218 protein-coding genes, 4 tRNA genes, 1 pseudogene and 1 riboswitch (2 of these 224 only partly in view) are annotated in these 227,187 nt (G+C 60.2%); of the genes and pseudogenes, 76 read left to right on the top strand and 147 right to left on the bottom strand.

What is annotated here, in order from left to right; genetic code table 11:
• From ACIOTL_RS06780 to dinB, 7 genes are all read right to left on the bottom strand, one after another.
• Nucleotides 1–1,510 carry the 5' portion of a UDP-N-acetylmuramoyl-L-alanyl-D-glutamate--2,6-diaminopimelate ligase gene (locus ACIOTL_RS06780; RefSeq protein WP_400342193.1) on the bottom strand. 83 nt of this gene lie to the left of the window's left edge, so 1,510 of the gene's 1,593 nt are visible here — the first part of the coding sequence; the start codon lies at nucleotides 1,508–1,510; its stop codon lies beyond the left edge, outside the window.
• Nucleotides 1,504–3,318: a penicillin-binding protein 2 gene (locus ACIOTL_RS06775; protein ID WP_286134108.1), complete on the bottom strand. Its 1,815-nt coding sequence runs from the start codon at nucleotides 3,316–3,318 to the stop codon at nucleotides 1,504–1,506. Before ACIOTL_RS06775 ends, ACIOTL_RS06780 begins: the two co-directional genes overlap by 7 nt.
• Nucleotides 3,319–3,392: 74 nt before the next feature.
• Entirely contained in the window at nucleotides 3,393–4,163 is a 771-nt protein-coding gene (locus ACIOTL_RS06770) for a hypothetical protein (protein WP_105656806.1), read from the bottom strand.
• Nucleotide 4,164: 1 nt separating this feature from the next.
• Nucleotides 4,165–5,157 carry a 16S rRNA (cytosine(1402)-N(4))-methyltransferase RsmH gene (gene rsmH / locus ACIOTL_RS06765; protein WP_181148802.1) on the bottom strand — a complete coding sequence of 331 codons (993 nt, stop codon included), beginning with the start codon at nucleotides 5,155–5,157 and terminating at the stop codon, nucleotides 4,165–4,167.
• Nucleotides 5,158–5,327: 170 nt separating this feature from the next.
• Nucleotides 5,328–5,741: a division/cell wall cluster transcriptional repressor MraZ gene (gene mraZ / locus ACIOTL_RS06760; RefSeq protein ID WP_038990697.1), complete on the bottom strand. Its 414-nt coding sequence runs from the start codon at nucleotides 5,739–5,741 to the stop codon at nucleotides 5,328–5,330.
• Nucleotides 5,742–6,269: 528 nt separating this feature from the next.
• Nucleotides 6,270–6,653: a DUF3040 domain-containing protein gene (locus ACIOTL_RS06755; protein WP_105656808.1), complete on the bottom strand. Its 384-nt coding sequence runs from the start codon at nucleotides 6,651–6,653 to the stop codon at nucleotides 6,270–6,272.
• A gap of 182 nt (nucleotides 6,654–6,835) precedes the next feature.
• Complete coding sequence (gene dinB / locus ACIOTL_RS06750; protein ID WP_400342192.1) at nucleotides 6,836–8,002, bottom strand: DNA polymerase IV; 1,167 nt, start codon at nucleotides 8,000–8,002, stop codon at nucleotides 6,836–6,838.
• A gap of 162 nt (nucleotides 8,003–8,164) precedes the next feature.
• On the opposite strand from dinB, the gene ACIOTL_RS06745 reads away from it, so the two are divergent.
• On the top strand, nucleotides 8,165–9,271 hold the full coding sequence (locus ACIOTL_RS06745) for a polyprenyl synthetase family protein (protein ID WP_400342191.1): 1,107 nt from the start codon (nucleotides 8,165–8,167) through the stop codon (nucleotides 9,269–9,271).
• 100 nt (nucleotides 9,272–9,371) lie between these two features.
• Here ACIOTL_RS06745 and ACIOTL_RS06740 read toward each other — a convergent pair whose 3' ends face one another.
• Entirely contained in the window at nucleotides 9,372–9,725 is a 354-nt protein-coding gene (locus ACIOTL_RS06740) for an Rv2175c family DNA-binding protein (protein ID WP_105656811.1), read from the bottom strand.
• A gap of 206 nt (nucleotides 9,726–9,931) precedes the next feature.
• Between ACIOTL_RS06740 and ACIOTL_RS06735 the strand changes: the two genes are divergently transcribed.
• Nucleotides 9,932–11,653: a LysM peptidoglycan-binding domain-containing protein gene (locus tag ACIOTL_RS06735; protein ID WP_400342190.1), complete on the top strand. Its 1,722-nt coding sequence runs from the start codon at nucleotides 9,932–9,934 to the stop codon at nucleotides 11,651–11,653.
• 77 nt (nucleotides 11,654–11,730) lie between these two features.
• On the opposite strand, the gene ACIOTL_RS06730 is transcribed toward ACIOTL_RS06735, so the two are convergent.
• The 5 genes from ACIOTL_RS06730 to ACIOTL_RS06710 form a co-directional block, all read right to left on the bottom strand.
• The gene (locus ACIOTL_RS06730) at nucleotides 11,731–13,218 is read right to left on the bottom strand and encodes a sensor histidine kinase (RefSeq protein ID WP_105656813.1); all 1,488 of its coding nucleotides are present in this window, start codon (nucleotides 13,216–13,218) and stop codon (nucleotides 11,731–11,733) included.
• Nucleotides 13,219–13,227: 9 nt separating this feature from the next.
• Nucleotides 13,228–18,021 carry an NAD-glutamate dehydrogenase gene (locus tag ACIOTL_RS06725; RefSeq protein ID WP_388022488.1) on the bottom strand — a complete coding sequence of 1,598 codons (4,794 nt, stop codon included), beginning with the start codon at nucleotides 18,019–18,021 and terminating at the stop codon, nucleotides 13,228–13,230.
• Nucleotides 18,022–18,146: 125 nt separating this feature from the next.
• Nucleotides 18,147–19,394, bottom strand: a complete 1,248-nt coding sequence (locus ACIOTL_RS06720; RefSeq protein ID WP_388022491.1) for a CpaE family protein — start codon at nucleotides 19,392–19,394, stop codon at nucleotides 18,147–18,149.
• On the bottom strand, nucleotides 19,391–20,056 hold the full coding sequence (locus ACIOTL_RS06715; protein WP_166650796.1) for a flagella basal body P-ring formation protein FlgA: 666 nt from the start codon (nucleotides 20,054–20,056) through the stop codon (nucleotides 19,391–19,393). Before ACIOTL_RS06715 ends, ACIOTL_RS06720 begins: the two co-directional genes overlap by 4 nt.
• A gap of 90 nt (nucleotides 20,057–20,146) precedes the next feature.
• Nucleotides 20,147–20,752: a hypothetical protein gene (locus ACIOTL_RS06710; RefSeq protein WP_388022495.1), complete on the bottom strand. Its 606-nt coding sequence runs from the start codon at nucleotides 20,750–20,752 to the stop codon at nucleotides 20,147–20,149.
• A gap of 22 nt (nucleotides 20,753–20,774) precedes the next feature.
• Here ACIOTL_RS06710 and ACIOTL_RS06705 point away from each other — a divergent pair, with 22 nt between their 5' ends.
• The 3 genes from ACIOTL_RS06705 to ACIOTL_RS06695 all read left to right on the top strand — a co-directional run bounded on the left by ACIOTL_RS06705 (nucleotide 20,775) and on the right by ACIOTL_RS06695 (nucleotide 22,117).
• The gene (locus ACIOTL_RS06705; RefSeq protein WP_400342189.1) at nucleotides 20,775–20,918 is read left to right on the top strand and encodes a hypothetical protein; all 144 of its coding nucleotides are present in this window, start codon (nucleotides 20,775–20,777) and stop codon (nucleotides 20,916–20,918) included.
• A 76-nt stretch (nucleotides 20,919–20,994) separates the two neighbouring features.
• Nucleotides 20,995–21,552, top strand: coding sequence for a hypothetical protein (locus ACIOTL_RS06700; RefSeq protein WP_332485967.1), 558 nt, complete (start codon nucleotides 20,995–20,997; stop codon nucleotides 21,550–21,552).
• Nucleotides 21,553–21,592: 40 nt separating this feature from the next.
• A complete protein-coding gene (locus ACIOTL_RS06695; protein WP_332485966.1) occupies nucleotides 21,593–22,117 on the top strand; it encodes an Rv3235 family protein in 525 nt (174 codons plus the stop codon).
• Here the strand turns inward: ACIOTL_RS06695 and secA are convergent.
• From secA to ACIOTL_RS06630, 13 genes are all read right to left on the bottom strand, one after another.
• Entirely contained in the window at nucleotides 22,114–24,762 is a 2,649-nt protein-coding gene (secA, locus tag ACIOTL_RS06690; RefSeq protein WP_332594663.1) for a preprotein translocase subunit SecA, read from the bottom strand. The two genes, ACIOTL_RS06695 and secA, sit on opposite strands and share 4 nt — an antisense overlap.
• 133 nt (nucleotides 24,763–24,895) lie before the next feature.
• The gene (locus ACIOTL_RS06685) at nucleotides 24,896–26,068 is read right to left on the bottom strand and encodes a winged helix-turn-helix domain-containing protein (protein ID WP_388022503.1); all 1,173 of its coding nucleotides are present in this window, start codon (nucleotides 26,066–26,068) and stop codon (nucleotides 24,896–24,898) included.
• A gap of 20 nt (nucleotides 26,069–26,088) precedes the next feature.
• Complete coding sequence (gene hpf, locus ACIOTL_RS06680) at nucleotides 26,089–26,787, bottom strand: ribosome hibernation-promoting factor, HPF/YfiA family (RefSeq protein WP_400342188.1); 699 nt, start codon at nucleotides 26,785–26,787, stop codon at nucleotides 26,089–26,091.
• Between the two features lie 169 nt (nucleotides 26,788–26,956).
• Nucleotides 26,957–27,745, bottom strand: coding sequence for a ComF family protein (locus ACIOTL_RS06675; RefSeq protein ID WP_388022508.1), 789 nt, complete (start codon nucleotides 27,743–27,745; stop codon nucleotides 26,957–26,959).
• Between the two features lie 69 nt (nucleotides 27,746–27,814).
• A complete protein-coding gene (locus tag ACIOTL_RS06670) occupies nucleotides 27,815–29,518 on the bottom strand; it encodes an LpqB family beta-propeller domain-containing protein (protein WP_105656822.1) in 1,704 nt (567 codons plus the stop codon).
• Nucleotides 29,518–31,338, bottom strand: a complete 1,821-nt coding sequence (mtrB, locus tag ACIOTL_RS06665) for an MtrAB system histidine kinase MtrB (protein WP_332498149.1) — start codon at nucleotides 31,336–31,338, stop codon at nucleotides 29,518–29,520. Before mtrB ends, ACIOTL_RS06670 begins: the two co-directional genes overlap by 1 nt.
• Nucleotides 31,335–32,015 (bottom strand): MtrAB system response regulator MtrA, encoded by a 681-nt coding sequence (gene mtrA, locus ACIOTL_RS06660; RefSeq protein ID WP_105656824.1) that lies wholly within the window; start codon nucleotides 32,013–32,015, stop codon nucleotides 31,335–31,337. The genes mtrB and mtrA overlap by 4 nt, the downstream gene beginning before the upstream one ends.
• A 136-nt stretch (nucleotides 32,016–32,151) precedes the next feature.
• Nucleotides 32,152–33,216: a hypothetical protein gene (locus tag ACIOTL_RS06655; RefSeq protein ID WP_332485962.1), complete on the bottom strand. Its 1,065-nt coding sequence runs from the start codon at nucleotides 33,214–33,216 to the stop codon at nucleotides 32,152–32,154.
• Nucleotides 33,209–33,580: a chorismate mutase gene (locus tag ACIOTL_RS06650; RefSeq protein ID WP_105656864.1), complete on the bottom strand. Its 372-nt coding sequence runs from the start codon at nucleotides 33,578–33,580 to the stop codon at nucleotides 33,209–33,211. Before ACIOTL_RS06650 ends, ACIOTL_RS06655 begins: the two co-directional genes overlap by 8 nt.
• A gap of 110 nt (nucleotides 33,581–33,690) precedes the next feature.
• Nucleotides 33,691–35,385 carry a dipeptide ABC transporter ATP-binding protein gene (locus ACIOTL_RS06645; protein ID WP_400342187.1) on the bottom strand — a complete coding sequence of 565 codons (1,695 nt, stop codon included), beginning with the start codon at nucleotides 35,383–35,385 and terminating at the stop codon, nucleotides 33,691–33,693.
• Nucleotides 35,382–36,368 (bottom strand): ABC transporter permease, encoded by a 987-nt coding sequence (locus tag ACIOTL_RS06640; protein ID WP_332485961.1) that lies wholly within the window; start codon nucleotides 36,366–36,368, stop codon nucleotides 35,382–35,384. The genes ACIOTL_RS06645 and ACIOTL_RS06640 overlap by 4 nt, the downstream gene beginning before the upstream one ends.
• 2 nt (nucleotides 36,369–36,370) lie before the next feature.
• The gene (locus tag ACIOTL_RS06635) at nucleotides 36,371–37,462 is read right to left on the bottom strand and encodes an ABC transporter permease (RefSeq protein WP_105656828.1); all 1,092 of its coding nucleotides are present in this window, start codon (nucleotides 37,460–37,462) and stop codon (nucleotides 36,371–36,373) included.
• Between the two features lie 146 nt (nucleotides 37,463–37,608).
• A complete protein-coding gene (locus ACIOTL_RS06630) occupies nucleotides 37,609–39,240 on the bottom strand; it encodes an ABC transporter substrate-binding protein (RefSeq protein ID WP_332498154.1) in 1,632 nt (543 codons plus the stop codon).
• 227 nt (nucleotides 39,241–39,467) lie between these two features.
• Here ACIOTL_RS06630 and ACIOTL_RS06625 point away from each other — a divergent pair, with 227 nt between their 5' ends.
• A complete protein-coding gene (locus tag ACIOTL_RS06625; RefSeq protein WP_400342186.1) occupies nucleotides 39,468–39,827 on the top strand; it encodes a hypothetical protein in 360 nt (119 codons plus the stop codon).
• Between the two features lie 679 nt (nucleotides 39,828–40,506).
• Here the strand turns inward: ACIOTL_RS06625 and mnmA are convergent.
• Genes mnmA through ACIOTL_RS06610 form a run of 3 tightly spaced genes read right to left on the bottom strand, consistent with a single transcriptional unit; the run spans nucleotide 40,507 to nucleotide 43,714 of the window.
• Nucleotides 40,507–41,643: a tRNA 2-thiouridine(34) synthase MnmA gene (gene mnmA / locus ACIOTL_RS06620; RefSeq protein ID WP_400342184.1), complete on the bottom strand. Its 1,137-nt coding sequence runs from the start codon at nucleotides 41,641–41,643 to the stop codon at nucleotides 40,507–40,509.
• On the bottom strand, nucleotides 41,640–42,875 hold the full coding sequence (locus ACIOTL_RS06615) for a cysteine desulfurase family protein (RefSeq protein WP_105656832.1): 1,236 nt from the start codon (nucleotides 42,873–42,875) through the stop codon (nucleotides 41,640–41,642). Before ACIOTL_RS06615 ends, mnmA begins: the two co-directional genes overlap by 4 nt.
• 29 nt (nucleotides 42,876–42,904) lie before the next feature.
• Nucleotides 42,905–43,714 carry a hypothetical protein gene (locus ACIOTL_RS06610; protein WP_332498155.1) on the bottom strand — a complete coding sequence of 270 codons (810 nt, stop codon included), beginning with the start codon at nucleotides 43,712–43,714 and terminating at the stop codon, nucleotides 42,905–42,907.
• Nucleotides 43,715–43,826: 112 nt separating this feature from the next.
• Between ACIOTL_RS06610 and folP the strand changes: the two genes are divergently transcribed.
• The gene (gene folP / locus ACIOTL_RS06605; protein WP_400342183.1) at nucleotides 43,827–44,753 is read left to right on the top strand and encodes a dihydropteroate synthase; all 927 of its coding nucleotides are present in this window, start codon (nucleotides 43,827–43,829) and stop codon (nucleotides 44,751–44,753) included.
• 12 nt (nucleotides 44,754–44,765) lie between these two features.
• Nucleotides 44,766–45,524, top strand: coding sequence for a pyrimidine reductase family protein (locus ACIOTL_RS06600; protein ID WP_400342182.1), 759 nt, complete (start codon nucleotides 44,766–44,768; stop codon nucleotides 45,522–45,524).
• Here the strand turns inward: ACIOTL_RS06600 and ACIOTL_RS06595 are convergent.
• A complete protein-coding gene (locus ACIOTL_RS06595) occupies nucleotides 45,493–46,392 on the bottom strand; it encodes a diacylglycerol/lipid kinase family protein (protein ID WP_400342181.1) in 900 nt (299 codons plus the stop codon). The genes ACIOTL_RS06600 and ACIOTL_RS06595 overlap by 32 nt on opposite strands.
• A gap of 117 nt (nucleotides 46,393–46,509) precedes the next feature.
• Between ACIOTL_RS06595 and ACIOTL_RS06590 the strand changes: the two genes are divergently transcribed.
• From ACIOTL_RS06590 to ACIOTL_RS06580, 3 genes are all read left to right on the top strand, one after another.
• Nucleotides 46,510–47,409 (top strand): J domain-containing protein, encoded by a 900-nt coding sequence (locus ACIOTL_RS06590; RefSeq protein WP_400342180.1) that lies wholly within the window; start codon nucleotides 46,510–46,512, stop codon nucleotides 47,407–47,409.
• Between the two features lie 44 nt (nucleotides 47,410–47,453).
• On the top strand, nucleotides 47,454–47,915 hold the full coding sequence (locus tag ACIOTL_RS06585; protein ID WP_105656838.1) for a tRNA (cytidine(34)-2'-O)-methyltransferase: 462 nt from the start codon (nucleotides 47,454–47,456) through the stop codon (nucleotides 47,913–47,915).
• Nucleotides 47,916–48,038: 123 nt separating this feature from the next.
• Nucleotides 48,039–48,596, top strand: a complete 558-nt coding sequence (locus ACIOTL_RS06580) for an anti-sigma factor domain-containing protein (RefSeq protein WP_105656839.1) — start codon at nucleotides 48,039–48,041, stop codon at nucleotides 48,594–48,596.
• 91 nt (nucleotides 48,597–48,687) lie between these two features.
• On the opposite strand, the gene ACIOTL_RS06575 is transcribed toward ACIOTL_RS06580, so the two are convergent.
• The 4 genes from ACIOTL_RS06575 to ACIOTL_RS06560 all read right to left on the bottom strand — a co-directional run bounded on the left by ACIOTL_RS06575 (nucleotide 48,688) and on the right by ACIOTL_RS06560 (nucleotide 52,938).
• Complete coding sequence (locus ACIOTL_RS06575) at nucleotides 48,688–49,449, bottom strand: PIG-L deacetylase family protein (RefSeq protein WP_105661499.1); 762 nt, start codon at nucleotides 49,447–49,449, stop codon at nucleotides 48,688–48,690.
• Entirely contained in the window at nucleotides 49,446–50,390 is a 945-nt protein-coding gene (locus ACIOTL_RS06570; protein WP_400342179.1) for an electron transfer flavoprotein subunit alpha/FixB family protein, read from the bottom strand. Before ACIOTL_RS06570 ends, ACIOTL_RS06575 begins: the two co-directional genes overlap by 4 nt.
• A 12-nt stretch (nucleotides 50,391–50,402) precedes the next feature.
• Entirely contained in the window at nucleotides 50,403–51,224 is an 822-nt protein-coding gene (locus tag ACIOTL_RS06565; RefSeq protein ID WP_332498157.1) for an electron transfer flavoprotein subunit beta/FixA family protein, read from the bottom strand.
• Between the two features lie 190 nt (nucleotides 51,225–51,414).
• Nucleotides 51,415–52,938, bottom strand: a complete 1,524-nt coding sequence (locus ACIOTL_RS06560; RefSeq protein WP_400342178.1) for a S1C family serine protease — start codon at nucleotides 52,936–52,938, stop codon at nucleotides 51,415–51,417.
• A 319-nt stretch (nucleotides 52,939–53,257) separates the two neighbouring features.
• On the opposite strand from ACIOTL_RS06560, the gene ACIOTL_RS06555 reads away from it, so the two are divergent.
• Together ACIOTL_RS06555 and ACIOTL_RS06550 are read left to right on the top strand one after the other, a co-directional pair.
• Complete coding sequence (locus tag ACIOTL_RS06555; RefSeq protein WP_400342177.1) at nucleotides 53,258–55,243, top strand: TPM domain-containing protein; 1,986 nt, start codon at nucleotides 53,258–53,260, stop codon at nucleotides 55,241–55,243.
• Nucleotides 55,244–55,313: 70 nt separating this feature from the next.
• Nucleotides 55,314–56,045, top strand: a complete 732-nt coding sequence (locus ACIOTL_RS06550; RefSeq protein WP_105656844.1) for a PspA/IM30 family protein — start codon at nucleotides 55,314–55,316, stop codon at nucleotides 56,043–56,045.
• 116 nt (nucleotides 56,046–56,161) lie between these two features.
• On the opposite strand, the gene ACIOTL_RS06545 is transcribed toward ACIOTL_RS06550, so the two are convergent.
• The 6 genes from ACIOTL_RS06545 to ACIOTL_RS06520 form a co-directional block, all read right to left on the bottom strand.
• Nucleotides 56,162–56,235 (bottom strand) — tRNA-Met (locus ACIOTL_RS06545).
• 358 nt (nucleotides 56,236–56,593) lie between these two features.
• Nucleotides 56,594–56,667 (bottom strand) — tRNA-Met (locus ACIOTL_RS06540).
• Nucleotides 56,668–56,929: 262 nt separating this feature from the next.
• Nucleotides 56,930–57,003 (bottom strand) — tRNA-Met (locus tag ACIOTL_RS06535).
• Between the two features lie 539 nt (nucleotides 57,004–57,542).
• A tRNA-Met gene (locus ACIOTL_RS06530) sits at nucleotides 57,543–57,616 on the bottom strand.
• 62 nt (nucleotides 57,617–57,678) lie between these two features.
• Nucleotides 57,679–60,714, bottom strand: coding sequence for a UPF0182 family protein (locus ACIOTL_RS06525; RefSeq protein ID WP_400342176.1), 3,036 nt, complete (start codon nucleotides 60,712–60,714; stop codon nucleotides 57,679–57,681).
• 130 nt (nucleotides 60,715–60,844) lie between these two features.
• Nucleotides 60,845–61,885 carry a PDZ domain-containing protein gene (locus ACIOTL_RS06520; protein WP_400342175.1) on the bottom strand — a complete coding sequence of 347 codons (1,041 nt, stop codon included), beginning with the start codon at nucleotides 61,883–61,885 and terminating at the stop codon, nucleotides 60,845–60,847.
• A gap of 256 nt (nucleotides 61,886–62,141) precedes the next feature.
• On the opposite strand from ACIOTL_RS06520, the gene ACIOTL_RS06515 reads away from it, so the two are divergent.
• Nucleotides 62,142–63,569, top strand: a complete 1,428-nt coding sequence (locus ACIOTL_RS06515; protein ID WP_400342174.1) for a zinc-dependent metalloprotease — start codon at nucleotides 62,142–62,144, stop codon at nucleotides 63,567–63,569.
• A gap of 61 nt (nucleotides 63,570–63,630) precedes the next feature.
• Here the strand turns inward: ACIOTL_RS06515 and ACIOTL_RS06510 are convergent, their stop codons facing one another.
• The 3 genes from ACIOTL_RS06510 to nudC all read right to left on the bottom strand — a co-directional run bounded on the left by ACIOTL_RS06510 (nucleotide 63,631) and on the right by nudC (nucleotide 67,326).
• Complete coding sequence (locus tag ACIOTL_RS06510; RefSeq protein ID WP_400342173.1) at nucleotides 63,631–64,242, bottom strand: SprT-like domain-containing protein; 612 nt, start codon at nucleotides 64,240–64,242, stop codon at nucleotides 63,631–63,633.
• Nucleotides 64,243–64,369: 127 nt separating this feature from the next.
• Nucleotides 64,370–66,493 (bottom strand): ATP-dependent DNA helicase UvrD2, encoded by a 2,124-nt coding sequence (locus ACIOTL_RS06505; RefSeq protein ID WP_400342172.1) that lies wholly within the window; start codon nucleotides 66,491–66,493, stop codon nucleotides 64,370–64,372.
• Complete coding sequence (gene nudC / locus ACIOTL_RS06500) at nucleotides 66,490–67,326, bottom strand: NAD(+) diphosphatase (RefSeq protein WP_400342171.1); 837 nt, start codon at nucleotides 67,324–67,326, stop codon at nucleotides 66,490–66,492. Before nudC ends, ACIOTL_RS06505 begins: the two co-directional genes overlap by 4 nt.
• Before the next feature lie 259 nt (nucleotides 67,327–67,585).
• Here nudC and ACIOTL_RS06495 point away from each other — a divergent pair, with 259 nt between their 5' ends.
• Nucleotides 67,586–68,896, top strand: a complete 1,311-nt coding sequence (locus ACIOTL_RS06495; protein WP_400342170.1) for a phosphotransferase — start codon at nucleotides 67,586–67,588, stop codon at nucleotides 68,894–68,896.
• Nucleotides 68,897–68,919: 23 nt separating this feature from the next.
• Here ACIOTL_RS06495 and ACIOTL_RS06490 read toward each other — a convergent pair whose 3' ends face one another.
• From ACIOTL_RS06490 to ACIOTL_RS06480, 3 genes are read right to left on the bottom strand one after another with little or no spacing between them, the layout of a single operon-like run.
• On the bottom strand, nucleotides 68,920–72,237 hold the full coding sequence (locus ACIOTL_RS06490) for an ATP-dependent helicase (protein ID WP_400342169.1): 3,318 nt from the start codon (nucleotides 72,235–72,237) through the stop codon (nucleotides 68,920–68,922).
• Nucleotides 72,234–75,446: an ATP-dependent helicase gene (locus ACIOTL_RS06485; RefSeq protein ID WP_400342168.1), complete on the bottom strand. Its 3,213-nt coding sequence runs from the start codon at nucleotides 75,444–75,446 to the stop codon at nucleotides 72,234–72,236. The genes ACIOTL_RS06490 and ACIOTL_RS06485 overlap by 4 nt, the downstream gene beginning before the upstream one ends.
• Entirely contained in the window at nucleotides 75,443–75,832 is a 390-nt protein-coding gene (locus tag ACIOTL_RS06480; protein ID WP_400342167.1) for an MGMT family protein, read from the bottom strand. Before ACIOTL_RS06480 ends, ACIOTL_RS06485 begins: the two co-directional genes overlap by 4 nt.
• An 88-nt stretch (nucleotides 75,833–75,920) precedes the next feature.
• Between ACIOTL_RS06480 and ACIOTL_RS06475 the strand changes: the two genes are divergently transcribed.
• The 4 genes from ACIOTL_RS06475 to ACIOTL_RS06460 all read left to right on the top strand — a co-directional run bounded on the left by ACIOTL_RS06475 (nucleotide 75,921) and on the right by ACIOTL_RS06460 (nucleotide 79,464).
• A complete protein-coding gene (locus ACIOTL_RS06475; protein WP_105657505.1) occupies nucleotides 75,921–76,604 on the top strand; it encodes a 3'-5' exonuclease in 684 nt (227 codons plus the stop codon).
• Nucleotides 76,605–76,850: 246 nt separating this feature from the next.
• The gene (locus tag ACIOTL_RS06470) at nucleotides 76,851–77,843 is read left to right on the top strand and encodes a methionine ABC transporter ATP-binding protein (RefSeq protein WP_105657506.1); all 993 of its coding nucleotides are present in this window, start codon (nucleotides 76,851–76,853) and stop codon (nucleotides 77,841–77,843) included.
• 3 nt (nucleotides 77,844–77,846) lie between these two features.
• Nucleotides 77,847–78,512 (top strand): methionine ABC transporter permease, encoded by a 666-nt coding sequence (locus ACIOTL_RS06465; RefSeq protein ID WP_400342166.1) that lies wholly within the window; start codon nucleotides 77,847–77,849, stop codon nucleotides 78,510–78,512.
• A gap of 103 nt (nucleotides 78,513–78,615) precedes the next feature.
• Nucleotides 78,616–79,464 (top strand): MetQ/NlpA family ABC transporter substrate-binding protein, encoded by an 849-nt coding sequence (locus tag ACIOTL_RS06460; RefSeq protein ID WP_400342165.1) that lies wholly within the window; start codon nucleotides 78,616–78,618, stop codon nucleotides 79,462–79,464.
• 176 nt (nucleotides 79,465–79,640) lie between these two features.
• Here ACIOTL_RS06460 and hemL read toward each other — a convergent pair whose 3' ends face one another.
• From hemL to hemE, 8 genes are all read right to left on the bottom strand, one after another.
• On the bottom strand, nucleotides 79,641–80,948 hold the full coding sequence (hemL, locus tag ACIOTL_RS06455; RefSeq protein ID WP_400342164.1) for a glutamate-1-semialdehyde 2,1-aminomutase: 1,308 nt from the start codon (nucleotides 80,946–80,948) through the stop codon (nucleotides 79,641–79,643).
• Between the two features lie 4 nt (nucleotides 80,949–80,952).
• Nucleotides 80,953–81,936 (bottom strand): porphobilinogen synthase, encoded by a 984-nt coding sequence (gene hemB / locus ACIOTL_RS06450; RefSeq protein ID WP_400342163.1) that lies wholly within the window; start codon nucleotides 81,934–81,936, stop codon nucleotides 80,953–80,955.
• A 62-nt stretch (nucleotides 81,937–81,998) separates the two neighbouring features.
• Complete coding sequence (locus ACIOTL_RS06445) at nucleotides 81,999–82,790, bottom strand: uroporphyrinogen-III synthase (RefSeq protein ID WP_400342162.1); 792 nt, start codon at nucleotides 82,788–82,790, stop codon at nucleotides 81,999–82,001.
• Nucleotides 82,791–82,799: 9 nt separating this feature from the next.
• The gene (hemC, locus tag ACIOTL_RS06440) at nucleotides 82,800–83,774 is read right to left on the bottom strand and encodes a hydroxymethylbilane synthase (RefSeq protein WP_133833703.1); all 975 of its coding nucleotides are present in this window, start codon (nucleotides 83,772–83,774) and stop codon (nucleotides 82,800–82,802) included.
• On the bottom strand, nucleotides 83,771–84,976 hold the full coding sequence (locus tag ACIOTL_RS06435; protein ID WP_400342161.1) for a ferrochelatase: 1,206 nt from the start codon (nucleotides 84,974–84,976) through the stop codon (nucleotides 83,771–83,773). Before ACIOTL_RS06435 ends, hemC begins: the two co-directional genes overlap by 4 nt.
• Nucleotides 84,973–85,659, bottom strand: coding sequence for a hydrogen peroxide-dependent heme synthase (gene hemQ / locus ACIOTL_RS06430; RefSeq protein WP_105657676.1), 687 nt, complete (start codon nucleotides 85,657–85,659; stop codon nucleotides 84,973–84,975). Before hemQ ends, ACIOTL_RS06435 begins: the two co-directional genes overlap by 4 nt.
• Nucleotides 85,660–85,751: 92 nt before the next feature.
• Nucleotides 85,752–87,344 carry a protoporphyrinogen oxidase gene (gene hemG, locus ACIOTL_RS06425; RefSeq protein WP_400342160.1) on the bottom strand — a complete coding sequence of 531 codons (1,593 nt, stop codon included), beginning with the start codon at nucleotides 87,342–87,344 and terminating at the stop codon, nucleotides 85,752–85,754.
• 106 nt (nucleotides 87,345–87,450) lie between these two features.
• Nucleotides 87,451–88,506, bottom strand: coding sequence for a uroporphyrinogen decarboxylase (gene hemE / locus ACIOTL_RS06420; RefSeq protein ID WP_105657515.1), 1,056 nt, complete (start codon nucleotides 88,504–88,506; stop codon nucleotides 87,451–87,453).
• Nucleotides 88,507–88,654: 148 nt separating this feature from the next.
• Between hemE and ACIOTL_RS06415 the strand changes: the two genes are divergently transcribed.
• From ACIOTL_RS06415 to ACIOTL_RS06390, 6 genes are all read left to right on the top strand, one after another.
• Entirely contained in the window at nucleotides 88,655–89,974 is a 1,320-nt protein-coding gene (locus tag ACIOTL_RS06415) for a glutamyl-tRNA reductase (protein WP_400342159.1), read from the top strand.
• A 138-nt stretch (nucleotides 89,975–90,112) separates the two neighbouring features.
• Nucleotides 90,113–90,736 (top strand): TetR/AcrR family transcriptional regulator, encoded by a 624-nt coding sequence (locus ACIOTL_RS06410; RefSeq protein ID WP_105657677.1) that lies wholly within the window; start codon nucleotides 90,113–90,115, stop codon nucleotides 90,734–90,736.
• A gap of 64 nt (nucleotides 90,737–90,800) precedes the next feature.
• On the top strand, nucleotides 90,801–91,022 hold the full coding sequence (locus ACIOTL_RS06405; RefSeq protein ID WP_105657517.1) for a DUF3107 domain-containing protein: 222 nt from the start codon (nucleotides 90,801–90,803) through the stop codon (nucleotides 91,020–91,022).
• Between the two features lie 121 nt (nucleotides 91,023–91,143).
• Nucleotides 91,144–92,589 carry an RNB domain-containing ribonuclease gene (locus tag ACIOTL_RS06400; RefSeq protein ID WP_133833700.1) on the top strand — a complete coding sequence of 482 codons (1,446 nt, stop codon included), beginning with the start codon at nucleotides 91,144–91,146 and terminating at the stop codon, nucleotides 92,587–92,589.
• Between the two features lie 264 nt (nucleotides 92,590–92,853).
• Complete coding sequence (locus ACIOTL_RS06395; RefSeq protein ID WP_105657519.1) at nucleotides 92,854–94,479, top strand: DEAD/DEAH box helicase; 1,626 nt, start codon at nucleotides 92,854–92,856, stop codon at nucleotides 94,477–94,479.
• 78 nt (nucleotides 94,480–94,557) lie between these two features.
• Nucleotides 94,558–95,442 (top strand): site-specific DNA-methyltransferase, encoded by an 885-nt coding sequence (locus ACIOTL_RS06390; protein WP_105657678.1) that lies wholly within the window; start codon nucleotides 94,558–94,560, stop codon nucleotides 95,440–95,442.
• On the opposite strand, the gene ACIOTL_RS06385 is transcribed toward ACIOTL_RS06390, so the two are convergent.
• A complete protein-coding gene (locus ACIOTL_RS06385; protein ID WP_133833698.1) occupies nucleotides 95,427–96,272 on the bottom strand; it encodes a PHP domain-containing protein in 846 nt (281 codons plus the stop codon). The genes ACIOTL_RS06390 and ACIOTL_RS06385 overlap by 16 nt on opposite strands.
• Before the next feature lie 65 nt (nucleotides 96,273–96,337).
• Between ACIOTL_RS06385 and ACIOTL_RS06380 the strand changes: the two genes are divergently transcribed.
• Complete coding sequence (locus ACIOTL_RS06380; protein WP_400342157.1) at nucleotides 96,338–97,885, top strand: aminopeptidase P family protein; 1,548 nt, start codon at nucleotides 96,338–96,340, stop codon at nucleotides 97,883–97,885.
• An 86-nt stretch (nucleotides 97,886–97,971) separates the two neighbouring features.
• Here ACIOTL_RS06380 and ACIOTL_RS06375 read toward each other — a convergent pair whose 3' ends face one another.
• Complete coding sequence (locus tag ACIOTL_RS06375) at nucleotides 97,972–98,829, bottom strand: general stress protein (protein WP_332498434.1); 858 nt, start codon at nucleotides 98,827–98,829, stop codon at nucleotides 97,972–97,974.
• Nucleotides 98,830–98,961: 132 nt separating this feature from the next.
• On the opposite strand from ACIOTL_RS06375, the gene ACIOTL_RS06370 reads away from it, so the two are divergent.
• Genes ACIOTL_RS06370 through ACIOTL_RS06360 form a run of 3 tightly spaced genes read left to right on the top strand, consistent with a single transcriptional unit; the run spans nucleotide 98,962 to nucleotide 101,970 of the window.
• The gene (locus ACIOTL_RS06370) at nucleotides 98,962–100,212 is read left to right on the top strand and encodes a magnesium transporter MgtE N-terminal domain-containing protein (protein ID WP_105657522.1); all 1,251 of its coding nucleotides are present in this window, start codon (nucleotides 98,962–98,964) and stop codon (nucleotides 100,210–100,212) included.
• A 42-nt stretch (nucleotides 100,213–100,254) separates the two neighbouring features.
• A complete protein-coding gene (locus ACIOTL_RS06365; protein ID WP_332498436.1) occupies nucleotides 100,255–100,863 on the top strand; it encodes a DUF1003 domain-containing protein in 609 nt (202 codons plus the stop codon).
• 3 nt (nucleotides 100,864–100,866) lie between these two features.
• Nucleotides 100,867–101,970, top strand: coding sequence for an Mrp/NBP35 family ATP-binding protein (locus ACIOTL_RS06360; RefSeq protein ID WP_105661514.1), 1,104 nt, complete (start codon nucleotides 100,867–100,869; stop codon nucleotides 101,968–101,970).
• A 12-nt stretch (nucleotides 101,971–101,982) separates the two neighbouring features.
• Here the strand turns inward: ACIOTL_RS06360 and ACIOTL_RS06355 are convergent, their stop codons facing one another.
• Both ACIOTL_RS06355 and sigE read right to left on the bottom strand, forming a co-directional pair.
• On the bottom strand, nucleotides 101,983–102,387 hold the full coding sequence (locus tag ACIOTL_RS06355) for a sec-independent translocase (RefSeq protein WP_105661515.1): 405 nt from the start codon (nucleotides 102,385–102,387) through the stop codon (nucleotides 101,983–101,985).
• A gap of 77 nt (nucleotides 102,388–102,464) precedes the next feature.
• The gene (gene sigE / locus ACIOTL_RS06350) at nucleotides 102,465–103,082 is read right to left on the bottom strand and encodes an RNA polymerase sigma factor SigE (RefSeq protein WP_105657526.1); all 618 of its coding nucleotides are present in this window, start codon (nucleotides 103,080–103,082) and stop codon (nucleotides 102,465–102,467) included.
• A gap of 138 nt (nucleotides 103,083–103,220) precedes the next feature.
• On the opposite strand from sigE, the gene ACIOTL_RS06345 reads away from it, so the two are divergent.
• Nucleotides 103,221–103,886, top strand: coding sequence for a class I SAM-dependent methyltransferase (locus ACIOTL_RS06345; protein WP_332488629.1), 666 nt, complete (start codon nucleotides 103,221–103,223; stop codon nucleotides 103,884–103,886).
• 96 nt (nucleotides 103,887–103,982) lie between these two features.
• On the opposite strand, the gene ACIOTL_RS06340 is transcribed toward ACIOTL_RS06345, so the two are convergent.
• The 3 genes from ACIOTL_RS06340 to ACIOTL_RS06330 form a co-directional block, all read right to left on the bottom strand.
• Nucleotides 103,983–104,150, bottom strand: a complete 168-nt coding sequence (locus ACIOTL_RS06340; protein ID WP_013349509.1) for a DUF3117 domain-containing protein — start codon at nucleotides 104,148–104,150, stop codon at nucleotides 103,983–103,985.
• Between the two features lie 123 nt (nucleotides 104,151–104,273).
• Nucleotides 104,274–104,618, bottom strand: coding sequence for a DivIVA domain-containing protein (locus tag ACIOTL_RS06335; RefSeq protein WP_105657528.1), 345 nt, complete (start codon nucleotides 104,616–104,618; stop codon nucleotides 104,274–104,276).
• A gap of 3 nt (nucleotides 104,619–104,621) precedes the next feature.
• Entirely contained in the window at nucleotides 104,622–105,407 is a 786-nt protein-coding gene (locus ACIOTL_RS06330; protein ID WP_105661516.1) for a TIGR00730 family Rossman fold protein, read from the bottom strand.
• A 177-nt stretch (nucleotides 105,408–105,584) separates the two neighbouring features.
• Here ACIOTL_RS06330 and ACIOTL_RS06325 point away from each other — a divergent pair, with 177 nt between their 5' ends.
• The 4 genes from ACIOTL_RS06325 to ACIOTL_RS06310 all read left to right on the top strand — a co-directional run bounded on the left by ACIOTL_RS06325 (nucleotide 105,585) and on the right by ACIOTL_RS06310 (nucleotide 108,903).
• Nucleotides 105,585–106,316: an amino acid ABC transporter ATP-binding protein gene (locus tag ACIOTL_RS06325; protein ID WP_181148852.1), complete on the top strand. Its 732-nt coding sequence runs from the start codon at nucleotides 105,585–105,587 to the stop codon at nucleotides 106,314–106,316.
• Nucleotides 106,317–106,347: 31 nt separating this feature from the next.
• Nucleotides 106,348–107,178 (top strand): glutamate ABC transporter substrate-binding protein, encoded by an 831-nt coding sequence (locus ACIOTL_RS06320; RefSeq protein WP_105657531.1) that lies wholly within the window; start codon nucleotides 106,348–106,350, stop codon nucleotides 107,176–107,178.
• 139 nt (nucleotides 107,179–107,317) lie between these two features.
• Entirely contained in the window at nucleotides 107,318–107,995 is a 678-nt protein-coding gene (locus tag ACIOTL_RS06315) for an amino acid ABC transporter permease (RefSeq protein ID WP_105657532.1), read from the top strand.
• Nucleotides 107,992–108,903 carry an amino acid ABC transporter permease gene (locus ACIOTL_RS06310; protein ID WP_105661517.1) on the top strand — a complete coding sequence of 304 codons (912 nt, stop codon included), beginning with the start codon at nucleotides 107,992–107,994 and terminating at the stop codon, nucleotides 108,901–108,903. The genes ACIOTL_RS06315 and ACIOTL_RS06310 overlap by 4 nt, the downstream gene beginning before the upstream one ends.
• 87 nt (nucleotides 108,904–108,990) lie before the next feature.
• Here the strand turns inward: ACIOTL_RS06310 and dapE are convergent, their stop codons facing one another.
• The gene (dapE, locus tag ACIOTL_RS06305; protein WP_105661518.1) at nucleotides 108,991–110,067 is read right to left on the bottom strand and encodes a succinyl-diaminopimelate desuccinylase; all 1,077 of its coding nucleotides are present in this window, start codon (nucleotides 110,065–110,067) and stop codon (nucleotides 108,991–108,993) included.
• Between the two features lie 82 nt (nucleotides 110,068–110,149).
• On the opposite strand from dapE, the gene dapD reads away from it, so the two are divergent.
• Nucleotides 110,150–111,103 carry a 2,3,4,5-tetrahydropyridine-2,6-dicarboxylate N-succinyltransferase gene (gene dapD / locus ACIOTL_RS06300; RefSeq protein ID WP_105657535.1) on the top strand — a complete coding sequence of 318 codons (954 nt, stop codon included), beginning with the start codon at nucleotides 110,150–110,152 and terminating at the stop codon, nucleotides 111,101–111,103.
• A 62-nt stretch (nucleotides 111,104–111,165) separates the two neighbouring features.
• Here the strand turns inward: dapD and ACIOTL_RS06295 are convergent, their stop codons facing one another.
• From ACIOTL_RS06295 to fdxA, 4 genes are all read right to left on the bottom strand, one after another.
• Entirely contained in the window at nucleotides 111,166–111,714 is a 549-nt protein-coding gene (locus tag ACIOTL_RS06295) for a hypothetical protein (protein ID WP_400342155.1), read from the bottom strand.
• Nucleotides 111,715–111,916: 202 nt separating this feature from the next.
• Complete coding sequence (locus ACIOTL_RS06290) at nucleotides 111,917–113,203, bottom strand: citrate synthase (RefSeq protein ID WP_105657537.1); 1,287 nt, start codon at nucleotides 113,201–113,203, stop codon at nucleotides 111,917–111,919.
• Nucleotides 113,204–113,301: 98 nt separating this feature from the next.
• Complete coding sequence (gene dapC / locus ACIOTL_RS06285; RefSeq protein ID WP_105661519.1) at nucleotides 113,302–114,417, bottom strand: succinyldiaminopimelate transaminase; 1,116 nt, start codon at nucleotides 114,415–114,417, stop codon at nucleotides 113,302–113,304.
• Nucleotides 114,418–114,429: 12 nt separating this feature from the next.
• Entirely contained in the window at nucleotides 114,430–114,753 is a 324-nt protein-coding gene (gene fdxA, locus ACIOTL_RS06280; protein WP_013349521.1) for a ferredoxin, read from the bottom strand.
• 214 nt (nucleotides 114,754–114,967) lie between these two features.
• Between fdxA and ACIOTL_RS06275 the strand changes: the two genes are divergently transcribed.
• Both ACIOTL_RS06275 and ACIOTL_RS06270 read left to right on the top strand, forming a co-directional pair.
• Nucleotides 114,968–115,210, top strand: coding sequence for a hypothetical protein (locus tag ACIOTL_RS06275; protein ID WP_133833693.1), 243 nt, complete (start codon nucleotides 114,968–114,970; stop codon nucleotides 115,208–115,210).
• Between the two features lie 125 nt (nucleotides 115,211–115,335).
• Nucleotides 115,336–115,845, top strand: a complete 510-nt coding sequence (locus ACIOTL_RS06270; RefSeq protein ID WP_105657540.1) for a helix-turn-helix domain-containing protein — start codon at nucleotides 115,336–115,338, stop codon at nucleotides 115,843–115,845.
• 63 nt (nucleotides 115,846–115,908) lie between these two features.
• On the opposite strand, the gene ACIOTL_RS06265 is transcribed toward ACIOTL_RS06270, so the two are convergent.
• The 7 genes from ACIOTL_RS06265 to thiO form a co-directional block, all read right to left on the bottom strand.
• Nucleotides 115,909–116,346, bottom strand: coding sequence for a hypothetical protein (locus ACIOTL_RS06265; protein ID WP_105657541.1), 438 nt, complete (start codon nucleotides 116,344–116,346; stop codon nucleotides 115,909–115,911).
• Nucleotides 116,327–118,234 (bottom strand): translational GTPase TypA, encoded by a 1,908-nt coding sequence (typA, locus tag ACIOTL_RS06260; RefSeq protein ID WP_400342153.1) that lies wholly within the window; start codon nucleotides 118,232–118,234, stop codon nucleotides 116,327–116,329. Before typA ends, ACIOTL_RS06265 begins: the two co-directional genes overlap by 20 nt.
• A 147-nt stretch (nucleotides 118,235–118,381) precedes the next feature.
• The gene (locus ACIOTL_RS06255; protein WP_181148843.1) at nucleotides 118,382–118,924 is read right to left on the bottom strand and encodes a GNAT family N-acetyltransferase; all 543 of its coding nucleotides are present in this window, start codon (nucleotides 118,922–118,924) and stop codon (nucleotides 118,382–118,384) included.
• 67 nt (nucleotides 118,925–118,991) lie between these two features.
• On the bottom strand, nucleotides 118,992–120,137 hold the full coding sequence (gene moeB / locus ACIOTL_RS06250) for a molybdopterin-synthase adenylyltransferase MoeB (RefSeq protein ID WP_400342151.1): 1,146 nt from the start codon (nucleotides 120,135–120,137) through the stop codon (nucleotides 118,992–118,994).
• Nucleotides 120,134–120,955: a thiazole synthase gene (locus tag ACIOTL_RS06245; protein ID WP_332498441.1), complete on the bottom strand. Its 822-nt coding sequence runs from the start codon at nucleotides 120,953–120,955 to the stop codon at nucleotides 120,134–120,136. The genes moeB and ACIOTL_RS06245 overlap by 4 nt, the downstream gene beginning before the upstream one ends.
• A 2-nt stretch (nucleotides 120,956–120,957) precedes the next feature.
• Nucleotides 120,958–121,203 (bottom strand): sulfur carrier protein ThiS, encoded by a 246-nt coding sequence (gene thiS, locus ACIOTL_RS06240; RefSeq protein WP_105657546.1) that lies wholly within the window; start codon nucleotides 121,201–121,203, stop codon nucleotides 120,958–120,960.
• A gap of 26 nt (nucleotides 121,204–121,229) precedes the next feature.
• Nucleotides 121,230–122,327 (bottom strand): glycine oxidase ThiO, encoded by a 1,098-nt coding sequence (thiO, locus tag ACIOTL_RS06235; RefSeq protein WP_400342149.1) that lies wholly within the window; start codon nucleotides 122,325–122,327, stop codon nucleotides 121,230–121,232.
• Nucleotides 122,325–122,429: riboswitch (TPP riboswitch) on the bottom strand. (Overlaps the previous gene by 3 nt.)
• Nucleotides 122,430–122,439: 10 nt before the next feature.
• On the opposite strand from thiO, the gene ACIOTL_RS06230 reads away from it, so the two are divergent.
• Nucleotides 122,440–123,468, top strand: coding sequence for a GNAT family N-acetyltransferase (locus ACIOTL_RS06230; RefSeq protein ID WP_400342148.1), 1,029 nt, complete (start codon nucleotides 122,440–122,442; stop codon nucleotides 123,466–123,468).
• 83 nt (nucleotides 123,469–123,551) lie between these two features.
• On the opposite strand, the gene ACIOTL_RS06225 is transcribed toward ACIOTL_RS06230, so the two are convergent.
• The 6 genes from ACIOTL_RS06225 to ACIOTL_RS06200 all read right to left on the bottom strand — a co-directional run bounded on the left by ACIOTL_RS06225 (nucleotide 123,552) and on the right by ACIOTL_RS06200 (nucleotide 128,337).
• Nucleotides 123,552–124,772: a mechanosensitive ion channel gene (locus ACIOTL_RS06225; protein WP_133833686.1), complete on the bottom strand. Its 1,221-nt coding sequence runs from the start codon at nucleotides 124,770–124,772 to the stop codon at nucleotides 123,552–123,554.
• Between the two features lie 294 nt (nucleotides 124,773–125,066).
• Nucleotides 125,067–125,498, bottom strand: coding sequence for an OsmC family protein (locus tag ACIOTL_RS06220; RefSeq protein WP_105657548.1), 432 nt, complete (start codon nucleotides 125,496–125,498; stop codon nucleotides 125,067–125,069).
• Between the two features lie 31 nt (nucleotides 125,499–125,529).
• On the bottom strand, nucleotides 125,530–125,964 hold the full coding sequence (locus ACIOTL_RS06215; RefSeq protein WP_166650724.1) for a GNAT family N-acetyltransferase: 435 nt from the start codon (nucleotides 125,962–125,964) through the stop codon (nucleotides 125,530–125,532).
• A 121-nt stretch (nucleotides 125,965–126,085) separates the two neighbouring features.
• Nucleotides 126,086–126,880: an alpha/beta fold hydrolase gene (locus ACIOTL_RS06210; RefSeq protein ID WP_166650723.1), complete on the bottom strand. Its 795-nt coding sequence runs from the start codon at nucleotides 126,878–126,880 to the stop codon at nucleotides 126,086–126,088.
• Nucleotides 126,871–127,590 (bottom strand): lysoplasmalogenase, encoded by a 720-nt coding sequence (locus ACIOTL_RS06205; RefSeq protein ID WP_400342145.1) that lies wholly within the window; start codon nucleotides 127,588–127,590, stop codon nucleotides 126,871–126,873. Before ACIOTL_RS06205 ends, ACIOTL_RS06210 begins: the two co-directional genes overlap by 10 nt.
• A gap of 60 nt (nucleotides 127,591–127,650) precedes the next feature.
• Nucleotides 127,651–128,337 carry a VOC family protein gene (locus ACIOTL_RS06200; protein ID WP_400342142.1) on the bottom strand — a complete coding sequence of 229 codons (687 nt, stop codon included), beginning with the start codon at nucleotides 128,335–128,337 and terminating at the stop codon, nucleotides 127,651–127,653.
• A gap of 275 nt (nucleotides 128,338–128,612) precedes the next feature.
• On the opposite strand from ACIOTL_RS06200, the gene ACIOTL_RS06195 reads away from it, so the two are divergent.
• The 3 genes from ACIOTL_RS06195 to ACIOTL_RS06185 all read left to right on the top strand — a co-directional run bounded on the left by ACIOTL_RS06195 (nucleotide 128,613) and on the right by ACIOTL_RS06185 (nucleotide 132,231).
• Nucleotides 128,613–130,724 (top strand): NAD(P)/FAD-dependent oxidoreductase, encoded by a 2,112-nt coding sequence (locus tag ACIOTL_RS06195; protein WP_332488599.1) that lies wholly within the window; start codon nucleotides 128,613–128,615, stop codon nucleotides 130,722–130,724.
• 128 nt (nucleotides 130,725–130,852) lie between these two features.
• Nucleotides 130,853–131,740: a GNAT family N-acetyltransferase gene (locus ACIOTL_RS06190; RefSeq protein WP_400342140.1), complete on the top strand. Its 888-nt coding sequence runs from the start codon at nucleotides 130,853–130,855 to the stop codon at nucleotides 131,738–131,740.
• Nucleotides 131,737–132,231 (top strand): DinB family protein, encoded by a 495-nt coding sequence (locus tag ACIOTL_RS06185; RefSeq protein ID WP_105661530.1) that lies wholly within the window; start codon nucleotides 131,737–131,739, stop codon nucleotides 132,229–132,231. Before ACIOTL_RS06190 ends, ACIOTL_RS06185 begins: the two co-directional genes overlap by 4 nt.
• Here the strand turns inward: ACIOTL_RS06185 and ACIOTL_RS06180 are convergent.
• The gene (locus ACIOTL_RS06180; RefSeq protein WP_400342137.1) at nucleotides 132,228–132,932 is read right to left on the bottom strand and encodes a hypothetical protein; all 705 of its coding nucleotides are present in this window, start codon (nucleotides 132,930–132,932) and stop codon (nucleotides 132,228–132,230) included. The two genes, ACIOTL_RS06185 and ACIOTL_RS06180, sit on opposite strands and share 4 nt — an antisense overlap.
• A 183-nt stretch (nucleotides 132,933–133,115) precedes the next feature.
• Here ACIOTL_RS06180 and ACIOTL_RS06175 point away from each other — a divergent pair, with 183 nt between their 5' ends.
• The 3 genes from ACIOTL_RS06175 to ACIOTL_RS06165 are packed head-to-tail and all read left to right on the top strand — an operon-like array spanning nucleotide 133,116 to nucleotide 134,499.
• Nucleotides 133,116–133,547 (top strand): hypothetical protein, encoded by a 432-nt coding sequence (locus tag ACIOTL_RS06175; RefSeq protein ID WP_400342136.1) that lies wholly within the window; start codon nucleotides 133,116–133,118, stop codon nucleotides 133,545–133,547.
• Nucleotides 133,548–133,552: 5 nt separating this feature from the next.
• Nucleotides 133,553–133,840 carry a transcriptional regulator gene (locus tag ACIOTL_RS06170; RefSeq protein ID WP_400342134.1) on the top strand — a complete coding sequence of 96 codons (288 nt, stop codon included), beginning with the start codon at nucleotides 133,553–133,555 and terminating at the stop codon, nucleotides 133,838–133,840.
• Nucleotides 133,841–133,881: 41 nt separating this feature from the next.
• Nucleotides 133,882–134,499, top strand: coding sequence for an NAD(P)-dependent oxidoreductase (locus tag ACIOTL_RS06165; RefSeq protein WP_400342132.1), 618 nt, complete (start codon nucleotides 133,882–133,884; stop codon nucleotides 134,497–134,499).
• A 227-nt stretch (nucleotides 134,500–134,726) separates the two neighbouring features.
• Here ACIOTL_RS06165 and ACIOTL_RS06160 read toward each other — a convergent pair whose 3' ends face one another.
• The 4 genes from ACIOTL_RS06160 to ACIOTL_RS06145 all read right to left on the bottom strand — a co-directional run bounded on the left by ACIOTL_RS06160 (nucleotide 134,727) and on the right by ACIOTL_RS06145 (nucleotide 137,045).
• Nucleotides 134,727–135,488: an isocitrate lyase/phosphoenolpyruvate mutase family protein gene (locus tag ACIOTL_RS06160; protein WP_332595390.1), complete on the bottom strand. Its 762-nt coding sequence runs from the start codon at nucleotides 135,486–135,488 to the stop codon at nucleotides 134,727–134,729.
• A 129-nt stretch (nucleotides 135,489–135,617) separates the two neighbouring features.
• Nucleotides 135,618–136,094 (bottom strand): GNAT family N-acetyltransferase, encoded by a 477-nt coding sequence (locus tag ACIOTL_RS06155; RefSeq protein WP_105657560.1) that lies wholly within the window; start codon nucleotides 136,092–136,094, stop codon nucleotides 135,618–135,620.
• A gap of 28 nt (nucleotides 136,095–136,122) precedes the next feature.
• Nucleotides 136,123–136,509, bottom strand: coding sequence for a VOC family protein (locus ACIOTL_RS06150; protein WP_332498454.1), 387 nt, complete (start codon nucleotides 136,507–136,509; stop codon nucleotides 136,123–136,125).
• Between the two features lie 56 nt (nucleotides 136,510–136,565).
• Nucleotides 136,566–137,045 carry a GNAT family N-acetyltransferase gene (locus tag ACIOTL_RS06145; RefSeq protein WP_332489188.1) on the bottom strand — a complete coding sequence of 160 codons (480 nt, stop codon included), beginning with the start codon at nucleotides 137,043–137,045 and terminating at the stop codon, nucleotides 136,566–136,568.
• A 235-nt stretch (nucleotides 137,046–137,280) separates the two neighbouring features.
• On the opposite strand from ACIOTL_RS06145, the gene ACIOTL_RS06140 reads away from it, so the two are divergent.
• Nucleotides 137,281–137,574, top strand: a complete 294-nt coding sequence (locus ACIOTL_RS06140) for a Fe-S cluster assembly protein HesB (protein ID WP_105657563.1) — start codon at nucleotides 137,281–137,283, stop codon at nucleotides 137,572–137,574.
• A 180-nt stretch (nucleotides 137,575–137,754) separates the two neighbouring features.
• Nucleotides 137,755–138,333, top strand: a complete 579-nt coding sequence (locus ACIOTL_RS06135) for a CDP-alcohol phosphatidyltransferase family protein (RefSeq protein ID WP_166650721.1) — start codon at nucleotides 137,755–137,757, stop codon at nucleotides 138,331–138,333.
• Here the strand turns inward: ACIOTL_RS06135 and ACIOTL_RS06130 are convergent.
• The 3 genes from ACIOTL_RS06130 to ACIOTL_RS06120 are packed head-to-tail and all read right to left on the bottom strand — an operon-like array spanning nucleotide 138,330 to nucleotide 140,146.
• Nucleotides 138,330–138,857, bottom strand: a complete 528-nt coding sequence (locus tag ACIOTL_RS06130) for a 2'-5' RNA ligase family protein (protein WP_400342129.1) — start codon at nucleotides 138,855–138,857, stop codon at nucleotides 138,330–138,332. The genes ACIOTL_RS06135 and ACIOTL_RS06130 overlap by 4 nt on opposite strands.
• Nucleotides 138,850–139,395, bottom strand: a complete 546-nt coding sequence (locus ACIOTL_RS06125; protein WP_400342127.1) for a GNAT family N-acetyltransferase — start codon at nucleotides 139,393–139,395, stop codon at nucleotides 138,850–138,852. The genes ACIOTL_RS06130 and ACIOTL_RS06125 overlap by 8 nt, the downstream gene beginning before the upstream one ends.
• Nucleotides 139,388–140,146, bottom strand: a complete 759-nt coding sequence (locus tag ACIOTL_RS06120; RefSeq protein WP_400342125.1) for a class I SAM-dependent methyltransferase — start codon at nucleotides 140,144–140,146, stop codon at nucleotides 139,388–139,390. Before ACIOTL_RS06120 ends, ACIOTL_RS06125 begins: the two co-directional genes overlap by 8 nt.
• A gap of 647 nt (nucleotides 140,147–140,793) precedes the next feature.
• Here ACIOTL_RS06120 and ACIOTL_RS06115 point away from each other — a divergent pair.
• The 4 genes from ACIOTL_RS06115 to ACIOTL_RS06100 all read left to right on the top strand — a co-directional run bounded on the left by ACIOTL_RS06115 (nucleotide 140,794) and on the right by ACIOTL_RS06100 (nucleotide 145,289).
• Nucleotides 140,794–141,942, top strand: coding sequence for an acetyl-CoA C-acetyltransferase (locus tag ACIOTL_RS06115; protein ID WP_133833668.1), 1,149 nt, complete (start codon nucleotides 140,794–140,796; stop codon nucleotides 141,940–141,942).
• Nucleotides 141,943–141,972: 30 nt separating this feature from the next.
• Nucleotides 141,973–143,565 (top strand): fatty acyl-CoA synthetase, encoded by a 1,593-nt coding sequence (locus ACIOTL_RS06110; protein ID WP_400342123.1) that lies wholly within the window; start codon nucleotides 141,973–141,975, stop codon nucleotides 143,563–143,565.
• Nucleotides 143,562–144,761: an acyl-CoA dehydrogenase family protein gene (locus ACIOTL_RS06105; protein ID WP_400342121.1), complete on the top strand. Its 1,200-nt coding sequence runs from the start codon at nucleotides 143,562–143,564 to the stop codon at nucleotides 144,759–144,761. Before ACIOTL_RS06110 ends, ACIOTL_RS06105 begins: the two co-directional genes overlap by 4 nt.
• 63 nt (nucleotides 144,762–144,824) lie before the next feature.
• Entirely contained in the window at nucleotides 144,825–145,289 is a 465-nt protein-coding gene (locus ACIOTL_RS06100; protein WP_400342120.1) for a phage tail protein, read from the top strand.
• Between the two features lie 67 nt (nucleotides 145,290–145,356).
• On the opposite strand, the gene ACIOTL_RS06095 is transcribed toward ACIOTL_RS06100, so the two are convergent.
• Both ACIOTL_RS06095 and ACIOTL_RS06090 read right to left on the bottom strand, forming a co-directional pair.
• Nucleotides 145,357–146,220, bottom strand: coding sequence for an MBL fold metallo-hydrolase (locus ACIOTL_RS06095; protein ID WP_400342119.1), 864 nt, complete (start codon nucleotides 146,218–146,220; stop codon nucleotides 145,357–145,359).
• Between the two features lie 29 nt (nucleotides 146,221–146,249).
• Complete coding sequence (locus tag ACIOTL_RS06090) at nucleotides 146,250–147,215, bottom strand: RluA family pseudouridine synthase (RefSeq protein ID WP_332489181.1); 966 nt, start codon at nucleotides 147,213–147,215, stop codon at nucleotides 146,250–146,252.
• Nucleotides 147,216–147,582: 367 nt separating this feature from the next.
• Here ACIOTL_RS06090 and ACIOTL_RS06085 point away from each other — a divergent pair, with 367 nt between their 5' ends.
• The 6 genes from ACIOTL_RS06085 to ACIOTL_RS06060 all read left to right on the top strand — a co-directional run bounded on the left by ACIOTL_RS06085 (nucleotide 147,583) and on the right by ACIOTL_RS06060 (nucleotide 151,493).
• On the top strand, nucleotides 147,583–148,266 hold the full coding sequence (locus ACIOTL_RS06085; protein ID WP_400342117.1) for an MSMEG_4193 family putative phosphomutase: 684 nt from the start codon (nucleotides 147,583–147,585) through the stop codon (nucleotides 148,264–148,266).
• A gap of 10 nt (nucleotides 148,267–148,276) precedes the next feature.
• Complete coding sequence (locus tag ACIOTL_RS06080; protein WP_133833662.1) at nucleotides 148,277–148,816, top strand: DUF3090 domain-containing protein; 540 nt, start codon at nucleotides 148,277–148,279, stop codon at nucleotides 148,814–148,816.
• Complete coding sequence (locus tag ACIOTL_RS06075) at nucleotides 148,813–149,580, top strand: SCO1664 family protein (RefSeq protein ID WP_400342115.1); 768 nt, start codon at nucleotides 148,813–148,815, stop codon at nucleotides 149,578–149,580. Before ACIOTL_RS06080 ends, ACIOTL_RS06075 begins: the two co-directional genes overlap by 4 nt.
• Nucleotides 149,581–149,653: 73 nt before the next feature.
• A complete protein-coding gene (locus ACIOTL_RS06070; RefSeq protein ID WP_400342114.1) occupies nucleotides 149,654–150,493 on the top strand; it encodes an alpha/beta fold hydrolase in 840 nt (279 codons plus the stop codon).
• Between the two features lie 48 nt (nucleotides 150,494–150,541).
• Entirely contained in the window at nucleotides 150,542–150,928 is a 387-nt protein-coding gene (locus ACIOTL_RS06065; protein ID WP_400342113.1) for a hypothetical protein, read from the top strand.
• 271 nt (nucleotides 150,929–151,199) lie between these two features.
• Entirely contained in the window at nucleotides 151,200–151,493 is a 294-nt protein-coding gene (locus ACIOTL_RS06060) for a DUF4287 domain-containing protein (RefSeq protein WP_332489176.1), read from the top strand.
• A 397-nt stretch (nucleotides 151,494–151,890) separates the two neighbouring features.
• Here ACIOTL_RS06060 and ACIOTL_RS06055 read toward each other — a convergent pair whose 3' ends face one another.
• Both ACIOTL_RS06055 and ACIOTL_RS06050 read right to left on the bottom strand, forming a co-directional pair.
• Nucleotides 151,891–152,478, bottom strand: coding sequence for a GNAT family N-acetyltransferase (locus tag ACIOTL_RS06055; protein ID WP_400342112.1), 588 nt, complete (start codon nucleotides 152,476–152,478; stop codon nucleotides 151,891–151,893).
• Between the two features lie 297 nt (nucleotides 152,479–152,775).
• Entirely contained in the window at nucleotides 152,776–154,107 is a 1,332-nt protein-coding gene (locus tag ACIOTL_RS06050) for an NtaA/DmoA family FMN-dependent monooxygenase (protein WP_400342109.1), read from the bottom strand.
• 175 nt (nucleotides 154,108–154,282) lie between these two features.
• Here ACIOTL_RS06050 and ACIOTL_RS06045 point away from each other — a divergent pair, with 175 nt between their 5' ends.
• From ACIOTL_RS06045 to ACIOTL_RS06025, 5 genes are all read left to right on the top strand, one after another.
• Complete coding sequence (locus ACIOTL_RS06045) at nucleotides 154,283–154,642, top strand: MerR family transcriptional regulator (protein WP_388022633.1); 360 nt, start codon at nucleotides 154,283–154,285, stop codon at nucleotides 154,640–154,642.
• A 643-nt stretch (nucleotides 154,643–155,285) separates the two neighbouring features.
• On the top strand, nucleotides 155,286–155,861 hold the full coding sequence (locus tag ACIOTL_RS06040) for a TetR/AcrR family transcriptional regulator (RefSeq protein WP_400342106.1): 576 nt from the start codon (nucleotides 155,286–155,288) through the stop codon (nucleotides 155,859–155,861).
• Nucleotides 155,858–156,460, top strand: a complete 603-nt coding sequence (locus tag ACIOTL_RS06035; protein WP_332728461.1) for a GNAT family N-acetyltransferase — start codon at nucleotides 155,858–155,860, stop codon at nucleotides 156,458–156,460. The genes ACIOTL_RS06040 and ACIOTL_RS06035 overlap by 4 nt, the downstream gene beginning before the upstream one ends.
• Nucleotides 156,461–156,687: 227 nt before the next feature.
• On the top strand, nucleotides 156,688–156,933 hold the full coding sequence (locus tag ACIOTL_RS06030) for a hypothetical protein (protein ID WP_015771057.1): 246 nt from the start codon (nucleotides 156,688–156,690) through the stop codon (nucleotides 156,931–156,933).
• Nucleotides 156,930–157,919, top strand: coding sequence for a Clp protease N-terminal domain-containing protein (locus ACIOTL_RS06025; protein ID WP_388022641.1), 990 nt, complete (start codon nucleotides 156,930–156,932; stop codon nucleotides 157,917–157,919). The genes ACIOTL_RS06030 and ACIOTL_RS06025 overlap by 4 nt, the downstream gene beginning before the upstream one ends.
• Nucleotides 157,920–158,021: 102 nt before the next feature.
• Here ACIOTL_RS06025 and ychF read toward each other — a convergent pair whose 3' ends face one another.
• The 3 genes from ychF to ACIOTL_RS06010 all read right to left on the bottom strand — a co-directional run bounded on the left by ychF (nucleotide 158,022) and on the right by ACIOTL_RS06010 (nucleotide 161,565).
• On the bottom strand, nucleotides 158,022–159,107 hold the full coding sequence (ychF, locus tag ACIOTL_RS06020; RefSeq protein ID WP_105657583.1) for a redox-regulated ATPase YchF: 1,086 nt from the start codon (nucleotides 159,105–159,107) through the stop codon (nucleotides 158,022–158,024).
• Between the two features lie 72 nt (nucleotides 159,108–159,179).
• Nucleotides 159,180–160,271, bottom strand: a complete 1,092-nt coding sequence (locus tag ACIOTL_RS06015; RefSeq protein ID WP_105657584.1) for a 4-hydroxy-3-methylbut-2-enyl diphosphate reductase — start codon at nucleotides 160,269–160,271, stop codon at nucleotides 159,180–159,182.
• 100 nt (nucleotides 160,272–160,371) lie between these two features.
• The gene (locus ACIOTL_RS06010) at nucleotides 160,372–161,565 is read right to left on the bottom strand and encodes an SH3 domain-containing protein (protein ID WP_332489172.1); all 1,194 of its coding nucleotides are present in this window, start codon (nucleotides 161,563–161,565) and stop codon (nucleotides 160,372–160,374) included.
• A gap of 276 nt (nucleotides 161,566–161,841) precedes the next feature.
• Here ACIOTL_RS06010 and xseA point away from each other — a divergent pair, with 276 nt between their 5' ends.
• Both xseA and ACIOTL_RS06000 read left to right on the top strand, forming a co-directional pair.
• Nucleotides 161,842–163,104: an exodeoxyribonuclease VII large subunit gene (xseA, locus tag ACIOTL_RS06005; protein WP_400342103.1), complete on the top strand. Its 1,263-nt coding sequence runs from the start codon at nucleotides 161,842–161,844 to the stop codon at nucleotides 163,102–163,104.
• Nucleotides 163,105–163,132: 28 nt separating this feature from the next.
• On the top strand, nucleotides 163,133–163,363 hold the full coding sequence (locus ACIOTL_RS06000) for an exodeoxyribonuclease VII small subunit (protein ID WP_388022645.1): 231 nt from the start codon (nucleotides 163,133–163,135) through the stop codon (nucleotides 163,361–163,363).
• 17 nt (nucleotides 163,364–163,380) lie between these two features.
• Here the strand turns inward: ACIOTL_RS06000 and ACIOTL_RS05995 are convergent, their stop codons facing one another.
• The 4 genes from ACIOTL_RS05995 to ACIOTL_RS05980 all read right to left on the bottom strand — a co-directional run bounded on the left by ACIOTL_RS05995 (nucleotide 163,381) and on the right by ACIOTL_RS05980 (nucleotide 167,291).
• Nucleotides 163,381–164,244, bottom strand: a complete 864-nt coding sequence (locus ACIOTL_RS05995; protein WP_400342102.1) for a PPK2 family polyphosphate kinase — start codon at nucleotides 164,242–164,244, stop codon at nucleotides 163,381–163,383.
• Nucleotides 164,245–164,561: 317 nt separating this feature from the next.
• Nucleotides 164,562–165,782, bottom strand: coding sequence for a pyridoxal phosphate-dependent aminotransferase (locus tag ACIOTL_RS05990; RefSeq protein ID WP_400342100.1), 1,221 nt, complete (start codon nucleotides 165,780–165,782; stop codon nucleotides 164,562–164,564).
• A gap of 92 nt (nucleotides 165,783–165,874) precedes the next feature.
• Nucleotides 165,875–166,780 (bottom strand): glycine betaine ABC transporter substrate-binding protein, encoded by a 906-nt coding sequence (locus ACIOTL_RS05985; RefSeq protein WP_400342097.1) that lies wholly within the window; start codon nucleotides 166,778–166,780, stop codon nucleotides 165,875–165,877.
• Nucleotides 166,781–166,820: 40 nt separating this feature from the next.
• On the bottom strand, nucleotides 166,821–167,291 hold the full coding sequence (locus ACIOTL_RS05980; protein WP_105657591.1) for an NUDIX hydrolase: 471 nt from the start codon (nucleotides 167,289–167,291) through the stop codon (nucleotides 166,821–166,823).
• Between the two features lie 112 nt (nucleotides 167,292–167,403).
• On the opposite strand from ACIOTL_RS05980, the gene ACIOTL_RS05975 reads away from it, so the two are divergent.
• Nucleotides 167,404–167,910, top strand: a complete 507-nt coding sequence (locus tag ACIOTL_RS05975) for an Lrp/AsnC family transcriptional regulator (RefSeq protein ID WP_105657592.1) — start codon at nucleotides 167,404–167,406, stop codon at nucleotides 167,908–167,910.
• 68 nt (nucleotides 167,911–167,978) lie between these two features.
• On the opposite strand, the gene ACIOTL_RS05970 is transcribed toward ACIOTL_RS05975, so the two are convergent.
• Complete coding sequence (locus ACIOTL_RS05970) at nucleotides 167,979–168,812, bottom strand: hypothetical protein (RefSeq protein WP_133833656.1); 834 nt, start codon at nucleotides 168,810–168,812, stop codon at nucleotides 167,979–167,981.
• A 180-nt stretch (nucleotides 168,813–168,992) separates the two neighbouring features.
• Nucleotides 168,993–169,613: a GNAT family N-acetyltransferase gene (locus ACIOTL_RS05965; protein ID WP_105657594.1), complete on the bottom strand. Its 621-nt coding sequence runs from the start codon at nucleotides 169,611–169,613 to the stop codon at nucleotides 168,993–168,995.
• Nucleotides 169,614–169,698: 85 nt separating this feature from the next.
• Here ACIOTL_RS05965 and ACIOTL_RS05960 point away from each other — a divergent pair, with 85 nt between their 5' ends.
• On the top strand, nucleotides 169,699–170,313 hold the full coding sequence (locus ACIOTL_RS05960) for a 5-formyltetrahydrofolate cyclo-ligase (RefSeq protein WP_105657595.1): 615 nt from the start codon (nucleotides 169,699–169,701) through the stop codon (nucleotides 170,311–170,313).
• Nucleotides 170,314–170,374: 61 nt separating this feature from the next.
• Complete coding sequence (locus ACIOTL_RS05955) at nucleotides 170,375–171,085, top strand: RcpC/CpaB family pilus assembly protein (RefSeq protein ID WP_105657596.1); 711 nt, start codon at nucleotides 170,375–170,377, stop codon at nucleotides 171,083–171,085.
• Between the two features lie 4 nt (nucleotides 171,086–171,089).
• On the opposite strand, the gene ACIOTL_RS05950 is transcribed toward ACIOTL_RS05955, so the two are convergent.
• The 7 genes from ACIOTL_RS05950 to ACIOTL_RS05920 all read right to left on the bottom strand — a co-directional run bounded on the left by ACIOTL_RS05950 (nucleotide 171,090) and on the right by ACIOTL_RS05920 (nucleotide 181,648).
• A complete protein-coding gene (locus tag ACIOTL_RS05950) occupies nucleotides 171,090–171,407 on the bottom strand; it encodes a hypothetical protein (RefSeq protein WP_105657597.1) in 318 nt (105 codons plus the stop codon).
• Nucleotides 171,407–175,630: a DUF4011 domain-containing protein gene (locus ACIOTL_RS05945; protein ID WP_400342094.1), complete on the bottom strand. Its 4,224-nt coding sequence runs from the start codon at nucleotides 175,628–175,630 to the stop codon at nucleotides 171,407–171,409. Before ACIOTL_RS05945 ends, ACIOTL_RS05950 begins: the two co-directional genes overlap by 1 nt.
• A gap of 185 nt (nucleotides 175,631–175,815) precedes the next feature.
• Nucleotides 175,816–177,402: a glutamine-hydrolyzing GMP synthase gene (gene guaA / locus ACIOTL_RS05940; protein ID WP_105657599.1), complete on the bottom strand. Its 1,587-nt coding sequence runs from the start codon at nucleotides 177,400–177,402 to the stop codon at nucleotides 175,816–175,818.
• Nucleotides 177,403–177,548: 146 nt separating this feature from the next.
• Nucleotides 177,549–178,013, bottom strand: coding sequence for a DUF3817 domain-containing protein (locus ACIOTL_RS05935; RefSeq protein ID WP_105657600.1), 465 nt, complete (start codon nucleotides 178,011–178,013; stop codon nucleotides 177,549–177,551).
• Between the two features lie 50 nt (nucleotides 178,014–178,063).
• Complete coding sequence (locus ACIOTL_RS05930) at nucleotides 178,064–178,873, bottom strand: SURF1 family cytochrome oxidase biogenesis protein (RefSeq protein ID WP_400342092.1); 810 nt, start codon at nucleotides 178,871–178,873, stop codon at nucleotides 178,064–178,066.
• Between the two features lie 174 nt (nucleotides 178,874–179,047).
• A complete protein-coding gene (locus ACIOTL_RS05925; RefSeq protein ID WP_105657602.1) occupies nucleotides 179,048–180,199 on the bottom strand; it encodes a GuaB3 family IMP dehydrogenase-related protein in 1,152 nt (383 codons plus the stop codon).
• Between the two features lie 174 nt (nucleotides 180,200–180,373).
• Nucleotides 180,374–181,648 carry a BtrH N-terminal domain-containing protein gene (locus ACIOTL_RS05920; RefSeq protein WP_400342090.1) on the bottom strand — a complete coding sequence of 425 codons (1,275 nt, stop codon included), beginning with the start codon at nucleotides 181,646–181,648 and terminating at the stop codon, nucleotides 180,374–180,376.
• 291 nt (nucleotides 181,649–181,939) lie between these two features.
• Here ACIOTL_RS05920 and ACIOTL_RS05915 point away from each other — a divergent pair, with 291 nt between their 5' ends.
• Nucleotides 181,940–182,494, top strand: a complete 555-nt coding sequence (locus ACIOTL_RS05915; RefSeq protein WP_400342088.1) for a hypothetical protein — start codon at nucleotides 181,940–181,942, stop codon at nucleotides 182,492–182,494.
• Nucleotides 182,495–182,628: 134 nt separating this feature from the next.
• Here ACIOTL_RS05915 and guaB read toward each other — a convergent pair whose 3' ends face one another.
• The gene (gene guaB / locus ACIOTL_RS05910) at nucleotides 182,629–184,134 is read right to left on the bottom strand and encodes an IMP dehydrogenase (RefSeq protein ID WP_105657608.1); all 1,506 of its coding nucleotides are present in this window, start codon (nucleotides 184,132–184,134) and stop codon (nucleotides 182,629–182,631) included.
• A gap of 121 nt (nucleotides 184,135–184,255) precedes the next feature.
• Nucleotides 184,256–186,409, bottom strand: coding sequence for an acyltransferase family protein (locus ACIOTL_RS05905; RefSeq protein WP_332595402.1), 2,154 nt, complete (start codon nucleotides 186,407–186,409; stop codon nucleotides 184,256–184,258).
• A gap of 298 nt (nucleotides 186,410–186,707) precedes the next feature.
• Between ACIOTL_RS05905 and ACIOTL_RS05900 the strand changes: the two genes are divergently transcribed.
• Entirely contained in the window at nucleotides 186,708–187,310 is a 603-nt protein-coding gene (locus ACIOTL_RS05900) for a TetR/AcrR family transcriptional regulator (RefSeq protein ID WP_388022667.1), read from the top strand.
• A 40-nt stretch (nucleotides 187,311–187,350) separates the two neighbouring features.
• On the opposite strand, the gene ACIOTL_RS05895 is transcribed toward ACIOTL_RS05900, so the two are convergent.
• The 4 genes from ACIOTL_RS05895 to ACIOTL_RS05880 form a co-directional block, all read right to left on the bottom strand.
• On the bottom strand, nucleotides 187,351–188,352 hold the full coding sequence (locus ACIOTL_RS05895; RefSeq protein ID WP_400342085.1) for an NADP-dependent oxidoreductase: 1,002 nt from the start codon (nucleotides 188,350–188,352) through the stop codon (nucleotides 187,351–187,353).
• Between the two features lie 207 nt (nucleotides 188,353–188,559).
• The gene (gene groL, locus ACIOTL_RS05890; RefSeq protein WP_105657612.1) at nucleotides 188,560–190,161 is read right to left on the bottom strand and encodes a chaperonin GroEL; all 1,602 of its coding nucleotides are present in this window, start codon (nucleotides 190,159–190,161) and stop codon (nucleotides 188,560–188,562) included.
• A gap of 33 nt (nucleotides 190,162–190,194) precedes the next feature.
• The gene (groES, locus tag ACIOTL_RS05885) at nucleotides 190,195–190,491 is read right to left on the bottom strand and encodes a co-chaperone GroES (RefSeq protein WP_133833647.1); all 297 of its coding nucleotides are present in this window, start codon (nucleotides 190,489–190,491) and stop codon (nucleotides 190,195–190,197) included.
• A 204-nt stretch (nucleotides 190,492–190,695) separates the two neighbouring features.
• Nucleotides 190,696–192,237 carry an amino acid permease gene (locus tag ACIOTL_RS05880; RefSeq protein WP_400342083.1) on the bottom strand — a complete coding sequence of 514 codons (1,542 nt, stop codon included), beginning with the start codon at nucleotides 192,235–192,237 and terminating at the stop codon, nucleotides 190,696–190,698.
• A 455-nt stretch (nucleotides 192,238–192,692) separates the two neighbouring features.
• On the opposite strand from ACIOTL_RS05880, the gene ACIOTL_RS05875 reads away from it, so the two are divergent.
• Both ACIOTL_RS05875 and ACIOTL_RS05870 read left to right on the top strand, forming a co-directional pair.
• Nucleotides 192,693–193,934 carry an SAM-dependent methyltransferase gene (locus ACIOTL_RS05875; protein ID WP_400288475.1) on the top strand — a complete coding sequence of 414 codons (1,242 nt, stop codon included), beginning with the start codon at nucleotides 192,693–192,695 and terminating at the stop codon, nucleotides 193,932–193,934.
• 155 nt (nucleotides 193,935–194,089) lie between these two features.
• A complete protein-coding gene (locus tag ACIOTL_RS05870) occupies nucleotides 194,090–195,232 on the top strand; it encodes a glutamate--cysteine ligase (RefSeq protein WP_332731262.1) in 1,143 nt (380 codons plus the stop codon).
• Between the two features lie 27 nt (nucleotides 195,233–195,259).
• On the opposite strand, the gene ACIOTL_RS05865 is transcribed toward ACIOTL_RS05870, so the two are convergent.
• Together ACIOTL_RS05865 and ACIOTL_RS05860 are read right to left on the bottom strand one after the other, a co-directional pair.
• Nucleotides 195,260–195,934, bottom strand: coding sequence for a FadR/GntR family transcriptional regulator (locus ACIOTL_RS05865; protein ID WP_400342082.1), 675 nt, complete (start codon nucleotides 195,932–195,934; stop codon nucleotides 195,260–195,262).
• Nucleotides 195,931–197,202 (bottom strand): CynX/NimT family MFS transporter, encoded by a 1,272-nt coding sequence (locus ACIOTL_RS05860; RefSeq protein ID WP_400342080.1) that lies wholly within the window; start codon nucleotides 197,200–197,202, stop codon nucleotides 195,931–195,933. Before ACIOTL_RS05860 ends, ACIOTL_RS05865 begins: the two co-directional genes overlap by 4 nt.
• A gap of 224 nt (nucleotides 197,203–197,426) precedes the next feature.
• Here ACIOTL_RS05860 and ACIOTL_RS05855 point away from each other — a divergent pair, with 224 nt between their 5' ends.
• Nucleotides 197,427–198,596: a metallophosphoesterase family protein gene (locus ACIOTL_RS05855; protein WP_400342078.1), complete on the top strand. Its 1,170-nt coding sequence runs from the start codon at nucleotides 197,427–197,429 to the stop codon at nucleotides 198,594–198,596.
• 181 nt (nucleotides 198,597–198,777) lie between these two features.
• Here ACIOTL_RS05855 and tsaD read toward each other — a convergent pair whose 3' ends face one another.
• The 7 genes from tsaD to coaA all read right to left on the bottom strand — a co-directional run bounded on the left by tsaD (nucleotide 198,778) and on the right by coaA (nucleotide 204,386).
• On the bottom strand, nucleotides 198,778–199,848 hold the full coding sequence (tsaD, locus tag ACIOTL_RS05850; RefSeq protein WP_400342077.1) for a tRNA (adenosine(37)-N6)-threonylcarbamoyltransferase complex transferase subunit TsaD: 1,071 nt from the start codon (nucleotides 199,846–199,848) through the stop codon (nucleotides 198,778–198,780).
• Nucleotides 199,845–200,336: a ribosomal protein S18-alanine N-acetyltransferase gene (gene rimI, locus ACIOTL_RS05845; protein WP_400342076.1), complete on the bottom strand. Its 492-nt coding sequence runs from the start codon at nucleotides 200,334–200,336 to the stop codon at nucleotides 199,845–199,847. Before rimI ends, tsaD begins: the two co-directional genes overlap by 4 nt.
• A complete protein-coding gene (tsaB, locus tag ACIOTL_RS05840; RefSeq protein ID WP_400342074.1) occupies nucleotides 200,336–201,010 on the bottom strand; it encodes a tRNA (adenosine(37)-N6)-threonylcarbamoyltransferase complex dimerization subunit type 1 TsaB in 675 nt (224 codons plus the stop codon). The genes rimI and tsaB overlap by 1 nt, the downstream gene beginning before the upstream one ends.
• On the bottom strand, nucleotides 201,003–201,581 hold the full coding sequence (tsaE, locus tag ACIOTL_RS05835) for a tRNA (adenosine(37)-N6)-threonylcarbamoyltransferase complex ATPase subunit type 1 TsaE (RefSeq protein WP_400342072.1): 579 nt from the start codon (nucleotides 201,579–201,581) through the stop codon (nucleotides 201,003–201,005). Before tsaE ends, tsaB begins: the two co-directional genes overlap by 8 nt.
• The gene (gene alr / locus ACIOTL_RS05830) at nucleotides 201,574–202,773 is read right to left on the bottom strand and encodes an alanine racemase (protein WP_105657634.1); all 1,200 of its coding nucleotides are present in this window, start codon (nucleotides 202,771–202,773) and stop codon (nucleotides 201,574–201,576) included. Before alr ends, tsaE begins: the two co-directional genes overlap by 8 nt.
• 144 nt (nucleotides 202,774–202,917) lie before the next feature.
• A complete protein-coding gene (gene mscL / locus ACIOTL_RS05825) occupies nucleotides 202,918–203,316 on the bottom strand; it encodes a large conductance mechanosensitive channel protein MscL (RefSeq protein ID WP_105657635.1) in 399 nt (132 codons plus the stop codon).
• Between the two features lie 110 nt (nucleotides 203,317–203,426).
• A complete protein-coding gene (gene coaA / locus ACIOTL_RS05820; RefSeq protein ID WP_105657688.1) occupies nucleotides 203,427–204,386 on the bottom strand; it encodes a type I pantothenate kinase in 960 nt (319 codons plus the stop codon).
• 167 nt (nucleotides 204,387–204,553) lie between these two features.
• On the opposite strand from coaA, the gene glmS reads away from it, so the two are divergent.
• The 3 genes from glmS to ACIOTL_RS05805 all read left to right on the top strand — a co-directional run bounded on the left by glmS (nucleotide 204,554) and on the right by ACIOTL_RS05805 (nucleotide 208,473).
• Nucleotides 204,554–206,425, top strand: a complete 1,872-nt coding sequence (gene glmS / locus ACIOTL_RS05815) for a glutamine--fructose-6-phosphate transaminase (isomerizing) (RefSeq protein ID WP_332487181.1) — start codon at nucleotides 204,554–204,556, stop codon at nucleotides 206,423–206,425.
• An 87-nt stretch (nucleotides 206,426–206,512) separates the two neighbouring features.
• The gene (locus ACIOTL_RS05810) at nucleotides 206,513–206,863 is read left to right on the top strand and encodes a holo-ACP synthase (RefSeq protein ID WP_105657637.1); all 351 of its coding nucleotides are present in this window, start codon (nucleotides 206,513–206,515) and stop codon (nucleotides 206,861–206,863) included.
• A gap of 161 nt (nucleotides 206,864–207,024) precedes the next feature.
• A complete protein-coding gene (locus tag ACIOTL_RS05805; protein ID WP_400342070.1) occupies nucleotides 207,025–208,473 on the top strand; it encodes an NAD(P)H-hydrate dehydratase in 1,449 nt (482 codons plus the stop codon).
• Between the two features lie 13 nt (nucleotides 208,474–208,486).
• Here ACIOTL_RS05805 and ACIOTL_RS05800 read toward each other — a convergent pair whose 3' ends face one another.
• The 6 genes from ACIOTL_RS05800 to truA all read right to left on the bottom strand — a co-directional run bounded on the left by ACIOTL_RS05800 (nucleotide 208,487) and on the right by truA (nucleotide 214,534).
• Nucleotides 208,487–209,206 carry an SDR family NAD(P)-dependent oxidoreductase gene (locus ACIOTL_RS05800; protein WP_133833634.1) on the bottom strand — a complete coding sequence of 240 codons (720 nt, stop codon included), beginning with the start codon at nucleotides 209,204–209,206 and terminating at the stop codon, nucleotides 208,487–208,489.
• Nucleotides 209,207–209,252: 46 nt separating this feature from the next.
• Complete coding sequence (locus ACIOTL_RS05795; RefSeq protein ID WP_400342068.1) at nucleotides 209,253–210,626, bottom strand: UDP-glucose dehydrogenase family protein; 1,374 nt, start codon at nucleotides 210,624–210,626, stop codon at nucleotides 209,253–209,255.
• Between the two features lie 148 nt (nucleotides 210,627–210,774).
• The gene (gene glmM, locus ACIOTL_RS05790; protein ID WP_105657641.1) at nucleotides 210,775–212,121 is read right to left on the bottom strand and encodes a phosphoglucosamine mutase; all 1,347 of its coding nucleotides are present in this window, start codon (nucleotides 212,119–212,121) and stop codon (nucleotides 210,775–210,777) included.
• A 169-nt stretch (nucleotides 212,122–212,290) separates the two neighbouring features.
• Nucleotides 212,291–212,791, bottom strand: a complete 501-nt coding sequence (gene rpsI, locus ACIOTL_RS05785) for a 30S ribosomal protein S9 (RefSeq protein WP_060702200.1) — start codon at nucleotides 212,789–212,791, stop codon at nucleotides 212,291–212,293.
• A 38-nt stretch (nucleotides 212,792–212,829) separates the two neighbouring features.
• Complete coding sequence (rplM, locus tag ACIOTL_RS05780; RefSeq protein ID WP_105657642.1) at nucleotides 212,830–213,273, bottom strand: 50S ribosomal protein L13; 444 nt, start codon at nucleotides 213,271–213,273, stop codon at nucleotides 212,830–212,832.
• Between the two features lie 325 nt (nucleotides 213,274–213,598).
• On the bottom strand, nucleotides 213,599–214,534 hold the full coding sequence (gene truA / locus ACIOTL_RS05775; protein ID WP_286134203.1) for a tRNA pseudouridine(38-40) synthase TruA: 936 nt from the start codon (nucleotides 214,532–214,534) through the stop codon (nucleotides 213,599–213,601).
• 168 nt (nucleotides 214,535–214,702) lie between these two features.
• Here truA and ACIOTL_RS05770 point away from each other — a divergent pair, with 168 nt between their 5' ends.
• Both ACIOTL_RS05770 and ACIOTL_RS05765 read left to right on the top strand, forming a co-directional pair.
• Entirely contained in the window at nucleotides 214,703–215,155 is a 453-nt protein-coding gene (locus tag ACIOTL_RS05770; protein WP_400342066.1) for a hypothetical protein, read from the top strand.
• 127 nt (nucleotides 215,156–215,282) lie between these two features.
• Nucleotides 215,283–215,723 (top strand): hypothetical protein, encoded by a 441-nt coding sequence (locus tag ACIOTL_RS05765; RefSeq protein WP_400342064.1) that lies wholly within the window; start codon nucleotides 215,283–215,285, stop codon nucleotides 215,721–215,723.
• A gap of 166 nt (nucleotides 215,724–215,889) precedes the next feature.
• Here ACIOTL_RS05765 and rplQ read toward each other — a convergent pair.
• From rplQ to ACIOTL_RS05670, 19 genes and pseudogenes are all read right to left on the bottom strand, one after another.
• Nucleotides 215,890–216,330: pseudogene (gene rplQ / locus ACIOTL_RS05760) on the bottom strand (50S ribosomal protein L17); the annotation flags it as partial.
• An 82-nt stretch (nucleotides 216,331–216,412) separates the two neighbouring features.
• On the bottom strand, nucleotides 216,413–217,414 hold the full coding sequence (locus ACIOTL_RS05755) for a DNA-directed RNA polymerase subunit alpha (RefSeq protein WP_105657647.1): 1,002 nt from the start codon (nucleotides 217,412–217,414) through the stop codon (nucleotides 216,413–216,415).
• A 170-nt stretch (nucleotides 217,415–217,584) separates the two neighbouring features.
• On the bottom strand, nucleotides 217,585–217,986 hold the full coding sequence (rpsK, locus tag ACIOTL_RS05750; protein WP_038992179.1) for a 30S ribosomal protein S11: 402 nt from the start codon (nucleotides 217,984–217,986) through the stop codon (nucleotides 217,585–217,587).
• Nucleotides 217,987–218,029: 43 nt separating this feature from the next.
• Nucleotides 218,030–218,404, bottom strand: coding sequence for a 30S ribosomal protein S13 (gene rpsM / locus ACIOTL_RS05745; protein WP_105657648.1), 375 nt, complete (start codon nucleotides 218,402–218,404; stop codon nucleotides 218,030–218,032).
• Between the two features lie 148 nt (nucleotides 218,405–218,552).
• Complete coding sequence (rpmJ, locus tag ACIOTL_RS05740) at nucleotides 218,553–218,666, bottom strand: 50S ribosomal protein L36 (protein ID WP_013349661.1); 114 nt, start codon at nucleotides 218,664–218,666, stop codon at nucleotides 218,553–218,555.
• Nucleotides 218,667–218,791: 125 nt separating this feature from the next.
• Nucleotides 218,792–219,013, bottom strand: coding sequence for a translation initiation factor IF-1 (gene infA, locus ACIOTL_RS05735; protein ID WP_013349662.1), 222 nt, complete (start codon nucleotides 219,011–219,013; stop codon nucleotides 218,792–218,794).
• Nucleotides 219,014–219,243: 230 nt separating this feature from the next.
• Nucleotides 219,244–220,077, bottom strand: coding sequence for a type I methionyl aminopeptidase (gene map / locus ACIOTL_RS05730; RefSeq protein WP_105657649.1), 834 nt, complete (start codon nucleotides 220,075–220,077; stop codon nucleotides 219,244–219,246).
• 145 nt (nucleotides 220,078–220,222) lie between these two features.
• Complete coding sequence (locus ACIOTL_RS05725; protein ID WP_105657650.1) at nucleotides 220,223–220,795, bottom strand: adenylate kinase; 573 nt, start codon at nucleotides 220,793–220,795, stop codon at nucleotides 220,223–220,225.
• Nucleotides 220,792–222,096 carry a preprotein translocase subunit SecY gene (gene secY / locus ACIOTL_RS05720; RefSeq protein ID WP_105657651.1) on the bottom strand — a complete coding sequence of 435 codons (1,305 nt, stop codon included), beginning with the start codon at nucleotides 222,094–222,096 and terminating at the stop codon, nucleotides 220,792–220,794. Before secY ends, ACIOTL_RS05725 begins: the two co-directional genes overlap by 4 nt.
• 256 nt (nucleotides 222,097–222,352) lie before the next feature.
• The gene (gene rplO, locus ACIOTL_RS05715; RefSeq protein WP_105657652.1) at nucleotides 222,353–222,805 is read right to left on the bottom strand and encodes a 50S ribosomal protein L15; all 453 of its coding nucleotides are present in this window, start codon (nucleotides 222,803–222,805) and stop codon (nucleotides 222,353–222,355) included.
• A gap of 2 nt (nucleotides 222,806–222,807) precedes the next feature.
• Complete coding sequence (gene rpmD, locus ACIOTL_RS05710; protein WP_073705901.1) at nucleotides 222,808–223,014, bottom strand: 50S ribosomal protein L30; 207 nt, start codon at nucleotides 223,012–223,014, stop codon at nucleotides 222,808–222,810.
• 3 nt (nucleotides 223,015–223,017) lie between these two features.
• Nucleotides 223,018–223,695, bottom strand: coding sequence for a 30S ribosomal protein S5 (gene rpsE / locus ACIOTL_RS05705; RefSeq protein ID WP_181148849.1), 678 nt, complete (start codon nucleotides 223,693–223,695; stop codon nucleotides 223,018–223,020).
• A 29-nt stretch (nucleotides 223,696–223,724) separates the two neighbouring features.
• Nucleotides 223,725–224,096: a 50S ribosomal protein L18 gene (gene rplR / locus ACIOTL_RS05700; protein WP_105657654.1), complete on the bottom strand. Its 372-nt coding sequence runs from the start codon at nucleotides 224,094–224,096 to the stop codon at nucleotides 223,725–223,727.
• Nucleotides 224,097–224,098: 2 nt separating this feature from the next.
• Nucleotides 224,099–224,635: a 50S ribosomal protein L6 gene (rplF, locus tag ACIOTL_RS05695; RefSeq protein ID WP_105657655.1), complete on the bottom strand. Its 537-nt coding sequence runs from the start codon at nucleotides 224,633–224,635 to the stop codon at nucleotides 224,099–224,101.
• 20 nt (nucleotides 224,636–224,655) lie between these two features.
• Nucleotides 224,656–225,054 (bottom strand): 30S ribosomal protein S8, encoded by a 399-nt coding sequence (gene rpsH, locus ACIOTL_RS05690; protein WP_013349671.1) that lies wholly within the window; start codon nucleotides 225,052–225,054, stop codon nucleotides 224,656–224,658.
• Nucleotides 225,055–225,111: 57 nt separating this feature from the next.
• Nucleotides 225,112–225,681 (bottom strand): 50S ribosomal protein L5, encoded by a 570-nt coding sequence (rplE, locus tag ACIOTL_RS05685; protein WP_038992189.1) that lies wholly within the window; start codon nucleotides 225,679–225,681, stop codon nucleotides 225,112–225,114.
• Nucleotides 225,681–226,025: a 50S ribosomal protein L24 gene (rplX, locus tag ACIOTL_RS05680; protein WP_013349673.1), complete on the bottom strand. Its 345-nt coding sequence runs from the start codon at nucleotides 226,023–226,025 to the stop codon at nucleotides 225,681–225,683. Before rplX ends, rplE begins: the two co-directional genes overlap by 1 nt.
• Nucleotides 226,026–226,027: 2 nt before the next feature.
• A complete protein-coding gene (rplN, locus tag ACIOTL_RS05675; RefSeq protein ID WP_013349674.1) occupies nucleotides 226,028–226,399 on the bottom strand; it encodes a 50S ribosomal protein L14 in 372 nt (123 codons plus the stop codon).
• 512 nt (nucleotides 226,400–226,911) lie between these two features.
• Nucleotides 226,912–227,187: the final stretch of an endonuclease/exonuclease/phosphatase family protein gene (locus ACIOTL_RS05670; protein WP_400342062.1), read on the bottom strand. Its footprint extends 642 nt past the window's final position; 276 of the gene's 918 nt are visible here — the last part of the coding sequence; its start codon lies beyond the right edge, outside the window; it ends in the stop codon at nucleotides 226,912–226,914.

Raw genomic sequence — 227,187 nt, 5'->3', positions numbered from 1 at the left:
CGTCTTGGCTGACTTCATGTCCCCGCCCGGCCACGAGAATCGCGTCGTTGGCTTCGGCCAAACTCACAGCGAACTCTACGGCTTTGGCGCGTGGCGCGATGTTGTGAAGCTGCACCTGCGGACGCTCGGAATCGAGAACTTGCTGTGCTCCGGCGGCAACCTGGGCGCGGATCGGAGCCGGGTCTTCGCTGTGCGGGTCGTCGTCGGTCACAATGACGATATCCGCGTGGCGGGCTGCCACCGCTCCCATATCCGGGCGCTTGGTCTTATCGCGCTCTCCGGTGGCGCCGAAGACGACGATCCGGCGTCCCTGCTCCCCCGGACGGATGGAATCCAAAGCCTTTGCCAATGCATCCGAATTATGGGCGAAATCGACTATGGCTACCGGAGATTCGGCTACGACCTGCATCCGCCCTGGAACGGCGACCGACAGCGGATCCTTGGAGTCCAAGGCCTGCTGCAGGGCTTCGAGGTCCGCACCGCCGGCCAGCACCATCAAGGCCGCCAGCGCTCCGTTGGCGACGTTGAACATGCCTGGAAGCAGGGTGCGGGTCCGCAGCTGGCGCCCATCCCGGTGCACAAGGGTGAAACTGTGGCCCAATCCGCAGTGCGCCAGTTCGGCAACCCTCCAGTGCGCCGAAGGGTGTTCGCCGTCGAGGCTCAGGGTCTCGGTAGGCACCAGGGCGCGCTCGGCCAGGCGCTGGCCGTATTTATCGTCTACCATGACCACTGCGCGCTCGGAGCGTTCCGCGGTGAATAGTTCGGCCTTGGTTTCGAAGTACTCGTCCATCGTGCCGTGCAGGTCCAAGTGGTCCTGGGTCAGGTTGGTGTAACCGGAAACGGCAAAGCGCAGGGCATCAACGCGGCCATAGCTCAGCGAGTGGCTGGATACCTCCATGGCCACCGACGTGACTTCCTGCTGCGCCATGCGCGAGAGCACGCCGTGCAGCTGGGTGGACTCCGGGGTGGTCAGCACGCTGGGGATGATCTGCCCGCGGGCGGACATCTCAATCGTGCCGATCAGCCCGGTTTCTTCACCCAGTGCATCCAGGATCGCGCGGATCATGAAGGTTGTGGTGGTCTTGCCGTTGGTGCCGGTGACAGCGAACAGCTTCGGGCTGCGCTGGTCGGTTCCGTAGACGCTCTGCGCGATCACGGCTGCGGATTTGCGTACATCTGCAACGACTGCCACCGGGATCGAGAGGTCATCGCTGAGGAATTCGAGTCCTGCAGTATCGGTGATCAGTGCGACAGCACCGTTGCCGATGGCGGTTTCCACGAATTCGGCACCGTGGCGCTTGGCACCGGAAATACCCAGGAAGACGTCACCGCTCTGTACGATCTGCGGGTTGAGGCTGACGCCGAGGATTTGCGGAGCGGCATTGAGCAGCGCTCCAGTTCGCACCGCGCCAGCTGTGCCGCAGAGCTGGTCGAAGCCAAGACCGGCGATGCTCTCTGGGCGTAGGTACCGTTCTAGCTCACGCGGAGTGTCGGGGTTCTGGACTACCAAGATTTCTTCTGATCCTCACCTACAAAGACGTCATACGCCTCTGACTTTGTCGTGCTCGGTGGCACATTGAATGTGTTGAGAGTATGGCTCATAACATCGGTAAACGTGTCAGCTACCGAGAAGTCTTTCCAGTTGCCCTTTGGCCTGTACATGGTTGCCACGACGACGAACTGCGGATCTTCCAAGGGAGCGACACCTGCAAAGGAATAAGTATATCCGTCATAGCCCTTGGCGCTTGCCGCCTGGCCTGTACCGGTCTTGCCGCCCACGCGGTACCCGGGAATGCGCTCCTTGTAGCCGGTACCGTCGTCAACGACCGATTCCATGAGCTTGAGCATTTCGTCAGCGGTGCTTTTCTTGACCACGCGCTTCTTTTCCGGTGCGGGGATCTTGGTGATGGTACCGTCTTCGTTGCGGTAGCCCTCAATCAGGCTTGGCGAAAGGCGAACGCCGCCGTTGGCCAAGGACTGGAAAATTGAAGCGGTGTGCAGCACGGTCTGCGAATAGCCCTGGCCGAACATGGTGGTGTACTGCTGGCGGCGGTCCCAATTATCGGGATGCGCTAATTGGCCAGCGCTAGCGCCATTCAAGCCGACGCGGATGGGCGAACCCAATCCGAAGGCACGCATGTAGTCGTAACGGGTCTGCTTGCTCATGGTATTTCCGACCATCACGGTGCCGGTGTTGTAGGAACGGGCGAAGATGCCCGAGACCGTCATGTCGTACGTTGGGTGTTCCAACGAGTCATTGATGGTTTCCTTGGTGAACGTCTTCTTATTCGGCACACGCATCTCGGTCAGCGGATCCACTCCGCCCTGGTCGATGGCCGCCGCGAAGATCGCGGCCTTGCCGGTGGAACCTGGCTCGAAAGCACGGGTGATGGAGGTGGAGCGGCGGAACTCCGGCTTGGTAGCGCCTGGATCATTCGGGTCCAATTCAGCGGAGTCGCCGATGGCGAGGATCTTGCCGGTATCCGCTTTCATGACGACCACGGAAACCCACTCAGCGTTGAACTGAGCTTGCTTCTTTTCTGCTGCACGCTGGGCAACGTAGTTGATGTCGGAGTCGATGGTCAGGATGACGTCCTGGCCATCGACTGCAGGGGTTTCTTCGACCTCGGTGACGGGAATGCGCACGCCATCGGCGCTGATCTCGAACTTGCGGCTGCCGGCCGTACCGGCCAGGTGTTCCTCCTGGCTCAGTTCCAGGCCTTCGGCTCCCACCACGGCTGTTTGGTCTTCGGAGTTGCGCACGAACCCCAGCAGTGGTCCTGCAATTACGCCTTGCGGGTACTGGCGTTCGCTGCGCAGCAATGAGGCAAGTCGCGGAATACCGATTTCGAGGACTTCGTTGCGTACTTCCGGGGTCACGCTCTTGGCGAGCATGACGTACCCTTTGGGCTTGGCATCGCCCTGCGGGCGAACCTTCGTGGCAAGTTCCTCACGGTCCTGGTCAAGGGTATCGGCTAGTTCGTCAATGGCTTGGTCCCACGTGATGCGTTCCTGGCCATTGGTTCCATCCCGCTTCGCACGGCGAATGTTCTCACCCTGCTCGCGCTGGTCGATGACCAGATCATAGCGGTCTACTGAGACGGCGAGGGTGGTGCCATTGCGGTCTTCGATGGATCCTCGATTTGGCGCAATGTTTTCAACGCGTTCGCGGTTTTCCTGTGCAGCGTTGGCAATGGTTGCCGAGTTGATGCCCTGGACCCAGACCAGCCGGCCCAGGATCACCAGCAGCAAAACCACGGAGAGGAGCAGCACAAAGCGCATTCGCTTTTTCGCAGTGTCGATTGCCGTCGAGCTCACAAAAGAACCTAACTTTCCCTCAGCGTGGTTTTCCAGCAGCGTAGGCCACCTGTATCTAGCTTAGAAAGGGCTAACTACTCTGCTGGGGATTTGATGCTTGGTGCAGGGATCGTGCCCCCGTTAAGCTCAGCGTCATTGAACACTGGGCGGCCATCACTGGCAACTTCACGTTCAGCTTTCTCCGGCTTCACCTCTGGTTCCTTGGAACCTTCAGTGGCACCGGACTCCTTCTGTGAATCTGCTGAGGCTTTACCCACAGTGGTCTTCGGCGTGTTTGATGCGTTGGCTTCAGTTTTGCTTTCACCCTTGCGGATGCTGTCGCCCGGCAGCGGAATAGTTCCGTATTCCTGCTTGCTGTTCTTTGCCTTGACCGCCTTCTCAGCGTCTTGGGCAACCTTGCCCTCAGACAGGCTGATCAGCCCTGGAGCACCTGGCGAAACCAAACCGAGGTCCTTTGCCTTGGCGGCCAGCGCCTGTGGCGCCGCCAACGACTGGGCCTCCTTCAGCAGTGCCTGATTCTCTTGGGAAAGCGCACGCTCTTGCGAACGCAAGTTCACGATGTCGTACTGCCGCTGAGCTACAGAAGTATTGAGCAGCACCAGCGTAACGATCACGCTGAATGCCAAGACAACGAGCACCGCAGACATGGTGAACATGGAGCGCTTGCTGGTTTCGTTCATCTTAGGAACCAACGAAAGAGTTACGCGCTGACGCGAATCGCCTTTAGGCAGGTTGCTAGCTGGGACGGGCTCGGGTCGCATTGCACGCGCAGTATTACCGTCGACAACAGGCTGGTTGTTCACGGCTGCGGTCTTCTGCACGCGGCGCTGGGCTCGTTGGCTCATGCTAGCTCCTCTTCAACACTCGTTCCACAGCTCGCAAGCGGGCTGAGGCTGCACGTGAATTTTCTGCTATTTCGTGGTCGCTTGGCTTCTCGGTGCCCTTGGTGAGCACCTTGTATTCAGCTTTGTGTTCGTCCAGCTCCACCGGGAATCCCGGAGGGGCCGACGAGGTAGATCCATGGACGAAGTGCCGCTTGGTGATTTTGTCTTCCAAGGAGTGGTAACTCATCACGACGACTCTTCCGCCGACGTTCAAAGCTCCCATTGCCGCCGGGATCGCACGTTCCAAGACGTCAAGTTCCTCATTCACTGCAATACGCAATGCTTGGAAGGTCCTCTTGGCCGGGTGTCCGTGGTTTCGAGCAGCCGCCGCGGGCACAACGCTGCGGATCACTTCAACTAGTTCAGCAGTGGTAGTGATGCGGCTCTTGGCGCGTGCCTCGACGATTGCCGTCGAGATGCGTCCAGCAAACTTCTCTTCGCCCCACTGTCGAATAATTCGAAGCAGTTCGTCGCGTTCCAAGTCGTTGACCAGGTCCTCGGCAGTTGGGCCAACAGAGGTGTCCATGCGCATATCCAGCGGTGCATCATACGAATAGGCGAAACCCCGTTCACGCTCATCGAGCTGCAGCGAGGAAACGCCAAGGTCGAACAGAACGCCGTCGACCCCCGGGAACCCAAGATCTTCCACGACATCCGCAATTTCGTCATACACCGCGTGCACGAGGTCGATGCGGTCCTGGAACGGGGCGAGTCGTGCACCGGCAAGTTCGTGAGCCTGCTCGTCGCGGTCTAGACCGATCAGGTGCAAGTTGTCGAACCGCTTGAGGATGGCTTCGGAGTGCCCACCCATCCCGAGGGTGCAGTCAACCACAATTGCCCGACGGCCTTCAGCATTGGCTCGCTCAATACCTGGAGCTAGCAAATTAACGCATCGGTCCAGAAGTACTGGAACGTGGCGTTCGGATGCTGGTCGCTGGGAATCCTGATTTGGCACTGCGCCCCCTTTCGCTTTCGATCTGCTGTTGAGATCAGATCCCCCTCCAACCAAGTGGCGATCCAACCTTCTGGCTCCGGGGAAGTGAAGCCAGACGATTTTCTACCCCAAGGTGGCTGGAGATCTCATCTCAACAAACGTGGTGTTTTGTCGGTGTAGGGCACAAAGCCCTAATCTTCGTCAGTATCGGAGAACACGTCTTCTTGTTCATCCAAGTACTGCTGCCATGCGGTCGAATCCCAGATTTCAATACGGTTGCCCGCACCGATAACTGTGACCTCCCGATCAAGGCCTCCATAAGTGCGCAGCACTTGCGGAATCGTTACGCGCCCCTGCTTATCTGGAACTTCATCCGAGGCCCCTGAGAGGAACACACGCGCATAGTCGCGTGCTCGCCGGGAGGTCAAGGATGCCTGCGCCAGCTGCTCGTGCTGCTTCTCAAATTCCCGCTGGCTGAAAACGTATATGCAACGCTCTTGGCCGCGAGTGAGAACCAGCCCATAGGACAGCTCATCTCGATATTTAGCTGGAAGAATCAACCGACCTTTTTCATCAAGACGCGGTGTGTAAGTTCCAAGGAACATGCACACCACCTTTCCCGTGAAGTGGCCAGAAGCCCCATTCTTCTCTACTTGCCTCCACTTTACTCCACAACCCTCCACTGTCAATGCAATTTCAGTGGTTTCGCGAGGGTCTGGACTTAAAAAACACCTGAATCTAGCGGATGCTCAGCCTATGTTCAGGTGGAGGGATGGGAATCGTCCAGCTGCATGATCCAGTATTTTTCAGAGATTCCACACGCAAAATCCGCGTAATATAGCTATTTTTAGGCGCGGTGGTGGGAAGTGGAGGAACCTGGGGAGGGAAGTGGGGGCATGCCTGACCGGCGAGGTGGACGTGAACCTTGGAATCTGCAGAGAATTCAAGATCACTTGCAAAGTCGCGCGACCTTCAGATAGGCGCACCGAATATCCAGGACATCCAACTTCCCGAATTGAACGAAACCCATGCGCCCCGGCATGAGGTGCACGGTGACCGTAGGGATGTGAGAAGCGGGGCTTAAACAGAAAAGAGGTGCAACCCTAGGGGTCACACCTCAATATCAATGCAGATCAGCTATCGGACTGATCACGCTTTCGCTGGTTCCATTTTTCTTCCAGGCCGGAAAGGAACTGCGAATTGTTCTTGGCTGCAGATTTTGATCCCGTTCCGTTGGACGGACCAATTTTTCCAGTAGCCGATTTAGTCAGGGCAAGCAGTACACCCGCGAACATCACCGCAAAGCCGAGAACGCCTACGATGATGATGTGCTGCGAGATTCCAAAGATGAGTCCCGCTAGGCCGACGATTACCAGCAAGATACCCAGAGCAATATTGCGGGTCGACAAACGTCCCGTGCCCGATGGGCCTTTCATGCTCGAAGCGAAGCGACGGTCTTCATGCAGCTGCTTTTCCAACTGCTCCAACAAACGCTGCTCGTGTTCCGATAGCGGCATCGTCTTCTCCTTCCAAAGGCAATCTCGACGGTCGTCCACCGTCTTCAAGTTCAACGTCGGGTCGAAGGGAAAAGTTCCCTGGATTCGATCGAACTTAATTCAAGGATAGTCTCTTTTGCACCCGCCCTGCTAGTTGATCTTCCCCACTGTCCAGATATCCATACGTTCTACACAGAATGTGTTTATTCCTTGGGGCGCAGAAAACGTGCTGGGGTCACGATGGACTGCGGGAATCTCTGTCCGATCTGGTCAGCGATGCGTTCCGCTTCTCGGGCTTTCTCTTCGCGGGGGTCCAAGCTAAATTGCAGACCCAACTCGTAATCTTGCAACCGTTCAGCTTTCACCCCGATCAGCCGGACCGGTTGCGGCATAGGGGTCAATTTTCGCAGAAGGGCCAGCGCGGACTCGCTAATTTTCGTTGAAGAATCTGTCGCAGCTGCGAGCGCCTTCGAACGCGTAATTCCAGAAAAGTCCTTGTACTTGATCTTGAGCCCAACACCGTTGGCTGATTTGCCGTGCTGCCGCAGCCGTTGACCGACCTTATGGCTCAGCCGCAAAAGTTCGCCCTCAAGCACCTGGGGATCGGTGATATCCACCGCAAAGGTATGTTCCGATGAAATGCTCTTCTCATCCCGGCTAACCTCCACCGGACGGTTATCGATCCCCCGCGAGAGCAAATAAAGGGCGCGGCCGTGTTCCCCCAACCGACTAATCAATCTTGCTTCTGGCTCGCCAGCGAGTTGCCCCACGGTCTCAATCCCCAAGGAGTGAAGCTGACTAGCGGTTCGTTTTCCCACGCCCCACATTTTCGACACGGGTAATTCGTGCAGGAATTCTTCGGTGCGGTCGGGTGCAACTACCGCCATGCCGTCAGGCTTGGCGTACGTCGAAGCGAGTTTCGCAACGAATTTATTCCTTGCAATGCCCACGCTGGCCGGCAGTCCCATTTCTTTGCGTATATATTCGCGGATCTGCTGAGCGATCTGCACTGGCCCGCCAAGCATGCGCATGCTTCCAGTAACGTCTAGGAACGCTTCGTCGACACTGACTTGCTCAACCAGAGGCGTCAATGTGCGGAAGTACGCCATGATCTGGGCCGAGGCTTGCGTGTACTTGTGATGGCTCGGCTCGATCACGGTAGCTTGCGGTAGCAGCGGGATGGCTTGGCTCATCGGCATGGCCGAATGGATCCCGCGAGCTCGGCAGTCATAAGACGCAGAGAGCACCACGCTCCGGCCTGAACGGTGGCCTACAATAACTGGCTTGCCTACTAGGTCAGGGCGGTCCCGCAGTTCCACTGAAACAAAGAAGGCGTCCATATCGACATGGAGGATTGCACGATCCACCATTTCAATTCCTCTCCCCTCGTTCGGCTGCACCACCAGCTTACTCGAATGTATATTCGGATTCCGTTCCCACCCCGCGTACTTTGGGTGCCTTCTTCGCCGGGCGGGAATCACCGGTAGAGTTGTTGCTAACCACTAGTTGTTTACCCGTAGAAATGATTTTGCATGTCGATGCCTGATTCTGTGCCGGACCTCAACACTGAAGCCCAGAGCTTGAGCCGTACCTACACTTCTGACGTTGCTCAGTTATTGGAAGAATTCCTGGCTGCGAAAAGCGTTGAAGTTGGTCAGATTACTAGCAGCGCCGTCGAAATCGTCAATGCGATCACGTCACTGACCCGTGGCGGCAAGCGGCTTCGCGCCCTGTTCTCTTTCTGGGGTTACCTCGGTGCAGGTGGTCGGCCCGATGAACGCGACATCGTCCAACTCGGGGTGGCCTTGGAACTCTTCCAAGGAGCCGCGCTGATTCATGACGACATCATCGACAATTCCGATACACGACGCGGTCAGCCGAGCGTTCACAAGCGCTTCGAGGCCCAGCACCGAGAACTTGGGCTTGCGGGGAGCGCAGCGAGCTACGGCATGGCCAGCGCAATCCTTACCGGCGACCTATGCCTGTCGTTGAGCGAGGAAGTCTTCTCAGGTATTGCTTCCCTCAACGCTCGGGCGCGTACCATCTTCAATCAGATGCGCACCCAGGTGATGGCCGGGCAGTATCTTGATGTTCTAGAAGAGTCTGAGGGCCCCGCCTACGATCCGAAGGAAGCGGTCAAGCGAGCTCGCACTATCGTGCGCTTCAAGTCAGCCAAATACTCCACTGAAAACCCATTCTTGCTTGGCGGCGCGTTGGCCGGCGCCAGCGAGGCTCTTATGGAGCGCTACTCCGCATTCGCGCTTCCGCTGGGTGAGGCATTCCAGCTACGTGACGATGTTCTGGGCGTGTTTGGCGATCCAGCAGTCACAGGGAAGCCGACCGGCGGCGATTTGCAAGAAGGCAAGCGCACGGAATTGATTGCCCACGCCCTCTTGCTATCAACTTCTGACGAACAGGACTTCATTCAGAGTCGCCTCGGCGCAGTGGATCTCAGCGAAGAAGAAGTGTTGAGACTAAGCGGTATTCTGCGCGATAGCGGCGCCCTGGCGGCCACCGAGCAGAGCATTAGTGAGTTGACCACCCAATCAGATCTCGCCCTGAACGCATTGCACGTCACGCCCCTCGCCTTAGCGGGAATGCAGCAGCTCAGTGATGCAGTGACAAAGAGAAGTAAATAGTGATTCGTTACTAAGACATAACGAAAGGTCTCAACCATCCATGCGATATGGAATACGGTTGAGACCTTTTGTTATTACTGAGGCTAGTTCGTCCGGGCCATTACCAGCCCATGGCCTGCGCCCGCCGACGGATTTCAGTTTTACGTCCGGTGCGCAGAGCATTCATTGGAGTGCCGGGCAGCGATTCATCCTCGGTGAACAGCCAAATAACCGATTCCTCATCGGAGAAGCCGGCATCCAAGAGTACCGAAAGAGTGCCCTTCAGGCTTTCCACCACTACTCCGTCTTGGAGAAAATCTGCAGGGATCGAACGGACATTGCGAGCGCCAATTCTCAACGAAACAATGGCACGCTCATCCAGCAGTCGGTGCACGCGGCGAATATCTACATCTAATTCTTCAGCCACATCGGGCAGGGTCAGCCACTGGCCGACGAGATCTACGGTTTCCTTCACCCCTTAAGGTTCCCACAAATTCCTGATCCGCGCAGAAATTTGGATGAAACTCACCTCAGCAGTTCCCATGAGTCACAGGAGTAGTGTAAATTTTCTTGTATCACTTTGATAACAATTGCATCACAGTCAACATGGGGAACCACTTCCCCTCTGTTACCTGCGGAGCAAAGCCCGTTATTTTCACCGTATAAATGAGGATTGACTCCATGCCCCACGAATCCAAACATGCTTCCAAGCATGCGTTAGGCGTTGTAGCAGGCGCGGCCATTCCCGCTGCGGTCATTGGCAGCCTCGCCTTAGCTCCCGCAGCGCAGGCAGCACCGATGACTGTTCCCAACACCTCAGGAAGCTTTGCCAAGTCGGTAACTCCGGAGACCATTAAGGTCGCTGAAGACCAGATCAAGGCCCACCTGATCGCTTCGCGAGTATCTACGCTGGGATTGCCAGCTAAACGAGATGTTTCCGAAATCAAGATCCCGGCAGGTGCGTCCCTATGGAGCATCGCTCGGGAATATGACACAACCGTGTCAGAGCTGAAGAAGCTCAATAATCTTAAGAATGATTCAATCGTCGCCGGCAAGACACTCAAGGTCTCCGGTCATGCTTCGAAAAACAGCTCCAAGGGCAAGTCTTCGAGCTCGTCATCTTCAAGTACCGCCACTTACACCGTCAAGAACGGTGACACCCTCAGCGGCATTGCGAGCAAGCACGACATGAGCTTGTCTGATCTGTTGAAGAAGAATGACATCTCTGCAAGCAAGGTAATCTTCCCCGGCAATAAGCTGAAGGTCAAGGGTTCGGCGTCGAGCTCCAGCAATACGACGCAGACGAAGAAAACTTCTTCCTCGTCGGGTTCATCAACCTACACTGTGAAGAACGGTGACACCCTCGGAAGCATCGCCATCAAGCACAATATGAGCTTGTCTTCGCTCCTTAGCAAGAACGATATCTCGGCCAGCAAGGTGATCTTCCCTGGCGACAAGATCAAGGTCAAGGGTTCTTCGTCCTCTGGCTCTTCGTCGAAGTCCTCCCAGAAGAAGTCCTCCTCCTCCGGTTCTTCAAGCTACACCGTCAAGTCCGGTGACACGCTCAGCGGCATTGCGGCCAAGCACGGCATGAGCTTGTCCGATCTGTTGAAGACCAATGACATCTCTGCCAGCAAGCCGATCTTCCCAGGCAGCAAGATCAAGGTCTCGGGTGGCACGTCGTCTTCGAGCTCCTCGCCGAAGAGCACTGCTGCGCCCAAGGCCAAGGCCAAGACGTCGACCTACTCCGTGAAGTCCGGCGATACTCTCAGTGGCATCGCGACCAGCCACGACATGAAGCTGGCCACCTTGCTGGATTTGAACCCCGAGTACAGCTCGAGCACGCCATTGAAGATCGGCGCCAAGCTGAAGGTTTCGGGCTCCTCGGTTGCACCGTCGGGTCAGGTCAAGAAGCAGAAGATCGGCAATAGCTTCGCTGGTCGTACCTACGCAGATCACGTTGTGCGGGATGCTAACTCGAACAAGGACTACCTTGACTCGATCAGCGTCCCGAGCCGCGGCGAGATGCAGGACCTGATCCGTTCCACTGCAAAGAGCATGGGCGTTGACCCGGCTCTGGCGTTGGCTCACGCGCACCAGGAGTCTGGCTTCAACATGCGTGCGGTCTCCCCTGCTAACGCCGTTGGCGCCATGCAGGTACTGCCAAGCACCGGTGACTGGATCGCATCGGTCATTGGCCAGGACCTGAACGTCCTGAACCCACGGGATAACGTTGTAGCTGGTGTCGCAGTAATTGCCTACAATTTGGACAACACCGACAACCTGGACAACGCAATCGCATCGTACTACCAGGGCCTGGCCGGTGTTCGTAACAACGGCATGTACGAAGACACCAAGCATTATGTAGCCAGCATCAAGGCTCACATGAAGAATTACCGCTAAATAGCCAAAAGGAGAGGCGCTTCCAACACGGTGTGTTGGAAGTGCCTCTTTTTTTGTTGCAGCTGATCAGACTGCTCCTAGCCTGTACGGTGGTCAAGATCCAATGGCATGTCGATTACCACCTTGGTCCCGCCCTTCTCGCTCTGTACCCAACGGATTTCACCCGATAGTTCGCTGGTAACCAGAGTGCGGACAATTTGCAGCCCAAGTCCCTCGCGGCGTGGCTCTTCTGGCAACCCGTGGCCGTCATCTTCAATGACAACCCGTAGCCAATCCTTGCTATCGGCACCCTTGTAGCGTTCGGCAACTAGCGCGACTTCACCGTTGCGATGCGCTAGTCCATGTTCCACGGCATTAGTCACCAGCTCATTGATCACCAGTGACAACGGTGTCGCCAAATCAGCGTCAAGCATGCCGAATTCGCCTTCACGACGCGTGGAGACCCTTTGCTCCGGAGAAGCGATTTCCACGATCAGACGGAACTGGCGATCCATCAGATCATCAAATTTGACGGTTTCGTTCAGGCCCTTGGACAGGAAGTCGTGGACCGAAGCGATAGTGGAGACTCGTCGCATTGCCTGCTCCAGGCCCTGCTTGCCGTCCTCTGAGCTCATCCTGCGCGATTGCATGCGCAACAGCGCCGCGACAGTCTGCAAGTTGTTCTTCACGCGATGATGGATTTCACGGATCGTAGCGTCCTTGGTGACCAGTTCTTTTTCGCGACGGCGCAGTTCGGACACATCGCGGCACAGCACCAGTGCGCCCCAGCGCTTTGATTCGTTGCGCAGCGGAATGGCACGCAGGGAGAGGGTGACTCCGCGATGTTCCACCTCGGTACGCCATGGCATCTTGCCCTGGAGCACCAGCGGAAGAGTTTCGTCGACTACACGACGGTCGCTGACCAGTGCCATCGTCAGATCAGCCAGTGGCTGGCCCTGGAGGACATCAGCTGCGCCTAATCGGCGGAAAGCTGAAACAGCGTTCGGGCTGGCGAATTCGACGGCTCCATCAACGTTGAGCCGGATGAAACCATCACCGACGCGCGGCGCGCCACGGCGGGAGCCGGTAGGGCTGGCGAAGTCCGGCCACAGCCCTTGGGTACCCATCTGCAACAGGTCATCAGCGCTTTGCCGGTAGACCAATTCCAGATTGCTGGGTGTGCGGGACTGGTTCGGATCGAAGTGGGAAGTGATGACCGCAACCGGTTGGTTCTGGCGCACTAGCGGAATCGCCTGCACCGTGGTCAACCCCATGATGATATCTTTGCCGGCTTGTTCGGCCGAGCGTTGCACTTGCTTGGTTTCCCAAGCGCGGTCCACCATGATGCGCAGATCCTTGCGGATCCGTTCTCCCACGAAGTCGCTATGGAAGGCGGTATGCGAGGTGGAAGGGCGCACGTGTGCCAAAGCCGTATAGGAACCGTCCCCGGTGGGGAACCAGAGCACCAGGTCTGCGAATGCTAGATCCGAGACCAGTTGCCAGTCCCCCACCAGGAGGTGGAGCCAATCCTCATCACCGGGCGCTAGTGCAGCACGTTGACGTAATTCTTCGGTGATGAGGGCCATTGGCGGTATTTACCTTCGGACGATGGAACGCAAGAGTCGAAGTGCCACGGAAAGTGAAGCCATGTCGTCTCGTTCCAGGCTGTTCACTTCCGCGAACATAGTCTTCGCACGATCAAGGTTAGCCGCGTTTGCCTCTTCCCATGCAGCAACACGCTCTGCCGGGTCAGCAATATCGCCGTGGGCATCCAGGATGTTGCCGGTCAGGTCGATGATCGTGGTGTACAGGTCATCGCGCATTGCGGCACGAGCCAGCGCCTGCCAACGATCCGAGCGAGGAAGGTTGGTGATGCGGTTCAGCAGGCTGTCCACATCGAACAAGTCGTAGAGCACGTAGTAGGTTTCTGCGACCTTGACCGGAGCGGTCCCGGTGCGGTGCACATATTCTGCCACGTCCAGCAGCGCGTAGGATTCGAACTGGGTCGCCCACATGCTGGCACGACGCTCCGGGATCCCCTGGTCCATGGCCTCTTCACGCCACTCCTGGAATCTCTGGAGGTCAGTGCCCCGAACCAAGGTTGGCAGCGCCTCACGCAGTTCGGTAACCGTCGCTTCGTAGCGTTTGACCGCTTCGGTGACCAGCAGTTCCTGATCGACGCGGTTGATGAACCAGCGGGTGGCACGGTCCAGCAGGCGGCGCATGTCGTGGTGCTGGCGGCCCCAGTGTTCCAGATCGGTTCCGGCAGGCTGTGCATTGATCGCATCGAACTGGCGGTCGAATCCGTAGATCTCACGCAGCGCGCAGAAGACCTTGGCAATCTGGACTTCGCTGGCACTGGTTTCTTCCATGGCACGGAAGACGTAGGTGATGCCGCCCATGTTCACGATGTCGTTGGCGATCACGGTCGCGATGATTTCTCGGCGCAACGGATGGCTTTCGAGCTGATCCCCGAAACGCTCTACCAACTTGGTTGGGAAGTAGCGGCGCAGGGTCCGGGTGAAGTACGGATCATCGGCGAGATCGGATTCGGTCAGCGCGTTCGCCAGCTGGATCTTCGCGTATGCGGCCAGCACCGAGAGCTCTGGGGTGGTCATCGCCTCGCCAGCGGCGCGGCGCTCTTCCAGCTGATCCGCGTTTGGCAAGAACTCCAAGCCACGGTTCAAGTCAGCATGGGCTTCCAGCCACTGCATCAGGCGCTCGTACGCTGGTGTCCAGGTCAGTGCCGCATGCTTCTCATTGAGCAGCAACACGTTCTGTTCGAAGTTGGTCGTCAGCACCAGATCACCGATGTTATCGGTCATCGAGAGCAGGAACTCCGTGCGTTCAGCCTCGGTGAGATTGCCCGCCTTGATCTGGCGGTCCACGAAGATCTTGATGTTCACTTCGCGGTCAGAAGTGTCCACGCCAGCAGAGTTGTCAATGGCATCGGTGTTCAGCAGGACGCCCTTGCGGGCTGCCTCAATACGGCCCAGCTGGGTCATGCCCAAGTTGCCGCCTTCGCCAACAACTTTCACGCGCAGATCTGCGCCGTCGACGCGGATGGCGTCGTTGGCTCGGTCGCCGACCTGGCCGTGGGTTTCAGCCGCTGACTTCACGTAGGTACCAATACCGCCGTTGTAGAGCAGGTCCACTGGCGCTGAGAGGATGGCCTTGAGCAGTTCGTTAGGGCTCAGCTTGGTGGTGCCGGCGTCCAAGCCCAGGACCTCGCGGACCTCGGCGCTAACCGGCACGGACTTGAGGCTGCGCGAGTACACGCCGCCTCCGGCCGAGAGCAGCTCCTTGTTGTAGTCTGCCCAGCTGGAGCGTGGCAGATCATACAGGCGCTGGCGCTCGTCAAAGGCGACCTGGGGATCCGGGTTCGGATCCAGGAAGATATCACGGTGGTCGAAGGCCGCCACCAGCTTCACGGTGGGGGTACGGCGCAAACCGTTGCCGAACACGTCTCCGGACATATCGCCCACGCCGACGGCGGTGAATTCGTCCTTCTGGGTGTCGATGCCCAACTCGAAGAAGTGGCGCTTCACCGATTCCCAGGCGCCGCGTGCGGTGATGCCCATGCCCTTGTGGTCGTAGCCCACCGAGCCGCCCGAAGCAAAGGCATCGCCCAGCCAGTGGCCCTTGTCGGCCGAGATCGAGTTGGCGATATCGGAGAAGCTCGCGGTGCCCTTGTCGGCAGCGACCACCAGGTAGGAATCATCGCCATCGCGACGAACCACGTTGGCAGGGGCTTCGATGTGCTCACCGTTTTCGTCGGTAACCATGTTGTCGGTCAGCTCCAGCAGGGTGCGAATGAAGACCTTGTACGCGCCCTTGCCTTCTTCCATCCATGCACCGCGGTCGAGAGCTGGATTGGGAAGCTGCTTGGCGTAGAAACCGCCCTTGGCACCAGTTGGCACGATGACGGAGTTCTTGACCATCTGGGCCTTGACCAGACCCAGCACTTCCGTACGGAAATCTTCTCGGCGATCGGACCAGCGCAGGCCACCACGGGCCACGGCGCCGAAGCGGAAGTGGGTACCCTCAACACGCGGCGAGTAGACCCACAGTTCGTGCTTCGGACGCGGGAATGGCGCGAAATCGATCTCTTCCGGGGCCAGCTTGAATGCCAGTGCCTGGTGGGTGGTGAAGTAGTTGGTGCGTTTGGTCGCTTCGATCACCTTCACGAAACGGCGCAGCAAGGTGTCGGCATCCAACGTTGGCACGGATTCCAGCGCTTCGGTGACCTTTGCGTGCGCCTTCTGCCGAGCAGCTTCCGAAGCCACGGAGCTCAGCTGCGGGTCGAATGTGGCCTGGAACAGCTCCACAATGGCGTGGGTGACTGACGGGTTGCCAACCAGGGTGCTGGCGATGAAGCCAGTGGAGTTCGGAACCCCGAGCTGCAGCAGGTAGTGGGCGTAGGCACGAAGCATCGAGACTTCCTCCCACGTGAGTCCCTCGTGCAGCACCAGTGCGTTAAGGCTGTCGGATTCGGCGAGGTTGCGGACCACTGCGCAGTAGGCCTCAGCCAGCTTGGCTTCCACGGCCTGGAAGTTGATCTCCTCATCGATCTTCAGGCCCATGTCGTAGATGTAGCGTTCGCCGATTCCTTCTGGATTCAGCTCGTAGGGGCGTTCATCGACGACTTCCAGACCCAGATGCTGCAGAACTGGCAGTATGCGCGAGAGCAGCAGCGGCTTGGTCACATAGATCTTCATGCGCTTGGAAACAGCAGAATCCTCATCCTGCTTCTCGTCATCGTAGAAGGAGACAACCGGGCCATCGACTTCTGGACTGCTCAACTCGGTGAGCAGGTCAATATCCTTCAGCGCATCTTCGATTTCGAACTGCACCTTGTAGGAAGCCGGGAAAGCTTCGGCCCAAGCGTTGGACAGCGTGTTGGCATCGCCCAGTTCCAGGCGCGCGCGAGCGGTGTCAACGATGGCGTCAGACCAGGAGCGCACGGCCTTGGCAATACGATTCTCCAGTGCCTTGCGGTCAACCACGGGGGCCAGTCCGTGGCGTTGCAGGCGCAGCCGGTAGAACAAGCGAACGAGCGCGCCGGCACCCAGCTGCGCTTCATATTCAACGGATTCTGCGTTGAAGCTGCGCTGCAGCTCCTGCTCCACCCGCAGGCGCACTGCGGTGGAGAAACGATCACGTGGCAGGAACACCATGGCAGTGACGAAGCGGCCGTAGTCGTCCTTGCGAAGGAAGACCGAGGTGCGGCGGCGTTCCTGCAGGCGCAGGATACCGAGGGCAATCTTGGTCAACTCGTCGACGGAGATCTGGAACATCTCATCGCGTGGGTAGCTTTCCAGAATAGTGGTGATGTCCTTGCCCGAGTGGGAATCAGGCGCGAAGCCGGTGCGCTTCAGCACCGCTTCAACCTTTTCGCGTACCAGCGGGACGGTCTTCACGCTCGAGGTGTAAACACTGGAGGAGAAGAGGCCGATGAAACGGCGTTCGCCGTTGACTTCGCCATTGGCATCGAAGCTCTTGACTCCGACATAGTCCAGGTACACGCCACGGTGAACGGTGGAACGGGAGTTCGCCTTGGTCACGATCAGCGCACGCTTGTCGCGAGCGGTGATGCGGCCGCGCTTGGTCAGGTGCTGTGGACCTTGGTCCGCCAGATCGCGCATCAGTCCCAAGCCGCTGCCTGGGCGGGCGACCAGGACGTCTTCGCCGTTGATGGTTTCCAGCGAGTAGTCGCGGTAGCCCAGGAACGTGAACTTTCCGTCAGCTAACCAGTCCAGCAGCTCCGATGCCTGCTGCACCTCGGCGATTTCCTCAGCCTTCGGAGTCTGCGGAAGGCTCTGCGCAATATCCTTGGCCCGGTCCAGCATGGCCGGCCAGTCCTTCACTGCAACACGCACATCTGCCAGAACGCTATAGAGGCGCTCAACAAATTCCTTGGCCTGCTCATCGCTGAGCTCGCGAGCGAGCTCGACTGAAATCCACGATTCGATGCGGGTTTCTGCACCGGCCGAAATCAGGGTGCTCAAATCCGAGAGCGCAGCGGTGTCACCGCTGGCAACATGCTGCAGACCAGCATGGCTGATCTTTGAAATTTCGCCGGTCTCGGTCTTGCGGGAGACAACGAACGTCGGATGCACTACCAGCTGAATTGGTGAATTCAGCTGCACTAGTGCGGCAGTTACCGAATCAACAAGGAATGGCATGTCATCGGTGACGATGTGGACCACTGAAATTCCGTTGTTGCGGGTAATGGCGACATTAGCGTTTTCAGCATCACGCTGATACCCGATTTCCAGATGTGCTGCCACGCGAGCTTCGAGTTCGTCTGGCCGGTAGGCCGCCACGTCTTCGGTCGCAATTTGGCCATAGTACTCGCTCACCAATTTCGAGGTGAGTGTCTCATCCATGAATGATTCTGACATGCTGGATTCCGACGAGTTCAAAAGAACGCCTCCAAGAACAAAGTTCGATCAACCCGCGCCTTTGCGGATCTCTAGTTTTACCCACATTACTCGGTTTTCACCTCTGGGGTTCAAGCTTCGGAGCGAAATCGACGACTATTCCATTTCTTGGGTGAATCCGTGGAATTTATGCCGGCCAAAGACCGTATTTCCATACGCAATAGGCACCGAGGTGCGATTTCGAGCAATGGGCTTCCTCCCAGCACTGCCGCGTTGCACGCGGCGTTGTCCTCGGGCAGATACCCTGCGATTTGGTGCGTCGGCCCAAACCGGTCCCACGCTTCAATCAACCTGCGCTTCGGGCTGCGCCCGGTACTGCTGGCTCCCACGCGGTTGAAGACGATTTTCGGATTCAGCCCGGGCAGTGCATCCTCCAATTCGTCGATGGCGCGAAGTGCACGCGGAATTCCCAAGCTGTCGGCACGCACGATCATGAAAAGCTCATCGGAGCACTGGAGCATCTCGACGGTGACAGCGTTTCGCTGTGGTGCTTGGGTATCGAAACTGAGCTGTTCGTCCAATTCAATGTACGGAGCCAAATCCAATACGACCAGGTCGTAGTGAACTTTGAGCAGCATGGCCGCTCGCCGCAGCGCCGAGGCCCGGACCTCGGGCCACCGGCTAGCACGCGGGATTCCGGTCGCCACGCGCATGGTCGCCTCCCCGACCTGGACCAAGGAACATGCAGCGTTGAGTCGGGCAACATCCAACGAGCCGGCGTCGATGGCACGGCACAACTGCGCAATGGATGCCGATTCGTCCATGAGCCCCAATTGAATGGCGATGCTGGCGGCGTAGGTATCTGCGTCCAGAAGCACCACGGTTTTTCCTGCTGCCGCCGTTTCCACCGCATAATTCAGCGCGACGGTACTGCGCCCGGGAGATCCAGGGGCGCTCCAGAAGCTGACGATTCTTCCGTTCCGGCCCGTAGAGTCGTCCTCCGGTTCGGGAACCGCGAGCGTTCCGTCGGTTCCAGAATGATTCAATGACTGAACTACGCCCCTGATGCGTCCTTCCAGCTCGGCCATGCCGGAATCCGCAGGCAGATGAAGCACATCAGGCAATGGCTTCCAGTCTTCGGGCCGGTCAAAGAACAGGACAACCGCTGTCTGGCGCATCAGCAACGCATCAAGTTGTTCCATGGGCGGCACCAGCTGGGCGTCGGCAACGATCAGCACATCAGCCATTCCGGTATCGCAAGCGGCAATGGCTTCGGCTATGCCGGAGCAGACGCGGGTGACCATCAGTTCCCCGCGGTACCCTTCGATTTGCCGGACGATTTTCTCCTGGTCGCCGAGCACTACGACCGAAATACTCATTGTTCGGTCCCGGCCGGGTTGTAGACGACGATAATTCTCGATTCGTTGGCCAGCGCTTGAAGCAGCGGTTCAAGCTGATTCGGTTCCACCAGCAGTTCCAGGTTGGTGCCTTGGGTTCCCACCAGTCCCCCGCCGCTTTCAACGCGTGCGGCGACTTCGACCATGGAGGAGAGCTTTTCCGGGACTCCGTAGGTGCTGCCGCTGGTTTCGCGTTTGGCAATCCATACGTCAACGAAGCTACCGGGGGTAATCGACGAAGAAAGGTCTGCCGGAAGATCGACATTAACCGGCCTGCGCGATCCCACTTCACTGTGCATTATCGAGGTGACTGGAATCAGCTGCCCTTCGCTGATAAAGGTGTTCGCTCGGGCGTCCTGGCCGAGCTGCGCATCTGTGTGCAGGTAGTTCTCGAGAGTTTCACCAAGCTGGACTTCTTGAGTTTTCATGTTCTCGCTGGTCAGCTTTTCTCCGAGGGTGATATTGGTGCTGGCGACATACACCGTGGACGTCTGATGCAATTCGCCGACCAGGTACACGGTTCCCGCGACCGAAGCGACTACGAGCACCGCGCCGAGAGCCAGGCGTGGGTCCTTCCAACTAGGCCGTCGCACACGCGAGGCCGAGGTTGTCCGCGCGTCCTGGGCGATCTGTTCTGTGATCAAGGCTCTGACCTTCCGCCAGCATAGGTGCTTATGGATGGTGAGCCTACGACAACTTGGTCCTGCTGGAAAGACCTTGCGTGCACTTGTGGATCACGAAAGAGTGATCGCTTCGACCCATCCGATGGCATCCAGTGGAATCAGCAGTTGCGTTGAGGCCTGCTGTGCTCTGGCGAATTCATCGCGAGGATGCACCAGAACTATCAAAAAATCCTTGGCTACCTGAGTCAGCGTTCCTTCAGCCATGGAGCTGCCCGCACGGCCAAAAACATGGCATCGTGCGCGGTCCCGGAGCAATCCCCGAAGAACCGAGGAAAACTTCACCGAGCGGCCCGGCGCGCGCCGTTCCACCGCAGGTGCGCGCCCCGGCGGAAGGGCGAAGGATTCAATCGCTCCACTGCGGATCACCCATTGGGCCTGCTCTGTTTCCAGGCAGACGTAATCGGTCGCGCAAGGGCCGAGCTTCGCGCGGAGTTCGGTTCCCCCGGCCAGCCGGAGGCTCAATTCGTGTCCGTAGAACCGCATCAGAGCAGGCAGCAGTTCGGCAGTTGCCCGTTCAACCCTGATATTTTCGGCAATTTCTTCACGCAACTGCGCCCGGCTCTGTTCTGCTAGCTGAGCCTCCAAGTCGTCGAAGAGTGAATCCCACCGCATGCGCCCACTGTACGAGAATAAACATTTTTGCGTAACCCTATTCACAAAACGATCTCTAAGTGTAACTATGAACATCAAACAACATCAAATGACATCAAAATTCATTCAAGGAAGTGATTCGGGTGTCTCGCCAACGGCAAATATTCGTGCTGCTGCTCTTTTCGGCAGCGTCATTGGTCATTATCAATGTGGGAATCCAGTGGATATCTGATTACTTCCGGTCCCCAGTCGATGGGCGCGCCACAGCGGACCACATAAGGCTTCTCGTCAGCCTTTCGTTCCTGGCGTTGCTTACGCTGTACTTGCTGCGCGTGGCCTTGGCCCAGATGATCCGCTGGGCCTTCACCCACCGCAAGCCGAAGCTAGCGCGGTTCTTCGAACGAATCGCCCCCGCACTGAGCAGGAGAATTCTAGGCTCAATGCTTGGAACCTCGATTGCCCTCTCTTCAGTCGCTGCAGCCTACGCGGGTGTACCACTGGCGGTTTCCCTGGCACAGGTCCCGGCGGAAAACGCCAGCCAAGAACTAGCCAGCCATGCAGGCCCGCAGCAAAACTCCGTACCGAGCCCGCAATGGTTCCCCGAATCCATGAGCGTTCCGCTGAGCCCACTGGTATCCCCCGGGGCCAGGAATCCAGGCCAACGTTCGGTGCAACGCACAGAAGTTGTCGTCGCTGAAGGGCAGAATCTGTGGACCATAGCGGCAGATCATCTAGGTGCCCAGGCCACCGTGGAAGAAATTTCTGCCTATTGGCCAAAGATCTATCAACGCAACAAGAAGTCCATCGGCACCGACCCGGACCTGCTGCGAGTTGGAACGGTACTTGAACTACCACCAGCCAGCTAAGCGCATTCAAGAACTTCCCCACGCCCAACTAGGAGTCATCATGAGCACCATCGCCATCAGCCCCCGTAGCGCCAACACAGGCTACTATCAACCGGACATCTACGCAGCCAACCTCCCAGACCCGAACCCGGCTGGCGCCACCTCGGCTGCCGATCCATGCCAGGCTCCGGCTCACCTGCGTCGGGCAATGGACAATATCTTCCATCGCTCTGCTGTCTACCGCAGCGAGCACCGGGCCATCGTTGAGATTTCGCATGCAGTAGCCCGCGCGGTCTTCGAAATCGTGGCTGGGTACCGCACCGTGAATCAGCTGGCATTCGTGATGGAGCCCTCTTGCATTGCCAAGCTCCGGCGCCGGGCCCTCCTGGAGACCCAGTGCTACACGCTCGAGCCGCTGCCGGGCACGGCACACGGGCAGATCATCTCATTGCACCTGGACCGGTGCATATCAGGTTCTTGGGAATGCACCGTCATCTTGGGCTTTAAATACCGCGTCCGTGCCGTGGCTCTGAAAATTGAGCCCTGGCACGGACGGTGGCAGGTGACCGATGTGGAGCTAATCTAGCTGCGCTTGGCCTTCTTGTTCTTCTTTTTGCTCGACGTTGCCTGGGCGCGAGTGGTGCTGGCTTCGCCATCTTCATCCGGGCCGGTGAACTGCAGGTTCTTCGGCTTCGCCGACTCGTCAACCGCTGGCGCGGCAGCTGCTTCAGCTCCGGTGGGGATCTCCAAGTTGAAGAGGGTTCCGATGCTTTCCTCGCGGATGCCTTCCATCATGGTCTGGAACATGGTGTAGCCTTCACGCTGATATTCCACTAGCGGGTCGCGCTGGGCCATGGCACGCAGTCCGATTCCTTCCTTGAGGTAATCCATCTCGTACAGGTGCTCCTGCCACTTGCGACCGATGGTCGAGAGCACTACACGGCGCTCCAGATCGCGCATGGTGGAAGAACCAACAAGCTTTTCCCGCTCTTCGTACTGGTACTGGGCATCCGAGAGGATTTCGCGTTCCAGGAACTGCGCGGAGAGGTGCCCCACTCCGCCGGCCTCTTCGAGAACTTCATCGATGGTGATGCCGATCGGGTACAGCTGCTTGAGGTTGGTCCACAACGACTTGAGCTCCCAATCGTCCGGGTCGCCGACCTGGGTCGCTTCCAGGACCATTGCCTTGACGACATCTTCCAGGAAGTGGCCGACCTTCTCTTCGAGGTCGTCGCCTTCCAGGATGGAACGGCGGTCAGCGTAGATCGCTTCACGCTGGCGGTTCATCACGTCATCGTATTTCAGCACATTCTTGCGCTGCTCGGCGTTGACGCCTTCCACCTGTGCCTGGGCGGACTCAATGGCGCGCGAAACCATCTTGGATTCCAGCGCCACGTCATCTGGCATCGACGGGTTGTTCATGATGCGCTCGGCCATCCCGGAGTTGAACCGGCGCATCAGGTCATCGGTCATCGACAGGTAGAAACGCGATTCGCCCGGGTCGCCCTGGCGGCCGGAGCGACCACGCAGCTGGTTATCGATGCGGCGTGATTCGTGCCGTTCGGTGCCCAGCACGTACAGGCCGCCGAGCGCCGCAACTTCCTTCGATTCGTTGGCGACGGTTTCCTTCGCCTTGTCAAAGACTTCGTCCCAGACCGTGTTGTACTCTTCCGGGTTGTTCTCCGCATCCAGGCCACGGCGCTCCATCTCGGCCACGGCCAGGAACTCAGCGTTGCCGCCGAGCATGATGTCGGTACCGCGGCCGGCCATGTTGGTAGAAACGGTCACCGCGTTCTTGCGGCCGGCCATCGCGACCACGGCAGCTTCGCGAGCGTGCTGCTTGGCGTTGAGCACCTCGTGGCGGATGCCCTTCTTGGAGAGCAGCCGGGAGAGGTATTCGCTCTTTTCCACGCTGGTGGTGCCCACCAGGATCGGCTGGCCCGTCGCATGGCGCTCGGCAATGTCCTCAACCACAGCATTGAACTTGGCGACTTCATTCTTGTAGATGTAGTCCGACTGGTCCATGCGGATTGCTGGCTTATTGGTAGGAATCTCCACCACGCCCAGCTTGTAGGTACCCATGAATTCCGCCGCCTCGGTCTGCGCCGTACCGGTCATGCCCGAAATCTTGGCGTACATGCGGAAGTAGTTCTGCAAGGTCACTGTGGCCAGAGTCTGGTTCTCGGCCTTGATCTCAACGTTTTCCTTGGCCTCGATGGCCTGGTGCATGCCCTCGGAGTAGCGGCGGCCAGCCAGTGCACGGCCAGTATGCTCGTCAACGATCATGACTTCGCCGTTGACAACGACGTAGTCCTTGTCCTTCTTGAACAGTTCCTTGGCCTTGATGGCGCTGTTCAGGAAGCCGATCAGCGGGGTGTTGTTCGCTTCGTAGAGGTTATCGATGCCCAGGTAGTCCTCGACCTTTTCGATGCCCGACTCCAGCACGCCGATGGTGCGCTTCTTTTCGTCGACCTCGTAATCGTCTTCACGCTTCAGTCGCGAGACGATCTTGGAGAATTCGGTGTACCAGCGGTTCACATCGCCCGAAGCCTGTCCGGAGATGATCAGCGGGGTACGCGCCTCATCGATCAGGATCGAGTCGACCTCATCGACGATGACGAAGTTGTGTCCGCGCTGGACCAGCTCGTCCTTGCTCCACGCCATGTTGTCGCGCAGGTAGTCGAATCCGAACTCGTTGTTCGTGCCGTAGGTGATATCGGCTTCATACTGCTTGCGCCGCTCGGCAGGCTTCTGGCTGGAGAGAATGCAGCCGCAGGTCAGACCGAGGAAGCGGAAGACGCGACCCATCAGATCCGACTGGTACTGGGCGAGGAAGTCGTTGGTTGTCACCACGTGCACGCCGTCACCGGTCAACGCGTTCAGGTAAGCCGGTGCGGTAGCGACCAGGGTCTTGCCTTCACCGGTACGCATTTCAGCGATGTTTCCCAGATGCAGGGCAGCACCGCCCATGAGCTGGACGTCGAAGTGGCGCATGCCAAGGACCCGGTCCGAGGCTTCGCGGACCACCGCAAAAGCTTCTGGGAGCAAGTCGTCCAACGTCTCACCGTTAGCCAAACGTTCGCGGAACTTGTCGGTTTCACCCTTGAGCTCTTCGTCCGAAAGTTCGCGAATTTCGACTTCCAACGTATTGATCGTGTCGGCGTACTTACGAAGAGTCTTCAGAATCTTCTTGTCGCCGGTACGCAAAATACGTTCTAGCAATGATGCCACGTGGTAGCTCCCAATATCTCAAGCACAGTAATTTCTGGCGTCTTCAGTCTACGTGAGGAAAACAGCACATCTGGCTATTTCAATCCCATTTGCGCTGTTCTTATAGCGAACAGCGATTTGATCAACAGGCCCTTCACAGCCCGATTTCCACTCGTTCAAGTTCCAGCCAGCGCGCCATGCGATCCAGCTCGGCTCGCAATCCAGCCTCGACACTGGCGTCGACACCCGGCTCGTAATGCACCTGCTTTGCGTGCAGCACCGACCTGGCCCGGTCAGCTTTCAGGTCCACTCGGCCCACGAACTCTTCGCCGAAAAGCATCGGGAAAACGTAGTAGCCGTAGCGGCGCTGATTTGCCGGCACATAGATTTCGATACGGTATTCGAACCCGAAGAACTTCTCCAGCCGGCGGCGGTTGAAAACCATCGAATCAAAAGGTGACAGCAAACGCAGGTCAGGATCGATCCTGCGCGGAATCTTGGTGCCGGCCTGCAAATAGCAAGGCTCGGCAATGCCGGCAACCTGTACTTCTTCGATGAGACCTGCACGTGCTTGCTGGGCGAGCTCTTCTTTGGCCGCGCGCACCGGAAGACGGAAATACTCTGCGACGCAGTGAGCGGTGGCGATGCCAAGGGCATCCATGGCCCGGACAACCAGCCGGGCGAGGGCCTCGTGCCGCTGCGCCGCATCGAGTTGCTGTTGCGTGCCCACCACATCCGCGGCTAGTGCGTAACGGCGTTCAAACTGGGAGTTGCGTCCCAGCGTCAAGATCTTGGCTTGGGCGAAAAGGGACTCGGTGACGAACTTGGTGTCATTCCAATTCCACCCCCAATGCTTTTTCTCACCGACCGGGGCGACGTCCAAAGCCTGGCTGATTTGCCGGGCGCTGGAGCCTGGATTATTGGACAGGTATTCAAGGACGCGATCCGAGAGGTCATGCTGTTCGGCGGAGAACCCATCTGATTTATCGATCCAGGTTCGGCGCTGCCATACCCGCAGGTCTTGAATGAGTTCCGAGCTGACCACCGAGGCCTCATGGGCCCAATATTCGGTGATAGGGCTGAGCGGTTTGGCCAGAAGCTGGTCCAGCACCTTGGTGTCATAGGCGCCGAGCCGGGCGAACATCGGCATGTAATGGGCCCTGCGAACGACGTTCACCGAGTCAATCTGCAATTGCGCGATACTGCCGATAGCGCTGACGATTTTCCGCGCGGTGACGGGTTGTACTTTCCTGCCCTTGGACAGGCCTTGGGCGGCCAACGCGATTCTTCGTGCCTGCTTGAGGCTGAGAATGCGTTGGCCGCCCACGCTAGTTGTGGCTCCGATGACTAGCCTTCTGTTGCCAAGGCTTTGTCACGGTAGCCGCGAGTTTCCCTGGTGGCTTCTTCATTGAAGTTCAGTGATGGATCCAAGGAGATGACACCGTACTGGTACTGGGTGCGGCCATAGACCACAGCGTGCTCGCCGGTGGCTTCATCGATGAAAAGGTAGAACGGATGGCCGACCAGTTCCATGCGGTCCACTGCGTCATCAACGCTCATCACTTCTGCAGGGAAGGACTTGCGGCGGATGACCACTGGCGAGTACTCGGCGTTGGCCTCGACTTCGGCAGCTTCCGCGGCTTTCTGGGCTTCGATGGTTTCTTCAACCAAAGACTTGCCGCTCGATGCGGTAGGCAGGCCGCCAGTTGCCTGGTGGACAGCCAGCGGGGTGTGGTTGCCGCGATGCACCTTGCGCTTGTCGCGGGCCTTGCGCAGGCGTTCAAGCAGTTTTGCGAACGCGATGTCGAAAGCCGCGAACTTGTCAGCGCCGCGAGCCTCGGCTCGAATTGCTGGGCCACGGCCAACAACGGTCAATTCAACGGACAGTGCAGTGCTCTGATCACGAGCGTGTGCTTCTTTGAGGACCTTGACGTCGATGCGCTGTATTTTGGTGGCCAGCTGGTCAACCTTGGTGATTTTCTCGTCAACATACTCACGGAAACGATCCGAAATGGTGATGTTGCGTCCGCTGTAGTTCAGCTCCATGGTGTCCTCCAATAGGGAGTCGGGTGACACAACAGTCCGAAAGTTCCATCCTTTCGGACTGAAGATGGGCTTTTAGCTGCATCTGTGATGCATCCCATACTTCACCTTATGCCACCGTGGCCAAGATTCAAGTATCCGGGCTCACAATTTCCGATCGCGGTAAGCGTAATTACTGTTCAAGTGCATTATTTGGCGGTCTCGTCAAAGCCAGTACCACCGCGCTGGTGACGTCATATCCTGCCTCATGGCAGGCCATGGCCGCGTGCCGCAACGTAGAACCGGTGGTTAGGACGTCGTCGACCAGGATGACCGGCTGGCCATTGGCGCTGGCACGCTCGGCTACGAAATGGGTCCGGCCGCCGCGCCGGTCTGAACCGCTCTTGGTTTTCTGCGCCCCGCCCAAGGCGGAACCGAGGCGGTAGTGCAGCAGCGTGCGGCACTCTAGATCTGCCGACAGCAGCCCGCGAGCGAAGCCGTGGTCGAGCATCGTCTTCACCGGAGAGTAGCCACGCTGCGCTGTTGCCTTGAGCGAACTGGGCACCGGCACCACCAGGGTAGGAAGATTCGCGCGCTGCGGGATGCATCCGGCGTTCAGCGCGGCAGCAAGATAAGGGGCGAAGAGCGAGACGAGGAAGTAGCGCTGCTTGTTCTTGAATGCCAGCAAAGCCCGAGCCAGCTCCTTGCCGTAAGCGCCGCAGGAACTAACGGCAAGCTGCTGGCCGAGCGCGGGAAGCTCGACATAGAGATGATGCGTGTCCGGCAGGGGCGGCAGGCTCAGTTGGCGTTGGATTTCACTGCGGCATTCGGGGCAAAGCCGAAAATCTGCCCGGGCGCAGACCGCGCAACAGGCCGGAAGCAGGAAGTTCGCGATTTCCCTGGTGCCGAATCCCAGCCAGCGCATGGGCCTGCTGCGGGACAGCTCATCGACGCACCGCAGCCACTCTTCGGGAATTTCCATACGGCCAGACTGGCCGATGAACCGCGTCGATCGGTCTGGTCGCCAACGAGTTGTGGAGCAAGGTCCTGCTTAGCCGGGATAGGCGACGTCCTGGGCAAAATCCTCAAGCTCGTGCCAGGAATTGCCCACGCGGGTATACAGCTTCTCGTTGGTCTCGGCATACACTTCGCGGCGGCTGCCGACACCGGTAGCGATGCCGACCATGCCCAACAGCAGCTGCAGGTGCTCGCTGCCGCCTTCGAAGGTGATCTGGGCCGCTTCAACAGCTTGGTCATCACCGAGCTCGGCAACAATAATGGATCTGTCCGAATCCCATAGCGCGGTATTCACCGGAACTTCTGGATAGATCTTCATTGGCGAATCCGTGAGTCCGCGGGGCACACCTTCAGCATCGCGGATCACGCCGGCGACGTAAACCGACGTGGTCTTGCCGATGGTTGCCACGATCAGCGCCCGCGCGCCGTCACGGGAAATCCGCAAGGAATCGATCTGGGCATCTTCCAGCCAGGCCACATCGATTGGACGGGCTTCACCCTTCATTTCGGTGTCGGCAGGGACCGCCCTGATCGGGGTCGCTGCCCCGTTATCCGCGGTCCAGGTCCAGCCGGCCAGATCCATGGACGGCTGGATGAGCTCCTCGCCCTCCAGCGAAAGGCGCAGGCTGCCCTTGTCGTCAATCCCCCACAGCTGGGTGCGGCGGCCGTTGAGGAAGGCATAGCGATTGCCGACCGGAGACATGGCCGGGTCCCGTGGGTTGTATCCGGAAATATCCGGGACGCCGCCCACCGGAATGATCGAGAGTCCCTTGACGTAGACCAAGTACTGGTCCGAAATGCCGATCAGCGTATCCTGCGTGCTGGGGTTGGACGTAGCCGGCTCGAAGTTAGTGTCTTCGGTCGAAAGGTTGACTTCGTTTTCCTCCCGCAGCAGCTTTACCGAGTCCACCGGAGCTAGGCTGGTCAGCGTGGCTTCCATCTGCTGCTTCATCAGCAAGATGCTCCGGTCGGTAGCATCTGCGAAGGTATTGGAGTTCAAATCGATGGTCGCTTCGCCATCGCGCACCGGCACCGCTGAACGCACCAGTCCGCTGGCCGTCGAGAATGCGGAGACGACAGCATTTTGCAGGTACGGGGCTGGTCCTGCCAACAAGGCTTCCACCATCGACGTGGTGGTGCCCGAACCCGAGGTGAACCACCGTATGTCGGGAACCAAATAGGCGAAGCTCGCATCGTAGAAGTACAGGGTCTGCGCGGCAAAGATCTTGGTGAACGTCGAGGCTTCGAGCATCGTGCCATCCGGGGCTTTGGTAATGCGCCATTCGTCGTCTACCTTGGCGACTTCGATATCCACTGCACGGGTCGAGTGATCCGGGTAGTCGGTGCGCACGCCATGCGCGTCGACTTCACCGGTGATTTCGAGCTGGATGGTGTACTTGTTCGCATCGGCCCCGTTGACCACATTGAAGGCATCGTAGATCAGCGTCTGCGTATCACCGCGCCAGGTGTTGCTCAGCTGCGCGTCCATGAATTCGCGGGAGACAGCATAATCTTCGGATACCGAACGCCCAGCCTCGACGAACCCCTCGACGATGGCCCTGGCATCAGCACCTGCTGCCGGTCCATCGGCCGCATAGCTGTAGCTTTCAGCCCCGCTGGTGTCGGTTCCGGCTTCAATCTGCTGGACGGTGGAAGTTCTGGGAATCGAGGCGCAGCCAGAGATCGCAAGCGCAGCAGCAAGGATGATCGCGAGGCTGGAAAAGAATTTCTTCCGCATCAGCTCTCCCCTTCCTTCTTCTGCTCGTTGCTGCCGAGGTTCGGATTGGTGACATCGTCATCTGGCGAATCCGCATCCAAATCCGGATCAAGAACCAGCGGCGTGTATCCGATCTTTGGCACTTCACCGGTCAGCGGGAAGCTGTCTCCCAAAATCACCGTAGCCAGGCTTTCAGGAACTGGCGGTTCCAGTGGAAGCGGCGACGAAGCTATCTCCAGGTCCTCGCTGCGTGGCAAGGTCAGTCGGAAGACCGAGCCGACCCCCGGCTTGCCCCACGCTTCCAATCGGCCATCGTGCAACCTGGTGTCCTCCATCGAGATCGACAAGCCCAGTCCGGAACCTCCGGTGGTCCGTGCACGGGCCGGATCAGCGCGCCAGAATCGGTCGAAGACGTGGTTGCACGCCTCTTCGGACATGCCGATGCCGTAGTCGCGCACGGTGATCGCCACCGCGCTCTGGTTAGCGCCGATGGTGATATCGATTGGCTTGCTTTCACCGTGCTCCACCGCGTTGAGCACCAGATTGCGGATCACACGCTCGACGCGGCGCGGATCCACTTCTGCGACGCAACCGTCGCTGGGCGCGTTCAGGCGGATGAGCGAACCGTATTCATCAGCCACCGGGGTGGCGATATCGATAACCTTGCGGGCTATGACGTTCAAGTCCGTTGACTCACGGTCAAGCACCGCGACACCGGCATCGAAGCGGGACACTTCCAGCAGGTCATTGAGCAGGTGCTGGAAACGCTCGATCTGGTTGTACATCAGTTCGGCCGACCGCGCGGTAAGCGGATCGAAGTCCTCGCGGGCATCGTGGATCACTTCGGCAGCCATGCGCACGGTGGTCAGCGGGGTGCGCAATTCGTGCGAGACATCGGAAACGAAGCGTTGCTGCATGGCCGAGAGATTATTCAATGCGGTGATCTGCTCTTGCAATGAATGGGCCATGTGGTTGAAGGCCGTCCCCAATCGGGCCACCTCGTCCTTGCCGGCGACCTTCATTCGGCGGTCGAGGTCACCGGAAGCAATCCTCTCCGAAACATACGCGGCATCGGCCACCGGGCGGACCACGGTTCGGGCGACCGACCACGCAACGAAGCCAACCACTGCCAGCAGAATCAGCCCGGTGAAAGCCATCGCACGATTGATGAATTCGAGGGTATCCTGCACGCTGGACAGGTCGTAGACCAGATACAGTCCGTACTCGCGTCCAGGCGGAATCAGTACCTTGGTGCCGACAATGAGACCGGGCTTGGTTGCGGTATCGGCACCCAGCTCGATGGAACGCCAATAGATGCCTTGCTCCCCTGCAACCCGCTCCGCGAGATCGCCAGGGATCACGCGGGTGGTCAGGGAACCGGAAGCCATTGGCCCAACATAAAGGCTTTGGTCACCGGCAATGGGCATCAGCACGAAATCGCGGACTACGGTTGCGCCATCGCCTTCCAGGGAAGCCAAGGTCGAATTCACCAGGGCCTGGGTGGAGGCGCGATCGGTGGTGGAAGCCGATTCGAGAATGGAGCGGGCCTGGACCAGGCCGCGTTCCGATTCCTTGGATATCTGGTTCACGCGCTCTTCGAAAAGCGTGGAGGCGATCTGGTTGGAAAGGAAGGCGCCGGCGGCAACCAAAGCCAGCGCGGTGAAAAGCAGCGTCGAGATGACGGTGCGGAACAGCAGGTGGCGTTGCCAACGCAGCTTGGCGGTGTGCCAGGGACGCTTGATCCACTGCTCGATTTTGCTCCACCGGGCGGGTTTGGACTGCGACTGGGCATGCACATCGACCGGAACCAACTCTGCACCGGTCGACGTGTGCGAACTCAACTTGCCGAACCAGCCTTGTATCCGACACCGCGAACGGTCTCGATAATCTGCGGCTTCTCCGGGTCAATTTCAATCTTCGAGCGCAGGCGCTGCACGTGCACGTTGACCAAGCGGGTATCTGCAGCGTGCCGGTAGCCCCAGACGGCTTCCAGCAGCTGCTCGCGGCTGAAGACCTGCCATGGCTTGCGGGCCATGGTGACCAGGAGGTCGAATTCCAGCGGGGTCAGCGACACGACATCGGTTCCGCGGGTCACTCGGTGCCCGGCCACGTCGATGGTCACTTCGCCAACTTGCAAAGTCTCCGCGGCGTGGGTTTCGCTTGGACGCAAACGGGCTCGCACGCGGGCCACCAGCTCGGCTGGCTTGAAAGGCTTGGGCACGTAGTCATCGGCACCGGATTCCAGCCCGCGGACAACGTCGGCAGTGTCCGACTTGGCGGTGAGCATCACGACGGGAACGTCGGATTCCGCGCGGATCTGCTTGCATACCTCGATGCCGTCAATGCCAGGCAGCATCAGGTCAAGGAGCACCAGGTCGGGGTTCGCTTCACGGAATGCTTCCAGAGCACCGGAACCGTCGTAGCAGAATGAGGCATCGAAGCCGTCATTTTGCAGGACAATGCCAATCATTTCCGACAACGCTTCGTCATCGTCAACGACTAAAATCCGTGCCTTCATCCCATGTCCCCCTGAAACCGTAGGTTTGAGGTTTCAGCCAACTGGCCAAACCGGGTAGATCCGCTACCCCACTATTCCTAAGATACATGATCAACCGCCCTTTTCGGGCTGTGACCGGCAGGAATCAGGCAGTTAGCTACGCATCGACGCGTGTCTGCTCCAACGCTTGGGCATAACTGGCCAGCCGTCGCAGGTTCTCGATGGCCTGCGCCGAGCTGCTGCGCGAGAAGTCTCCACGCGGCATCAGGGTTAGTGCACCTAGCTGCCCCAAGCCCAAGCCCAGCTGACGCCAAGGACGAAGAATGGAGTTCACCCCTTCTACAACACCTGGTGCCCGGGTTCCGGGGGCGAGCACCTGCAAGAAGACGCGGCCCCCGCCTTCGACAAGTCCCGCTACCCGCTCCCACTTGCGGTGCGTCAAGCCTCCAGGGTCGATGACCAGCGCGCCGGCACCGGCTTGGTGCAGCAGATCCACCCGTTCAATCCAGTGTTCATCCTGGGTAGGCAGATTCAGCAGCGAGGTGACCCGTTGGCCTTCGGCCTCGCCAGCGAGCACCTTGAAGAACTGCGCATAGGCGCTTCGCACTTCGGCGCGTGGGATCGAGCGCAGGGTCCGGTATCCGCTGGCGGTACTGATTGTGCCGTCGAGCACGTCGCCCAGCAGCGGCTCATCAATCTGGATAGTGAAGTCCGCCAGCGAGGTAATGCGGGCCAGTCGGTCCAGATGCTCGCGTGCTCCGTGGGCGTAGGACTCGATGATGTCGCGGCGCGCCCCATGATCGCTGATCACCCGCTCCCCGTTCGACAGGTACAGGCTGGCGGCCAAGGTCCACGGACCGAGCAAGGTGAGCTTGAGGCGCTGGGCAGGTTTCGCTTCCGCGCCGAGTACATCAGCTAGCAGATTCTCGTCACTGCGCAGGATGCTGCGGGCACGACGGGCATCGATACCGTCCTTGGCACCGATCCTCCAGCCGTGCGGCTGCAGATCGAAGCCGAGGTCTGCCAGCAAGGTGGCGCTGCGCCCTACCGCATCGGCGCCGACGCCACGATCCGGCAGCTGCGGGAAGACCGCGAGGTTGGGTTCTCCCAATTCCCCGCGCACCACTTCGTGGATGGCCGACGGGTCGCTGCCCGGGAACTGGCAGAAAGCGGTGGCGTGAACATCGCGGCGTTCAGCGGCCTCGTGTTCCTGCTCAGTCATTGTTGTGCGAGTCAGAAATGTTCTGGTGGTGGCGGATGACTTCAGAGATCACGAAATTCAGGAATTTTTCGGCGAATTCTGGATCAAGATGCGCTTCGTGGGCCAGGGCGCGCAGGCGCTCGATCTGCGCCTTCTCGCGGCTAGGGTCGCTCGGCGGCAACTGGTGCTCGGCCTTCAGGACCCCTACGCGCTGGGTCGCCTTGAAGCGTTCAGCCAACAGGAAAACCAGCTGCGCATCGAAGTTGTCGATGCTGCCGCGGATGGCGTACAGCTCTTCGAGGACTTCATTCTGGACCTCGCCCTGCAACGAGCTGGCGTGCGGGTCGAATGACTGGGTGGTCTCAGTGTTCTTCGGCTCGTTCATGATCACCAGTTTACGGGTTCGCATGACGGATTACCCACAAGGTGACATGCCCCGGACACGGTGCCTGACCGTGCCCGGGGCATGCTCGTTGTTCCTTGATTGCCAGCTGCTCAGGAGGCGTTCAGCTGTTCAATCAGTTTGCGTCGCTGCGCCTGTTCGCGCGGGTCCGGAACCGGAAGCGAGGCGATCAGGCGCTGGGTGTATTCATGCTGCGGGTTGGCCAGGACCTTGGAGCCCAAGCCTTCTTCCAGCAAGGTGCCCCGGAACAGGACGCCCACCCAGGTAGCCAGCTGGTCCACCACTGCCAGATCATGCGAGACGAACAGGGCTGCGAAGCCCAGTTCGGTCTGCAATTCGCGGAACAGCTCCAGCACCTTGGCCTGCACCGAAACGTCCAGTGCGCTGGTTGGCTCATCGGCAATCAGCAGCTTCGGCTCCAAGGCCAGTGCGCGGGCCAGCGACGCGCGCTGGCGCTGGCCGCCGGAGAGTTCGTGCGGGTAGCGGTTGGCAAAACCGGCTGGAAGCTGCACGGCCTCAAGCAGTTCGGCCACCTTGTTGCGGGTCTGCAGCGGGTTCAGATCACGGTGCACGGCCAGTGGCTCGGCCACGCATTCGCCTACGGTCAAGTGCGGATTGAAGCTTGCCGCTGGATCCTGGAACACGAAGCCGATCTGCTCACGCAGCGGCTTGAAGGTGCGTTCCTTGAAGTGGGCCATCTCGTAGCCCAGCACCTTCAGCGAGCCACCGGTGATGCGGTTCAACCCCGCGATGCTGCGTCCGATGGTGGTTTTGCCCGAACCGGACTCGCCCACCAGTCCGTAGACCTCACCGGCGTGGATCTTCAGATCCACCTCATCGACCGCGGTGAAGCCCGGGGCCCCGAGGCGTCCCGGGAAATGCACCTTCAGGCCCTTGGCTTCCACCAGCAATTCAGCATCCTGGTTCGGACGTTCGACTAGTCCCTCCGAGGCGCTTTCGCGCCCCAGGTGCGGCACGGCAGCCAGCAGGGACTTGGTGTAGTCCTCTTGCGGTGCTTCGAAGAGCTGGATCGATGGTGCTTGCTCAACGATCTGCCCCTGGTTCATCACGATCACGCGGTCGGCGATATCGGCCACCACCCCCATATTGTGGGTGATGATGACGATGGCGGTACCCAGCTGATCACGCAGGTCGCGCAGCAGCTGGAGAATTTCAGCCTGCACCGTGACATCCAATGCGGTGGTTGGCTCATCTGCCACAATCAGTTCCGGCTTCAGGGCCAGCGCCGCGGCGATGACCACGCGCTGCTTCTGGCCACCGGAGAACTGGTGCGGGTAGTAGTCCACGCGCTGCTCTGGATCCGGGATGCCGACCTGGCGCATCGCCTCGATGGCGCGCGTCCTGGCCTCCTTCTTGGAAATCCTGTTGTGCGCGCGGATGCCCTCCATGATCTGCCACCCCACGGTGTACACCGGGTTCAGTGCCGTGGATGGTTCCTGGAAGACCATGGCCACATCCCGGCCGCGAGCCGCGCGCAGCTCGCGGCCGCGCAGGGTGAGCATGTTCTTGCCTTTGAGGTAGACCCCGCCGTGCGAGGCACCGTTCTCGGCCAGGATGCCCAGGGCGGTGCGTGCGGTGACGGACTTGCCGGATCCGGATTCGCCCACGATGGCCAGGATCTCGCCGGCCTTGACTTGCAAATCAACGCCGCGCACTGCCGGCACTGCGCCGGCGTCCGTGACGAAATCAATGTTCAGGTCTTCGATGCGCAAGACAGCGGGTGTGCCGATGTTGGCCTCGGAGTCGAGGAGAGGACTGTTGGTCATTTGCTTGCTCCTACCTGTCCGGACTGGGTGATGCGCTTGGCCTTCTTGCGGCTGAAGCGGCGCAGGCGCGGGTCATTGAGGTCATTCATGGACTCGCCAACCAGGGTCAAGCCCATCACGGTGAGCACGATGGCCAAGCCCGGGAACAGGCCGGTCCACCAGATTCCGCTAGTGGCATCTGACATCGCGCGGTTCAGGTCGTAGCCCCATTCCGAAGCACTGGTCGGTTCGATGCCGAAGCCCAGGAAGCCCAGGCCCGCCAGGGTCAGCAATGCCTCGGTGGCATTCAGCGTGAAGATCAGCGGCAAGGTGCGGGTGGCGTTGCGCAGCAGGTGCGCGAACATCACTCGCCATGGGCTGGCGCCGATCACCTGTGCGGATTCTACGAAGGGTTCCGCCTTCAGCCGCATCACTTCGGCGCGGACTACGCGGAAGTACTGCGGGATGAACACCACGGTGATGGAGATGGCCGCTGCCATCACGCCGCCGAAGAGCGAAGACTGGCCCTGGGAAATCACGATGGACATCACGATGGCCAGCAGCAAGGATGGGAACGCGTAGATTGCATCGGCCAACACCACGGCGATGCGGTCGAACCAGCCGCCGAGGTAGCCGGAGATCAAGCCCAGCAATACGCCCAGGAACAGGGACATGACCACGGCCGCCAGGATCACCCAGATGGCCGTCTGCGCACCGAAGAGGGTCCGCGAGAACACGTCATAGCCGGTGGCGGTGGTGCCCCAGATGAATTTGCTGTCCGGAGCCGCCTGGCGCGGGAAGTCCCCGGATGCATCCGAGGACTGCGCGAAATCGAAAGGCGCAATCAGCGGCGCGAACAGGGCGGTAACGATGAACAGGCCGGAGAGCGCCAGACCGGCAACCAGCATGCCCCGCTGCAGGCCAGAGGACATGCGCAGGTGGGAGATGACCGGGAGCCGGTCCAGCCAGGACTTGTTCGAAGCCGGCAAGGTAGCTGTACTCATGATTAGTACCTGACTCTCGGGTCGATCAAGGCGGCCAGCACGTCAACGATGAAGTTGGTGACGGCGACGATAATGGCCAGCAGCACCACGATGCCCTGCACAGCCACGAAGTCGCGGGCGGTGAGGTATTCGGCGAGCTTGAAGCCCAATCCCGACCATTCGAAGGTGGTCTCGGTCAGCACTGCTCCACCGAGCAGCATGGCAATCTGCAGGCCCATGACAGTGATAATCGGAATCAGCGCCGGACGGTAGGCGTGCTTGGTGGTGAGGCGGAATTCGCTGACGCCGCGCGAACGGCCGGCTTCCACGTATTCGCGGCCCAGCGTGCCAATTGCGTTGGTGCGCACCAGGCGCAGGAACACACCGCCGGTGAGCAGGCCCAGTGCCAGGGCTGGCAGGATCGCATGCTCGGTGACATTCCAGAAGGCAGCGCTATTGCCGCTGCGCAGCGCATCGAGCCAGTAAATGCCCGATGGGCTCTGCAGGCCGGTCAGTTCAAGCTCGGTCTGCCAGTCGGCACGGCCGCTGATCGGCAGCCAGCCTAGCCATACGCCGAAGACCAGCTTGAGCAGCAAGCCGGCGAAGAACACCGGTGTGGCGTAGGAAAGGATTGCAAGGATGCGCAACACGGCATCCGGGTAGCGGTCGCGGAACTTCGCGGCAACCAGGCCCAGCGGGATGCCGACCAGCAGTGCGACGAGGACCGCGTTGATGGCCAGTTCCAAAGTTGCCGCGCCGTAGGTGGCCAGCACCTCGGTGACCGCCCGGTTATCGCTCATGGTGCGGCCCAGATCGCCGGTGAAGATCTGGCCCAGGTACTCGAAGTACTGGATCAGGATCGGCCGGTCGTATCCGGCTTCATGGATGCGCTGGGCCAGCTGGTCCGGGGTGAGCCGTCCGCCCAAGGCTGCGGTGATCGGGTCGCCGGTCACGCGCATCAGGAAGAACACCACTGTGATGAGGATGAAGACAGTGGGAATGATCAGCAAGAATCGGGTAATCAAGTAGCGGAGGAATCCTCCGCCTTTTTGCTTTGCTGGTTTGGGTGTTGCTAGCGGGCTTGCTTCTTGGCCCGGTGGCGACGTGATAGTCATCGTCTGTCCTTATGGTTCAGGATGCGTGGCAATGCGCCGCCTTGAGCGGTCAATGACGGCGCATGCCAAGGGGATCCACCGCGCGCGCCAAGGGTTGGCGCGTGGCAGATCCCCTCAGGTTTGGTGTCTGCGAGGCGAGAGCCGAATTACTTGCTCAGCACACCGAGACGGAACTTGAACGATGCGTCCAAGGTCTTGTCAACGTCCTTGACGTCCTTGCCCGCAATGGCCACCTGGGCACCCTGCAGCAGTGGAAGCGTGGACAAGTCCTCAGCCACCATCGTCTGCAGTTCTTCGATGGCCTTGGTGCGCTCCGCAGCGTCGACCATTCCTCGCTGATCGGAGATCAGCTTGTCAACCTCGGGGTTGTCGTAGTTGTTCGAAAGGAAGTTCTCCTTGGCAAAGAACGGCGACAGGTAGTTGTCGGCATCCGAGTAGTCCGGGAACCAGCCCAGCTGGTAGGCCGGGTAATCCGTGACGCGCTGCTTCTGGTAGGTCACCCATTCGGTGGACTTCAAATCCACTTCGAACAGGCCATCGGCCTCCAGCTGCTTTTCAACCAGTGCGTATTCGTCACCGGAGTTCGGGCCATAGTGATCCGGGTTGTACTGCAGCGCGAGCTTGACCGGGGTCTTCACTCCGGCATCTTCCAGAACCTTCTTGGCCTTGGCTGCATCCGGCTTGCCGTCGGTGCCGTACATGTCCTTCAGCGGCTCGGTGGCGCCGGTGAAGCCTTGCGGCACGTACGAGTAAGCCGGGGTGTAGGTGTCCTTATAGACGTTCTTCGCGATGGCTTCGCGGTCCACAAGGTGCGCCGCTGCCTGGCGTACGGCCAGTGACTTCGCTTCATCAGCATCATCGGTCTTGGCACCGTATGGCATGGAATCGAAGTTGAAGACGATGTAGCGCAGCTCGCCACCCGGTCCCTTGTGGACCGCCAGATTCTCATCCTTGCCCAGGTCTTCGATGTCGGTTGGGGTCAGCGAACGCCATGCGACGTCGATCTTGCCTTCTTGGACTTCGAGCTTCAGGTTATTGGCGTCCGCGTAGTACTTGATCGCTGCCTTGTCGTTGGCTGCAGGGCCCAGAACGCCCTGGTAGGACTCGTTGGCACTGAAGGAGATCAGGTTGTTCTTGTTGTACGAATCAATGACGTACTGGCCGCCGAAGGCCTTGGCCTCAACGATCTTCTGGTCGTCCATGACTGCGTCTGCGGAGAACACTTCATCATCGACGATCGGGCCGACCGGGGAGGTCAGCACCTGCGGGAAGGTCTGGTCATTGCCGACCTTCAGCTTGAATACCACCGTGGTGGCGTCAGGAGCCTCGATGGATTCAACGTTGCCCAGCAGCGAGGATGGGCCGTTAGGGTCCGCGATCTTCAGCTGGCGGTCGAAGGTGAACTTGACGTCCTTGGAGTCAAGGTCGTGGCCGTTGGCCCACTTCAAGCCCGGCTTCAGCTTGACCGTGTATTCAGTCGGGGTAGTGAACTCCGCGGACTCGGCAAGGCTCATCGATGGGTCCGGGCTGCCCGGCTCGGAGTTGAGCAGGAACGGGTAAATCTGGTTCATGACCATGAACGAACCGTTGTCGTAAGATCCGGCAGGGTCCAGGGAGGTCACTTTGTCGGTGGTGCCCAGGGTGATTGGGGCGCTGGCTTCGCCATTGCCGCCCTCTTCATTGCCGCTGTCTGCGGCTTGGGTGCAGCCGGTCAGTGCCAGGGCAGAGATACCCACAACGGCTGCTGCGAGTCGCAGCCCGTTCTTCTTGCGAGCCATGAGTCATCCTTCGTCTAGGTACATGCATGGGCTGTGATGATTAGCACATGCTTCACATATCCTAAGTGATGCAAGGCACAAAATACGAATGGGGCCGGCGGAAACTGGCAAAAGCGCGGTCTCGACGCCCGCTTTTTGTGCTTCAGCCCATACCGCTCCGTGCTCAACGGTGAGATGCGCGGGGATTCCTTCCGGCCTTTTGGCTAGATGGCATAAGCTAGATGTCAATGATGACTCGTAGAGACGCGGCAATCGCGTTGGATATCCCAGTAGAAATGGCCAAGCGCCACGGCATTCCTTCCAAAATGAGCGAGGCTGAATTCCGTGAGCTGAACACCAATCCACCAGCTTGGTTGGAGCAGTCGCGCGCCAACCGTACCGGCAAACGCCCTGTGTGGATTCATCTGGTCTGCGAAGCCTGCGGCTTCAGCGAGTACGAACGTCCCAAGAAGTGGTGGCCTGCCTTCGATTTCGTGCACTGCCACACCCACTCCCCTGCACAGCTTCCGAAGCTGGAAAAGGGCAAGACCCGCGTGGAGTACCAAGATATTTCAGCTCATATGTTCGGCATTGTCGACGAAGGCTAGAAGCTGAATACAACACAATGGCGAAGGGTGCCGGACCGATATTGGTCCGGCACCCTTCGCTGTCGCGCAAGCTCGTGCTCTTCACTCGGTTCATCCCCCTGTGCGTCATTTCCACCGCGGGAATGCAAGCAGCGGGCAACCAGACAGAGTCCAGCATCGTCCAGTGCAGGGTCCACGCACCGGCCGTCGGCCGGAGCTTGCGAAGGCCTTGAGTACTGCCACCCGAGCCCCTCGGGCATCTAGCTCGTTGAGGCCTTCCGGATTGGTACGAATTGGTTCTGCCGACTGGAATGATCCGTTGTTCTGGACGATGCGCCCCTATCCGCCCAGCTACCGCTGGTGAGCATTCTCGAGAACATCGCAGCGAGCGCATTGGAAGCCAGGGCATCCGGTGGCGCAACAGGGTCGGCAGCCCAATTCAATAGCGAGACCTAGAGGGTCGAACCAATGCAGTGAGCCAGCAAGCCCCAAGCGGCCCTTGAAGACAGGCCGAATCCCACACACCACCGGTAATCGCCGGCAATGCCGGGCGAATACGTGCCGGACGCCCACGGCCGAAGCGGATGGCCGCCGAGCTCCGTTGCAACCAGCCGTTCGTCTAACTTGAATCACGACGCGAAGAAACCCTTGGTCCAGTTCATTATCTTGAACTGGACCAAGGGTTTCTTTGGATGGCTAATTAATTGACCATGCTGGAGTCCCATTCGCTGGAACGAGCAGAATCGATGGTCGCTTGGCCCAGCACGCGGCTGTCCTGGTAGACGACCATGGTCTGGCCCGGCGCGACTCCACGCATGCTTTCGGGAAGGTTGACAACCAACTCGTCGCGGCCTTCTTCCGAGCGCTCCATGTGGGCTACCGCGGCGACCGGATCGCCGTGCGCGCGCACCTGCACCATGCAGTCGAACTTGTCTCCGCTGAAAACTTCAGCGATCGGCAGGCCAGCCCAGGAAATGCGGATGCCGCGCAGCTGGTCCACAGCCAGCAGGGCCTCTGGACCGACGATGACCTTGTTGTCCTTCGGACGGATTTCCAAGACGAAGCGCGGTTTGCCGTCGGCGGCCGGACGACCCAGTCGAAGACCCTTGCGCTGGCCAACCGTGAAGGCTTGGGCGCCTTCGTGCTCACCGAGCTGGTTGCCCTCGTGGTCAACGATCTCGCCTGGTTTCATCTCGATGCGTTCAGCCAGCCAACCGCGGGTATCGCCATCGGGAATGAAGCAGATGTCATAGCTATCTGGCTTGTTCGCCACGGTCAGTCCGCGCGCTGCGGCTTCGGCGCGAACTTCCGCCTTGGAGGGAGTCTCGGCTAGCGGGAACATGCAGTGTTCCAGCTGTTCGTGGGTCAGCACGCCCAAAACGTAGGACTGGTCCTTGGCCCAGTCTGCGGCTCGGTGCAGCTCCGGGTTGCCCTCGGAATCGCGCAGCACCTTGGCGTAGTGCCCGGTGCATACCGCGTCGAAGCCCAGGGCCAATGCCTTTTCCAGCAAGGCAGCGAACTTGATCTTCTCATTGCATCGCATGCAGGGATTCGGGGTGCGGCCAGCTTCGTATTCATCCACGAAGTCCTGCACCACGTCTTCTGCGAAGCGGTCCGAGAAGTCCCAGACGTAGTATGGGATGCCCAGCTTGTCGCAGGCACGCCATGCATCATTGGAGTCTTCCAAGGTGCAGCAACCGCGCGAACCGGTGCGAAGGGTCCCCGGCATGCGAGACAGGGCCAGGTGCACGCCGACCACATCATGGCCGGCTTCAACTGCGCGGGCCGCGGCTACCGCCGAGTCCACGCCTCCGGACATCGCTGCTAGTACTTTCATCGTGTAAAACCTGTTCCTGCCGTGTGGATGCTGCTTTCATCGGCTGCCATGCCAGCCTTCTTTGCCTGAGCATACGCTTGGGGCAAAGCCTCTAACAATGCGTCAACGTCGGCGCGTGTGGATGTATGCCCCAATGTGAAGCGTTGCACACTGCGCGAGGTGCGCGCATCGCGTCCCATAGCCAGCAAAACATGCGAAGGCTGCGGAACACCAGCGGTGCACGCCGAACCGGTGGATGATGCGATGCCAACCATGTCCAAGCCGAATAGCAAGGAGTCCCCCTCGCATTCCGGGAAGGTGAAGTGCAGATTGCCCGGGAGGCGCTGGCCCTCATTGCCCTGATCCCGTGGTCCGTTCAGCACCGCTTCCGGAATCAAGCCGGTGATCTTCTCAATCGCATATTCACGCAGTTCGCTCAGCCGCGCAGCTTCCTGCCGCAATCCAGAACGCACCGCGGTAGCCGCGGCGGCAAAGCCGGCCGCGTGGGCAGCATTCAAAGTCCCCGATCGCAGCTTGCGTTCGTGTCCACCGCCGTGCTGGACCGGGGTGAGCACAATATCGCGGCGAACCAGTAGCCCGCCGATGCCTACCGGGCCACCGATCTTATGCGCGCTAATCGCCATGGTGGCCAGATTCGAGGAGCCGAAGTCGACCGCGAGCGCACCAAAGGCCTGCACCGCATCCGAATGCACCGGGACCCCGTACTTGCCAGCTAGGGCAGCAAATTCACGGATCGGCTGAACGGTGCCGACTTCATTGTTGGCCCACATCAAGGTGGCCAAAGCGATCTGCTCGTGCTGCTCTTCAAATAGCTTTTCGGCCGCCTGCAGATCAACGACACCGTCTTCATCCACGGCGAGCCACAGCAAGGTGGCATTCTCATGGTCCTGCAGCCAGGTAGCCGTATCCAGGACCGCGTGGTGCTCAATGCCGGTGAGCACGATGGCACGCGCCTGCTCATTGGCCGCCACGCGGTTCCAGAACAGTCCCTTCAGCGCCAAGTTATCCGATTCAGTCCCACCAGATGTGAAGATCAATTCGCTGGAGTGCGCCCCGGCGGCCATGGCGATAGCTTGTCGGGCATCATCCACCGCACGGTTGGCGCGACGTCCGGCCCCATGCAAAGAAGACGGGTTTCCGGTGCGGGAATACTGTTCGGTGATGGCAGCCAGAGCTGCTGGATTCAGATCGGTGGTTGCCGCGTGATCCAGGTATACGGCGGAAGTTTTCATAACACTTCAATGGTACGGGGTGGGGCGCCCTAGTTTGAATGGCCGATCCGTGTGAATTGGCCAACCTCAATGGCCTCCAGCGCCGGATTGTTCAAGACCGCCTCAATCAATGAAGCAGGACCACCCAGGATGGTGCAATCATCAAACGGTTCTGTCGACAGCATCCAGGAATGGTCCGCCGCAAACGCCAGCGCCGGGCGCTGGCGTTGGGCGCCGTCGGCAGTGCTGGCCCATTCGGGCTGCGCCAGGAACTCCGCGTCCGCTTCGAACAGGTGGTAGTTCCGGTATCCGCCACCCAGGTCGAACGGTTCTGCCTGGATGATCTCGGGACCAAAGGCAGGTTTCTGCGCCTCGGCGAGCGCCAACTCGTACACCCGCTGGTTCTCGTCATCGCTCAATGCAGGATCCGGCTCGCGCTCAATCTGTATGCGTTCCCCGCCCGCGATAAATGCGTAACCGGCCCACAAGCCCACCACGAACTTCTGGTCTTTGGCAGAAACCCGGACCATTTCGGCGGCTAGTGCTTGCCATTGCGATTCCGGGAGCTGGTCCAGCGGCAGGTCGGTATCTACCCAGGCGTCTTCGGTCGCAGGATTGCCTTGCGCGTCCAGTCCGGCCACGGTTTCAAAAAGATCCGCGGCGGTGATGATGTGCTTGCGGCTCTGTGCCACCGTCTCCCAGCGCACCAACTGGTCATCTTCATCCAGTGCTGGGTGAAGGATGCGGACGTAGCGTTCGTAGCCATGCGGGATCTGGGCTACTACCGTGCTGGGGTCGGCTGATGCACAAGCTGCGGCGATCCATTGCCCGTGGGCTGCGGAGAGGTGTGAAAACTGCATGGTCCAAGCCTAGCGAGAGCAGCGGGCGGATTCCTCCTCCGAACCGTGGTCGGTGGTATGAATAGAGGAACAACTGATGACGTATCGATTCCAGCTAAGGGAGCCTTCCTGCATGTTCAAGCCTGATTTCTTGGTTCCAGTCCATGATTTCTCCCAGCGCTCCCTGGATTTCTCACAGCGGATCGCGGTGATGGCAGTGATCAACCGCACTCCGGATTCTTTCTACGATGCCGGGTCGACCTTTGGCTTGGATGATGCTGTGGCCGCTGCCATGCGTGCGGTCGAGGCAGGTGCTGACTGGGTGGATATCGGCGGAGTCCCCTTCTCTCCGGGCCCGGAGCTCCCGTGGCAGGAGGAAGCAGAGCGAATTGTGCCGGTTATCCATCAAGTGCGTAGCCGCAGTTCGGTGATTATTTCTGCAGACACTTTCCATCCACAGGTGGCGCAGGCTGCCATTGATGCCGGCGCTGATGTCATCAATGACACCACAGGCTTTTCCTATCCCGGTTTGGCCCGGGTGGTAGCCAAGAACAACGTGCATGTGGTGATCACCCATTCGCTAGCCAAGCCCCGCACCGTTTACCCGCGCCCTAGCTACGACGATGTGGTGGCCGAGATCCGCCAGTATCTGCTGGAGAAAATCCAGATTGCGTTGGACGCTGGTGTTTCTCCGGCAAAGATCATTGTTGATCCAGGGCACGACCTGAACAAGAACACCCGCCACACTCTGGATTTGACCGCTGGGTTCCAGGCCTTTGCCGAATTGGGCTATCCGGCCTTGGCAGCGGTCTCGAACAAGGACTTCATCGGTGAAACCTTGAACTTGCCGAAGGCTGAGCGCATGGTTGGTTCTATGGTGGCAGCAACGATCTGTGCCATGAACGGTGCCCGCATATTGCGGATGCACAATATTCCTGAATCGGTGCAGACAGTACGCCTGATCGAAGCAGCTCAAGGGTGGCGGGAGCCTGCCTACCAGATACATAACATGGGGGATGTCAATCCTCCTGCTCACCCAGAACCCGAAGTCAGCAAGTAAGGAGTTTCCCAGGTGCGTGCCCTGCTTCCCCAACCAGCAGATCAGGTTGATGACCAGTTCCTGCTTGAGCGCTATTCCAGCGAGCATCGCCCATTCGTACGTTTCAACTTCGTCAGCAGCATCGACGGAAGTGCCCAGGTTGATGGGCTCTCCAAAGCATTGGGCTCTCCTGGCGATCAGAGGGTTTTCGCACTCTTGCGCCGGCTTGCCGACGTGATCATGGTGGGTGCTGGAACGGTTCGTGCCGAGGGCTACGAAGGCCAGCTCCTGTCCGCGGAGGACATGGCGTGGCGTATCGAGCATGGCCTGCCGCCACAACCCGTGCTGGCGCTCATTTCACGAGGATTGCATCTGGAGCCAACGGCCCCGGTGTTTGCCCAATCCCCGGTTCCGGTTCTGCTTTTCACCAGCGTCCAGGTCACTGACGAACAGCGTCGGTCATACGGACCCAATGCCACTCTCGTGCAGGTTTCCGAAACCGAGGGCGGGTGTGATCCGACCGAAATCATCGCTTATCTGCATTCCAAGGGATATGGCTTCATCCATGCTGAAGGTGGTCCTCACGTTTTTGGACAGTTCGCCTCGGCTGGCGCGGTGGATTCGGTTTGCATCAGCTACTCCCCTGTCCTTGTGGCAGGTGATGGCATGAGAATAGCGGTTCACAATCGGCAGGCGTTCCACGCCTTCGAGCTGCATTCCTTGTTTGAAGAGGACAGCATGCTCTTCTGCGACTATCGACTTAGGAAATCAGCTGGATCCCCGCGGGAATAACAGCTAGCTCAAAGGGCCCGGCCCCCATGCATTCCCCGTCAGCATAGCTGTGCCGAGATGTCTCGATGCGGGCCCGCGTGAGGTTTGCGCTGACCTTCCATGGATGCGGCGCTCCGGTGAGGATCCTTGCCAGATACGGTAGGACCCGCAGAATATTTGGTCCGCGTACGATAGCCAATTCCGCGGTACCGTCGGTGAAATCAGCATGCGGGAAGAGCTTGATGCCGCCACCAAGGGACTTGATATTAGCGACGCTGGCGGCCAGGACGCTTCCGCTGAATCGCAGTCCGTCGGCCCTCACCTCGCTGGGGCATCCGCGCAGCTGGGGAAGGCACAGGATCAAGCCGGCGATATACCGCAGTGCTCCCAGCTGCCGCGGCAACGCGTTGGCTTTCGCGTTGACGGTGGCTTCAAATCCCCAGGACACGGCACCCAGTGCATAGCGCGGTGTTCTGCCGGCTTGGTCAAACCGCAGCTCCAGCACGTCAATGGGCATAGTTGCTCCCGGCAGCTTGCAAAACGCAATCACCTTGGCCAAGGATTCTTCTGCATTCGCGTCCCCTGTCATGCGCCAGAAGTCGTTGCCGCTGCCTGCGGGGATGACACCGATGGGAATCGAAGTTCCCGCAACGTGCTGGATGCAGTGGTGGATCAGCCCATCACCGCCAATGATGACGATCGCCCGCGAGGCTCTGAGCTGGTCCCCCACCAGTTCCACGCTCGTCTCTGAAGTATCAACTAGCCCATGTTCCAGCCCGAGCTTGCCAAGCGCGTGGGCAAGCTGCTGGGCAAGGCGCATCCCCCGGCCTCGGCCTGAGGCGGGGTGGAAGATGATGCGGATTTCTGCGGTGCGACCAAACGAGCTCATGACCATAGAGATTACCCAGCAACTTGACGCTTCTACAAAGAATTTGCTGGGTTGGATTCGCTAAACTGGGGAACACTGGCCATCCGGTCTTTTTCACCGAGAGGATTCCTCCGTTCAATGAGTACACCAAGCCCATACGAAATTCTTGGTGTCGCGCCTACTGCGAGCATGGAAGATATCAAGGTCGCTTACCGAAGGGCCGCTCGCGCGACCCATCCCGATCTCGGTGGCAGCGAAGAAAAGTTCAAAGAAGTACAGCGCGCTTTCCAGCAGCTCAGCGAGATGGCGTCTCCGCTGGGTTATGAGCAGACCTTCCAGTCTCCGGGCAACGCTCCACGCGCCGGGTTCAGCGCCCGTCCTTTTGACGAGCGCCTGCGCAAGAGCCCTCAGCAGCCCAAGGCGCAGTTGCCCACCGAATATATTCCACCGTTCTCGGATACGTCTCCTACATTGCTGGACAGAAAAGTCTGTGAGCAGCGCGTTCATGGAGAACCCCGAAAACGCGGTCTGTTCTCCAACCGTGCACGGCTGATCCGCGAGGCGCAGACCATCAACCTGCTTTCCAAGAACGTCCTGAATATCTTGCCAGCTGCCCGTTTGGTCAACGGCCTGCGTTCGCCCGCGTCGGGGCACTACGATCATGTGCTGATTGCCGGTTACCGCATGGCGGTGATCAATACGATGACTCTGCCCGATGGCTACTATTCATTTGATGGCAATGTCTTGCGCCACGGCAATAAGCTGACGCAGCCTCCGCAGTTCTCCATCTCCGGTTTGCAACGGCAATTCATGCAGATGAACGTAGTTGCGTTCACCTTGGTGCTTTCTGCCAACGGCAATCACCACGAACCGGTCATTGAGTACCGGCGCAATGCCGATCCAACACTTGCATCGACTCCGAATGTGCTCAATGCAGCGGGATTGATTCGCGAGTTGAAACTCTTCTTGGGCTCTGGCCCATCGCCGAATGTCGTCGATCGCCTAGCCCTGGCGCAGTTACGTGAAGCGATGTACTAAGGTCAATGGCCTATTTCTTGTTGGTGAGAGCTTAAACTGGTTGAGTGTTTCGTATCGTTTTCAATGCCCCAGAGATCCCGGGTAATTCCGGCAACGCTATCCGACTAGCCGCCATCACCGGCGCAGAACTGCATTTGGTCAAGCCATTAGGCTTCAACTTCGAGGATGCCAACCTGCGTCGCGCAGGATTGGACTACCACGATCTGGCTTACGTCACGGTGCATGAAAATCTTGACGCAGCCTTTGAAGCACTGGGAGAAGGCCGGGTCTTTGCCTTCACATCCGAAGGAACTACTGTCTATTCGGATATCAGCTACGAGGCCAGCGACATCCTGCTCTTCGGCCGTGAATCGGTTGGCTTGAGCGCAGAAGACAAGAAGCATCCGCGCATCAACGACCTGGTCCGCTTGCCGATGCTTCCAGGCCGCCGATCGATGAATCTGGCCAATACTGCTTCGGTGGTTGCCTTCGAAGCTTGGCGCCAGCACGGCTTCGCTGGCGCATAAAGTACCAGCCAGCCCGCGCCACGCATACAGCTTTACCTAATCTTTATAAAGTAGGCTCGAGTCTGTACCCGCAGTTTTCGGGTATTGAACTGTGCCGACTACATTTCGGGAGAATCCAAGACAATGAACGGTAGCCATTCTCAGCACCGCGACGAGCCCCAGGACGAGAACCTGGGTCTAGATCTGGTGAGCCAAGTGGCCAGCAGTTCACGTGCAGCCAAGAAAAAGCCTAAGCGCTGGATCTTCGCTGTCACGGGACTTGCCATCATCGTTGTCCTAGCGGTGGTCATTTTCTCCCTGCTCAATGGAGGCACCAAGGCGTCCAAAGCATCCAAGGCCGATGATGCAGTCACGGAGACCGTCGAATTGAAGAGCGGCGGCCAAGCGGTGCTCAGCTCGTCGAAGTCCGAAAGCGCTGTGGGTGTCGAGCTCTCCGAGCTGCCTGCCCTGGACGGTTCGGAACAGTACGTTGCATGGGCCGTGCATGAGTCCGGCAGCGTCTCCGTGATCGTTTCCAGCACCGGTGAAGATGCCGCGGCTGGGCTGTCTCCAGCTGAAGACGTGATTGCCCTCCACATCACCATTGAGGGATCCAAGATCCCTGACGCTCCATCTGAAGATGCTGAAGCATCGGTCGACCTGCCACTGGCTCAAGACAAGGCAACGGAAGACGAGAGCTAGCAGCTCACCTCTGGCCAGCCAAAAAGTTCGGGGCGAAGATCAATTCTTGATCTTCGCCCCGAACTTTTTCCGGTCTGCTTTGCCTGGATACTCAGAACCCGGCTATCGTGTCGCGGGCGTTCACGGCAACTGCGTGGAATGCTTCGGCAAGCTTGCCCTTTCCCAGCTGGCCACGCTCGGCGTTTTCCTCGCACTGCTGCAAAACGTAGTTTTCCATGGCGGCAACATCCGGGTGCTGGGTGAAGTGCGAACGCAAGGCGTCCATCTTCTTCTCGAAGAATTCGGTGATGTCCACATAGGCGTTCTCGCGTTCCTGCGGAGCCCCGCACAACCAGAGCCAAGGCACCTTGTAGGCTTCCAGTCCTTCGCCATGCAGCAGCTCCGGGTAGGAGAACGGATTCTCCACCGCCGGGTAGATCGCACGGGTGACCGCTTCACCGCAGGCCAGATGGTCTGGGTGCGAGGCCTGTATCCGATCCCACTTGCGCTCCGGGTGCATTGCAATCACGATGGTTGGCTTCACCTGGCGCATCAGCCGGACCACCTTGCGCATGACATCGTGGTTGGCTTCCAGGAAGCCATCGCGTTCGCCAAGGAAGTGGACCGTTTTCACACCCACCTTGGCGGCGGCCTGTTTCTGCTCTTCGTGGCGCAGCTTAGCCGTTTCCTCAGGATCCCGGTCATCAAAACCGCCGGCGTCGCCGTCAGTCATGATGCAATACTGAACCTCTGCCCCCGCCGCGGTCAGGGCCGCTACCGTCCCGGCTGCCCCAAAGTCCAGATCATCGGGATGGGCGCCGAAGGCCAGGACCCGTTGGGCGCCTGCACCAATGAATTGCGCTGTATCGATCATGCCTTGCGACGTCGAATCTCTTCGGCGGCCTGCGGCAGGACCTTGGCCAGGTCACCAACGATACCCAGGTCTGCGATCTCGAACACCGGGGCGTCGACATCCTTGTTGATCGCGATGATGAACTTGCTGGTCTGCATTCCGGCCTTCTGCTGTATCGCTCCCGAGATGCCGGCAGAGATGTACAGCTGCGGTGCGACGGTGGCACCGGTCTGGCCGATCTGCGCATCGTGCGAGATCCAGCCGGCATCGGTAGCTGCACGAGAAGCGCCCACGGCAGCTCCCAGGGCATCGGCAAGGTCTTCAACCGGGCCAAAGTCTCCGTTGACTCCACGACCACCAGCAACCACGACGCGCGCTTCGGTCAGGGCAGGTCGATCACTTGCGACTTTCGCCTCCGCCGCAGCAATCCGGACCTTGGCATCGTTGGAGTTCTCCAAAGCCAATTCCTCAACTGCCAAGGCGGTGTTGGAGGCCGCTGGCGCGTCTACGATGCTGTTCGGCTTCAAGGTGGCAAACAGGGTGCCGTTGGTTGCCCTGGCCTGAACGCTGTAGCTTCCTGCCAGTTCATCCTTGGTAGCTACAAGATCCCCGCTGATGCCAATGACGTCGGTGATAATCGCACCGTTGCGGCGCACAGCCAAACGGGCACCGAGCTCACGGCTGAAATTGTCATTAGCAAGCAAGACCAATTCGGCGGCAGTAGCCTGCACGGCTGCGTCAAGCACGGAAATTTCGTGCTGGCCGAAAACTGGGGCATCGCCGGAAGCGGTGAATAGCTTCACCACGCCATAGGAAGCGAGAACCTGCTGGGCTTCGTCGCTGACTTGGTTGGCAACGGCCACGGCCGGGTTCTCGAAACCAGAGACCAGGGTCAGCAGTTCGCGCTGGCCTTTGGAGGGAGCCGCGGAAAGCTCAGTGAAAAATACTAGTGCTGAAGGCATGTTCAATATTCCTTAGATCAGCTTCTGTTCGGCCAAGAAATCAACCAAGGCGATACCTGCCTGGCCGCTGTCGTTGATGACCGTTCCGGCTTCGCGGGCAGGGCGGGCTTCAGCTGCGATAACTTCGGTGTTCGAGCCGAGGGCGCCGACCGCGGCTGCATCCAGGCCGATAGCGGCCAGGTCCAGCTCGGTGACAGTCTTCTTCTTGGCAGCCATGATGGCCTTGAAATTCGGGTAGCGCGGCTCGTTGGCCTGGTCGGTGACCGAGAGCACTGCCGGCAGGTTCGCCTTCAGGGTCAAAGTGCGGTCCAGGTGATCGCGCTTAATGGCCAGTTCACGCTGTGCGGCATCGAACTCAACGGCCAGCGCGTGAGTCAGCTGCGCAAAGCCCAGCCGTTCTGCGAGCTGGGCTGGAACAACCGAGGTTTCAGCGTCGGTCGAGGACATCCCGGTAATAACCAGGTCCACGTTGCCGGCATGCTCAACCAGCGCCGCAAGCGCTTTCGACGTGGCGATGGTGTCGGATCCGGCCAAGGCGTCATCGTTCAGATGCAGCCCTGAGCTGGCACCCATCTGCAGGGCCTTCTTGACGGAGTTGCCCGATCCCTTGCCGCCCATGGTCGCGGCGATGACTTCATGCCCGGCGGCGAATCCGCCGTTGGCTTCCACGATGGAAACAGCAGCTTCCACGGCGTATTCGTCAAGTTCGGAGAGTACTGATTCTGCACGGTCAAGGCGCAGCGTTCCCGAATCGATATGACGGTCAAATTGAACATCTGGGACGTGTTTGACCAGGACCACTATTTTCAGTGGAGTGGTGCTTTCCTCGCTCATTCGCGCCTTCCTACGAGCTTCGATGCCCGCACCGGTGCGGGGCACCGGGGCAGGCTAATTCCTTCAGTGTCTATCGTATCGACACAATGCAGTTCACTGGGTGTTTATCGCTCTCAGATCAACAAGTGACGCGGGCTAGTCGATCACCAGCCCGCGTCACTTGTTTCACAGCGTCATCATGACGATTTGTTTAGTTATTTGACAGCGCTCCGACAGTTGCTGTTGCGGTCTGTTCCTTGCCATTGCGAAGGTAGCTGATTTCCACTTCTCCCCCGGCTGGAATCTCGCGGATGGCCGCGGTCACGGTCTGCGAGTCCTGGACTGCACGGCCGTTGACGCCGGTGATCACGTCACCGGACTTCAGACCGGCCTTATCAGCTGCCGAGTCAGGGCTAATTTCAACAACGCGGGCACCCACCGAGAACGCCGAAGCGTTCTGCTGGTTCGATCCAGCTGCGCCCTGCGGGGTCACCGTGGCTCCGAGCAGACCGTGGGTAGCCACGCCGTTATCGATCAGTTCCTGGGCAACACGCTTTGCGTAGTCGATAGGGATCGCGAAGCCAACGCCAATCGATCCGCCTTCTTCACTGTTGCCTGCCGAGGCAATAGCAACGTTGACACCGATGATTTCACCATTGGCGTTGACCAATGCGCCGCCGGAATTGCCGTGGTTGATCGCCGCGTCAGTCTGGATGACGTTTACGTAGATCGAACCGCTTGAACGCTGCTGCTCTTGTTCCTGTCCCGGGAACTGGAAGTTGAATTGGTTGCCATCCCCGCCCTCGCTCTGGTCGCTTTCCTTCGGAACGGCCGAAGAAGCGATGGAGATGGTGCGGTTCAAGGTGGAAATGATGCCGTCGGTGACGGTGCCGCTTAGACCCAGCGGTGCGCCGATGGCGACAGCGGTATCCCCGACATTCAGCTCGGCCGAGGAACCCACGGTGGCAGGCACCAGGCCGTCGGCCTGGATATTGATGACTGCCAGGTCCGATAGAGGATCTGTGCCTACCACGGTGGCACTATGCACCGAACCGTCGTTCATCTGGACCGAAATTTTGGGATTGGCAACTTCGCCACCCAGGGTAACCACGTGGGTGTTGGTCAGAATATTGCCCTTGTCGTCCATGACGATGCCCGATCCGGAACCGCCAGAACCGTTGCCGGAAACCTCGATGGTCACCACGCTGGGGCTTGCCTTGGCGGCAGCGGCGGTGACTTCGGTGACCTTGTCCGGGTTGTTGATCACCACGCCCTCACGCGGCGAACTGCTCACCGAGGAAGACCCCGCGTCGTCATTCATCAGGTAGGTCGTGCCAGCGGCAGTGACGCCGCCTACCAAGGCCGCGGCAACCATTCCGGCGATGAGCGTGCTGCCAGAGAAGGACTTCTTGTCCTTGGAAGGCTTCTCGGGCGGGATCGGGTAATTCGCAGGCTCGTTTGACGGAGGGCCGTAAGGGGAACCGTAGGGAGAGCCGTTCTGGACTTGCTGGGCGTCGGAATGCTGTCCGTGGGAGTGGGCCGCGTTCTGCGTTCTGTCAACGGACGGCGCGGGGTAAACGCTGGTTGGATTCTCGCTGGCGTTTGGAGCCTGATTCACTCGCGGGTAGCGCACCGTAGGTTCGGCCGAAGCAATTGGGTCGTTATTGGTGTCGTTAATTGGCTCTGCTGAATCGCCCGCATCGTTCCCACGTGGCTCATTCGGTGTCTGGCTCATGGCTTGCCTCTTTCGAACTGTCGAATCTCTTGAGTTCTATTATCCAACTCTGGTCTGTGGCATCGAATTGTGGTGTCTGAGCACCGGCTGTGAGTTAACTATTCTGCCAGCTGAATGTCGTAGACGTTGTTCATTAGGGCAAATAGAATCAATCATAAGTGTGAACCCAATCTCGGGGATCACCAGATCGGGATTCTCCCGATTTTAGATTGACTGATGCATTTCAGGTGGGGAACAAGACATGCGTATGAAAGCTCGACGGCTCATTGCTGGAGCAATATTGGCAACGGTAGCCTCTTTCGGCTTATCGGCACCTGCGATGGCTGAATCGCCTGTAACGATTCCACCTGGCGACTTCGTCGTCGATTCTTCAGGCGTGCTCGGCTCCGACGAAGCGCGTTTGGAATCCGAAATTAAGGAACTTCGCAGCAATACCGGACTAAACCTGTTTGCGATATTCGTCGACGAGTTCTCCAACCCAGACCAGGCAGATCAATGGGCCGCCGAAGTTGCCAACCAAAAGGGTTTGGGCAGCGCTGACTCCATCCTGGTGGTGGCAACCGAGACCCGCCAAGCATATTTTGCTGGCGCCGAAGGCGGTCCGATTGCCAAAGCCGATACTGAAATCTACAGCAGCCAAATCAGCCCGGCACTCAGTGAGAAAAACTGGGCCGGTGCAGTCGAGGGGGCCATCGCTGGCATGCGCAGCGTTGAAGGTGGAGGCAGCCCAGATGGTTCATCCGCTGGCGGTGGTTTCCTAACCGTCGTCCTGGCCATTGGTGCCGTTGCTGTGGTTGGGTTCCTTTTCCTTTCACGGCGCAGCAAGAAGAAGACCGCGCAGCTCGGCCAGAGCCAAGGCCAACACCCAGGACAGTACGGCGCCCCTGCTCCGCAGCAGCAACTGGTCCCCCTGGACAAGCTCCGTTTGCAGGCAGACCAATTGCTGGTGGCTGCAGATGACTCGATCCGTTCTTCGCAGCAAGAATTGGGCTTCGCCGAAGCACAATACGGCAAGCAGGCTGTCCAGGTCTATGTGGAGGATATTGAACAAGCCAAGAACCACCTGACTGAATCTTTCCGCCTGCAGCAGCAGTTGGATGACGATATCCCCGATACCGAGCAAGATCAGCGTTCATGGTTGAATGAAATCATCGACCGTTGCAAGAAGGTCAACAGTTCCCTGCAGGCCCATGCCGACGAGTTCAAGCAATTGCGCCAGCTGGAGCAGAATGCCGAGGATCGCATTACTGAGGTATCGGCGAACCAGGAACCGCTCAACCAGAGGCTGTCGGCCCGCGTGGCAGACTTGGAACGCCTTGCCGGCCAATATGATGCCAGCGCAGTATCGCAGATCAAGGACAACGCCGACCAGGCCGCCGAGCGCCTGACCTTTGCTTCTTCCGCCTTGAAGCAGGCATCAGAGAAACTGGCCACTGACCGATCCAATGCCGCGATCTTGATCCAGAATGCGGAAGAAGCCCACGACCAGGCCGATGTGCTGCTCAAGGCCATCAACAAGGCTGGCGAAGCCTTGGGGCAGGCCCAGCAAGACTTGAAGTCCGCAATCGCGCTGGCCGAACGCGACCTGGCTCAAGCGAAGGCCTTCGTGGGCAACGGAGCAAATCCCCGCCTTTCCAGCGCCGCGGCCGGTGTCGAAAGCACTCTGGCGAATACCAAGCAAGCACTGAGCAGCGGCAAATACAACCCGCTGGCTTTGATCACCCAGCTCGATGAGTCCGTTCGCCCGCTTTCAGAAGCTCTTTCAAGTACGCGTAACCAGGCCCAGCAGGAACAATCAGCCCGTGCACAACTGGATTCGTTGCTGCACACCGCAGCGTCGCGCATCAGCGGTACCGACGATTACATCCGTGCCCGTCGCGGCGGCGTCCGCTCTTCAGCTCGAACCCGCCTTGCTGAGGCCCAGCGCACCTTCGATGAGGCGCGCTCGCTTTCTGGCAGCGATCCGCTGCGTGCTGTAGGTTCCGCACAGCGTGCCATTCAGCTAGCTGACCAAGCTGCGCAGATGGCCGAAAGCGACGTCAGCGGATTCGACGGCTTCGGCGACTCGCGCGGTTACGGGAACTACGGCCGTGGCCGCGGGGGCGGGATGTTTGATGGCATCGGTGGCGCGATGCTCGGAGGCATCCTGATCAATACCATCCTCGGCGGCGGAGGCCATGGCGGTCATTCCGATGGCGGCGACGGTGGAGGTTTCTTTGGCGGGGGCGGCTTCGGTGGCTTCGGCGGCGGCGGAGGCGGCTTTGGAGGAGGTGACTTCGGAGGCGGAGGAGGCGGCAACTTCTAGCTTGCCGGACCAGTTTCACCAGAAGGTTTCAAGTTCATAGTGTTTTCTTGACGGACAGAAAGGTCCAACCATGATCAAGCAGTCAATCTTCGGACGCATTTCCCAGTTGGCCAAGGCCAATATCAATGCAATGCTCGACTCAGCTGAAGATCCCCAGAAAATGATGGATCAGATGGTGCGCGACTACAACGACAATATTGCTGAAGCAGAGCAGGCGATTGCCCAGACCATCGGCAACTTGCGCATGCTGGAAGACGACTTCCGCGAAGACGAGCAGGCAGCTTCCGAGTGGGGCAACAAGGCTCTGGCAGCATCCAACAAGGCAGAAGAGTTCCGTGTTGCAGGCAATGCCGATGATGCCTCGAAGTTCGACAACTTGGCTAAGGTCGCCATCCAGCGCCAGATGCAGGCCGAGTCCGAGATGAAGACCGCCGAGCCGACGATCGCTTCGCAACGCGAGATCGTGGACAAGCTCAAAAGCGGCTTGAACATGATGAAGGAAAAGCGTACCGAACTGGCAAGCAAGCGCGACGAGCTGGTCGCCCGTTCCAAGTCGGCACACGCTCAAAACCAGGTCAATGAAGCCATCAAGTCCGTGAACATCATGGATCCGTCCAGCGAAATTGGTCGCTTCGAAGAAAAGGTTCGTCGCGAAGAAGCCCGCGTTCGCGGTGCTGCAGAATTGCAGGCATCAAGCCTGGACTCCCAGTTCGAGTCTTTGGAAGATCTGGGTGAGCAGACCGAGGTGGAAGCCCGTCTGGCCGCTCTGAAGGCCAAACAAACCGATGCTTTGGAGAGCTAAACTTTCTGCTCTCTGAACTGTGTCAATTGGCTGGCATTGCGAAAGCATTGCCAGCCAACTTCTTTAATGCTTAAACCAAAAGCGGAGACCCTTCCGGATCTCCGCTTCCACTTTCGTGGCGGGGAGAGGATTTGAACCTCTGACCTCCGGGTTATGAGCCCGGCGAGCTACCGAACTGCTCCACCCCGCGTCGGTAAATACAACATTACCAATCAGTGAATGACTTGGCCAATCCTGGGATAGTGCATTGCGTCACCAAGAGACCCCTGGCTCGTGAAGCAGGGAAATCGCCCCACTTCCCACGGCATCTCCCCAGGGGCAAGGGAAAACTTTTCAGGACCATCCGGCGGGCTCGAAACAAAATCAACGCCATGGGTCCGCTGCCTGTCCGCCTCGGCCCAGTGAATGCGGACATATTAGTTGCTCCCCCATCGGGAAGTCGATCATGTGCCTACTGGCGCTTGGCCACGCTCACCCGTTGGCGCCGTCCTGAGAAATCCAATTAAACCAAAAACGGAGACCCTTCCGGATCTCCGTTTCCACTTTCGTGGCGGGGAGAGGATTTGAACCTCTGACCTCCGGGTTATGAGCCCGGCGAGCTACCGAACTGCTCCACCCCGCGTCGGTAAATACAACGTTACCAATCAGTGAATGACTTGGCCAATCCTGGGATAGTGCATTGCATCACCAGGACACCCCCGGCTCGCGAAGCGGGGGCAACCACCCAACTCTGCACAGGCTCTCCCCGGATGAAGGGAAAGCTTTTCAGACCCATCCGGCGAGCTTGAATAAAAATAAACGCCACGGTCGCCCATTGGCGCAGGCCTGAGAAATCCGGTTAAACCAAAAACGGAGACCCTTCCGGATCTCCGTTTCCACTTTCGTGGCGGGGAGAGGATTTGAACCTCTGACCTCCGGGTTATGAGCCCGGCGAGCTACCGAACTGCTCCACCCCGCGTCGGTAAATACAACATTACCAACTGATGAACTCAATAGCGAATCGAAAAGAGTGTCCTTAATCGCACTACGCCTAAATGTCCGACCTGATCCGAATTATCCTCTGGTTATATCCAGATGCCTCGGCCCGGCGTTACCCGGGTTTCAAAGACCCCAGGGTCTTCCGCCGCATGATTGCACACTCCGGCGGGTAGCCCGTCGCCACAAGGTGCCTGAGAGTCTGCTGCGATCACCCTAGCCCGCTCAGAGGGCAGGATTCGGGCGTTCCAGTCCCCCGGGGTCCTGCGATCGACCCGGAACTGCGTTGGCCTTCGGCCCTAACTTAAACATATGCCCGCGACCGCTTGGGCTGCCTGCGAGAAGAATGAGCCAGCGTCCTTGACGGTTGGCATCGGGAAACTTGCCTTTCGCGACCGCGCCCTTTCCCGTACATGGGTTGACCGTACTTCCCGCATCAATCCACGGGTACTGATCTGGAAACTGGCAGCTTGCAGCTTAACGCAAAATGGAGACCCTTTAGGATCTCCATTTTGCCATTCGTGGCGGGGGCAAGATTTGAACTTGCGACCTCCGGGTTATGAGCCCGGCGAGCTACCGAACTGCTCCACCCCGCGATGACTAGACAATTCTTGCATCATCGCGGAGTGAAAGCAAATCGGGCTGCTGGTGCTGCTGCTTAGCCTTCAGCACCGTCCTGGGGTGCTGGCGATTGGGTTGCGTCCGGATTCTGTCCGTCGTCCAGTTTCACATCCCCTTCAACCTCGGTGCCATTGATGGCCGCATCTGCGTCCATCGCACGAGTCAAGGCATCCTCCAACTGCTTCTGCGATTCACCGTAGGCTCCGAAGTCACCCTTGGCCAGCGCCTCCTGGCCATTCTTGATGGCTTCATTCGCGTCAGCCAGAGCCTCGGAGAGCTTCTGGGTATCAGTCTTGGCCGGTTCATTCTCGTCCTTTGGATCCTCCGCTGGCGTAACGCCTTCGGTCTCACCGGTCACTGCACCGGACTCACCGCCGAAGACCTCATCCAGCGCTTCTGCCAAGGTATCGGCGAAGCCAACCTTGTCGCCGAAGGAAACCAGAACCTTACGCAAGGTCGGGTAGCTGGTCTGGCCCGAGGACTGAACGTAGACCGGCTGGACGTAGAGGATACCGCCGCCAACTGGCAGCGACAGCAGGTTGCCGTTCTTGACCTCCGAAGCACCCTGACGCAGCAGGTTCAGTTCAGTGGTCACTCGAGTGTTGGTATCGAAGTTCTGCTGCGCTTGGCCTGGGCCAGGTACCGCAGTATCTCGTGGCAGCTCGAGCAGGCGCAGCTTGCCGTAGTCTTCGGCCTTCGCTCCGGGTTCGGAGCCGGCATCGGCGTTGGCCGAAAGGAAGCCGAAGAGCACGTTGCGCTGCTGGCCATTGGCCGCGGCCGCAGGGATAAATGTCGAGGTCAGCGAGAACGACGCTTCATCCTGGGTCGGCATCTTCAAGGACATGAAGTATGGCGGCTGCTTCACGCCAGCGGCGGATGAGGTCGGATCATCCGGCACAGCCCACGCGTCGTTGGACTCGTAGAACGCGTCCGGGTTGTCCACGTGGTAGGTGGTTAGCACTTCGCGCTGCACCTTGAACATGTCCTCAGGGTAACGTACGTGCTCCATCAACTCAGCCGACATGTCATCCAACGGGTTCAATGCCGTAGGGAAGACCTTCTGCCAGGACTGCAGGATCGGGTCTTCGGTGTCCCAGGCGTAAAGCTTGACCGTTCCGTCATAGGCGTCGACGGTGGCCTTCACCGAGTTGCGCAGGTAGTTCACGCGGCCGGTCAAAGACAGGTCCTGCGCATTAGTCAGCGAGTCGGTCACTGCCGAGTCCAATTGCTGCTGCTGCGAATACGGGAAGTCGTTGGAGGTGGTGTAGCCATCGATGATCCACTGCACGCGGCCATCAATGATGGCAGGGTACGCCTGGGAATCCAGCGTCAGGTACGGAGCAACCTTGCTCACGCGATCGCGAGGATCACGATCGTAGAGGATCTGCGATTCGCTATTGACGTTCTGTGAGAGCAAGAGGTCAGTGGAGGCGAACTTCAGTGCGTAGACCAAGCGGTTGAACATGTTGCCAACGTTCGGACCGCCATCGCCCTGGAAGGTATAGCGGGTGTCTTGGTTCTCGCCACCGGTACCTGGACGGTCAAGTTCCTGGTCGGTCCATCCCTCATCCGGCCCGCCGACAATGGAGTAGGACGGAGAATTCTCACCGAAGTAGATCCGCGGCTCGTAATCCTCGTCGGTAATCAAATCACCGGAGGTCGGGATGCCACCGAGCATGAAGTCCGGACGACCACCGGCAGCCACGCGGTTACCATAGGCAGCCACCAGGCCGTAGCCATGGGTGTAGTTGATGTGCTGGTTCACCCACGTGTCGGTTGGGTCCACGTTCACTTCACGGGCGGCAATAACGGTATCTTCCACCTTGCCGTCGATCTCGTAACGGTCGACGTTAAGGGTCTCGGCGAAGGTGTAGTAGCCGCGGAACTGCTGCAGCTGCGCGAAAGCAGCCGAAACCAGGTTTGGATCCAGCAGGCGGATATTCGCGGTGGTTGAGGTTTCCTCGGCCAGCGCATTCTTCTCAGTCGAGATCTTCGCATCGTAGTCAGTAACTTCGACATCGTCGAGACCGAAAGCCAAGCGCGTCATTTCGATGTTGCGCTCAATATAGTCGCTCTCCAACGCCCTTTGGGAAGGGACCACCTTGTACTGCTGGATCAGGAACGGGTAGACGCCGCTGGCAACGATCATCGTTGCTACCAGCATGGCGGTGCCGATCAATGGCAAACGCCAGCGACCGTTGATTGCCGCAATCACGAAGGTGATGGCGATAAGGACTGCCACAATGGCCAGAATCATCTGTGCAGGGATGACAGCGTGGACATCCTTGTACAGTGCACCGGCGACACGGCCGGACTGGTCGGTGAGGGTCTCGTACTGGCCGATCCAGAAGTTCACAGCCTGGAAGATCAAGAAGACTCCGACAACAACTGCGGTGTGCACCCGAGCGGCCTTGCCAACGGTTATGCCGCCACGCTCTTCAACGCGGATTCCGCCGTAGAGGTAGTGGGTCAGCAGACCAGCCACGCCGCTGAGCAGCACGACCGAGATCAGGAAGCCGTTGACCAGTGCGATGAATGGAAGGGAGAAAACGAAGAAGCCCAGATCCATGTTGAACTGGGGGTCAGTGCTACCGAAACCGACCTGGTTGAAGAACAGCAAGATGGTCTGCCACTGTCCGGCCACGGCAACGGCAGCGAAAATGCCGATCACCAATGGAATGCCAACCATCAGGAATCGGCGGACTGGTTCCAGCTGGGCCTGGTAGCGCGACATGGAATCAGGTCGGGTCGAGTTTGGCGCATAGACAGGGCGGTGCTTGTAGGCACTGCGCATCGAGAACCACATTGGAACCGCCATCAGCACCAAAGCGATCAGGAAGATCACTAATTTGGAGATCCGCTCAGTCCAGTAGACCTCGGAGAAACCCAGCTGGTTGAACCAGAGGATATCAGCGTAGAAATTCGACAAGAAAACGAAGACTGCGACGAGAATGACCACCGCGAAGATGGTCAGGGTCAGCGGCGAGGCTTTCTTGCCCGAAGGGTTGGAAGGTCGTTGTGGTTCTTGGGGCCGCGGCGGACCCCCGAACGGACTATCCGATCCAAAAGACACTATCTATTCCTTACTTTGGGTTCTTCCCGTTGTTCCCAACAAGAGAACTCGTGTACCTAATTCTTGTACGGGCGTTGTGTACGAGACTGGTTTCCTTGCATCACATTCTTCCCTTGATGCCCGGCTAAATCTATTCGCATGTCGTGAAAGTCGCCGGGTCTTCACCTGCGGCGATCTTCTCCAATGCCTGGCGAGCTTCTGACAGGGTTGCAACCTTGATGACATCCAGTCCGGCAGGAATACGCCCTATGGCTTCAGCGCAGTTGTCGGCTGGGGCCAAGAAGACGGTTGCTCCGGCATTCTTCGCCGCCACCATCTTCTGGGCGATTCCACCGATTGGACCGACCTTGCCATCGGCTGAAATCTCACCGGTACCTGCGATGTGGTGGTCTCCCGCCAATGAGCCTTCCGTCAGGCGGTCAATGATCGCCAAGGCAAACATCATGCCGGCGCTGGGACCGCCAACATTTTCCAACCCGAAGCTCACATCGATAGGGAACTCGTATTCGTTGCCCAGGAAGACACCCAACTGGCGTTCGCCATTCTCGGCTTCCTTGGTGTTCACAGTGACATCTACGTCGCTGTAGACGCCATGCTTATCTGGTCTGCCAACGGTCAAGATTGCTGGTTCTGCACCGCGGGAATTCAGTTCTTCCTTCAGTTGTTCCAGCGAAGTGATCTTCTCTCCTTCGAATTTCAGAAGGCGATCCTTGGGCTCAAGCACTTTTTCATTCGTGCCGGTGGAGAACTCAGCGACCGTAAGCCACTCGGTAAAGCCCTGATCCAGCTCGACCAAAGCCGCTGCCACAGCCAAGTCCTGCGATGAAGTCATCATGAAATCATTTTGTTCATTCTTCTCTTCTGAAGAGACACCACGAGAAATGATGGTTTCTTCAGGAACTAGATCCTTGGCCGGATTGACCAATGCTTCAAGTACGACAGGTATGGTGATTCGGTTCTGCCCGCCACCCTGGACGTAAATAGTCAACAGATCCAAGACGCTCTCCGAAGGGTACGACGGGGCTCCTTTGATGGAGACCACGTCGTGCCCGTTGTCCTCGCCAAGAGTGTTGAACACTGGGCCAGGCGACCGGATCATGAAATTCGTGGGGAGAAACATCATGACGCCAATCAGCAGCAGCGCAACGATGCCGGAGCTGGTGCGTTTCATGGTTTTGGAACCTCGCGGAGTGCGGCTGGAATCGCCTGGCTCCAAAGTCGAGTCTTGTGGTTCCTGTACGTGCACTGATCCTGCTCCCGCCAACTGTCAAAAAATACGCGGATCCGCCCTTGCAGACATCCCCACCCTTAGCCTACTGAAGCCCTGGGTTTAAAAGCATCAGCATCAAGGCGTATTCGATGTGCCGAAAGCGAACTGAAGCCCAGATTCATGGGAACTACCAGCTGCTCGCTGTAGTTTTAAAGGCATGGCACAGAACCCCCCGAATAACCGCCCTAACGGCGATGACGACGAGAACAATCCGCAGGACCCATTGTCTGCAATGTTTGGTCAGCTCTTCGGTGGCGGATTCGACCCGAATGACCTTCCGCCGCAGCTTCGTGATGCCCTTGGTGCTCAAGGCGATCCGGCTGCGATGCAGAAAATGATGCAGCAGGCCCAGGCCATGATGTCCGCGATGATGAGCAATAACGCCTCTTCCGGTCCGGTGAACTGGAAGCTTGCATCCGACACCGCTTTGCAGGCATACGCCAGCGATGATCCGGCGGTATCGGAGGCGCGCAGCAAAGCCATCAGCGATGCTTCAAACCTTTCTGAGCTGTGGCTGAACAACGCTACGGTGTTCGAGTCGAACGGCCACTCAACCGAGGCATGGACCCGTAAACGATGGTATGACAAGACCTTGGCCACCTGGAAGCAGGTCACCGAACCTGTCGCCGAGTCGGTAGCTAGCGCAATCACCACCGCGATGAAGGAACAGATTCCCGAAGAGATGAAGGGCATGCTCGGCAACTCCGATGGCATGTTCCGCAATCTCGGAGCCAGCATGTTCGGCATGCAGCTGGGCACTGCGCTGGGCGGTTTGGCAACCGATGTGCTTGGCGGCACCGACATCGGCCTGCCTTTGGCAGGAACCACTCCAGGCATTATCGCGGCCAACGTCAGCAAGTTCGGCGATGGCCTTGAAATCCCTGAGCAGGAAGTCCTGCTGTATGTGATTCTGCGGGAGAACGCTCACGCACGATTGTTCAACCGGGTCCCTTGGCTAAGCTCCAAGTTGATTGGTGCCGTGGAATCCTATGCTCGGGGCATCCATATCGACATGTCGCGCATTGAAGAAGCAGTACGCGGTATCGATCCGTCCAACCCCGAAGCGCTGCAATCGATGTTGGGTGAAGGATTGTTCACCCCGCAGCGCACCCCCGCTCAGGAGAAGGCTCTAGAAAACCTAGAACTGACGTTGGCATTGATCGAGGGCTGGGTTGATCATGTGGTCTCCTTGGCCGCTCAGAACCTTCCATTTGCTGGTCACCTGCGCGAGACGATGCGTCGCCGCCGCGCTTCCGGTGGCCCAGCTGAGACTGCCTTCGCATCTCTGGTGGGACTTGAATTGCGCCCACGCAAGCTGCGCGAAGCGGCTGCCCTGTGGGAGCACTTGTACGACGAACGTGGTATCGAGGGCCGTGATGCCGTATGGGATCACCCAGATCTGATGCCTACTGCGGAAGACCTCACCGATCCCAAGGGCTTCACGCATCGCCGTGAAGTTGCCGCGACCGAGTTCGACGACTTCGACGCAGCACTGGGTAAGCTTCTGGACGGCGGCTTCGACAACGCTGAACCCGAAGCCGAAGGCGATGACGGCTCAGGGAATCCAGAGGATCCGAAGAGCTGATTAGATCGAAACCTCGAAGGAGGGATGTGCACGAGTGCACATCCCTCCTTCTTGCATTGAACTACTGTTCCTCGTCATGGCCGAAACCCGAAAGTTCATCCTGGGTCCGGCCCAATTCCTTGGCGTGAGCGTTGTAGCCTGCGTGGAATGCCTCCAAGAAAATATCCGCCTGCGCTCGGCGTTCGAACCGGTTCAGCAAAGCCTGGAACCTAGGTCCGTGGCCGGCCCGCGGGGCCACCAGATGCGCCAGTTCATGGACTAGAACATAGTCTTGCACCCAGCTGGGCATATGCTGCAACGTGACCGATAAGCGGATGCTGCGCTGCCGATATGAAGCCGAACCCCAACGCTTATTCTGGTTGGCTACCCAACGCACGGATTGCGGCGCGGCTTCGCCGGCGAAGTACTGCTGGTCAAGAGATGCCGCTCGGCGCTCCAGCGCATCATCGGTATGACCCGCGGTACGCGCTTGGCGTCCCTTGCGATACTTCGAGATCATCTCATCAACGAAAGCGCGTTCCGTTTTTTCGTCCAGCGCTGCAGGGACTTGGATAATCAGCCGGTTATCGCGCCACTGGGAGGAAATGGTCTTCTTGCGCTTGGCCGAGCGCAGAACCCGCACTGGAATCTCATCCGGCGCTACGAAGTCGACGGAGTTTGGAAAAGCTGGCATTGCATTGCCCCTCTTTCCTCATCTATGGCAGTGGCCGCGGATCTTCCCGACCGCTCACTACGTCATCTCTCTAAGCTACGTCCTAGCCTGAACAGCTTCGGACCAATTCGCCAACTTGTGGAGAACCCTATGCTCGGCGCTCTCCAACGACCGCAAGTACCGCCTCGCCATATCGTTCAAGCTTGCTAAGTCCCACCCCTGGAATCTTCGACAATCCCTGGATTGAATCCGGCTGGTGCTCCGCGATGGACATGAGGGTTGCATCGGTGAATATCACGAACGCGGGGACCGAATTGGATTGGGCAATTTCTGATCGCCATTCACGCAAAGTCTCAAACAACGCTTCATCATAGGCAGCAGGGCACGAGGCGCAACGCTTGAGCTTCCGCTCTTTCGCACTGGTCAAGAAGGATCCACAGGTCATGCAGACTGCGGGCGTGATTTTCTGTTCGCGTTTGCGGTAGGTGGTCTGCTGCCTGCTGCTGGCTTGGCGTACCGATTTAATCCCATCGAGGAATCGCGATGGGTAACGGTGCGCACGTCCGCCCGGGGTCCTTGCCAACGACCAGGACAGGTACAGGTGCTTCCGCGCGCGGGTAATCCCCACGTAGAGCAATCGCCGTTCTTCATCAAAGCCCGCCTGGTCCTTGGCATAGGAGATCGGGACCAGGCCTTCGTTCAATCCAACCAGGAATACGGCATCCCATTCCAACCCCTTTGCAGCATGGAATGATGCCAAGGTGACGCCATCCAGAGTTGGCGCGTGCTGGATCGCTGCGCGGTCTTCCAATTCCTTGACCACATCGTGCAATGTGGCATCAATGTCTTGTTCTTTTTTGAGCGCAACGACTTCGTCGGCCAGGCGAACCAGTGCCGACATCGATTCCCAACGCTGGCGCACCGCACCAGTGCCGCCGCTCGGGGCATTCACCGAGTAGCCGTGCGAAGAAAGCACATCGCGCACCATCTGCGCAACCGGAGTATCTGCGGCGACGCTCAAGCCGGCCCGCAAGGCCAGCATCCCTTCCTTGACTTCACGACGGGAGAAGAACCGCTCGGCACCACGCATTACGTAGGGGATGGAATACGCCGTCAGTGCTTGCTCAAAAGCCTGGGACTGCCCGTTAGTGCGGTACAAAATGGCAATCTCGGAGATGTCCTGGCCGTTTTTGAGCAGCTGCTTGATGCGCTGGGCGACTTCCTCGGCTTCATTTTCGTCATCCGTCGCTTCAAAGAATTCAGGGGCCGGACCGTGATCGCGTTGCGCGATGAGTTCCAGTGGTTCGGGCCAGGTCACGTTACGGTCAGGGACCTGGGATTCAATGCGCCGATTAGCAAGCACCTTATTCGCCAGGTTCACGACTTCAGGAGTGGAGCGGTAATCGCGTACCAGCTTCACGACCTTTGCTTCCGGGAACCGTGTGCCGAAGTTCAGCAAGAAGTCTGGGCGTGCACCGGTGAAGGAATAGATGGTCTGGGAGGCATCGCCCACCACGCACAGTTCGTTGCGCTGGCCAAGCCAGAGATCCAGGAGCCGTTGCTGCAACGGCGAAACGTCCTGGTACTCGTCGACGACGAAGTGGCGGTACTGCTGGCGTACACTGGCTGCGACTTTTTCATTGTCTTCAAGAATTGCAATGGTCAGCAGCAGTACGTCTTCAAAGTCGATAACTCCGCGGTCATCTTTGAGCTCTTCGTAGGTTTGGAAGATACGGGCCATGCTCACTGCTTCGAGACCGTTGGGCAGTTCTCGGGTAGACGCAATCTTGGCGTAGCTTTCCGGGGTATGCATGGACACCTTGGCCCATTCGATTTCCGCAGCCAGATCACGGACCATGGCGCGGTCGCTGGAAATGCGCAGGCGACGCGCCGCCTCCGCAATGAGCGGGGCCTTGTGTTCTACCAAGTTCGGCAGGGTTCCGCCAACGGCCTGCGGCCAGAAGTACTGCAGCTGGCGCAAGGCCGCTGCGTGGAAAGTACGCGTCTGCACGCCGGGTGCGCCGAGCTGACGCAAGCGGGTACGCATCTCCGCAGCTGCACGCGTGGTGAAAGTCAGCGCGAGAACACTGGTCGGATTATAGATGCCAGTATGCACGCCGTGGGCGATCCGGTGGGTAATTGCTCTGGTCTTTCCGGTTCCTGCGCCCGCCAGAATACACAGTGGACCGCTGAGGGTTTCAGCTGCTTGCCGCTGTTCAGCATCCAGTCCCGCTAGCAAATTGTCTGCTGGCGGATTGTCGTATTCGGTCACTTGCTCAGGGCCTCCGGAAGGGGTTCGCCGTACCAGGTACGGATCAATGCGTGGGCTATCGAGACTCCGCGCGGTATATCTATTGTTCCTGATTCCAGAGCTTCACGCAGTTCTGCTCGTGTGAACCAGCGAAGGTCCATGATTTCTGCACCATCCGGAACCAGCTCTTCGCTCAAGGCTTCAGCAGCGAAACCGAGCATCAGCGATCGCGGCATTGGCCAGGGCTGGGAACCGCGATAGGCAACATCTCCAATACGCACACCGGATTCTTCAAAGATCTCGCGGCGCACGGCCGACTCCAGGGACTCCCCTGCTTCGACGAATCCTGCAAGCACCGAGTACATCCGGTGCTTGAAGGTGGCGTTGGATCCGAGCAGCAATCGATCTTGGCTGTCGATCACCGAGGCAATGATTGCCGGATCGGTACGTGGAAAAAGCTCGTGGTCATTGTTCACGCAACGCTGGCCCCACCCGAAGGTGGCCGCCCTAACGGGTGAACCGCAGCGTGGGCAGAATTTCTCTGAACGGATCCAATTGGCGATCGCCTGCGCTTCAACAAAGAGTTCTGCATGCAGTTCATTGAGCAGGTTGAAGCCTTCACGTAGCGTCGTCCAGCGCTCGATGCCGCTGGAGGCATAGTCCTCGGCATCAACGAGAGCCAGAACGTATTCCGTGCCTGATGCACGCCCCAGGTACACCTGGCGCTCGGAGTCTTTTGCGAGGTAGTCCGTGCCGTTGAGAAAGAAGAGATCAGAGCCGGTAGTTGCCGCGCCACCACCACTGATCAGCAGCACCTTGGTGCTGCGCTGCTTAAATAGGCCAGGCAAAAGCATCGGGTCTTGCTTTTCGGTCAGTGGGCGCTCAATCAGAGACTGTCCGAAGTGAAGTCCGGTAAGTGGGGTTCGATAAGTTTCTGCCAGAGCCATACCTCTAACCTAATGCACGTAGCGCTCCAGAATCTTGATGCTTACTCAATGTGGATAGCTGTTGATCAATGAGATTCGTCGCAACTCTGAATGTTGCCGGTGAATCCCGCCATATTCCGTGCGTCATTCAACGATAGAAAAGGGAATCTCGCATACGGTGGAACTTGTGAAACGCACTGCCATGGAACTCGCCGCAATTGCCACCGCCGCCGTCCCCGGATTGACTCCGGTAGGCTTCGCGGCGCTGTCCGACGATGCAGAAGATTTTGACTCAGCATTGATCGTCGACGCACTCAAGCATCGCTGGCGCGTTCGTTCACCTCGGCATGACGAGGCAAGCATGCGTCTGGAAGCAGAGCTTTCTGCCTTGCGTGCTTTCTCCGCCAAGGTCCGCGCTTCACTGCCGTTTTCCTTGCCTGCCGTAGCCGGCACCGTGCGCCAGGGCCCACTGCGCACCTTTGTCTACAAGGATATGCCCGGACACGTTCCGACCCTCGATGAATTGGTTGATGTAGGCAGCAACCTGGCCAAGTCGCTGGGCCAGTGCATGGCTGCCATCCACCAGATCCCAGATGAAGCTGTTGAGGTGGCAGGCCTGCCGACCTACACTGCCGACGAGATTCGCCAGCGCAAACTCAACGAACTGGATACCGCCGCAGCTACGGGCAAGGTGCCAAGCGGTTTGCTGCGCCGTTGGGAACACGCCATGGAGGACGTGGCACTGTGGCGTTTCAACGCTGCCGTAGTTCACGGCGACTTCGATGAAGAGCAGCTGCAGATTTCCCATTCCAGCATCACTGCAGTCAAGGGTTGGACAGATTTGCACGTCGGTGATCCCGCCGATGACTTCGCTTGGCTTTCGGCCATAGAAGACCAGAGCTTCAGCGAGCGCGTTTTCACCGCCTATGTCGAAGCCCGTGGCAAGGCTGCGGATCCGCACATCATGCGTCGCGCCGCGCTGGCCGCCGAATTCGCGCTGGCGCAGTGGCTGGTGAAGACTTTGGATTCCAAGGACTACGAGCGCATCGCCGAGGCCGAAGAGATGCTACGCGAATTGGACCAGAACATCGCGGAGTACGGTGGCCAGCCATTGTCGGTCGTGGAAGCTCCGCGCCCTTTGGCTCCCCAGCCAGAAGCACCGGCCCAGAAGGCTCCGGAAAAGCCGGCTGCCGTCGCCGCGCCAAGCATTAACACCGACAAGGTCACTCCCCTGGCTGCGGAATCGCCGAACTCCGCAACACCCCGAAGCACAGCGTCCAATGTCCAGACCGCGCCAGAGAAGTCAGGTGACCAGCCAAAATCTGATGCTGTTCAGGCTGATGCCAAGAACAGTGCACCTGCGGAGGAAGAACCCGCCTCCAAAGCCGCCGAACACGATAGTGATGCAGCGGAAGCCGAGTCAGCTGCCGCACAGCCAATCAGCACGGCTGAGCCTGCTGAAGAGAACAACAAGCCTGTTGAGGACGCCGGGAAGTAAAGACTTCCCAGCGTCCTGAGCGGCTAGCCTTCGAGCTGTTCAAACGCGCTGCTGATCATCTGTTCCAGTTCTTGTTCATCGGAGAGATACTCCGCGTGGATCGTAATGCCCGCCGCCACATAGTAGAAGGCGGCCTTGATCTCCTCCAGCGGGATTCCGTGCAGGCGTGACCAGCCCAGACGATACACCGCGAGCTGGACCAGCTTGCTCTTCAAATCCTTGCCGCTAGGAACTCGACCGGTTTTCCAGTCCAGCATCAGCCACGTACCGTCGTCCATCCGGAAGACGGCATCAATGCGGCCACGCACAGCCACCGGCCCCACACGGGTCTCCAATGGAACCTCGACATAGGCCGGCTGCAGCTTGGACCATTCGCTGGATAGGAACGCTTCCTTCATGGATTCAAGGTCCAGCGCCTCATCAAGATAGCCATCTGCCGGATCCTGCAGGTCTCCCAGATCAAGCATTGACGTCTTCTCGTAGAACTCTTCAATCCAGGCATGGAACGCGGTACCGCGCCGTGCAGCCAGTCCCGGTCGACGAGGCACCGGGCGTCGAAGGTTTTCCAGTACCCCAACCGGGTCCTCGGCCAGCTCTACAAACAACGAAGCACGCACATGCTCAGGTGCCTCGATGCTGCGTTCACGGCCAGCCAAGAACTCGCGCTGGCCTAGAAGTTTCTCCGCTTCTTCAGCCCACTGCCTCCCGAAGCTGGTCAGCGGCTCATGATCTGTTGGAACGGATTCGAGATCCTTCGCCACATCCGCAATGACATTGCGCCGTGAATACGGGTATGGAGTCTTTTGCACTCCCCCCGTGACGACGGGGCCTTCCAATGGATCGTACGGCCACAGCGCTTCAAGGGGCGTCAAAGTGCTCGGGTTTTGTTCCGGCGCTTCCTCGTCCTTCACCCAGACCCCGATCTCCGTCTGGGGTTCCTCGCTTTCGGCCAGCGGAAGCAAACAGGTGAAGAATTCTGATGGCTCGGTTGGCTTGGTACGGGTGCTCGTCCAGACGCTGCTACTGCAAATCAGCAATGACTTGGCGCGGGTCACCGCAACATAGGCCAGGCGACGCTCTTCGGCAATGTGGTGGTCCTCTACCTGGTCCTTGAAAACCGATTCGGCTTCCAGCAGTTCCTTCAAAGCCGGCTGGTCGGTGTCCCATTGGGGCAGGTCCCGGGCGTCGCCACGGATTTCCCAGGGCAGCGCTTTGTCACCGCTGGTCCACCGGTCGGATTTGGAACCCGGGAACACCCCGTCGTTCAAGGTCATCACCGCCACGATGTCCCATTCCAATCCCTTGGACGCGTGAACCGTCAGCAATTGGACTGCCGCGGGGTCAGCATCTTCGCTTGGCAGCGGTAGTCCCTTTTCCTTTTCGGCGGCCTGTTCCAGCCACATCAAGAAGCCGGACAGTTCAACGCGTGGCGCATTGCGGCAGTATTCGCGCACCACATCGGCGAAGGCATCGAGGTTGGCTCGCGCCTTGTCTCGAGATATCCACGGACGGGCAGCCACCTCGATGTCCAGGTTCATGGCGCGTTCGGTCTCGCGAATCAGCGTTTCAAGGTCGTCATTGGCCAGCAGCCGCAGGCCGGCGAGTTCATCGCGCAGAGCCGCCAAGCGCTCGTAGCCCGCTGCGCTAATGGTCCTGCCGTCATTGCTGGTCCACCCTTCCCTGGGCAGGAAGTCCAGTGCTTCGACGAGGCTGGCCGCATCATTGAGTTCGGCGCGGGCCGCCTCGGTCACTGCTTCTTCGGGGCTCTGCGCCTCTTCGCTTTCTGCCGGGTCTGGCTGCAGCCCGCGGGCTCGCCGCCGTTCCAGCTGGCGGGACCAATCGGCGAAGGCCATCAGGTCTGCGGCACCCAGCCGCCAGCGCGCTCCAGCCAATAAGCGCATGAGCTTGTCGGAGCGCAGCGGGTCAACCAGCACGTGCAGGTACGAGACCAGGTCGGTGAGCTCAGGGGTGCTCAGCAATCCGGATAGTCCCACGAGCTGGTATTTGATGCCCCGCTCAGCGAGCACCTCGCCCATGATGCTCAACTGGGTACGATTTCGCGAGAGCACCGCACTGGTCTTCGGCTCGGAAGATGCCCTATTCTCGGCAACAATCATGTCGGCTATGGCTTCTGCCTCGTCCCGAACCGTCGCGCAACGGTTGAGCACCACACGGCCTGGCTTGGCATGCGCCGAGGAATCCAAGGGCTTGACCGAGACCGGGCCTTGATGCTTCGGCCCGCCGGCGGTGATGCTATTCGCTGCCGCGAGCACGTTGACCGTATTGCGCCATGCGATGGTCAGGTGCTTCACGTGGGCGACGTCCCGGCCTGTGTCTCGAACAATCGGGAAGACTTCTGGGAATCGGAACAGCTGTCCGGCACTGGCCCCGCGGAATCCGTAGATGGATTGGTTAGGGTCACCCACCGCGGTGACCGGATGGCCTTCGCCATAGAGTTGAGAGAAGAGCACCATCTGCGCGTGCGAGGTGTCCTGGAATTCATCCAGCAGCACCACCTTGTGGCTAGCCCGTTCGGCGAGCGCAGCTGCCGGCACCTCCTGGGCGATACGCGCTGCGTGGGCCACCAAGTCGCCGTAGTCCATCACCCCGAGGCGCTTCTTTTCCCGGGCGTACTCTTCAGCCAACTCAGCGATGGTGGCACGTGAAGCCAGCTTGTCGATGAGCTTGAGGGCTGCTTGGGTAGTTTTCTTGGGCTTCTCTGCGTCCATCGGCAAGGTGCGCAGGCGTGCTACCAGGTCATCAATCCACTGATGGGCCTCAGGTGCGGTGACCAAGTGCTCGGATGCTTCCGAACTGAAGGAAACGATGGCATCAATCAGTGTGCTGGTGGCACTGTTCAGGTGCTCGTAGTTGCCGGTGTATCTTTCCAGCACCGAGTGGGCCACCTGCCATGATTGGGCCGCGCCCAACAAGGCACTGTCTTCTTCAAGGCCGAGCCGCAGCCCATGGTCTTGGACCAGGGTGTTGGCGTAGGAGTGGTAGGTGGATACCGCAGGGTCCAGGAAGTCCCGGGTTTCTTCTGGGCTGAGCAGACCGGTGGCCACAAGCTGCGCGATCTTGGCACGGATACGCACGGAAAGCTCTCCCGCTGCCTTGCGGGTAAAGGTCACCCCGAGGATCTCTTCCGGCCGGACCAGTTGGTTGGCTACCAGCCAGACGACTTTGTCCGCCATGGTTTTGGTCTTACCCGAGCCGGCGCCGGCGATGACCAGCATCGGTTCCAATGGCGCAGCGACTATCTCAGCCTGCTGCGCGGTGGGCGGAAACTGCTCGCCCAGGGCTGCGGAGAGTTCTTCTGGAGTGAATCTGATATTGCTCATGGTTCGGTGACCTGTCGTCCTTGGGCGCACAAAGGGCAGATTTCGGGCAGCGTGCAGTTGCCGAGGATCCCTGCGGCTCCCGAAACGTGCCGGGTAATGAATTCACTGTTTCCCATCAGCGAGGCAGCTTCGAAGATGAGCGTGCGGGCCCAGTCCTCTTCACCAATTGATGGTTGTTCACGGACCGAGGCGCCCTTGGTGCTGGTACCGACGTAGACCAAGGATGCGCCGGCTGGCTCATCCGGGAGTCCTGCAGTTTCCTCGTGATCTTGCAATGCACCGAGCTGGATTGCGGTTTGGTAGACGCCTAGCTGCGGGTGTTCCAAGGTTGCGTCCTTGGATGGCGCAGTGGAACCGGTTTTCAGGTCAACGACCCTCACCTTGCCGTTGGCGTCAGCTTCGACGCGGTCGATAATTCCGCGAAGCTGGATATGCGTGCCGTCAGGGGCCGGGACCTCGATCTGGAACGGCATCTCGCGAGCCACCAGTTCGCGTCCTTCTTGGCGCATGGTGACGCAGTAGGCGGCGAACTTCTTGAGCATGCTATTGGCACGGTCGAAGTCCCTTTGACCTTCCCAGTTCTCCAGTTTTTCCAGCTCTGGCCAGCGTTGCTCCAGGATCTGCTGGTATTCGCTTCCGCTTGCATCGGGATGCTCTTCGGCGATGGAGTGGATCAGCGTACCCAAGGAGGCCGCGAAATCGCGGGCAGCGGTTCCACCAGCGCTTTGCACAAACCAGTTCAGCGGCGATTTCACCAGGGTTTCCACCTTCGACGGTGACACCCGCCGAGGCTGGTCTTCCGGGATAACCGGTTCATGGGTAGTCAGTTCGCGCAACCCCCACCAGGAACTTGGATGCGCTCCTCGCACCGGGCGCTCTGCCTGAGCCAGGCGTCCAAGCACGTGGGTGGCGTCCTGGTACAGGTTAGCTGCTTCCACATCGTCCGGCGCTGGCGCTGCCCCAAGGCCGGCGGCCCTGGCTCTCTCGGCGGTGCTGCGCAGCTCTGCCACCAAGGTTGGAAGCGAACGGATGCGCGGAACCGCGGTTGGTTCCCTGCCTTCTGGCCCCGGTGGCTCGACCAGATCCAGGAAAGAGGAAGGCTGGCTGTCTTCGTTATCGACCGCCGTGCAAATCAGCTGGTCTCCAGCACGGGAGACGGCATTGCTGAAGCTGCGCAATTCGTCGTTGCGGATTTGGCGTACCAGATGCGTTGGCGTTCGGGTGGCCAGGAATTCAATGCCATGCTCCGCGGCGTCGGCGAGCGCATTGGAACCGAGCAGCTCGCCACGGAGCCGGAGGTTGGGCCAGGAGCCTTCTTGCAGCCCGGGGATAAAGACCACTGGCCATTGCTTTCCGGCAGCGGCAGCGGTAGTGAGAACCGTGACGGTTTGCCCACCGGCAGCACGGGTTGCCAAGGAGTCCATGGGCAATTCCTGCTGCAAGATGTGCTCGATGAACTGCTGGACGCTGGCGCCGGGAAGCTGATCCACAAAACGTTCTGCGGCTTGGAAAAGCGACAGGACAGCATCCAGGTCATGATCTGCGCGGCGGGCGGCAGTGCCGGTGCCCAGAGCCTCTTCGCGCCAGGCCTTTGCCCGGCCCGAGGCCTCCCACATCACCCAGAGCGCTGTTTCCGGTGTAGCGGTTCCGCTGGCCAGTTCGTCTTGCAGCGCGGAGTACATCTTCAGCAGCCGGTTCAATCCGTAACCCGGCTTGCCCAATTTCTCGGCCATTGCCGGTTCACGCAGGCAGGATTCAAGCAACTCCTGGCTGGAGCGGCTTCCGCCGGCTGCGGCTTCCTGCTGGCGCAAGAGCTGGCGGATCCGGCGGATTTCCAAGGCAGTGCTCATCCCATAACGCGACAGCAGCAGGTTCTGCATCAGGAGCGGGTCATCGGTGACAGAATCGCTGAACGCCAAGTTCAACAGGTCAAGCAGCGGACGGACCGCACCTTCATCCTTCAATGGAATTTCGGCCGGCGGCACCTGCACGCCGATTCCCTGGCCTTCAAGAAAACGGCTGAAGGAGCGCACCTGTGAACCGTTGCGCACCACAATCGCAATTTCAGCTAGGCTGCGGTTCTCGTAGAGGTTCAGATGCACTATCCGCTGGGCAATGAAACGTTCTTCCAAGGTGGAATTCTCGAATACCAGTGCCTGGCACAGTTCGTGTTCCGGCACGTTCAACGGCTCAATAGCTCGTCCGCGCAAGCCTGCAGCCAGCGGCACGCGGCTGACGATCCGTTTCCATGCCTCGGTGATCTGTCCAGACATTCGATAGCCGTGGGTCAGTTCGAGGCACGTCGCTTCGCCAGCACTCGCGTAATTCTGTGCGAAACGATGCAATTCATCGGTGCGGGCACCGCGGAATCCCTGAACTACGCTGTCAGGTGCAGCGAAAGCGACCATGGCGCGGTCCTTGCCGAGCAGAGCCAGGAGGCGGTGCTGCGACAGGGTGGCTTCTTGCAGGTCATCCACGAGGATCAGGGCCAACCGGTCCTGTTCTGCGTGCAGGAACGCTTCATTGTCTTCCAGAATTTGTGCCGCCCGGGTAATCAGCCCTGCCGGGTCGAAGGCTTCGGCGCTGCCCAAGTCCAGCAGGTCGCGGTATTCCTGGTAGAACAGCGCCGCAGCGTGCCATTCGGGGCGGTTGGCTTGCTGGCCGAGGTCAGCGATGTCTGCAGGTTCCAATCCCAGCTCTGAAACACGGTCGAAGAACTCGCGGATTTCCTTGCGGAAGCCGCGAGTCCCTACTGCCAGCGCCAGTTCGCTTGGCCACTGCGGTCCTTCGGTGAGGCCTTCGGCATGGCCTTCCAGCAGGTGGCCGATGAGGGTGTCCTGTTCCGGACCGGAGAGCAAGCGGGGAATGCGTTCGAGCTGGGGCAAGAGTCCTTCAACGCGGGCACGGCGGATCAAGTCAAAGGCATAAGCCGACCAGGTGCGAACCACCGGTTCGGTGAAAGTCCGTTCTGCTCGGCGGCTGAGCTCATCACGGATCGAGGCAGCGGTCAGTCGAGTTGGCCCGATGATCAAGAGGGCCTGCGGATCGAGCCCGGCGTCAAGGTGCGCCACCGCGGTGTCGATGAGCAGATGGGTCTTGCCGGTACCCGGAGCCCCAGTGACCAGGACCGGGCTTTCCACCGAATGCAAGTGGCCAAGGACCGAGGTGGCTTCTTCGCGGGGCTGGCTTCGGGTCTCTTCCATACTCATAGTTGATCATCCATCTCGGACATTTTGGGGTTGCCCAGCGCCGTACGCAGCGCGTCAATTTTTTCCCACGCCCAGTCGTTGGGGTTCCAGCGGTATCTATTCATGTTCACGTGACGGCCAGGTGCTGACAGTTCTTCTGCGATCCAGTGCCGTTCTGCTGCTTCGGCAAGCGCATCGGCCATGGAACCGTTGGAGCGGATAATCCGCCACCATGGTGTCCCTTCCGGCGCGCTTGCCATCGCCTTGCCCGTTTGGCGTGCTCCCCCGCTTCCGAGAAGTTCTGCCACGTCCTTGTAGCTGAGCACCGCCCCTGCCGGGACGAGTGCTGCGAGGCGATGCACCGCCTCTGAATAGTCCAGGGGCTTTTCGGCTGCGTCAGATGTCATAGCCCTATTCTGCCAATTAGCTTGCAGGACTCCACAACACGCAATTCGCAGGGCCGTCCTGTCCCGCCTTGGCTGTAGCGTTATATCCATGACTGAATGGCACAAGGGCCTGGCAATTGGCTTTGATTTGGAAACCACTGGTGTTGATACCAATACTGCACGCATCGTTACGGCATCGGTTGTCTTGCTGGATGCCGATGGCAAAGTGGTGAACAACCGCGAGTGGCTGGTAAACCCCGGGGTCGAGATTCCAGAGGCCGCGGCCGCAGTTCACGGAATCTCCACCGAGAAAGCCCGCGCCGACGGTGCCCCGGCGAAACAGTCCGTTCAGGAGATCTTGAATTTGCTGAAGTTCGCCTCGGAGCAAGCGCCAATCGTTGCTTTTAATGCTTCGTACGATTTCTCAGTGCTCTACAGCGAAGCCGTTCGCTACGACCTTGAGCCGTTTTTCCCGGGCAATGTGATCGATCCGTTCATCATCGACAAGCAGGTTGACAAGTTCCGCAAGGGGAAGCGCACCCTTGCGGCGGCTTGCGAGTTCTACGGTGTAGTCCTCGAAAATGCGCACACCTCGTTGGCCGATGCAGTTGCCTGCGTCGAGGTCGCTCGCCAGCTGGGCGAACGCTATCCGCAGTTGCAAGTAGATCCGATGGTGCTGCACGGCTGGCAGATCGGTTGGGCGAAAGAACAGGCAGAAAGTTTCCAGAAATACTTGCGCAAGACGAAGCCTGAAGCTGTTGTCGACGGCGCTTGGCCTATCACCGAGTCGTAAAGATTGAAATAATCAGCTTCTTGTGCCCCGTTTCACATGGGGTCAACAGGCCTCGCGACCACCATGCGGAAGCCAATCGTTCATTTTCTGTCACAAATCAACAAATTATATTCGAAGGTTCCCCCATTAAGGCCTCATACTAAGAATCTTGACTGTAATTTCCCCTTGATTCGGGCGATTTTGTTCGATGATGATTCAATGGAGGGTACTCTCTACACCCTTTGAGAATCTGAAGGAACACGCCTAGTGATCACAGTCAGTGACCTGCGCAAGGTCTACCAGCAAGACGGCAAGGATGTTGTTGCCCTTGATGGTGTCAGCCTTGAAGTCCCTACCGGGAAAATTCATGGCATCGTCGGACATTCCGGAGCGGGTAAATCCACTCTCGTCCGTTGCTTGACCTTGCTCGATCAGCCTACATCCGGAACCGTTGCCGTTAACGGCAAGGAGCTGACCAACGTCAGCACCGACGAGTTACGGAATGCGCGACGTCGAATTGGCATGGTTTTCCAGCACGCGAACCTCTTCGACTCGCGCACCACCGAGCAGAATGTGGCATACCCGCTGGAGCTTGGTGGCATGCCCAAAGCCGAAATTGATGCCAAGGTCGCTGAACTCCTGGAGCTCGTGGGCCTAACCAGGTTCGCCAAAGGGTACCCATCCCAGCTTTCCGGTGGCCAGCGCCAGCGCGTTGGTATCGCCCGGGCGCTGGCCACCGATCCGGATGTCCTGCTCTGTGATGAGCCGACCAGTGCCTTGGATCCGAAGACCACCGATGAAATCCTCGATTTGGTCAAGAAGCTGCGCGATCGGTTGAACATCACCGTGCTGATCATTACCCACGAAATGCACGTCGTGAAGCAAGCCTGCGATTCCGTTTCGCTGCTGGAAGGCGGCAAGATCGTGGAGCACGGCAATATCGAACAGGTCATCACCAACGCCGAAGGCACTTTGGCTTCCACGTTGCTCCCGCTTCCGGGCGACGCACCACGCATCGAGGGCGAAGGACCGATCCTGGACCTGCTCTACACCGGCGGCCAGGCGACCCAGCCTGTCATCTCTTCCATTGCCCGCTTGTTCAATACGGATGTCAATGTCTTGGCTGGTTCGGTCGAGCAGCTTGGCAACCAGCAGTACGCGCACTTGCGCCTGCAGCTGGCTCCCGACGCGGATCTGGATGCAATCGTGAACCACCTGAAGTCCACCGGCATCGCCGTAACCGTGAAGGGAGCCAAGTAAGCAATGGATTTCTTCTCCCCCACAGTGCTCAAGGCCGTAGGCCAAGCGACCGTCGAAACCCTGCAGATGGTCTTGATCTCAGGTGTGATCACCGTGATCATCGGACTGCTGCTGGGTATCTTGCTGCATGTCACTGGCAAAGGCGGACTGGCGCCGGTCCGCTGGCTAAACGCGATTCTCTCCACGGTGATCGTGAACATCACCCGTTCCGTCCCGTTCGCCATCTTAATGGTCGCCCTGATTCCGTTCGCCGCGATGCTCATCGGCACCGCGCTGGGCCCGATCGCTGCCTCGGTCTCTTTGACCATCGGCACGGTCCCATTTTTCGCCCGCCTGGTGGAAACCGCCTTGCGCGATGTTTCCGCTGGCAAGGTCGATGCCGCGCTGGTGATGGGTTCCACCAAGCTGCAAACCATTCGCAAGGTCCTGGTGCCTGAAGCCATGCCCGGCATCATTTCGGCCGTCACCACCACTCTGGTGACCTTGATCGGCTACTCCGCGATGGCTGGCTTGGTAGGCGGTGGCGGTTTGGGTCGTCTGGCCTACAACTACGGCTACGTCCGCTACAACATGCCCATCATGCTTGCGACCATCGTGATTATCGTGATCATGGTCCAGCTGGTGCAGGTCATCGGTGATGCGATCGCCCGCAAGGTCGATCACCGCTAGTCAAAACTTCCGCCGGTCTATCCGGCGGAGCCGTGGAACCGCTGAGGACACGGCAAATCCACTCGCATCGTGCCTCACGGCTCTACCTAAGGAAAGACAAGTTATGCGCAAGAAACTCGGACTCGCCATCACCGGTGTTGCCACCGCATTCGCCCTGACCGCTTGCGGCAGCAGCGAACCAACTGCTGATGCTGCAGCGACCCTGGATCCGGCAAACCCTACGGTTATCAAGGTAGGCGCCAGCCCGGTCCCACAGGCAGACATCCTGAACTTCATCGATGAGAACTTGGCGAAGGAAGCCGGCATCGACTTGGAAGTCATGGAGATCGATGACTACGTCACCCCGAACACCGGACTTGCCGACGGCTCGCTGGATGCCAACTACTTCCAGACCGAGGCCTATCTGGCTACCGAGATGAAGGAAAAGGGCTACGAGTTCGCGCACGGCGCTGGCGTTCATGTGGAGCCAATGACCGTCTTCTCGAAGAAGTTCAAGGACGCCAAGGACGTCGCAGAAGGCACCAAGGTACTGCTGAACAACGACCCGGTGAATCAGATCCGCGGCATGCGCGTTCTGGAAGAAGCAGGGCTGCTGCAGAACCTCAGCGATGATGATTCCCTGCTGACCGTCAACGGCAACGCGGACAAGAACCCGCTGAACCTCGAAATCACTGACGCCAACGCCGAGCAGGTCGTCCAGTACTACAAGTCCGATGATTCCATCGGCTTGGCGGTCATCAACGGCAACTACATCGTCCAGGCCAAGCTGGACAAAGCAGAGATGCTTGCCCAGGAGTCCGGCGAGAACAACCCCAACGCCAACTTCCTGACCTGGCGCGACGGCGAAGAGACCCCGGCTGTTGCGAAGCTCGAAGAGCTGCTGCACTCCGATGAGGTCCGCGATTACATCGAGAAGACCTGGACCGACGGCAGCGTTATCGCCGCTTTCTAATCCGGTTTCCAGCCACGGGGCATTCCCGAACGCTTGAACCTTGACTGCCCGAGTTCCGTATACGGAACTCGGGCAGTTCCGTTTCCCGCCGTTTTCCCAGGCTTAAATAAGCCAGGGCCAGGCAAGCACCTCACGGTGCCTGCCTGGCCCTGGCTATTGCCCTCGGGAGCCTGCAATTAGGCCGTGGCGGCCGCAGCGGCCCGGGCAGCTGCTGGGAGGGCCGCGAAGATCTTCTCCATTGCGGCATCATCATGGGCCGCCGAGACGAACCATGCTTCGAAGACGCTTGGCGGCAGGTACACCCCGGAGTCCAGCATCGAGTGGAAGAACGGTGCATAGCGGAAGGCTTCCTGCCCCTGCGCATCAGCGTAGTTGTGCACTCCCCTTTCGGAGGTGCCGAAAGCTACCGAGAACAAGGTACCGGCGCGCTGAATCGAGTGGTCCAGGCCAGCAGCATTGAAGGATTCGGTGATGGCACCCTGCAGCGCCTCGGACTGCTTGGCCAGGTGCGCGTAGACGTCCTCGGTCGCGTGGGTCAGCTGGGCGATGCCGGCAGCCATCGCGACCGGGTTGCCCGACAGCGTGCCTGCCTGGTAAACCGGACCCAATGGTGCCAGGTAGTCCATGACCTCAGCGCGTCCGCCCAGGGCCGCGGTGGGCAAACCGCCGCCGATGACCTTGCCGAAGGTGTAGAGGTCTGCGTCCCAGCCCTCTTCCTTGCCGGTCAGGCCCCAGTAGCCCGATGAGGAAGCGCGGAAGCCGGTGAGGACCTCGTCGAGGATCAGCAGCGCGCCGTGCTTGGCGGTAGTCTCCTTCAGGAACTTGTTGAAGCCGTCCTCTGGAACTACGACACCCATGTTGCACGGAGCCGATTCGGTAATCACCGCAGCGATATTCGCACGGTGCTCGGCGAAGGCGGCCTCGATGGCGGCGCGGTCGTTGTAGGGCAGCACCAGGGTCTCTGCTGCCGTGGCAGCGGTCACGCCGGCGGAACCTGGCAAGGCCAGAGTGGCAACACCCGAGCCGGCGTCGGCCAGCAGGCCGTCGAGGTGGCCGTGGTAGCAGCCGGAGAACTTGATGACCAGGTCCCGGCCGGTGTAGCCGCGGGCCAGGCGGACGGCGGTCATGGTGGCTTCGGTGCCCGTGGAGACCATGCGCACGCGTTCCACCCCGCCCATGCGGGACTTGATCAGCGCGCCGAGCTTGGCCTCATCCGGAGTGGATGCGCCGAAGGACAAACCGCGGTCCACGGCCGCGTGCACGGCAGCCTGGATCTCCGGGTGGGCGTGGCCCAGCAGTGCCGGACCCCATGAGCACACCAGGTCGACATACTCCTTGCCGTCGGCGTCGGTCAGGTATGCGCCCTTGGCGCCGACCATGAATGGAGGAACACCGCCGACCGAACCGAAGGCGCGCACCGGGGAGTTCACGCCACCTGGCATGACTTCGCGGGCTTCGGCGAAAAGCTTTTCAGAGTTCGACATGTTATTACTTGCCTTCCTTGAGCCAGCCGGCAACTTCGGCTGCATAGTAGGTGAGGATCTGCTGGGCACCGGAGCGCTTGATCGACAGCAGCGATTCAAGCACGGACGCCTTGCGGTCAATCCAGCCGTTGGCGGCGGCGGCCTCGATCATCGAGTACTCGCCGGAAATCTGGTAGGCGGAGACTGGAACTGGGGAAATATCGGCAATATCGCGCACGATATCCAGGTAGCTCATGGCCGGCTTGACCATGATCATGTCCGCGCCTTCGGCAATATCCAGTTCAGCTTCCAGCACCGCTTCGCTGCGGTTGGCCGAATCCATCTGGTAGGTGCGGCGGTCCCCCACCAGCTGGGAGTCCACTGCCTCGCGGAACGGGCCGTAGAAGGCGCTGGCGTACTTGGCGCTGTAGGCGAGGATGGAGACATCCTGGCGCCCGGCAGCATCCAGTGCCTGGCGGATGACGCCGATCTGGCCGTCCATCATGCCCGACGGGCCCAGCATGTGGGCGCCGGCCTCGGCCTGGGCCACTGCCATCTGGCCGTAGATTTCCAAGGTGGCATCGTTATCCACGTTGCCCTGGGCATCGAGCACGCCGCAATGGCCGTGCGAGGTGAATTCATCCAGGCAGACATCGGACATGACCACCAGTTCATCGCCTACCTCGGCGCGCACCGCGGCAATGCCGCGGTTCAAGATGCCCTGCGGGTCCAGACCGGCCGAGCCGTTCTCGTCGCGTACTTCCGGGATGCCAAAGAGCATGATGCCACCCAGCCCCACCTCGGCCGCGTTCGCCGCGGCAGCCTTCAGCGAGTCCATGGTGTGCTGGTAGACCCCCGGCATGGAGGTGATCTCGTTGGGTTCGCCCAGTCCCTCGCGCACGAAGGCAGGCAAGATCAGTTGGCGTGCCGAAAGCTCATTTTCTGCCACCAGGCGGCGGATGGCAGGATTCTGCCGCAACCGGCGCGGGCGATGCTGAGGGAAACCCATGGCTCCTCTTTCTCCAGTTCTCATAACTTCTTATTCCGTTGTGCACACTTCCGGTCCCGGAGTTACCGGTGCCGGAGCAAATCTTGGGCCGCACGGGCCAGGCCCTGCGGGGTGGGAGCGGAGGCCACGGCATGCACCGGCAGCCCGGCACGCTCCATGGCCCGGGCCGTTGGACGGCCAATCGCGATGGTCCGCAGCTTCCCGGGCAGCTGCGTCCCTGCCAGCTGCACGAAGCGGCGGACCACGCTGGGCGCCGAGAAGACCACCAAATCCTGTTCTTCCAGTCTGCCACCGATCCGGTTCGCCGGTAGGACGTTGAGTCCGGCTGCCGCTTCCGGCTCAGAGACCGGGGTGCCGGGCGCCGGGGCATCCACGGTTTCATAGGCAATGAATTCGTTGACCTGCACCGGGTATTTGCCCAGCCCATCAGCCAGCGTGGAGCTGGCCAGATCGCCGTGCGGATAGCAGATCCTGGCACCCGGCTCAGGGATCCATGCCGCAAGCATGCCGGCAGCCGATTGCTCTTCAGCTTCGAAGTCCACGCTGCGGCCCAAGTGCCGCTTGATGGCCTCGGTGGTCTTCTCTCCAACCGAGGCCAGACGCAGCTGCTCCGGCAGGAGCGCTCCAGCCAGCACCTGCTGCACCACCTTGACGGTATTCACCGAGGTGAAGACCAGCCAGGAGTAGTCTCCGGCGACCAGATCGCTGGCCATGCGCTGCAATGCGCTGCGGTCGGCGGGCCAAACAGTTTCGATCAGCTGGGCGCACCACGAGGTGATGCCCAGCCGATCGAATTCCTGCACGGTGGCCGCGGCACGTGCCGGGTTGCGCAGGATCAGTGCTTGATAAGCCATGGTCCGGAACTAGGCCAGCCCGGCAACTACGGCAGCGCCATCAGCGATCATCGACTGCGCCAGCGAACGGCCCAGCTGCTGTGCTGCATCCGCCGTGCTGCAGGAGATCCGCGCACTGCGGCGCATGGTCTGCGAGCCATCGGGGTTGCAGGCCACCGCTTCGAGGACCAGCTCATCGCCCTCGATATGGGCCAAGGCGCCAATCGGGGCAGCACAGCCGGCTTCCAATTCGGAGAGCAGCGCACGTTCGGCCTCCACCTGCATGCGGGTAGCGGCATCATCGAACTGCGCCAGAGCCGCATCCAATGCGCCGTGGCCGGTGCCCGCGGTACGGGTTTCCAGCGCCAAGGCGCCCTGGCCCGGGGCGGGCAGCATGATGGAGGGATCCAGGTACTCGGTGATGTGCTTGTCCAAGCCCAGGCGGCGCATCCCGGCAGCTGCCAGGATCACCGCGTCCAGGTCACCCTGGGTGCCGCGGCCCACGCTGCCATCATCCAGCGTCTTCCCGACACCCTTGACCCGGCCCAAACGGGTGGGGACGTTGCCGCGGATATCGACAATCTCGAAGTCGCTGCGGTAGGCCAGCAGCTGGGCTGCACGGCGCGGCGAACCGGTACCGATCTTCGCACCCTGGGGCAGCTGGTCCAAGCCCAGCGAGTCGCGCGAGCACAGGGCATCGCGGACATCCTCGCGCGGCGGGATCGAGGCCAGGACCAGGCCCTCGGGCTGCGCAGTGGGCAGGTCCTTGAGCGAGTGCACGGCCAGGTCGCAGCCGGAATCGAGCAGGTGCTGGCGCAGCGCGGCGGCGAAGACGCCGGTGCCTCCGAGGGTGGCCAGCGAGCCGGTCACCACATCGCCTTCGGTCTTGACCAGCACGGTCTGCGCGGCCAACCCGGAAATCCCGGCCAGCTTCTGCGCGGCCCATCCGGTCTGGGTGGTCGCCAGCGCGCTGCCGCGCGTTCCTACGCGAAATGCTTCGGTCATGGCTGGGGTACACCAACTTCTGAATCGACTGCGCCGATGGTCGGGCGCAAGGTTCCGTCCAGGGCGCGCTTCTCGCAGCAGCCCGGACGGCAGACATCAAACCATGGGCCGCCTTCGAGAACCGAGGTGCGGCCGGCGCGCAGGGCCTTGCCATCGGGGCCGGCCAGGCGTTCTTCGACCAAGTCCACCAGTCCGGAGATGAACGCCTGGTGGGTGCCCGGGGTGGCGACGCGGTCAAAGGCCAGGCCCAGTTGGGCGCAGCTGTCCTTGGCTTCGGTATCCAGATCCCACATGACTTCCATGTGGTCCGAGATGAAGCCGATGGGCACGACCACGACGCCGGCGACACCGGCTGCGACATCCTCTTCCAGCGCGTCGTTGATATCCGGTTCCAGCCATGGCACATGCGGTGCCCCGGAGCGGGACTGGTAGACCAGGCTGTGCTCCAGGCCCTTGGCCTCCTCTACCTGGGACAGGATGTAGTTGGCCACCGCCTGGTGCTGGCTGGTGTAGAGATTCCCGTAGCCTGCGGCCCGGATACCTTCGGGTCCTGCGGCCTCGGCGTCGGCCATCGGAATGGAGTGGGTGACGAAGACGATCTTGATCGCCCCGTCTTCCTTGCCCGCTTCGGCCAGCTGCGCACGCACATTGGCCAGCGAGGAACGCAAGGACTGCGCAAAGGGCGTCACGAAGGCAGGAGTGTCGAAGAACTGGCGCAGCTTGTCCACTTCCACCACACCGTCCAGCCCGGTGTTGACTAGGCCCATGCCCGCATCCTCGCGGTACTGGCGGCAGGCCGAGTAGCCGGAGTAGGCGCCGGTGCCCACGAGCAGCACCTTGCGGTGGCCGTCGGCGGCCAGCTGCTTGAGGGTGTCGTCGATAAACGGGTGCCAGTTGCGGTTGCCCCAGTAAATGGGCAGGTCGATGCCGCGGGTAGCCAGCTCTGCCTCCAGCGCGGCTTTCAGTGCACGGTTCTGCGCGTTGATTGGCGAGACGCCGCCGTTCTTGCGGTAGTGCACCGCAACTTCTTCCAGGCGCTCGTCAGGGATGCCGCGGCCCTCGGTGACCTTGCGCAGGAACGGGATGACATCATCCTGCCCTTCCGGTCCGCCGAAGGATGCCAGCAAGATGGCATCGTAGGACTTGGGAATCATCTGGCCGTTGCGGTCATATCCCTCGCGGGGGTCAAAGGCCTGGCTCACTTCAGTACCTCTAGCGCTTCAGCTGCCGAGATGCGGCGGCCGGTGTAGAACGGAGTCTCCTCACGCACATGGTGGCGGGCTTCGGTGTAGCGCAGGTGGCGCATCATGTCGACGAGATCGATCATGTCGTCGGCTTCGAGGCAGATCTGCCATTCGTAGTCGCCGAAGGAGAAGGCCGCTACGGTGTTGGCCAGCACGTTCGGGAATTCGCGGCCCAGGATGCCGTGGTCGCGCAGCATCTTGCCGCGGGCCGCTGGATCCAGGGTGTACCACTCGGTGGAGCGGACGAATGGGTAAACGGTCATCCATTCCTTCGGATCCAGGCCGCGCGCGAACGCTGGCGAGTGGTCCTTGGCGAATTCCGCTTCACGGTGCACGGCCATGGTGGAGTAAACGATTTCGGTGCCGGCCAGCAGGGCCGAACGGCGGATCTTGCGCATCGATGCCTGCAGCAGCTGGGCCGATGGCCCGTGCACCCAGAACATCACGTCAGCGTCCTCGCGCATGGCCGAAACGTCGTAGATGCCGCGCACGGTGGCGCCTTCGGCGGCCAGCTCGGCGACCAGCGCATCGAATTCAGCGGCAGCAGCCTCGGAACGCTCGACAATTTCCGAACGCTTGAAAATGGTCCAGAGAGTGTAGAAGAACGTCGGGTTTTCTCCTGCATTTTCGCGTTCACGAATTACTGGGGAATTATGCTCCGGTGCGTTGCTCACTTGATATTCTCCTTGATCTGGTTTCGGACAAAAGTCCAGGATAGTTGGCCCGGGTGCGGTTAGCGGGCGCTGATCGCGACGGCACTGCGGGCTTGGGCGATAACTCGCGCCAGTCCGGTGCCGGCAATCCATGCGCCAACCACATCGAGCCCTTCGAAGCCCGACAGGCTGCGCTGCAGTTGCGCGCGGCGCGCGGTAGCGGCCTGGCCCTGCAGCGGAACCATGTCGCTGAAGCGTGAAACGGTGCTTCCCAAGACATCATCAAGATGCAATTGAACACCGAGAATCTTTGAAGCATCTTTGATTGCCTGGTCGATGAGAGCTGAATCATCTCCGGATTCGACAAGTTGCTCATGTTCGCCGATTCGTCCAAAGGACAGGCGCAGTACGTGGGTGCCAGGGCCGGCCTCTGCGGCGAGCCAGGGCCACTTGGCCGTGGAATGGGTCAGCGCCTTGGCCGTCAGCGGGGCGTTCCTGGAGACCAGCACACCCGATCCGCGCGGGGCATCATCGAGTTCCGGCTTATCGACCACCAGGATCGCCAAGGCAATGGCATTGGCACCGCTTTCGCCGGCGATCCGCTCTTCTGGTGCCAGCAGGGGGTTCAGCAGGTCCAGTGCCGGCTCGGCCGGCGTCGCGAGAACTACCCGGTCAGCGAGCAGTTCATGGCCCAAGGTCGTGACTGCATACGGAGTTGGCGACTGCGCATCGTGGCGCAAGGAGGTCACCGGCGAATTGCGCACCAGCGCAACGCCAGCCTGCTCCAGCTGGGACACCAGGGCTTCGACCATGGTGTACATGCCGCCGTTGAGGCCAGCCACACGGGAACCAGCCGGAGCCGAAGCCTGCAGCCGGGTGACGGCGCGGGCCAGCGAACCGGTCTCCTGCATGGCTTGGCGCAGGCCAGGCGCGGCGGCGTCAATGGAAATCTTGGCAGGGTCGGTGGAATAGACGCCGTTGATGACCGGGGCCACCAGCTGGTCCAGTACCGCCTGTCCCATGCGGGAACGGACCACTTCAGCGATGGTCAAGTTCTCCGTGGCCCACTTCTTGTTCATGGGCGTGATCAGATCCGCTGCGGCACGCACGGTGGCCGGTCGGCCAATGATGCCGCGCACCTCGTCGGTGCGCACATTGCCCGGGATGCCCAGCATTGCGGTGGCAGGCATCTGGTGAGCATGAATTTCCTGCTCTTCCCCCTGGATGAGCCAGGCCCGCTCTCCGGAGGTCCTGGCGATCTGCCCGCCTAGATCCAGCTCGTCGAGGTAGGAGGAAACAATGCCGCCACGCAGGGCGAAGGATTCCGCGCCAGCATCAATCTCCATGCCGACAACTTCGGTGGTGCGCACGCAGCCACCGAAGTTCGCTGTTGCTTCCAGCACGGTCACTTCGTGTCCGGTCTGGCGAAGTTCACGGGCAGCGACCAGGCCGGCGATGCCGCCACCGATCACCACCGCATGCGGGGCCAATGGCTTCTGGGCCTGATCGGCCGATTCGCTCTTCGCTAGGCGTGCTTCGCTGGCGCTGCGCACCTTTTCCAGCAGGCGCAAGGCATGCGCTGCGGCATCGTTGGCAATATCGCGTCGCGGTTTGGACGCGCCGGCGGCTTCAGCTGAATCCCCTGCGCGCAGATTGCGCTGTTCCTTGCTCACGTGCCTAGCACCTTCTACCTTCACAATATGCCGATGCCCTGTTCCCTGCCCATGGCCTCGAGGGCCAGTTGGAACACAGCGTTAAACCTAGCTTAGACCTGTTGAATTACAGCGAGTGAATGAGCTCCACCACACGGGTCAACACTGTTGGGTCGGTGGTTGGCGGAACGCCATGGCCCAGGTTCACCACATGTCCGCGGGCCTTCTTGCCTGCTGCAACCACTTCGCGCACGTGCGCCTCGAGGACTTCCCACGGGGCATCGAGCAACGCCGGGTCGATGTTGCCCTGGACCGAAACGTCCTGGCCCAAGCGTTCAATCGCGGTTTCCAGCGGGATGCGGTAATCCACGCCCACGGTATCCACGCCAGCATCGCGCATGGCGGTGAGCAGTTCGCCGGTGCCGGTTCCGAAGTGGATCAACGGCACGCCCAGGTCGCGGACGTAGTCCAGGGACTTCACCGAGTACGGGGCGACGTGCTTCTGGTAGTCCGGAAGCGAGAGCGAACCAGCCCAGGAGTCGAAGAGCTGCGCGGCCGAGGCGCCGGCTTCAACCTGCGCCCGCAGGAACTTGCCCGAGGCGTCGGCAGCCCAGGTCATCAGTCCGTCCCAGACGTCCGGGTCGGTGTGCATCATGGTGCGCGGGCCCAGGTGGTCGCGGCTTGGCTTGCCCTCGACCATGTAGGCGGCCACGGTGAATGGCGCACCGGCGAAACCGATCAGCGGGGTCTTGCCCAGCTCGGCCACGGTCAAGCGCACGGCTTCGCGGATGGGTTCCAGCGACTCGTCCGTCAGCTCCGGAAGGGCAGCTACCTGCTCCCTGGTGCGAATCGGGGTGTCCAGCACCGGGCCAACGCCTGGCACGATGTCCACGCCAATGCCTGCAAGGCGCAGCGGGATGACGATGTCCGAGAAGAAGATGCCGGCGTCCACCTTGTGGCGGCGCACCGGCTGCAAGGTGATCTCGCTGGCCATGGCAGGGTCAAGGCAGGAGTCGAGCATGCTCACTCCTTCACGCAGCTTCAGGTATTCAGGCAGCGAACGGCCAGCCTGGCGCATGAACCACACCGGGTGATGCGACGGCTTCTTGCCGGTCAGAGCTTGGATCAAAGCGGAATCTTGGGTACGTCCATCAATCAACGGATGGTTCTGCGACAGGGTCATGCCCCAATTCTGCCAACTCTTCAGATTAAAAGCCCATTTACTGCGTTCGCCCGCAGGGGAAGGTGAGCAAACTAACCCCTTGGAACCATGCGGATTTAGGCACACCTGCGTTGTCTGCCGGTATTTTCCGGCCTATTCTGGGGTCACTGTGGTTTTCTTATCTCTTGTCGCATCGCATTCCCAGCTCGATCTGGAGACCGTCGCACAAATCAGTGCTTCGGCCGACGGGCTGGCAGCTGCCTCCGTTAACGGTTCGGCGGCTATCAATGGCGCCGTCGTGCTGGCCACCTGCAACCGCTTCGAAGTCTACGCAGACGTGGACCACGTGGAGGACGCAGCAGAACATCTGGTCAACGAGCTGGCAGCAAGCACCGACCTCTCCCCCGAATTCCTGGCCCGCCGTCTCACCACGCTGGAAGGCGACCCGGTAGTTGAGCACCTCTTCTCCGTAGGCGCCGGACTGGACTCGGCCGTTGTCGGCGAACGCGAAATCGCTGGCCAGGTGCGTCGAGCACTGACCCAGGCGCAGCAAGAGAAGACCACAACCAGCAACCTCACCCGCCTGTTCCAGAACGCCACCCGCGCGGCCAAGGATGTCGGTTCGAATACCGACCTTGGCACCCAGGGCAAGTCCGTGGTTTCGGTGGCCCTCGATCTGGCCGAAGAACTGGTCACTGAAGGCCGCGACTGGTCCGAGCAGGATGTTGTGCTCTTTGGCACCGGTTCCTACGCTGGCGCCACCATGGCGTTGCTCAAGGAACGCGGCGTCCAGCGCATTTCGGTTTACTCGCATTCCGGGCGCGCCGCAGATTTCACCGCGAAGCGCGGCGGTTTCCCGCTCAGCGACGAATTGCTGCCGCAGGCCCTGCGCGAAGCTGACATCATCGTTGGCTGCTCCGGCGGCGGTCACCAGTTGGCCCGTGCAGAGCTTGAAGCGCTGCGCGTGAAGAAGCACCCGCTGATCGCCATCGACATGGCGCTCACCCACGACTTCGATCCGACCATGGTCGAACTGCCCGATGTTGAACTGATTACTTTGGAATCGGTGCGCATGGCCGCCCCGACCGAGCAGGCCATGGCCGTTCACGCGGCTAGCCGCATCGTCAAGAACGCCACCGCAGAATTTGCCGCCGCTCAGCGTGAACGCGAGGCCGACTTCGCGATTGTCGCGCTGCGCCAGCACACCAAAGCCGTTCTGGATGCCGAGATCGCGAAGGTCCGTGCCCAGCACGGCTGCAGCGCCGCAGCCGAGGAAGTCGAGCTGGCCATGCGCCGCATGGTGCGCCAGCTTTTGCATGTGCCTACCGTGCGTGCCCGCGAACTGGCAGGCGAAGGCCGCACCGGCGAATACGTCTCGGCCCTGGAAACCCTCTACGGCTTGGAGCTCTCGCAGCCGGAGCCCGGGAAATCGGAGACTACGCAGGCCCTGGGCAACTGTCCAGCCGCCCCGGAAGCCAAATCAGCGTAGAAAACCTGATTTCCCCCAGCATATTTCCACTTTCCGCACAGAAGCATGGAATACTACTTCCAAGTAGATTATCCACCCGAGAATTCCTTTGATGACTTGGGAGCTGATCACTCTGCAGCTGGAAAGGCCCCATTCGACATGACGGAACTCGAAAATATCAAAGGCACCCGCCCGCAACGGATGCCCCGTGAAGCGCGTCGTCGCCAGCTGCTGCAGGCAGCGCACCAGGTTTTCGTGGCCCATGGGTACCATGGTGCGTCCATGGACGAAATCGCTGAAGTCGCCCTGGTTTCCAAACCGGTGCTCTACCAGCATTTCCCCGGCAAACGCGAACTCTACCTCGCCTTGCTGGATTCGCACCTGGCCGACTTCAGCCGTCAGCTGGATGAAGCGATCCGCTCCACCAGCGACAATCGCGAGCGCGTCTTCGCCACCATCAACACCTACTACAGCTACATCAAGGGCGAATCCCAGGCGTACCGCCTGATCTTCGAATCCGATGTGCTCTCGGACCCGCTGATCGCCCATCGCATCGAGCAGTTCAACAGTTCGCTGGCTTCCTCCATCGCCCGCGTCGTGGTCGAAGATACCGACATGAGCGAGGAGGAAGGCCTGCTGGCAGGCCGTGCCCTGGCAGGCCTCTCCCAGGTTTCGGCGCGTTACTGGGCCACCAGCAGCTCCTCGGTGGACCAGAATGCCGCCGTGGATCTCATCTCCCGTTTAGCTTGGCGCGGAATTTCGCAGTTCCCGAAAGAAAACTAGCTAAATTAGTGTTCAGAGGCCCCATACGGGACACCTATTTCGTTCGAGAGGATCTGCGACAATCATGGAAATCCGCATTGGCATTCAGAATGTAGCCCGCGAAGTTGTACTTGAATCCGAGCTCAGCAACGCCGAAGTCAATGAGCTGGTCTCGAAGGCGATCGCCGACGGCACCGTTCTGGCACTGAAGGATCCAAAGGGCCGCGAGGTCCTGGTGCCTGCTGCTGGCATCGCTTACGTTGAGGTTGGCCCGGAAGAAGTCCGCCGCGTCGGCTTCGCACAGTAGAGCTTGTTGCGCGCCGAGGCATCGCCTTGGCAGCTGGTGGCCGGTTTCGCTTAGAAGCGAAACCGGCTATTTCTTCGCCCAAATGGTGATTTGACTCACCGAGTCATGGTATTGCTAAGGGGTGACTGAACGAAGAATCCGCAGCCCCCGCCCGGTTCCCGCCAACTCGCTGGCCCAGCTACTGCTCGGCCTTGAAGCAGAGTTCGAGGTACCGGCACCCTTCGACGAGCAAACCCTGAAAGCCGCGGAACTGGCGGTAGCCCAGGTCCAGCACCCCGAAGAAGACGCCACCGGCATCCCGTTCTTCACCATTGACCCGCTCGGCGCCACCGATCTCGACCAGGCGATGTTCCTTGAACGAAACGGCCAGGGCTATACCGTGCACTATGCGATCGCGGACGTTCCCGCGTTCGTGACCTTGGGCAGCCAGCTGGACCAGGTGGCCCGCCAACGCGGTCAGACCTATTACCTGCCGCACCGCAAGATCACCTTGCACCCGCCCCTGATTTCCGAAGACCAGGGCTCGCTGCTGCCAGACCAGGACCGGCCGGCCTTCCACTGGAAAATTTCCCTGGATGCCGATGGCGCCCTGGGCGAGGTCCAGCTGAACCGCGCGCGCATCCGTTCCCGCGCCCAGCTCGACTACGCCTCCGCCCAGGCCCGGCTGGATTCGGGGGAACCCGATGAGCAGCTGGAATTGCTCGCCGAAATCGGTGCTGCGCGCCTGCTGCAGGAGCAACTGCGCGGCGGCGCCTCATTGAACCTGCCGGACCAGGAAATTGAAGAAGCAGGCGACGGCTACAAGCTGGTCAGCCGCACCCCGCTGCCCCTGGAAGGGCACAACGCGCAGATTTCCCTGCTCACCGGCATAGCCGCAGCCCGCATCATGCTCGAGGCCGGTGTGGGCATCCTGCGCACCATGCCCGCACCGGATGAAGCGGACCAGCAGGAATTCCGCACCCAGACCCAGTTGCTGGGCACGCCGTGGGACGCAACGCAAAGCTATGGGCAGTACCTGCATGCATTGGATGTCAGCGACCCGAAGCAACTGGTGATCATGCATCGTGCCGCTGCGCTGTTCCGCGGTGCGGACTACCGGGTCATAGCCGGGCAGCCCGAAGAGGAACTGATCCAAGCGGCACTGGCGGCACCCTACGCGCACACCACCGCGCCGCTGCGCCGGCTCGTGGACCGCTTCGTGCTGCTCACCTGCCACCTGCTTTCCACCGGCCAACCGATCCCCGAGCAGCTCGCCTCGGCCCTGGAAGAGCTGCCCGGGCTGATGCGTACCAGCAGCATTGCCGCCAACCGGGTGAACAATGCTGCCGTCGACCTGCTCGAAGCCTATGTGCTCAAAACACGTGTCGGGGGAGAATTCCAAGCCATCGTGCTGAAGTCAGCCGAGCAAAAGGAAGATGGAAAGATTCGTCCCGGAGTGCTGCAGCTGGCCGATGAACCGGTCACCGGAGAGTTTTCCGGTTCCGCCCAGCCGGGCACCTTGGTGCGCGTAAAGCTGGTCCAAGCTGATCCCGTGGCCCGCAAGATCAGCTTCGAAATCGTGGCCTGAGACTCCTAAACCCGGGTTTCCGGGCAAAACCGGCTATGCTAGGCCTATTAGTAAATAGGATGCCCGATCGCAATGGGCTGATAGATGAAACAGTTTTATGGCGACTTCCCAGCGGCCGCCATCCCGCAGGTGCTTGACCAAGCCACCTAACGTGAAAGTAGCGATCGGCTCCGCTGGATTCGTGCGGTATCCGCATGCTCCTGGCTTGTTGCAAGCCGGAATGGAGCAGGTACCGTGCCCACATGAAACGAGAACAAAGACATCGTGACTGACACGACGCTTTCGGCCCCAGTGGCCGAACCACAAGACAATGAGCCAACCATCGCAGAGCCGATCAAGCAGAGCTTTGCCGATTTGAAGGTTCGCGAAGACATCGTTGCTTCGCTTTCGGAAGCCGGGATCGAGTACCCGTTCCCCATCCAGGCCCTGACCCTGCCAGTTGCCCTGGGCGGCAACGACATCATCGGCCAGGCCAAGACCGGCACCGGCAAGACCCTGGGCTTTGGCATCCCTGCCCTGCAGCGCGTGATCCGCGAAGGCGACAAGGGCTACGGGGATCTTGAATTCCCCGGTGCCCCGCAGGCACTGATCGTGGCCCCGACCCGCGAGCTGGCCATCCAGGTCGGCGCCGACCTGGCCCAGGCATCGAAGCACTCGAACATCTCGATCACCACCATCTACGGCGGCCGTCCCTACGAAGAGCAGATCAATGCCCTGAAGGCCGGCACCGACGTGATTGTCGGCACCCCGGGCCGCTTGATCGACCTGAACCGCCAGCGCGTGCTGAACCTCAAGCAGGTTCGCACCGTGGTACTGGACGAGGCCGACGAGATGCTGGACCTGGGCTTCCTGCCCGATGTCGAGCGCATTCTGGCCGCGTTGCCGCCGGTACGCCAGGCGATGCTGTTCTCGGCCACCATGCCCGGCGCCGTGATCACCATGGCCCGCCGCTACATGACCCGTCCCACCCACATCCGCGCCCAGGATCCCGGTGATGATGACTCGCTGACCAAGCGCAACATCCGCCAGCTGGTCTACCGCGCGCACAACATGGACAAGGACGAGATGGTGGCCCGCCTGCTGCAGGCCGAAGGCCGCGGCAAGACCATCATCTTCACCCAGACCAAGCGCTCGGCTGCCAAGCTGTCCGATGAGCTGGTGGACCGCGGCTTCAACGCCGGTTCGCTGCACGGCGATCTGGGCCAGGGCGCCCGCGAGCAGGCCTTGAAGGCCTTCCGCGCCGGCAAGGTCGACATCCTGGTAGCTACCGATGTCGCGGCCCGCGGCATCGACGTGGATGACGTCACCCACGTGGTCAACCTGCAGTGCCCGGATGATGAGAACACCTATCTGCACCGCGTAGGCCGTACCGGCCGTGCCGGCAACACCGGTATCGCGGTCACCTTCGTGGACTGGGATTCGGTGCCCCGCTGGTCGCTGATCAACAAGGCGCTGGGCCTGAACGTTCCCGAGCCGGTAGAGACCTACTCGTCCTCGCCGCATTTCTTCGCCGACTTGGGAATCCCCAAGGGCACCAAGGGCCGCTTGCAGCGTGCCAAGAAGACCGCGGCAGCTGAGGGCGATGGCTCGCCACGCCGCGAGGATTCGGCGCGCACCCCGCGCCGCCGCAGCAATTCGCGTACCCGCACCCGCACCGTGAACGGCGAGCAGACCCAGCAGCGCGGTGCGCAGGACTCCGGCGCCGAGCAGGAGGGCGCACGCCACGGCCACTCCAAGGGCAAACAGGACCGTCCGGCACGCGAAAACGAGCGCCACCGCGAAACCCATGCTTCCGGCGGGGAGCAGGAGGCGACCGAGGGCGCATCCGCTGCCCGCCGACGCCGTCCGCGCCGCCGCACCCGCAGCACCGAAGCAGGCGGCCAGGACTAATCCCCAGTCCAACCGGTCAGCCAACTTTTCCGAAAGGAACCCACACCAGCGGTGCTCGCTCTACCCGAAGAACCAGCTTTGCCCGACGCTGGAACGCAGGATGCCCCGGCGTCCGTCGTTCCAGCCTCGGGTAATACCGTGTATCACGGTGATAACCTCTCCATCCTTGGCACCCTGCCCGATCAAAGCTTCACCTTGATCTATGTGGACCCGCCGTTCAACACCGGGCGCAAGCAGACCCGTGCCCAGCGCACCATGGTTCGCGCTGCCGAAGGCGAAGGCGACCGCACCGGATTCAAGGGACGCGAGTACAACACCGAGCTGGGGATCGCCCGTTCGTATCACGATACCTTCGACGACTACCTCAGCTTCATCGAGCCGCGGCTACGCGAGGCCCACCGCCTGCTGGCCGAGGACGGCACGCTCTATGTGCACCTCGATTACCGCGAGGTGCACTACGTGAAGGTGCTGCTCGATGGGATTTTCGGCCGGGACTGCTTCCTGAACGAACTGATCTGGGCCTACGACTATGGTGCCCGCGCCAAGAGCCGCTGGCCGGCCAAGCACGACACCATCCTGGTCTACGTGAAGGATCCGAAGAAGTACCACTTCGATTCGGCTGAGGTGGACCGCGAGCCGTATATGGCTCCCGGCCTGGTCACCCCGGAGAAGCGCGCCCTGGGCAAGTTGCCGACCGATGTCTGGTGGCACACCATCGTCTCGCCGACCGGCAAGGAAAAGACCGGCTACCCGACGCAGAAGCCCGAAGGCGTGCTGCGCCGGATTGTGGCCGCGTCGTCGCGCCCCGGCGACTGGGTGCTGGACTTCTTTGCCGGCTCAGGCACCACCGGTGCGGTGTCCGCGAAGCTGGGACGCCAATATGTGCTGATTGACCAGAACCCCGAGGCCATCGAGGTGATGAAGGCTCGTTTGCCTGGAAGCACCAGCTATATCGAGGCCTGAGTTCCGGTCCCCTGGGCAATAATCCTATGCAGCATTTCCGGCTCGGTGAGATTCTCGCCGAGCCGGTTCAGCTTTCCGGTGCCGTGGTAGTCGGAAGATCCGGTGACAATCAGATCGCGATCGGCGGCCAGCTTGAGCAACCAGGCCTTCCCCTCGGCGGTATTGTCCCGGTGGTGCGCTTCGACCCCCGCTAGCCCGGCATCGATCATCTCGTAGAAGGTGGAATCGGGAACTACCCGTCCGCGCGCAGAGGCCTTGGGATGCGCGAACACCGGAACGCCACCGGCTTCCCGCACCAATTGCACCGCAGTGGCAGGATTCACCGCTGGATGCGAAACGTAGTAGCGCGAACGCGAGGAGAGGATGTTGGCGAACGCTTCATTGCGGTTATCCACCACCCCCGCAGTCACCAGCGCATCGGCAATATGCGGGCGGCCCACGGTTGAACCCGGCAGGCAATGCTCCCCCACCAGATCCCAGCTGATCGGATAGTCCTCGGCCAGCAGGTCGACAATGCGGCGGGCACGAACGATCCGCGAGTTCAGCGCAATATCCAGCTCATCGAGCAGCGGCTGGTAGGTGGGGTCATGCAGGTAGCTGAGCAGATGCACGCTGATGCCGTGGGTATCCTGGCAGGTGATTTCCATGCCCGGTATGAATCCCAGTCCCAGCTTCCCGGCTTGCGCCGCGGCTTCGGCCCAACCGGTGGTCTGGTCATGATCTGTCAACGCCACGACATCCAGGCCCGCAACCGAAGCGGCGCGCATGAGCTCGGCCGGAGTTTCAGTTCCGTCGGACACATTGGAGTGGGTGTGCAGGTCGATTCGCATATGCCTAGGTTATCCCCTGCGCTGATTCTTTGCTGGGATACAGCTGATGGTGACACACTTGGAACATGACCAATCAAGATTCATCTGCACCAAGCACTGATCAGCCGTTGGAAGACCGCGTGAACAACCGTTCCCAGCGTCCAACGTCCAAGGCATTCCAGGACTTCATGGCCTCCTCGTGGGCGCAAGACACTTCTGATCTGCCAGAACAAGATGCCGCTGCCAGCTACGCAGCCGCTCGCCGTGCCAAGCTCTCGGAGAATTTCCCCGGTGAGCGCATCGTCATTCCGGCAGGCCCGCTCAAGGTCCGCTCCAACGACACGGACTACCGTTTCCGCCCTCATTCTGCGTTCGCCCACCTGACCGGCCTGGGCGTCGACCACGAGCCCGATGCCGTACTGGTCATGGAACCGACCGATGACGGCGTGGGCGAGCACGGCTCCAACCACGTTTCCACCCTGTATTTCGCGCCGATGGCCGGCCGCGACACCACCGATTTCTATTTGAATTCGCGTTCCGGCGAATTCTGGGTGGGCCCGCGCCCAACCCTGTCCTCGCTGTCGGCGCGCACCGGGATGCCCACCGATTCGTTGGAACAGCTGGAAATCGCGATCACCAAGAATTCCGGCCCGCAGGCCCTGGGCGGCATCCGCATCCGTCTGGTGCGCGAGGTGGATCTGAACATCGAGGCGCTGGTGGATACCTCGCGCATCAACACCGGCCAGGACCTGGAAGCCAGCGATGCCCTGGATACCGAGCTGGCCGAGTTCGTTTCCGAGCTTCGCCTGGTCAAGGACGCGTACGAAATCGCCGAACTGCGCAAGTCGGTTGCCGCGACCATCAACGGCTTCGAAGACGTGGTGCGCAACGTGGACAAGGCCGTCGCGCACGAACGCGGCGAACGCGTTGTCGAAGGCGCGTTCTTCGCCCGCGCCCGGCTTGAAGGCAACGAGCTGGGCTACGACACCATCGCCGCCTCGGGCAACAACGCCACCATCTTGCACTGGATCCGCAACACCGGAACCGTCAAGCAGGGCGAGGTGCTGCTGCTGGATGCAGGTGTCGAGGCCGAATCCCTGTACACCGCAGACATCACCCGCTCGCTGCCGGTGTCCGGCAAGTACACCGAGGTGCAGCGCAAGGTCTACCAGGCCGTGCTGGATGCCGCCGATGCCGCCTTCGCTGCGGCCAAGCCGGGCCTGAAGTTCCGCGACCTGCATCTGGTGGCTACCCGCGTTTTGGCTGAGCGGCTCTCCGAGTGGGGCATCTTGCCGGTATCTGTGGAAGAAGCCATGGATCCAGAGGGGCAGCATCACCGCCGCTGGATGCCGCATGGCACCAGCCACCATCTCGGTCTGGACGTGCACGACTGCGCCCAGGCACGCGCCGAGCTGTACCTGGATGCCGAGCTGGAGGAGGGCATGGTCTTCACCATCGAGCCCGGACTCTACTTCAAGGACGAGGATCTGGCGATCCCCGAGGAGTACCGCGGCCTGGGCGTGCGCATCGAGGATGACATCCTGGTCACCGCCGATGGCGCCGAGAACTTGAGCGTTGCCCTGCCACGCAAGCCTGAGGAAGTTGAAGCGTGGATGGCTAAGTTGCGCGGCTAATTCGTCCCGCAGCGTTAACCAGCGAAAGGCATGGGCGCAGTTACCGAGGTAACTGCGCCCATGCCTTTCTTTGGCCTAGCTGGTCCCTATGCTTCAGGATCCTTGCGAGGCGCTGGTTCCTGGACCGGGGCCTGAGGCTGCTGCGAAGTATCCACTCGCGGCTCTACCTGCGACAGGTCCTGCGTGTCCTTGGCCTCGGCGGCCGGTGCTTGCGCTTCGTCCTTGGCTGGCTGCTCGACCGGCGCAACTGGCGCAGCTGGCTTGGCTTCGTTGACGCGGACGCCATAGCGGGGACGCCCATCGGGCAGGTCGGGGAACTGCGAGCTGCGCTCTTCCTCGGCGGCCGGCTGCGCAGGCGTGGCCGGTACTGCGGCGGCCGCCTGGGCCGACGGTGCGGCAGCTGCGGCAGGCTGCTGCTGCGGGGCTTGGGCAACTGGTTGCGCAGGTGCCTGCTGCGGACGCATGGGCAGCTTGGAGGCCAGGATGCGGGCCGACTGCGCATGCTCGAAATCCACCACCACGTCAAAGCTGGTGGCCACGAACTGGCTGGAGGACGCGAAATCGCGCTTGCCGCGACGCGTCGAATAGCTGATCACGCCGGCGATCATCCAAATAGCCATGCCCAGGCCGATGGCGGAGAGAATCTGGTACAGCCCGTTGCCGCCACCGCCGAAGAGGGTCAGGAGCAGGCCGACAAACAGGCCCATCATGCCGCCCTGGGCCGCGCCAGCCAGCGCCACGCGCGGGTAGGAAAGTTTCGCGGTGACTCGCTCCACGGTGCGTACGTCATTGCCGACGATGCTTACCGCGGCGACCGGGAAATCATTATCGGCCAGGTAATCCACGAGCTTCTGCGCGTCGAGATAGCTGGTGTAACGTCCAAGCAGTTCTCCGCGCGGCAGGCCGCTGGTGCTAATCGAATTTACTCCATGAGGCGAGGTCATAACTATATTGTGCACAGGTTTACTGTGAGCCTGCCTAGTTGTGAAGCAACTATCGCTGAGGGTGAAAGAAACAGCACTGGCCCTGTGGCTTTGCACACCGGGAACGGGGCTGAAACGCGATAGTCTAGGAGGGTGAGCGCACAAGTGTCTAAAATCTTCGTCGCCCGGCTGCTCGGGCTTGATGTCTTTGACCCCTTGGGCGACCGCTTAGGCCGCTTGCGCGATGTCGTGGTGGTCTCCCGCGGCCCCAAGAAACCCGCCGCCTGCGTGGGCTTGGTCGTCGAGGTCCCCGGCAAACGGCGGGTGTTCGTTCCGATGACCCGCATCCAGTCCATGGAAGCCAACCAGGTGATCTGCAACGGCCTGGTGAACATGCGCCGCTTCCAGCAGCGCGGCCAGGAAATTCTGGTTGTCGCCGAAATGTTCGACCGCACCATCACCTTCGTTGATGGTTCCGGTCGCGGTGTCATCGAGGACATCGGTTTGGCGCAGACCCGTCGCGGGGACTGGGAAATCAACGAATACTATGTCCAGCGTGGAGAACCGACGGCCAATTTGCTGGGACTGCGTTCGCGCCGCCGCAACAAGGTGCTGGTCTCCTGGGACGAGGTCAGCCACGGTTCGAAGAATGAACCGCAGTCCGCTGACACCTTCGTGGCCGCCCACGATGAGATGAAGCCTGCCGACTTTGCTGACGCCCTGCATGAAATGAATGAGAAGCGCCGCCTGGAAATCGCGGCCCATCTGCAAGATGAGCGCCTGGCCGACGTGCTCCAGGAACTTCCGGACCGCGAGCAGGTGGAGATCCTTTCCGCCCTGGGCCTGGAACGTGCCGCGGACGTGCTTGAGGAAATGGACCCGGATGACGCGGCCGACCTTCTGGCTGAAGTCAGCGAAGAGACCAAGCACCAGCTGCTGGATCTGATGAACGAGGAAGAGGCCAAGGATGTCCGCCGCTTGCTCGCCTACCCGGAAGGTACCGCCGGGTCGATCATGACCCCGGTTCCGGTGATTCTCACCCCTGAATCCACGGTCGCTGAAGCCCTGGCCTCGGTGCGCCTGGAGGAATTGAGCCCGGCGCTTGCTTCGACCGTATATGTGGTGCGCCCGCCGCTGGAGACGCCCACGGGACGCTACCTGGGCCAAGTCCACATCCAGGCGCTGCTGCGTGCCGCTCCCCCGGAGCCGCTGGGCGATATCCTTGATACGGAGCTGGAGCCCATGTCGGATCTGGCCAATATCACCGAAGTGGTTCGCCATTTGGCCACCTACAACCTCACCAGCGTAGGCGTGACCAACAAGGAAGGCCGGCTTGTAGGGGCCATCACCGTGGATGACGTGCTGGACCACATCCTCCCGGATGACTGGCGTTCCCAAGACTAGCCAACGCCCCACCCACCCATCAGCAGCAAAGGAGTTCCAGCTATGGCTGAGCAGCGCAAGAGTAACGGCCTGGATACCCCGCTTGCAGCACGACAACGCTTCTGGCCCCGGTTCTCCCCGAACCCCGACCTCTTTGGTTCGGCCACGGAGAAGTTCGCCCGCTTCATGGGCACCCCGACCTTCCTGCTGTACATGACGGTGTTCTGCGCCTTCTGGCTGATCTGGAACTCGGTCGCCCCGATCAATTGGCGTTTTGACGATGCCACCATCGGCTTCACCGCGCTGACCTTGATGCTCTCCTTGCAGGCCTCCTACGCGGCTCCGCTGCTCCTGCTGGCGCAGAACCGCCAGGATGACCGCGACCGCGTCTCGCTGACCGAGGACCGCGCCCGTGCTGAACGCAATCTGTACGACACCGAGTACCTGACCCGCGAGCTGGCTTCCCTGCGCTTGGCACTGCGCGATGTTGCCACCCGCGACTACGTGCGTTCCGAACTGCGCAATGTGCTTGAAGAGCTGCTGGAAACCTCTGATGGCGAAGAGCTGCACCTGCGCGCGAAGAAAAAGGGCGGCAATAAGAATTCGCACCCGCAAACCGGGATGATCGAAACCGTCAAGCCCCAGCAGGGCCAGTACCGGAAGAGCAAATAAGCATTGAGCACCACGCCAGAACTCCTAGCCGCCCTCGCAAAGGTCAACGACCCGGAGCTTCGCCGGCCGATCACCGAATTGGGCATGGTGGAATCAGCTGTCCTGGCCGATGGCACCGCCAAGGTCAAGATCTTGCTGACCATCGCCGGTTGCCCGATGCGCTCCACCATCGAGGAAGAGGCCACCGCGGCCCTGCTGACCGTAGCAGCGGTGCAGCGCGTTGAGGTGAGCCTGGGCGTCATGGATCCGCAGCAGCGCGCGGAGCTGCGCGAGTCACTGGCCAGCCGCCGCACCCCGTTCTCCGATCCTGCTTCCCTGACCCGGGTGATCGCTGTGGCCAGCGGCAAGGGCGGCGTGGGCAAGTCGTCGATTACCGCGAATCTGGCCTGCCAGCTAGCCTCCCAGGGCTTGAAGGTCGGCCTGATCGACGCCGATGTCCATGGTTTCTCCATTCCCTCGCTGATGGGTATTTCGCAGAACCCCACCCGGGTTGATGACATGATCCTGCCGCCGGTGGCGCACGGAGTGAAGGTCATTTCCATTGGCATGTTCCTGGATTCCAACCAGCCGGTGATCTGGCGCGGCCCGATGCTGCATCGGGCCCTGGAGCAGTTCCTCTCGGATGTCTACTTCGGGGACCTGGACTACTTGTTGCTGGACCTGCCGCCAGGCACCGGGGACATGGCCATCTCCGTGTCCCAGCTGCTGCCCAATAGCGAGCTGCTGGTGGTCACGACTCCGCAGTCCACGGCTACCGAGGTTGCCGAACGCGCCGGCACCATCGCCTTGCAGACCCATCAGAAGGTGATCGGGGTGGTTGAGAACATGAGCTTCCTGCAGCTGCCCGACGGGTCGCGCATGGAGGTCTTCGGTTCCGGTGGCGGTGCCAAGCTCAGCGAATCGCTGAGCCAGCAGCTGGGCTACCCTGTTGGGATGCTGGCCCAGATTCCGCTGGAAGAGTCCGTACGCGTGGGTTCGGATCAGGGCCAGCCGGTAGTGCTCAGCACCCCGGGGGCACCGGCCGCGGCAGCGATGCGTGAATTGGCCGGGAAATTGGAACAGCGACCGCGCGGGCTTGCCGGGCGATCGCTGCCGATGTCTTTCTGAGGACTTCTGGGCCTAGGTGGCTTCTGAGTCGAAGGGGGCCGATTCGTTGGCGCCCAGCTGCAGCTGCTGCGCGGTAGCCGAAGGGACCGCGGTGCGCACCGGTGCTGGGGCCACGGTCTTGGCTGGAGAACCCTTTGCGGCATTCACGGCGTCGTCGAATTCATCGACAAGCGCCTCCTTGATGATTCGACGTGGATCATACTGGCGCGGGTCCAGCTTCTTCCAGTCGATGTCGGCAACCTCGTCGCCTACTTCCTCGCGCAGCTGCTCCTTGGCGCCATTGGCCATGCGCCGCACTTCCTTGACCAGGTTCGCTAGCTTTTTGGCGTACTCAGGAAGCTTTTCGGGGCCCAGAATAACGACCGCCAGCACGGCGAGAACGATAAACTCGCCACCATTAATACCAAAAAGATCCACGTAAGAAGATTACCTTGTTCCAGTGCCACTAACGAAGTCACCGCGCCACGCCAACGGTGAACACGCGATGAACGGGGTTAGCTGGCGGCGCGCAAGCCTCGCGGGATGCGCGGCAACGACATGGTCTTTGCAGGGCGGTTGGCTGGATTGCGGTGAGCGAGCGCATCACGAAGCATGGCGCGGCCACGGTGGATGCGAGAACGCACGGTCCCGAGCTTGACATCCAGGATGCGTGAGACTTCCTCGTAGGAGAAGCCTTCCATATCGCACAGGACAATAGCGGCACGGAACTCCGGCGACAACGCACGCAGGGCTTCTTGCACGTCGACATCCAAGTTGTTGAATTCGAAATAGCGTTCCGGGGTTACCGCGGTACCGGGCATCCGGTCTTCGGATCCCTCGGCGAAACGGTCGAAGCGGATCTTGCTCTTGCGCCGAGCCTGGTCCAGGAACAGGTTGGTGGTAATGCGGTGCAGCCACCCGCCCATGGTTCCGGGGGTGTAATTTTCCAAGGCTTTGAATGCGCGAACGAATGCCTCCTGCGAGAGGTCCTCGGCATCTTGGCGGTTACCAGTCAAACGGTAGGACAAACGGAAGACCCGTTGCCCATGTTCTTGGACCATCTGATCCCATGTCGGAGTCGTGGTTTCGGCAGTCACCGTAGAAGAAACTGTTTCACTTCGTGCATTGTTCACACTCCAAGTATGAAATGGGAAGCTGAGCTGAAGCTAAGAATACCCTGCGCGAGAACCTCCAAGTTCAACAACTTCAGGTAACGACGTAGGTACGATGGGAACTGGCCCCGCCAATTCAACCCTTGAGGACCTCCGCCGATGCCATCGATGAATCCAGAACTCTTCGCGAGCTGGACCTATACCCAGAACCACGTCAACGAACCAGAGCATGTCGCCCCGGTTCGCGAACGTGCGGAAGACCTGGGCGTGCGTTGCATCGATCAGGCCGGCCGCTCGATGCTGCAGATGCTCTGCACCCTGCGCCAGCCGCGCAATATCGTGGAGATCGGATCCGGTGTGGGTGTCGCATCGCTGGCGATGCTCGAGGTCATGGGCAACGCCATGACGTTGACCGCGATTGAATCGGATCTGGAGCACGCCAACGCGATGCGCCAGGGCCTGCGCGATTCAGGCATCCCGACGGCCCGCGCCCGCATTATCAACGAGCGCGCAGAGAACGTGCTCTCGCGCTTGGCCGACCACGCCTACGACCTGGTACTCATCGACGCCGGCGCTGAGCTGCTGCTCGAGTACGTGGCCGAGGCCAAGCGGCTGGTCGGAATCGGCGGAGTGATCATAGTGAACAACGCCTACGACGAGCACCGCCTAGCCAAGCCCGCGGTTCGCCGCCCCTCCACCGTCACGACCCGAGATGCGCTGCGCATGCTGCGCGAGGACCCGCGCTTGCAGACCCACCTGTTCCCTACCGAGCAGGGCCTGTTTGTGGCCACTGTCCTTCCTGCCAAGGCCGCGACCCGCCTCTAGCCGCTGATTTCGGGAAAGACTAAGGACCGACATTTCTGTCGGTCCTCGATTGCCGCACGAGCAACCCGTGCGGCCAAAGCTAGAACTTGGGCAAGCTTACTCAGTTACCTTGAGCAGGCACTCACGCAATTCGGTTGCCTCGTCGTTGTTCAACTCGACTACCAGTCGTCCGCCTCCGTCGATTGGCAGGCGCAAGATGAGGCTGCGGCCTTCCTTAGCGACTTCCATTGGTCCATCACCGGTGCGTGGCTTCATAGCAGCCATTAAGCTGTTCCCTTCGTCTGTGGCTAACGCATGCACTGGCGCTTGCCGTGCATACAACCGAATGCCTAGTCCATCCTCAGCAAGGATTCCCTGCTGAGTTGGGACACTTATCTTTTATTATTACTAATTTTCGCCCGTGTCGCTAATCACACGCCGTGACTCAAGGTCACGAACCGTATTCTCCAGCTCGGTAATTTCTGCCGCGAGGACATCGAGCACCTCATCCACCTGGTCGCAGCGGTAACCGCGCAAGCCCAAGGAGAAGCGAACTTTCTCCACATCTTCAGCGCGCGGATTCTTGGCCAGCAGCACCGGCGGCAACGAAGCCTGGTGCTCTACCAATCCCGTGATGGGCTCCCCAGTGGATTCGAAGTGGCGACCTGCCGGTACATTCTTCCGCTGGCTGGACAGCAGCAGCGCAACAGCACCCACCAGCAATACTGCGATGGCAACAAGGAGGAACGGCATCGCCTACTGCCCCTTCGCCAGGTCGCCGACCTTCAGGTTTTCTTTATGCGCACGCAGCACCAGATCCACCGCTTCATCAGGATCATCGGTGATAGTGAACAAGTCCAGATCACCGGGCGAAATGGTGCCTTCAGCAACGAGCGTCTTGGTCATCCAGTCCACCAGGCCGCCCCAGTATTCGGTGCCCACAAGCACAATCGGGAAGCTGGTGATCTTCTTGGTCTGGACCAAGGTCAATGCTTCGAACAGTTCGTCCAGGGTGCCAAAACCCCCGGGGAGCACGATGAAGCCCTGCGAGTACTTCACGAACATCGTCTTGCGCACGAAGAAGTAGCGGAAGTTCAGGCCCTTGTTGACCCAGGCATTCAGTCCGGTTTCAAAAGGCAGCTCAATGCCTAGGCCTACGGAAACGCCGTCCTTGTCAGCAGCTCCCTTGTTGGCCGCTTCCATGGCGCCGGGGCCGCCACCGGTGATGGTAGTGATGCCTTCCTCGGCCAAGCGGCTGCCGACACGCTGGGCCATCGCATAGTACGGGCTGCCTGGATCCGTGCGCGCGGAACCGAAAACCGCGATGGCAGGACCGGTGCCGGCCATATTTCCAAAGCCGGAGACGAATTCCGATTGGATTCGCAACACGCGCCACACGTCGCTATGCGTGACATCGACCTGCGGGCTTTCCAGAAGATGGTGGTCAAGCTGATCTTCCGGTTGCTTTCCTGGCCAGCTCGCTTCGATGTGGCGCTTTTGCCCGACCCGGGCATTTTCTTCACTCTTACGCTGATGAACCATAGCTTCACTCTATCGGTTACTCCTGCGCATCTTCGGATGTGACCTACCGCGGATTGGAGAACAGTTTGATAACAACTAGGTGTGACATGGTCGACGGGTCGCGTAGTCGCCGTCACATCAAGTAATGTCTACAACATGAAAAGCGATCATCAGGCTCAAGCTTCTTCTGAAGGCCCTATCGTCCAGCTGACTGGGGTCAATAAGCACTACGGTGCGCTGCATGTGCTCAACGGCATCAATCTCGAAGTGACCAAGGGCGAGGTCGTTGTGATCCTCGGCCCGTCGGGCTCGGGCAAGTCCACGCTGTGCCGCGCCATCAACCGACTGGAAACCATCGACGAAGGCACCATCAAGATTGATGGCAAGACCCTTCCCGAAGAGGGCAAGGCACTGGCCAATCTCCGGGCCGATGTCGGCATGGTCTTCCAGTCCTTCAACCTCTTTGCCCACAAGTCGATCTTGGAGAACGTGACCCTCGGTCCGATGAAGGTCAAGGGCATGAAGAAGGATGAGGCCAAGAAATTGGCGATGCAGCTGCTGGAGCGTGTGGGCGTGGCCAATCAGGCCGGCAAACTGCCCGCACAGCTTTCTGGCGGCCAGCAGCAGCGTGTGGCGATCGCCCGCGCACTGGCCATGAAGCCGAAGGTGATGCTTTTCGACGAGCCAACCAGTGCCCTGGACCCGGAAATGATCAACGAGGTCCTGGACACCATGGTGGGTCTTGCCAAGGAAGGCATGACCATGCTCGTGGTCACCCACGAGATGGGCTTCGCCCGCAAGGCGGCGGACCGCGTGATCTTCATGGCCGACGGCCAGATCGTCGAGCAGGCCACTCCTGAGGAATTCTTCACCAATCCCAAATCCGACCGTGCCAAGGATTTCCTTGGCAAGTTGATCACCAACCACTAATTTCATCATCACGCATCCAATAGGAGGAACAATGCGCAAGACTCGTTTCGGCACTGTAGCCGCAATGGCCGCCGTCGCAGCCCTGGCCCTGACTTCATGTGGCGGCTCCGGCGACAGCGAAGCCGACGGCGACAAGATCCGCATCGGCATCAAGTACGACCAGCCGGGACTCGGCTTCAAGGACGGCGATAACTACACCGGTTTCGACGTTGACGTCGCCAAGTACGTAGCCAGCGAACTGGGCTACACCGAGGATAAGATCGAATTCATTTCGGCACCGTCGGCCAACCGCGAGACCATGCTGCAGAACAACCAGGTTGACATGATCTTCGCAACCTACTCGATCACCGATGAGCGCAACAAGGTTGTCGACTTCGCTGGTCCATACTTTGTCGCCGGCCAGGACCTGCTGGTTCCATCCGACTCGGATATCGCCGGCCCAGAAGACCTCGATGGCAAGAACCTGTGCTCGGTCACCGGTTCCACCTCGGCCCAGAAGGTCAAGGACAACTACGCCCAGAACACCAACCTGCAGGAACTTCCGGGCTATGCAGAGTGCACCACCCAGATGAGTGGCGGCACCATTGACGCGGTTACCACCGATGACATCATCCTTGCCGGCCTGGCTGCGCAGCCTGCCTACAAGGGCAAGTTCAAGGTTGTCGGCGCGCCATTCACCGAAGAGAACTACGGCGTGGGCCTGCCTGATGGCACCGACAAGTGCGGCGACATCAATGCGGCAATCACCAAGATGATCGAGTCCGGCGAGTGGCAGAAGGCCCTGGACAAGAACACCGAAGGCACCGGTTACAAGCCGAACGCTGAAACCAACCCGCCAACCCTTTCGGATTCCTGCGCCTAGCAGCATCTGATGCGATGGGGGCCAAACGCAGCGTGTTTGGCCCCCATCTGCAATCTGCGTTTCCCAGGTACCAGCTAATGCAGGTACCGGACCCATAGCCGCTTGGCCGGTTTTCCGGCCATCGAGACAGAGGCTTGCAGTGGAGAATTACTTATCCATATTCACTGAGTACGACATTCCCGGAGCTTTCTGGGTCAATATCCAACTAACTTTCTGGGCTGCCATAGGCGCCCTCGTGCTGGGCACCATCTTGGCCTTGCTGCGCATCTCCCCCGTGGGGAGCTTCCAGGCCCTGGGCACCAGCTACGTTAACCTGATTCGCAATACCCCGCTGACCATCATCATCCTGTTCTGCGTGCTGGCCCTCTACGGCCAGCTCGGATTCGTGCTCAGCAGCGATTTCCAGGGAAACTTCTTCCGCCTCGCCGTCCTTGGCCTTGCGGTTTACCACGCGGCGTTCGTGTGCGAAGCGATCCGCTCGGGCGTGAACACGGTTCCCCTGGGACAGGCAGAAGCTGCTCGTGCCATCGGCCTGAGCTTCTTGCCCGCAGCGCGCTTGGTGATTCTGCCGCAGGCCTTCCGCGGCGCGATTGTCCCCTTGGGCAACACCTTGATCGCCTTGATCAAGAACTCCACCGTCGCAGCGGTCGGTTCGGTTGCCACGGAATCCTCCTCGGTCATGAAGACCATGATTGAGTTCCGCGCAGATATCGTGATCCCGATCTTCTTGACCTTCGCAGTGGGCTTCGTGATCATCGTCATTCCGGTGGGCCTGTTGACTACTTGGGCTTCTAAGAAACTGGCGGTGGCACGATGAGCGCGTCGATTCTTTTTGATACTCCCGGGCCAAAGGCCCGCCGCCGCATCTTGGCGGTAAACATAGTCGGCGCCTTGATTGCCTTGGGCATCGTGGCGTGGATCGTCCTCGGCCTGGCCGCCAAGGACCAGATGCAGCCTTCGCAATGGGATGACTTCATCGAAGGCAGCACCTGGAAGAACTACCTGCTTCCGGGCTTGTGGAACACCACCAAGGCAGCAGTCCTGGGCATCATCGGCTCGGTGATCTTCGGCCTGATCTTCGGTGTCGGCCGCTTGGCGCAGAATAAGCTGATCAACGGAATCTCCACCGTGATTGTCGAATTCTTCCGCGCGGTACCAGTGCTGCTGATGATCGTGTTCTTCAACGTCTTCTTCTCCCGTTCCCTGCAGCTGTCAGGTGATACGGCGATGTGGGCCGTGGTCGCGGCGCTGATCTTCTACAACGGCTCGGTCGTTGCGGAGCTGGTCCGTTCCGGCGTTCACAATCTGCCCAAGGGACAGCGCGAGGCAGGCATAGCGATCGGCCTGACCCGTGGCATGTCGCTGCGCCACATCGAGATTCCGCAGGCGCTGGTCGCCATGCTGCCGGCGTTGATCGGCCAGTTCGTTGTGATCTTGAAGGACTCGGCTTTGGGCTACATCATCAGCTTCAACGAGTTGCTGTTCTTCGCCCGCACCTACTCCTCGCCTAACGGCAACGTCCTGCAGGCGCTGATTGTGGCGGCAGCCATCTTCATCATCATCAACTTCACCTTGAGCAAGATTGCCGTGATTGTCTCGCGCCGGCTGAGCAGCCGGGTGAAGAAGGAGAAGAATGCCCCGGCCGGCCCGGCCGCAGCCATAGTCGGCGCCCCAGCCGGCCTCGACGTGCCAGCGCCACAGGATCCTTCCGATCCCAAGGCCTAGCAGCTGAAACAAAAAAATCTCCGTACCGCATGATTCGCGCGGTACGGAGATTTTTTGTCTCTTCAAAGGCTGATCATCCCAGCCTCGCTAGCCCAACCAAGTACGCAGGGTCTGCAGGCAATCGCGGATGGCCTGCTGCGGCACATGCTCATCATCGCTGTGCGCCAGCAGCGCATCGCCCGGGCCGAAGTTCACGGCAGAGATGCCCAGGGCGGAGAAGCGGGAAACATCGGTCCATCCGTACTTCGGCTTCGGTTCCTGGCCCAGTACCTTGATCAGGTCTGCGGCGATCTCCTGGTCCAAACCGGGTTTGGCGCCATCAGCGCCATCGGTGCGTTCAATGTCGAAGCCGTCGAAAAGCTCAAGGACCACGGCTTCAGCTTGGGCCAGTGTCTTGTCCGGAGCGAAGCGGTAGTTCACTTCCACCTCGCAGTAATCGGGAATCACGTTGCCGGCAATGCCGCCGGCAACACGGACCGCGTTCATGCCTTCACGGTAGTCCAAGCCCTCAACGGTGATGGTCCGGGGCTGGTAGGCAGCCAAGCGCTGCAGGATCTCCCCCGCATCGTGGATCGCGTTATGCCCCATCCATGCACGTCCCGAGTGGGCTGCCTTGCCGCGGGTGCGGATGACGAAGCGGCTGGTTCCGTTGCAGCCGCCTTCGACGGTGCCGTCGGTCGGTTCCAGCAGGATCGCGAAGTCGGCCTCCAAGAGTTCCGGGCTGTTCTTGGCCAGGCGGCCCAGACCGGATTTGGCTGCTTCTACTTCCTCGTGGTCGTAGAAGACGTAGGTGATATCGTATTTGGCCTCGGTCAGTTCTGCAGCCAGCGCAAGCTGCACGGCGACCCCGCCTTTCATGTCCGTGGCACCACGGCCATAGAGCACCCCGTCGATGACTTCTGCGGGCACGGTGCCCTTGGCGCCCTCGGTGCGCGGCAAAGGCACGGTATCGAGGTGCCCGGCCAGCACGACGCGGCGTTCGCGGCCGAAGTTGGTGCGCGCTACGATGGCGTCCTGGTCCCGGTGCACATCAAGGTGCGCCTGCTTCCGCAGCGCCTGGTGCACCTTGTCGGCCAGCTCTTGCTCGTTGCCGGAAACGGATTCAATGTTCATGATCTGCTCGGTAAGCAGGGCAACGTCTTGCTGCAGGTCCAATTCGTTCACGGCTGGCTACGTCCTGAGTCTCTAGCTTCACTTTTTTGTCATTTATCAACGTTACTCCGGGCAACAAAGATACGATCAGTGTATGACTTCAGAATCTGTGACATCCAGCGAATCATCTGTCCGTTTAGCCTCAGCCCATGGCCTGGCAACGGTCGCATCCGATGGAACGATCCTTGATGTTTGGTACCCGGCTCCAGTCTTGGGCGAACTCGCCAAGGCTGAAGGGCTCTCCGGTGAACTCGCTGCCGCCGCGCAGGACGATGCAGCCCGCGGCACCACCCAGAAGGTCGTTTCACTGACCATTAATCTTGATGTAGCACCAGCTGACACCGCCGATGTGTGGCTGCGCCTGCACCTGCTCTCGCACCGTCTGGTCCAGCCGAACAGCATCAACCTCGACGGCATCTTCGGCCACCTCGCCAATGTCGTGTGGACCAACTTCGGGCCTTGCCAGGTAGAGGGCTTCGAGGTGACGCGCTTGAAGCTGCGCGCCCGTGGAGCGGTCACCGTGTACGGCGTGGACAAGTTCCCGCGCATGGTCGACTACGTGGTCCCAGCCGGCGTGCGCATTGCCGACGCTGGCCGCGTGCGCCTCGGCGCACACCTGGCCGAAGGCACCACCGTCATGCATGAAGGATTCGTCAATTTCAACGCCGGCACCTTGGGCACTTCGATGGTGGAAGGCCGCGTGTCCGCTTCGGTCGTTGTCGGCGATGGTTCGGATGTCGGTGGCGGCGCCTCGATCATGGGCACCCTCTCCGGTGGCGGCAAGGAGCGCATTGTCATTGGCGAACGCGTACTGCTGGGCGCCAACGCCGGTGTAGGCATTTCCATCGGTGACGACTCGGTAGTGGAAGCTGGCCTGTACGTGACTGCCGGCACCCGAGTGGTTCTGGGCGAGAAGCAGGTCAAGGCGCTGGAGCTTTCCGGCGTGCCGAACCTGCTCTTCCGTCGCAATTCGATCACCGGCGCCGTTGAGGCGTTGCCGCGCGCCGGCCAGACCGTAGAGCTGAACAGCGCACTGCACGCCAACTAGTTCTTGCCCTGCAATCCAACTGGCAGATCACGGAAGTGATCTGCCAGTTTTTTATTGCTCGGCTATCCGCCGGGGAAGATGATGGTCACCATCGGCTGGATGAAGCCGTGGAAGGCCTTGGAGTCGCGTAGCAGCGACGTACTGGCAACGATGGTAGCCGTGCCGGTCAGCCATGCCCTGGGCTCGTCCAGGGGCACGTCAATGAGCTGGATTTCCTGGCGGGTGGATTGCATGCCGTGCTCCACCCCGTGGTCGATGAGGATTCCTTCCAGCTCATCCATGCGGTGCGGCACGTACTTGCCACTGTTTTCTGCAAAGTCCTGGGCATGCTGCTGGGCAAAAACCGTGGCCTGGCCGTAGTGCGCGCGGGCCAGCCGGGCCAGGGCCGGGTAGCCGTCGTCTTGAAGCCGTTCAATCAGTGCATCGCTGGCCGCCGGCTCCTTGGCCGGCGCTATTGCGGTCAGCGAATCCCACCAGGAGCTCCATTCCTGCTTGAGCTGTCCATGCGAGTCGTCGATCTTGTTGCGGTTCTTGATATTGGAAGCCAGCCGGCTATTGGGTCCGGCCTCCGCGGGGTGGACGCCTGACAGTTCGCGCAGGTACAACGCCATCAGCATATTCTGATTGGTATTTATGGCTAGCGACCAATTATTTCCACGACGTTGGTACATGCATACCACCTGACTCTTCGGCACACTTGTCGTTCCCTCTGCCTCATAGGATACTCCCGAAGTACCGCTTAAAACAGGGAAGGACCTGTCGCCCCACTTGCGTGGGAAGACAGGTCCTGCCGCCGGGATCCGGAAACTCGCCCTAGGCCTGGTAGCCGGGATAGTCGCGAGCGGTTTCACCCATGTACAGCTGGCGTGGGCGGCCGATCTTCAGCTCTGGGTCCTTGATCATTTCGCGCCACTGTGCGATCCAGCCTGGCAGACGGCCGATGGCGAACAGCACGGTGAACATCTTCTCCGGGAAGCCCATTGCGGTGTAGATCAAGCCGGTGTAGAAGTCCACGTTCGGGTAGAGCTTGCGCGAGATGAAGTACTCATCATTCAGCGCAGTCTCTTCCAGCTTCATCGCGATCTCAAGCAGCTCGTTCTTGCCCTGCTTTGCCAGCAGGTCGTGAGCGGTCTTCTTGATGATCTTGGCGCGTGGATCGTAGTTCTTGTACACACGGTGGCCGAAGCCCATCAGGCGTACGCCGTCTTCCTTGTTCTTGACCTTCTGCATGAAGTCTTCTGGGGAGATGCCGGAGGACTGGATCTCGCGCAGCATCTTCAGCACGGCTTCGTTGGCGCCGCCGTGGGCTGGGCCGGACAGTGCATGGATACCTGCAGAAACCGAAGCGAACATGTTGGCTTCGGAGGAACCGACCAGGCGCACGGTGGAGGTGGAGCAGTTCTGCTCGTGGTCAGCGTGCAGGATCAGCAGCAAGTCGAGGGCCTTGACCACATCCGGATCCGCAAGGTAAGGCTCGGCAGCGGTGCCGAAGCACAGGCGCAGGAAGTTCTCGACCATGTTCATCGAGTTGTCCGGGTACAGCAATGCCTGGCCGATGGACTTCTTGTGCGCGTACGCAGCCAATACCGGCAGCTTTGCCAGCAGGCGCAGGGTCGAACGCTCAACCTGTGCGTCATCCTTCGGATCCAGCGAATCCTGGTACCAGGTCGACAGGGCCGAAACAGCCGAGGACAAGACCGGCATCGGGTGCGCGTCGCGCGGGAAGCCGCCGAAGAAGCCCTTGAGCTCTTCGTGCAGCAGGGTATGGCGGCGCAGCGAATTGTCGAACTCGGCCAGCTGATCAGCAGTCGGCAGTTCGCCGTAGATCAGCAGGTAGGTTACCTCGATGAAGCTGGACTTCTCGGCCAGCTGCTCGATTGGGTAACCGCGGTAGCGCAGGATGCCCGCGTCGCCGTCGATGTAGGTAATCGCGGACTTGGTAGCCGCGGTGTTCATGAAGCCGGGATCGTAGGTCACGTTCCCGGTAGTCTTCAAAAGTGGGGCTACGCCAAATCCGTCATTGCCCTCTGCTGCCTGAATTACTGGCAGCTCGAGGTTGGATTCTCCAAAGTGTAGCTGTGCAGATGTGGTATCTGTCATTGCATCTCCTAACCGGAAAGCGTGTAGTTCCGAAAGGTCAGTCGTCACCGTAGAACATACCGCGATTTGACCCATTCAAGCTAATTAGGGTGTCATCTTCACCGGTTGGCGGAAGAATTCAACCGTTCAACGGCAGCCGCGATCCGCTCATCGGAGGCGGTCAAGGCCACGCGTACATGGCGTTCCCCCGCGGTGCCGTAGAAGACGCCAGGACCGGCAACGATGCCCAGTTCCGCCAGCGCCCCGATGGTTTCGAAGCTTGGCCGCCCAGCGGTGCACCACAGGTACAGTCCTGCCACCGAATCATCGATGGCCAAGCCGAAGTTCTCCAGCGCTGGCCGCAGCATGGCCCGGCGTGCCCGGTACAGCTCGCGCTGCGCCGCAACATGCTCGTCGTCATTCAATGCCACCACCATGGCGTGCTGGATTGGACCGGGCACGATCATGCCCGCATGCTTTCGACTGTTGACCAGAGTTGGCATCAGGTTCGGGGCGCCGGCAACGAAAGCGGCGCGGTATCCGGCGAGGTTCGACTGCTTGGACAGCGAGTACAGGGCGAACAGGTCATCGAGGTTTCCTCCGTTGACCGCCGGGTCCAGGATGCTTGGCACCTGGCCCTCGTATTCATCCCATCCCAGTTCGGCGTAGCACTCATCGGAGGCCACGACGGCACCCATCTCACGCGCCTGGGCCACGATGCTTGCCAGCTCGGCAGTAGCACGGACCTTGCCGGTCGGGTTGCCTGGCGAGTTGACCCAGATGAGCTTCACGCGTTCACGCTGCTCAGCAGTCAAATCCGAAAGGTCGTCGGTGGCGATGGGGGTCGCGCCAACCAGCTGGGCGCCGATGTCATAGGTGGGGTAGGCGATCTCTGGACGGACCACGATGTCGCCGGCACCCAGGCCCAGGAACAGCGGCAGCCATGCCACCATTTCCTTGGAACCGACCGTTGGCATGACATCATCGGTGCTCAAACCGGTGACATTGCGGCGACGGGCGAACCAGTCGACGATGGCCTCGCGAACTTCAATGGTGCCGTGCGTGGTCGGGTATCCGTGCGAGTTCGCCGCCTCGGCCAGCGCCTGCTGGATCAGTTGCGGCGTGCCATCGATCGGCGTGCCGATCGACAGGTCCACGACTCCCCCCGGATGCGTGGATGCTTGCTCGCGGTATGGGGCGAGCTGGTTCCAGGGGTAATCGGGGAGCTCAAGCATAAAAGTGAAAACCTAGCCTTGGTTCTGTGGTGGCAAGGCGCTGATCAGTGGGTGGTCAGTGCCGGTGTTACCAATTTTAGCGGCGCCGCCCGGGGATCCAAGTTCGTCGAAAAAGTCGACGTTTGCCTTGTAATAGTCGGCCCATTCATCCGGCACGTCATCTTCGTAGTAGATGGCTTCAACGGGGCAGACAGGTTCGCAGGCGCCGCAGTCAACGCATTCATCCGGGTGAATGTAGAGCGAGCGCTCACCTTCATAGATACAATCTACCGGGCACTCTTCGACGCACGCCTTGTCTTTAACGTCGACGCACGGCTGAGCGATGATGTAAGTCACGAGGGCCGAGACCTTTCCTTGCACTGGGTGGTTTCAACAGGAGCTAGTGGTTTCCTCAGATGCTCTTTGAATCCTTTACCAGCTCAAACTACAGTCTAGTCCTGATACCCATGCATCGGACCGCCCATTGGCTCGCTGTGACGTAATCGACCATTCACATTTCAGCTTCCCGGGGTCCAGATGAATTCTTCTTACGAAAAGATGACGCTTCCAAATGCTTAATTTCAGTGATGTGACGCCCGGTGAACGGCTTGTTGTCCGCTACCGCTTGGCCGACGGCCGGGCCGGTGAGCATTTTTCCGATGCACTGGGCGAGCTGCAGGAAGTGACGGAGGAATCGGTGAGCATCCAAACCCGGGCTGAACTGGTATGCATCCCCCGCGCGGCGATCACTCACGCCAAGCGGGTACCGCCGGCTCCGGCGCGCCGCAGGCCCCGTGCCCCTCGCACCGAGTAGCAGCCTGCAAGCCGTGCAATTTTCCTGCTTCCAGGTGTTGCTGCCGCGGGCACACCCATACCGCTTGGGACGACATGTGATTTGAAACTGCCAATCACTCAGCGCTTTTCGCGTATGCTGTTTCCATGCCCTCCGATAAACTTGTCCAATCGCGAGCACGAGCCCTCAGCTCCCCGCTGAGGCTTCGCATCTTGCGCTTGTGCCTGCATGAGTCACGAACGAACAAGGAAATTGCGGACATTCTCGATTTGAATCCCGCCACCTCCTTGCATCACGTGCGAACCCTGGTCAGCAACGGTTACCTCGCGGCAGAAGAATCACGCCGAGGCAACCGTGGCGCCAAAGAAGTGCCCTACCGCAGCACCAAGCAGTCCTGGGGCACGCGCATTCCCGACGCGGCCCCCATGCTGGTGGACACCTTCCTGCAGGAAATCGAGGGACTTGATCCCCAGGAGATACAGGTAATTCGTTTGGGCCTGAAGCTCAATGAGGAAAGCCAGAAGGATCTCATGAGCCGGCTGCGCGCTGTGATTGAGGACTACGCGATGCGAGATCCGGATCCAGATGGCGTTGCCACCTCGTTGTTCTTGGCCCACCACCTGGATATCACCGGCAATGCGCGCAAAGACCAGTAGCCTGCTTTTCGCCTAATTAAACACAGAAGGAGCTCTTCCCGTTGGGAAGAGCTCCTTCTGTTTTCAGTTCTGGCGTTGTTGCTTGCGCAGCACTCGCAAGGAGCACAGCAGGGCAATCACGGATGGAATAACCATTCCATACATCCACAAGGCCGAGGCCAGCGTTGGCCCGGGCAGGTACTTGTAGTACTCCATGCCCAAGATCAGCTGGTCATCGCCCACATAGGAAATCAGGCCAACGGTCACATAGCAACCGATGAACCCCAGCGCACCGGCCCACAGCTTCGATGAAGAAACCGCAGCCCAGTACACCAGAACTCCGAGCAGGAGCCAGGCCAGACCCACACCCCAAACCAGCGGGATGTCGTTTCCGACATAGCTGATGGAGGCGTGGATTGCGGTCCCGAATAATCCTGCTGCCACGGCGGCAACAACACCGCGCCAGAGCGCGGAGAAGTTGCTGCCGAGGGATTTGCGCTTATTAGGAGCGAGCGCGTGCACGGGTAGCCTTGGCACGGTCGTTGGCGTTCAGCAGAACCTTGCGGATGCGGATGGCTTCCGGGGTAACCTCAACGCACTCGTCTTCGCGAGCGAATTCGAGCGACTCTTCCAAGGTCAAGTTACGTGGTGGGGTCAGGTTCTCGAACGAGTCCGAGGAAGCAGCACGCATGTTGGTGAGCTTCTTTTCCTTGGTGATGTTCACGTCCATGTCGTCGGCGCGGGAGTTCTCGCCGACGATCATGCCCTCGTAAACCTCTTCGGTTGGCTTCACGAAGAAGTTCATGCGCTCCTGCAGGTTGATCATCGCGAATGGAGTCACAACGCCTGAACGGTCGGCAACGATCGAACCGTTGATGCGGTATTCGATTGGGCCTGCCCATGGCTCGTAGCCTTCAGCCAGCGAAGCAGCAATGCCGGCGCCGCGGGTTTCGGTCATGAAGCGGGTACGGAAGCCGATCAGGCCACGTGCTGGAACTATGAATTCCATGCGAACCCAGCCGGTGCCGTGGTTAGCCATGTCGGTCATGCGGCCCTTGCGCGATGCCATCAGCTGGGTGATAGCACCCAGGTACTCTTCAGGCACGTCGATGGTCATGCGTTCCATTGGCTCGTGAACCTTGCCGTCAACCATCTTGGTAACAACCTGTGGCTTGCCAACGGTCAGCTCGAAGCCTTCACGGCGCATCTGCTCAACGAGGATGGCCAGTGCCAATTCGCCACGGCCCTGGACTTCCCAAGCATCTGGACGCTCGGTAGGCAGGATGTTCAGCGAAACGTTGCCGATCAGTTCCTTGTCCAGGCGATCCTTGACCTGTCGTGCGGTGACCTTGGCGCCCTTGACCTTGCCAGCCAGTGGCGAGGTGTTGATACCGATGGTCATCGAGATCGCAGGTGGATCAACGGTGATCAGTGGCAGTGGCTTAGGGTTCTCAAGGTCGGTGAGGGTCTCGCCGATCATGATGTCTTCGATACCGGCAACTGCAACGATCTCGCCTGGACCAGCTTCGTCAGCTGGAACGCGGGTCAAGCCCTGGGTGGCCAGCAGTTCGGTGATCTTGACCTGCTTCATGGTGCCATCCTGGCGGGCCCAGTTAACCTGCTGGCCCTTGCGCAAGGTGCCGTTGATCATGCGCAGCAGCGCCAGGCGGCCAAGGAATGGCGAAGCGTCAAGGTTGGTGACGTGGGCCTGCAGGACTTCACCTTCGGTGTAGGTCGGTGCAGGAACGTGCTTGATGATGGTCTCGAACAGTGGCTCAAGATCTTCGTTGTCCGGCAGGGTGCCATCGCCAGGCTGGTTCATCGAAGCGTAGCCGGCCTTGCCCGAGGCGAAGACGACAGGAACGTTCAAGATTGCGTCCAGATCCAGATCCGGAGCTTCGTCAGCCAAGTCCGAAGCCAAGCCCAGCAGCAGGTCCATGGAGTCGGAGATGACGCCATCGATGCGGGAGTCGGGACGGTCGGTCTTGTTGACCACGATGATCACTGGCAGGTTGGCGCTCAATGCCTTGCGCAGCACGAAGCGGGTCTGCGGGAGCGGGCCCTCGGATGCGTCAACGAGCAGAACCACGCCGTCAACCATGGACAGGCCGCGTTCCACCTCGCCACCGAAGTCGGCGTGGCCTGGGGTGTCAATGACGTTGATGGTCATCTTCTTGCCCTCGGCTGCTGGGCCGTTGTAGAACACGGTGGTGTTCTTAGCAAGAATGGTGATGCCCTTCTCGCGTTCCAGCTCACCTGAGTCCATCACGCGATCTTCGGTTTCACCATGGCTGTCGAATGCGCCAGTCTGCTGGAGCATGGCGTTGACGAGGGTGGTCTTGCCGTGGTCAACGTGCGCAACGATGGCTACATTGCGAAGTTCATCGCGAGTAATGGTGTTTGCTGACATGCGTGAAGGCTCACTTCCGCTCGAAAATTTGGGTCTGTGGAGTCGGGGCCAAAGTCGACCCAACAATCCAGTTTACGCGCTCGAGACTCATAGTCTGTTGATCTGTGTCAGAACATACAGGAATTTCATGTATCTGTCGCAAAGAATTCAGCGGATTAACCGCGTTGGCATCCAAAAACGCAGCTTGCTAGGCCCAAAGTTGACTTCAATTTCCGGGAGTTCAGCGTCAAGCAAGCCGCCGCATTTTTCTATGGTGGATTTTGAACCGATGTTATCGGAATCACAGGTAACCAGCGCATGTTCAATTCCTGATTCGCGAAGTTCCTGCAACCCGAATTTGCACAGTTCCTGTGCCACACCACGGCGACGATACTCGGGAACTACACCATAGCCGATATGTCCGCCGACCTGAAAAAGGCTCTCGTTGATTTCATATCTGACGGAAACCCGGCCCACCAGGTCCCCCTCGTCAAAGGCGGCGAACAGCGCCGAGCGAACCCAGCCTTCTGGAATGTGCTCGCCTCGGCGCCCTGCCTTCATCCGGTAGATATAGTCCTCCCAGTCCTCGGCTGCAGACCAAGTCGGCAAGAACTCGAAGTCTTCGCGAAGCATCAAGTGGTGGGCGTCGATTGCCTGCTGTTCGTCCTGGCTTTCCAATTCACGGATCTCCAGCGTCTTTCCCAACGTCATAGCGCCAGTATGCCAGAGCGCCTCCACTTCCCACCGGTGAATTGCGCGCCAAAGATGCGCCTGAGCCCTAGTAGGCCACCTGCTGGCCCTGCACTTGCCTGGCCCATTCCACGGTTCCGCCGCTGAGGCTGTAGACGGCAATGCCTGCATCCCGACCGGACATGGTGATCCGCGCTGCCTGCTGCGAACGGGCACCGGTTTTGCACACGAATACGACCGCCGAAGCGCTGTGCGCGAGCTTTCCCAGTCCCCGTTCTTTGAGCTGCGCGAGCGGAAGGTGCTGGCTGTGCGGGATCGCTATGATGTCGCGTTCCCAGGATTCGCGCACATCCACCAGCAATACCGGTTCTTCCGTTTCCAGCTCCGCTAGCTGCTGAACCGTGAGCTCCGGGACATGCCCTTCGGCAGCGCAGGAAACCGGCTGGTACTCCCCCAGCCCGGTCACCGGCTCACGTTGCGGATCCCTGGCGAATTCGAGGGTCCGCACAGTGGCTTCCAGCGCATCATAGAGCCAGAGCTTGCCGCTCAGGGTGGTCCCGATTCCGGTAATGAGCTTCAGGGCTTCGGCGCACATCACCGAACCGATAACGCCGCACAGTGCGCCGAAGACTCCTCCTTCGGCGCAGCTGGGCACGGAGTCCGCGTCGGGGATTTCCGGAAAAAGATCACGCAGCATCGGGCCGGTGCGCGGATCGAAGACGGACACCTGCCCGGAGAACTGGAAGAGGGTTCCCCACACCAGCGGGGTGCCGGTGATTTCCGCGGCATCATTGGACAGGTACCGCGTGGCAAAGTTGTCGCTGCCGTCGATGACCAAGTCATATTCACTGAAAAGTGCCACGGCGTTGGATTCATCCAGCTTTTCATCCACGGTGATGATCTGGACGTTCCGGTTCTGCTCGTGGGCCATCCGCCGCACCGAATCCACTTTCAAGCGCCCTGCATCCTGTTGCCGGTGCATGGTTTGTCGTTGCAGATTGGACAGCTCGACGGTGTCATCGTCGATGACCCCGAGGGTGCCGATTCCCGCAGCGACCAGGTAGCTGGCAATGGGACTGCCCAGGCCCCCGGCTCCGATAACCAGCACCTTGGCGTTGGCGATGCGGCGTTGCCCTTCTTCTCCCACCCCGGGCAGGGACAAGTGCCGGGAGTAGCGCGCCAGCTCTTCCGGTTCCAGCTCCGCGCCGGGTGCGACCAGGGCTTCCCGGCTCACGAGAAGTCACCGACCAGGGTTTGCATCATGCCTTCGGCCGGCGATGAGGCCAGTGCGGTATCGCGGCGCGGGATCCGGCCAGCGAGCCGCGCGGCGCGCCCGGCACGCACAGCATCCTTCATGGCCCTGGCCATGAGCGGCGCGTTGTGCGCCCGGGTCACCGCGCTGGCCAGCAGCACCGCGTCGCAACCGAGCTCCATGGCCAGGGCCGCATCCGAGGCGGTGCCCACCCCGGCGTCAAGGATCACCGGTACCTGCGCGCGCGAGACGATGGTGGAAATATTGTGCGGATTCAGGATCCCCAGGCCCGAGCCGATCGGTGCTCCGGCCGGCATGATTGCCGCAACCCCGGCGTCCTGCAGGCGCTGGGCAAGTGCCGGATCATCATTGGTGTAGGCGAAAACCTGGAACTCGTCGGCCACTAGTTGCTCGGTGGCCGCATGCAGTTCCAGCGGGTCCGGCAGCAGCGTGTGCTCATCGGCAATGACTTCGAGCTTGATCCAATTGGTTTCCAGAGCTTCACGGGCCAGGTGCGCGGTGAGGATCGCATCGCGGGCGGTGAAGCATCCAGCGGTGTTGGGCAGCGCAATCACGTTGTTGCGCTGCAGCAGTTCATACACGTTGCCTGCGCCGGCCGCCGAAAAGTGGCGGATGGCCACGGTGGTCAGCTCCGTTCCGGAGGCCTGCAGGGCGCTTTCCAGGGTGGTCAGCGAACTCGCTCCCCCGGTGCCGAGGATCAGGCGCGAGGACAAGGAGCGTCCGGCGATCTGGAATGGGTCGCTGTGGATGTCCAGCTCGGTGATGTTGCGCGTTTCCATGCCTAGCCTCCCTGGGCCGCGGTAACGAGTTCAATGCTGTGCCCTTCGGCCAGCAGGTAGCTATTCCAGGCGCTGCGTGGAACGACAGCGCCATTGACGGCGGCGGCAACTCCGAGCTTGCTGCCGTCAGCGGCCACCGAGTTGGCGTCCAGTTCCTTGCCGATTTGCGTGCTGATGAATTCGCGAAGGGTGGTTCCTTCGTCCAGGTTCAGTTGCCGTGAATTGAAATTGATGCCGATGCTTGTCATGGTTGCTGCTCCGTTCGGTGAGCGGTCTAGGTTGCGTTGGCAAAGCGGTGGGGATCCACAGCCTGGTGCAAGGGGTGGGATTGGTGGCCGTGGGCGAGATCCGCAGTGAGCGTTGCGCCCAGCGGAGCCAGCAGCACGCCGTGCCGGGAGTACCCGGTGCAGAGCAGCAGCCCTGGATCAAGGCGTCCCAGCAGCGGCCGGTCATCTGGCGTGGCGGGACGTGCCCGGGCCGTTGCTTCGTTCAGCGTGCAGTCGCTGATGCCGGGGACAAGCTTTCTCGCGTTGTCCAACAGCAGGTGCATCGCGCCAATGTTCACCGCTTGTTGCCGGTCTTCACGGACGCTGGCGCCAAGGACGAGGCTACCGTCCCTTCTCGGCACCAGATACACCTGTTTCCGGTGCACGATGCCGCGGATGGTGCGGGTGATGAGCGGCGGGCCTGCTGGTCCCTGGATCCGGAGGATGTCCCCGTAGACCGGGCGCAGCGGAAGTTCGTTCAAGCCATCGAGGGTGCCAAGACCGGTGGCCACGATGGTCTGCTCCGCTTCGAGGATTCGGCCCGATGCGGTCCGCACAGCGGTGGTCCGCTTCCCGTCGGTCACCAGTGCCTGCGCCCGTTCCTCGACCAGGTGCGGACGCAGATGCTCCAACAGGATCTTGACGATGGATCGAGGGTCGACCTGGTGGTCATCTTGGCACAGGACCGCGCCAGAAATATTGGCGGCCAAGGCTGGTTCGAGCTTGCGGGCTTGGCTGGGCAGCAGCTTTTGCGCTGACAGGCCGAGGGATATCTGCAGTTCGGCCAGCTCGTGCAGGGCTTCGCGGTCCGCAGGCTCTGCGGCGACAACGAGCGTGGAGTTCTGCAAGTAGTCCGGGCGTTGCCCGGTGGCCGATGCGATGCGCTCGATGAACTGCGGATAGGCGGCATTCGAGGCGGCAAGCAGCTGGTGCAACGGGCCATTGCCCCAGACCGTTTCAGCTGCCGGGGCCAGCATTCCTGCTGCCGCGTAGCTTGCACCTTGGCCGGGTGCCGGATCGATGAGGGTGACGGTGTGTGCGCGTGATTCCAGCTCGAACGCGACGGCCAGGCCGATTATCCCGGCGCCAACAATGTTGACATGCACAAGGGCACGCTTCCTTCCTACGGCGGCATGACCCGCATCAGGTGTAGCGGTCGGCTCGGTGCCCTCTCAGCCTGGTCGATTCAGGCTCCCGCGGATTACAGCGATTATAAGCATGATGCAGCTCATAAAGTCGAACTTCATTGAACGCAGTTCCGTCATCTTCTGTGATGTACTTGCTGACATGGCATTCCATGACTTCCCTATCGTGCTTCCCCAAGGTTCTGCGCTATCCAGCACCATCATCTCGTTGGAGCAAGAACTCTTGGAATCCAGCCAACGCCATAGCCAGGAGCAATTGCAGCGGCGCTTGCATCCTCGGTTCGCCGAGGTGGGAGCCAGCGGGCGAGTCTATGATCGCGAGGCCATCATTGCCCAGCTGGCCCGGGAGCCGGCACGGGATGCCGGGGCGTTGAAAGTCGAAAGCCCGGTGGCTCTCCAGCTTTCAGACCAGCTGGTGCTGCTGCGCTGGAAGCTGCTCGCCGGTTCCCCCAGCGAACGCAGTTCACTGTGGATCCATGAGCAGGGCCGCTGGCAGCTGCTCTTCCACCAGGGCACGGCCGCCGCTCATCCGCAGCCATCTGCAGGACCGAAGGAAACCGTGCATGCCGACGGTGAATTCACGGTGCGCCGGCTGCGCCTTTCGGATGCCGAAGCGGTCTTCGAGGCATTCTCCTCGAACCCCGACATGTTGCGCCAAGGCGACGCCGATTCCCCGCAAAAGGCTGAGTCGTATGTGCGCGCACTGCTGGAGGCCGGGGAACGCCAGCAGGCGATGGCCGTCGCATATCGGGATCGGCTGGTGGGACTGGTGTGCGGTACGGTCGACCCGGCCAATCAGAACGCGTGGATTTGGTATTGGATGAACCAGAATTACTGGGGCCGGTCGCTGGCCACCCGCGCCGTGGCAACCTTGGTGGATTACCTGTTCGACGAGCTGGGACTGTACCGCTTGGAGCTGGGCTTGCGGGCAAATAATCCCGGGTCGAAGCATGTGGCAGAAAGCAACGGCTTCCTGCACGAAGGTGTCGAGCGGGGCAAATTCCTGGTTGCCGGAGAACGCATCGATGTGCACACCTACGCGCGGTTGCGTACCGATGGCGGCTCTGCGGTCATGCCCTTGCCGTGGGGCACGCAGCAGTAGCTTGGCGGGCATCAAAAAAGTCGCGGAATCCGGTTTTGGATTCCGCGACTTCTTATCTGTCCCTCAGGTTTTGTGATGCGTGGTTAGATGCCTGGGTTCGATGCCGGTGGCGTCGAGTCCGGGCCATTGGTGGCCTGTTGGGCCTCCATCTTTTTCAGCGTGCGGGCCGCAGCATCACGACCGCCGAGGCCAAAGGCCAGAGCCGCTGCCAATGCTGCGCCAATGACGATTGCGCCGAAGGCCATGTTGATGATCGAATCGGCGATACCCATGTACTTCAGGCCCATCGCCACGAACAGCGCAATTGCCGTGTAGCGGATGATCTTCGAAGCAGTAGTGTCACCCAAGAAGCGGCCAATCACATTGGCGATGACGAAACCTGCGGCGATAATTGCTGCGCCGAAGAGGATCTTGCCGCCCAAGGCCAGGATCTCATTGAGGATATTGGTGATCGCTGGGAAGTTCAGCATCTGGGCCGCCATCACACCGAAGAACAGCACGATAGCAATCTTGACGATGCCAGCGATGATTCCCGAAGCGCTCTTGCCCTCGGGAACTACGCCCCACTGGGCAACAACAGTGTCGGTACCCACGCCGTGGAGGGTGGATTCAAGTAGCTGCCCGACGAACTTGGCAATCAGGATACCCACGGCCAAGAGCGCCAAGGCCATGATGACCTGCGGGATTGCGGTGAAGACCAGCTGCAGCATCTGCTGGGCAGGTACCGAAATTGCCGCGATGCCCAGAACCTGCAGGGCTGATATTGCGACGACTAGCAGGATCAAGGCGAAGACGATGTTGGCAATGATGTCAACGATCTTCGCTTGGGATTCGCGAGACTGAACTTCATCTACTGGTTCGTTGCCTGGGGTGACCTTGCGGACCAGTCCGCTAAAATCGACAGTTCCCAAACCGGTCCTCAGCAGCTGGCGAACGATATTCGCGATGACGTAGCCAATGAAGAAGATGAAGCCCGCACCGATGAGGTTGGGGATGAAGGCCATGACGCCGCCGAGCATGCCCTGCACCGGCGATAGCACTTCGGATAGAGCGAAGACCTGCAGGATTGCCACGAGGCCGAAGAGCCAGACAATCAACCCCGCGACCTTGCCCAGGGATTGGCCTATTTGTTCTCCGTCATTGCCCTGCTTTTGCAGGAACTTCACCCTGTTCACCAGTTTGGCGGCAGCCCAACGAATTATGCGTGCAACTAGCCACGTAATGATGAGGATGATTAGCGCGATGCCAACCTTTTGTAGCATCGACGCCCAGTCGATATTGCCTAAAACGTTCTCAGACTGCATTGCTGCTCCTTCAACGTAGGGACAGTCCGACCCTACGATGAAGGTTCTCCGCTGACTAGGGCAAAGACCCATGCTCCCAGCTTGAATCATTGGACTTTCACAGCTCGAATTGCGAAAAGCTGACTATATCCCGATGTATTCAACGAATTCCGAACAATAAGACCTTGCCGACAACTGATCCACGCAATGTTAGAAAGTTCGCGGTTGCGTCCAAACCCGTGAATTGCCATGGAAGCTATTGCGGATTCAGCCATTGACCTTTATTCATCCGGGAATTGCCGGAAGTCCCGCTACCTAGTTGATGACTTCGCTCCGCACGGAAGCGCCCAGTTCAACGGTGCGGGAGACGGTGCAGTATTTGTCATGCGAAAGCTTGACGATGCGCTCCACCATGCTGGCTGCCTTGCGGCCTTCCTCGGTATCGGGGAACTTCAAATCGAAACCAAGATGGATGTCCTCCATCCGGCTCGCCGAGTTCTCAGAGACCTTGTAGCCGCCCGCTTTGACTTCGAATTTCTCAGGCTCGCTTCTCCTGGTGGTCGCCACATCAACATCAATTGCGGAACATCCTGCGATGGCAGCAAGCAGCAACTCCACCGGGGTTAGCAATCCTTCGCCCTGGCCGAATTCTAGGCTGGCTCCCGATTCGAGGCTAGTGGCCCTGTACTTGCGTGCCTCGACGCGTTCGATGCTGACTTCACGGATCTCACGGCTATTTTCACTCATGAAACTATCGTGCCACGATCCAGGCTGAAGACTACACGTGGCGCAATACGACTCGTTGCGGCGACGATGCAGATTCCCCGGGCACAGGCACGAATCCGCAGTCGCCAAAGAACGCAATGGCAGGCTGGCGCTGGCAATCGAGATGAACGCTGATCCCGGGAATGCTGGCGATGATTTCATCCAGCAGGATGCGGCCCACACCCTTCTGGCGATCAGTGTGCCTCACCCAGAGCAGTTCGATGCGTGTACTGCTCCATGCCGCAAAGCCAACAATGCGTCGACCATGCTGGGCAATCCTGACTGAGACCGATTGGCTATAGACAGCTTCCAGGGCGACGGCCACCGCATCAATATCAGCAGCCGAGAGGAAGTCTCCCCGGCGTTCCACCGAACTGCGCCAAATGTCGAGCAGGTCAGGCACTTCATCCACGCTCGACAGCTCGCGCAGCAGGAGAGTCTCTTCCATGCCATATTCCTTCATGCTCAAGCGAATCCGTACTTGCTGATTCGAAATGTAGCCGGGTGCCAGCGATTCCTCAAGTTTTCATGGATCGTTGCGGCACACCAGCATGCGGTTTTTCCCCGGCTCAAGCCGGCTCGTTCATGCGGCCCGTGCGGTGGGCCCAGTCCCGCAATTCGGCCGCGGCCTGCTCGGGCTGCTCAAGGTGCACGTTATGCCCTGCAGAATCAAGCACGCGGATCCTCATCGAGGGGTACCGGCGCGATAGCTGCTCGGGATCCCGGTATCCGGTGATGTGGTCTTGTTTCCCGCACAGGATGGTTACCGGAATATCCAGCTGGCGTTTACGCTCCACGGGCAGAGGATCCAGGAAGTAGCGCTTGGATAGCTTGGCCATGGAGCGCAAGTTCGCGCAGTCCAGCCCGGGCAGCACCCACTGCGCGAAGCTCTGCCACGCCTGCTGCGATTGCACCACGGCAATATCGGAGAATTGCTGTGCTTGGCGGGGATCTATCCGGGCCAGCAGCCCGGGATCCTCTACGACTACCTGCGCTTCGGGCACAGTGCGCCGCGAGGCATCGGGAAAGACCACTGGGGCCAGGAGGAATAGTCCTTGGGCCTGGCCGGGAAACCTGTCGGCCATCTCCTGGCAGAGCAAGGCGCCAAGAGAGTTGCCCAGCAGTGCGAACGGCCCCTCTCCCGCGGTTTGCCTGATCAGTTCCTCCAACCAGTTTGCAAGTTCTGGCAGTCCCCCGGGGTTCCCTAGCGGTGGACAGGTTCCGAAGCCGGGCAAGTCGACGTAGTGCAAGTCGAAGATCTGCGCGTTGGCCAGCTCTGCTTCCAGCGGCTTGAGGATACGGTGGTCTACCCCGTTGCCATGCACCATGAACAACGGGATCCTGCTCTTTGGGGCTACTCGCATTTCACCGTGATCTTCTCCTGTGCCTCGCGCTGGCTCGCAGCGTAGCTGATCATCCATTGGCCAGCTACGTAGGTGAGCATAATCCAGAATCCCATTCCGGGGACATCGATATCCGCAAATGAGCGCAGCGCGATCAAGGAATCGGAGAGGAAGAATATTGCGCCGCCGAAGCCTGCGATCGGACCCAGCCCGGTACTGAGGATGGCCATCATCATCAATGCCGAGCCATAGATGATCACCGGGGCGAGCAGCACTCCCGCACCGGGTGAGCAGAGGACCAGCAGCAGGGCAAATGCGGCAAGATAAGGAAGCGGCATCCTCCAATGGCGCAGTATCGAAGATTTCCAGTATCTTGCCAGAGCGGCGATGTAGAAGAACTGCGCAACCAGGAATGCGCTAACCATGGCCAGGAATGCAGAATCGCCGTCCATGAACCGGGGCAAGGTGTCACCGACCCAGGAGAAGAAAAGGGCTATGAGCACCAGCCGGATCAGTGTGCCACGCGGCGAGGTGGTGAGGGCGAGAACCGTTCCTGCCAACAGCGGCATCAGCAGGATCTGCGTGGCGTCCGCCAGCAGCCCCGAAGGCCAGAACAGTTGTGCCAGCAAATGGGTGGCAGTTGCGAGCAGGAGCGCCAGAGCCGCGATCCCGCGGCGTGACTGCCCCGGGATCACCGCAACGGTGTGCTCATTGCCCAGGTGTGGTTGCACTTTCTTCCTTGGGTAGTGCCGATAATTGCGTTTAGCGGCCTCGGAGCGTTGCCGGATCCGTCACCGGTTGGAAGCCGACGGGGCCAGGACGCAGAATTCATTGCCCGAGCGGTCCTGGAATACCCGCCATGGCAGCGTACCCCACGGACGGTCCAGTTCCTTGCCGCCCAATGCGCAGATGATTCCCAACGCGTCCTCCATGCTCTCGGCCTGTTCGAGACGCAGGTCCAGATGGATCGCATTCTTCCCCGCAGTCTTGGGTGAAGCTTCCCGGACAAGGACCAGCCGCGGGCCCGCGCCTGATGGATGAGCCAGAACCACTGGAGACCGCGCAACGATGTCCCATCCCAGCAGCTGCTTCCAGAATTCTGCATCTCCGGCCGGGTCAACGCAGGCCAGTTGCAGGGCTTCAAGCACCAAGCCGCTTGCGTCCTGGTCGTGGGCACGGAGCAGAAATTCGTTGCCTGCGGCATCGAGCCTGGACTCCATGGCATGCCGGTGCCGATCGCCAAGGCGTTCGCTGAAATGGGTGCCGGATCCGAGGATCAGGTGCACGCGCTGTTGAGCACGGTCCGGGTTCCGGACAGCGGGGAAGCACAAATCCAGGTATCTCGGTCCCGCCAGCTGCAGCCGGGTTTCATAGCCGTCGGCGTTATCGGTCAGCATCTGGCACTTGAGCAGGACCTCCCAGAATTCCCCTTGCTGTTTCGGGCTTTCGGCATCGAAGACGATATTTTCCCAGTACATGCTTCCAGCTTACCGCTGGGGTGATTCCGGTCACTTCGCGCATTCGTTGAACCGGCCAATAATATCCACATATGGAAATTGATTATCGTTGACTTAGGCAATGGAAACAAGAATTCTTTTCGCAGGATTTCCATAAGAATTAGTTGCAATGCTAATTTCTAACACCATGATGACATGCTTGAATTTGAGCAAGTTGTTTATCTTAGTGCCATTAATTCCAATTCCAAGATTCTCCTGGCGGAAATTGGAGCATTTTCCGCCGGTATTATGTTGCCATGAGCAACACGGATTTTCCCCACCTGATGTCAGAAGGCCGGATCGGGCCTATGAGCACCGCCAACCGCATTGTCCTTCCCGCTATGGACATGAACGTTTCCGAAGGCGGTGAAATCGAGCAGTCGGAAATCGACCACTATGTCGCGCGTGCCGCCGGCGGAGCCGGACTTGTCATCACCGGCGCATGCGCTATCGCCTTCCCTTACGGAGCGGCCTCGATGAAAGAACCGGGACTGTCAGAGGACAAATACATCCCGGGCATCAAGGCACTGGCCGACGCCATCCACGCTGCAGGCTCCAAGCTGTGCATCCAGTCCACCCACCATGGCAAGGTAGCGCGCGTAGACACCGCCAACGGACGTCCAGTCATGGCGCCGAACAAGCCGGACTACAGCTACTCCATGAGCGCGCTGGCCGACTGCACCCCCGAGGAACTCGCGAAGATGGGTGCTGCCACCAAGGGCAAGCAAGCCAGCTACCACGAGATGGCCCAAGAGGACATCGACTGGCTGATCGCCGCATGGGCCGACGCGGCAGAACGCGTAGCCAAGGGCGGAGCAGACGCCATCGAGATCCACGCGGCGCACGGATACATCCTTGGCGTCTTCTTGAACCAGCGCGATAATCTGCGCACCGACCAGTACGGCGGCTCGCTGGAGAACCGTGCCCGCCTGGCCTGCCAGGTCATCGCCGCCGTCAAGGAACGTGTGGGAGATTCCTTGGCGATCCTGGTGCGCGTAGCCGGAGAGGAATACGGCCAGGAAGGCGCGTTGAGCCTTGCCGAATCCATCGAGGCGTCCAAGATGTTCGAAGCCGCAGGCGCTGACGGCATCCACGTGACCGGTTGGGGACGCAACCCCTTCGACAACTTCACCGACGGGCCGCTGCCGAACAAGGTCGGGGCCTACCTGGAGAATGCCGCAGAGATCAAGAAGCATGTTTCCATTCCGGTGATCGCCGTGGGCCGCATGCTCCCGGACATTTCCGAGAAGGCGATCGCCCAGAACAAGGTGGACTTCGCTGCCATGGGACGCCAGCTGCTGGCCGACCCGGAGCTTCCCAACAAGCTGCGCGACGGAAAGCTTGACCAGGTGCGCCCATGCATCAATTGCTACCTGTGCGTGGCGGAGAACTTCTTCGATGACACCCCGTTCTGCGCAGTGAACCCGGCACTGGGTAACGAGAAGCTGCTGCCGTTGAAGCCGGCAAGCGCCTCGAAGCATGTGGTTGTCGTTGGCGCGGGCCCTGCGGGCATGGAGAGCGCACGCGTGCTCACCGAGCGCGGGCACCGGGTGACCATCGTCGACAAGGCCGACCGCTTGGGCGGAACCATGTGGTTCTCCACCATGACCACCCCGGATAACGAGCGCCTGCTGCGCTGGTTGAAATCCGAGCTCAAGCGCCTGCGGGTTGCGGTGAAGCTCAATACCCCAGCCACCGCGGAAACCATCCGCGGGCTGAACCCCGACCACGTCATTGTCGCTACCGGCGCCGTGCGCCCGAAGCCGGACATGCCAGGCGGCGACCTGCCCAACGTGCAGACCGGCGACACCCTGCGCGCCATGATGCTGGGTACCGCTACAGCCGAGGAAGCCGGACTGGTGCTGAGCACCATGGGCAAGCTCGGACGACTCTCGGGCTTGACCAAGTCCCCGGAATTCGTCCGCCAGTTCACCAAGTTCTGGCTGCCGATGGGCAAGGACGTTGTAGTCATCGGCGGCTCGCTGGTGGGACTGGAACTGGCCGAGTTCCTGGCCGAGCGCGGCCGCAACGTCACTCTGGTCCATGAGAGCCAGCAGCTGGGCTTGCCGCTGGCCATGCCGCGCCGCTGGACCGCCGTCAAGGAGAATCTCGCGCATGGCGTCAAGATCCACCGCAATGTCTCGGTCACCCGCATCACCGAGAAGACCGTGGAATGGACCGAAGGCGAAGAGCAGTTCAGCGCCCCGGCCGACATGGTCATCTACGCCGATGGCACCACCAGTGCCGCGCCGGTAGCCGATCAGCTGCGCGGTGCCGGATTCAGCGTCGATGTCATCGGCGATGCCAGTGCGGTCAACTACATCCACGGTGCCGTGCATTCTGCGTGGAAGGCCACCGCCAACCTGTAGTCCGATGCAACTTGCACGCCCATAGGCAGCGGGCCAGCAGCATCCGGCGGATGCTGCTGGCCCGCTGCCTGCCGCGAACCCTTGTCCCATGGCAGGCCCAGTGCTTGAATGGGCCAATGGGCCTTAGAATGCTTACCCCCGCCGCGGCGCAGGTTGCCGACCTCGTCGATGAGCTCGCCAGCTGGCAACGCGATGGCCTGCCCCTGCAGCTGCATCCCGGGGATGTGGGCTGGTACGCAATGCGGGGTCTGGAAATCACTGCGCAAAGCCTGCGGGTCTGGGCGGATCGCGAATCGATTTATGCCATTGGCCTGCTCGATGGCCCGGATCTCATGCGAATGGCCCTGCATCCGGACTACGTCGGCATCCAGCCGCTGGCCGAGCAGATCCACACCGACCTCCTCTCGCCGCAACAGCGGATCTTCCCTTCCTCATCCGCCAGCATCGAAGCCCGCGGCGCGACGGCCTTGGGCCAGGTCCTGCAGGCCAACGGGTGGGTTCCGGGCGAAGCATGGACTCCCTTGCGCCGTTCGCTGGACACTCCGGTGCATCTGCCGGAGCTTACCTTTCGGCGGGTCGATTCCGCCCAAGCCAGCCAATGGATGGAAGTCCACCTCAATGCCTTTCGCGGCGCCGATTTCTCAGCAGAAGACTTGGCGCGTGCGGTGCAGCGCTGGCATACCATGGCCAGTACTCCCATCTATGCCCAGGGGCAATGCCTGACCGCCTATGACAGCGACATGAACCCGCTGGCTGTCGCAGCGGTCTGGTCTGCTGGTCCCGGACGGCCAGGGCTGCTGGAGCCCATCGCGGTGCATCCGGCATCCCGCGGCCAGGGGTACGGCACGGCGATCAGCCTGGCGGCCGCTGCAGAACTGCGATCCATGGGAGCATCCAGCGCCTTGGTATGCACTGCCAGCGACAATACTTCCGCCGTTGCCACCTATCTCGCCGCCGAATTCATTGCCGATAACGAATCCTGCGACTGGCATCGCGGGAAGAACGAGGAATCATGAAAGTCTCCGAGCTCCTGTCCGACTTGGCCCAGCGGACCATTGACGCGGCACGCGCGCTTCCGCAGCTGGGCAATGAACAGCTCAACGCGCACCCGGGCAACCACCCCAACTCCATTGCATGGCTTCTCTGGCATTCAGGGCGCGAAGCAGATATCCAGCTCTCGGCGCTGAGCGGTCAGCCTGAACTCTGGGAGCAGTTCCGGGACCGCTTCAATTTGGGCGAGCTCGGCGATTCGATGGGCTTCGGGCACAGCGCCGAGCAGGCTCGCTCGATCATCGTCAACGACCAGCAGCTGCTCCTGGACTATTTGGAGGCGTGCTTTTCCGCGCTCGGCGGCTACGCCTCAAGACTGCGCGAGGACGAACTCGACGAAATCATTGATCGAAGCTGGGACCCGGCGGTTACCCGTGGGGTGCGCTTGGTATCGATCATCGACGACGCCTCGGTCCATGTCGGGCAGGCTGCCTATGCCGCTGGCGCCTTGGGCTAGGCTGCAGGCAGGCTTTTGGCCCTCTTGGCGATCCACCAGAAGATCACCAGCTGGAGCACCAGTACGATAGCCGAGATGCCGGCATCGCCCCATCCCATCGAATACCCAGCCTGCAAGGTCCCGATTCCACTGGCTACTGGGTAGAACAGCGGCCACAACACCGCGAGGTTGCGCATCATGGCAAAGGCAATCGCGAACAAGATCGCGAAAACACCGAATCCTGCTGCAGCTGCCACCGGAACCGAACCGAGGTGCTGAACCATGAAGCCGAGGCCAGTCAGCGCAATAGCTGGCAACCATCCGAAAGCGCGTTCCCACCGCAGATACAACCATCCAAAGACAAAGAACGGTTCCCACAAGACCAAGAAGTTCGCCGCCAGATGGCTTGCGATATCGGCGCCACTGGCGTTGGCCAAGGTGACCAGCTGGTAGGCGGACCCGGCACCCAGCACCAGGGAAATAGCGAGGGATGCCAGCAGGAGTTTTCTCGTGATCCCCACCCCTGCAAGAGTCTCTCGGCGCCGGTGCAGCACCGTCCAGAGAGGGACAAAGGTTCCGAAGACCAAAATGCCGAGCCAGAGAAAAAGGCTATCAATCGCGGTCCCCGCGTAGTAGCACAGGGAAAACGCCAGCAACGTGACCAAGGCAATGAGCGTATCGGCTTCAGGTCGCCACGCGAATGCACTCCGACGGTGATCCATGGCTGTTTCAGATCGAGCAGAAAAAGCATTCATGTTGACGTGCCTCGGTGCCGTGGGTGGTTTAGCTGGCTCCGTCCGAGAATAGCAGTTCCTCAACCGTCCGATCATAAAAAGCATGAACAGATACGGAATTGAAACAAAATACTACTTGCAAATATTGCAACTAGTTGCAAAGATTGAGGCATGAGCCAAGATTCCAGTTCATCCACCCCGCTATCGCCCGGCAAGGCGCAGCAACTGCTGGGCTCGGTCCCCCACCGCCCCCGCCGCGAACTCAAGGCCGTCGATCACGCGATAGCGATCTTGGTTGTTGCCGCATCATTGGCGGCAGGACTACTGGCACTGTCCGGATACGGTTGGATCTCCATAGCGCCAGCAATTATTTCCTTTTTGTCAGCGAATCACTGGTTCGCTGCGCGGCAGCGCCGCATCAATGAACCGCGTTATCCCGGTGCCCGCACGATCCTGGTCCTTTTTGCCACTTGGTTGCTCCTGCCTATTTGGCGAAGCATCGTCCATCATGAAACCGCACCTTGGCCTGAAGCGCTGCTGCTGGCAGGCCTCGCACCGGTGCTGTGGCTTGGCTACTTCCTCTTCCTGTTAATTCGGCGCTGAGCTCCATGAATTACCAAGAACTTGATCCCTTGCTTCTGGCGCCCAAAAGATTCGTTACGCTGGCGCATCTGAGCCAAGTCGAACAGGCGGATTTCGCTGGACTCCAAGCAGCCACGGGGCTGCCCACCGCCGACCTTTCAAAGATCCTCAAGGATCTGGAAAATCGTGAACTAATCCACCTGTCAAAGGAACGCAAAGACCGCTACGGCATCACCCTCGTGCGCCTGTCGGAGACTGGCCAGCGCACCTTCAAGAAACTGATGAAAACTCTCAACCGCATTGCGGGAGAATAGTGCAGGGCACCTGATGCCATCACGCTTCAAGGAAAGAACTCATGAAACTCGTTATTATCGGTGGCAACAGCGGAACCGGCGCTGCGCTGGCTGAACTCGCTCGCCAGGCATCCCATGAAGTTACCGTCGTCTCGCGAAGCGGTTCCCGCACCGCGCATGGGCAAATAAATCAGCTCAACGGCGATGCCTCTGATCCTGAATTCGCGGTGCAGGCGATTGCCGGCGCCGACGCCGTAGCTATCACCGTGGGTGGCAGCAAGGGAAAGAAAAATGCCCGCACCAGCGTGACACGCAGTGTTGTCCACGCGATGCAGGCGAACGGTCCCCAACGCCTGCTGATCCAGTCTTCCCTGGGCGCCGGAAACTCCGGTTCGCAACTTCCCGGCGTCATCGGTCTCATCTCCAAAATGCTATTGGCCCAGCCTTTGGCCGACCACACCGAGCAGGAAAAGCTAGTGGAAGATTCTGGCTTGGATTGGAGCATTGTGCGCCCCACCGGATTGGGCAGCAAGCCTGCCCTCGGCAAGTGGACCGCACTGCAAGTTGGTGAACCAGGCCGGCTGGGTGGAAGCATCACGCGTGATGATCTTGCCGCGTTCATGCTCGAAACACTTCAAAGCAACCAGAGCATCAGCAAGGCCTACGGCATCAGCAACTAATTCGGCTGCAGAAAGCCAGGGGCCCTTGACACCCGTTTGGTGCGGGCCAGTCCCGGCATTGCCGGAGCCTGCCGCCAAGGCGAAATGCCCTGGCGGCAGATTTTCCAACTATTCACAGAACACAAATGTCCTGTGAGGTGCCGGACTGTGCCCGGGTTGCCGTTCCTCGTTGCAACCAGCGTGCGGCCGTCGCCCGCCTGGCGCGCACTGCCTGATCCGGGGAAGGCCTAGAGCCAAGCTCCGAGCTGCTTGCCGGACATCTCCGCCAACCACATTTGCCACAGCGGTCCGAAGCTCACGCGACGAACCCCTAGCTCACGCAAGGCTGCGAGGTCACCGGCCGGGTGCGCGTTGACTGGGTGGGCCGTCACGTTCACCGGAATGCTGACTGCTTGCACGACCTGAGCAACCTGATCGGCATTGGCCAGGGCCACCGGATACACGCTACGCGCACCAGCCTGCTCCATCAGCTTGATGCGCTCGATTGCCTCGCCCAGCGGGTCTGCGAACTTATCGGCCAGCTTCACTGCATCGGTGCGTCCGTTGATCACGAATTCGATGCCTGCTGCATCTGCTGCTTGGCGGACGCCGTTAATGTAGTCCGCATGCTCATGGCGTTCACGGACACGGCCGCCTTCACTGTGGAGAACATCTTCGATATTCACGCCGACAGCGCCCGCTGCCGCAACGCGTTCGAAGAGTTCCTTCGGATCCAGGCCGTAGCCGGATTCAACGTCAGCGCTGACCGGCACATCGACACTGCTGGTGATTCGCTGAACCGCGGCCAGATAGTCTGCGAAGTCCATCTTCTCGCCATCTTCACTGCCCAAGGCATCGGCGACGGGGTGGCTTCCGACAGTCAGCGAGGCGAAGCCAGCGGATGCCGCGATGTTGGCGCTGAAGGCATCCCACACGGTTGGCATGACCAGCAGTTCACCTGAGGCGTGCTGCTTGGCGAGGTTCTGGGCGAGAGCTGAAATTTCAGTCAAGGATATCTCCTAGAGTCGTGACGGAATCCACCCAGTCTACGGCTCGGAGTCCACGATGGAAACAACTGGAAGATGAACTCCCAGGATTCGGCATGAGCGCTGGAACCAGGCATCATTTCAATCCTATTGCTACTTGCCAGGTAGCGGTTTAACCATGGTCAAGCAGGGCGTCCCAGCTCCCCAGAGGCTAGTTTCCTCCAGGGGAAGGAAGCCCTGCTTTTCATAGAATCGCCGAGTTTTCGCGTAGCCGGCATCCGGGTGCGAAGGACCCAGGGTCTTGACCTGCAAGAGCTGGACTCCCCCGGCGAGCGCCTCGGCTTCAATGGCTGCGCACAAAGCCGAACCGATTCCACCGCCGTGGTATCCACGGTCGACCACCATCAGATGGATCTCAACGGAGTGGTGGTAGTGCCGTTCTGCCAAGAGCACACCGAGCACTGCGCCTTGGGCATTGCGAACGGTCCAGGTTTCCTTGGTCCGCGCGGACTGGATGTACTCTGCGTTTGATTCAGGTTGGCCAAACCATTCAGGAACGGTGGCAAGCAACCGCGCAACGTCGTCTGGCACGGGATGGTCCCTGGTTGCTGCAAAGCTGGATTGTTCCACGATGGCTCCTGACCGGATAGTACTTGCGCTAGCTAGATGGGGTCATGATTTCCAGACGATTCCCGAACCCGTCGCGGGCATGGAACCGCAGATATCCTTCAAAGGTTTCGCGCTCTGCCCAAGACAGTTCATAGCCCATGGAATCGATACGGCCAGCGAGGGTTTCCCACTCCTCTACCGAGTCGCAGACCATTCCAGGATGCGCTTTCTTGGCTGGAATGAATGGATCGTCTATGCCCAGATGGATTTCCGCCACAACGGCATCTGCTTTGAAAGCGCGGAACCAGCAACCTCCCCTGCCGGCAAGGGAAGGCGGCTTGGGGACTTCGATTAGCCCCAGGGCTTCACCGTAGAACCGGCGGGCTTCAGCTTCCTGGCCGCGTGGCATCGGCAACTGAACGTGATGGAGTCTCATCTGGTCCCTCCTCGTCGCTGTTGCTGCCAATATACCTGCAAGGAGACTGCCCAGGGCTAGGTTCGGCCAATATTGAAGATCAGGGTTTCAGCCCGTGCGGCGTCGCTGTCTGGATCTTCAACCCGGCGTCCTTCCGGCTTGAATCCGGTCTTTTCAAGGACTCGGATGGAAGCTGCGTTTCTCGCATCGCAGGTTGCACTGATCCGTTCCAAACCAAGATCCTCGAATCCCCGACGGAGCAGGAGTCCAGCAGTTTCGGTGGCGTATCCGTTTCCCCAGTATTCTCGATTCAGGGTGTAGCCGATCTCCCCTGCCTTGGCTTTCCGGTCGGTGACCCACACCGAAGCCGAACCGATGAGAACATCACCGAGCATGACCGCCTGCAGGACCCTATGCGGTTGCTCGAGCAGTGCATCGGCGAGAAATTCCCGGGTGTCGGCCAGTTGGTTGGGTCCCCATGTCGAGTACTGGCACACCACTGGGTCAGCGGCAAAGGCATGGATTGCAGGCAAGTCCTGCGGTTGAAAATCAGCCAAGCGTATTCCGTGCCCAGCGGTACTCCTGCCGCGGGCTGCCTGAGCATCGCGCATTATTTCTCCTTTGCAGGGCAACGCCAGTCTATGTGTTGGGGCGGACCCTATCGGGCTGGCGGGGTTCAAGTCCAAGCATGTTGCGCAGCTGTTAAGCGGTGTTGAGATTCGTTGCGTTTTTTGGAATCGTGGCACCCACATGCCCTGAACTTGGTATGTCCTCAACCGGAAGGAGAGCCTCGTGCTCGCACTGACCGACCAAGCAGCATCGATCGTGACCGCGATCGTCACCAACCAGGCCGAGGAAGAAACCGCTGGTCTGCGCATCATGCAGGCAGACAGCACCCACCCGGAAGATGCCGCTTTCGGCCTGCAGATTGTCCCCGCTCCCGAAAGCACCGACGGCGTCGTGGCTTCCGAAGGCAGCCCAGTCTACGTGGATGAAGCGATTGCCGACGCTTTGGAGGGCAAAGTACTCGACGCGGCGGTGGATGAGCAGGGTGGCGTAAGCTTCCAGCTCCTTGAGCAGGGCTAATTCTGCACCCTGCCCTTTAGCTTTGGCTGCGGGGGTCGTCCTTCGGGACGGCCCCGCAGTTCGTTAACAATCTCCCTGCACCGGTACGCTGGACGGATCATATTTGCAGGCCAGATGCCCCGCACCCTTGTATATTGCGACGCAGTGCGTCATCGTTCAACTAAGGGAAAGGGGAAAGCAGTGGAAACGCGCGCGGTACGCAAACATGAGTGGGCGACGATTCCGAACGCCATCACGATTATTCGCTTTCTCCTGGTGGTTCCCATCGTCGGCTATTTGCTGGCCGATACCGAACCGGCACTGACAGCGGTTCTGCTTCTCGCCTTCGGCCTGAGCGACTGGGTTGACGGGTTTATTGCCCGCAAGTTCAATCAGGTTTCGCATCTGGGCGTCCTGCTGGATCCCATAGCTGATCGTTTGGGCATCGTGGCTATCGCGATCGCCCTGGTGGCCAATGGGGCGATCCCCTTATGGGTTGGCCTGGCCATTTTCATCACCGACCTGATCCTGCTGTGCACCTATTTCTTCTTGCGCCTGGGCTCCCCGCCAGCTTCCACGTGGCTGGGAAAGATCCGCACCGCCATCATGATGCTGGGGCTGGCCTGCGTGGCGTGTGGCAGGATCCCCGATTTTTCGGTGCTGGCAACACCGGGCGTAGCCATTTTGACTGCCGGTACGGTGCTGCATTTATTTGTCGGGTTCGGCTATCTGCGCATCATGCGCGCTTCTGCCAAAGAGCAAGCTGCATCGGCCAGCTAGTCGCGGTTTTCCTGCTGCATTGCTCCGGCCAGGAGCGTCAGTTCGGGAATTCGCGGCTTCCACAAGGCTGCCCGGCAGGCAATCAGTTCCCTGAGCTGCGTTGAGGCCAGCTCTTCAAGTGCCCGGATATAGTCGGGAACAATTTCGCGTGGCAGCCGCAACCCCATGGTCAGGTGCGGGGTCCACCGCGGTCCCCGCCCATCGGGATTCAGCGCGCTGATTTCCCGGGCTGCCATTTCCAAGGCATCCGTGGTTTCCAGCAGCCACGCAACCGTCTGCTTGCGCTTCGTGCCAAAGACAATAGTGCCCACCCGTTGGAAGCTCGCGGGGATGAGCGCAGGCAGTAATTCTGCCGCCCGCTGCGTCACGACCTCGCTCATGCTGGGCGAAAAGGTAATGGTGATATGCGGAGTCTGGTGTTGCGCGGGGAAGCCGCGCATCTCCAACTGGGCAAAGACCTCCTGCACTTGCTGCTCCTGCTCTGCTGGAAGGTGCAGCAAAATGTTGTCCGGGGACCTACTCATCAAGGTTCTCCTTCCTCATGCTGGTGATCGGGCGCGACCACGTGCGCGCCCATGACTGCTTGTCCCCCACCGCGTAGGTGCTGATTTCTCCGGTCGGCGCATAACCAAGGCTCTTCCAGAACGGTTCAACTTCAGCAGCATTGGCATCGACTATCGAAATCCGGCAGGCGGTGATCAACGGATGATCCTGGATCACATCGAGCACCGCTTCATGGATCTGCTTCCCCAGGCCCCGTCCGTGCCTGGCACCATCGACCATGAGCAATCCGATGTGGACCGTATCTGGTCTGGGCCAGCCGACGATCAGATCCGCGAATCCGGCCAGTTCTTCGCCTTCCCATAGGCCAAGATCAATTTTCTGCTCGGATTGCGCCTTCGGCGGCAGGGCGCTCAATGCCTGAATTGCGGCATCGGATGCAGGCCCGGCACCGGTGACACATTGCGAATATCCCGGGTTGCTTTCCATCAGCCGTTGCAGGCACGCTGAATGCTCGATGGAAAGCACGGTAACCGGCAACTTGGAAGGTTGCCTATCCATGAGCAGTCTCCCCGGCCACTCCCCTGATCGCTTCCGCTTCGAAGATCATCAGGGGTTGCTCTCCGTTGAAGCGGTTCTTCTGCCAGTCACCCCAAATTGCGCGAACTTTGAACCCTGCGGCAACTAGATCTGCACTGATCTGCTCGGCGCTGCGGAAAGCCAGGTCCAGCTTTTCGACCAGTACTTCCTGCGAGTGCTCAATCTTGGCATAGGATGTCAAGCGCACGAGTCCCGCACTGGTTTCTTCCGCATCGCTCCACTCGGTCAGCGGACCGAATTGCGTGTCCCGGGTTGCGGTTTCTTCGTCATTCCATTGCTCCCAGGCGCGAGTCGACGGGTTCCTGCTTTCAAAGGCCAGCACGGCCCCGGTCGCCGCGGCAGCGCGGAGTTGTTTCAGGGTTTGCGCCCACTGCGGATCCGGGATGTGCTGGGCTACGTTGCCGGTCATCACCATCAGGTCAAAGGGCCCGCCGTCGATTGCCGAAGCGTCGCCGTCAATCCATGTGACTCGCTCAGCGTTGGGCCGTTGTCTGGCGTAGTCCATCATTACCGGTGAGGGGTCAACTCCAACGACAGTTCTTTGCGCAATGGCAAGCGTAACCGTCAAAAGGCCGGTGCCGGAGCCGAGATCCAGAATCCGGTGCGCTTTGGTTTCAGCCGCTAAGGCACGGTAATAGTCATGATCCGGTCCGTCGGGATTATCCGTATCGTAGAGCGCAATGATTCGTGGATCGTAGTCAGCGAAGCTCACTTGGGCCTGTTCCGTTCTCAAAATTTCCGTCGAGGTGCAGTGTGCTCCATCAATTCTTGCATTGCCTAGGTGCAGCCCGCCCATTGGCAAGTACTTCCATCAGGCGTGTTCAATTCGCCGGACACCACGCCGAGTACTCGCGCCAACACCGAGGGCACCGCGCTCCTGCTTTGACCTTCCAGGACTCCAGCCTTGGCAAAGCGCGGAACCGAATTGGCTGCCTTCCATGCCCTGTCTCCACCTGGCAGCACCCGGAATCACGCCACGAGTTGACCGCGGCCTTGGGCACCGCAGGTCCAGCGGAGGCCGGATGAGTCCCGGCAATGGTTGCAGGCTTCCCGAAGCAAAAACGATCAGACGGTCTTGTGCCCGTGACTCGGCGACGTTTAGCAGGTCCGGGTTGGGGTCGCTGAACCTGGACTGGGCGCTAATCCGGTCGCAGGCAATTTCCCGGCTCGCTTCGCCCGCGCATCCGTTTTCCATTCTGGAGCATATTCTCCAGCCAAGCCGCGCCTATCGGTAGCGAATTTGGAGCTAGTGGCATTTTCCCAAGCCAAGCGTGGCAATTGTGACCTAGACAACCGTTGATGAATTGGGCATTGTTGGTTCAGCAGACGTTTCCTGTCAAAAACTTCCTGGAGGAGCCCATGCCCGAGGCCTACATCATCGATGCGCTGCGTACACCTGTCGGACGCCGGGGAAAGTCTCTGGCGCATATGCATCCGCTGGACCTCGCCGCCGCGCCGCTGGCCGAACTGGTGAACCGCAACAACATTGATTCCGAGCAATACGACGAGATCATCCTCGGCTGCATCGACCAGCTGGGACCCCAGGCCATGGACATCGCCCGCAACGCATGGTTGGCCGCCGGCCTTTCCGAACACGTCCCCGGGACAACGGTAGAACGCCAGTGCGGCTCCGGGCAGCAGGCGATCTCCTACGCGGCCCAAGCAGTCATGAGCGGAAGCAGCGACCTCGTGGTTGCCGGTGGCGTCCAGTCCATGTCGAGCATTCCCCTGTCCTATTCCAACTCCGCCGCCAAGGACTTCGGCTTCCCCGATCCCTACACCGGCTCCACGCTGTGGGCGTCCCGCTACGGCGAGCAGGAAATCTCGCAGTTCCGCGGCGCAGAGATGATGGCAGAACGCTGGAGCCTCACCCGCACCCAGCTAGAGGACTTCGCTGCGGCCTCCCATGAGCGGGCATTGAACGCCCAGGCGCAAGGATACTTCGACCGCGAGATCCTTGCTTTGGATTCCCTGGCTGCAGATGAGGGGCCACGCCCCGTGGACCGTGCCAAGATGCAGTCATTGGCACCGATTGCCGAAGGCGGCGCGCATACGGCAGCCACAGCATCGCAGATGTCTGACGGCGCCGCGATGCTGCTCATTGCTTCCGAGGCCGCGGTCAAACGCTATGGGCTGAAACCCCGCGCCCGCATCCACCACATCTCGGCCCGAGGCGATGACCCGGTCATGATGCTTTCGGCCCCGATCCGCGCCACCAAGCATGCCCTGGCACGCGCCGGGATGGGCATCGAAGACATGGACCGCATTGAAATCAACGAGGCCTTCGCCGCGGTAGTGCTTGCCTGGCAGCAGGAAACCGGCGCCGACATGTCCAAGGTCAACGTCAATGGCGGCGCCATCGCCCTGGGCCACCCCATCGGTGCCACCGGTGCACGGCTGATGACCTCCTTGCTCCATGAGCTGGAACGCAGCGATACCCGCTTCGGCCTGCAGACCATGTGCGAGGGCGGCGGCCAAGCCAACGTCACCATCATCGAACGCCTCTAGCTACCCGCACCCGCCGCAAAGGAAACTACCATGAGTGCATTGCGAGCCACCTCGGCGATGAATTCCGATGACCAGAACACCATTGGCGCGCTGCTGCGCCGCTCGGTGGCCCGCTGCCCCGCGGACAATGCTCTGGCCTTCGGGGAACGGAACTGGACCTACAGCCAGCTGGCCGACGGGGTGAATCGGGTGACTGCCCGGTTGCGGCAGGCAGGCCTGCCGGCCGGTTCGCGCGTTGCTGCCTATGCAGCGAACAGCGACGCCTATGCCATCTTGTTCCTCGCCTGCGCCAGTGCCGGGTTGGTCCACGTGCCGGTGAACTTCGCACTCAGGGGCGACGAGTTGCGCTACCTGCTGCACGATTCCGGGGCCGCACTGGTCATCGCCGATGAGTCCCGCCTCGAACTGGTCCAGGAACTGCGCGATGCCGGCGGCCTGCCAGCAGTCAAGGATGTTTGGCCGCTGCTGCCCGGAACCGGAAACAGCACCAGCGTGCTGGAAACGGCGATGGATGAAAGCGTGGAGGCCGCGCCGCCTGGAGCTGCGGTGGCCGGCACGGATCTGGCCCAGCTGCTCTATACCTCCGGAACCACCTCGGCACCCAAGGGCGCAATGATGACCCATTCGGCGCTGGTGGCCCAGTACGTCTCAGCCATTATCGCCCTGGATCTGGAGGGCACGGACCGGCCCCTGATCGCGATGCCGCTCTACCACTCGGCGGCCATGCACGTGTTCCTGCTTCCCTATCTGTCATTGGGTGCCAGCATCCGCTTGCTCGCCAAACCCGATATCGGCGAAATCCTGGAACGCGTCGAATCCGAACGCATCGGCTCGCTGTTCTTGGCGCCCACCGTCTGGGTGCCTCTGAGCAATCACCCGGATCTGGACACCCGCGACCTGGGCTCGCTGGCCAAGGCGCAGTACGGTGCCTCGATCATGCCGGTAACCGTGCTGGCCCGCTTGCGCGACCGCTATCCGCAGATCGGGTTCTACAACTGCTTTGGCCAGTCCGAGCTCGGCCCGTTGTGCACGGTGCTGCGCCCCGAGGAGCACGACGCACGCCCCGCGTCCTGCGGCCGCCCGGTGTTCTTCATCGAAGCGCGCGTGATGACCGCCGAGGGGAAGCTCGCCGATGCCGGTGAGCCCGGAGAGATCCAATACCGTTCTGCACAGGTCATGAGCGGCTACTGGAACAAGCCGGCGGAAACCGAGCAGGCATTTGCCGACGGCTGGTTCCGCTCCGGGGACCAAGTGGTCAAGGACCAGGGCGGCTACATCCAGGTGGTGGATCGCATCAAGGACGTCATCAATACCGGTGGGGTGCTGGTAGCCCCGCGCGAAGTGGAGGACTGCATCTACGAATTGCCCGAAATTGCGGAAGTCGCGGTGGTGGGCATCGATGATGAACGCTGGATCGAGGCGGTGACCGCGGTCGTTGTGCTCAAGGCCGGCGCCACGCTCACCGCCGAAGAGGTGCGCGAGCACGTCAAGTCCAAGCTGGCGCACTACAAGGTTCCCAAGCGGGTGGACTTTGCCGCACAGCTGCCCCGCAACCAATCGGGCAAATTGCTCAAGCGCCAGCTGCGTGCCGAACGCAACAAGACTTCGGGCGGCACCCATTGACCCGGGACCCATGGGCACCCTACGACCTGGCCTCGGCTTTGGACATCGATTATCTATCCGCTTTCGATGCTGCCACCGACGAGGATCGCAAGCATTGGGCCCGCGCCCGGCACTACGGAGTAGAGATCCTGCCCAGCATCAACCAGCATTGGGAGAACGCGCATTATCCGCTGGATCTGGTTCGCCGCATGGGCGAACTCGATTTGTTCACCGACGGTCTTGAGATTCCAGGCCACGCCCACTTCTCCCCGCTGGCCGCGGGCCTAGTGGCCATGGAGCTTTCGCGCGCAGACGGTTCGATGGCCGCGGCCGCCGCGGTGCAGGGCGGCCTGGTGCTGCGCAGCCTGAAATTCTTCGGCAGCCCCGAACAGCAGGAGAAGTATCTGGAACCCGTGGCCTCCGGTGAGCTGCTCGGTGGTTTCGCCCTCAGCGAGCCGCATCATGGCTCGGACTCTGTTGGCCTGGATTCCAATGCCCGGCGCGACGGGGATCACTGGATCATCAATGGCCATAAGAAATGGATCGGCAATGGAGCCGCCGGAGGCATCACCATTGTGTGGGCACGCGACGTCGCCGACTCCCGGGTCAAGGGGTTCATTCTCGACCAGCAGGCCCCTGGCTACGAGGCTTCCCCTGTGCGCGGCAAGGGCGTGCTTCGCGCGATCGAACAGGCAGAGATCCGGCTCACGGACGTTCGCGTTCCTGAATCCGCCAGGCTCACCGGGGCCGGCGCATTCAAGGATGTCTCGCGGGCACTGGTTGAAACCCGGGTGAATGTTGGCTGGTCGGCGCTAGGCCATGCCCAGTTCGTCTTCGAAGCGGCCCTGCAGTACGCCAAGCAGCGCACGCAGTTCGGCAAACCCCTGGGCGCGCACCAGATGGTGCAGGAACGGCTGGCGCAAATGCTCGCCGAAATCACCAATATGCAGTTGCAGTGCGTGGCCGTGGCCGGCGCCCAGGCTGCCGGCCGGTTGAAAGACACGCAAGCTTCGCTGCTGAAGTACCACAACACCCGGGCTGCCCGCCGGGTGGCAGCCACCGCCCGCGACCTGCTCGGCGGCAATGGAATCTTGCTGGAAAATCACGTGATTCGCCATTTCGGCGATATCGAAGCCTTGCATACCTATGAGGGAACCGAGTCTGTGCAGGCATTGATCCTCGGCAGGGACCTGACCGGATTCAGTGCCTTCGGCTAGCTTCGCGGAGTACGATAACAACGAATTACCGAATCCACGGGGCCAACGCCCGAAGGGATGCCCATGCCATACCTTGTCGATTTCAAAGACGTATCCACCCACGGTCTTGAGACTTCGCCTGTTGCTGACGCGCTGGCAGGCTTGCGCGCCAACGAAGCGCGCTATCTGAAGAACAAGTTCAACCACGACTTTGCCGTGGAGCAAGCAGACGACGCAAGGGAAGCCATAGCTTGGGTGCACACGATTCTGGCGCAGGAACGCGACTTGCACATCGCATCGAAGCCATTGCAGGCAGCTGTGTTCGAGGCGGATCGCGCCAAGCGCGCCTACGTCTTCTACGCGTCCGGCTTGTCCATCAATGTTCTCTACGGCCTGGATCCCGGCGAGAAGCGCGCCGTGGGCTTCAAGCTTTCCGATGGCATGGCTGTGCCCAGCGAGCTGGAAGGGAAGTTCAAGTTCGCCCGCCAGAAGTCCAAGCTTGCAGGGACCATCCGCGGCTCGTACTTCGTGATCAAGAACGAATACTGACATTTCGCCCATTCCGCCGCTGCCCTCAGTCGAGTGCCGGCCATGAGGACATTTTCGAGCGCCGGCTTCAATCGCCGCGCTTTCCTGGTTCCTTCGCGTTACCCGGCAGCTGCGCGTAGGCATCCTTGGCAGCTTCGAGAAGGAAATCGGCAGGCCACAGTTCTTGCAGCTCTGCAGGGAACGCAATGTCCTTGATTGCCGCACCCTTCTCATGAGCCGAACCCAGGGTCGCGGCGAGCAGCTCGAAGCAGTGCATTTGCCGAACGACGAATTCCCGGTCGACGGGCTCTCCATGGCCTGGAACAATGACGTCTCCCGGCTGGATGCGCGCTAGCAGGGATTGGAGCACCACAGGCCACTTCATCGGATAGGCGCCCGAGCCGAACATCGGTGGACCAGACTGCTCGATGATGTCGCCAAGGAACCATGCCTTGGCATCAGGAATATGGATCGCAAGGTCGGTGTCGGTATGCCCGGCACCCAGCGGGATCAGTTCAACTTCCCGTCCGCCTAGATTTGCCGTGCAGGGTTCGGCCAGCAAGTGGCTAGGCGGCGTCAGCGTTACACCGCCCCAAATCATTTCAGGTTCGAGTTCCGGCGAGCGCTGCACCATTTCAAGCCGGGGCTTCTCGAACTGCTCGAAGTGCGCGGGGATCCGGTGATGGCCGTAAATCGGGATTCCCCGCTGGGCAAAGAGCTGGTTGCCGAAGGTGTGGTCATAATGCGCGTGGGTGTTGATCACGGCAACGATCGGCAGTCCGAATTGCGTTGTGGCTTCGTCAAGGATTTCTTGTGCTTCGGGTGCGTTGTTGCGGGTATCGATGATCGCCACGCCTTGCCCGCCGAGCACCGCTCCCACGGTAATATCCAACGGATCATATCTGCGCTGGAATACTCCCTCGGCAACGTGCTTCCAGGGTCCTTCAGCCATCTTTTCCCCTCCCGCCAGCCTTGCTTGGGCTATAGCCCCGCCTTCAGCAGCTGCTTCCAGCGCTGCGGCATGGGTGCCTCGATCACCAGTTCCTGGCCATCGGGCTTGGGAATCACCAGCTTAGTCGCATGCAGGAACAGCCCGCGACCCCCAAGCTGTTCGACGCGGCGGTTGAACTTCGCGAAGCCATACCGGTCGTCTCCTGCAATCGGATGGCCTTCGCTTTGCAGGTGGACCCGGATCTGGTGCTTGCGTCCGGTCATCAGCTGCACATCCAGAATGGTGGCGCGCTGGCCTACGCGCTGCTTCACGGTGACATGGGTTTCGGCTCGCTGCCCGTTCGGATCAACCACGACCTTGTCGGCACGGCGCAGCAGCGGCGAGTGGATCGATTCGGTCTTGTAGCTCCAATGCCCGGCAACGAGCGCAAGGTAGTGGCGTTCTATCTCCTCTTCGCTCTCCCGAAACATCTCATGCAGGTAGCGCAGCATGCTCGGGGTCTTCGCCAACACCAGCAGCCCGGAAGTATCGCGATCCAGCCGGTGGCTCAATTCCAGGTCCGGCAGCTCGGGGCGCAACTGGCGGAAAGCTTCGATAACCCCCGCAGGAACATCGGTTCCCCGGTGCACGGCGACGCCGGCAGGCTTGTCAATCACCAGGACGTCCTGGTCTTCGTGCAGGACGCAGTTGCGTAGCCGCTTGAGCAAGGGTGCCGGGACATCGAAGGCTGGTGCCACGCCCTGTTCTGCATATAGCGCCGGCAGCGTGATCTGGTCGTTTACGGCTAGCCGGTAGCCTTCCTGGACTTTCTTGCCGTTGACACGCAGTTGCCCTTTGCGCATCAGCCGGAAAAGCTGCCCGGCGGGCACCGTCTTGAGCTGGACCCGGAGGAACTTCTCGATCCGCCGGCCAGCATGCTCGCCGTCGACATAGATGGTGCGTGTCTTGGAATCAGACCGCTGTTCTGACGCTGGCTGCTGGAGGACTCCAGACAAGAATTATCACTCCGTTTATAAGACCACATCCAGTGGTGGATCATGGCGTCGCCGCTTTCGACGAGTCATTTGCAAGGGACTTCCGGGAGCTGCCGCCCCGAATTGGCCAACTTTCATGGTACCCCGATGCCGTGAGCCGGTACGAGCAAAGGCGCTGTTATGAGGACTGAACTCACACCTCGCCCGGCGCTCATCGAGCCATAGCGTTCGCTCGGCGAACCAATGATCAGCCCTGGCCCTCGCGTTGCAGCAAGGGTGCAACGGGTGAAGGTACCGCACCTCCAGAACCTGCCGGGCTCTTCGAAGCCCCGGACCTGTTTTCAGCCCAGGAGTCGCTTGCCACCATCTCCATGACTAGGCTGGGTTCATGGCCACAGTAATCCTTGTGCGGCACGGACGCACTACCGCCAACGCCACCGGCGTACTGGCCGGACGCACCCCCTCAGTATTCCTCGACCAAACCGGCGAAGAACAGGCGATTCGTACCGCCGAACGCCTAGCAGCGCTCCCCTTGGCTGGCGTTGTCTCAAGCCCGCTGGAACGCTGTGTGCAGACGGCGGAGTTCGCCATGCAACGGCAAAGCCCAGCGGAGCAATTGCTGATTGAACCCGAACTCTCGGAATGCGACTACGGCCAGTGGCAAGGCCGCACGCTGCAGGACTTGGCCGCCGAAGACCTATGGAAAGCAGTGCAGTCAGCTCCGTCCTCGGTGACCTTCCCGGATGGCGAATCCATGGCCGGAATGCAATCCCGGGCAGTAGCAGCCATCAGGCGCCATGACGCGGCCATCGAGGCCGAGCATGGTGCCGGAGCGGTGTGGGCGGCCTTCAGCCATGGCGATATCATCAAGTCGGTACTGGCTGACGCGCTGGGAATGCATTTGGATCTGTTCCAGCGACTGAATGTGGGCCCGGCTTCCGCATCAATTGTGCACTACGGGACCGGTGCGCCTCGCGTGTATTCCATCAACACCGACGCCGGAGACCTCTCCTGGCTAGCCCCAGGACTCAAGACAACCGACGCCCCAGTCGGCGGCGGAGCAGGACACTAAGGAGAGCGAAATGACGGCAACAGTCAACGAATTCAATTGGCCAGACCGCATTGTCATTGGCACCATCGGCGAGCCCGGGTCCCGCACCTTCTACCTCCAGGCAAGAGCCGGCAAGGAACTGTCCAGCATCGCCTTGGAAAAACAGCAAGCCGCGGTGGTTGCCGAGATGATTGACGAGATTCTCGATCAGCTCTCCACCGTCAAGGGCAACCCCTTCAGCGTTCCCGAACATACTCCGGTGGAACTGGTTGACAACGATCCGCTGGAAGAAGTCAACGAGTCCTTCCGGGTGGGTTCCATGAATCTCGGATGGGATGCCACCGTAGCGCAGGTAGTTCTGGAAGCGTTCTCCTTGAACGAAGAAGATGAAGCCGACTTTGATCCAGATGGACCGGGCGCGCTGCTGCGCGTGCGCATGCCCGTAGGCACTGCACGCGCTTTCGCCATGCGCACCCACGAGATCGTGGCTGCTGGGCGGCCTATGTGCGCCAACTGCGGTTATCCGATTGATCCGGATGGGCACACTTGCAAAGATGAGAACGGCGAATGAGCTCTCCCGATCTGCTGACCGCGCAGCTGGAACTCACCGGCCGCATCACCACCGCCTCCAATGCAACTTTCCTGGGCAGCATCGGCGAGAACAGCGTGGTCTACAAGCCCATTGCTGGCGAGAAACCCCTCTGGGATTTTCCCCATGGCACCCTCGCATACCGCGAAGTTGCCGCCTTCCTCGTATCTGAAGCCCTGGGCTGGAACCTCGTCCCGCGCACTTGGCTGCGCGAAGGGCAGTTTGGCGAAGGCATGGTGCAGCTATGGCAAGAAGTTGATCGAGGACAGCACCCAGTAGACATCGTAGCCGCGGACATGGTGCCAGCTGGCGGTAGGAAGACCATTCTGCATGGGCAGGATGAATCGGGGCGGCAGATGACGTTGATCCACGAGGATACACCTGCGCTGCGGCGCATGGCGGTCTTCGATGCACTGGTCAACAACGCAGACCGCAAGGGCGACCACGTTCTAGCCATGCCAGGTGGCCACCGCTACGGAGTCGATCACGGGCTCTGCTTCAACGCAGAGCACAAGCTGCGCACCGTGCTTTGGGGTTGGGTTGGCCAACCACTGGACGAAGAAGAACTGGCCGGCCTCCGGACGGTCAGCGAAGCCCTGGACGCAGAACTTGGCCAAGAACTGTCCAAGCTGCTAGCCGATGAAGAAATCGCGGCGCTCGCCGAGCGCTGCGCTACCCTGCGCAGCGAAGGGCACTTCCCTGCTCATAGGGGGCAGATGCCCGCCGTGCCCTGGCCGCTCTTCTAGAACTCCGATTCCTATTGACCCCAAGGCGGCACGCAAGCCATCCTAGGATTCTGATAGCAAAGGCAGGTCGCGCATGGGAACGGTTGAAGCCAACGGTGTGGAGCTCGGTGCCGAATCCTTCGGCAACAAAAGTGATCCATTGGTTCTCCTCATCGGCGGAACCACCATGCTTGCTTGGCCAGATGCCCTGTGCCAGGCCCTGGCCGCTGGCGGGCGCCATGTGGTTCGCTACGACCTGCGGGATTGCGGTGAATCAACGGCCGGGAACCCGATGAAACCCGATTACAACCTGCGCGATCTGGCCTCGGATGCCGCAGCGCTGGCCAGATTACTGGATAACCGTCCAGCGCATGTAGCCGGTATCGGAGTCAGCGGCATGATCGCTCAGATTGCGGCGCTGGATCATCCCGAATCATTTGGCGCCCTGACACTGATAGGCACACGACCAGTAGCTCCCGGTCCGGTAGACAAAGATTTGCCAGATCATGACCAGGCAACCATGGGCAAGCTGTTTTCCCGCCCTATGCCGGATTGGGCAGACCGCGCGGCCGTTGCCCAATTCTCCGCCGAGGGTTCGCAAATTCTAGGCAATGATCCAGAAGTCGCCATGGACTTGGCCTCCCGCATCTGGGACCGTACGGCCAGCGCAGAGCCCGAAGCCCATCTGGCAAACCAGATCGGGATCGTCTTTTCCAAGCTGGACTGCACTCCGCGCTGGCGCGAGCGGCTGTCCGAGCTCGATATCCCCACCTTGGTGGTTCACGGTGCAAAGGATACGTTTTTCCCCGTCGGCAACGGCATAGTGCTAGCCGAAGAAATCCCGAACGCTTCCTTGCTCGTCCTTGAAAACGCTTCAACTGCCATTCCGTCTTCGGCGATCTCCGAGGTAGCTTCTTCGATGCTGCTGCTCTAGGAACGTAGCGATGCAATTCCTAGTCACAGGGCAATATAGGCTGTCCCCATGGATAACCGACCTAAGCGAGTCCCAGGCGGAGAACTTCGACCTGCTGAACTAGAGCTGCTGGCCTTGCTCTGCAGCGGCACAGATGCTGAATCAGCAAAGGCTCGACAGCAACTGAAGTTTGCGCGTTGGGGCGGCTACCAGTTCAAAGAATGCGAGTGCTTCTCGATTTCCTTCACAAGCAAGCTCGATTGCCAAAGCGTCCGGCATGGTGGTGGCCCATTCTCCACTGTTCTCGTTTCAAAAGATGGCAAGGAGCTGGGGCATCTGGATCTCTGGGTTGTTGCCGGATACCTGCATTCAGTCGATTACATGCCGTTTGAAGACGATCCCGGGCACCTGCCAACGGCGGAGAATTACACGTTGGAATTCAGCGGACGGAACTAGGCTTCAGCACTTGCGGGCAGCCGTTCTCCACTGTCCCGAGGCATGCGACTTTACTTGCCTGCGGGTCATTTCAACCAGCCTGGTTGCTGCTGATCAGGGCGCCATCACTGGTGGCGATTAGACGCGGAAGGCCGCAAGGATGCCAGTCGTGGAGCACACCGTGGTTCTCGTGCGCTGGCCGCGTGGCATCCTCCGGCTACTACTTCTATGCGCGGCGTGGGATTAGGTCTAGTATTCGAGGCACCTATTCATGCCTTCGAGAGGTTTCTCCATGTCATTTCAAGCCTATCTGGACACCATAGAAATGAAGACCGGGCTCACTGCTCGCCAGTTGATCGAGATCGCCCGTGAGAAAGGCCTTAGCCAAGAAGGGGTCAAAGCAGCAGAGATTCTGGCATGGCTCAAGGAGGACTACCAGCTGGGCCGGGGCCACGGCATGGCGATGGTCCATGTCATTCAAAAGGGACCGACTATCGCTAGCAAGCACGTTGGATCCGGAGGCAAGCACAATGACGAATCAGATGTTCTGTGGCTCGACGGCATCGCAACTAAGCCTTCCAACTGAACCAGCCGAAAGGCAGGGGCTATAGTTCCGGCTCGGAATACTCGGTTTCAGTGTCTTGCCTTTGGTCGCGTACCGCAGTGATAGCGGATGTAGCAAGAGCAATTGCTATCGCGATCCAGAAGCTGCCAAGAGCCTCGGCGAGCGACCGGCCGGAAATCATGCAATAGCACGCAAGGAACAAGGCCAGCCCCAAAATCGAGATGCCAAGGTACACCGAGACTCGTAGCCAGGCTACCTTGGGAAGTTTCCTCATTCGATCTGCCTCCACTTCCCTAGCGCTCGGTCCTATTTCTTCCAACGGTATGTTGAGCTGTGGGGATAGACAACATCGACCGTGAAAAATAGCCCGGGCTATCGCCAAGCCCGGTCATATCCTGCGCAGGATACCGCTTGGGCGTCACCACGCCCGCCCGCGAAGGTCGACTTCACCTTCTGGCCAGGAAGCAAGCTGGGACTCGATGGGCAAAATAAGCAGAGGTTGGCCCGGCGGGTCGTAAATTGCGTGGCCTCCACGGCTAATCGAACGCTCGGCAGCGGAAATCCGAGTCCATCCGCACGAGCTGTAGAAAGCGGCCACCTCCTCGCGGCAACCGAGATAGCCGAACGCAATCCCGCCGGCATCAACCATCGACGAAGCCATGAGATTCATCAGGATCCCGCCTAGGCCGCGGCCCCGCGCGCGCTCGGAAACCAGCACTCCACCCACACCTGCAACGACAAGGCCGCGGCCTCCCACACCGATCGTGCGTCGCGCCCACCCGACATGGCCGACAACCTCGCCTTTGCACCGGGCCATGATGTGGAAATCATGCGGGGCATAGCCATATGGCAGATCCGGATCCCAGATGCCGGCATCCCGCAGGTACTCGGCATCGAACAGTCTGCGAAGCTCCGCGGCATCTTGTTCTGCCAGTTCTGCGTGCGCAACAATCTCCAGCGCAGTTTCAAGTATCGGTGCTTCGCTCGAATCGTCTGCTCGCGTCAAAGACAGGCCTCCTTTTGGATTCCGGTAACTGCTTCAAGTATCAGGGGTATGCGTGCGATATGGATTCCTGTCTCCTGCCATATTTCCCTTGCCCGTGTCCCGCACCAATGCGCGGATCCTGCCCTCTGTCTGGCGCAGCTCATCCAGTAGTCAGCGTGGAACGCGACTATACATTATCCTTGGACTCCACGAGGCTCCGGCACAGGCCAACCTCTGCTCTTGCGACCCGCAATCAGACGAGCGGCGCGACCAGCGGCACCAGCACGAGCGAGTTCGCAGGCATCCGATCAGGCGTGATCACTTCAGCCATTCGCCGAGTCCGTACTGGCCGGGGACGCCGAGGTTCTCGCGCAATGTGGAGCCCACGTAGTCCTCGGGATAGAGGCCGCGTTCGCGCAGGATCGGCACGACCTCGTCGACGAACGCGTCAACCCCGTCCTCATAGACATCGGGCGACAGCCAGAAGCCGTCGGCGGCACCGGCCTCGAACCATTCCTGCAGGTGATCAGCGTGCACCCTTCCCGGCCCCACGGTCACGGGATGGTAGTCGATCACGCCGTGCGCGAGGATGTCGCGCGGCGACCACCCCTCGCGCGCCACCTTGAGCGCGATCCCGGAGCGCGGGTCCTGCGGCGAGGCGTGAGCGCTGGCCAGCTGCTCGGGCGTGAGCGGCTTGTCGATGCGCTCGGACAGGATCGGGACACCGATCATCGCGCTGAGGTGCGGCAGGCGCGCCTCCATGACCTCGCCTGACATCGACAGGCGCCGGTCGAGCCCTTCACGCACCGTTGGGGACACTGTGGTCATGATGCCGACGATGAACTTCACGTCATCAGGGTTGCGGCCAGCTTCCTCGGCGGCCCGGCGCAGCGCCCTGCGCGTAGCGCGAGCCTCGTCGATCGTCCACACCTCCGTGATGAAGCCGCTCGCATAGCGCCCCGCCAGCTCGAGCAGATGCGGGCTCGGTCCTCCCGAGGTGAAGACGACGGGCTGGCCTTGCTCCGACGGCGGCAACGCGAGCGGCCCGCGGGATGCGACGTACTCGCCGCTGAGGTTGATCGGCTGCAGCTTCGCGGGGTCGATGAAGCGGCCCGATTCCTGGTCCTTGATCCAGGCATCCATCTCCCAGCTGCCCCAGAGCGACTGCACGATCTGGATCGATTCATGGGCGCGCTGGTATCGCTCGGCCCGGTCCGCGACGGGCTTGCCGTAGTTCGACGCGACGAGCTGGTCGCTCGTCGTGACGGCGTTCCAGCCGGCGCGGCCACGGCTCATGATGTCCAGCGTCTTGAACTGCCGGGCCGTGTTGAACGGTTCCTGGAACGTCGTGGACCCCGTGAGCACGAAACCGATGCTGTTCGTCGCTTGCGAGATCGCGGCCGCCTCCATGAGCGGATCCATGATGTTGCTGACGGTCGAATGCTCGAGGCTGCCCCGCACGGCCGGGAAGTCGGGCGTGAATACGAACGAGAAGCCACCGCGCTCGGCGGCTTGGGCGTAGCGAATGTTCGCCTCGACCTTCGAGTAGTTTCCGGGGTCGACGTGCGGTGCGCGCCAGGCACCGGGCAGGGTGCCGTAGCCGTCAGTCAGCGCCAAGCCGAGAATCATCTTGCGTTGTTCCTTGTTCATGGAACCATCATCGAACATTGACATCCATGTAAAGGTCAAATTACCGTGCCTGCAGGTCCGCGGACTCTGGCACCATGGCAGACTGCGCAGCCTGCGGGCGGATTCGCGGAGAGCTGCCGTGGCCGGGAGGCGGTTCCGACCCGTATCCTTGACATGGATGTGAAGGAGAACTGGAATGCGGATCGGCGAGCTGGCCAATCGAACTGGGGTGCCCACGCGCATGCTCCGGTACTACGAGGAGCAGGGACTCATCACGCCGCTGCGGCTGGAGAACGGGTACCGCGATTACGACGAATATCTCGTGGAGCGCGTGCTGAAAATCCGCAGGCTGCTCGACTCAGGGGTCCCCAGCCGGATCATCCGCGACATGCTCCCGTGCCTGAACGACGTTGGCAGCACGATAGTTGCCGATCCCGATCCCGAACTGCGCGCGATGCTCGTCGAACAGCGCGACAAGCTGGCCGAGCGCATCGTCCTGCTCCAGCAGAACCGCGACGCGCTGACGCGATACATCGACGCGATGGATCGCGCCTGACTTCCGCACGCACAAGGTGCCGGAGAATCCCGTCCTCTGCGGGGCATGATCGGCAGGGCAGCTCCTTGCGCGCCGCGGGCAGTGGCCGCAGGGAGCTCAGGCCGATACTTGAGTGCCCATGAACTCAACAGGTCCCTAATCGCGCTTCCGGGCTCCACCCAAGTAAGAGCTCTAGAGCGCAGGGCGGAGTTCGTCCGGATTGCCGCGCGGATCCGGCTCCCAGACCGTCGGTTAAATCGCCGCAACGCGGGGCCTGGTTCCTCAGCCTGCTTGCGGCGTTGCCCCATAAGGGAAAAGGCCCATGCACCTTGAACGGCATCGCTAATGTGGAGGAGCTTTCCTTCCGGCGCCACTTCGTGATGAATCAATGGCACGAGGCAAAAAATCACCCCCGGCTCCAAAAGAAATCGAGGGCGATTGAGACATGAGAATTGCACGTTGAAGCGGAACTCCACCGAGTTCCGGCACTACCAACCGCTGGGTGCCGAACCGGTGCCACGAATCAATCCACCGACCACCTGGCACCTCGCGGGCACCAGCCCAGGAAGAGCACAGAGTTGTGCCGTCTGCGATCGAAGCATAAAATGAACAGAAATTCATTGAAAGGATCTTCGTGCCGCGGACAACGGAACAGAATGAAGCGTTGCGTTCAGCCACACGCGCTGCTGTGGAGACGGCCGCCGTCCGGGTCTTCGCGCACCGTGGTTTCGCGGCCACGAACATGCGTCAGATCGCCGTCGAGGCGGGAATCAGCACTGGGTCGATCTACCGGCACTATGCGAGCAAGGAAGGACTGTTCGATGAACTAATCGATCAGGCCTCACGCGGGCTCGAGGCTGTCGCCGTTCAGCTCTCGACCGAAGGGGATCCGCTCTCCATGATCCGATCCTTCACCGAGGTATACGTGGCAGACCTCGCAGCGAACAACGGCGCGGCCGAGTTCTACATGGTGATCAACCAGGGCTTCTCGACGGACACTCCTGAGGGGACTGCGGCGCGACTGGCCGCAACGCAGGGGACGCTCTGGCGGGCCTTCGCCTTGCTCATCAGTCGAGGCCAGGCCGCAGGCCAAATCACCGCGGGAGACCCAACCCGAATGACTTCTCACTACTTCGCCATGCTTGCCGGTATAACGACGATGCACGTTGCTCTTCGGGAGGGATTTGCGGAGCCCGATGTCGAGCTGATCCTACGAATGTTCACAGGAGGACCCCGATGAAGATCGAAGTCGCGCGCGCAGACGAACTGGGTGAGGGGTATCGGCACAGGATCGCTGAAGTTCTCACGCAAGGGTTCGCCGAGGATTTCGCGTTCTTCTCCAAGGACCCCGGTGTGCTTGCCGACGCGTTCGCCCCGATGCTCATCCTGGAGCGCTTCCACGTCGCGCTCGTCGACGGCGAGCCCGCCGCGGTCGCGGTCGTCACCGAAGGCGAGCAGGAGTGCTTCGAGCCGGATCGGCGCGAGCTCCAGCGCGTGCTCGGTCCAATACACGGCATGATCAGCTATCGGATCATCCGCAGTCGATTCATGGGGGCCTATGACGGTGCCCGCACCGGTCTGACGGAGATTGCGTTCGTCACGACAGCGCCGCAGCATCAGGGCAAAGGCGTAGCCACTGCGCTGATGCGCCGGCTCCTGGAACTGCCCTCCGACAAGTTCGTGCTGCGCGACATCAAGGACACCAACACCCCCGCCCTCGGGCTGTACGCCAAGCTCGGCTTCACCGAGACACAGCGGCGACGCATCAAGTTCGCGAAGCGAGCGGGGTTCTCCGCGTATGTCTCCATGGGGCTCAACCGCGCTCAGGCTGATGCTTGAAGAGCGTCCGGGCTCGACAGGCCCGGAAGCGCGCTTCTGGGCTGTCCTCAAGTCCGCACTCTAGTTCGAAAATCTAAACTCCACCACGTCGCCGCTCTTACCAACCTCTCAGTACCCGGCGAATCCCCGAAGCGTCGACCCTCTCTTGGCCCTGCGAACACCAAACTCGCCGAGCAAATAGGCAACCCAGGTTGACATCCGGCCACTTAGCAACATAGGTTGACGACATGGAGTCTCCGCGGATCGCAACAGTAGCAGCCGATACCAGCGACCCGAAAGCAGGATTGCGGGCCGTAGCGTCCTTGCGCGTGCTTGCGGACACCTTGGAACTTCGGCAGGTCGAGGCCGCGTTGCGTTCGGGCATGAGTTGGCAGGAGATCGCCGACGCGCTCGGAGTGACGCGACAAGCTGCCCACAAGAAGCACTCCAAAAGAATTGACCCCGCGATCTCGACACCCAGGAGGAACAGATGAACAAACTCGTCCGCGCCGCTCAGACCAGCCAATCGCTTTCCCTGGCCGCCATGGAGGAAGCATCCCGGCTCGGGCTCCGCGAAGCCGACATCGACCACCTGTTCCTCGCATTGGTCATCAACGACCAGTCTGCCGGCCGCGCACTGCGCGAGCTGGGTATCGACATTGACAGCGCCCGTCTCGCCGTCGAGGACCAACGTGATGCACAGCTGGCTTCACTCGGCATCGAGGCGTCGTTCCCCGAGGCCGGGCGCATCGTGTTCCATGAGACGGATGGGTACGAGTGGACTCGTCCCGCTCGGGACCTCATCGCGAAATCCAGCAGCAAAGGCAAGTCGGGCGACGCTGCCGCCGTTCTCCGGGAACTCGTCGGAGAGCCCAGCGGCCTGATCACGGATATCCTCGGCCGCCTTGGCACAACATCCGATGCGCTCATCGAACGCCTCGATCGGGCCGACTCGCCCTCTATGAAGTCCATGCCCTTTGCAACGAAAGTGAAGGGGCGGACCACGGGAACGATTGAGACTTTCGTATCCGCACCACTGGACGAAGTGTGGGCGTTCCTCACAGATCCCGCACGTATCCCCGAGTGGGAACCGAGCATCGGCACCCTCGACCAGACCGGTCAAGAAGCGATGCCGGGTACGGTCTGGGAGGGCACGGCACCCGCAATCTATCCAGACGGCAAACCTGTGAAGATCAAGCCTCAGTTTCGTCGACGCAGTGTTGAGCTCATCGCAATTCACCAACCGGACAGGATCGCATGGAGCTTTGGCTATCCCGACGTCGCGCAGGGTAATTCGATTCTGGCTGAATTCACCTTGGCGAACGCGACCGGTGGCACACAGCTGCGGATCAGCAGGTCCTGGTCGCGACGCCAAGGGTGGCGAGGACTTGTCGCATGGCCGCTGCGTCCAGTCCAGAAGTTCCTGGTGTGGATCACCCTGTTCCAGACCGGCAGCGCGATCAGCCGAACATTTCGCTAGTCCCTGGCACGGCGACTCGCCTGCTGGTCGCACATAGATCAAGTGCCCGGATCTCCACAGGGAGATCCGGGCACTCGAGCGGGACATTGAAGCGGAACGCGACTACACGTTGAAGCGGAACTCCACGACGTCGCCGTCCTTCATGATGTATTCCTTGCCTTCGATGCGGGCCTTGCCCGCAGACTTGGCATTAGCCACCGAACCAGCGGCAACGAGGTCTTCGAAGCCGATGACCTCGGCCTTGATGAAGCCGCGCTGGAAGTCGGTGTGGATGACACCGGCTGCCTCAGGCGCGGTGGCGCCCTTGGCGATGGTCCATGCGCGGGTTTCCTTCGGGCCAGCGGTCAGGTAGGTCTGCAGGCCCAGGGTGTCGAAGCCGACGCGGGCCAGCTTGCCCAGGCCGGACTCGACGATGCCGGCATCTTCCATCATTTCGGCCGCTTCGTCTTCTTCCAGTTCAGCCAGTTCGGATTCGAACTGGGCATCCAGGAAGATCGCCTCGGCAGGGGCAACCAGCTCGGAGAGCTTGGCCTGCATCTCGGTATCGGCCAGGCCAGCCTCATCGGTGTTGAACACGTAGATGAATGGCTTGGTGGTCATCAGCTGCATCGGCGCGAGCTCTTCAAGGTCCACGCCCTTGGTCTTCGCGGCGGCGAACAAGGTGATGCCTTCTTCGAGCACCTTCTGCGCGTTGAGCACTGCGTCCAGGAACGACTTCTCGATCTTCTTGGTGCGCAGTTCCTTTTCCAGGCGAGGCAGCTGGTTCTCGATGGTCTGCAGGTCCGCGAGGATCAGCTCGGTAGCGATGGTCTCGATATCCGAGGCCGGGTCCACCTTGCCGTTCACATGTATCACGTCGTCATTCACGAATGCGCGGGTGACCTGGCAGATCGCATCAGCTTCGCGGATTGTCGCCAGGAACTTATTGCCCAGGCCTTCGCCTTCCGAAGCGCCCTTGACGATGCCGGCGATATCCACGAAGGAGACGGTCGCAGGCAGGATGCGCTCGGAATTGAAGATTCCGGCGAGCACCTTCAGCCGCGAGTCAGGCAACGGCACGACACCCACATTGGGTTCGATGGTTGCGAACGGGTAGTTGGCTGCCAGCACCTGGGCACGGGTCAGCGCGTTGAACATGGTGGACTTGCCGACGTTTGGCAGTCCGACGATTCCGATAGTAAGAGCCACGGGAGGAAATTCTACCTTTTACTAGTGATGAGCGCGCAATGGTGTACTGGCGCTTGAATTCTTATGGAGAAATCAGGCCTGCGGGCGGGCGTGTCCGCCCAGGGCACGTTCCTCGTCCCCGGCTTCCTTGAGCTTTCCGCGGATTTCCTTGGGCAGCGAGAAGATGATGTCTTCCTGCGCGGTGGTGACCTCGGAAACGTCGGTGAAGCCGTACTCTGCCAGCAGCGCCACGACTTCGCGGACCAGCACCTCTGGCACCGAGGCACCGGAGGTCACGCCGACGGTGGAGACGCCCTCGAACCAGGCCTCGTCCACTTCGTTGGCGAAGTCCACGCGGTAGGAAGCCTTTGCCCCGTGGTCCAGTGCCACCTCGACCAGGCGCACCGAGTTCGAGGAGTTCGCCGAACCGACCACGATCACCAGATCCGACTGCGGCGCAATGTTCTTGATCGCGGCCTGGCGGTTGGTGGTTGCGTAGCAGATGTCATCGCTGGGTGGATCCTGCAGGTTCGGGAAGCGCTCGCGCAGCCGGCGCACGGTTTCCATGGTCTCGTCCACGCTCAGGGTGGTCTGCGAGAGCCAGATCAGCTTGTCCGGGTTCTTCACCTGGACGGTGTCGGCTTCCTCGGGGTTGTTCACGATGGTGGTGACCTCCGGGGCTTCGCCGTAGGTGCCCTCGACCTCTTCATGGCCTTCGTGGCCGATCAGCAGGATCTCGTAGTCGTTCTTGGCGAAGCGCACGGCTTCGCGGTGCACCTTGGTGACCAGCGGGCAGGTGGCATCGATGGTCTGCAGGTTGCGGTCCGCCGCGGACTGCACCACGGCCGGGGAGACGCCGTGGGCGGAGAAGACCACTAGGGCGCCCTCGGGCACTTCCTCGTTCTCCTCGACGAAAATCGCTCCGCGGGATTCCAGCTCGGAGACCACGTGCAGGTTGTGCACGATCTGCTTGCGCACGTACACCGGAGGACCGTAGTGCTCCAGCGCCTTTTCAACGGCAACCACTGCCCGGTCCACGCCTGCGCAGTAGCCGCGAGGAGCGGCCAGCAGGACCTTGCGCTCGGTGACCGTTGGGGAGGCAGCTGCAATCTCGGCCGGGGTGCGGCGCACCCGCGGGATCCGAGGCATTGACAGCGAGACCGTAGTGGAAGTGGAAGTAGCCATACCTCTAGTCTACGAAGTGCATGCAAGTTAGCCCATGCTCATATGATGCGCGCCACCCTCCGGGGACTGTGAGATCTGCCTCCGAAGGGTGCTTGCCGGTTCAGCAGGGCAGCGAACTGGGCAGCAGCACCGGGGTGCGCACCACCGCGCCGGTGCCATCGGACCCGTGGTAGGCCCGGCACACGCCCACCGAGCGGGCGCCGAGGTTCGCCTTGATCTGGCGCAGCGCATCGGGCGAGAAGCCGTACCACTGCATGTGCATCAGCACGGTGTCCCCGGGCACCGCGGCCGAGGCCCGCGAGATGGTGATCGACTTGGATTTCACGTCCCAGTCGCGGGTGTCGCGGGACCAGGTCCAGATGGCCATCCCGCGGCTGTCGTAGCCGCAACGCACCGAACCGTCGATGGCTCCAAAAGGCGGGCGCCCGAAATTCGTGTGCACTCCGGAACCGCCCAGTTGCGCACCGGCCTGCTGGCAGGACAGCGGGCGCAGATCCGGGTGGCTGATCGAATGGTTGATCACCCATTGGCCCTTGGCCCGGGCCAGTGCGGCCAGGTCCACGCCGTAGCGCGACTTGAACGAGCCGAGGCAATCGCCGGTGGGAGCGATCACAAGGCCGATGTTGCTGCTGGCGGCGTAATCCATCACCGAGGTGAAGGCGCTCAGCGTGCGCGGGCAGTCATCGAAGGTGAGCACCACCCTCGATGTCCGGTTGGGACCGGTGGACTGCGGGGCGGAGGGCGGCTTCGGATAGGTGGTCACGTAGCTGCCGCTGACCCAGCCGGTGTACCCTCCGTAACTGGCCTTGTACCATCCGTTGGAGGCGCGGGCGTAGGCGGGAACCGTCTTCCCTTTCGGGATGCTCAGCAGGACCCGGTAGCTGGTGGATGTGCCGGTGCGCAGATTCAGGTCATCGAGCGTGCGCACCGAAGCGGCGACCACGTAGTAGCCGCTGACGTACCCGGTGTACCCGTTGTAGCTGACCTTGTACCAGCCGTTGGAGGCACGCCCGGATACAGGAACCGAGGTCCCCGTGGGTATCTGCACCAGGATCCGGTAACTGGTCGAGGCGCCGGTGCGCATATTCAGATCCGCCGTGGTGCGCACCCGGACCGGCAAGTCGATGGATATGGCACTGGCAACGTCCACCGTTGCGGCCGGCACTGCCGCAGCCGCCAGCACGGGCATCGGGGCCGCGGCGGAGAGCGGAATGGAACCGGCCAGCAAGCTGAGCGCTGCCACCCAAGTCCACCCAGAACGCGCAATATTCTTATTCCCCAATGCCCCACGCATGGCCCTGCATCCTTCTGAAGTGCTTCCCCAATGCTCAATAGTGTCCACCCGCACATTGCCCCTCGCAATGCCCGCAGGCAGGCTTGTCCCAATCGTTGGAAAACCCCGTTTCCCCGGGTCTTGCGGGGCCAATCGGGTATGAAAATCGCCCATTGCGATACCTGCGCTCCACCTGCCGCGGCCTAGCCCCAGCCCCCGGGGATCCGGCCAGCCGTCGGTGCCATGCGGTAGTCTCACAGATGCATCAGAGATTCGACTTTCCAAGGAGCGGCACCGATGGATCCCCAAGCCCCCGCCAGTTTGCCGGCGACCGCCGGGCAGACCACCGCGGACAATCCTTGGCCGCTGCGGCTGCTCTCGGAAAAGCTGAAAATCCATATCGAGAACTCTCCGGTGGTTTGGGTTGAAGGCCAATTGCTGGAAGCCAATGTGCGCAACGGCCACGCCTACCTCACCCTGCGCGATGTCGATGCGGACTTCTCTTTCTCGGTGACCATTTGGGCCTCGACGATGCGCAAGCTGGATGCCACCCCGCAGGTGGGCTCCCGCGTGGTGGCCCAGGTGAAACCGAGCTTCTACGCGAAAACCGGCCGGCTTTCCTTGAATGCCACGGACCTGCGACCGGTAGGCTTGGGCGAGCTGCTGGTGCGCCTGGAACGATTGCGCCAGGCGCTGGGAGCAGAAGGCCTCTTCTCCCCTGAGCACAAGCGCCCGCTGCCTGTTCTTCCCCACCGCATCGGCCTGATTACCGGGCGTGATTCGGATGCGGAGAAGGACGTGCTGCGCAATGCCAGCCTGCGCTGGCCATCCGTGCAATTCAAGGTCATCAATACCGCCGTGCAGGGAATGGATGCCGCCAACCAGGTCATCGCAGCCCTGCAGCAGCTGGATGCGGACCCGGACATCGATGTCATCGTCATCGCCCGTGGCGGCGGAGCCCTGGAAGACCTCTTGCCCTTCTCCAATGAGGATCTGGTGCGTGCGGTCTTCGCAGCCCAGACGCCGGTGGTTTCGGCCATCGGCCACGAAGCGGACCGCCCGATCCTGGATGATGTGGCCGATCTTCGCGCGTCGACCCCCACCGATGCAGCCAAGCGCATTGTCCCGGATCTGCAAGAAGAATTCGCCGGCTTGGAAATCGCCCGCAATCGCTTGGACCGTTCCATCAACAATCTTCTCCAGCGCGAAGCCCAGCTGCTGGCCTCGGTGCGCGAACGCCCGGTGCTGGCCAACCCGCAGGTGATGGTCACCTCCCGTGCCGAAGACCTGGAGCGCTGGAAGCAGCGCTCGACGGATCTGCTGCGCCACCGCGTGTTGCGCGCCAACGACGAGATCAACCATCTGAAGAACCAGATGCGTGCCCTGTCCCCGCAGCAGACCCTGGACCGCGGCTATTCGGTCACCCAGCTGGAGGACGGAAGCATCGTGCGCGAGGCAGCCCAGGCGCCAGCAGACAGCAAGGTGCTCATCCGGGTGGCTTCCGGGCAGCTGGTTGCACGAACCCTTGAATCCCTCCCTGCCGGCGACAACGCAAGCTAATCACCACGAATACCAATTTGGAGTAATCATGACTGCACAAATCCCTGAAGACATTGCCAAGCTTTCCTACGAGCAGGCTCGCGAAGAACTGCTGGCCGTGGTCAACCAGCTCGAGACCGGCGGAGTTGCGCTGGAAGCCTCGCTGGCGTTGTGGGAGCGTGGCGAAGCACTGGCAGCCCACTGCGAGAACTGGCTCAACGGTGTCTCTCAGCGTCTGGAGCAGGCCCGCGCCAACCACGAGCAGGCCGCCGGCGAATAGCCTGTCCTCACCCGGACCTACTTCGTGGCCGCCAGCCGGGCCTTCTCCTGCTCCACATCGAAGGTGGCAACGGGCCAGTCGGGAGCGACGCGCTCCAGGGTAGCCAGCAGCAGCTCGGCGACGCACAAGCGGGCTTTCCACTTCTGGTCAGCGGGAACGATATGCCATGGTGCGCCCTGGTTATCGGTGCGGTTAATCGCCACCTCGTAGGCGGACTGGAAGTCATCCCACAGCAGGCGATCATCGACGTCGCCCGGCGAGTACTTCCAATGCTTGTCGGCACGCTCCAGGCGTGCCGAGAGGCGCTCGAATTGTTCTTCTCGGCTGATGTGGAGCATCACCTTGATCGGGTGGATGCCCTGCTCGATCAGCTGCTTCTCGAAGTCGACTATTTTCCCGTAGCGGGACTCGACCGCCTCCGGGGTGGCGAAGCCCTTCACCTTGGCGACCAGAACGTCTTCATAGTGGGAACGGTCAAAGACTCCCACTAGTCCCCCGGCGGGCAATTGCTTGGTGATGCGCCAGAGGAAGTCATGGGCTGCTTCTTCCTCGGTTGGCGCCTTGAAGGCATGGTGCTTGACGCCCTGCGGATCCAGCATGCCAAGGACGTGGCGAACAGTCCCTCCTTTGCCGGACGTATCCATTCCCTGCAAAATGAGCAGGACTGCTGGGCCTTGCCCGCCAGCTACCGAGGCGGCGAAGAGCCTCTCTTGCAGATCCGAGAGCAGTTCAGCCAGCTGCTCCATGCGCTTCTCGGCGGCCTTCTTATCCTGCGGGGCGTCGCCGGGCCACCAATCAGCATCCTTGGTTGCGCGCTCTGAAAGCTTCACGCCCGGTTCTGCACGTAGCGCTTCTAACAGGTTGGCAGGATAGGCGCTCATCATTAAGTCCTCACGCGTGTGTCGAAGTGATGCGATTCGTTGTTGCCAGCCTACTGCCACTGCAGGCGCCGTGAGAAGCGGTATTCGTCAACGGCGAAGCACCCATCACGGCTCGATGCACAGGATCGCTAAGCCTCGCGAAAGCGCCGGCAACGGGCCGATACGCCAAATCCCCAGGACACCAAATTCTCCGGTCGCAGTCGCTGGCAGGCGATATCCCTGAAGTTCCGGGGGCCGCATTCCCCGGTGGCCGCCTTAACGCACAACCGGCCCAGAATCACGTGGGTGATTCTGGGCCGGTTCAGCATCCGGGCAGCCTATGCGCGAGCGCGCCAGTCCTCCAGGAACTGTCCGATGCGTCCAACCGCATCAGTCAGGTCGCGCACGTTGGGCAAGGTGACCAAACGGAAGTGATCCGGACGGATCCAGTTGAAGGCGGTGCCCTGGGAGATCAGGATCTTCTGCGCCTTGAGCAGTTCAAGGGCGAAGGTCTCATCGTTGTGGATCGGGTAGACCTCGGGATCCAGCTTCGGGAACATGTAGAGCGCGCCCTTGGCCTTCTGGACGCTCACGCCAGGAATCGCGCTGAGCAGGTTGTAGGCCGCATCGCGCTGTTCAAGCAGGCGTCCGCCAGGCAGGATCAAGTCATTGATCGACTGGTAGCCGCCCAAGGCGGTCTGGATTGCGTGCTGTGCCGGCACATTGGCGCACAGGCGCATGTTGGTCAGCAGGTTGATGCCCTCGATGTAGTCGCCGGCCTGGTGCTTGGGACCGGAAATAGCCATCCACCCAGCACGGAAGCCGCACACGCGGTAGGCCTTGGACAGGCCGGAGAAGGTCAGTATCAGCACGTCATCTGCCAACGAAGCGGTGTTGATGTGCACGGCGTCTTCGTAGAGGATCTTTTCGTAGATCTCGTCCGAGAACACAATCAGGTTGTGCTTGCGCGCCAGCTCGAGGATCCCCTCCAAGGTTTCCTTGGGGTACACCGCACCGGTCGGGTTATTGGGGTTGATGATCACGATGCCCTTGGTGCGATCGGTGATCTTCGCTTCCATGTCCTGAAGATCAGGAAGCCAGCCTTCTTCCTCGGTATTCATGTAATGCACCGGGGTGCCGCCGGCCAGTGAAACCGAAGCGGTCCACAGCGGGTAGTCAGGGGCGGGAATCAGGATCTCGTTGCCGTTATTCAGCAGCGCATTCAACGAGAGGGTGATCAGCTCGGAGACACCGTTGCCCAGGTAGACGTCATCCACGCCGATGGTCTGGATGCCACGGGTCTGGTAGTACTGCGAGACGGCGGTACGTGCCGAGAGAATGCCGCGGGAGTCGGAGTATCCTTGGGCGTTAGGCAGGTTGCGAATCATGTCAACGAGCACCGCGTCGGGGGCCTCGAAGCCGAACGGCGCGGGATTGCCGATGTTCAGCTTCAGGATGCGGTGTCCTTCGGACTCCATACGCGTGGCGTGCTCAAGCAGCGGGCCGCGGATGTCGTAGAGGACGTTGTGCAGTTTCGTTGATTGTTTGAATTCTGCCATGGTTACACTTTCTCACGTCAGGTGCGATCGACACACCTTGTTACTCGACCGCTATGGTCAGCGGTCGAAATCCTGGGAGAGCTGGCTGGGGCCTACTCTTCGATGATCCATTCCCAACGGGTGGCCGCTTGCTCTGGGCTCAGTCCGTCGGCCTGGCTGACCATGCGGTTCAGGTCCACGAGGGACTGCTGCGAGAATTCGCCGGTGATCTTGTCCAGTTCTGCCTGGGCCTTGTCATCCACGTCGCCGTTGGCCAGCACCATGTACTGCTCGGCGTTGAAGAAGGCGGCGCTTCCCGGAATGCTGTAGAAGCCTTCATCGGAGATGACTGCATCTCCCGACCCGAGCGCCACCGCGCTGTCCACCGAGGCACGAAGCTTGCTGGCCAGTTTCGCCGGCTCCTCAGCCACGACCTTCGGCTTCTCGCAGCCAGCGTCCTCCAATGATGCCTTCAAGGATGCGGCGTTGGCTTCATCGCTAATGATCGTCAGATCTGTGCAAGCCGCAATCAGGGTTTCCACCGAATCGACCTTGTGCAAGGTTGCCTGGGCCTGGCTCATGACCAAGACCTTTCCCGCATCAGCTGGGCTGAGTTCCAAGGCAGAGAGCTCCCCCTCAGCGTCATTGATGGCGCTGCGCAGGTTCTTGGATTCCTCGACGCTCAGCAATTGATCTTCACCAGTGATGGCCGCCGGGTCAGCAACCAGGGGTAGCGCCTTGGCCGCTTGGTCCACCGCCAAATCGGCTTTTCCGTCGACCACCTGCTGGTAAGGATCAGCACTGGGCTTGTTCAACGACACCTTATAGCCTTCGGCTTTCAGCGCATTGGCATAGACATGGACCAAGGCCTGGTCTGCAGGTTGAGAACCGGCAGCAATCTGCAAGGTGATGGCCTTGCTTGGCTCGGCCGTCGGCGTTGCCTCTTCGGTGCAAGCAGACAGGGTTAGCAGCAGGGTTGCGCTGAGTGCGCCAACGGTGATGGTATTTCGCAAGTTCATGTCCCTATTGATTCTAGGGCAGGCCAGCGGCGATCCGTCGCTACTTGCCGGGTGCGGTCAGTCGCAAGATGCTCTCAACGCGTTCAATGCAGTTCAGCTTGGCAATCTCCTCGCGGGTAAACCAGGCGGCCTGGCTGGTAGAACCGTTGACTTCGTGGCGCAGTTCTCCACCGGTCAGTTTGGCCCGATAGGTGACCGCCACCGTTTGCATGGCATGGCCTTCGCCCGAGTAGCGCTTGGAACCGGGAATAACTCCCGTGCTGACATCCAGGAGCCCCAGCTCGCCCACCGCGTAGCCGGTCTCTTCATAGACTTCACGGCGCGCGCCTTCTTCGATAGGCTCCCCCAAGTCGATGCCGCCGCCGGGAAGGGACCAGCGCGGGGTGAAGCGTGGATCGCGATGACGCATATCCCAGAGCGTAAGCAGTACCTTTCCTTCGTGTTCCACCAAGCAATAGGCCGCCAGCCTGGTATCAAAGGATTCACCGGTGTGCTCAGAACGACGTGTCATATCCCCAATATATCCGTTTGTTCACCGATTATTTACTCGTACGCGGACGGCATACACTGATTTTTCTGCCAAAGATCCCACTGATATCTCGCGAATATGATGAAATATTCTTATGGCCCAGCAATCAGAGCTTTCATCAAACGTCGATCTGGACGAAATCGATCGAATCATCATCGACGAATTGGTCGCTAATGCACGTATCTCCAATGCGACCCTCGCACAGCGTGCGGGCATCGCTCCATCCACCGCACTGTTGCGCACCCGTTCGCTGGTCGAGCGCGGCATCCTCACCGGCTACCACGCCGAGGTATCGCTGGGCGCTGTAGGCCGTACCGTGCAGGCACTGATCTCGGTCAAGCTGCGCGCCCACGACCGCGAGAAGATTGACGCTTTCGTGGCACGCATCCCGCAGCTGCCCGAGGTGCTGTCCATGTTCCATGTTTCCGGCGGCACCGATTACCTGCTGCATATCGCGGTCGGTTCCACCGATGCACTGCGTGACTGGGTGCTGGACAACCTCGCCACCGACGAGTCGGTGGGCCATACCGAAACCACCTTGGTCTTCGCGCACCACCGCGGCAACCGCGGCCCGCTGCCATTCGACGACATGATCAGCTAGCAGCGCTTAAGCGACTTGTGGCCCGGACCTCGCGAGGTCCGGGCCACAAGTCTTTGTGCTTGGAATGCTTATGCGCGGCGGCGCTGCATGACCGCGTCCAGGTTCAGGCGAGGCTTGGTACCCGCGGCAGCCACGGGTGCGGCTTCCGGTGCGGGGGATGGCGCTGCAACGGTTTCCTTGGCAGCTGGTGCGCTCTCGGTACGCTTGGCAACTACCGAAGCGACCGCTGCGCGCTCTTCGGCCGAAACTTCGATGGCCAGGCGCTTTGCATCTTCCGATGCCTTCAGGCTGATCTGTTTGCTCGGACGCAGCGGTTCTTCCACCGGCAGTGCTGCCTTGTGGGTCCGCTTGGCACCCTGTTCAGCTGCCAGCTCCGCGGTCTTGGCGATGCGCTCGCTGGCTTCCACGTAAGTTGGCTTGGGCACGTGCGTTGGTTCCCAAGTACCTGGCTGCTTTACACCGCCATAGCCGTGGGCCACTCGCAGCGCTTCGGCGCGCAGCTCTTCAGCGGTAATCGCTGGAGCGCGGCGGGACGAACCCGGGCGAGCGTCGAAGACCTCGTCATCATCATGCTTGCGCGAGATGACCTGGTTAGCCGCGTCGTCAAAAGCGGGAGTCCGCAGCGCCTGCTGCCGGGTGGCTTCGAGGTGCTCGAGCAGCTTGCGGTTGCGGTCGCGGACAGCCAGCCCGCGCAGGGTGGCGAAGGATGCTACAGCAATCAGCGCGAACAGGCCTACGGTGCCGAAGGTCAGAGCAGTGAAAGGAGCCAGAATGAGACCGAAGACGGTCGCGAGGACTGCCAAGGCACCGACGAGCGCGACGGACAACCGGCCATAGCGCACACGAATCTTGAGTTTGGTCGCAGCACTTTCCTGCGAAGCGCTCTGTGACGTGCCAGCCATGTGGGTCCTCCATCACCGATTGAGTCGGTCAAATCCTCGTGGAACTAAATATGGTTCCTTCGAATCAACACTATGCAACCTTGGGTGCGCGCTCATGCACATCCCTTGGCGTGTCTGCATGTTTTCAATGCAGTTCTCTCATATCAGAGCTCGATTGAACGAAATAGCACGAAATCCGCCTCAGTATTCGTAGATGCGTTCGAGCAGCGTCGTTTCCACCTCTTCACGGGTCAACGCAAAGGTGCGGTGATCCCGCCACTGCCCATCGATGTGCAGATAGCCTTTGCGCAGCCCTTCATCGCGGAACCCGAGCTTGTCCACCACCCGCAGGCTGGCCGAATTCTCCGGACGGATGTTGATTTCCAGGCGGTGCAGCTGCAGTTGCTCGAAGCAATGGTCTATGACCAAGGCGCAGGCTTCGGGCATCAGGCCGAAGCCGGCATGGTTGCGATCCAGCCAGTAGCCGATGGACGCTGTGCGCGCGGCACCATATTGCACCGACGCCACGGAAACCTGCCCGATTAATGGCGGGCGCCCCTTGTGCAGCTGGGGAAGAGCCAAGGCCCAGGTGAATCCGCTGCCGTCAACTGCTGATTCATCCTTGGCCCTGAGCATCTCGCGAAAAGTCATGGCTTCTGGCGGGCCCAAGGGACTGGTGGGATCCCATGGCTTGAGCCATTTGGAATTGGCGTAGCGCAGATTGATCCACTCGGCTTCGTCACTGGCAGTCAGTTGGCGCAACAATAGCCGTTCCGAGGCCAGATCCGGAACCAGGCGCTTTGCTCGACGAGAGAAGAACATGTGCACATCGTATTACTTCGTCATGCTTGCAGCTGGCAACAGCGCTAACAGGCAGCGTTTCGTTTCTTGCACGTAAGCTGTAGGCATGAATCCCACCGCTGATCTGAATTCTGGCGCCGGCAAGAAGGCCGCGCGTGCCGCTGTGCGCACTTGGCGCAGGGCACTTGATCCGAGCAAGCGTGAGCAGTTCGGACTGGATCTGGCGCACACGGTGATTGGCTATCTGAGCCAGAGCACCGGTGTCGTCCAGAAGGTCGCGGCCTATTGCTCGGGTCCGGATGAACCGTCCACCGAGGCGCTCTTGGATGCTTTGGCCAAGGAAGGCATTGAAGTCTACCTGCCGGTGTGCGAACCGGAGTACGCGCTCTCGTGGGTTGAGTACTCCCCCGGCATGGAATTCCAGCCAAGTACCTTGGCCCCGGTGATGGAGCCGGTGGGCAAGCGGATGGGCACAGAGCTCTTTGACGAGATCAATACGCTGATCATGCCTGCGCTGTCCATCGATTCGAACGGGCTGCGTTTAGGCCAAGGCGGTGGCTACTACGATCGCTTCCTGCCCTTGATCGACGATGCGCCGGTCCGTGTGGCGGCCGTGGTTTATGAGCACGAGTATGTTCCGGCCGGTTCCTTCCAGATCGATGAGCATGACCAACCCGTGGACTTGGTGTTCACTCCGCAGCAGGTGCATCAAATCATCTGATTTACCCACAGCTCGCGGGCAGCTCGCAGTGGGCCGCTGGACCTGAAGGTTGCATGGGGTTATGAGCTTCTTCTCCAGACCGCATGCTGCCTCCCGGCCCCCGGTGATTCCCAAGCCGAAGATCCGTCCCGTGCGCAACCGCAATGAGTTGTTGCGCCGCTACCGGAAGCCTTTGGCCATCGCCTGCGCGCTGCTAGCCTTGGCGGGCGTGCTCAATGTGTTTTCCTCCGGGCAATTAGCGCAGCGCGAGGTCGTGGTGGCGCTGAGCGACATTCCTGCCGGGTCCCGCATATCCGCCAACCAGCTGACGGTGCAAACGGTGCGGCTTGCCCCGGAAGATGCCGAAGTCTTTGAAAGCATCGATGCCATCTCGGGGCAACGGGCAGCCGTGGCACTGACTGCCGGAACGGTGCTGCGCAACTATTCCTTGGTGGGGCCGCAACTTTTGACCGGTTCGCCGGAAGGCACCGTGGCCGTTCCCTTGCGCTTGAGCGATCCTGCCACCGTGACGCTGCTCCATCCAGGGCAACTGGTGGATATCGTATTGACCACCGGAGATGGCTTTGAAAAGGACATCAGCTCGCAGACCATCGCCAAGGCGGTGCCGGTGCTCTGGGTTCCGGATAATGCCAGCAGCTCCGAATTCGGCATGCTCAGCGGCGCGGCTCCGACCGGTGAAGGAATTGTGGTGGTCGCGGCTGCCAGCAGCCTCTCGGATGATCTGGCCGGGGCAGTATCGCGCGGCAAGGTTTCAGCCGTCTTGGTGAATTAGGAGATCAGCCCCAGTGCGGCGGCTTCTCGCGCTTCATCATTTCAGCCAGGTCTTCCTTGGCGTCGCCCCAGTTTCTCGGGTCCTGGTCTTTGGCCAGCAACTCGGACAGCGGATCGGCGGCCGGCTGCTTGGCGCGGGACGCCGTCGCCGCAGCAGAAGTCTCGGCGGGCTGGTGGCCGGCTAACGCCCGGTTCACGGAGTCTGAATGCGGCACTGGCGCGTAGCTGCCGGTGAGTTCAACGCGAGCAGTCAGATGCTGCGGGGGTGCGACAACGCGCGGCCGCTTGCGGCGGCCGCGCGTTGGTTCTTGCTCAGAAGTCATTACTTCTTTGGCTCCGGATCCTCGTTCTTGCTGGTAGCCGGGACAGGGGCTGGAGTCAGCGGCTTATCCGCGCTGTCCTTTGCAGGTGCTTGGGCAGCTTCAGCTTTGGCACCGCTTTCAGCAGCTGGCGCTTCCTGCTTGGTCTCGGCCTTTGGTTCCAGTCGTGCCTTGGCCGACTTGAGCAGATTGGACTTTTCCTTCGGCGTTTCCGCCTCGGTGGTGACTTCACGGGCAGACACCGGCCGAGCGGCGGCCACACCGGTACGGGTCGAAGCCTGGGCTGGGGCCGCAGGCTTTTTCAACCCCAGTGCATGGGCCAGGCGATCGGTGACAGCACCCGGATCGGTGAAGACGTCAATGGTCCACAGCGGAACATAGCGCCAGCCGTGCTTCTCGAAGAATTCCGGGCGCAGTCGGCTGCGTTCACGCACGGTCAGTCCGGCATAGTGCTCGGTGCCGTCGTAGACCACAGCCAATGGGCGGATGCCGCTGTGCGCAGAATCGTAGGCGTGAGCCGACAGGTCCAGCACACCGCGGTAGTCCTCGGAAACGATGGCACCGCTTTCGCGCAGGCGGCGGGCCAGATCGGAGACCAATGGATCGAAGCGCGGATTGCGCATCGAGCTGACTCCGGAATCCCCTGCCTGCACGCGTCCGAACAGTTCGAAGAACTGTCGGGCACCACGGTAGACGCGGTTCAGGTCCACGTCTTCGGGCAACAGGCTGGACACCAAGGTCATGCGGGTCCGCGATCGGGTCATGGCGGCGACGAACAGCTGTTCGCCGCCCTCGCGGGACAGTGCACCGAATTCGTGCAGGGTCTTGCCGTGCGGAGTACGTCCGTAGCCCCAAGCGAAGATGACCGAGTCCCGGCGCAGGCCGATCAGCCGGTCCATGGTGGTCACCACGAATGGTTCGCGCTTGGAGCGCAGGTGCTCCATCGCGTACTTGTGGTTTGGCAGCTGCACACGGATCGCTTCGGCGATGGCCGAGGCATGGCTGCGGTTCGAGGCAATGACTGCCAGCGATTCGCCCCCGTGGTTCTTGAAGTGGGCGAAGACCAGATCCACCACGCGCGCCACTTCTGCTGCGGTGGTCTGCACGCCGTCTTCGCTGCTGGACAGCGAGCCGGTGGCATCTGGCACGTATTCGCCGCGCAGCAGCGAGGAGTCGCCGGTGAGGTTCACCGCCATTGGCAGGCGCGAGAGCGCCGAATCGTAGTAGGTGGCGGACAGCTGTTCCACCAGGCCTTCGTCGATGCCGCGGTACACGGTGGACAGCGAACCGGTCACCAGGACTTTGTTCAGGGCTTCCAGCGCGGAACGGTCCACGCTCTGCTCGCGAACTCGTGCGGTCGGGTCTACGGAGACCTCGAAGCGCTTCGGACCGCCCAGCATTTCATCGCCAATGGCAATGACCTGGCCGGAGCGGCGGATCGCATCCAGGACTTCACGCAGGGTGAGGTAGTTGGCTTCCAGCAGGATGACCGCATCGAACTTCGTGTCCTCCGGCAGGGCGCTGCCCAGCAGCAGCGGAGCCGAGACGATGACCGGGGTCAGAGAATTGGCCAGCGGTGCTCCGAGATCCAGCAGCCCGGCAATGCTCGGGGTTCCGCCCTTGAGCATCTCGCGCAGCGCGCGGGAACCGGCTCGGTGGTCAGCCAGCGCTGCCTTCCAGTTGCGAGTCAGCGCCCAGCGGATGCGCTGCGGGCCGGCAGCGATGTGCGCGCCGTCAGCCAGACGGTAGTCAGCCTCGATCTTCTCCAGCTTGGAGCCATCATTCATGGCCAGGAAGTCGTCACCGGAGATCATGGCATCCAGCACGGACTGCCACCAGGCAAGCTCCAATTCGCTGTCTACCTGGTCGGCGTCGATCTCGCGTTCGGCGAAGTCATCAAGCAGGTCGCCCAGCCCGGCTTCGGCCAGCTGCTCGGAGATCAACGTGCGCTCGGGCAGCTCGCCCAGGTCCTCGCGGCGCTCGACCAGCGCTGCAATCACCGAGAGCAGCTCCTTGATGGGCATTTCGCGCAGGCGCGAGCCCAGGGAGGACGGCAGCATTTCGGCCAGCTTGTCGATGCGGGCACCGGCGTCGTGGTATCCGGCTTCAACATCCAGCAGGCCGCCTGGGACCTGCGGGTTGCGCTGGCTGGTGGCAATGGCTCGCCAGGCATCGCGCTGGACCGCCACCGCCTGCAGAGCGGACTGCAGGTCAGCTACGTGCATGCCCGGGCGGACGTATTCCTTGGCAATCTTGCGCAGCCGGGAACGGACAATGGAGCCCATCTCCACGCCGTGCTCGCGGCGCCATGCGCTGGTTGCGGTAGCGGCGATCAAATCATCGATGTCGCCCTCGAAGATGTCGGCCTCGAACTTGTCCAGCGATCCGCGGACGGCGACCAGCAACTGCAGCTGGTCTCCCCACTTGTCGTAGCTTTCTTCCAGGCGGATCTGCGAACGCTCGGCGATCTGCAGCATGTGCTCATGCAGGATGGGCAGGTCGCGGCCCAGCCCGCTGGCCAGGTTCAAGGCCTTTTCGGTGGCTTCGGTGTTGCGCAGCGGTGCACCATGCCATGGGCTGGTGGTGTGCATCTTGGAGAAGGCGCCAAGCTGCGCTGCGCGCTTGAGCTGTGCGGCAACATGTCCGCGCTGGCCCATGGAATCCAGCACCGAACGCTTCAGGCGCACGGTGGTGGATGGCGCTGGTTCCAGTGCGGAGAGACGTGCCAGTTCCTGCATTGCCTGGTATGGCGAGCAACCCCAACGGCTGCGCACCGAGTGCAGCGACTTCACGTGCTCGTGCAGTGCGTGGCGGGATTCGCGCAGGCGCTTGAACATGGAGCCCAGCTGCGGCTCGGCAGCGCGTTCGTTGCGCAGAATTGCCTTGGTCATCATCGCGCGCAGCGCTTCTGGATCCTCGTTGGGTTCCAGAAGCATGCTGCCTGCATCCAGGTGCTCGTTGAAGCGGGTCACGAATTCTTCGGCGGCAGAACGCTGTTCCGCAACCACCAGTACTCGCTTGCCCTGGGCGGCCAGCAGCGCGGCTGCGTTCAGCGCGGTCTGGGTAGCACCGGTACCGGCAGCGGCGTTGATGGCCACCGATTCACCGGCAGCGATGTAGTCAAGCATCTTGGACTGGGACTCATCCGCGTCCAGCAAGAACAGTTCATCTTCCGGATCACGGTCATCAGAAGACTTGGCAATGGTGGTGGTTCCGGTGTGGACCTTGCGGGCAGAAGATCCTTCGGATGCAAGGCTCTGCTTACGCGAGCGCGCGGTTTCCTTGAGAATGTTCTTCACGCGGCTCAGGCGGGAGCCGGCAGCTTCATGGCCCTTGGCATCGGCGGCCTGCGCTTCAGGCTGCTCTTCGTCCTGCTTCTTTTCAGCGGCAGACTCGTCCTTGGCTTCTTCAGGCTTTGAGCCCTCGGTTTTGGAAGCGCCCGGCTTGGAAGCGACCAGGTTGGCCAGCGCTTCGGAGGTCTTGCTGCTTTGGCTGTTTCCAGCCTGCTTTTCCGCGGAGTCGTGACGAATTAGCGCCTCGATGACCGGGTGGGACCCATTGAGCTTGGCCGGGTCAGCTGGGTCCATCAGCTCGGAGAAGGTGGAGAGCAGCAGGCGGTGGCCCACCACTACGCCGGGAACCTCGGACATCTGGTGGCGCAGGGCATCCATTCCGCGGACCGGGTCGAAACGGGCGATGGAGTACGCTTCGGCGTCCACCGCGGCGACATCGACCTTGGCGTTGTGGTCGGCTTCGAATTGGCGCACGAAGGCCGGGGATACGGTGGCGCGGCCGACCAGCTGCAGGTCGTAGTCGTCAGCATCAACGTGCTTGGTCAGTGTGATGCGGCCGAGCATGATGGGAGCCGAGACAGGCTCGCTCTTGCCATCGTGGACCGCGCGCCAATTGGCGACGCCGGCGGCCAGGTAGCCGACGTCGATGCCGCGTTCTTCCCACAGTTCATTGATCTTGGCCGAGAGCGCACGGGCAGTGCGGCGCGCGGTAGCGTACTGGTCCGCATCGTGCAGCAGCGTGGACAGGCGGGTACGCCGTCCGGCAAGGAACTGGGCCAATCCCGATGGATTGGCATGGGTTATGTCGATGCTATTGGAGGTCGACGGAGCAAATCGCAGGGTGGTATCCGCCCCGGCACTCTGTCCCAGGGATTTCACCCAGGCAGCTACACGCTCGGCGGCAGCATTCTGTCCACTAGTCACGACAGTCATTCCCTTCACTGAACCGACCACATTCGGGCGCACCACAGGTGCAGATACGCCTCTTTCTAACGTAGTGCACGCACCGTGCAGAACCGGTGCGCGAAACACGTTTTAACTGCGGGAAGCGGAACCGGCGTACCGGATCCGCTTCCCGTTCACCCGCCAAAGCGCAGTGAATTAGCAGTCTTGGGGATTTACTCCCACTCGATGGTTCCAGGTGGCTTGGACGTAACGTCCAGCACCACGCGGTTCACCCCATCTACCTCGTTGGTGATGCGGTTGGAGATCTTCGAGAGCAGATCGTATGGCAGGTGCGACCAGTCAGCGGTCATGGCATCCTCGGAGGAAACCGGACGCAGCACGATTGGGTGGCCGTAGGTGCGGTGATCGCCTTGTACGCCTACCGAGCGTACGTCAGCGAGCAGCACTACTGGCATCTGCCAAACTTCGTCATCCAGTCCTGCAGCAGTCAGCTCGGCGCGAGCGATCGCGTCAGCCTTGCGCAGGATGGACAGGCGCTCTTCGTTGACGGCACCGATGATGCGGATACCCAGGCCTGGGCCAGGGAATGGCTGGCGGCCAACGATTTCCTCAGGCAAGCCGAGCTCGCGGCCCACTGCACGGACCTCGTCCTTGAACAGGGTGCGCAGTGGTTCAACCAGCTCGAAGTCCAGGTCCTCTGGCAAGCCGCCCACGTTGTGGTGGCTCTTGATGTTCGAGGTGCCTTCGCCACCGCCGGATTCGACGATGTCCGGGTACAAAGTGCCCTGGACCAGGAACTTCACTGGCTCGCCCTCGGAAGCGGCCTCGGCGATGATCGCCGCTTCCGCTGCTTCGAAGGCGCGAATGAATTCGCGGCCAATGATCTTGCGCTTAGTCTCCGGGTCGGTGACACCGTCCAAAGCAGTCAGGAAGCGCTCGCGCTCGTCGGCAATGTACAGCTTGGCGCCGGTGGAAGCTACGAAGTCCTTCTCAACCTGCTCGGCTTCGCCTTCGCGCAGCAGGCCGTGGTTGACGAACACGCAGGTGAGCTGGTCGCCAATGGCGCGCTGCACCAGGGCAGCTGCAACAGCGGAGTCCACGCCGCCGGACAGGCCGCAGATGGCCTTACCGGTGCCGACCTGGGCGCGGATGCGCTCGATCTGCTCGTCAGCGATGTTGTCAGCGGTCCAGTCGCCCTTCAGGCCAGCACCGTTGTACAGGAAATTCTCCAGGACATCCTGGCCGAACTCGCAGTGCTTCACCTCTGGGTGCCACTGCACGCCGTACAGTCGCTTTGCTTCATTTGCGAAAGCGGCAACCGGAGCACCAGCGGTGGTGGCCAGCACTTCGAAGCCTTCTGGGGCCTTGGAGACGGAGTCGCCGTGGCTCATCCAGACGGTAGGGGCCTGAGCGGCACCTGCCAGGATGGAGCGGGCATCGCCCTCAAAGTTGGTTGCGGTGCGGCCGTACTCGCGCAGGCCGGTTTCGGCCACGGTACCGCCCAAGGCGTTAGCCATGGCCTGGAAGCCGTAGCAGATGCCCAAGACCGGCACGCCGGCTTCAAACAGGTCAGCCCCGACGGAAGGGGCGCCATCGGCGTAAACGCTGGAAGGACCACCGGAGAGGATGATCGCTGCAGGGTTCTTGGCCAGGATGGCTTCGGTGGACAGGGTGTGCGGAACGATCTCCGAGTACACACGGGCCTCACGTACGCGGCGAGCGATAAGCTGCGCGTATTGGGCCCCGTAGTCGACGACCAGAACCGGCTTATGTTCTGGATTGAGGGGAGCAGTAGTCACCGTTACAGTCTACGCGGTTCACTGCGCGCGAAACAGCCAAGGTGATGTCATCAGCGTCACCTAGTGGATTTTTGGCAAAGGCAAAGGGCAGATCTGTTCATTTTCGATGAACGGATCTGCCCTTTGGCAATGAATGCAGCCACGTGTCAGTAGCGCTTGGCGGCCTTTGGATGCGCGGCCAGCTCGCGGTCTACTTCTGCGTGCACCTTGGCTTCGGTCCAGAAGGAAAGGAACGGGACGACGCCGCCGAGGGCGATCGTAATGAAGCGCATGAATGGCCAGCGCATCAAGGTCCACAGGCGGAAGTCTGCAAAGAGGTACACCACGTATAGCCAGCCGTGGGCGATCAGGATGCCCAGCGAGAGGTTCAGTCCCCCGGCCACCTCGGCACGGTTGTACATGCCGACGGCGTTGGAGGTGCCATCGACCAAGGTGCCACCCACGAAGAGTTCCAGGGACCAGAAGTACTTGAAAATCATTTCCAGCACGAGCAGCAGCAGCATCACGCCGGTGATGTAGGCGAAGACCTTGTAGAAGGTTGCGGCTGCACGGATCTGCTTAGGGGTGCCGCCGAATTTCCGGGGCTTCGGTGCCGGGGTGGTGCTGGACATCGTTGGTGATTCCTTCCGATTTCGGTAAGAAGTGCGGTGTGCGTGAAATGCTATTCGTTGCTGTTTCCAGCTTGGGTGGCGTTGCCGCCCGTGATATGTGTTTCGGCAGCGCGCTCAGCAATCTCGTCAAGATCCCGCTGGTAATCATCGCGCACCATGCGGTACCAGAGGAAGATGGCGAACCCTGCGAAGAGGACCCATTCCAGACCGTAGAAAACGTTCAGCCAGTTGATCTGCGCTTCCTGGGGCTGCGGACCGACGTCGACGATATCCAGGCCCGGCTGCGCTACGGTTTCGCCCTTGGCAGTGGTGATTCCGTGGGCCGTGACAAATCCTTCAAAGAGGACCGAATCCCAGATGTTCGCCAGCTGTGCCGAGGCGAGAGTTGGCAGCGTAGCGCTGCGCAGGTCCTCGCGGAATTCCGGGCCTTCGCTAGGCAGCAGGCGCCCGGTGATCTCCAGTTCGCCTTCAGGTGCCGGAGCTGGCTTGGTTGCTTCAGCCTGCCAGCCGCGTACCACCGCAATACCGGCGTCCTGGGCCGCGCCCTCGACCTTGAATTGGGTGATGACCCAGACACCGCGCTGATCGCCATTCAGCCGAGGCGCAATCAGCTGATCGGTGCCGGGGACGAATTCGCCCTCCATAGTGACGATCTGGTCTGCCTTGATGCCCAGCAGTTCCTTGCCGACTTCCTGATGCTCGATCAGCGCGACCGGCTTCTCGGTCTTGTCGATCTTGACCGGCGGCTCGGTTTCGGAGGCGCCGAACTGCCATCCGGACAAGAGAACGAATCCGGTGGCGAGAGCTAGCGCGGCAAAGAGGGCGCCGATCCATTTGGGCTTCAGAGCGGTTTTAAGCACACTCTAACGGTACTTCTATTTGGCGTAGAACTCGAAATGCGATGGCGTGAGATTAGCCCTGTTGCCTTATTTTCCGCTGGTGGAACCAACTTGCTTATTCATTCGTTGAGACCAAGCGCTTAAACGACACTGGCCCCACCCTTCGAAAGAAGAGCAGGGCCAGATCAGGATCCGCTAGAAGCGATCGGATTCGTACGGGGACAGCACGACGTCGACGCGCTGGAATTCCTTGAGGGTCGAGTAGCCGGTGGTGGCCATCGAGCGGCGCAGTGCGCCAACCAGGTTCGAGGTGCCGTTGGTCTCGTGCGATGGGCCGTGCAGGACCTTCTCCAGCGAGCCGACGGTGCCGACCTTGGCGCGGTCGCCACGTGGGCTGGCCTCGTGAACTGCTTCCATGCCCCAGTGGTAGCCGGCGCCTGGTGCTTCATCGGCACGGGCCAGTGCGGTACCGAGCATCACTGCGTCGGCGCCCATGGCGATGGCCTTGACGATGTCGCCGGAGTTCCCCATGCCGCCATCGGCGATGACGTGGACATAGCGTCCGCCGGACTCTTCGATGTAGTCGCGGCGTGCGGCTGCAACGTCGGCGATGGCAGTAGCCATCGGTGCGTGGATGCCCAGGGTGCGGCGGGTGGTGGAGGACGCGCCGCCACCGAAGCCAACGAGCACGCCGGCTGCACCGGTGCGCATCAGGTGCATGGCCGGGGTGTATCCTGCTGCGCCGCCCACGATCACTGGGACATCGAGTTCGTAGATGAACTGCTTGAGGTTCAGCGGTTCGGTGGTCTTCGAGACGTGCTCGGCCGAAACGGTGGTGCCGCGGATGACGAAGATGTCCACGCCGGCAGCGACAACGGTCTTGTAGTGCTCCTGGGTGCGCTGCGGGGTCAACGAGCCTGCAACGACAACGCCGGAGTCGCGGATCTCGGAGATGCGCGAGGTGATCAGCTCAGGCTGGATGGGAGCCGAGTACAGTTCCTGCAGCTTTGCGGTGATCTTCGGGTCGTTGCGGGTTGCCGCCTCGGACTTCAGGCTGGCAATTTCAGCCAGCACTGCTTCCGGGTCCTCGTAGCGGGTCCACAGGCCTTCGAGGTTCAGCACGCCCAGGCCGCCGAGCTTGCCCAAGGCGATTGCAGTAGACGGGGAGGTCACCGAATCCATTGGTGCGCCCAGGATAGGGGTGTCGAACTGGAAGGCGTCGATCTGCCAGGACACCGATACGTCCTTCGGATCACGGGTACGGCGATTCGGTACGATCGCTACGTCGTCCAGGGAATATGCCTTAGTTGCCCGCTTGCCGCGGCCGATCTCAATCTCGTTACTCACCTAACTAGGTTATCAAGATTCCCGGATAATCCCGCTTTTGATAGCGCATTGGCTTTAGGCGATGTTTCTGCGCTGGCTCTGGTGCATGGGGCCGCAAGTGGCACACCGGGACAACAACGCCCTGCCGGCCGGTGAGTAAGATCACCGGATGGCAGGGCCTATGTTGAGCCAGGTTTACCTGGCTGCCTTGGATGCAAGCTTCTTGGCGGTCACGGCCAAGGAGGTGGCGGCTTGCTCTTCAGAATCGGCAATGAGCTCAATCGCGTCAGCCAATACGGCGAAGTGCTCAGCACGCTTGGCGAACTCGGTCTCTGGATCAATCAGGTCCGCGAACGCATCCCACTGGGTGGAGAGCTGCTGGTAAGCATCTACGTGAGCTGCCAGCGCCGCCAAGCCTGGAAGTTCCGCCGCTTCCGAAAGGAAGTCCGCGTACAGGCCGCGCAGCGCCCCTTCGCCGCTGAAACGCGTGTCGGAGAAGAAACCTGCGAGCTGGTCCAAGCCGTTGGCCAGTGTTTGCTGGCTTGCGAAGATCTGGGACCAACCGGTCTTGGACTCGTTATCGCGCAGTCGCGTGGCCAAGGTGCGCATGCCGGTAATGCCGAAGTTCTTGGCAAAGTGCACTGGAACCCCGGAAAGCTCGCTGGTGCCCAGCAGGCGAGCGGTGGTTTCCCCAATCGCCTCGACAGCATTGGCGGCCAGGGTCTCGGCCTTCGGCGAGCGCGAGGACGGGATCCATGCCTGCCAGTGCTTTTCCTTCTTGCGCATCGCACGGGCGATGGCCAGTTCCTTGGGGCTAATGAGGTTCAGCGCACCTGAACCGTCATCTACCATCAGGTCTTTCTTGTGCTCGCCAACGACGACGAGATCCAGGGTCTCGGCATCATCAACCGTGTTGCCGTCAATCCATGGCAGCGCGCTGATTGCCACGCGAACCACCACGGTGCGGCCTGCGTCCAGGGCAGCGTCCATGTATTCGACAGCGCGTTCGGCTGAGCCGGTGGTACGTTCGGTCACCGTAGCACCGCAACGAGCCAGCAGGTTCTGTGTATAGGGTTCCGGGTTGTGGCGGGTCACCAAGGTTACTGCAGTCCCTTCGCCGCCTTCATGGGTAAAAGCCATGAAGCCGATACCGCCGGCAAGGCCAGCGAGCAATGCCTGGCTCAGCGGTTCGCCGGTGTGCTTGTTGGTGACGCCAGCTTGGACTAGGACTCGGTGCCAGAGCGCAGCATCGTACTGGATGACATCTTTTGGCGCTGGGTACTCAGGCAGTTCGTCAGCTGGCGAAGCAGCCGGAGCGTTCTTGCCTTTCTGCTCCTGCGCCTTGGCCTTTTCGCGTGCTTCCTTGGCGTAGTCGCGTGCGGCGGCAGCGCGAGCGGCCCGAGGGCTTTCAGGCTTGCCGGCCAAGATGTTCTTGCGCGCGGTGGTGTAGCTCTCCCCCGTGCGTTCCATACGCTGTCGGGTTTGCTTCTTCAGGTTGGCTGGCTGGCCCAAATTGATGCCCTTCGTTGACGGTCACTCACTAGCGGGTGGTTCCCGCGCACCGAGAGGTATTGCCTAGTTTTCATTCTACGTGGGGCCGTGTGTGCAGGTAGCCTTGCGCACTGTGCTTCTGGACAAGTCCCCAGTAAAGATCCGGTGAATAACGAAAAGGCGTCAACGCTCGTCTTTGCCGAGTATTCGTCGCTGCGCTCCCATAGACTCGGGTGCATCACCATGCCGCCCTTCTCGAGAAAGCCACCCGTGCGCAAACTTCTAACTTGCTTGCCCCTGATTGCCATCGCAGTAGTGCCACTGGCAGCTTGCACTTCATCCGGATCGGAGGAGCCGCTGCCTTCTGAGCCTGCAGCCGCTTTCGCTCCTGAAAAGCCGGAACCAGCAGAACTGCCAGCACCGGCAGAAAAGCCGGCCCCGAAAGCAAGCAAGGATTACTCGGATGAAGAACTGCAAGAGTGGGCCAACGAAAAGATGCAGCAATGGATGGACGACATCAACAAGGGCTGGGAGGACGTTGTCATGGACATCGACGAGCCCAAGGACTTCCTGAAGTGGTACCCAACTGATCCGCACGGGCACATGCTTCCCTTCGAAGCCCCGGAATACGGTGAACTGCTCATTACTCTTGAACCATATGCTTGGGAAGTCGACGCCCACTCCGATTTGGCATATGTAGGCAGCAATACGATGCTTCGAATCGGCGAACGGGACAAGGACCTGCGCTCGGTCACGGTGGTAACCCAGGACGGTGAATTCGAGTACGTGGCAACTCGTGAAGAATGGGCATCCGCCGAGGGCTGATAACGCCCCCTGCGCCACAGCCCCGCATGGATGCATTGGCTGCGGCTTTGTTCCCCTTTGGCTCCCGGCATGCAAAAGATCCTGGCGGAATCCGCTCTGGAGCGTGGATTCCGCCAGGATCTTTTCAATGAGCCTTAGCGCGAACGGTAGTTCGGTGCCTCAACGGTCATCATGATGTCGTGCGGGTGCGATTCCTTCAGGCCTGCTGCGGTGATGCGGACGAACTTGCCGCGTGCCTTCAGCTCGGGAACGGTGCGTCCGCCCACGTAGAACATGGTCTGGCGCAGGCCGCCCACGAGCTGGTGGGTGACAGCCGACAGCGGGCCGCGGTAAGGGACCTGGCCTTCGATGCCTTCAGGGATCAGCTTCTCGTTCGATGGCGCGTCAGCCTGGAAGTAGCGGTCCTTGGAGTACGAGGTGTTCTTGCCACGGGTTTCCATTGCGCCCAGCGAGCCCATGCCGCGGTAGGCCTTGAACTGCTTGCCGCCCATGAAGACCAGATCGCCTGGGGACTCAGCGGTACCTGCCAGCAGGGAGCCGAGCATGACCGAGTCGGCGCCGGCCACCAGGGCCTTGCCGATATCGCCCGAGTGCTGCAGGCCGCCGTCAGCGATCAATGGAACGCCAGCTGGAATAGCTGCCTTGGCTGCTTCGTAGATAGCGGTAACCTGGGGAACGCCCACGCCGGCAACGATGCGGGTGGTGCAGATGGAGCCCGGGCCAACGCCGACCTTGATGGCGTCAGCGCCAGCATCGATCAGTGCCTTGGCACCGTCATAGGTGGCTGCCTGGCCGCCGATGATGTCCACGTGCGCAGCCGCTGGATCCTTCTTCAGGCGTGCAATCATCTCCAGCACGCCCTGCGAGTGGCCATTGGCGGTGTCGACAACCAGTGCGTCAACGCCGGCGTCGATCAGGGTCATGGCACGCTCGTAGCCTTCGCCGAAGAATCCAACAGCAGCTGCAACACGCAGACGGCCTTCGTCGTCCTTGGTCGCCAGAGGGTACTGCTCGGCCTTGTCGAAGTCCTTGACGGTGATCAAGCCGGTGAGCTTGCCGTCGTTATCGATGAGTGGAAGCTTCTCGATGCGGTTCTTGGACAGGAGCTCGATTACCTTCTCTGGAGCTACACCGTCATGAGCGGTCACCAGCGGCATGCCGGTCATCACTTCGTAGACCTTGGTGGTCATGTAGCGTTCGCGAGGAACAAAGCGGGTGTCGCGGTTGGTGATGATGCCCAACAGCTTGCGGTTCTCATCTACCACTGGCAGACCGGAGACGCGGTACTGAGCGCACAGCTCATCCCATTCAGCCAAGGTGGCACCCGGGTGCACAGTGACTGGGTCGGTGATCATGCCCGACTCGCTGCGCTTAACCTGGTCAACCTGCTTGGCCTGGGACTCAATGGAAAGGTTGCGGTGGATCACGCCGATACCGCCCTGGCGTGCCAGCGCGATTGCCATGGGTGCTTCGGTCACCGTGTCCATTGCAGCGGAGCTGATGGGCACCTGGATGTTGATGCGCTTGGTGAAGCGGGTGGTGGTGTCCGCCTCCGAAGGAATCACATCCGTCGGGCCAGGCAACAGCAGAACGTCGTCGTAGGTGAGTCCTTCAAAGGCAAAGGGGTTGAACTCAGTCACGGGGGAACCTTTCGGGGCGACAGCGGAGGTTGATTAAATGGTAGAGCTCTTTTGGCGTTCCGGTTATTCCTTCTTGGCGCACTGTGTTCAACCTCATGCCCCATCCCGCATCAGGGGTGACTTATTCCCAGTTTGTTGCTTCCTTGAAAGAAGAAGCGAACTGGCGCTTGGCACTGAGCACGAAGGTCTTGGACAGGTGCGAATCATCCAGGTACGTCAAGACGTTGCCTATGACAGCTTTGCAGACCCCCTCGGGGCAGAGCAACCCCGTCATGTCCAGGGAAACAACCTGATCGCCATAATCATTGGAATCCAGGAATTGCTCCACTGGATTCACGCTGTTCAAGGCGTAGCCGGCCGAACCATCGCAGTTGGCAGGAAGTCCCTTGTTCGAATCCACGCATTCCGGAATGGAGTAGGTATAGCGCGGGGTATCGCGCATCGCGATGACCCGGCTTCCGGCATCGAGCAGCGGCTGGATCATCTCGGCGTAGTTGTCCACCAGGATCTCCTGCTCCCCCGGGCTGCGAAGCATGTCATCAGGGTCCGCTACGGTCTTGCTGGCCGTGGTCAGCACCATCTGCGGAGCCAGATCCGCTACGTATTCCTGCGCCGCGTCCTGGAAACCGGAGCAGGCTTCTTCCACGCGGTCAGCATCGGAGCCGTAGCGGCAACCCGGTTCGTACACCAGGATCCAGCTGCCGCCAGCTTCCTCGATCATTGCCGAAGCCGCCGCGGACCAGTGCTGCATGTGCGAATCGCCCAGCAGTACCAGGTCCGGCGCTCCCCCGTCGAAAGTGCCGCCCTGCTCGCAGAAGTGGATGCGCTCGTCATCTGGAGCGTTCGCCCCTTCGCAGACATCGCCGGGAGTCTGCCATTCGCTATCCAGTTCGGTCGCCAGCGGCAGGGTCAAAGCCGCAGGTGACGGATCCCAGTCATCTTCGGCGTTGGCCCCGGGGTTGTCGGTGGCGGTCTGCGCCGCGGCCATGGCCCTGCGGTGCTCGACGTTGTTCTCCCAGGCCATCACCGGAAGGCTGGCTACGCCAAGCCCCACAGCGACCACGGCAAACTGGGCAATGAGCTTGAACCCGGTTTGCGGAATCAGGCGCGAGAAGCTGGCACTGGCTTGCCAGGCGATGGCCGGTTTCTCGACGAACTTGGTGGTGGCCCACGAAGCGAGGATCGAGGCAAGAATCAAGACACTGCCGGCAGCGAAGGAAGCCTTCTCGTTCCCGGAGACCTCAAGGTAGAAGACCAGCAACGGCCAGTGCCACAGGTACATGCCGTAGGACAGGTCGCCCAGCTTTACCAGCGGGGGCAAGGAAAGCAGGCCCGACGGGTTGGCCCAGCTGCGCGGTGCCGGAGCCGAGATCACCAAGGCGGCGGCGACCGTGGGCACCAAAGCCATGAAGCCCGGGAACTGCCCCTGCACATCCAGTACGGCGCCACTGCCTATGACGGTGGCCAGGCCGGCCCAGCCTCCGATGCGGCGGATCTTCTCGGGCAGGCTGGAGAGCCACGGCAATGCCAAGGCGAGCAGCGAGCCGAGGGCGAATTCCCATAGGCGCGCGCCCGTGTGGAAGTAGGCCACCTGCTGGTTGGTGGCGGTGATGTGAATGGAATACGCGAGCGAGCCGAGGAAGATGGCTCCGAAGGCGCCGCCTGCTACGGCGGCGAAGCTGTGCCGGGAGAAGAACTTCTTCCAGAGCAGTGCGCTGCCGGCAAGAACCAGCGGCCAGATGATGAAGATCTGTCCCTGGACAGACAGGGACCAGAAGTGCTGCAGCGGCGAGGCGGCGGCAGTGTTGAAGGCGTAGTAGTCCACCTGGTGATCCGAGAGGTACCAGTTCTGCCAGTAGAACAGCGCGGCATTGGACTGGTCGATCAGCTCCAGCCAGCGCGTACTAGGCAGGATGATCCATGCCGCGATGACCACGCCAATGATGACTACCGCCGCTTGCGGTATCAGGCGCGAGAATCGATGCAGCCAGCCGTCGAGCAGAGGCGGGCGCTGCCCGCGGGCGATGCGCCGTGCGGTGGAAGAAGTGAGGAAGAAGGCGGAGAGCATCAAGAAGATGTCCACACCGCCGGAGACCCGGGAGAACCAGATGTGATAGCACATCACCAGCAGGACTGCGAGGGCGCGAAGTCCCTGCAAATCAACTCGGAAACCGGCACGCTGGGTGCTTGTCCGAGACTGATCCAAGGTATGGCTCACTGGCTGCGCTTTCTTCGGGGACAGGTAATTGTCCTCGGCGTTTTCTACTTGATTCACGTCAGACAACCAACCATCTTATCAATTCGCCATGGCCACACCGTGCGAGTTGACGCTGCTGCCGCTGTAAAGCAGCGTATATAGATTGACCGTATTGGCCTGACCTGCTCAGGATTAGCTGTCGAAATTCGAGAACTGGCGCAAAGTTCCACGGCGGTTTGCCGCCCAGCCATCGTCGGCACGGCGGCAAATTGTTGCTTGGCCAGGTGAGCGAAGTCAATCCGCGCATTCTGAAACAACAGCTTTCTTGATTAGACTCATGAATAACTCTGATCAGTTCTAGCCGAGGGGCTCCCGGGTGACGTCTTCAACTCCTATGCCAGGACGACGCGAACGCAACAAGCAGGCGAAGCTTGAACGGATCATCTCCGCGGCCAGCGAACTCTTCGCGGCACACGGTGTCGATGAGGTCACCACGCAGCAGATCGCCGACGCGGCGGATATCGGAACCGGAACCCTTTTCCTCTACGCCAAGTCCAAATCCGAGCTGCTGCTCATGGTGCAGAACCACCGCTACGAACGCTCCTTGGAGCAAGGCATCGAGGCCTCCAAATCAGCAAAGACCGCGCTGGAGGCAACCATGGCCCTTTTGGTACCGATCATCGACTGCAATCGGAAGCATGTCGACAACGGGCGCTTTTATCTGCGCGAAATGGTTTTTGGCGATTCGGCGGAACCGCATCATGCCGAAGCCCTGCGCATAGCGGCGTTGACCGAACAGGCGATTGCCGAGCTCCTGGGCACGCATAGGAATCTGGAGGCGCCGGAGGCAGCCAGGATTGCGCGGGCCATCACTTCCATCCAGTTCCTGGCGATGGCTACTGCTGCGGACCCGGCACTGGCCACAGCTGAAGTCGCCCGGGGCATCCGCGCTCAGATTGCTGCAATCCTCCCCCACTGACGAGCAAAGCGCGCCCACCGCCCAGGCGAACGCGCTCGCTTTACTTCTGCTGCATGGAGATGACGGTCTTGCCGCGCCGGCCACCAGCCTCCATCGATTCAAGGGCCTCTGCAGTTTGCGCAAAACCGAAGACCTGGCCCACCACGGGCGTCAGGACCCCAGAGTCCACCAGTTCGGCAATGCCTCGCAGCTGCTGGCCGCTGGGCTTCATGAAGAGGAACTCGTACCCGACACCCAGCTTCTTGGCCTTCTTGAGAACTGACCGGCTTAGCGCGCGGACCGCCAAGCCCATCACCGGATTCAGCCCTGCTTCCTTGGCGAATGCCGGAGTCGGCGGACCCGAGATGCCGATGACCTTCCCTCCAGGGCGCAGGACTCCCAGCGACTTGGCAAGCGTTTCGCCGCCCAGGCTGTCAAGCACCAGGTCATAGCCCGAGATACTTACCTGGAAATCCTCGGTCTTGTAGTCGATGACTTCATCGGCTCCGAGCTCCTGCAAGAATTCGGCGTTCGTCGCCGAGGCTGTTGTCGCGACGTAAGCGCCCAGGTGCTTGGCCAGCTGGATGGCGATGGTTCCGACGCCGCCAGCGCCAGCGTGGATGAGTACTCGCTGCCCCGGCTGCAGATTTCCCCGCTCAACTAGTGCCTGCCACGCAGTCAGTGCAACCAGGGGCAGCGAGGCCGCTTGCACCAGGTCGATGGAGACAGGCGCCTTCGCAATATCCATTTCATTCACGGCAATGCGCTGGGCGAAAGCTCCGATCCGATGATCTCGAGGGCGGGCAAAAATCTGGTCCCCTACCGTAAAGCCGCGGACTCCTGAGCCGAGCCCGATCACGGTCCCTGCGACGTCGTGGCCGAGAACCAGCGGCATCTTGTAGGGCAGGATTGCCTTGAATTCGCCTGCGCGGATCTTCTCGTCAAGCTGGTTGACGCCAGCGGCCGCAATCTCGATAAGCACCTCCCGCTCCCCCAACTCAGGTTCAGCGACCTCGGCCTGCACCAGGGCACCCTTGTAGTTTTCGAGAACGAACGCGTGCATGGAAGATCTCCTGTACGGATATGAAATGGGCATCAATCTTTGACTGAGTTCAATTATGAGCGCACTCATTTATCGTGTCAATGAGCTGGGTCACCCCGGGTGGATCGTTTTCTGAGAACAAAAAGCCGCCGCTGGATCCAGGAGATAAATCCTGGATCCAACGGCGGCTTTCGCTCACGAAGCAATGCTTCGGTGACGGGCTAAACCCTAGTGGCCGTGCGCCTCTTCAGCTTCTTCAGCCTTCTCTGCCACCAAGGTCTCGGTGGTCAGAACCAAGGCCGCGATCGATGCTGCGTTGCGCAGTGCCGAGCGGGTTACCTTGACTGGGTCGATGACGCCTGCGTGCAGCAAGTTCTCGTAGACACCGGTCTTGGCGTTGAAGCCTTCGTTGGCTGGGGACTCTGCCACCTTGGAAGCAACTACCGCACCGTCGAAGCCGGCGTTGGTAGCGATCCAGAAGAGCGGCTGCACCAGCGCGCGGCGGACAATCGCAACGCCTGCTGCTACGTCGCCTTCGGTGGCTGCGATGCGGGCATCGGTATCCAGCGAAGCCAGCGCGTCGACCAGGGCGGTACCGCCGCCGGCAACGATGCCCTCTTCCAGGGCAGCACGGGTGGAGGACACAGCATCCTCGATGCGGTGCTTGCGTTCCTTCAGCTCGACCTCGGTGGAAGCGCCCACCTTGATCACGCCGATGCCGCCGGACAGCTTGGCCAGGCGCTCGGACAGCTTCTCGCGGTCCCACTCCGAATCGGTGCGGTTCAGCTCAGCCTTCAGCTGGGCTACGCGCTCTGCGACATCTTCCTCGGTGCCAGCGCCATCAACGATGGTGGTGGAATCCTTGGTGATGGTCACGCGGCGTGCCGAGCCGAGTACCTCGGTGCCAACCTGGTCCAGGGACAGGCCCAGTTCCGGGGAGACAACCTGGGCACCGGTGAGGATAGCCAGATCCTGCATCATTGCCTTGCGGCGGTCGCCGAAGCCTGGAGCCTTGACGGCTACCACGTTCAGCAGGCCGCGCAGCTTGTTGACCACCAGGGTGGAAAGGGCTTCGCCCTCGACATCCTCGGCGATGATCAGCAGCGGCTTCTTCGCTTCCAGGACCTTTTCCAGCAGTGGCAGGAATTCTGCCACGGTGGAGATCTTGGCTGGGTTGATCAGGATCAGTGCGTCTTCCAGGACAACTTCCTGGCGCTCCTGGTCGGTGATGAACTGTGGCGAGAGGTAGCCCTTGTCGAACTGCATGCCTTCGGTCAGGACCAGCTCGGTAGCGGTAGTCGAGGACTCCTCGATGGTGATCACGCCATCGGTGCCCACGGTCTTGAAGGCCTTGGCCAGCAATTCGCCGATTTCATCCGACTGCGCGGAGATCGCGGCTACGTTAGCAACCTTGTCCTCTACGGCAACGGCGTTAGCGGCCAATGCGTCCGAGACGATCTCCACAGCCAGTTCAATGCCCTTGCGGACATCGCCCGGAGCGGCGCCTGCGGCGACGTTCTTCAGGCCTTCCTTGACCAGGGCCTGAGCGAGCACGGTGGCGGTGGTGGTGCCGTCGCCTGCTACGTCATTGGTCTTGGTGGCTACTTCCTTGGCCAGCTGCGCGCCAAGGTTCTCGTATGGATCTTCCAGATCGATCTCACGCGCAATGGTGACACCGTCATTGGTGATGGTCGGGGCGCCCCAGGTCTTGGCAAGCACCACATTGCGGCCGAGTGGGCCGAGGGTGACCTTCACCGTGTTTGCGAGCTTATCAATGCCCGCTTCGAGGGCGCGTCGCGCTTCCTCGTTGAATGCTAGCTGCTTAGCCATGCATTTTCTCCTGAAACTTTAGAGAGGTTGGCGTTACTTTACGACGACTGCCAGTACGTCGCGAGCCGAGAGCACCAGGTACTCTTCGTTGCCGACCTTGACCTCGGTTCCGCCGTACTTGGAGTACAGGACTACGTCGCCTTCTGCAACGTCCAGGGGAATGCGGTTGCCGTTGTCATCGATGCGGCCTGGGCCTACGGCGACTACGGCGCCTTCCTGTGGCTTTTCCTTAGCGGAGTCTGGGATGACCAGGCCCGAAGCGGTGGTGGTTACGGCTTCGACCTGCTTGATGACAATGCGGTCTTCGAGCGGCTTGATGGAGACAGACATGGTCTCTCCTTTTCGTGTATGAACCAATGGTTGTAGGGGTGCGCCCTATGGCATTGGACCAACCGTCGTCGCGGTGCCAGTTGGTGGTATCCAGTCAGGCGGTGTGTAACGCTGCAAGCTGCAGATGCAACTTCCATCGTGACACCCACACATGACTTTAGGACGAGCTTTAGCACTCGGTCAAGGCGAGTGCTAATCATTGCCCTACTTCTTCACACCGGTTCGCGCAGAGCGCACAGCCGCGGACTCTTCGATATCCTCCGGAGCGTCCAGATCCATCTCGGTGAGCTTGACCATCTTGGACTTGGTCACCATGCGGTGCACCAGCCACAGTCCGAGGAACAGCGGCAGCCCGATATAGGCCGAGAGCACTTCCAGCCCGTGGCCGGCCAGCACCGCTTGGTAGTTCTGACCGACGATCACGGCAATCAGCATCAGGAAGGCCACGATGGGTCCTAGCGGGAAGAGCGGGGCCAAGTAGGGCAGGTCCTTCACGCTGTAGCCCTGGGCGAGATAACCGCGGCGGAAGCGGTAGTGGGATACGGCAATACCCACCCAGACGATGAACCCGCACAGCCCCGAGACATTCAGCAGCCAGGTATAGGCCGCACCCTGGCCCACCAGGGCGGTGAGGAACCCGAAGAGGCCTACCGCAGCGGTGGCCAGCAGAGCCATGATCGGCACGCCGCGGGAGTTGGTGCGCCCGAAGATCTTCGGAGCCTTGCCATCGTGGGCCATGGAGTAGAGCATGCGGGTTGAGGCGTAGAGCCCCGAGTTGCCAGCCGAGAGGATGGCGGTGAGAATGACCGCGTTCATGGCAGCAGCGGCAAAAGCGATGCCGGCCCGCTCGAAGACCAGGGTGAAGGGCGAGGAAGCCACGTCGGCTTCGCCGCTGGCCAGCAGGCTCGGGTCGGTAAACGGAATCAGGCAGCCGATGATGAAGATGGCACCGATGTAGAAGAGCATGATGCGCCAGAACACCCGACGGATGGCCTTGGGCACTTCGCGGCGCGGATCCTTGGCTTCGCCTGCGGCGACACCCACCAGCTCGGTGCCCTGGAAGGAGAATCCGGCAATCATGAAGACCGAGACGATGGACAGCCAGCCGCCATGGAAGACATCCTTGCCTTCGCGCCAGTTGGCCAGCGGATCGGTGTGCGCGCCGAGCACCCCGAAGATCATCAGCACGCCGGCGGCCAGGAAGGCGATGACGGTGACCACCTTGATCATGGCCAGCCAGAACTCGCCTTCGCCGAAGGCCTTGGCGGACAAAGCATTCAAGGCGGTCAAGGCCACCAGGAAAGAGCCGGCCCAGACCCAACCGGGGACATCAGGCAACCAGAAGCTCATCACGATGCCAGCGGCCACCAGTTCCGCCGCGACAGTGATGGCCCAGTTGAACCAGTAGTTCCAACCGATGGCGAAGCCGAAGGAGGGGGAAACGAAGCGGGTAGCGAAGGTCTGGAAGGATCCGGCCACCGGGATCTTCGCGGTCATCTCGCCCAGGGACTGCATGAGCAGGTACACCATGAGACCCACCGCGGCGTAGGCCAGCAGCGCGCCGCCGGGACCCGCCTGGGCAATAGTGCCGCCGGAGGCCACGAACAGCCCGGTGCCGATGGAACCGCCAATGGCGATCATCTGCAGGTGGCGGCTGCTCATGCCGCGCTTAAGCTGGTTCTGCACCAGGGGTGCGGGATCCACGGCCTTTGGACCGGTTGTCGACGTCACTGTCGTTCGCTGCATAGGTTTCATCACAGGTGCCATACAACACCAGTTCCACAGGGGAATGCGACGTGGATCACTTCAGGTCTTGCTGAGGACATGCAGCCGCTTGCAGCAAGCGGGGCGAGTTGGTCCAGCGAACCGTTTCCTAGTGGCGGAGAACTGTAAAACAGCGATAGGGCTACTCGTTAGCCAGATGGTCCAATTAGCAACAAGCATTACTCTCTCTAACCAAATCAATGCCCATGAGATAGTGATACTTAGTCTTTTGGTTTCAGGGCTTCACACCTCCCGGCTTCGAACTGCTCTTGCCGCAACTGCTGGGCGGCCGGATCCCGGAGCTTGGCGAAGCCCGCTTGGCAATTCTGTGAATTCTGAATGTGACGCGTTTTTGTCACATAGATCACTGGCCCTGCGGGCTGGGCACACCGAGAGGGCCAGTCTGTTCCAAGACGCATCAACGATAGTCTTGGATCATGGCCCAGGCTTCAAATGACTCCACGCTCAATGAACAATTCGCCGCCCTGCTTTCGGAAGACGGCTGGAAGCTGCTTTCCACCATCGACCCGTCCATGGTGGCCACCAAGGATGCTGCTTGGTCGCTGAATGAGAAGCTGCGCAAGGAAGGCCACGACGCCCAGGTGGTTCGCGCCGTCATGGCGCAGGCCGAGCTGCGTTTCCGGGCGAGGGTGAAATTCGGCCCCTTTGCAGACTCGTTGATCTTGACCCCGGCCGGACTGGAGCAGGCCACGCGCCTGACCATCGCCGGGCTGCATGCCCGCCGCTACACCAATGCCGGTTCCACCCACGTCGCCGACCTCGGATGTGGCATCGGCACCGACTCCATTGCGCTGGCCAGCGCTGGCGTGCAGGTCACCGCAGTAGAGATGGATGAAACCACCGCGGCAGCCACAACACTGAACCTGATGCCCTTCGACAATGCCACTGTGATCCACGGCAGCGCCGAGGACACCGATCTGACCGGGGTTGACGGCGTCTGGCTGGATCCAGCCCGGCGTACCGACGTGAAGGGAAGCACCCGCCGACTCTTTGACCCCGAGGCGTTTTCCCCGCCCCTGTCTTTCGTGGAGAAGCTGGTGGACTCCGGGCTGGACGTCGGAGTGAAACTTGGTCCGGGCCTGCCCCATGAAGCGATTCCGGCGAACGCCGAGGCTGTCTGGATTTCGGACCACGGCTCGGTCATCGAGGCCTGCCTCTGGTTCGGCAAGCTCAAGCGCAAGGACATCGCCCGTGCCGCGCTGGTCATCGACAAGGACGGCGCCCACGAGTTGGCCAGTGCAGCTGCCGCGGCAAATGATCAGCCAGCCCCGGTAGGCGAATTGGAAGCGCACATCTACGAACCAGATGGCGCAGTGATCCGTTCCCACCTGATCTCGACCTTGCTGGAGCGCACTGGCGGCCACCTGCTCGATGAGCACATCGCCTACTTCACCCATAACCAGCAGATTTCCACGCCGTTTGCCCGCGGATACAAAGTCATGGCAGTGCATGACTACAACGTGAAGAAGCTGCGCAGCTGGGTGAAATCCAACGGCATCGGCACATTGGATATCAAGAAGCGCGGAGTCGACGTCACGCCCGAAGAATTGCGCCGCATTTTGCTGGCAGGCTCCCCCAAGAGCGCCAAGAACAAGGCAACGCTGATCCTGGCTCGCCTCGGCGACAAACGCGTAGCTTTCGAGGTCATCCCGCACTAGTCTGGGGTGACGCAGGTCCCACCGGAGCATTGTCCCGGCAGGAGCGGCGCAATACATACAATGAGTATGGAGAAACATCGAGGAATCGGTGGACGCTCCATCCACTTTGTTCGGCTCCGGAGCATTCCGTCCGAGACGTCATCAATAGGAGCGCCGTGCAGAAAATCGAGTTCGCCCACTCTTCCCAATCCACTATCGGTGTCGAATGGGAAATCGCCTTGGTCAATCGCGAAAGTGCGGACTTGTGCTCGGTTGCCGAGAGTATCCTTGACCAGCTCAAGGATGAGGCCGGTCTTGACCGCGAAGATGAGCATCCGACAGTGAAGCCGGAATTGTTGATGAATACCGTGGAGGTGGTCACCGGTGTCCATACCAACGTGGCAGACGCGGCTGAGGAACTGCGCACCAACGTGCGCATGCTCAACGAGGTCGCCGGAAACCACGGCGTGGACCTGTATTCCGCGGGCTCCCATCCTTTTGCCGCGCCGACCTTGCAGCCGGTGACGGACAAGGACCGCTATGCCAAGCTGATTGACCGCACCCAGTGGTGGGGCCGCCAGATGGTGATCTACGGCGTGCACGTGCACGTGGGCTTGGACGATCGCGAAAAAGCGCTTCCAATCACTGACGGTTTGATCAACTACCAGCCGCATTTCCAAGCGCTCAGCGCCTCCTCCCCCTACTGGGGCGGGGAAGACACCGGCTACGCTTCGCAGCGTTCGCTGATGTTCCAGCAGCTGCCAGCTGCCGGGATCCCCTTCCACTTCGATTCATGGTCCGAATACGAATCCCACGTTACAGACATGCTGCACACCGGGGTTATTGATGATGTCTCCGAGATCCGCTGGGATGTGCGTCCGGTACCTCGTTTGGGCACCGTGGAAATGCGCATCTGCGATGGCGTGAGCTCTCTGGATGACATTGCCGCCTTTACCGCACTGACCCAGTGCCTGGTGCACGACATGTCGCTATCAATCGAAGCCGGCTACAAGATTCCTGTCATGCCGGCCTGGTTCCGAGTGGAGAACAAGTGGCGCGCCGCCCGCTACGGGCTGGATGCCATCATCATCCTCAACGCCCAAGGCGACGAGATGCTGGTGACCGACCACCTGCGCTCAGAGGTCAAGCGCCTGGCACCGATTGCCGAGCAGCTGGGATGCGCCGAGGAACTGCAGGGCATCATCCGTTTGATCGAACGCGGGGCGGAATACCAGTTGCAGCGCAATACCTTTGCGGCTTCGGGCGGGGATTTCAAGGCAGTGGTGCAGGAAAACGTCCGGCGCATGAAGGCTGTTTAGTCCGGGCAGAGCCCTTGAAGTCAGGAATTAAGGCATCCAGCTCATGCAGTAATCAAGATTCTTGATAACAGTTCGAGCTGCTGCTTCGGGATCGCCTGCTTCGATTGCGTCTACCAGTGATTCGTGGCCCTCGTGCAGGCAGCCATCGAATCCGTCGGAAAGCCTCTGGACCATCTTGGTTCCGTGGAAAACATCCCCGAAGCTCTCATAGATCTCATGCATCAGCGGAACACCGGAAGCCCGCGCCACTTCCAGATGGAATTTCCAGTCGGCTTTCGCCCACGCAGGATAATCCCGGTTTCCCCATGCTTCGCTTCGCTGGCCCAGCAAAGCGCGCAGCTGTTCGACTACTTTTGCATCAGCGGCTTTGGCAGCGAGCCGGGCCGACTGGGTATCCAGGGCGAATCGCACCTGGAGCACGTCCTGGTCGGAGTGGTCGCGGTACACCCGTTGGGCGGTGCCGCTGATCTCGCTGGTCGCGCGCACGTAGGTGCCATCTCCACGGCGGACCTCGAAGATCCCCGTGCTGGCCAGCGCCTTGATGGCTTCGCGCAAGGTCCCGCGGGAGACGCCCATTTCCGCCATCAGCTCGGGTTCAGCCGGAATGCGGTCCCCCACCTTCCAGCGGCCGTGCGCTACGGCGCTCTGCAGCTTCGCCACAACCTCTTCGGACAAGGGCGGACGCAATGGGGTCTTGCTCATGGCCGCTCCGCTTCAGCCGAGCCGTCCACTTCGATCAACGGATGCGAATCGGCTTCGGTACGCAGGCCGCCCAGCTTGTAGCAGAACAGAAGCTGCACCACAGCGAAGGCGAGGATGATCACCAAGCCAACCGTCCAAGATCCCAATGCGCCCTGCATGAGCCCCAGGGCGAAGGGTCCAATTGCTGCAATCAGGTAGCCGACAGATTGGGCCACCGTGGACATTGCTGTCGTTTCTTCTGCGCTGCCGCCACTGCGGCTGAGCATGAGCATCACCAGCGGGAACACCCCGAAGCCCAGGCCAATTAAGACCGAGCTGATCAAGGACAGTTCTACCGGCAAGAGCAGCAGAGCGATAAAACCGAGTACCGAGCAGCTGGTAGTCAGCACGAAGGCACTGCGCAGCAGGGCCGGCTTCGAAGCCATCCAGAGCATGATCATGACTGCCGGGATACTGACTCCCTGCACGATGCCCAGCATCAAGCCGGCATCAACTGGCTCCAGCCCGCGCGAAATGAGGATATGCGGCAACCAGCTGACCACGGTATAGACCAGCAGCGACTGGATGCCGAAAACAGTGGTGAACAGCAAGCCCTTGCGCGTGGCCAGTAGCGGCCATGGAGAAACATGCGTGCCCTTCTGAACAGCGGAACGCTTCCCGGAGATGGACAACGGCACAAATACCAGCAAAGCCAGGCCGGCGGGAATCGCCCACAAAGCCAATGCCGTCGTCGGCGAACCCGCCTTCACCGCCAGCGGGACGCTGATTGCGGAGGCCAGCGTCGCGCCGATGGACATGGTGGTCGTGTAGGCCGCGGTCATCGACGCGGCGCGGTTCCCGTGGTGCTCTCGAATAAATGAGGGCATGGCCACATTGCAGATGGCCAAGCCGCACATGCCTACCACGGTGCCGGCCAGCAAAGCCCAAGTTGAATCGACAATGCGCAAGGCCAGCCCAGCGGTGAGCAGCAGCAAGGACAGGGCGATGCCCAGTTCCAGTCCGGTCCTGCGGATCACCAAGCTCGTTGCCGCGCCAGCCACGGCAAAGCACAAAACTGGGATCGTCGGCAGCAGCGAAGCGATGAACGTGCCGTACCCCATCATCTCCTGCAGGTCATGGAAGAGCGGAGATGCCGAGGCAATGCCCATGCGCAGGTTCAGGCCCACGAGGATTACGGCGGCGATGGCTAGCGCACCAGCCAGCCACGGGGATTTGCCTGGCGCATTGGCGGTCGGCGGAAGCACTGAATCAGAGGCGTTGGTGATCACGTTTAAACATTAGACGTTTGATGTTTGCTGCGGGGAATCTTGTGACCTGACACACGCTCTGAAAGGAACATATTCGAAGCGCTAGTTCGATCGTTTTATTTATGCACAGGGACAAATACGGACTGCCAATGTTCACTATCCGGTCACTAGGCATCCCTACGCTCTAGGAGTTATCAGCCGACTGGCTAACTAGCTGGCTATCTATTAATTCGAAAGGCATTCCTGTGAGCAATTCTTCTTCTGTCCCCCGTCGTGGAGTACTGATTGGCAGCACCGCTGCCGCGATTACCGGTCTTTTCGCTGCCAGCAGCACTGCGGCGGCTGCAGCACCGGCCAAGAAGTCCCCGGCAGCCTCCCCGAAGCTCAAGTTCGCTGCCGACGGCAAGTTCAAGATCGTCCAGTTCAATGACACGCAGGATGGGCCGCGCACCGATCGCCGCACGCTGGAGCTGATGGACAAGGTCTTGGATACCGAAAAGCCTGGGTTCGCGCTTATCAACGGTGATGTCATCAATGGCTCGGCAAAGACCACCACCGAGGTCAAGCAAGCCATCAACAATGTAGTCCAGCCAATGGAATCCCGTGGTATCCCTTGGGCTCTGACCTTTGGCAACCATGACGAGGATTCGATGCCGCACGGCACGAATATGACCGATGCCAGGATTCTCGATTTCATTCGGGGCTACGAATTCAACGCCAACGCGAAAAATGACAAGATCCAGGGAGAATCGAATTCGCAGCTGCTGATCGCGTCATCCAAGAACGCCAAGCCTGCCTTCGGCATCTGGCTGCTTGATTCGAATCGCTACGCGCCAGATACCCTTGGCGGCCAGGACTTCGAAGGCCTCATGTCCTACGACTGGATCCGCCCGGAGCAAATCGCTTGGTATCGCGAAGCCTCTAAGGCAACAGAAGCACGCTACGGCAAGGTCCAGTCCTTGATGTTCTTCCATATCCCGCTGTGGGAGCACCACCACATGTGGTTCGGAGCCCAGTTCACCTCGAATGATGCCGATCATCAGAAGGCGGTCAAGAAGCACTCCATCGAGGGAGTCAAGAACGAGGGAATCTACACCGGTGCATTCAACTCCGGCATGTTCACTGCTCTGCAGGAACGTGGAGATGTTCGTGGCGTGTACTGCGGCCACGACCACATCAACACCTTCAAGGGCAACTACTACGGTATCGAGCTGGGTTACGCGCCGGGTACCGGTTTCGGCACTTATGGTTTGGGCGGCACCGAGAACCACGAGCTTCGTGGCGCTCGCGTCTTCGAGCTGGATGAGAACAAAGACGGGGTCTACACCGGAACCCGCACGGTATTTGCCAAGGATTTGGGAATCGATATGGGCACTAAGACGCAGCCGCTCGACGAGCCGCTTCCGCTGCCATAGTCAACATGGCTTGCTGCGCGCTGAATACTCGACGCGCAGCAATCCAATGGAACCGAAGATCGCAAGGATGCTGGTGATTCCGGAATTGGCATAGTTCTCATTGCGCGTGTATCAGGATTGCGCGAAGTCTCCGGCCCTGCTGGGAAACCGATTACATACCCAGCGTTAGGAACTTATGCGATTACCGCAAGGTAATCCGTGTGACGGGCTGCGAAGAATCCGTAGCGAAGTCCAACCCCGATGGGGCCACGCCATCTGCGACCAACTGGGCACCAAGCGCAGCAACCATGCCACCGTTATCCGTGCAGAGGCTGAACGGTGGAACCATAAGCTCGATTCCTGCCGAAGTGCAACGAGCCGCCAGCAGTTCGCGCAAGCGGGTATTAGCTGCAACTCCCCCGCCTAGCAGCAAGGTCTTCAGACCTTGTTCCTGCATTGCGCGCACAGCCTTGGACGTAATCACGTCTACGACAGCTTCCTGGAATGAAGCGGCAATGTCAGCAACTGGGATCTCTCCGCCGTTGGCCTCGAAGTGCTCGACGCAACGGGCTACAGCAGTCTTCAGTCCTGAGAACGAGAAGTTGTTGCGGTGCTTGCCAGGATTCTCGGTACTGCCCACGAACTTCGGCAGCGACAAGCCGCGAGGGAACCGGAATGCCTTTCGGTCTCCATCCCTGGCCGCCTTGTCGATAGCCGGACCGCCTGGATACCCAAGACCCAGCAAACGAGCAGTCTTGTCATAGGCTTCACCGGCTGCATCATCAATCGTGGAGCCCAACAGCTGCACGTCGTTAGTCAGCGAAGTGACCTTCAAGATTTCGGTATGCCCGCCTGAGACCAGCAGTGCTCCGAAAGTAGGCGGCAATACGGTTCCTTCGAGAACGCCAACACCTACGTGAGCAACCAAGTGGTTGATCCCGTACAGCGGTTTGCCGGTAGCCAGGGCCAAGGCTTTGGCCGCTGATACGCCAACCATGAGGGCGCCGGCCAGGCCGGGACCGCTGGTCACGGCGATGGCATCAATGTCCTCAAGAGTCAGCTCCGCGGTATCCAAGGCGGACTGCAGGGTAGGCACGAAGGCTTCCAAATGAGCTCGCGCAGCGATCTCGGGAATCACGCCACCAAAGCGTACATGCTCATCCATGGAGCTGGAGACAGCGTTAGCCAGAAGCTTGTTGCCGCGTACGATGCCCACGCCGGTTTCATCGCAGGAGGACTCAATGCCTAGTACTACGGGTTCGGTGATGCTCATGCGTTGCGTTCTTCCTCTTGTCCTTGCTGTGCATCCAGCGGGAGTCTCATAATTAGTGCATCAACCCCGCCTTTGTAGTACCCCTTGCGGCGGTGGATGGTAGTGAATCCGATGGATTCATACAGGCCAATAGCAGTGGGGTTATCAAAGCGGACTTCGAGCATCACATCCAGTGCATTTTTCTCACCAGCCGTCTTGATCAGCAGGGACAATAGCTTGCGTCCCAGGCCTCGACCTTGGTAATCAGGGTGCATGGCGATGGTCTGCACATCGGCAATCGGCAAAACCACGCACAGGCCGGCATAGCCGACAACTCGACCAGAGTCTTCATAGACCCAGTAGGTGCGGGTGTCGCGCTGCGCTAGCTCGGATTCGAAACCAGCCAGTGGCCATGCATCCTCGGGAAACAGCTGCTGTTCCAACTCGTGGACGGCCAGCAGATCCTCGGCAGCCATGGGACGCAGGATGACCTGGTTCGCCTCGTTCATCACTTAGCCTGCTTCATGAACGCCGGAACCTGTGCATCGGATTCGCGCAGGTACTGCGGCGAAGTGTCAGACAGATCCTTGCCCGCAGCCAGATCGCTTATGCCTCGGCGGACGAGGTAGCCAGCGTTTGCAATCCATTCAAAGGACTCAGGCATGGGCTTGGCCCCGGCTTCTTCCAATTGCTCGGCATAGATTCCGGCGCCAATGCCGTAGACCGGCAATGCAGGAAGGGCTGAAGCAGCTGAAACATGCGGGCCATCAACCATGGCTCCATCCTGGTCGTAGCGAGCCCAGTACACTTCTTTGCGGCGCGCATCGGAAGCCACAATGAACTGTGTCGGAGCCTCGCCTGCATCCAGCACCTGTTCGGCGAGCGCATGCAAGGACATCACACCATGCACGGGTACCCGCCATACGAAGCCGAAGGTACGCGCGGCAACCAAGCCAACGCGCAGGCCGGTGAACGGGCCCGGCCCTACGCCAACGATAATGCCAGCAAGGTCTTGGCCTTTCTGTCCATGAGCGTCCAAGAGCTCCTTGACGTATGCCGACAGGGTTTCGGTCTGGTCATTCCCCTTGGATGAAACCCGCTGGTCGACAACTGAACCGGTGGCTTTGTCAACCAGTGCCACCGATGCGTTGGCGGAGGTGTCGATAGATAAGTAGTTAGGCATGCTTCTCTTCCGTGTGCTGCGCAGTTACTGCAGACAGTAAAGTGTCTTTCAACTGGGCAAAGGTGTCCTCGTCCCAGCGCGGGCCGATTCCCTTCAGGCTGAACAACCGCGGCTCGTCCAGCTCTTCCTCCGATTCTTCCCACGGGTTGGCACTCGGTGCGGCCAGGGCTTCGCGGTCCAGCTGGATTTCCAGACGCGAGTCCGTGATATGTTCCACCTTGCCCAGCCCCCACTCCACAACGGTGACTGAATCAGCCAGCGTTGATTCGAGATCCAGGGTGTCCACGTCGTCGTGGCCCTTCAAGCGGTAGGCATCCACGTGGATCAGTCCGGGGCCATCGCCTAGCGCCGGGTGCTGGCGGGCCAAAACGAATGTAGGCGAGATGATTCCCTCGCGTACATTCAGTCCCACGCCCAGCGACTGAGTCAGAGTCGTCTTACCAGCGCCCAAGGCCCCTGTAAGAATCACCAAGTCTCCGGCTTTGAGCTGGGTACCAAGAGCTTCCCCCAGCGCTTCGGTAACAGTGAGGTCATCTAGTTGGCAGGAGAATTCCCGCACCGGGTTACTCACCGGCTTCACCCCAGCTGCCTTCGATGTAGTAGCGGGGCACGCGCGGAGAAATGCGGGTTACCACTTCGTAGTTGATGGTGTTCGCCGCATAGGCCCAAGTGTTCACCGACTGCCCGCCTTTACCGAAGATAATCGCCTCGGCGCCGAGGAAGTCCTCAGGCTTGATGTCCGCGCCCAGATCAATGACGCACTGGTCCATGGCGATGCGTCCGCGTACCGGGTAGGTGCGTCCGTTAACTGTTACCGGCGCACCTGTTGCGATGCGCGGCAAACCGTCTGCATAGCCCATGGGGATCAGCCCGAGGTAGGTCTCCGCTTCAGTCTTGTAATTCAGGCCGTAGGACACGCCCTGCCCCGGATGGACCTTCTTGACGTTAGCCACGCGGGTCTTCACTGTCATGGCTGGACGCAGGCCGAAACTTTCTGGCGAGTCGGTTTCAAAGGGGCTCAGGCCATACAAGCCCAACCCCAAGCGCACCATGTCGTGGTGTGAATCAGGTCGCGAAAGGATACCCGGCGTATTGGCGATATGGCGCACTTCAAGATCGAAGCCGGCTGCTTCTACCAGTTCTATGGCCTTGTTGAAGATCTCCAGCTGCTCGTCCGTTTCGGGCCGCTCTGGCTCATCTGCGACCGCGAGGTGGGAGAAGATGCCAACTACGCGCAGCAGTCCTTCTTCTTGGAAGTCGCTGGCGCGGTTCAACAGATCAGGCAGGGCATCCATAGTGGAGCCATTGCGGCCAAGTCCTGTGTCCACCTTGATGTGGATACGTGCCGGTGTCTGCACGGCACGTGCTGCGGCGGCAACGTATTCAAGTTCCCAGCCTGAGACTCCCAGATCAAGACCGGCATCAATGGCGGCCTCGAATGGGGTGTCCTCGGTGTGCAGCCAGGCCATCATGGGAGCATCGATGCCCGCTTCACGCAGGGCGAGAGCTTCCGTCGCATGGGCACACCCGATCCAGCGGGCGCCACCTTCCAAGGCGGCTTTGGCTACGGGGATAGCTCCATGGCCGTAGGCGTCTGCTTTGACGACGGCCATAACTGCAGCTGGGGCTACAACATCAGAAATCTGCTTGACGTTGTTGCGGATGGCCGACAAGTCAATGACTGCACGACGTTCAAATCCGATAGCCTGTGCACCGCTGGTGCTCTTTGTCAGGTTGCTTTCTTCAAGCGCTTCAGAGTTCACCTATTCATCTTCGCACTTTTCGGTTCCGCTTGCCTTGTCCACCCGTGCGCAGTTCGGCACATAGTGCGAGTTAAAGTCGGAAGGGGCGGACCCAAGCAACTGTGTTGCTGGGTCCGCCCCTTGGAGACGGATGTTTGTCAGGGCTTAGCGCAGAGTCTTCAGCTCGTCGCGGATCTGGGCGAGCAGCTCCAGCTGTGGATCTACTTCTTCCTCTGGCTCTTCTGCACCGGCAGCACGGCGTGCAGCCAGTCGCTCGTTGAGCTTGGTCATTGGCAGAACCAGCGCGAAGTAGACAGCTGCAGCAATCAGCAGGAAGTTGACCAGTGCAGTGAGGAAGACACCGAACTTGATGTCAACGCCGTCAATGGTTAGCAACAAGAAGCTGTCGAAGTTTGGAGATCCAACCAGGGCAGCGATCAATGGCATCAGCACATTATCGACCAAGGCGGTGACTACGGCGCCGAAGGCAGCGCCGATAACAACAGCAACGGCCAGATCGACAACGTTGCCCTTCATAATAAAATCGCGGAAACCTTTTAGCATGGTTAGAGCATACACAGGAAAATCACAGCAAGACTACGAATTTGGGCTCCGATCTGTAATAGTTCGGCAAATTCACAGAAATCGTTTGCTTAGATATCAGCTGAAGAAGCCTAGATTTTCCTCAATAGCATCCTGCGCACCGAGTGATCCGCCGCCTTGCGCAGTACTAATTGCGCCCGCCCACGCGTAGGCAAGACGTTTTCCCTGAGGTTCGGCTCGTTAATGCGCTTCCAGATACCGTGAGCAGTTTCCCGTGCCTCGACATCAGTGAGCTGGGCATAGCGGTGGAAGTAGCTGGCCGGGTCGGAGAAGGCACCGGAGCGCAGACGCATAAACCGCTTAATGTACCACTCTTCGATATCCGCGGTACGCGCATCCACATAGACGGAGAAGTCGAAGAAGTCGCTCAGGGCCAGGCCCACGGTTCCATCGGAACGGGTTCGAGCAGGCTGCAATACGTTCAGTCCCTCGACAATCAATACCTGCGGTGAGCGGATTACATTGCGCTCCCCCGGGATGATGTCGTAGGTCAGGTGCGAGTAGACCGGAGCACTTACTTCTGGGGCACCAGACTTTACCGCCGAGACAAAGCGCAGCAGCGCCCGCCGGTCATAGGATTCGGGGAACCCCTTGCGGTGCATGATCCCGCGGCGCTCAAGCTCGGCATTCGGGTACAAGAAACCATCAGTGGTTATGAGCTGGACATCAGGCGTATGCGGCCAGCGGCGCAGCATTTCCTGCAGTACACGAGCAGTTGTGGACTTTCCCACGGCAACCGAGCCGGCGACGCCGATGACAAAAGGCGTGCGGCTGGTCTGCTCGCCCAAGAAGGTAGTGGTTGCCTGATGCGTCGCGCCGGCACCCTCGACATAAAGCGACAGCAGGCGGCTCAGTGGCAGGTAGACGTCCCGGACCTCTTGCAAGTCCAGCTGGTCGCCGAGGCCGCGTAGCCGCTCAATGTCCGAATAATTCAGCGGCTGTTCCATTTGATTGGACAGGCGCGCCCATGTCTCGCGCTCCAGTTCAACGAAAGGCGAGATAGGCGTTTCAAGTGTTCCGTGTGGTTCCACGAGGGTAAATTCTGCCAAGAATATGCTCCACATCCCAATTAACAACATCAACAAGGCAATTGGATTAGTCAAAAAACGGCCGACTGGTGATCTAAGACATAGGTAATTCTGAGTGCTCCGACACGATTATTCCCATCGATAGGCATTGAACCGGTAGGATTTTTCCCATGTGCGGAATTGTTGGATATGCAGGAACCTCGAGCCAGGTCGCCGATCATGGCGCCCTCGACGTTCTAATTGAAGGTTTGCGTCGGTTGGAATACCGCGGCTACGACTCGGCTGGTGTCGCTGTTGTTGCCGATGGCGCCATTCATTCTCGTAAGAAGGCCGGCAAGCTGGTCAATCTGGAAAATGAAATTGCCGAGTCCCCATTGCCTAAGTCGATGACCGGCATTGGGCATACCCGTTGGGCAACCCACGGTGGTCCGAGCGATCAGAACGCTCACCCACACTTGGCCGATGGTGGCAAGCTTGCCATGATCCACAACGGAATTATTGAAAACTTCGCCGGCATCAAGGCCGGCTTGGCAGCCGAGGGCGTTGAATTCCTCTCGGATACCGATACCGAGGTTGCCGCAGCTCTGCTGGGCAAGCTCTACAGCTCCGAGGCCGAAGGCGATTTGACCCGCGCCATGCAGCTTGCTGTTCAGCAGCTCGAAGGTGCTTTCACCCTCTTGGCAGTTCACCAGGACCACCCAGGTGTTGTCGTTGCGGCTCGCCGCAACTCCCCTCTGGTTCTCGGTCTGGGCGATGGCGAAAACTTCCTGGGTTCGGATGTCTCCGGCTTCATCGACTTCACCCGTCGTGCCGTAGAGCTGGGCCAGGACCAGATCGTAACCATCACCCCGGATAACCATTCCATCACCGACTTCGACGGCAACCCGGCCGAAGGCAAGGAATTCACCGTTGACTGGGATGCAGCCAGCGCTGAAAAGGGCGGCTTCCCATCCTTCATGGAGAAGGAAATCTTCGACCAGCCTGCAGCTGTTGCCGACACCCTGCTGGGCCGCTCGGACGCTGATGGCCGACTGACCCTGGACGAACTGCGTATCGCTCCAGAGGAACTGGCCGAAATCTCCAAGATTGTTGTTCTTGCTTGCGGCACCTCGGCATATGCCGGCTCCGTGGCCAAGTACGCTATCGAGTCCTGGTGCCGTATCCCGGTAGAAGTTGAGCTCTCCCACGAGTTCCGCTACCGCGAGCCAATCGTGGACGAAAAGACCCTGATCGTTTCGATCTCCCAGTCCGGCGAAACCATGGACACCTTGATGGCTGTGCGTTACGCCAAGGAGCAGGGCGCCAAGACCATGTCGATCTGCAACACCAACGGATCGACCATCCCACGCGAATCGGATGCGGTGCTGTACACCCACGCTGGTCCGGAAATTGCTGTGGCTTCCACCAAGGCATTCCTGGCACAGATCACCGCAACCTACCTGCTGGGCCTGTACCTGGCGCAGCTGCGCGGCAACCTGTTCCAGGGCCAGATCAAGGACATCCTTGCCGACCTGGGCAAGATCCCTTCCAAGATCCAGGACGTCCTGGACCGCGCGGAAGAGATCAAGGATCTGGCACGCAACATGTCAGATGCCAACTCCGTGCTGTTCCTGGGCCGCCACGTAGGCTACCCGGTAGCAATGGAAGGCGCCTTGAAGCTCAAGGAAATCGCCTACATCCATGCTGAAGGCTTCGCCGCTGGCGAGCTGAAGCACGGCCCTATCGCCCTGATCGACGATGGCCAGCCAGTGTTCGTCGTAGTTCCTTCCCCTCGTGGTCGCGACTCGCTGCACTCCAAGGTTGTCTCCAATATCCAGGAAGTGCGCGCCCGTGGCGCTAAGACCCTGGTTATTGCCGAAGATGGCGATGCTGCGGTCAAGGACTTCTCCGAGTGGGTCTTCTACGTGCCAGAAACCCCAACCCTGCTGATGCCTCTGCTGGCCACCGTGCCACTGCAGATCTTCGCTTGCGAACTGGCATCCGCCAAGGGCTTCGATGTCGACCAGCCACGCAACTTGGCCAAGTCGGTGACCGTGGAGTAATCCACCGAGCACCAGAATTGCGGGCATTCCCTTTCCGAGAATGCCCGCAATTTTTATGCCCTGCAAGCACTGGATAAACTGATAGGCATGATTGCAGGAATTGGAGTGGACATCGTTGATGTGCCGCGTTTTGGCCGCCAGCTCGAGAAGACTCCACGCTTGCGTGAACGGCTCTTCACCGAAGAAGAGCGGGGCCTGCCCCTGCGATCCCTGGCGGCCCGCTTCGCGGCCAAGGAAGCCATCGCCAAGGCACTGGGAGCTCCTGCGGGCATGAACTGGCAGGACTGCACTATCCGCAAAGATGAAGCCGGTGATCCCCAGGTTCACAACACTGGTTCAGTGGCCGCTGCCAGCGAGCTGCGTGGCATCAAATCATGGCATCTGACCATGTCCCACGATGGAGATATGGCTATCGCAATGGTGGTTGCAGAACGCTAGGCACCAACGCCACGACGAAAGAATAACGACACGCATCTCATTAAATAGGGCATCGCACAGGTGCCTTGAGTATTGTTTGTCTTATGATTCCTGTCTACAGTGTTGCGCAAATTCGTGCGGTTGAAGCCCAGGAGAACTCCAAGCGGGGCGAGACCAGCTTAATGAAGCAAGCAGCCGCCCATTTGGCTTCAACGGCAGTCGCCATGCTGACCGAGAATTCCAGCGCCGATCCGGCTTTCGTGGTGGCGCTTATCGGCCCGGGCAACAACGGTGGAGATGGCTTGTATGCACTGGCAGAGCTCCAATTGCAGAAGATTTCCACTCTGGCTCTGCAGTGCCACGAACAGATCCATGCCGAAGGTGCTGCAGCATATCAAGCTGCCGGCGGTACCGTGCTGGACCTCTCCGACGGTCAAGGCGAATTAGCTAATGCCTCGCTCATTATTGACGCCATCTACGGCCTTGGATACCGTGCCGGCTCTGATTTGCCGAAGCTTCCTGCTGGCGCACGGGTGCTGGCATGCGATATTCCTTCAGGCCTGGATCCTGAAACGGGCGTTGCGCAGGACTCTGTTCTTCGCGCAGAACGCACGGTAACTTTCGGTGCCATGAAATCCGGTCTTCTGTCTGTAGACGGACCGCTGGTTACCGGTGACATTACCGTGGCAGATCTCGAATTCGACTTTTCTTCCGTCCAAGCTGGAACGCAGCTTGTGGACGAGGTGGCCACTCGCGAGCTGCTGGACCAGCACCGCTCTTGGCGGGATGCCGGACGGCACAAGTACCAGCGTGGAGTCCTGGGACTCATCGCCGGTTCCGGCCTTTATCCCGGAGCTGCTCAGCTGACCGCCAAGGCCGCTGTAGCCTGCGGCGTCGGATTGCTTCGCACCCACGTGCCAGAATCCATTCAGCCGCTCATGGCCGTCGCCGTGCCGGAGTCCGTGCCACTGGATGATGAGCAGATCAAGGAAGCGCTGTCTTCCTCCCGCCGTCAGATTCACGGCAAGGGCGCCAAGATCAAGGCTTGGGCCATTGGCCCGGGCTTGGATGGACGCACTCCCCCGACTGGCGCCATCGCTGATGTCTTTGCCAGCCCGCAGCCGGCCGTCATTGACGCGTCCGGATTGGAAGTCGTTCCTGCCGGCCCAAGCGAGCAGCCTCGCGTGCTGACGCCTCATGCCAAGGAACTGCGCATGCTGCTCAGCCGCGCTGGAGTGAAGATCACTCCCGATGAGATTTCCCAGGACCCGATTCGCTGGACCCGGTGGGCCGCCCTGGCATACAACGCCGTGGTCCTGCTCAAGGGACCAACCAGCTACATTGTGGCCCCCAATGGCGACAGCCTGATGGTGAGCCACTCGGCACCAGAATTGGCCACTGCAGGCAGCGGCGATGTCCTGACCGGCATCCTGGGCTACATGCTCTCCGACAGCTCGCTCACGGGCACCGAAGGCCTGCGAACCGTGTCTAACCGTCGCATGATGGAACTGACCGCGTGTGCCGCTTACATTCATGGCCACCTGGGCCGGGTGACCGCTTCAGAGGGAACTGTCAATGCTTCGCGCCTGATCGAGAACCTGCCTAAGGTCATGAAGCAGTTCGGCTTCTAGGCTCTGGGTCCCTCTAGAGGCCGCCAGAAACTTTGAGAACGCTGCCGGTGGTGTAGGCGGCTTCGCTAGACAATAGCCAAGCCACCGCACCGGCTACTTCTGTCGGCTTGCCTGCGCGTCCCATCGGGATCGTCTCGGCGATTTGCGCAGGGCGCTGTGGATCCTTATGGAATTCAGTCCAAAGCGTTCCCGGGCTAACCGCATTCACTCGGATGCCGTCCTTAGCCAGTTCCTTGGACAGTCCCACTGTCAAGGCTTCTACTCCGGCCTTGGCTGCAGCGTAATGCACGTACGTGAAGGGGCTTCCGGATTCAGCCGCCACCGATGAAATGTTCACGATTGCACCACCGCCATGTGACTGGAGCAGGGGCAGCGCATATTTAATGCAGGTAATTGGGCCCAGAAGATTCACGTTCAGATCCGCGGCGATATCGGTCAACTCGTTGTCTGCCAGATTTCCGATGGCCGTCGCTGATCCCGCGTTGTTTACCAGTCCTTCAAGTTCACCAATGTCCTTCACTCGGGCGAAGAACCTTGCCACTGATTCTTCATTGGCGCAGTCGATCTGCAGGACATGGCAAATAGCGCCGAGCTCACGGACTTTATCTGCCACTGCCTGCGCCGATTTCTCATCCTGCCTGTAGCCGATGATCAAGTTGCGGTCGGTGGCTAGACGCACCGCAATCGCGGCTCCTAAGCCACGACCACCGCCGGTGACCACAGTGTATGCCATGCGGCTCCCCCTCTCTTGCAGTTGCGGTCGCGTACCGCAGCTAGCTTCAGGAAGCCTGTACCGGAATCGAGGTAGTTGCCGGAGCCATGTTGCCCAGCTCGAAGTATTCACCCGGACCGGTAACAGTCCAGCCCTGATTCCGCCATTCAGGGCGGTCCAGGACGTTGCGCCCGTCAATCAGCTGCTTGTTGGCCACTACGTCTTCCAGATCCGACGGATTCAGTTCGCGGAATTCATTCCATTCGGTCAGCACCAAGGTCAGGTCCGCATCCTTCGCCGCTTCCTTGAAGGAATCAACGTAGTTCAAGCGCGGGAAGCGGCCGGCAGCGTTGGCGTTGCCTTCTGGGTCGTAGACCGAGACTTCAGCGCCCTCGTTGTACAGGCGGACGGCGATATCCAGTGCTGGCGAGTCCCGCACATCATCGCTGTTCGGCTTGAAGGTCACGCCAAGTACGCAAACATGCTTGCCTGCCAGCTCATTGCCCAGCATGTGCGAGGCCAGCGAGACCACGCGGTCACGGCGTCGCAAATTGATCTGGTCGACTTCAGCCAAGAAGCCCATGGTCTGGCTCAGGCCAAGTTCGCTGACGCGTGCTTGGAGGGCTCGAATGTCCTTGGGCAGGCAACCGCCGCCGAAGCCCACTCCAGCGTTCAGGAAACGGCGTCCAATGCGCTTATCGTGGCCAATGGCGTCGGCAAGGACCTTGATGTCGCCGCCTACGGTTTCAGTCACCTCCGCAAAGGCGTTGATGAAAGAAATCTTGGTAGCCAGGAAGGCGTTGGCTGCAACCTTGACCAGTTCTGCAGTCTCCAGGTCCGTGGCGATCTCCGGAGTATCCAAGGCAAGGATCGGTGCATAGACTTTGCGCAGCAGTTCCAGTCCGCGTTCATGCTCCAGGCCGTAGACCAGGCGATCGGGGCGCAGGGTATCCTGGACGGCGAAGCCTTCGCGAAGGAACTCCGGATTCCATGCCAGCGCGATGCTGCTTCCGTTCTTGGCGTCCTGGGCAATTTTCTCGCTCAGCCGGCGTGCGGTGCCCACCGGCACGGTGGACTTGCCGACAATCAGCGCTTCGCCGGTGATGTGCTCCAGCAGCGAATCCACGGCACCGTCTACGTAGGACATGTCTGCTGATTGCGAGTCGGCGCGCTGCGGGGTGCCCACGGTGATGAAGTGGATATCCGCGCCGGCAGCGACTTCTGCGTAGCTGTCGGTGAAGCGCAGGCGTCCGGAGGCCACATGCTTGCGCAGCAGTTCTGGCAGGCCTGGCTCGTGGAAGGGCAGAACGCCAGCGGCCAGTGCTTCCAGCTTGGCTTTGTCTACGTCCAGTCCAATGACTTCATAGCCCAGTTCAGCCATGCAGGCGGCATGGGTTGCACCGAGGTAGCCGGTGCCGATCACGCTGATGCGTAAAGTCACGAAAGTCCTTCTCTCCGAGAACGCGAACCGATATCAGTTTCTACTAGTTAGCATGCCACACCCCCGCAGCCTGTTCCGGCGTGGAACGCGCTGCGGGGGTGTGAGTTTTCTTGATATTTACATGTTGGTTGCTGGGAAGCTACTGGGCCTAGAGGGCCAGATGCTCCTTGACCGATCCTGCCAGAGCTTCGGCTTCGGCCTGGGCCTGCTCGTGGGTAGCTGCCTCGACCATGACGCGAACTACTGGCTCGGTCCCCGATGGACGCAGCAGCACACGGCCGGTGGTGCCCAAGCGTGCCTCAGCAGCGGCAATTGCCCGCTGCAGCGGTTCGCATTCTGGAACGCTGGCCTTGTCTACGCCGCGTACGTTGATCAGCACCTGTGGCAGGACGGTCAGCACGGCAGCAAGTTCCTTCAGGGTCTTGCCGGTAGCCTTCACGCGGGCCGCGATCATCAGGCCGGTCAGCACGCCGTCGCCGGTGGTGGCGTGCTTGGAGAAGATCACGTGGCCGGATTGCTCGCCACCCAGGGAGTAATCGCCTTCGCGCATGCCTTCGAGCACGTAGCGGTCACCCACGCCGGTCTGCTTAACAGTGATGCCTGCTGCTTCCATGGCCAGGGTCAGGCCGAGGTTGCTCATCACGGTGGCAACCAGGGTGTTGTCCTTGAGTTCGCCGCGGTCCTTCATGTCCAGTGCCATGACGGCCATGATCTGGTCACCGTCGACGACGGTGCCTTCATGGTCTACTGCGAGACAGCGGTCAGCGTCGCCGTCGTGCGCGATGCCCAGGTCCGCGCCGTGCTCCAGCACAGCGGCCTGCAGCTTCTCCAGGTGGGTGGAGCCGTAGCCGTCATTGATATTGATGCCGTCTGGATCTGCGCCAATCACGACGATCTCTGCGCCGGCAGCCTTGAACACCTCTGGGGAGCAGCCCGAAGCAGCGCCGTGGGCGCAGTCCAGAACTACCTTCATGCCATCCAGCCGGTTGGGCAGGGCCTGCAGCAGGTGCATGATGTAGCGGTCCTCAGCGTCGGCGAAACGCGAGACTCGACCTACCTCACCGCCGGTTGGGCGTGGCTTTGGCATCTTCAAGCAGGCTTCGATGGCATCTTCCAGCGCATCGTCCAGCTTCTTGCCGCCACGGGCTAAGAACTTAATACCGTTATCCGGAGCCGCGTTGTGCGAGGCGGAGATCATGACACCGAAATCGGCGTTCAGGTCCCCTACCAGGAATGCCGCCGCAGGAGTCGGCAGCGTGCCGGCATCCATGACGTCTACGCCGGAGGCGGCGAGGCCGGCCTCAATTGCGGCAGACAGGAAGTCACCACTGATGCGCGGGTCCTTGGCAACCACAGCGACCGGCTTGTAGCCGTCCTCTGGCTGGCTCAAGCCCAGCACCACCGATGCCGCCTGCGCCAGTTCCAGCGCGAGCTCGGGAGTTAACAGTTCGTTTGCTTTTCCTCGGACCCCATCGGTCCCAAATAACCTTGCCATCGCCTTCAATCATATGCCCTCTGCATTGATTTATACGGCTTAAAGTCCCGCATTGGCAGTGAGATGAGAAAAGATTACTGGGATCTTGCAGTCTTCGGCGTTAAAAGGCCAAAGGCCCCGGCGTCCTTTGCAGGATGCCAGGGTCTTTGGAAAGACCTTGAAGCAAGGTTTAGCGCTTCGAGAACTGCGAAGCCTTACGTGCCTTCTTCAGACCAGCCTTCTTGCGCTCGATGACGCGTGCGTCACGAGTCAAGTAGCCAGCCTTCTTCAGGGTGGCGCGGTTTGCATCGCGATCGATCTCGTTCAGCGAGCGAGCGATACCCAAACGCAGTGCACCGGCCTGGCCGGAAATGCCGCCACCGTTGATACGAGCGATAACGTCGTAAGCACCCTCAAGACCAAGGATCTTGAAAGGCTCGTTGACGTCCTGCTGGTGCAGCTTGTTAGGGAAGAAGTTCTCCAGGGTGCGACCGTTAACGGTCCACTTGCCGGTGCCTGGTACCAGGCGAACGCGGGCGATAGCCTGCTTGCGACGGCCAACTGCTGCACCTGGAACGGTCAGCGGAGCGCGCTCGGTTTCGGCAACTACAGCCGAAGCAGAGGTCTCGGTGGTGTAAGTCGAAGGGGTCTCGCCTTCGAATTCAGTGGTTTCTTCAGCGTTCTGAGCCACGATAATCTCCTATTAAGTATTTCTTCTCGGGGCCAGGACTACTGAGCGACCTGGGTGATTTCCAGTGCCTTTGGCGACTGAGCAGCGTGTGGGTGCTCGGCGCCGCGGTAGACCTTCAGCTTCGACAGCTGGGCATCGGAAAGCTTGTTCTTAGGCAGCATGCCCTTGATGGCCTTCTCAACAGCCAGTACTGGGTTCTTTTCCAGCAGGTCTGCGTAGTTGATGCTCTTCAGGCCACCTGGGAAACCGGAGTGGCGGTAAGCGCGCTTGTTCAGCAGCTTCTTACCGGTCAGTGCAACCTTGTCTGCATTGATGATGATGACATGGTCGCCCATGTCCATGTGTGCAGCATAGGTTGGCTTGTGCTTGCCGCGCAGCAGGGTTGCGGCCTGGACGGCGAGACGGCCGAGTACTACGTCGGTGGCGTCAATGACAAACCACTGACGAGTCTGGTCAGCCGGCTTTGGGGTGTACGTACGCACAGTAATTGCCTTACGTTGATTCGTTTCTGGTCAAACAGTCGCTTGGCTGAAGGCGGTGAGATCCCCCAGTGACAGGCACTGTCGTGTTGTTCTTGTGTTTAGACCAGTACGCCAGGTGAGGACTGATGATAACCGGCCGTCCATATATTGTTCGCACACCCAGCAGACCAGCGACTATGCAACTAAGCCGTCACGCTTGGGCGTGTAGTGTCGAACGTGGACATACACAACTCATAAAAGTTTAGCGGATTAAAGTGTTTCCGGCCAAAAAAGCATGTACGTCGTGAGCAACAACACCCTTAAGATCCCGGGGATTATCGGCTAATCAGCTTTCCATGCAGGCTTCGTCAACCTCAGCTTCGGTTCGCCGTGCGCGGGTCAGGAGTGCTCGTTCTGCCAGTTCTTCAGCCTCTGGGTAGTAGACCTCTTCGAGGACCAGGGCCCGCGGGTGCGAAAGCTTGGTCTTGGAGTCGCGGACCATCTGTTCCAGCCGCTGGGCCAGGAACCCCGGTTGCTCACGCCCGTCCCCCACCATCATCGCGGCACCGATTAGCGCACGGACCATGTTGTGGCAGAAGGCATCGGCCTTCAAATGGGCCAGTACCAAGCCGTCGGCTCCACGGGTGAAGGTGAATTCCTGCAGGGTACGAATGGTCGTGGCATGCGGACGGGGCTTGCAGTAGGTCAAGAAGTCGTGGCGGCCCAGCACGCTTTGCGCCTCGCGATTCATCGCCTCGACATCCAGCTCTTCACGGTGCCACGTCGTCAGGTGCCGGGTCAGTGGATCCCAGCGCTGCTGCCCATCGGCAATCCGGTAGGAGTAGCGGCGGGCCAGCGCGGAGAAGCGGGCATCGAAGCCTTCTGGTGCGCGTTCGGCTTCATGCACCCAAACGGCACCATCTTGACGGCCAAGGATGCCGTTGATGCGGCGTACGAGCGCAGGACCGGGAGCCAAGGGCGCCTTGCGTGGCAGTCCCGCGTATTCTTCCTCGGTCAAATCGAAGTGCACCACCTGGTGGCGGGCATGCACACCTGCATCGGTGCGTCCGGCAACAACCACGCGCACGCGGCGCCGGATCATCATTTCCAGGGCCTCTTCAACCAGCTGCTGCACGCCCAAGACATTGGGCTGCCGAGCCCAACCGCTATAGGCGGCACCGTCGTATCCGAGCACCATGCGCATGCGGATCCATGCTGGTGCTGCAGTGGCCCCCAATGCGGTGGTGCCCATTGGATCGATGCTTTCTGGCTGAGTACTCATGTATTCAATTATGCGTAAGCAGACGCGCAACCGTCGAATCAAGTGCCCGCCTTCACGCCGTTATCCACAGGCGCCAAAACGAGAGCTGCTGCCGGAAGGAGCCTATGTGCATTCCACGGACCTGCCACGCAGGCGGCTGGTTCACCAGCACCGTTCTAAGGACTCGCCATGTTCAGGAATGCAGTTAGCTTTATCGCGATATCCGCTGCTGTCCCGCTCTGCTTGAGCGGTTGCAGTTCGGGACAGCTGAGCACAAAGCAATCATGCGCCCTCATTAATGAACTGGCCGTAGAGCATTCCATAGAGGAAAAGCGGGCGCTGGCATATATGGGAATTCTTGCGCAGAATTCACAACCTGCGATTGAGGCTATGGAAACAGCCATCGGCATCTACCGGGAAGTCTCCGAGCAAACTGGCGATAGGCACTTGCGCACTGCATTGCGGTCCGAAATCGAAAACTACCAAGACTTCATTGACCTCATTGCCAATCGCTCCTTTGACGATCCAACGCTCGCGTCAGACGTTGAGGCAGCCGAGGGCGGACTGCAAGATCAATACACCGACTATGTGCGTGAAACGTGCCCAGCTTCCGCTTCTGAACCTGATCCGTCCGCTTCTTAGGAAACCGCTGCTTGCCGATCCGCTCATGTCATACACTGCCTGTAATAACTCCTGATTATAGAATAAACAGGTACTTATCGGTGCCTCACGTGCTGGGCCATCGGATCATCATCGTCTAAGGATCTCAATGTCGAAAAAGTTCGCGGCATCTGCCGCTGCGCTCACCCTTGCATCTGTCATGCTCACTGGTTGCAGTGCAGGCAAACTGTCCACCGAGGAAACCTGCGTTTACATCAACGACCAGGTGGCTGAACGCGGACTGCAGAAGAAGGCGGAGGACTCCAGCGCAGAGCTCTTGGCTGGCGATACATCGGCTTATGCCGAGATCATGAACGAGTTCGATTCCATCCTGGGCGAAGCCGCTGAGAACACGAAGGACAACAAGCTTGCCACGTCCTTGAATGCGGCATCGAAACAGACCAAGAAAATGGCTGGCCTGATGGCTGAGGGCAACAGCAGCAACATGATGGAAATTTCGCAGAAGATCGCCGAACTGGATACGGCTGAGGCTTCCGAGGCTACCGAATACCTGAATACGGCTTGCCCGGACATGGATTCGTTCAGCTAGGCAATTCCAAGATGCGGATGCCCCTGCCCTCCAACTGACGGGCAAGATCACCCGCGTCTTCACGCAAACAGGCATAAAAAAAGATTCCCGTTGGTTCCTTGCGGATCCAACGGGAATCTTTTTCGCCTTTGCAGGCGAGAGAGCATTAGCTCGAAGGGGCTTAGGCCTCTTCGGTCTCAGCAGCCTTCTCGGTAGCCTTGGTGGCTTCCTTGACGACAGCCTGCTTTGGCGAAACTGGCTCCATCACGAGCTCGATAACAGCCATAGGAGCGTTGTCGCCCTTGCGGTTACCGATCTTGGTGATGCGGGTGTAGCCACCCTCGCGGTTTGCCATTGCTGGTGCGATGTTCTCGAACAGTTCGTGAACGATCGACTTGTTGGTGCGCGAACGCGAAGCGATGACGGCCTGGACGCGGCGACGCGAAGCCAGGTCTCCGCGCTTAGCGAAGGTGATCAGGCGCTCTGCGTGTGGACGCAGACGCTTGGCACGGGTCAGGGTGGTGGTGATCTTCTTGTTCTCGAAGAGCTGTGCCGACATGTTAGCGAAAATCAATCGCTCATGTGCTGCACTGCCGCCGAGACGCGGACCCTTGGTAGGGGTAGGCATTGTGGTTCTCCTAGATGAATAACCCGTACTGGACGAATATTTCGTTCAGTCGGATGAAGTAGTGTGTCGCTAGACGCGGGTCTTACAGACCTTCGTCGTATTCGTCGCCATCGTCGATGGCGCTACGAGCGGCCAGATCGAAGCCTGGAGGGGAATCCTTCAGGGCCAGACCCAGTTCAACCAGCTTGGCCTTGACTTCGTCAATGGACTTCGCACCGAAGTTGCGGATGTCCATCAAGTCGGCCTCGGAGCGGGTTACGAGTTCACCCACAGAGTGGATGCCCTCACGCTTCAAGCAGTTGTACGAACGAACGGTGAGTTCCAGATCCTCGATCGGCAGCGCCATGTCAGCAGCCATAGCTGCATCGGTTGGCGATGGACCGATTTCGATACCTTCAGCCTGAGTGTTCAGTTCGCGGAACAAACCGAACAGCTCAACCAGGGTGGTACCTGCGGATGCAACTGCATCGCGCGGGGTGATCGATTCCTTGGTCTCCACGTCAACGATCAAACGATCGAAGTCGGTGCGCTGCTCGACACGGGTTGCTTCCACGCGGAAGGTCACCTTCAACACTGGGGAGTAGATCGAATCAACTGGGATTCGACCGATCTCGCCATCAATGTTCTTGTTCTGAGCGGCAGACACATAGCCACGGCCGCGCTCAATGGTCAGTTCCATGTCGAACTTGCCATTGGCGTTGAGGGTGGCGATGTGCAGATCAGGGTTGTGGAACTCCACACCTGCTGGAGGGGTGATGTCCGCTGCAGTAACGATGCCCGGGCCCTGCTTGCGCAGGTAGGCAACGACTGGCTCGTCGTGCTCGGAAGATACCGACAGGTTCTTGATGTTCAAGACCAGTTCGGTGACATCTTCCTTGACACCGGCTACGGTGGTGAACTCATGCAGTACACCGTCAATTCGAACACTGGTGACAGAAGCACCAGGAATCGAAGAGAGCAGGGTACGGCGGAGCGAGTTACCAAGGGTGTAGCCAAAGCCTGGCTCCAGTGGTTCGATAACGAACCGGGAGCGGTTTTCGGCAACTACTTCTTCGGTCAGGGTTGGGCGCTGCGTAATGAGCACTTACATTTCCTTTCAGCGAGCGTCCGCTATATGACGCCTCACGGGGGTGGAAACGACGGTAGCCTGAGGTGGCCGTTCGTCTTTTTGCAGGCTAATAAGTCCAAGATAGTCACCGGAGCACCCACGAGTGAATGCTTCGGTGACTTCTTAGGCTAAGCCTAGCGAATCAATTAGACGCGGCGACGCTTCGATGGGCGGCAACCGTTGTGAGCGCTTGGGGAAACATCCTGGATGGATCCAACCTCAAGGCCAGCAGCCTGCAGCGAACGGATCGCGGTTTCGCGTCCCGAGCCTGGGCCCTTGACGAAAACGTCAACCTTGCGCATGCCGTGCTCCTGAGCGCGCTTTGCAGCGGACTCAGCAGCCATCTGGGCAGCGTATGGGGTCGACTTGCGCGAACCCTTCATGCCTACCTCGCCGGCCGAAGCCCACGAGATAACAGCGCCAGTCGGATCGGTGATCGATACGATGGTGTTGTTGAAGGTGCTCTTGATATGCGCCTGTCCCTGCGCAATATTCTTTTTGTCCTTGCGACGCGGCTTACGTACCGCTCCACGAGTCTTTGGGGGCATTTCTTCTCCTACGAAAAAAGTATTTGAACTAGATCGCTAAGATTTAGCGAGTCTTCTTCTTACCTGCGACGGTACGCTTCGGGCCCTTACGGGTACGTGCGTTGGTCTTGGTGCGCTGACCGCGGACCGGCAGGCCCTTACGGTGACGAATACCTTCGTAGGATCCGATCTCAACCTTGCGGCGAATGTCAGCCTGAACCTCACGGCGCAGGTCACCTTCAACCTTGTAGGTGCCTTCGACGAAGTCGCGCAGCTGCACGAGCTGGTCATCGGTGAGATCCTTGACGCGAGTGTCCGGGCTGATGCCGGTCGCTGCGATGGTCTCTTCTGCACGGGTCTTGCCCACGCCGTAGATGTAAGTCAGCGCGATAATTACGCGCTTCTCGCGTGGAATGTCCACGCCTGCTAAACGAGCCAAGTGGCTACCTTTCAACGAACGGAGGTCTGGAGCAGTACCTTCCGTGATTGCTCACGGCCCCGGCCTCCGAATCCGGGGGTACACCAGGACTTTCGTCCTAGCTGACACTGCCTAATTGACTACGCGTGGGAATCCCGTAAAAACGGAATTAGCCCTGACGCTGCTTGTGGCGTGGGTTCTCGCAGATCACCATGACCACGCCGTTACGACGGATCACCTTGCACTTGTCGCAGATCGGCTTCACGCTAGGGTTAACCTTCAAGGCTTTGTCCTTTTGCGGTTGCAGTTAAATGTGGAGCAGTAAAAAGCTTTGTCCAAGAACATCATTCAGCGGCCGTAGCACAAGATTGTGCTTCGCACGCTGGGAAAGTCTTGGATTCTGCAGATTTACTTGTAGCGGTAAACGATGCGACCTCGGTTGAGGTCGTATGGGCTCATTTCAACCTGCACTCGGTCCTCTGGGAGGATTCGAATGTAGTGCTGACGCATCTTACCCGAGATAGTGGCGAGCACTACGTGTCCATTCGGCAGCTCCACGCGGAACATCGCGTTCGGCAGTGCTTCCGAGACGGTGCCCTCTACCTGGATGACGCCTTCCTTCTTGCCCATTTTCCCCGCTAACTTTTTTTGTTGGCAATTTCCACCAACAAGTAATTGGTTCTGGTCCTTGATCCCTGTACCGAAAACCCGAGGGTTTTAGGCGCAATTAAATCAGGAACCAACAAACAACGATACGGCATTAGTCCACACAGTGCCAATCGTTCATTGACATTTAAAATGTTAGATCCAGCACGCCACAGCCATGTGGCGTACTGGATTCGATGATTTCCAGGCTGGTGCTAGCCCTGGATCGGCGATGGGGTCACGCCGAATGGGGCCAGTCCGGCCGCTCCCCCATCGTGCGCGGTCAATACCCAGATGCCGCCCATGTGGAATGCCACGGTGTGCTCCCACTGCGAGGCGTTGGACTTGTCGTTGGTGACAACAGTCCAGTCGTCTTCCAGCACGGAGGTCTCGATGCCACCGCGAACCAGCATTGGCTCGATGGCCAAGCACATGCCCGGCTTGATGCGCGGACCGCGGTGCCCCGAGTTGTAGTTCAGCACATCCGGTGCCATGTGCATCTGCGAACCGATGCCATGGCCGCAGTAATCCTCGAGGATGCCCAGCTCGTCGCCTGGCTGGCTGGTGACGAAGTCATCGATGGCCTGGCCGATCTGGCCGATGAAGCGTGCGTTGGCCGCCGCGGCGATGCCGGCCCACATGGCCTGCTCGGTGATGTCGCTCAGGCGCTGGTCAGCTGGGTCGATGTTCTCGCCCACCAGCACGGTGCGTGCCGAGTCGGAGTGCCAGCCGTCGATGATGGCGCCGCCATCGATCTTCAGCACGTCGCCGTCCTTCAGCTCGTAGTCCGATGGGAAGCCGTGGACTACCTCGTGATTGACCGAAGCGCAGATGTTCGCTGGGAAGCCATGGTAGCCAAGGAAGTTGCTGGTCGCGTTGTGGCGTTCGAGCACCTTGCCAAAGGCCTGGTTGATCTCTTCGGTCCGCACCCCGGGCCGAGCCATCGCAACGGCTTCGTCCAGCGCTTCAGCCAGCACCAATCCGGCCTGGCGCATCTTCAGGATCTCGGAGTTAGATTTGTACTCGATTTTCGGCTGTCCTAAAGCCAATGTGATTCCCCTGCCTCAAAGTGTGATGTCCTTGCCGCGTGCCGCTGCCGGCAACCGCAAGGTCCATCAATGCAAAAAGTGCGCAGGGACCGGGCTGCAACATCCATTGTTGCTGCACGGTCCCTGCGCGTTGTAACGCTTGTGTCTAGGCGTTGACGTTCAACGCTGCAAGAACACGCTCGGTGACTTCGTCGATAGCGCCCAGGCCGTCGACCTTGCGCACGATGCCGCGTTCCTCGTAGCGCTCCACAACGACGCGAGTCTCGTCGTTGTACAGGCCCAGGCGGTGGCGGATGACCTCTTCGGTGTCATCGGCGCGGCCTTCGATCTGCGCACGCTTCAGCAGACGGGCTACCAGCTCGTCGTCATCAGCGGTCAGCTGCAGCACTGCGTCCAGGGCGATGCCCTTGTTGGCCAGCATCGCATCCAGCGCGTCCACCTGCGCACTGGTGCGCGGGTAGCCATCGAGCAGGAAGCCCTTGGCGACATCGTCCTGGTTCAGGCGGTCTTCAACCATGTTGTTGGTGACCGAATCAGGTACAAAGTCTCCGTTGTCAATGTACTTGCTGGCTTCGAGACCCAGCGGGGTGCCGCCCTTGACGTTGGCACGGAAGATGTCGCCGGTCGAGATGGCGACAATGTCCAAGCGCTCGGAGATCTTTACGGCCTGGGTGCCTTTGCCGGCACCGGGTGGTCCAATAATAAGCAGTCGACTCATCGCAGAAGCCCTTCATAGTTCCGTTGCTGCATTTGAGCATTGATTTGCTTGACGGTTTCCAAACCCACACCAACCATAATCAGGATCGATGTACCGCCAAATGGGAAGCTTTGGTCAGCGTTGAACAGCACGAAGGCAATCAGCGGGATCAACGCAACGAACGCAAGGTACAACGCGCCCGGGAAGGTAATACGGGAAATCACGTACTGCAGGTAATCGGCGGTCGGACGACCAGCACGAATGCCCGGAATGAATCCGCCGTACTTCTTCATGTTGTCGGCGACCTCTTCAGGGTTGAAGGTAATCGCAACATAGAAGTAGGTGAAGCCGATGATCATCAAGGTGTATACCAGCATGTACCACGGCGATGAAGTCGCCGAGTGCTCCTGCAGCCACATCGCCCACTGGGGCAAGGTGCCATCATCGTTCTGGTTGAACTGAACGATCATCTGCGGCAAAGCCAGGATGGAGCTGGCGAAAATCACTGGGATCACGTTCGCCATATTCAGCTTCAAAGGAATATAGGTGGAGGTGCCGCCCACGGTGCGGCGTCCCACGGTGCGCTTGGCGTACTGCACCGGAACACGTCGCTGGGACTGCTCGACGAAGACCACCAGAGCAACAATCAACAAGCCCACCAGCAGCACGCCAATGAAGGTCATGATGCCCTGCGCCTGGAAGATGGCGCCCATCGAGGATGGGAAGCCCGAAGCGATGGAGATGAAGATCAGGATGGACATGCCGTTGCCGATGCCGCGCTCGGTGATCAACTCGCCCATCCACATGATCAGGCCGGTGCCTGCGGTAAGGGTGATGATCATCAGCAGGATGACAATCAACGAGTCATCCGGGACCAGCGGAAGGGTACAGCTTGGGAACAGGCTGCCGGTACGGGCCAGGGTGACCAAGGTGGTTCCCTGAAGCAGTGCCAAGGCGATGGTCAGGTAACGCGTGTACTGCGTCATCTTGGCCTGGCCGGCCTGGCCTTCCTTGTGCAGGGCCTCGAAGTGCGGGATCACCACACGCAGCAACTGGACGATAATTGCCGCAGTAATGTACGGCATGATTCCCATTGCGAAAACCGAGACCTGCAACAGGGCGCCGCCGCTGAACAGGTTCACGAATGAATAAAGTCCACCGGTGGTTTCACCCATTGCCAGACACTGCTGAACGTTGCTGTAATCAATGCCCGGAGCGGGAATGAATACACCGACACGATAGATCGCAATGATCCCAAGCGTGAACAGCAACTTGTTGCGCAGATCAGGCGTCCGAAAAACTCGGGCTATGGCGCTGAACAAGCGTCCTCCTGAAGTAAGTGCTTGAGCCTGAAGAAGAGATTCTTCCCAGACCTAACGATTCTAGCGGTCTGTTAGGCAATCCTGCCAAATGCGCCACACGAAATGCACACAAATGTTTGCAGGAATGATCCTAAACCGACTAATCAGCCAAGCAATTATAAGAAATCTTAGAATGTTTCGCCGAGAGAAAAAGAAAGTCCCGGTTCACGTTGATTGCTCAACGCGAACCGGGACCATTCAAAGGCTTGACCCTGTATTAGAGGGTGTTTGCCGAGCCGCCAGCAGCAGCGATCTTCTCGGAAGCGGAAGTCGAGAAGGCGTTAACCTTCACGTCAACCTTAACCGTGATGTCGCCGGTGCCCAGCACCTTGACAGGCTGGTTCTTGCGAACGGCGCCCTTGGCAACCAGTGCCTCGACGGTGACTTCGCCACCTTCTGGGAACAGTTCCGAGATCTTGTCCAGGTTTACAACCTGGAACTCGACGCGGAATGGGTTCTTGAAGCCGCGCAGCTTTGGCAGACGCATGTGCAGCGGAAGCTGACCACCTGCGAAGCCTGCCTTCACCTGGTAACGAGCCTTGGTACCCTTGGTACCGCGACCTGCGGTCTTACCCTTGGAGCCCTCACCGCGACCCACGCGGGTCTTAGCGGTCTTGGCACCCTCAGCTGGGCGCAGGTGGTGAACCTTAAGTGCTTTTTCTTCAGCCATCTCTACTTCGCCTCCTCGACCTTCAGCAGGTGTGGGACCTTGTTGACCATGCCAACAGTCACAGGATCGGCGGTGCGAACAACGGTGTGACCGATGCGCTTCAGACCCAGCGAGCGAACAACGTCGCGCTGGCTCTGGTTTCCACCAATGATGGACTTGACCTGGGTGATTGCCAGCTTGGCATCGCTTGGAACAATGTTCTTAGCCATTGATTAAGCACCTGCCTTCTGGGCCTGGATGTGACGCAGCATTGCTGCTGGTGCAACCTCGTCCAGCGGAAGACCGCGGCGAGCTGCAACAGCTTCAGGCTCTTCCAGAGCCTTCAGTGCAGCAATGGTGCCCTGAACGATGTTGATCTGGTTCTGCGAACCCATCGACTTCGACAGGATGTCGTGGATGCCTGCGCACTCCAACACGGCGCGCACTGGGCCACCGGCGATAACACCGGTACCAGGAGCTGCTGGACGGAGCAAGACAACGCCAGCGGCGGCCTCACCCTTGACCAGGTGTGGAATGGTGGTGCCAACGCGTGGAACGCGGAAGAAGGACTTCTTGGCCTCTTCTACGCCCTTTGCGATAGCAGCAGGAACTTCCTTGGCCTTACCGTAGCCAACGCCGACCATACCGTTGCCGTCGCCAACGACCACAAGTGCGGTGAAGCTGAAGCGACGACCACCCTTGACGACCTTGGAGACGCGGTTGATAGCTACAACGCGCTCAAGGAACTTGTCCTTGTCTTCGTTGCGGCTATCCTTCTGGTCACGACCACGACCGCGGCCTTCGCCACGTCCACGGCCTTCACCACGACCGCGGCCTTCGCCGCGACGGGATCCTGCGTTCTCGGTAGCGGGAGCCGATGCAGTCTCGACTGCTTCAGTAGCTTCAGACACCTGAGTTTCCTTCTTGTTAGTTGCTTCGCTCACAGTGCCAGCCCACCTTCACGTGCGCCGTCAGCAACAGCAGCCACGCGACCGTGGTACTTGTTGCCACCGCGGTCGAAGACAACTGCTTCGATGCCAGCAGCCTTGGCGCGCTCTGCAACGAGCTCACCAATGCGCTTGGACTTTGCGGTCTTGTCGGCATCGCTTGCGCGAAGATCTGCTTCCATGGTCGATGCGCTGGCCAGGGTGATACCCTGCGAGTCGTCTACGATCTGTACGAAGATGTGACGAGCCGAGCGGTTGACAACCAGGCGTGGACGAACGGAGGTACCAACGATGTGCTTGCGCAAACGCTGATGACGACGACCGCGCTGAGCGGACTTGCTCTTGCCCTTGATTCCGATAGCCATGATTACTTACCAGCCTTTCCGACCTTGCGGCGGATGATCTCGCCAGCGTAGCGAATGCCCTTGCCCTTGTAAGGCTCGGTCTTGCGCAGCTTGCGGATGTTAGCGGCAACTTCACCGACGTGCTGCTTGTCGATACCGGCAACGGTGATCTTGTTGTTGCCCTCGACCGAGAAGGTGATGCCCTCAACGGCAGCAACCTTCACTGGGTGCGAGTAGCCCAGAGCAAGCTCCAGCTCGGCACCCTTAGCCTGTACGCGGTAACCGGTACCGTGGATTTCGAGCTTCTTCTCGTAACCATCGGTTACACCAGTGATCATGTTGCTGATCAAGGTACGGGTCAGACCGTGCAGCGAACGAGCCTCGCGGGAGTCGTTCGGGCGGCTGACGGTAACAGTGTTCTCGTCCTTGGCAACGGTGATTGGAGCCTTAACGGTGATCGAAAGTTCACCCTTAGGACCCTTGACGGCGACCAGCTGGCCGTCGACGTTCAACTCAACGTTGGCAGGTACGGAAATCGGAAGACGTCCAATACGTGACATTGTATGTTTCCCCTTTCCCGTTACCAGACGTAGGCGAGGACTTCCCCACCCACGCCCTTCTTTGCAGCCTGACGGTCAGTAAGCAGACCGGAGGAGGTGGACAGGATAGCGATACCAAGACCACCGAGCACGTGAGGCAGGTTGGTGGACTTTGCGTAAACGCGAAGACCTGGCTTGGAGATACGGCGTACGCCAGCGATCGAACGCTCGCGCGATGGGCCGTACTTCAAAGTGATAGTCAGAGTCTTGCCGACTTCTGCTGCTACTTCCTCGAACGAGGCGATGTAGCCCTGTTCCTTGAGGATGTTAGCAATGCGCACTTTCAGCTTGCTCGACGGCATCGACACAGTGTCGTGGTAAGCCGAGTTGGCGTTGCGCAGACGAGTCAGCATATCTGCGACTGGATCTGTCATAGACATGTGGGCTTCAGCCCTTCCTCGTTACGGTTTCCTTAGCGGACCTGTAACGTAGTGAGATTAGTTGTTGGTCTTGAATGGGAAGCCCAGAGCCTTAAGCAAGGCACGGCCTTCGTCATCAGTCTTGGCGGTGGTAACGACAGTGATGTCCATACCACGTACGCGGTCAACCTTGTCCACATCGATTTCATGGAACATCGACTGTTCGGTCAGACCGAAAGTGTAGTTGCCATTGCCATCGAACTGGCGGTCGCTCAAGCCGCGGAAGTCGCGGATACGAGGCAGTGCCAGGGTGATCAGGCGGTCGACGAATTCCCACATGCGATCGTTACGCAGGGTGGTGTGGGTACCGATTGGCATGCCTTCGCGCAGCTTGAACTGTGCGATCGACTTGCGGGCCTTGGTAACCACTGGCTTCTGACCGGTAATTGCGGTCAGGTCGCGTACGGCGCCTTCAATGAGCTTCGAGTCCTTGGCTGCTTCGCCAACACCCATGTTCACGACAACCTTGGTCAGGGATGGTACCTGCATTGGGTTGGCGTAGTTGAACTGCTCCTGCAGGGCAGGGCGGATGTCAGCTGCGTACTTAGCCTTCAGACGTGGCTGGATCTTGGTGGCTGCTTCAGTCATTACAGATCCTTTCCGGAAGCCTTGGCGTAACGAACGCGTACAGTCTTGGACACGCCGTTCTTTTCTACGGTTTCCTCGCGGAAGCCGACGCGGGTTGGCTTCTTGGTCTCTGGGTCAACCACTGCAACGTTGGAAACGTGCACTGGAGCCTCGACAACCTCGATGCCGCCGGTGGTCGAACCGGATTCGGTCTGACCTGCCTTGGTGTGCTTGGTGACGCGGTTAACGCCTTCGACCAGCACGCGGTTGGACTCGGTAATGACCTTCAGGACCTTGCCCTGCAAGCCACGTTCCTTGCCAGCGATGACCTGAACCAGGTCACCCTTCTTGATCTTTGCGCCCATGGTTACAGCACCTCCGGAGCCAGCGAAACGATCTTCATGAACTTCTTGTCACGAAGCTCGCGGCCCACTGGGCCGAAAATACGAGTACCACGAGGATCGGCAGCGTCACCCTTGAGGATAACTGCAGCGTTCTCGTCGAACTTGATGTAGGAACCGTCTGCACGACGGATTTCCTTCTTGGTGCGAACGACGACTGCCTTTACGACGTCGCCCTTCTTTACGTTGCCGCCAGGAATTGCATCCTTGACGGTAGCGACAATGGTGTCGCCAATGCTTGCGTAGCGACGCTTCGAGCCACCAAGAACACGAATGGTAAGGATTTCCTTAGCACCAGTGTTATCGGCAACCTTAAGTCGCGACTCCTGCTGAATCACTTCTTACTCCTGTCGTCTCGCTGGTTCTCATGAATGAGCCTTGCGGAACGGATATGGTCTCCACGATACGTATCGCTTACCCCCACTGGCGCGGGCGCACCGAATGCTGATCCCAAATGCCGGCAGGGCCGAGGCGTAAAATATCGAGGCTGCACTTGCGCGGCCAAACGGATTTGGACCGCACTGCATTATGTCGAAGGTGGATAGTCCCCGGGCATGATGCGCACAGATTCTTAAGTCTAGCCTAGAGTGGCGCGAATCCGAAATGGTGTGGTAAGAGAAAAGCGAGCGTCGTTCGTCACACCAAGGACACCGCAGATTCGCTGAATTTCGGGGTTTTGGTACTGCCATCCAGCTGGGCAACTGGTCGCTTGCGGTGGCATCAGAGTGTCATTCGAGGTAGCCCACGCGCCACAGAAGATAAAAAGCGGCTGAATCGCCAAAAGTGAAATTATTTTTCGGTCAGCCCTGGGCAGCTCCAGCATCCGGCCGTCACCGGCAGGAATCATTGCTCAGCGACGGAATTCGACCGTGGCGCTCACCGCAAGATGATCCGAGCCGTCGATGATGTGAGAAGAAGAGCCCGTGATGGACAGGCCCTTCGCCACGATATGGTCAATGCCGATCAATGGCGGGAAGCTCCGGCCGGCTGGCCAGGTCGCGCGGGGCCAGACTCCATCAGCCTGCGCATACCCGTCCCCCAGGGCACGGAATCCTGGATGGGAGCGAACGGAGTTGAAGTCGCCAGCAAGGATAACGGGATGATCCCGCTGCTGATTCGACCAGTC

It is taken from the genome of Glutamicibacter sp. NPDC087673 (genome assembly GCF_044743255.1).
GTDB lineage: Bacteria > Actinomycetota > Actinomycetes > Actinomycetales > Micrococcaceae > Glutamicibacter.
This window is presented reverse-complemented; position numbering and strand designations above follow the sequence as displayed.

Coding starts and splice junctions, on each gene's coding strand:
- ACIOTL_RS06770 (WP_105656806.1), bottom strand. CDS start 4,163: ATGAGCCAACGAGCCCAGCGCCGCGTGCAGAAGACCGCAGCCGTGAAC.
- mraZ (WP_038990697.1), bottom strand. CDS start 5,741: ATGTTCCTTGGAACTTACACACCGCGTCTTGATGAAAAAGGTCGGTTG.
- ACIOTL_RS06755 (WP_105656808.1), bottom strand. CDS start 6,653: ATGCCGCTATCGGAACACGAGCAGCGTTTGTTGGAGCAGTTGGAAAAG.
- dinB (WP_400342192.1), bottom strand. CDS start 8,002: ATGGTGGATCGTGCAATCCTCCATGTCGATATGGACGCCTTCTTTGTT.
- ACIOTL_RS06745 (WP_400342191.1), top strand. CDS start 8,165: ATGTCGATGCCTGATTCTGTGCCGGACCTCAACACTGAAGCCCAGAGC.
- ACIOTL_RS06735 (WP_400342190.1), top strand. CDS start 9,932: ATGCCCCACGAATCCAAACATGCTTCCAAGCATGCGTTAGGCGTTGTA.
- ACIOTL_RS06730 (WP_105656813.1), bottom strand. CDS start 13,218: ATGGCCCTCATCACCGAAGAATTACGTCAACGTGCTGCACTAGCGCCC.
- ACIOTL_RS06725 (WP_388022488.1), bottom strand. CDS start 18,021: ATGGATGAGACACTCACCTCGAAATTGGTGAGCGAGTACTATGGCCAA.
- ACIOTL_RS06720 (WP_388022491.1), bottom strand. CDS start 19,394: ATGAGTATTTCGGTCGTAGTGCTCGGCGACCAGGAGAAAATCGTCCGG.
- ACIOTL_RS06705 (WP_400342189.1), top strand. CDS start 20,775: ATGAACATCAAACAACATCAAATGACATCAAAATTCATTCAAGGAAGT.
- ACIOTL_RS06695 (WP_332485966.1), top strand. CDS start 21,593: ATGAGCACCATCGCCATCAGCCCCCGTAGCGCCAACACAGGCTACTAT.
- hpf (WP_400342188.1), bottom strand. CDS start 26,787: ATGGAGCTGAACTACAGCGGACGCAACATCACCATTTCGGATCGTTTC.
- ACIOTL_RS06675 (WP_388022508.1), bottom strand. CDS start 27,745: ATGGAAATTCCCGAAGAGTGGCTGCGGTGCGTCGATGAGCTGTCCCGC.
- ACIOTL_RS06670 (WP_105656822.1), bottom strand. CDS start 29,518: ATGCGGAAGAAATTCTTTTCCAGCCTCGCGATCATCCTTGCTGCTGCG.
- mtrA (WP_105656824.1), bottom strand. CDS start 32,015: ATGAAGGCACGGATTTTAGTCGTTGACGATGACGAAGCGTTGTCGGAA.
- ACIOTL_RS06655 (WP_332485962.1), bottom strand. CDS start 33,216: ATGACTGAGCAGGAACACGAGGCCGCTGAACGCCGCGATGTTCACGCC.
- ACIOTL_RS06650 (WP_105656864.1), bottom strand. CDS start 33,580: ATGAACGAGCCGAAGAACACTGAGACCACCCAGTCATTCGACCCGCAC.
- ACIOTL_RS06645 (WP_400342187.1), bottom strand. CDS start 35,385: ATGACCAACAGTCCTCTCCTCGACTCCGAGGCCAACATCGGCACACCC.
- ACIOTL_RS06640 (WP_332485961.1), bottom strand. CDS start 36,368: ATGAGTACAGCTACCTTGCCGGCTTCGAACAAGTCCTGGCTGGACCGG.
- ACIOTL_RS06635 (WP_105656828.1), bottom strand. CDS start 37,462: ATGACTATCACGTCGCCACCGGGCCAAGAAGCAAGCCCGCTAGCAACA.
- ACIOTL_RS06630 (WP_332498154.1), bottom strand. CDS start 39,240: ATGGCTCGCAAGAAGAACGGGCTGCGACTCGCAGCAGCCGTTGTGGGT.
- ACIOTL_RS06625 (WP_400342186.1), top strand. CDS start 39,468: ATGATGACTCGTAGAGACGCGGCAATCGCGTTGGATATCCCAGTAGAA.
- mnmA (WP_400342184.1), bottom strand. CDS start 41,643: ATGAAAGTACTAGCAGCGATGTCCGGAGGCGTGGACTCGGCGGTAGCC.
- ACIOTL_RS06615 (WP_105656832.1), bottom strand. CDS start 42,875: ATGAAAACTTCCGCCGTATACCTGGATCACGCGGCAACCACCGATCTG.
- ACIOTL_RS06610 (WP_332498155.1), bottom strand. CDS start 43,714: ATGCAGTTTTCACACCTCTCCGCAGCCCACGGGCAATGGATCGCCGCA.
- folP (WP_400342183.1), top strand. CDS start 43,827: ATGTTCAAGCCTGATTTCTTGGTTCCAGTCCATGATTTCTCCCAGCGC.
- ACIOTL_RS06595 (WP_400342181.1), bottom strand. CDS start 46,392: ATGAGCTCGTTTGGTCGCACCGCAGAAATCCGCATCATCTTCCACCCC.
- ACIOTL_RS06590 (WP_400342180.1), top strand. CDS start 46,510: ATGAGTACACCAAGCCCATACGAAATTCTTGGTGTCGCGCCTACTGCG.
- ACIOTL_RS06580 (WP_105656839.1), top strand. CDS start 48,039: ATGAACGGTAGCCATTCTCAGCACCGCGACGAGCCCCAGGACGAGAAC.
- ACIOTL_RS06575 (WP_105661499.1), bottom strand. CDS start 49,449: ATGATCGATACAGCGCAATTCATTGGTGCAGGCGCCCAACGGGTCCTG.
- ACIOTL_RS06570 (WP_400342179.1), bottom strand. CDS start 50,390: ATGCCTTCAGCACTAGTATTTTTCACTGAGCTTTCCGCGGCTCCCTCC.
- ACIOTL_RS06565 (WP_332498157.1), bottom strand. CDS start 51,224: ATGAGCGAGGAAAGCACCACTCCACTGAAAATAGTGGTCCTGGTCAAA.
- ACIOTL_RS06560 (WP_400342178.1), bottom strand. CDS start 52,938: ATGAGCCAGACACCGAATGAGCCACGTGGGAACGATGCGGGCGATTCA.
- ACIOTL_RS06555 (WP_400342177.1), top strand. CDS start 53,258: ATGGCTGAATCGCCTGTAACGATTCCACCTGGCGACTTCGTCGTCGAT.
- ACIOTL_RS06550 (WP_105656844.1), top strand. CDS start 55,314: ATGATCAAGCAGTCAATCTTCGGACGCATTTCCCAGTTGGCCAAGGCC.
- ACIOTL_RS06520 (WP_400342175.1), bottom strand. CDS start 61,885: ATGAAACGCACCAGCTCCGGCATCGTTGCGCTGCTGCTGATTGGCGTC.
- ACIOTL_RS06515 (WP_400342174.1), top strand. CDS start 62,142: ATGGCACAGAACCCCCCGAATAACCGCCCTAACGGCGATGACGACGAG.
- ACIOTL_RS06510 (WP_400342173.1), bottom strand. CDS start 64,242: ATGCCAGCTTTTCCAAACTCCGTCGACTTCGTAGCGCCGGATGAGATT.
- nudC (WP_400342171.1), bottom strand. CDS start 67,326: ATGCTTTTGCCTGGCCTATTTAAGCAGCGCAGCACCAAGGTGCTGCTG.
- ACIOTL_RS06490 (WP_400342169.1), bottom strand. CDS start 72,237: ATGAGCAATATCAGATTCACTCCAGAAGAACTCTCCGCAGCCCTGGGC.
- ACIOTL_RS06485 (WP_400342168.1), bottom strand. CDS start 75,446: ATGAGTATGGAAGAGACCCGAAGCCAGCCCCGCGAAGAAGCCACCTCG.
- ACIOTL_RS06480 (WP_400342167.1), bottom strand. CDS start 75,832: ATGACATCTGACGCAGCCGAAAAGCCCCTGGACTATTCAGAGGCGGTG.
- ACIOTL_RS06475 (WP_105657505.1), top strand. CDS start 75,921: ATGACTGAATGGCACAAGGGCCTGGCAATTGGCTTTGATTTGGAAACC.
- ACIOTL_RS06465 (WP_400342166.1), top strand. CDS start 77,847: ATGGATTTCTTCTCCCCCACAGTGCTCAAGGCCGTAGGCCAAGCGACC.
- ACIOTL_RS06460 (WP_400342165.1), top strand. CDS start 78,616: ATGCGCAAGAAACTCGGACTCGCCATCACCGGTGTTGCCACCGCATTC.
- hemL (WP_400342164.1), bottom strand. CDS start 80,948: ATGTCGAACTCTGAAAAGCTTTTCGCCGAAGCCCGCGAAGTCATGCCA.
- hemB (WP_400342163.1), bottom strand. CDS start 81,936: ATGGGTTTCCCTCAGCATCGCCCGCGCCGGTTGCGGCAGAATCCTGCC.
- ACIOTL_RS06445 (WP_400342162.1), bottom strand. CDS start 82,790: ATGGCTTATCAAGCACTGATCCTGCGCAACCCGGCACGTGCCGCGGCC.
- hemC (WP_133833703.1), bottom strand. CDS start 83,774: ATGACCGAAGCATTTCGCGTAGGAACGCGCGGCAGCGCGCTGGCGACC.
- hemE (WP_105657515.1), bottom strand. CDS start 88,506: ATGACCCTGTCGCAGAACCATCCGTTGATTGATGGACGTACCCAAGAT.
- ACIOTL_RS06410 (WP_105657677.1), top strand. CDS start 90,113: ATGACGGAACTCGAAAATATCAAAGGCACCCGCCCGCAACGGATGCCC.
- ACIOTL_RS06405 (WP_105657517.1), top strand. CDS start 90,801: ATGGAAATCCGCATTGGCATTCAGAATGTAGCCCGCGAAGTTGTACTT.
- ACIOTL_RS06385 (WP_133833698.1), bottom strand. CDS start 96,272: ATGCGAATCGACCTGCACACCCACTCCAATGTGTCCGACGGAACTGAA.
- ACIOTL_RS06380 (WP_400342157.1), top strand. CDS start 96,338: ATGACCAATCAAGATTCATCTGCACCAAGCACTGATCAGCCGTTGGAA.
- ACIOTL_RS06375 (WP_332498434.1), bottom strand. CDS start 98,829: ATGACCTCGCCTCATGGAGTAAATTCGATTAGCACCAGCGGCCTGCCG.
- ACIOTL_RS06365 (WP_332498436.1), top strand. CDS start 100,255: ATGGCTGAGCAGCGCAAGAGTAACGGCCTGGATACCCCGCTTGCAGCA.
- ACIOTL_RS06345 (WP_332488629.1), top strand. CDS start 103,221: ATGCCATCGATGAATCCAGAACTCTTCGCGAGCTGGACCTATACCCAG.
- ACIOTL_RS06340 (WP_013349509.1), bottom strand. CDS start 104,150: ATGGCTGCTATGAAGCCACGCACCGGTGATGGACCAATGGAAGTCGCT.
- ACIOTL_RS06335 (WP_105657528.1), bottom strand. CDS start 104,618: ATGCCGTTCCTCCTTGTTGCCATCGCAGTATTGCTGGTGGGTGCTGTT.
- ACIOTL_RS06330 (WP_105661516.1), bottom strand. CDS start 105,407: ATGGTTCATCAGCGTAAGAGTGAAGAAAATGCCCGGGTCGGGCAAAAG.
- ACIOTL_RS06320 (WP_105657531.1), top strand. CDS start 106,348: ATGCGCAAGACTCGTTTCGGCACTGTAGCCGCAATGGCCGCCGTCGCA.
- ACIOTL_RS06310 (WP_105661517.1), top strand. CDS start 107,992: ATGAGCGCGTCGATTCTTTTTGATACTCCCGGGCCAAAGGCCCGCCGC.
- dapD (WP_105657535.1), top strand. CDS start 110,150: ATGACTTCAGAATCTGTGACATCCAGCGAATCATCTGTCCGTTTAGCC.
- ACIOTL_RS06295 (WP_400342155.1), bottom strand. CDS start 111,714: ATGGCGTTGTACCTGCGCGAACTGTCAGGCGTCCACCCCGCGGAGGCC.
- ACIOTL_RS06290 (WP_105657537.1), bottom strand. CDS start 113,203: ATGACAGATACCACATCTGCACAGCTACACTTTGGAGAATCCAACCTC.
- dapC (WP_105661519.1), bottom strand. CDS start 114,417: ATGCTTGAGCTCCCCGATTACCCCTGGAACCAGCTCGCCCCATACCGC.
- ACIOTL_RS06275 (WP_133833693.1), top strand. CDS start 114,968: ATGCTTAATTTCAGTGATGTGACGCCCGGTGAACGGCTTGTTGTCCGC.
- ACIOTL_RS06270 (WP_105657540.1), top strand. CDS start 115,336: ATGCCCTCCGATAAACTTGTCCAATCGCGAGCACGAGCCCTCAGCTCC.
- typA (WP_400342153.1), bottom strand. CDS start 118,234: ATGTCAGCAAACACCATTACTCGCGATGAACTTCGCAATGTAGCCATC.
- ACIOTL_RS06255 (WP_181148843.1), bottom strand. CDS start 118,924: ATGACGTTGGGAAAGACGCTGGAGATCCGTGAATTGGAAAGCCAGGAC.
- ACIOTL_RS06245 (WP_332498441.1), bottom strand. CDS start 120,955: ATGGAAACGCGCAACATCACCGAGCTGGACATCCACAGCGACCCATTC.
- thiS (WP_105657546.1), bottom strand. CDS start 121,203: ATGACAAGCATCGGCATCAATTTCAATTCACGGCAACTGAACCTGGAC.
- ACIOTL_RS06230 (WP_400342148.1), top strand. CDS start 122,440: ATGATGCAGCTCATAAAGTCGAACTTCATTGAACGCAGTTCCGTCATC.
- ACIOTL_RS06225 (WP_133833686.1), bottom strand. CDS start 124,772: ATGCAGTCTGAGAACGTTTTAGGCAATATCGACTGGGCGTCGATGCTA.
- ACIOTL_RS06220 (WP_105657548.1), bottom strand. CDS start 125,498: ATGAGTGAAAATAGCCGTGAGATCCGTGAAGTCAGCATCGAACGCGTC.
- ACIOTL_RS06215 (WP_166650724.1), bottom strand. CDS start 125,964: ATGGAAGAGACTCTCCTGCTGCGCGAGCTGTCGAGCGTGGATGAAGTG.
- ACIOTL_RS06210 (WP_166650723.1), bottom strand. CDS start 126,880: ATGCGAGTAGCCCCAAAGAGCAGGATCCCGTTGTTCATGGTGCATGGC.
- ACIOTL_RS06200 (WP_400342142.1), bottom strand. CDS start 128,337: ATGTACTGGGAAAATATCGTCTTCGATGCCGAAAGCCCGAAACAGCAA.
- ACIOTL_RS06195 (WP_332488599.1), top strand. CDS start 128,613: ATGAGCAACACGGATTTTCCCCACCTGATGTCAGAAGGCCGGATCGGG.
- ACIOTL_RS06190 (WP_400342140.1), top strand. CDS start 130,853: ATGCTTACCCCCGCCGCGGCGCAGGTTGCCGACCTCGTCGATGAGCTC.
- ACIOTL_RS06185 (WP_105661530.1), top strand. CDS start 131,737: ATGAAAGTCTCCGAGCTCCTGTCCGACTTGGCCCAGCGGACCATTGAC.
- ACIOTL_RS06180 (WP_400342137.1), bottom strand. CDS start 132,932: ATGGATCACCGTCGGAGTGCATTCGCGTGGCGACCTGAAGCCGATACG.
- ACIOTL_RS06175 (WP_400342136.1), top strand. CDS start 133,116: ATGAGCCAAGATTCCAGTTCATCCACCCCGCTATCGCCCGGCAAGGCG.
- ACIOTL_RS06170 (WP_400342134.1), top strand. CDS start 133,553: ATGAATTACCAAGAACTTGATCCCTTGCTTCTGGCGCCCAAAAGATTC.
- ACIOTL_RS06165 (WP_400342132.1), top strand. CDS start 133,882: ATGAAACTCGTTATTATCGGTGGCAACAGCGGAACCGGCGCTGCGCTG.
- ACIOTL_RS06150 (WP_332498454.1), bottom strand. CDS start 136,509: ATGAGACTCCATCACGTTCAGTTGCCGATGCCACGCGGCCAGGAAGCT.
- ACIOTL_RS06130 (WP_400342129.1), bottom strand. CDS start 138,857: ATGAGTAGGTCCCCGGACAACATTTTGCTGCACCTTCCAGCAGAGCAG.
- ACIOTL_RS06125 (WP_400342127.1), bottom strand. CDS start 139,395: ATGGATAGGCAACCTTCCAAGTTGCCGGTTACCGTGCTTTCCATCGAG.
- ACIOTL_RS06115 (WP_133833668.1), top strand. CDS start 140,794: ATGCCCGAGGCCTACATCATCGATGCGCTGCGTACACCTGTCGGACGC.
- ACIOTL_RS06110 (WP_400342123.1), top strand. CDS start 141,973: ATGAGTGCATTGCGAGCCACCTCGGCGATGAATTCCGATGACCAGAAC.
- ACIOTL_RS06100 (WP_400342120.1), top strand. CDS start 144,825: ATGCCATACCTTGTCGATTTCAAAGACGTATCCACCCACGGTCTTGAG.
- ACIOTL_RS06095 (WP_400342119.1), bottom strand. CDS start 146,220: ATGGCTGAAGGACCCTGGAAGCACGTTGCCGAGGGAGTATTCCAGCGC.
- ACIOTL_RS06085 (WP_400342117.1), top strand. CDS start 147,583: ATGGCCACAGTAATCCTTGTGCGGCACGGACGCACTACCGCCAACGCC.
- ACIOTL_RS06080 (WP_133833662.1), top strand. CDS start 148,277: ATGACGGCAACAGTCAACGAATTCAATTGGCCAGACCGCATTGTCATT.
- ACIOTL_RS06075 (WP_400342115.1), top strand. CDS start 148,813: ATGAGCTCTCCCGATCTGCTGACCGCGCAGCTGGAACTCACCGGCCGC.
- ACIOTL_RS06070 (WP_400342114.1), top strand. CDS start 149,654: ATGGGAACGGTTGAAGCCAACGGTGTGGAGCTCGGTGCCGAATCCTTC.
- ACIOTL_RS06065 (WP_400342113.1), top strand. CDS start 150,542: ATGGATAACCGACCTAAGCGAGTCCCAGGCGGAGAACTTCGACCTGCT.
- ACIOTL_RS06060 (WP_332489176.1), top strand. CDS start 151,200: ATGTCATTTCAAGCCTATCTGGACACCATAGAAATGAAGACCGGGCTC.
- ACIOTL_RS06050 (WP_400342109.1), bottom strand. CDS start 154,107: ATGAACAAGGAACAACGCAAGATGATTCTCGGCTTGGCGCTGACTGAC.
- ACIOTL_RS06045 (WP_388022633.1), top strand. CDS start 154,283: ATGCGGATCGGCGAGCTGGCCAATCGAACTGGGGTGCCCACGCGCATG.
- ACIOTL_RS06035 (WP_332728461.1), top strand. CDS start 155,858: ATGAAGATCGAAGTCGCGCGCGCAGACGAACTGGGTGAGGGGTATCGG.
- ACIOTL_RS06030 (WP_015771057.1), top strand. CDS start 156,688: ATGGAGTCTCCGCGGATCGCAACAGTAGCAGCCGATACCAGCGACCCG.
- ACIOTL_RS06025 (WP_388022641.1), top strand. CDS start 156,930: ATGAACAAACTCGTCCGCGCCGCTCAGACCAGCCAATCGCTTTCCCTG.
- ACIOTL_RS06015 (WP_105657584.1), bottom strand. CDS start 160,271: ATGGCTACTTCCACTTCCACTACGGTCTCGCTGTCAATGCCTCGGATC.
- ACIOTL_RS06010 (WP_332489172.1), bottom strand. CDS start 161,565: ATGCGTGGGGCATTGGGGAATAAGAATATTGCGCGTTCTGGGTGGACT.
- xseA (WP_400342103.1), top strand. CDS start 161,842: ATGGATCCCCAAGCCCCCGCCAGTTTGCCGGCGACCGCCGGGCAGACC.
- ACIOTL_RS06000 (WP_388022645.1), top strand. CDS start 163,133: ATGACTGCACAAATCCCTGAAGACATTGCCAAGCTTTCCTACGAGCAG.
- ACIOTL_RS05995 (WP_400342102.1), bottom strand. CDS start 164,244: ATGAGCGCCTATCCTGCCAACCTGTTAGAAGCGCTACGTGCAGAACCG.
- ACIOTL_RS05990 (WP_400342100.1), bottom strand. CDS start 165,782: ATGGCAGAATTCAAACAATCAACGAAACTGCACAACGTCCTCTACGAC.
- ACIOTL_RS05985 (WP_400342097.1), bottom strand. CDS start 166,780: ATGAACTTGCGAAATACCATCACCGTTGGCGCACTCAGCGCAACCCTG.
- ACIOTL_RS05980 (WP_105657591.1), bottom strand. CDS start 167,291: ATGACACGTCGTTCTGAGCACACCGGTGAATCCTTTGATACCAGGCTG.
- ACIOTL_RS05975 (WP_105657592.1), top strand. CDS start 167,404: ATGGCCCAGCAATCAGAGCTTTCATCAAACGTCGATCTGGACGAAATC.
- ACIOTL_RS05970 (WP_133833656.1), bottom strand. CDS start 168,812: ATGGCTGGCACGTCACAGAGCGCTTCGCAGGAAAGTGCTGCGACCAAA.
- ACIOTL_RS05965 (WP_105657594.1), bottom strand. CDS start 169,613: ATGTTCTTCTCTCGTCGAGCAAAGCGCCTGGTTCCGGATCTGGCCTCG.
- ACIOTL_RS05960 (WP_105657595.1), top strand. CDS start 169,699: ATGAATCCCACCGCTGATCTGAATTCTGGCGCCGGCAAGAAGGCCGCG.
- ACIOTL_RS05955 (WP_105657596.1), top strand. CDS start 170,375: ATGAGCTTCTTCTCCAGACCGCATGCTGCCTCCCGGCCCCCGGTGATT.
- ACIOTL_RS05950 (WP_105657597.1), bottom strand. CDS start 171,407: ATGACTTCTGAGCAAGAACCAACGCGCGGCCGCCGCAAGCGGCCGCGC.
- ACIOTL_RS05945 (WP_400342094.1), bottom strand. CDS start 175,630: ATGACTGTCGTGACTAGTGGACAGAATGCTGCCGCCGAGCGTGTAGCT.
- ACIOTL_RS05935 (WP_105657600.1), bottom strand. CDS start 178,013: ATGTCCAGCACCACCCCGGCACCGAAGCCCCGGAAATTCGGCGGCACC.
- ACIOTL_RS05920 (WP_400342090.1), bottom strand. CDS start 181,648: ATGGAACGCACGGGGGAGAGCTACACCACCGCGCGCAAGAACATCTTG.
- ACIOTL_RS05895 (WP_400342085.1), bottom strand. CDS start 188,352: ATGCACGCGTTCGTTCTCGAAAACTACAAGGGTGCCCTGGTGCAGGCC.
- groL (WP_105657612.1), bottom strand. CDS start 190,161: ATGGCTAAGCAGCTAGCATTCAACGAGGAAGCGCGACGCGCCCTCGAA.
- groES (WP_133833647.1), bottom strand. CDS start 190,491: ATGTCTGTCTCCATCAAGCCGCTCGAAGACCGCATTGTCATCAAGCAG.
- ACIOTL_RS05880 (WP_400342083.1), bottom strand. CDS start 192,237: ATGCAGCGAACGACAGTGACGTCGACAACCGGTCCAAAGGCCGTGGAT.
- ACIOTL_RS05875 (WP_400288475.1), top strand. CDS start 192,693: ATGGCCCAGGCTTCAAATGACTCCACGCTCAATGAACAATTCGCCGCC.
- ACIOTL_RS05865 (WP_400342082.1), bottom strand. CDS start 195,934: ATGAGCAAGACCCCATTGCGTCCGCCCTTGTCCGAAGAGGTTGTGGCG.
- tsaD (WP_400342077.1), bottom strand. CDS start 199,848: ATGAGCATCACCGAACCCGTAGTACTAGGCATTGAGTCCTCCTGCGAT.
- rimI (WP_400342076.1), bottom strand. CDS start 200,336: ATGAACGAGGCGAACCAGGTCATCCTGCGTCCCATGGCTGCCGAGGAT.
- tsaB (WP_400342074.1), bottom strand. CDS start 201,010: ATGCCTAACTACTTATCTATCGACACCTCCGCCAACGCATCGGTGGCA.
- mscL (WP_105657635.1), bottom strand. CDS start 203,316: ATGCTAAAAGGTTTCCGCGATTTTATTATGAAGGGCAACGTTGTCGAT.
- glmS (WP_332487181.1), top strand. CDS start 204,554: ATGTGCGGAATTGTTGGATATGCAGGAACCTCGAGCCAGGTCGCCGAT.
- ACIOTL_RS05810 (WP_105657637.1), top strand. CDS start 206,513: ATGATTGCAGGAATTGGAGTGGACATCGTTGATGTGCCGCGTTTTGGC.
- ACIOTL_RS05805 (WP_400342070.1), top strand. CDS start 207,025: ATGAAGCAAGCAGCCGCCCATTTGGCTTCAACGGCAGTCGCCATGCTG.
- ACIOTL_RS05800 (WP_133833634.1), bottom strand. CDS start 209,206: ATGGCATACACTGTGGTCACCGGCGGTGGTCGTGGCTTAGGAGCCGCG.
- glmM (WP_105657641.1), bottom strand. CDS start 212,121: ATGGCAAGGTTATTTGGGACCGATGGGGTCCGAGGAAAAGCAAACGAA.
- truA (WP_286134203.1), bottom strand. CDS start 214,534: ATGAGTACTCAGCCAGAAAGCATCGATCCAATGGGCACCACCGCATTG.
- ACIOTL_RS05770 (WP_400342066.1), top strand. CDS start 214,703: ATGTTCAGGAATGCAGTTAGCTTTATCGCGATATCCGCTGCTGTCCCG.
- ACIOTL_RS05765 (WP_400342064.1), top strand. CDS start 215,283: ATGTCGAAAAAGTTCGCGGCATCTGCCGCTGCGCTCACCCTTGCATCT.
- rpsK (WP_038992179.1), bottom strand. CDS start 217,986: ATGCCCCCAAAGACTCGTGGAGCGGTACGTAAGCCGCGTCGCAAGGAC.
- infA (WP_013349662.1), bottom strand. CDS start 219,013: ATGGGCAAGAAGGAAGGCGTCATCCAGGTAGAGGGCACCGTCTCGGAA.
- ACIOTL_RS05725 (WP_105657650.1), bottom strand. CDS start 220,795: ATGAGTCGACTGCTTATTATTGGACCACCCGGTGCCGGCAAAGGCACC.
- rplO (WP_105657652.1), bottom strand. CDS start 222,805: ATGGCTGAAGAAAAAGCACTTAAGGTTCACCACCTGCGCCCAGCTGAG.
- rpmD (WP_073705901.1), bottom strand. CDS start 223,014: ATGGCTAAGAACATTGTTCCAAGCGATGCCAAGCTGGCAATCACCCAG.
- rplR (WP_105657654.1), bottom strand. CDS start 224,096: ATGGCTATCGGAATCAAGGGCAAGAGCAAGTCCGCTCAGCGCGGTCGT.
- rplF (WP_105657655.1), bottom strand. CDS start 224,635: ATGTCACGTATTGGACGTCTTCCGATTTCCGTACCTGCCAACGTTGAG.
- rpsH (WP_013349671.1), bottom strand. CDS start 225,054: ATGTCTATGACAGATCCAGTCGCAGATATGCTGACTCGTCTGCGCAAC.
- rplE (WP_038992189.1), bottom strand. CDS start 225,681: ATGACTGAAGCAGCCACCAAGATCCAGCCACGTCTGAAGGCTAAGTAC.
- rplX (WP_013349673.1), bottom strand. CDS start 226,025: ATGGGCGCAAAGATCAAGAAGGGTGACCTGGTTCAGGTCATCGCTGGC.